Annotated in this window: 249 protein-coding genes, 3 tRNA genes, 2 other RNA genes, 1 pseudogene and 1 other annotated feature (2 of these 256 running past the window's edge); of the genes and pseudogenes, 143 read left to right on the top strand and 112 right to left on the bottom strand. The window is 64.7% G+C overall.

Features of this window, described 5'->3' with window-relative positions:
* Positions 1 to 1,136, top strand: the 3' portion of a protein-coding gene (locus SH584_RS10410; protein ID WP_324806907.1) for a protein-disulfide reductase DsbD family protein. It extends 853 nt beyond the left edge of the window; 1,136 of the gene's 1,989 nt are visible here — the last part of the coding sequence; the start codon falls outside the window, past its left edge; its stop codon occupies positions 1,134 to 1,136.
* On the opposite strand, the gene SH584_RS10415 is transcribed toward SH584_RS10410, so the two are convergent.
* On the bottom strand, positions 1,108 to 2,754 hold the full coding sequence (locus SH584_RS10415) for an amidohydrolase (protein ID WP_324806909.1): 1,647 nt from the start codon (positions 2,752 to 2,754) through the stop codon (positions 1,108 to 1,110). The two genes, SH584_RS10410 and SH584_RS10415, sit on opposite strands and share 29 nt — an antisense overlap.
* Before the next feature lie 55 nt (positions 2,755 to 2,809).
* On the opposite strand from SH584_RS10415, the gene SH584_RS10420 reads away from it, so the two are divergent.
* Together SH584_RS10420 and SH584_RS10425 are read left to right on the top strand one after the other, a co-directional pair.
* Positions 2,810 to 4,027 (top strand): threonine ammonia-lyase, encoded by a 1,218-nt coding sequence (locus SH584_RS10420; RefSeq protein WP_324806911.1) that lies wholly within the window; start codon positions 2,810 to 2,812, stop codon positions 4,025 to 4,027.
* Between the two features lie 125 nt (positions 4,028 to 4,152).
* Positions 4,153 to 4,959 (top strand): arginyltransferase, encoded by an 807-nt coding sequence (locus SH584_RS10425; RefSeq protein ID WP_324806913.1) that lies wholly within the window; start codon positions 4,153 to 4,155, stop codon positions 4,957 to 4,959.
* Here the strand turns inward: SH584_RS10425 and SH584_RS10430 are convergent, their stop codons facing one another.
* Positions 4,960 to 5,280, bottom strand: a complete 321-nt coding sequence (locus SH584_RS10430) for a reverse transcriptase-like protein (protein WP_324806914.1) — start codon at positions 5,278 to 5,280, stop codon at positions 4,960 to 4,962.
* Positions 5,281 to 5,401: 121 nt separating this feature from the next.
* Positions 5,402 to 6,112 carry a response regulator transcription factor CtrA gene (gene ctrA / locus SH584_RS10435; RefSeq protein ID WP_322841209.1) on the bottom strand — a complete coding sequence of 237 codons (711 nt, stop codon included), beginning with the start codon at positions 6,110 to 6,112 and terminating at the stop codon, positions 5,402 to 5,404.
* A 194-nt stretch (positions 6,113 to 6,306) separates the two neighbouring features.
* Here ctrA and SH584_RS10440 point away from each other — a divergent pair, with 194 nt between their 5' ends.
* The 3 genes from SH584_RS10440 to SH584_RS10450 are packed head-to-tail and all read left to right on the top strand — an operon-like array spanning position 6,307 to position 7,839.
* The gene (locus SH584_RS10440) at positions 6,307 to 6,978 is read left to right on the top strand and encodes an RluA family pseudouridine synthase (protein ID WP_324806917.1); all 672 of its coding nucleotides are present in this window, start codon (positions 6,307 to 6,309) and stop codon (positions 6,976 to 6,978) included.
* Complete coding sequence (gene arfB, locus SH584_RS10445) at positions 6,959 to 7,360, top strand: alternative ribosome rescue aminoacyl-tRNA hydrolase ArfB (RefSeq protein WP_324806918.1); 402 nt, start codon at positions 6,959 to 6,961, stop codon at positions 7,358 to 7,360. The genes SH584_RS10440 and arfB overlap by 20 nt, the downstream gene beginning before the upstream one ends.
* Positions 7,360 to 7,839 (top strand): GAF domain-containing protein, encoded by a 480-nt coding sequence (locus SH584_RS10450; RefSeq protein WP_324806920.1) that lies wholly within the window; start codon positions 7,360 to 7,362, stop codon positions 7,837 to 7,839. Before arfB ends, SH584_RS10450 begins: the two co-directional genes overlap by 1 nt.
* Here the strand turns inward: SH584_RS10450 and SH584_RS10455 are convergent.
* Positions 7,836 to 8,294 carry a universal stress protein gene (locus SH584_RS10455; RefSeq protein ID WP_322841205.1) on the bottom strand — a complete coding sequence of 153 codons (459 nt, stop codon included), beginning with the start codon at positions 8,292 to 8,294 and terminating at the stop codon, positions 7,836 to 7,838. The two genes, SH584_RS10450 and SH584_RS10455, sit on opposite strands and share 4 nt — an antisense overlap.
* Positions 8,295 to 8,433: 139 nt before the next feature.
* Here SH584_RS10455 and SH584_RS10460 point away from each other — a divergent pair, with 139 nt between their 5' ends.
* The 8 genes from SH584_RS10460 (at position 8,434) to SH584_RS10495 (ending at position 15,908) form a co-directional block, all read left to right on the top strand.
* A complete protein-coding gene (locus SH584_RS10460; protein ID WP_324806923.1) occupies positions 8,434 to 9,741 on the top strand; it encodes a pyruvate dehydrogenase complex dihydrolipoamide acetyltransferase in 1,308 nt (435 codons plus the stop codon).
* 9 nt (positions 9,742 to 9,750) lie between these two features.
* Positions 9,751 to 10,122 carry an acyl-CoA thioesterase gene (locus tag SH584_RS10465; RefSeq protein ID WP_324806925.1) on the top strand — a complete coding sequence of 124 codons (372 nt, stop codon included), beginning with the start codon at positions 9,751 to 9,753 and terminating at the stop codon, positions 10,120 to 10,122.
* Positions 10,119 to 10,919: a hypothetical protein gene (locus SH584_RS10470; protein WP_324806927.1), complete on the top strand. Its 801-nt coding sequence runs from the start codon at positions 10,119 to 10,121 to the stop codon at positions 10,917 to 10,919. The genes SH584_RS10465 and SH584_RS10470 overlap by 4 nt, the downstream gene beginning before the upstream one ends.
* A gap of 86 nt (positions 10,920 to 11,005) precedes the next feature.
* Positions 11,006 to 12,421 (top strand): dihydrolipoyl dehydrogenase, encoded by a 1,416-nt coding sequence (lpdA, locus tag SH584_RS10475; RefSeq protein ID WP_324806929.1) that lies wholly within the window; start codon positions 11,006 to 11,008, stop codon positions 12,419 to 12,421.
* Between the two features lie 50 nt (positions 12,422 to 12,471).
* Positions 12,472 to 13,761 carry a Xaa-Pro dipeptidase gene (locus SH584_RS10480; RefSeq protein WP_324806930.1) on the top strand — a complete coding sequence of 430 codons (1,290 nt, stop codon included), beginning with the start codon at positions 12,472 to 12,474 and terminating at the stop codon, positions 13,759 to 13,761.
* Positions 13,762 to 13,806: 45 nt separating this feature from the next.
* Positions 13,807 to 14,163 carry a DUF3140 domain-containing protein gene (locus tag SH584_RS10485; RefSeq protein WP_324806932.1) on the top strand — a complete coding sequence of 119 codons (357 nt, stop codon included), beginning with the start codon at positions 13,807 to 13,809 and terminating at the stop codon, positions 14,161 to 14,163.
* A 2-nt stretch (positions 14,164 to 14,165) separates the two neighbouring features.
* Entirely contained in the window at positions 14,166 to 14,567 is a 402-nt protein-coding gene (locus SH584_RS10490) for a cupin domain-containing protein (protein WP_324806934.1), read from the top strand.
* Between the two features lie 51 nt (positions 14,568 to 14,618).
* Positions 14,619 to 15,908, top strand: coding sequence for a metal-dependent hydrolase family protein (locus SH584_RS10495; protein WP_324806935.1), 1,290 nt, complete (start codon positions 14,619 to 14,621; stop codon positions 15,906 to 15,908).
* Here SH584_RS10495 and SH584_RS10500 read toward each other — a convergent pair whose 3' ends face one another.
* The gene (locus SH584_RS10500) at positions 15,909 to 17,243 is read right to left on the bottom strand and encodes a dicarboxylate/amino acid:cation symporter (RefSeq protein WP_324806936.1); all 1,335 of its coding nucleotides are present in this window, start codon (positions 17,241 to 17,243) and stop codon (positions 15,909 to 15,911) included.
* Between the two features lie 291 nt (positions 17,244 to 17,534).
* Here SH584_RS10500 and rpsL point away from each other — a divergent pair, with 291 nt between their 5' ends.
* The 28 genes and pseudogenes from rpsL to SH584_RS10640 all read left to right on the top strand — a co-directional run bounded on the left by rpsL (position 17,535) and on the right by SH584_RS10640 (position 34,940).
* Positions 17,535 to 17,906 (top strand): 30S ribosomal protein S12, encoded by a 372-nt coding sequence (gene rpsL, locus SH584_RS10505; protein ID WP_037499777.1) that lies wholly within the window; start codon positions 17,535 to 17,537, stop codon positions 17,904 to 17,906.
* Positions 17,907 to 17,964: 58 nt separating this feature from the next.
* Positions 17,965 to 18,435, top strand: a complete 471-nt coding sequence (gene rpsG / locus SH584_RS10510; RefSeq protein ID WP_322841195.1) for a 30S ribosomal protein S7 — start codon at positions 17,965 to 17,967, stop codon at positions 18,433 to 18,435.
* Positions 18,436 to 18,541: 106 nt separating this feature from the next.
* Positions 18,542 to 20,635 (top strand): elongation factor G, encoded by a 2,094-nt coding sequence (gene fusA, locus SH584_RS10515; RefSeq protein WP_324806938.1) that lies wholly within the window; start codon positions 18,542 to 18,544, stop codon positions 20,633 to 20,635.
* Positions 20,636 to 20,716: 81 nt separating this feature from the next.
* Positions 20,717 to 21,907, top strand: a complete 1,191-nt coding sequence (gene tuf / locus SH584_RS10520) for an elongation factor Tu (protein ID WP_322841193.1) — start codon at positions 20,717 to 20,719, stop codon at positions 21,905 to 21,907.
* Between the two features lie 175 nt (positions 21,908 to 22,082).
* Positions 22,083 to 22,394: a 30S ribosomal protein S10 gene (rpsJ, locus tag SH584_RS10525; RefSeq protein WP_028969184.1), complete on the top strand. Its 312-nt coding sequence runs from the start codon at positions 22,083 to 22,085 to the stop codon at positions 22,392 to 22,394.
* 244 nt (positions 22,395 to 22,638) lie between these two features.
* Positions 22,639 to 23,517: a 50S ribosomal protein L3 gene (rplC, locus tag SH584_RS10530; protein ID WP_322841192.1), complete on the top strand. Its 879-nt coding sequence runs from the start codon at positions 22,639 to 22,641 to the stop codon at positions 23,515 to 23,517.
* A 3-nt stretch (positions 23,518 to 23,520) separates the two neighbouring features.
* Positions 23,521 to 24,153, top strand: coding sequence for a 50S ribosomal protein L4 (gene rplD, locus SH584_RS10535; RefSeq protein WP_322841191.1), 633 nt, complete (start codon positions 23,521 to 23,523; stop codon positions 24,151 to 24,153).
* Positions 24,146 to 24,463 carry a 50S ribosomal protein L23 gene (locus SH584_RS10540; RefSeq protein WP_322841190.1) on the top strand — a complete coding sequence of 106 codons (318 nt, stop codon included), beginning with the start codon at positions 24,146 to 24,148 and terminating at the stop codon, positions 24,461 to 24,463. Before rplD ends, SH584_RS10540 begins: the two co-directional genes overlap by 8 nt.
* Positions 24,464 to 24,469: 6 nt before the next feature.
* Positions 24,470 to 25,303, top strand: coding sequence for a 50S ribosomal protein L2 (gene rplB / locus SH584_RS10545; RefSeq protein WP_322841189.1), 834 nt, complete (start codon positions 24,470 to 24,472; stop codon positions 25,301 to 25,303).
* Positions 25,303 to 25,578: a 30S ribosomal protein S19 gene (rpsS, locus tag SH584_RS10550; protein WP_322841188.1), complete on the top strand. Its 276-nt coding sequence runs from the start codon at positions 25,303 to 25,305 to the stop codon at positions 25,576 to 25,578. Before rplB ends, rpsS begins: the two co-directional genes overlap by 1 nt.
* A complete protein-coding gene (rplV, locus tag SH584_RS10555) occupies positions 25,578 to 25,955 on the top strand; it encodes a 50S ribosomal protein L22 (RefSeq protein ID WP_322841187.1) in 378 nt (125 codons plus the stop codon). Before rpsS ends, rplV begins: the two co-directional genes overlap by 1 nt.
* Positions 25,955 to 26,662: a 30S ribosomal protein S3 gene (gene rpsC / locus SH584_RS10560; RefSeq protein WP_322841186.1), complete on the top strand. Its 708-nt coding sequence runs from the start codon at positions 25,955 to 25,957 to the stop codon at positions 26,660 to 26,662. Before rplV ends, rpsC begins: the two co-directional genes overlap by 1 nt.
* A gap of 12 nt (positions 26,663 to 26,674) precedes the next feature.
* Entirely contained in the window at positions 26,675 to 27,106 is a 432-nt protein-coding gene (gene rplP, locus SH584_RS10565; protein ID WP_322841185.1) for a 50S ribosomal protein L16, read from the top strand.
* On the top strand, positions 27,107 to 27,328 hold the full coding sequence (gene rpmC / locus SH584_RS10570) for a 50S ribosomal protein L29 (RefSeq protein WP_322841184.1): 222 nt from the start codon (positions 27,107 to 27,109) through the stop codon (positions 27,326 to 27,328). It abuts the gene before it with no gap.
* Positions 27,329 to 27,341: 13 nt separating this feature from the next.
* Positions 27,342 to 27,572 (top strand): annotated as a pseudogene (gene rpsQ / locus SH584_RS10575) (30S ribosomal protein S17); the annotation flags it as partial.
* Positions 27,573 to 27,728: 156 nt separating this feature from the next.
* The gene (gene rplN / locus SH584_RS10580; RefSeq protein WP_322841183.1) at positions 27,729 to 28,097 is read left to right on the top strand and encodes a 50S ribosomal protein L14; all 369 of its coding nucleotides are present in this window, start codon (positions 27,729 to 27,731) and stop codon (positions 28,095 to 28,097) included.
* Positions 28,098 to 28,099: 2 nt separating this feature from the next.
* A complete protein-coding gene (gene rplX, locus SH584_RS10585; RefSeq protein WP_322841182.1) occupies positions 28,100 to 28,423 on the top strand; it encodes a 50S ribosomal protein L24 in 324 nt (107 codons plus the stop codon).
* On the top strand, positions 28,416 to 29,009 hold the full coding sequence (gene rplE, locus SH584_RS10590) for a 50S ribosomal protein L5 (protein WP_322841181.1): 594 nt from the start codon (positions 28,416 to 28,418) through the stop codon (positions 29,007 to 29,009). The genes rplX and rplE overlap by 8 nt, the downstream gene beginning before the upstream one ends.
* Before the next feature lie 22 nt (positions 29,010 to 29,031).
* Positions 29,032 to 29,337, top strand: coding sequence for a 30S ribosomal protein S14 (rpsN, locus tag SH584_RS10595; RefSeq protein ID WP_324806949.1), 306 nt, complete (start codon positions 29,032 to 29,034; stop codon positions 29,335 to 29,337).
* 10 nt (positions 29,338 to 29,347) lie between these two features.
* Positions 29,348 to 29,743 carry a 30S ribosomal protein S8 gene (gene rpsH, locus SH584_RS10600; RefSeq protein WP_322841179.1) on the top strand — a complete coding sequence of 132 codons (396 nt, stop codon included), beginning with the start codon at positions 29,348 to 29,350 and terminating at the stop codon, positions 29,741 to 29,743.
* Positions 29,743 to 30,279: a 50S ribosomal protein L6 gene (gene rplF / locus SH584_RS10605; RefSeq protein WP_322841178.1), complete on the top strand. Its 537-nt coding sequence runs from the start codon at positions 29,743 to 29,745 to the stop codon at positions 30,277 to 30,279. The genes rpsH and rplF overlap by 1 nt, the downstream gene beginning before the upstream one ends.
* Before the next feature lie 3 nt (positions 30,280 to 30,282).
* Positions 30,283 to 30,636, top strand: coding sequence for a 50S ribosomal protein L18 (rplR, locus tag SH584_RS10610; RefSeq protein ID WP_322841177.1), 354 nt, complete (start codon positions 30,283 to 30,285; stop codon positions 30,634 to 30,636).
* Positions 30,637 to 31,380: a 30S ribosomal protein S5 gene (rpsE, locus tag SH584_RS10615; RefSeq protein ID WP_322841176.1), complete on the top strand. Its 744-nt coding sequence runs from the start codon at positions 30,637 to 30,639 to the stop codon at positions 31,378 to 31,380. It begins immediately after the preceding gene.
* A 5-nt stretch (positions 31,381 to 31,385) separates the two neighbouring features.
* Entirely contained in the window at positions 31,386 to 31,562 is a 177-nt protein-coding gene (gene rpmD, locus SH584_RS10620; RefSeq protein WP_322841175.1) for a 50S ribosomal protein L30, read from the top strand.
* Between the two features lie 77 nt (positions 31,563 to 31,639).
* Positions 31,640 to 32,194 (top strand): 50S ribosomal protein L15, encoded by a 555-nt coding sequence (gene rplO / locus SH584_RS10625; protein WP_324809558.1) that lies wholly within the window; start codon positions 31,640 to 31,642, stop codon positions 32,192 to 32,194.
* A 108-nt stretch (positions 32,195 to 32,302) separates the two neighbouring features.
* Positions 32,303 to 33,673, top strand: coding sequence for a preprotein translocase subunit SecY (gene secY / locus SH584_RS10630; protein ID WP_322841174.1), 1,371 nt, complete (start codon positions 32,303 to 32,305; stop codon positions 33,671 to 33,673).
* Positions 33,674 to 33,704: 31 nt separating this feature from the next.
* Complete coding sequence (locus SH584_RS10635; RefSeq protein WP_322841173.1) at positions 33,705 to 34,349, top strand: adenylate kinase; 645 nt, start codon at positions 33,705 to 33,707, stop codon at positions 34,347 to 34,349.
* 66 nt (positions 34,350 to 34,415) lie between these two features.
* Positions 34,416 to 34,940, top strand: a complete 525-nt coding sequence (locus SH584_RS10640; RefSeq protein WP_324806954.1) for an SRPBCC domain-containing protein — start codon at positions 34,416 to 34,418, stop codon at positions 34,938 to 34,940.
* Here SH584_RS10640 and SH584_RS10645 read toward each other — a convergent pair.
* Positions 34,937 to 35,428, bottom strand: a complete 492-nt coding sequence (locus SH584_RS10645; protein WP_324806956.1) for a dihydrofolate reductase — start codon at positions 35,426 to 35,428, stop codon at positions 34,937 to 34,939. The genes SH584_RS10640 and SH584_RS10645 overlap by 4 nt on opposite strands.
* 50 nt (positions 35,429 to 35,478) lie before the next feature.
* Here SH584_RS10645 and SH584_RS10650 point away from each other — a divergent pair, with 50 nt between their 5' ends.
* The gene (locus tag SH584_RS10650; protein ID WP_324806957.1) at positions 35,479 to 36,882 is read left to right on the top strand and encodes an FAD-binding oxidoreductase; all 1,404 of its coding nucleotides are present in this window, start codon (positions 35,479 to 35,481) and stop codon (positions 36,880 to 36,882) included.
* Positions 36,883 to 36,889: 7 nt separating this feature from the next.
* Here SH584_RS10650 and SH584_RS10655 read toward each other — a convergent pair whose 3' ends face one another.
* The 4 genes from SH584_RS10655 to SH584_RS10670 are packed head-to-tail and all read right to left on the bottom strand — an operon-like array spanning position 36,890 to position 44,985.
* On the bottom strand, positions 36,890 to 39,178 hold the full coding sequence (locus tag SH584_RS10655; protein WP_324806959.1) for a glycoside hydrolase family 3 N-terminal domain-containing protein: 2,289 nt from the start codon (positions 39,176 to 39,178) through the stop codon (positions 36,890 to 36,892).
* Positions 39,179 to 39,224: 46 nt separating this feature from the next.
* Positions 39,225 to 40,610: an efflux transporter outer membrane subunit gene (locus tag SH584_RS10660; protein WP_324806961.1), complete on the bottom strand. Its 1,386-nt coding sequence runs from the start codon at positions 40,608 to 40,610 to the stop codon at positions 39,225 to 39,227.
* Positions 40,603 to 43,797 carry an efflux RND transporter permease subunit gene (locus SH584_RS10665; protein WP_324806963.1) on the bottom strand — a complete coding sequence of 1,065 codons (3,195 nt, stop codon included), beginning with the start codon at positions 43,795 to 43,797 and terminating at the stop codon, positions 40,603 to 40,605. The genes SH584_RS10660 and SH584_RS10665 overlap by 8 nt, the downstream gene beginning before the upstream one ends.
* A 12-nt stretch (positions 43,798 to 43,809) precedes the next feature.
* The gene (locus tag SH584_RS10670) at positions 43,810 to 44,985 is read right to left on the bottom strand and encodes an efflux RND transporter periplasmic adaptor subunit (RefSeq protein WP_324806965.1); all 1,176 of its coding nucleotides are present in this window, start codon (positions 44,983 to 44,985) and stop codon (positions 43,810 to 43,812) included.
* A gap of 124 nt (positions 44,986 to 45,109) precedes the next feature.
* Between SH584_RS10670 and SH584_RS10675 the strand changes: the two genes are divergently transcribed.
* Entirely contained in the window at positions 45,110 to 45,748 is a 639-nt protein-coding gene (locus tag SH584_RS10675; RefSeq protein WP_324806967.1) for a TetR/AcrR family transcriptional regulator, read from the top strand.
* A gap of 4 nt (positions 45,749 to 45,752) precedes the next feature.
* Here SH584_RS10675 and SH584_RS10680 read toward each other — a convergent pair whose 3' ends face one another.
* From SH584_RS10680 to SH584_RS10705, 6 genes are read right to left on the bottom strand one after another with little or no spacing between them, the layout of a single operon-like run.
* Positions 45,753 to 46,532, bottom strand: coding sequence for a sulfite exporter TauE/SafE family protein (locus tag SH584_RS10680; RefSeq protein ID WP_324806969.1), 780 nt, complete (start codon positions 46,530 to 46,532; stop codon positions 45,753 to 45,755).
* Between the two features lie 25 nt (positions 46,533 to 46,557).
* Entirely contained in the window at positions 46,558 to 46,989 is a 432-nt protein-coding gene (locus SH584_RS10685; RefSeq protein WP_324806970.1) for a protein tyrosine phosphatase family protein, read from the bottom strand.
* 3 nt (positions 46,990 to 46,992) lie between these two features.
* Positions 46,993 to 47,442, bottom strand: a complete 450-nt coding sequence (locus SH584_RS10690; RefSeq protein ID WP_324806972.1) for a YeeE/YedE family protein — start codon at positions 47,440 to 47,442, stop codon at positions 46,993 to 46,995.
* Positions 47,439 to 47,873: a YeeE/YedE family protein gene (locus SH584_RS10695; RefSeq protein ID WP_324806974.1), complete on the bottom strand. Its 435-nt coding sequence runs from the start codon at positions 47,871 to 47,873 to the stop codon at positions 47,439 to 47,441. The genes SH584_RS10690 and SH584_RS10695 overlap by 4 nt, the downstream gene beginning before the upstream one ends.
* On the bottom strand, positions 47,870 to 48,796 hold the full coding sequence (locus SH584_RS10700; RefSeq protein ID WP_324806976.1) for an MBL fold metallo-hydrolase: 927 nt from the start codon (positions 48,794 to 48,796) through the stop codon (positions 47,870 to 47,872). The genes SH584_RS10695 and SH584_RS10700 overlap by 4 nt, the downstream gene beginning before the upstream one ends.
* Positions 48,789 to 49,130, bottom strand: a complete 342-nt coding sequence (locus SH584_RS10705) for an ArsR/SmtB family transcription factor (RefSeq protein WP_324806978.1) — start codon at positions 49,128 to 49,130, stop codon at positions 48,789 to 48,791. Before SH584_RS10705 ends, SH584_RS10700 begins: the two co-directional genes overlap by 8 nt.
* Before the next feature lie 146 nt (positions 49,131 to 49,276).
* On the opposite strand from SH584_RS10705, the gene SH584_RS10710 reads away from it, so the two are divergent.
* The 5 genes from SH584_RS10710 to SH584_RS10730 are packed head-to-tail and all read left to right on the top strand — an operon-like array spanning position 49,277 to position 54,273.
* A complete protein-coding gene (locus tag SH584_RS10710; protein WP_324806980.1) occupies positions 49,277 to 50,218 on the top strand; it encodes a hypothetical protein in 942 nt (313 codons plus the stop codon).
* Positions 50,215 to 51,087, top strand: coding sequence for a HesA/MoeB/ThiF family protein (locus tag SH584_RS10715; RefSeq protein ID WP_324806982.1), 873 nt, complete (start codon positions 50,215 to 50,217; stop codon positions 51,085 to 51,087). The genes SH584_RS10710 and SH584_RS10715 overlap by 4 nt, the downstream gene beginning before the upstream one ends.
* On the top strand, positions 51,084 to 52,205 hold the full coding sequence (locus tag SH584_RS10720) for a hypothetical protein (RefSeq protein WP_324806984.1): 1,122 nt from the start codon (positions 51,084 to 51,086) through the stop codon (positions 52,203 to 52,205). The genes SH584_RS10715 and SH584_RS10720 overlap by 4 nt, the downstream gene beginning before the upstream one ends.
* On the top strand, positions 52,202 to 53,296 hold the full coding sequence (locus SH584_RS10725) for a GNAT family N-acetyltransferase (protein ID WP_324806986.1): 1,095 nt from the start codon (positions 52,202 to 52,204) through the stop codon (positions 53,294 to 53,296). Before SH584_RS10720 ends, SH584_RS10725 begins: the two co-directional genes overlap by 4 nt.
* Complete coding sequence (locus tag SH584_RS10730) at positions 53,293 to 54,273, top strand: nitroreductase family protein (RefSeq protein ID WP_324806988.1); 981 nt, start codon at positions 53,293 to 53,295, stop codon at positions 54,271 to 54,273. Before SH584_RS10725 ends, SH584_RS10730 begins: the two co-directional genes overlap by 4 nt.
* On the opposite strand, the gene SH584_RS10735 is transcribed toward SH584_RS10730, so the two are convergent.
* From SH584_RS10735 to SH584_RS10780, 10 genes are all read right to left on the bottom strand, one after another.
* Entirely contained in the window at positions 54,270 to 55,910 is a 1,641-nt protein-coding gene (locus tag SH584_RS10735; protein WP_324806990.1) for a c-type cytochrome, read from the bottom strand. The two genes, SH584_RS10730 and SH584_RS10735, sit on opposite strands and share 4 nt — an antisense overlap.
* 73 nt (positions 55,911 to 55,983) lie before the next feature.
* A tRNA-Glu gene (locus tag SH584_RS10740) sits at positions 55,984 to 56,058 on the bottom strand.
* A gap of 54 nt (positions 56,059 to 56,112) precedes the next feature.
* The gene (gene wecB / locus SH584_RS10745) at positions 56,113 to 57,246 is read right to left on the bottom strand and encodes a non-hydrolyzing UDP-N-acetylglucosamine 2-epimerase (protein ID WP_324809559.1); all 1,134 of its coding nucleotides are present in this window, start codon (positions 57,244 to 57,246) and stop codon (positions 56,113 to 56,115) included.
* A 73-nt stretch (positions 57,247 to 57,319) separates the two neighbouring features.
* A complete protein-coding gene (locus SH584_RS10750) occupies positions 57,320 to 57,601 on the bottom strand; it encodes an NADH dehydrogenase ubiquinone Fe-S protein 4 (protein WP_324806992.1) in 282 nt (93 codons plus the stop codon).
* 32 nt (positions 57,602 to 57,633) lie between these two features.
* Positions 57,634 to 60,072 (bottom strand): ATP-dependent helicase HrpB, encoded by a 2,439-nt coding sequence (hrpB, locus tag SH584_RS10755; protein WP_324806993.1) that lies wholly within the window; start codon positions 60,070 to 60,072, stop codon positions 57,634 to 57,636.
* A gap of 299 nt (positions 60,073 to 60,371) precedes the next feature.
* Positions 60,372 to 61,031, bottom strand: a complete 660-nt coding sequence (locus SH584_RS10760) for a hypothetical protein (protein WP_324806995.1) — start codon at positions 61,029 to 61,031, stop codon at positions 60,372 to 60,374.
* 81 nt (positions 61,032 to 61,112) lie between these two features.
* A complete protein-coding gene (locus tag SH584_RS10765; RefSeq protein WP_322841149.1) occupies positions 61,113 to 61,547 on the bottom strand; it encodes a DUF411 domain-containing protein in 435 nt (144 codons plus the stop codon).
* Between the two features lie 44 nt (positions 61,548 to 61,591).
* Complete coding sequence (locus SH584_RS10770) at positions 61,592 to 62,605, bottom strand: polyprenyl synthetase family protein (RefSeq protein WP_324806998.1); 1,014 nt, start codon at positions 62,603 to 62,605, stop codon at positions 61,592 to 61,594.
* A gap of 22 nt (positions 62,606 to 62,627) precedes the next feature.
* The gene (locus SH584_RS10775; protein WP_324809560.1) at positions 62,628 to 63,938 is read right to left on the bottom strand and encodes a sensor histidine kinase; all 1,311 of its coding nucleotides are present in this window, start codon (positions 63,936 to 63,938) and stop codon (positions 62,628 to 62,630) included.
* Between the two features lie 98 nt (positions 63,939 to 64,036).
* Entirely contained in the window at positions 64,037 to 64,702 is a 666-nt protein-coding gene (locus SH584_RS10780) for a response regulator transcription factor (RefSeq protein ID WP_322841147.1), read from the bottom strand.
* A 197-nt stretch (positions 64,703 to 64,899) separates the two neighbouring features.
* Here SH584_RS10780 and SH584_RS10785 point away from each other — a divergent pair, with 197 nt between their 5' ends.
* Entirely contained in the window at positions 64,900 to 65,958 is a 1,059-nt protein-coding gene (locus SH584_RS10785; RefSeq protein ID WP_324807000.1) for a hypothetical protein, read from the top strand.
* A gap of 2 nt (positions 65,959 to 65,960) precedes the next feature.
* Here the strand turns inward: SH584_RS10785 and SH584_RS10790 are convergent, their stop codons facing one another.
* Positions 65,961 to 66,311 carry a hypothetical protein gene (locus SH584_RS10790; RefSeq protein WP_324807002.1) on the bottom strand — a complete coding sequence of 117 codons (351 nt, stop codon included), beginning with the start codon at positions 66,309 to 66,311 and terminating at the stop codon, positions 65,961 to 65,963.
* Positions 66,312 to 66,448: 137 nt separating this feature from the next.
* Between SH584_RS10790 and SH584_RS10795 the strand changes: the two genes are divergently transcribed.
* Positions 66,449 to 68,233 (top strand): ABC-F family ATP-binding cassette domain-containing protein, encoded by a 1,785-nt coding sequence (locus tag SH584_RS10795; protein ID WP_324807004.1) that lies wholly within the window; start codon positions 66,449 to 66,451, stop codon positions 68,231 to 68,233.
* On the opposite strand, the gene SH584_RS10800 is transcribed toward SH584_RS10795, so the two are convergent.
* From SH584_RS10800 to SH584_RS10810, 3 genes are read right to left on the bottom strand one after another with little or no spacing between them, the layout of a single operon-like run.
* Positions 68,230 to 69,246 (bottom strand): glycosyltransferase family 4 protein, encoded by a 1,017-nt coding sequence (locus SH584_RS10800; RefSeq protein ID WP_324807006.1) that lies wholly within the window; start codon positions 69,244 to 69,246, stop codon positions 68,230 to 68,232. The two genes, SH584_RS10795 and SH584_RS10800, sit on opposite strands and share 4 nt — an antisense overlap.
* Positions 69,243 to 70,853, bottom strand: coding sequence for an alpha-amylase family glycosyl hydrolase (locus SH584_RS10805; protein WP_324807008.1), 1,611 nt, complete (start codon positions 70,851 to 70,853; stop codon positions 69,243 to 69,245). The genes SH584_RS10800 and SH584_RS10805 overlap by 4 nt, the downstream gene beginning before the upstream one ends.
* A gap of 45 nt (positions 70,854 to 70,898) precedes the next feature.
* Positions 70,899 to 71,324, bottom strand: coding sequence for a hypothetical protein (locus tag SH584_RS10810; RefSeq protein ID WP_324807010.1), 426 nt, complete (start codon positions 71,322 to 71,324; stop codon positions 70,899 to 70,901).
* 191 nt (positions 71,325 to 71,515) lie between these two features.
* Between SH584_RS10810 and SH584_RS10815 the strand changes: the two genes are divergently transcribed.
* The gene (locus SH584_RS10815) at positions 71,516 to 72,304 is read left to right on the top strand and encodes a SapC family protein (RefSeq protein WP_324807012.1); all 789 of its coding nucleotides are present in this window, start codon (positions 71,516 to 71,518) and stop codon (positions 72,302 to 72,304) included.
* A gap of 181 nt (positions 72,305 to 72,485) precedes the next feature.
* Here the strand turns inward: SH584_RS10815 and SH584_RS10820 are convergent, their stop codons facing one another.
* On the bottom strand, positions 72,486 to 73,322 hold the full coding sequence (locus SH584_RS10820; protein ID WP_324807014.1) for an N-formylglutamate amidohydrolase: 837 nt from the start codon (positions 73,320 to 73,322) through the stop codon (positions 72,486 to 72,488).
* Positions 73,323 to 73,425: 103 nt separating this feature from the next.
* On the opposite strand from SH584_RS10820, the gene cpdR reads away from it, so the two are divergent.
* From cpdR to SH584_RS10835, 3 genes are all read left to right on the top strand, one after another.
* Positions 73,426 to 73,803: a cell cycle two-component system response regulator CpdR gene (cpdR, locus tag SH584_RS10825; RefSeq protein WP_322841138.1), complete on the top strand. Its 378-nt coding sequence runs from the start codon at positions 73,426 to 73,428 to the stop codon at positions 73,801 to 73,803.
* A 60-nt stretch (positions 73,804 to 73,863) separates the two neighbouring features.
* Positions 73,864 to 73,938, top strand: a tRNA-Val gene (locus SH584_RS10830).
* 169 nt (positions 73,939 to 74,107) lie between these two features.
* Positions 74,108 to 74,398 carry a hypothetical protein gene (locus SH584_RS10835; protein WP_324807016.1) on the top strand — a complete coding sequence of 97 codons (291 nt, stop codon included), beginning with the start codon at positions 74,108 to 74,110 and terminating at the stop codon, positions 74,396 to 74,398.
* 5 nt (positions 74,399 to 74,403) lie between these two features.
* Here the strand turns inward: SH584_RS10835 and SH584_RS10840 are convergent, their stop codons facing one another.
* The 8 genes from SH584_RS10840 to SH584_RS10875 all read right to left on the bottom strand — a co-directional run bounded on the left by SH584_RS10840 (position 74,404) and on the right by SH584_RS10875 (position 82,507).
* Complete coding sequence (locus SH584_RS10840; protein ID WP_324807018.1) at positions 74,404 to 75,216, bottom strand: class I SAM-dependent methyltransferase; 813 nt, start codon at positions 75,214 to 75,216, stop codon at positions 74,404 to 74,406.
* 74 nt (positions 75,217 to 75,290) lie between these two features.
* Positions 75,291 to 76,793 (bottom strand): TadA family conjugal transfer-associated ATPase, encoded by a 1,503-nt coding sequence (locus SH584_RS10845; RefSeq protein ID WP_322841083.1) that lies wholly within the window; start codon positions 76,791 to 76,793, stop codon positions 75,291 to 75,293.
* Between the two features lie 188 nt (positions 76,794 to 76,981).
* A complete protein-coding gene (locus SH584_RS10850; protein ID WP_324807022.1) occupies positions 76,982 to 77,239 on the bottom strand; it encodes an ATP synthase F1 subunit epsilon in 258 nt (85 codons plus the stop codon).
* A gap of 121 nt (positions 77,240 to 77,360) precedes the next feature.
* A complete protein-coding gene (atpD, locus tag SH584_RS10855; RefSeq protein WP_324807024.1) occupies positions 77,361 to 78,857 on the bottom strand; it encodes a F0F1 ATP synthase subunit beta in 1,497 nt (498 codons plus the stop codon).
* Positions 78,858 to 78,884: 27 nt separating this feature from the next.
* The gene (locus tag SH584_RS10860; protein ID WP_324807026.1) at positions 78,885 to 79,769 is read right to left on the bottom strand and encodes a F0F1 ATP synthase subunit gamma; all 885 of its coding nucleotides are present in this window, start codon (positions 79,767 to 79,769) and stop codon (positions 78,885 to 78,887) included.
* A gap of 19 nt (positions 79,770 to 79,788) precedes the next feature.
* Positions 79,789 to 81,318, bottom strand: a complete 1,530-nt coding sequence (gene atpA, locus SH584_RS10865; protein ID WP_324807028.1) for a F0F1 ATP synthase subunit alpha — start codon at positions 81,316 to 81,318, stop codon at positions 79,789 to 79,791.
* Positions 81,319 to 81,321: 3 nt separating this feature from the next.
* Positions 81,322 to 81,876, bottom strand: a complete 555-nt coding sequence (locus SH584_RS10870) for a F0F1 ATP synthase subunit delta (protein WP_324807030.1) — start codon at positions 81,874 to 81,876, stop codon at positions 81,322 to 81,324.
* A gap of 130 nt (positions 81,877 to 82,006) precedes the next feature.
* Positions 82,007 to 82,507, bottom strand: a complete 501-nt coding sequence (locus SH584_RS10875; RefSeq protein WP_324807032.1) for a GNAT family N-acetyltransferase — start codon at positions 82,505 to 82,507, stop codon at positions 82,007 to 82,009.
* A 14-nt stretch (positions 82,508 to 82,521) separates the two neighbouring features.
* Between SH584_RS10875 and SH584_RS10880 the strand changes: the two genes are divergently transcribed.
* The gene (locus SH584_RS10880) at positions 82,522 to 83,583 is read left to right on the top strand and encodes a bifunctional transcriptional activator/DNA repair enzyme AdaA (RefSeq protein ID WP_324807033.1); all 1,062 of its coding nucleotides are present in this window, start codon (positions 82,522 to 82,524) and stop codon (positions 83,581 to 83,583) included.
* 24 nt (positions 83,584 to 83,607) lie between these two features.
* Complete coding sequence (locus tag SH584_RS10885) at positions 83,608 to 84,837, top strand: sulfotransferase family protein (protein WP_324807034.1); 1,230 nt, start codon at positions 83,608 to 83,610, stop codon at positions 84,835 to 84,837.
* Between the two features lie 33 nt (positions 84,838 to 84,870).
* Here the strand turns inward: SH584_RS10885 and SH584_RS10890 are convergent, their stop codons facing one another.
* The 5 genes from SH584_RS10890 to SH584_RS10910 form a co-directional block, all read right to left on the bottom strand.
* Positions 84,871 to 87,039, bottom strand: a complete 2,169-nt coding sequence (locus SH584_RS10890; protein ID WP_324807036.1) for a primosomal protein N' — start codon at positions 87,037 to 87,039, stop codon at positions 84,871 to 84,873.
* 37 nt (positions 87,040 to 87,076) lie between these two features.
* Positions 87,077 to 87,859, bottom strand: coding sequence for a phosphoribosylaminoimidazolesuccinocarboxamide synthase (purC, locus tag SH584_RS10895; RefSeq protein ID WP_322841073.1), 783 nt, complete (start codon positions 87,857 to 87,859; stop codon positions 87,077 to 87,079).
* 78 nt (positions 87,860 to 87,937) lie between these two features.
* Positions 87,938 to 90,799, bottom strand: coding sequence for a M16 family metallopeptidase (locus SH584_RS10900; protein WP_324807039.1), 2,862 nt, complete (start codon positions 90,797 to 90,799; stop codon positions 87,938 to 87,940).
* A 75-nt stretch (positions 90,800 to 90,874) separates the two neighbouring features.
* Entirely contained in the window at positions 90,875 to 91,633 is a 759-nt protein-coding gene (locus SH584_RS10905) for a LytR/AlgR family response regulator transcription factor (RefSeq protein WP_322841071.1), read from the bottom strand.
* The gene (locus SH584_RS10910; protein WP_322841070.1) at positions 91,626 to 92,843 is read right to left on the bottom strand and encodes a sensor histidine kinase; all 1,218 of its coding nucleotides are present in this window, start codon (positions 92,841 to 92,843) and stop codon (positions 91,626 to 91,628) included. The genes SH584_RS10905 and SH584_RS10910 overlap by 8 nt, the downstream gene beginning before the upstream one ends.
* Before the next feature lie 116 nt (positions 92,844 to 92,959).
* Here SH584_RS10910 and SH584_RS10915 point away from each other — a divergent pair, with 116 nt between their 5' ends.
* Positions 92,960 to 93,217 (top strand): hypothetical protein, encoded by a 258-nt coding sequence (locus SH584_RS10915; protein WP_324807041.1) that lies wholly within the window; start codon positions 92,960 to 92,962, stop codon positions 93,215 to 93,217.
* Positions 93,218 to 93,389: 172 nt separating this feature from the next.
* Positions 93,390 to 93,941, top strand: coding sequence for a hypothetical protein (locus SH584_RS10920; RefSeq protein WP_324807043.1), 552 nt, complete (start codon positions 93,390 to 93,392; stop codon positions 93,939 to 93,941).
* Positions 93,942 to 93,998: 57 nt separating this feature from the next.
* Here SH584_RS10920 and SH584_RS10925 read toward each other — a convergent pair whose 3' ends face one another.
* Complete coding sequence (locus tag SH584_RS10925) at positions 93,999 to 95,387, bottom strand: glutamate ligase domain-containing protein (protein ID WP_324807046.1); 1,389 nt, start codon at positions 95,385 to 95,387, stop codon at positions 93,999 to 94,001.
* Positions 95,388 to 95,437: 50 nt separating this feature from the next.
* Between SH584_RS10925 and SH584_RS10930 the strand changes: the two genes are divergently transcribed.
* Both SH584_RS10930 and SH584_RS10935 read left to right on the top strand, forming a co-directional pair.
* Positions 95,438 to 96,256, top strand: a complete 819-nt coding sequence (locus SH584_RS10930; protein ID WP_324807048.1) for an LD-carboxypeptidase — start codon at positions 95,438 to 95,440, stop codon at positions 96,254 to 96,256.
* Between the two features lie 78 nt (positions 96,257 to 96,334).
* Positions 96,335 to 96,613 (top strand): SWIB/MDM2 domain-containing protein, encoded by a 279-nt coding sequence (locus tag SH584_RS10935; RefSeq protein WP_322841065.1) that lies wholly within the window; start codon positions 96,335 to 96,337, stop codon positions 96,611 to 96,613.
* Positions 96,614 to 96,701: 88 nt separating this feature from the next.
* On the opposite strand, the gene SH584_RS10940 is transcribed toward SH584_RS10935, so the two are convergent.
* From SH584_RS10940 to SH584_RS10950, 3 genes are all read right to left on the bottom strand, one after another.
* Positions 96,702 to 97,451: an extensin-like domain-containing protein gene (locus tag SH584_RS10940; RefSeq protein ID WP_416385132.1), complete on the bottom strand. Its 750-nt coding sequence runs from the start codon at positions 97,449 to 97,451 to the stop codon at positions 96,702 to 96,704.
* Entirely contained in the window at positions 97,444 to 98,190 is a 747-nt protein-coding gene (locus tag SH584_RS10945; protein ID WP_324807050.1) for an NUDIX hydrolase, read from the bottom strand. The genes SH584_RS10940 and SH584_RS10945 overlap by 8 nt, the downstream gene beginning before the upstream one ends.
* A gap of 98 nt (positions 98,191 to 98,288) precedes the next feature.
* Positions 98,289 to 98,573 carry a hypothetical protein gene (locus SH584_RS10950; RefSeq protein WP_324807051.1) on the bottom strand — a complete coding sequence of 95 codons (285 nt, stop codon included), beginning with the start codon at positions 98,571 to 98,573 and terminating at the stop codon, positions 98,289 to 98,291.
* 107 nt (positions 98,574 to 98,680) lie between these two features.
* Here SH584_RS10950 and ssrA (SH584_RS10955) point away from each other — a divergent pair.
* Positions 98,681 to 99,043: a transfer-messenger RNA gene (gene ssrA / locus SH584_RS10955) on the top strand.
* A 71-nt stretch (positions 99,044 to 99,114) separates the two neighbouring features.
* Complete coding sequence (locus SH584_RS12710; RefSeq protein WP_473964672.1) at positions 99,115 to 99,510, top strand: hypothetical protein; 396 nt, start codon at positions 99,115 to 99,117, stop codon at positions 99,508 to 99,510.
* On the opposite strand, the gene priA is transcribed toward SH584_RS12710, so the two are convergent.
* From priA to SH584_RS10980, 5 genes are all read right to left on the bottom strand, one after another.
* Positions 99,464 to 100,900: a replication restart helicase PriA gene (priA, locus tag SH584_RS10960; protein ID WP_473964673.1), complete on the bottom strand. Its 1,437-nt coding sequence runs from the start codon at positions 100,898 to 100,900 to the stop codon at positions 99,464 to 99,466. The two genes, SH584_RS12710 and priA, sit on opposite strands and share 47 nt — an antisense overlap.
* A gap of 37 nt (positions 100,901 to 100,937) precedes the next feature.
* Positions 100,938 to 101,720, bottom strand: a complete 783-nt coding sequence (gene purC / locus SH584_RS10965) for a phosphoribosylaminoimidazolesuccinocarboxamide synthase (RefSeq protein WP_322841073.1) — start codon at positions 101,718 to 101,720, stop codon at positions 100,938 to 100,940.
* Positions 101,721 to 101,798: 78 nt separating this feature from the next.
* Complete coding sequence (locus SH584_RS10970; RefSeq protein ID WP_324807039.1) at positions 101,799 to 104,660, bottom strand: M16 family metallopeptidase; 2,862 nt, start codon at positions 104,658 to 104,660, stop codon at positions 101,799 to 101,801.
* Positions 104,661 to 104,735: 75 nt separating this feature from the next.
* Complete coding sequence (locus tag SH584_RS10975; protein ID WP_322841071.1) at positions 104,736 to 105,494, bottom strand: LytR/AlgR family response regulator transcription factor; 759 nt, start codon at positions 105,492 to 105,494, stop codon at positions 104,736 to 104,738.
* A complete protein-coding gene (locus SH584_RS10980; RefSeq protein WP_322841070.1) occupies positions 105,487 to 106,704 on the bottom strand; it encodes a sensor histidine kinase in 1,218 nt (405 codons plus the stop codon). Before SH584_RS10980 ends, SH584_RS10975 begins: the two co-directional genes overlap by 8 nt.
* Positions 106,705 to 106,820: 116 nt before the next feature.
* On the opposite strand from SH584_RS10980, the gene SH584_RS10985 reads away from it, so the two are divergent.
* Both SH584_RS10985 and SH584_RS10990 read left to right on the top strand, forming a co-directional pair.
* On the top strand, positions 106,821 to 107,078 hold the full coding sequence (locus SH584_RS10985; RefSeq protein WP_324807041.1) for a hypothetical protein: 258 nt from the start codon (positions 106,821 to 106,823) through the stop codon (positions 107,076 to 107,078).
* 172 nt (positions 107,079 to 107,250) lie between these two features.
* Positions 107,251 to 107,802, top strand: coding sequence for a hypothetical protein (locus SH584_RS10990; RefSeq protein WP_324807043.1), 552 nt, complete (start codon positions 107,251 to 107,253; stop codon positions 107,800 to 107,802).
* A 57-nt stretch (positions 107,803 to 107,859) separates the two neighbouring features.
* On the opposite strand, the gene SH584_RS10995 is transcribed toward SH584_RS10990, so the two are convergent.
* Complete coding sequence (locus tag SH584_RS10995; RefSeq protein WP_324807046.1) at positions 107,860 to 109,248, bottom strand: glutamate ligase domain-containing protein; 1,389 nt, start codon at positions 109,246 to 109,248, stop codon at positions 107,860 to 107,862.
* A 50-nt stretch (positions 109,249 to 109,298) separates the two neighbouring features.
* Here SH584_RS10995 and SH584_RS11000 point away from each other — a divergent pair, with 50 nt between their 5' ends.
* Positions 109,299 to 110,117: an LD-carboxypeptidase gene (locus SH584_RS11000; protein WP_324807048.1), complete on the top strand. Its 819-nt coding sequence runs from the start codon at positions 109,299 to 109,301 to the stop codon at positions 110,115 to 110,117.
* Positions 110,118 to 110,195: 78 nt separating this feature from the next.
* On the top strand, positions 110,196 to 110,474 hold the full coding sequence (locus SH584_RS11005) for an SWIB/MDM2 domain-containing protein (RefSeq protein ID WP_322841065.1): 279 nt from the start codon (positions 110,196 to 110,198) through the stop codon (positions 110,472 to 110,474).
* A gap of 88 nt (positions 110,475 to 110,562) precedes the next feature.
* On the opposite strand, the gene SH584_RS11010 is transcribed toward SH584_RS11005, so the two are convergent.
* The 3 genes from SH584_RS11010 to SH584_RS11020 form a co-directional block, all read right to left on the bottom strand.
* Complete coding sequence (locus SH584_RS11010; protein ID WP_416385132.1) at positions 110,563 to 111,312, bottom strand: extensin-like domain-containing protein; 750 nt, start codon at positions 111,310 to 111,312, stop codon at positions 110,563 to 110,565.
* Entirely contained in the window at positions 111,305 to 112,051 is a 747-nt protein-coding gene (locus SH584_RS11015; RefSeq protein ID WP_324807050.1) for an NUDIX hydrolase, read from the bottom strand. Before SH584_RS11015 ends, SH584_RS11010 begins: the two co-directional genes overlap by 8 nt.
* A gap of 98 nt (positions 112,052 to 112,149) precedes the next feature.
* A complete protein-coding gene (locus SH584_RS11020; protein ID WP_324807051.1) occupies positions 112,150 to 112,434 on the bottom strand; it encodes a hypothetical protein in 285 nt (94 codons plus the stop codon).
* Positions 112,435 to 112,541: 107 nt separating this feature from the next.
* Here SH584_RS11020 and ssrA (SH584_RS11025) point away from each other — a divergent pair.
* Positions 112,542 to 112,900: a transfer-messenger RNA gene (gene ssrA, locus SH584_RS11025) on the top strand.
* Positions 112,901 to 112,997: 97 nt separating this feature from the next.
* Here the strand turns inward: ssrA (SH584_RS11025) and mscL are convergent.
* Positions 112,998 to 113,423, bottom strand: a complete 426-nt coding sequence (gene mscL, locus SH584_RS11030; protein WP_324807053.1) for a large conductance mechanosensitive channel protein MscL — start codon at positions 113,421 to 113,423, stop codon at positions 112,998 to 113,000.
* A 122-nt stretch (positions 113,424 to 113,545) separates the two neighbouring features.
* On the opposite strand from mscL, the gene SH584_RS11035 reads away from it, so the two are divergent.
* Genes SH584_RS11035 through SH584_RS11050 form a run of 4 tightly spaced genes read left to right on the top strand, consistent with a single transcriptional unit; the run spans position 113,546 to position 116,157 of the window.
* Positions 113,546 to 114,145 (top strand): LemA family protein, encoded by a 600-nt coding sequence (locus SH584_RS11035; RefSeq protein WP_322841061.1) that lies wholly within the window; start codon positions 113,546 to 113,548, stop codon positions 114,143 to 114,145.
* A 1-nt stretch (position 114,146) separates the two neighbouring features.
* Positions 114,147 to 114,971, top strand: a complete 825-nt coding sequence (locus tag SH584_RS11040; protein ID WP_324807056.1) for a TPM domain-containing protein — start codon at positions 114,147 to 114,149, stop codon at positions 114,969 to 114,971.
* Positions 114,971 to 115,648, top strand: a complete 678-nt coding sequence (locus SH584_RS11045) for a TPM domain-containing protein (RefSeq protein WP_324807058.1) — start codon at positions 114,971 to 114,973, stop codon at positions 115,646 to 115,648. The genes SH584_RS11040 and SH584_RS11045 overlap by 1 nt, the downstream gene beginning before the upstream one ends.
* Positions 115,645 to 116,157 (top strand): NUDIX hydrolase, encoded by a 513-nt coding sequence (locus SH584_RS11050; protein ID WP_324807060.1) that lies wholly within the window; start codon positions 115,645 to 115,647, stop codon positions 116,155 to 116,157. Before SH584_RS11045 ends, SH584_RS11050 begins: the two co-directional genes overlap by 4 nt.
* Here the strand turns inward: SH584_RS11050 and SH584_RS11055 are convergent, their stop codons facing one another.
* Positions 116,158 to 117,228, bottom strand: a complete 1,071-nt coding sequence (locus tag SH584_RS11055; protein WP_324807062.1) for a phosphotransferase family protein — start codon at positions 117,226 to 117,228, stop codon at positions 116,158 to 116,160. It abuts the gene before it with no gap.
* Between the two features lie 70 nt (positions 117,229 to 117,298).
* On the opposite strand from SH584_RS11055, the gene SH584_RS11060 reads away from it, so the two are divergent.
* From SH584_RS11060 to SH584_RS11070, 3 genes are all read left to right on the top strand, one after another.
* On the top strand, positions 117,299 to 118,147 hold the full coding sequence (locus tag SH584_RS11060) for a metallophosphoesterase family protein (protein WP_324807064.1): 849 nt from the start codon (positions 117,299 to 117,301) through the stop codon (positions 118,145 to 118,147).
* A 40-nt stretch (positions 118,148 to 118,187) separates the two neighbouring features.
* The gene (gene nadC, locus SH584_RS11065; protein WP_324807066.1) at positions 118,188 to 119,033 is read left to right on the top strand and encodes a carboxylating nicotinate-nucleotide diphosphorylase; all 846 of its coding nucleotides are present in this window, start codon (positions 118,188 to 118,190) and stop codon (positions 119,031 to 119,033) included.
* Between the two features lie 137 nt (positions 119,034 to 119,170).
* Positions 119,171 to 119,398 (top strand): YgaP family membrane protein, encoded by a 228-nt coding sequence (locus SH584_RS11070; RefSeq protein WP_324807068.1) that lies wholly within the window; start codon positions 119,171 to 119,173, stop codon positions 119,396 to 119,398.
* A 67-nt stretch (positions 119,399 to 119,465) separates the two neighbouring features.
* Here the strand turns inward: SH584_RS11070 and pnp are convergent, their stop codons facing one another.
* The 3 genes from pnp to truB form a co-directional block, all read right to left on the bottom strand.
* Positions 119,466 to 121,832 carry a polyribonucleotide nucleotidyltransferase gene (gene pnp / locus SH584_RS11075; RefSeq protein WP_324807069.1) on the bottom strand — a complete coding sequence of 789 codons (2,367 nt, stop codon included), beginning with the start codon at positions 121,830 to 121,832 and terminating at the stop codon, positions 119,466 to 119,468.
* A 189-nt stretch (positions 121,833 to 122,021) separates the two neighbouring features.
* Positions 122,022 to 122,291 carry a 30S ribosomal protein S15 gene (gene rpsO / locus SH584_RS11080; RefSeq protein ID WP_322841052.1) on the bottom strand — a complete coding sequence of 90 codons (270 nt, stop codon included), beginning with the start codon at positions 122,289 to 122,291 and terminating at the stop codon, positions 122,022 to 122,024.
* Positions 122,292 to 122,309: 18 nt separating this feature from the next.
* Positions 122,310 to 123,200: a tRNA pseudouridine(55) synthase TruB gene (gene truB / locus SH584_RS11085; protein ID WP_324807073.1), complete on the bottom strand. Its 891-nt coding sequence runs from the start codon at positions 123,198 to 123,200 to the stop codon at positions 122,310 to 122,312.
* 106 nt (positions 123,201 to 123,306) lie between these two features.
* Between truB and SH584_RS11090 the strand changes: the two genes are divergently transcribed.
* Positions 123,307 to 124,266, top strand: a complete 960-nt coding sequence (locus SH584_RS11090; protein WP_324807075.1) for a hypothetical protein — start codon at positions 123,307 to 123,309, stop codon at positions 124,264 to 124,266.
* A gap of 3 nt (positions 124,267 to 124,269) precedes the next feature.
* Here SH584_RS11090 and SH584_RS11095 read toward each other — a convergent pair whose 3' ends face one another.
* The 10 genes from SH584_RS11095 to SH584_RS11140 form a co-directional block, all read right to left on the bottom strand.
* The gene (locus SH584_RS11095; protein ID WP_324807077.1) at positions 124,270 to 124,890 is read right to left on the bottom strand and encodes a thymidine kinase; all 621 of its coding nucleotides are present in this window, start codon (positions 124,888 to 124,890) and stop codon (positions 124,270 to 124,272) included.
* A 5-nt stretch (positions 124,891 to 124,895) separates the two neighbouring features.
* Complete coding sequence (locus SH584_RS11100) at positions 124,896 to 125,303, bottom strand: hypothetical protein (RefSeq protein WP_324807079.1); 408 nt, start codon at positions 125,301 to 125,303, stop codon at positions 124,896 to 124,898.
* A gap of 28 nt (positions 125,304 to 125,331) precedes the next feature.
* Positions 125,332 to 125,865: a GNAT family N-acetyltransferase gene (locus SH584_RS11105; RefSeq protein WP_324807081.1), complete on the bottom strand. Its 534-nt coding sequence runs from the start codon at positions 125,863 to 125,865 to the stop codon at positions 125,332 to 125,334.
* Entirely contained in the window at positions 125,862 to 126,254 is a 393-nt protein-coding gene (gene rbfA / locus SH584_RS11110; RefSeq protein ID WP_322841046.1) for a 30S ribosome-binding factor RbfA, read from the bottom strand. Before rbfA ends, SH584_RS11105 begins: the two co-directional genes overlap by 4 nt.
* Before the next feature lie 15 nt (positions 126,255 to 126,269).
* Positions 126,270 to 128,789, bottom strand: coding sequence for a translation initiation factor IF-2 (infB, locus tag SH584_RS11115; protein WP_324807084.1), 2,520 nt, complete (start codon positions 128,787 to 128,789; stop codon positions 126,270 to 126,272).
* Positions 128,786 to 129,505 carry a DUF448 domain-containing protein gene (locus SH584_RS11120; protein WP_324807088.1) on the bottom strand — a complete coding sequence of 240 codons (720 nt, stop codon included), beginning with the start codon at positions 129,503 to 129,505 and terminating at the stop codon, positions 128,786 to 128,788. The genes infB and SH584_RS11120 overlap by 4 nt, the downstream gene beginning before the upstream one ends.
* A complete protein-coding gene (gene nusA, locus SH584_RS11125; protein ID WP_324807090.1) occupies positions 129,492 to 131,123 on the bottom strand; it encodes a transcription termination factor NusA in 1,632 nt (543 codons plus the stop codon). The genes SH584_RS11120 and nusA overlap by 14 nt, the downstream gene beginning before the upstream one ends.
* Before the next feature lies 1 nt (position 131,124).
* A complete protein-coding gene (rimP, locus tag SH584_RS11130; RefSeq protein WP_322841042.1) occupies positions 131,125 to 131,664 on the bottom strand; it encodes a ribosome maturation protein RimP in 540 nt (179 codons plus the stop codon).
* 121 nt (positions 131,665 to 131,785) lie between these two features.
* Entirely contained in the window at positions 131,786 to 132,286 is a 501-nt protein-coding gene (locus SH584_RS11135) for an isoprenylcysteine carboxyl methyltransferase family protein (RefSeq protein ID WP_324807092.1), read from the bottom strand.
* The gene (locus tag SH584_RS11140) at positions 132,283 to 133,326 is read right to left on the bottom strand and encodes a type III polyketide synthase (protein ID WP_324807093.1); all 1,044 of its coding nucleotides are present in this window, start codon (positions 133,324 to 133,326) and stop codon (positions 132,283 to 132,285) included. The genes SH584_RS11135 and SH584_RS11140 overlap by 4 nt, the downstream gene beginning before the upstream one ends.
* Here SH584_RS11140 and SH584_RS11145 point away from each other — a divergent pair.
* Positions 133,320 to 134,549: a PQQ-dependent sugar dehydrogenase gene (locus SH584_RS11145; protein ID WP_324807095.1), complete on the top strand. Its 1,230-nt coding sequence runs from the start codon at positions 133,320 to 133,322 to the stop codon at positions 134,547 to 134,549. The two genes, SH584_RS11140 and SH584_RS11145, sit on opposite strands and share 7 nt — an antisense overlap.
* Here the strand turns inward: SH584_RS11145 and trmB are convergent.
* From trmB to SH584_RS11165, 4 genes are all read right to left on the bottom strand, one after another.
* Positions 134,546 to 135,244 carry a tRNA (guanine(46)-N(7))-methyltransferase TrmB gene (gene trmB / locus SH584_RS11150; RefSeq protein WP_324807097.1) on the bottom strand — a complete coding sequence of 233 codons (699 nt, stop codon included), beginning with the start codon at positions 135,242 to 135,244 and terminating at the stop codon, positions 134,546 to 134,548. The genes SH584_RS11145 and trmB overlap by 4 nt on opposite strands.
* A gap of 42 nt (positions 135,245 to 135,286) precedes the next feature.
* Positions 135,287 to 136,357: a hypothetical protein gene (locus SH584_RS11155; protein ID WP_324807099.1), complete on the bottom strand. Its 1,071-nt coding sequence runs from the start codon at positions 136,355 to 136,357 to the stop codon at positions 135,287 to 135,289.
* A gap of 178 nt (positions 136,358 to 136,535) precedes the next feature.
* The gene (clpA, locus tag SH584_RS11160) at positions 136,536 to 138,854 is read right to left on the bottom strand and encodes an ATP-dependent Clp protease ATP-binding subunit ClpA (protein ID WP_324807101.1); all 2,319 of its coding nucleotides are present in this window, start codon (positions 138,852 to 138,854) and stop codon (positions 136,536 to 136,538) included.
* Positions 138,855 to 138,973: 119 nt separating this feature from the next.
* Positions 138,974 to 139,171 carry a DUF1192 domain-containing protein gene (locus SH584_RS11165; RefSeq protein WP_324807103.1) on the bottom strand — a complete coding sequence of 66 codons (198 nt, stop codon included), beginning with the start codon at positions 139,169 to 139,171 and terminating at the stop codon, positions 138,974 to 138,976.
* Positions 139,172 to 139,246: 75 nt separating this feature from the next.
* Here SH584_RS11165 and SH584_RS11170 point away from each other — a divergent pair, with 75 nt between their 5' ends.
* From SH584_RS11170 to queA, 7 genes are all read left to right on the top strand, one after another.
* Entirely contained in the window at positions 139,247 to 140,251 is a 1,005-nt protein-coding gene (locus SH584_RS11170) for an NAD(P)H-quinone oxidoreductase (protein ID WP_324807105.1), read from the top strand.
* A 113-nt stretch (positions 140,252 to 140,364) separates the two neighbouring features.
* A complete protein-coding gene (locus tag SH584_RS11175; RefSeq protein WP_322841034.1) occupies positions 140,365 to 141,057 on the top strand; it encodes a DUF1013 domain-containing protein in 693 nt (230 codons plus the stop codon).
* Positions 141,058 to 141,089: 32 nt separating this feature from the next.
* Positions 141,090 to 141,332 carry an exodeoxyribonuclease VII small subunit gene (locus SH584_RS11180; RefSeq protein ID WP_322841033.1) on the top strand — a complete coding sequence of 81 codons (243 nt, stop codon included), beginning with the start codon at positions 141,090 to 141,092 and terminating at the stop codon, positions 141,330 to 141,332.
* A complete protein-coding gene (locus SH584_RS11185; RefSeq protein ID WP_322841032.1) occupies positions 141,322 to 142,233 on the top strand; it encodes a polyprenyl synthetase family protein in 912 nt (303 codons plus the stop codon). Before SH584_RS11180 ends, SH584_RS11185 begins: the two co-directional genes overlap by 11 nt.
* A complete protein-coding gene (gene coaD / locus SH584_RS11190) occupies positions 142,233 to 142,736 on the top strand; it encodes a pantetheine-phosphate adenylyltransferase (protein WP_324807109.1) in 504 nt (167 codons plus the stop codon). The genes SH584_RS11185 and coaD overlap by 1 nt, the downstream gene beginning before the upstream one ends.
* 55 nt (positions 142,737 to 142,791) lie before the next feature.
* The gene (locus tag SH584_RS11195) at positions 142,792 to 143,505 is read left to right on the top strand and encodes a peptidylprolyl isomerase (protein ID WP_324807111.1); all 714 of its coding nucleotides are present in this window, start codon (positions 142,792 to 142,794) and stop codon (positions 143,503 to 143,505) included.
* The gene (gene queA, locus SH584_RS11200; protein WP_324807113.1) at positions 143,505 to 144,530 is read left to right on the top strand and encodes a tRNA preQ1(34) S-adenosylmethionine ribosyltransferase-isomerase QueA; all 1,026 of its coding nucleotides are present in this window, start codon (positions 143,505 to 143,507) and stop codon (positions 144,528 to 144,530) included. The genes SH584_RS11195 and queA overlap by 1 nt, the downstream gene beginning before the upstream one ends.
* Here queA and SH584_RS11205 read toward each other — a convergent pair.
* On the bottom strand, positions 144,522 to 145,511 hold the full coding sequence (locus tag SH584_RS11205; protein WP_324807115.1) for a sulfotransferase family protein: 990 nt from the start codon (positions 145,509 to 145,511) through the stop codon (positions 144,522 to 144,524). The two genes, queA and SH584_RS11205, sit on opposite strands and share 9 nt — an antisense overlap.
* 45 nt (positions 145,512 to 145,556) lie before the next feature.
* Positions 145,557 to 146,309, bottom strand: a complete 753-nt coding sequence (locus tag SH584_RS11210; RefSeq protein ID WP_324807117.1) for a TSUP family transporter — start codon at positions 146,307 to 146,309, stop codon at positions 145,557 to 145,559.
* Positions 146,310 to 146,357: 48 nt separating this feature from the next.
* On the opposite strand from SH584_RS11210, the gene tgt reads away from it, so the two are divergent.
* On the top strand, positions 146,358 to 147,488 hold the full coding sequence (gene tgt, locus SH584_RS11215) for a tRNA guanosine(34) transglycosylase Tgt (RefSeq protein WP_324807119.1): 1,131 nt from the start codon (positions 146,358 to 146,360) through the stop codon (positions 147,486 to 147,488).
* On the opposite strand, the gene SH584_RS11220 is transcribed toward tgt, so the two are convergent.
* The 4 genes from SH584_RS11220 to prsK all read right to left on the bottom strand — a co-directional run bounded on the left by SH584_RS11220 (position 147,485) and on the right by prsK (position 154,395).
* The gene (locus SH584_RS11220; RefSeq protein WP_324807122.1) at positions 147,485 to 148,879 is read right to left on the bottom strand and encodes a DEAD/DEAH box helicase; all 1,395 of its coding nucleotides are present in this window, start codon (positions 148,877 to 148,879) and stop codon (positions 147,485 to 147,487) included. The genes tgt and SH584_RS11220 overlap by 4 nt on opposite strands.
* A gap of 97 nt (positions 148,880 to 148,976) precedes the next feature.
* On the bottom strand, positions 148,977 to 150,842 hold the full coding sequence (locus SH584_RS11225) for a DUF885 domain-containing protein (protein WP_324807123.1): 1,866 nt from the start codon (positions 150,840 to 150,842) through the stop codon (positions 148,977 to 148,979).
* A 77-nt stretch (positions 150,843 to 150,919) separates the two neighbouring features.
* Positions 150,920 to 152,302, bottom strand: coding sequence for a PEP-CTERM-box response regulator transcription factor (gene prsR / locus SH584_RS11230; RefSeq protein WP_324807125.1), 1,383 nt, complete (start codon positions 152,300 to 152,302; stop codon positions 150,920 to 150,922).
* Positions 152,299 to 154,395 carry an XrtA/PEP-CTERM system histidine kinase PrsK gene (gene prsK / locus SH584_RS11235; RefSeq protein WP_324807127.1) on the bottom strand — a complete coding sequence of 699 codons (2,097 nt, stop codon included), beginning with the start codon at positions 154,393 to 154,395 and terminating at the stop codon, positions 152,299 to 152,301. Before prsK ends, prsR begins: the two co-directional genes overlap by 4 nt.
* A 97-nt stretch (positions 154,396 to 154,492) precedes the next feature.
* Here prsK and SH584_RS11240 point away from each other — a divergent pair, with 97 nt between their 5' ends.
* Positions 154,493 to 155,545, top strand: a complete 1,053-nt coding sequence (locus SH584_RS11240; RefSeq protein WP_324807128.1) for a mannose-1-phosphate guanylyltransferase — start codon at positions 154,493 to 154,495, stop codon at positions 155,543 to 155,545.
* Complete coding sequence (locus SH584_RS11245; protein WP_324807130.1) at positions 155,542 to 156,474, top strand: aldo/keto reductase; 933 nt, start codon at positions 155,542 to 155,544, stop codon at positions 156,472 to 156,474. The genes SH584_RS11240 and SH584_RS11245 overlap by 4 nt, the downstream gene beginning before the upstream one ends.
* Here the strand turns inward: SH584_RS11245 and SH584_RS11250 are convergent, their stop codons facing one another.
* The 5 genes from SH584_RS11250 to SH584_RS11270 are packed head-to-tail and all read right to left on the bottom strand — an operon-like array spanning position 156,475 to position 160,723.
* The gene (locus SH584_RS11250; RefSeq protein WP_324807132.1) at positions 156,475 to 156,744 is read right to left on the bottom strand and encodes a hypothetical protein; all 270 of its coding nucleotides are present in this window, start codon (positions 156,742 to 156,744) and stop codon (positions 156,475 to 156,477) included. It abuts the gene before it with no gap.
* Between the two features lie 14 nt (positions 156,745 to 156,758).
* Positions 156,759 to 158,075, bottom strand: a complete 1,317-nt coding sequence (locus SH584_RS11255) for an amidohydrolase (RefSeq protein WP_324807134.1) — start codon at positions 158,073 to 158,075, stop codon at positions 156,759 to 156,761.
* Between the two features lie 18 nt (positions 158,076 to 158,093).
* A complete protein-coding gene (locus tag SH584_RS11260; RefSeq protein WP_324807136.1) occupies positions 158,094 to 158,714 on the bottom strand; it encodes a DUF4893 domain-containing protein in 621 nt (206 codons plus the stop codon).
* A gap of 40 nt (positions 158,715 to 158,754) precedes the next feature.
* The gene (locus tag SH584_RS11265) at positions 158,755 to 159,540 is read right to left on the bottom strand and encodes a 3-hydroxybutyrate dehydrogenase (RefSeq protein ID WP_324807138.1); all 786 of its coding nucleotides are present in this window, start codon (positions 159,538 to 159,540) and stop codon (positions 158,755 to 158,757) included.
* 4 nt (positions 159,541 to 159,544) lie between these two features.
* A complete protein-coding gene (locus SH584_RS11270) occupies positions 159,545 to 160,723 on the bottom strand; it encodes a patatin-like phospholipase family protein (protein WP_324807140.1) in 1,179 nt (392 codons plus the stop codon).
* Positions 160,724 to 160,818: 95 nt separating this feature from the next.
* On the opposite strand from SH584_RS11270, the gene ypfJ reads away from it, so the two are divergent.
* Complete coding sequence (gene ypfJ, locus SH584_RS11275) at positions 160,819 to 161,676, top strand: KPN_02809 family neutral zinc metallopeptidase (RefSeq protein ID WP_324807142.1); 858 nt, start codon at positions 160,819 to 160,821, stop codon at positions 161,674 to 161,676.
* A 35-nt stretch (positions 161,677 to 161,711) separates the two neighbouring features.
* Here ypfJ and SH584_RS11280 read toward each other — a convergent pair whose 3' ends face one another.
* Complete coding sequence (locus SH584_RS11280) at positions 161,712 to 162,701, bottom strand: NADP-dependent oxidoreductase (RefSeq protein ID WP_324807144.1); 990 nt, start codon at positions 162,699 to 162,701, stop codon at positions 161,712 to 161,714.
* Positions 162,702 to 162,836: 135 nt separating this feature from the next.
* Positions 162,837 to 163,772, bottom strand: a complete 936-nt coding sequence (locus SH584_RS11285) for a DUF2171 domain-containing protein (protein WP_324807146.1) — start codon at positions 163,770 to 163,772, stop codon at positions 162,837 to 162,839.
* A gap of 196 nt (positions 163,773 to 163,968) precedes the next feature.
* Between SH584_RS11285 and SH584_RS11290 the strand changes: the two genes are divergently transcribed.
* Positions 163,969 to 164,044: transfer RNA gene (locus SH584_RS11290), tRNA-Ala, on the top strand.
* A 29-nt stretch (positions 164,045 to 164,073) separates the two neighbouring features.
* Here the strand turns inward: SH584_RS11290 and SH584_RS11295 are convergent.
* The 13 genes from SH584_RS11295 to SH584_RS11350 form a co-directional block, all read right to left on the bottom strand.
* The gene (locus tag SH584_RS11295) at positions 164,074 to 165,291 is read right to left on the bottom strand and encodes a hypothetical protein (protein ID WP_324807148.1); all 1,218 of its coding nucleotides are present in this window, start codon (positions 165,289 to 165,291) and stop codon (positions 164,074 to 164,076) included.
* A 157-nt stretch (positions 165,292 to 165,448) separates the two neighbouring features.
* Positions 165,449 to 165,676 (bottom strand): Lar family restriction alleviation protein, encoded by a 228-nt coding sequence (locus SH584_RS12700; RefSeq protein ID WP_416385133.1) that lies wholly within the window; start codon positions 165,674 to 165,676, stop codon positions 165,449 to 165,451.
* A gap of 517 nt (positions 165,677 to 166,193) precedes the next feature.
* A complete protein-coding gene (locus tag SH584_RS11300) occupies positions 166,194 to 166,589 on the bottom strand; it encodes a hypothetical protein (RefSeq protein WP_324807150.1) in 396 nt (131 codons plus the stop codon).
* Entirely contained in the window at positions 166,586 to 167,044 is a 459-nt protein-coding gene (locus SH584_RS11305) for a hypothetical protein (protein ID WP_324807152.1), read from the bottom strand. The genes SH584_RS11300 and SH584_RS11305 overlap by 4 nt, the downstream gene beginning before the upstream one ends.
* Positions 167,041 to 167,436, bottom strand: a complete 396-nt coding sequence (locus tag SH584_RS11310; protein WP_473964675.1) for a DUF968 domain-containing protein — start codon at positions 167,434 to 167,436, stop codon at positions 167,041 to 167,043. The genes SH584_RS11305 and SH584_RS11310 overlap by 4 nt, the downstream gene beginning before the upstream one ends.
* 208 nt (positions 167,437 to 167,644) lie before the next feature.
* Complete coding sequence (locus tag SH584_RS11315; protein WP_324807156.1) at positions 167,645 to 168,586, bottom strand: hypothetical protein; 942 nt, start codon at positions 168,584 to 168,586, stop codon at positions 167,645 to 167,647.
* Complete coding sequence (locus SH584_RS11320) at positions 168,583 to 168,756, bottom strand: hypothetical protein (RefSeq protein ID WP_324807157.1); 174 nt, start codon at positions 168,754 to 168,756, stop codon at positions 168,583 to 168,585. The genes SH584_RS11315 and SH584_RS11320 overlap by 4 nt, the downstream gene beginning before the upstream one ends.
* A complete protein-coding gene (locus SH584_RS11325) occupies positions 168,753 to 169,163 on the bottom strand; it encodes a hypothetical protein (RefSeq protein WP_324807158.1) in 411 nt (136 codons plus the stop codon). Before SH584_RS11325 ends, SH584_RS11320 begins: the two co-directional genes overlap by 4 nt.
* On the bottom strand, positions 169,160 to 169,573 hold the full coding sequence (locus tag SH584_RS11330; protein ID WP_324807159.1) for a hypothetical protein: 414 nt from the start codon (positions 169,571 to 169,573) through the stop codon (positions 169,160 to 169,162). Before SH584_RS11330 ends, SH584_RS11325 begins: the two co-directional genes overlap by 4 nt.
* Positions 169,574 to 169,694: 121 nt before the next feature.
* Complete coding sequence (locus tag SH584_RS11335) at positions 169,695 to 169,898, bottom strand: hypothetical protein (RefSeq protein ID WP_324807161.1); 204 nt, start codon at positions 169,896 to 169,898, stop codon at positions 169,695 to 169,697.
* A gap of 187 nt (positions 169,899 to 170,085) precedes the next feature.
* Positions 170,086 to 170,346 carry a hypothetical protein gene (locus SH584_RS11340; protein ID WP_324807163.1) on the bottom strand — a complete coding sequence of 87 codons (261 nt, stop codon included), beginning with the start codon at positions 170,344 to 170,346 and terminating at the stop codon, positions 170,086 to 170,088.
* Complete coding sequence (locus SH584_RS11345) at positions 170,343 to 170,492, bottom strand: hypothetical protein (RefSeq protein WP_324807165.1); 150 nt, start codon at positions 170,490 to 170,492, stop codon at positions 170,343 to 170,345. Before SH584_RS11345 ends, SH584_RS11340 begins: the two co-directional genes overlap by 4 nt.
* A gap of 86 nt (positions 170,493 to 170,578) precedes the next feature.
* The gene (locus tag SH584_RS11350; protein WP_324807167.1) at positions 170,579 to 171,139 is read right to left on the bottom strand and encodes a LexA family protein; all 561 of its coding nucleotides are present in this window, start codon (positions 171,137 to 171,139) and stop codon (positions 170,579 to 170,581) included.
* A 93-nt stretch (positions 171,140 to 171,232) separates the two neighbouring features.
* On the opposite strand from SH584_RS11350, the gene SH584_RS11355 reads away from it, so the two are divergent.
* The 35 genes from SH584_RS11355 (at position 171,233) to SH584_RS11525 (ending at position 194,554) form a co-directional block, all read left to right on the top strand.
* Positions 171,233 to 171,463, top strand: coding sequence for a hypothetical protein (locus SH584_RS11355; protein WP_324807168.1), 231 nt, complete (start codon positions 171,233 to 171,235; stop codon positions 171,461 to 171,463).
* Positions 171,460 to 171,636, top strand: coding sequence for a hypothetical protein (locus SH584_RS11360; protein WP_324807169.1), 177 nt, complete (start codon positions 171,460 to 171,462; stop codon positions 171,634 to 171,636). Before SH584_RS11355 ends, SH584_RS11360 begins: the two co-directional genes overlap by 4 nt.
* On the top strand, positions 171,633 to 172,079 hold the full coding sequence (locus SH584_RS11365; RefSeq protein WP_324807171.1) for a hypothetical protein: 447 nt from the start codon (positions 171,633 to 171,635) through the stop codon (positions 172,077 to 172,079). Before SH584_RS11360 ends, SH584_RS11365 begins: the two co-directional genes overlap by 4 nt.
* Positions 172,076 to 172,249 (top strand): hypothetical protein, encoded by a 174-nt coding sequence (locus tag SH584_RS11370; protein WP_324807173.1) that lies wholly within the window; start codon positions 172,076 to 172,078, stop codon positions 172,247 to 172,249. The genes SH584_RS11365 and SH584_RS11370 overlap by 4 nt, the downstream gene beginning before the upstream one ends.
* Complete coding sequence (locus SH584_RS11375) at positions 172,250 to 172,399, top strand: hypothetical protein (protein WP_324807175.1); 150 nt, start codon at positions 172,250 to 172,252, stop codon at positions 172,397 to 172,399.
* The gene (locus SH584_RS11380) at positions 172,396 to 172,731 is read left to right on the top strand and encodes a hypothetical protein (protein ID WP_324807177.1); all 336 of its coding nucleotides are present in this window, start codon (positions 172,396 to 172,398) and stop codon (positions 172,729 to 172,731) included. The genes SH584_RS11375 and SH584_RS11380 overlap by 4 nt, the downstream gene beginning before the upstream one ends.
* The gene (locus SH584_RS11385) at positions 172,728 to 172,880 is read left to right on the top strand and encodes a hypothetical protein (RefSeq protein ID WP_324807179.1); all 153 of its coding nucleotides are present in this window, start codon (positions 172,728 to 172,730) and stop codon (positions 172,878 to 172,880) included. Before SH584_RS11380 ends, SH584_RS11385 begins: the two co-directional genes overlap by 4 nt.
* Positions 172,877 to 173,239 carry a hypothetical protein gene (locus SH584_RS11390; protein ID WP_324807181.1) on the top strand — a complete coding sequence of 121 codons (363 nt, stop codon included), beginning with the start codon at positions 172,877 to 172,879 and terminating at the stop codon, positions 173,237 to 173,239. The genes SH584_RS11385 and SH584_RS11390 overlap by 4 nt, the downstream gene beginning before the upstream one ends.
* A complete protein-coding gene (locus SH584_RS11395; protein WP_324807183.1) occupies positions 173,239 to 173,421 on the top strand; it encodes a hypothetical protein in 183 nt (60 codons plus the stop codon). The genes SH584_RS11390 and SH584_RS11395 overlap by 1 nt, the downstream gene beginning before the upstream one ends.
* A gap of 17 nt (positions 173,422 to 173,438) precedes the next feature.
* Positions 173,439 to 174,068 (top strand): YdaU family protein, encoded by a 630-nt coding sequence (locus SH584_RS11400; RefSeq protein ID WP_324807185.1) that lies wholly within the window; start codon positions 173,439 to 173,441, stop codon positions 174,066 to 174,068.
* A 249-nt stretch (positions 174,069 to 174,317) separates the two neighbouring features.
* Complete coding sequence (locus tag SH584_RS11405; protein WP_324807187.1) at positions 174,318 to 175,712, top strand: bifunctional DNA primase/helicase; 1,395 nt, start codon at positions 174,318 to 174,320, stop codon at positions 175,710 to 175,712.
* A complete protein-coding gene (locus SH584_RS11410) occupies positions 175,705 to 176,241 on the top strand; it encodes a hypothetical protein (protein WP_324807189.1) in 537 nt (178 codons plus the stop codon). Before SH584_RS11405 ends, SH584_RS11410 begins: the two co-directional genes overlap by 8 nt.
* A complete protein-coding gene (locus SH584_RS11415; protein ID WP_324807191.1) occupies positions 176,238 to 176,870 on the top strand; it encodes a DNA-methyltransferase in 633 nt (210 codons plus the stop codon). The genes SH584_RS11410 and SH584_RS11415 overlap by 4 nt, the downstream gene beginning before the upstream one ends.
* Before the next feature lie 360 nt (positions 176,871 to 177,230).
* Positions 177,231 to 177,419 (top strand): hypothetical protein, encoded by a 189-nt coding sequence (locus SH584_RS11420; RefSeq protein WP_324807193.1) that lies wholly within the window; start codon positions 177,231 to 177,233, stop codon positions 177,417 to 177,419.
* Positions 177,412 to 177,573 (top strand): hypothetical protein, encoded by a 162-nt coding sequence (locus SH584_RS11425; protein WP_324807195.1) that lies wholly within the window; start codon positions 177,412 to 177,414, stop codon positions 177,571 to 177,573. Before SH584_RS11420 ends, SH584_RS11425 begins: the two co-directional genes overlap by 8 nt.
* 37 nt (positions 177,574 to 177,610) lie before the next feature.
* Positions 177,611 to 177,907, top strand: a complete 297-nt coding sequence (locus SH584_RS11430) for a hypothetical protein (protein WP_324807197.1) — start codon at positions 177,611 to 177,613, stop codon at positions 177,905 to 177,907.
* Entirely contained in the window at positions 177,904 to 179,205 is a 1,302-nt protein-coding gene (locus tag SH584_RS11435; protein WP_324807199.1) for a PBSX family phage terminase large subunit, read from the top strand. Before SH584_RS11430 ends, SH584_RS11435 begins: the two co-directional genes overlap by 4 nt.
* Before the next feature lie 14 nt (positions 179,206 to 179,219).
* The gene (locus SH584_RS11440; protein WP_324807201.1) at positions 179,220 to 179,717 is read left to right on the top strand and encodes a hypothetical protein; all 498 of its coding nucleotides are present in this window, start codon (positions 179,220 to 179,222) and stop codon (positions 179,715 to 179,717) included.
* Between the two features lie 52 nt (positions 179,718 to 179,769).
* A complete protein-coding gene (locus SH584_RS11445; RefSeq protein WP_324807203.1) occupies positions 179,770 to 180,027 on the top strand; it encodes a hypothetical protein in 258 nt (85 codons plus the stop codon).
* On the top strand, positions 180,028 to 181,905 hold the full coding sequence (locus SH584_RS11450) for a portal protein (RefSeq protein WP_324807205.1): 1,878 nt from the start codon (positions 180,028 to 180,030) through the stop codon (positions 181,903 to 181,905).
* A complete protein-coding gene (locus tag SH584_RS11455) occupies positions 181,902 to 183,236 on the top strand; it encodes a hypothetical protein (RefSeq protein WP_324807207.1) in 1,335 nt (444 codons plus the stop codon). The genes SH584_RS11450 and SH584_RS11455 overlap by 4 nt, the downstream gene beginning before the upstream one ends.
* 9 nt (positions 183,237 to 183,245) lie before the next feature.
* Positions 183,246 to 183,485: a hypothetical protein gene (locus tag SH584_RS11460; RefSeq protein WP_324807209.1), complete on the top strand. Its 240-nt coding sequence runs from the start codon at positions 183,246 to 183,248 to the stop codon at positions 183,483 to 183,485.
* Between the two features lie 39 nt (positions 183,486 to 183,524).
* The gene (locus SH584_RS11465; protein ID WP_324807210.1) at positions 183,525 to 184,556 is read left to right on the top strand and encodes a hypothetical protein; all 1,032 of its coding nucleotides are present in this window, start codon (positions 183,525 to 183,527) and stop codon (positions 184,554 to 184,556) included.
* A gap of 5 nt (positions 184,557 to 184,561) precedes the next feature.
* Positions 184,562 to 185,518, top strand: a complete 957-nt coding sequence (locus SH584_RS11470; RefSeq protein ID WP_324807212.1) for an SU10 major capsid protein — start codon at positions 184,562 to 184,564, stop codon at positions 185,516 to 185,518.
* A 125-nt stretch (positions 185,519 to 185,643) separates the two neighbouring features.
* Positions 185,644 to 186,282 carry a hypothetical protein gene (locus SH584_RS11475; RefSeq protein WP_324807215.1) on the top strand — a complete coding sequence of 213 codons (639 nt, stop codon included), beginning with the start codon at positions 185,644 to 185,646 and terminating at the stop codon, positions 186,280 to 186,282.
* A 613-nt stretch (positions 186,283 to 186,895) separates the two neighbouring features.
* On the top strand, positions 186,896 to 187,189 hold the full coding sequence (locus tag SH584_RS11480; protein ID WP_324807217.1) for a hypothetical protein: 294 nt from the start codon (positions 186,896 to 186,898) through the stop codon (positions 187,187 to 187,189).
* Positions 187,186 to 187,530, top strand: coding sequence for a hypothetical protein (locus SH584_RS11485; RefSeq protein WP_324807219.1), 345 nt, complete (start codon positions 187,186 to 187,188; stop codon positions 187,528 to 187,530). Before SH584_RS11480 ends, SH584_RS11485 begins: the two co-directional genes overlap by 4 nt.
* Complete coding sequence (locus SH584_RS11490) at positions 187,527 to 188,120, top strand: phage adaptor protein (protein ID WP_324807220.1); 594 nt, start codon at positions 187,527 to 187,529, stop codon at positions 188,118 to 188,120. Before SH584_RS11485 ends, SH584_RS11490 begins: the two co-directional genes overlap by 4 nt.
* Entirely contained in the window at positions 188,117 to 189,541 is a 1,425-nt protein-coding gene (locus SH584_RS11495) for a hypothetical protein (RefSeq protein ID WP_324807222.1), read from the top strand. The genes SH584_RS11490 and SH584_RS11495 overlap by 4 nt, the downstream gene beginning before the upstream one ends.
* Entirely contained in the window at positions 189,538 to 190,011 is a 474-nt protein-coding gene (locus SH584_RS11500) for a hypothetical protein (protein ID WP_324807224.1), read from the top strand. Before SH584_RS11495 ends, SH584_RS11500 begins: the two co-directional genes overlap by 4 nt.
* Positions 190,008 to 190,382, top strand: coding sequence for a hypothetical protein (locus SH584_RS11505; protein WP_324807226.1), 375 nt, complete (start codon positions 190,008 to 190,010; stop codon positions 190,380 to 190,382). The genes SH584_RS11500 and SH584_RS11505 overlap by 4 nt, the downstream gene beginning before the upstream one ends.
* Positions 190,382 to 191,212: a tail fiber domain-containing protein gene (locus SH584_RS11510; RefSeq protein WP_324807228.1), complete on the top strand. Its 831-nt coding sequence runs from the start codon at positions 190,382 to 190,384 to the stop codon at positions 191,210 to 191,212. The genes SH584_RS11505 and SH584_RS11510 overlap by 1 nt, the downstream gene beginning before the upstream one ends.
* Entirely contained in the window at positions 191,212 to 191,766 is a 555-nt protein-coding gene (locus SH584_RS11515; protein ID WP_324807229.1) for a hypothetical protein, read from the top strand. Before SH584_RS11510 ends, SH584_RS11515 begins: the two co-directional genes overlap by 1 nt.
* Before the next feature lie 97 nt (positions 191,767 to 191,863).
* A complete protein-coding gene (locus SH584_RS11520) occupies positions 191,864 to 192,028 on the top strand; it encodes a hypothetical protein (protein WP_416385134.1) in 165 nt (54 codons plus the stop codon).
* Positions 192,029 to 194,554 (top strand): hypothetical protein, encoded by a 2,526-nt coding sequence (locus tag SH584_RS11525; protein ID WP_324807231.1) that lies wholly within the window; start codon positions 192,029 to 192,031, stop codon positions 194,552 to 194,554.
* On the opposite strand, the gene SH584_RS11530 is transcribed toward SH584_RS11525, so the two are convergent.
* Together SH584_RS11530 and SH584_RS11535 are read right to left on the bottom strand one after the other, a co-directional pair.
* Entirely contained in the window at positions 194,523 to 194,759 is a 237-nt protein-coding gene (locus SH584_RS11530) for a hypothetical protein (protein ID WP_324807234.1), read from the bottom strand. The genes SH584_RS11525 and SH584_RS11530 overlap by 32 nt on opposite strands.
* Before the next feature lie 48 nt (positions 194,760 to 194,807).
* Positions 194,808 to 195,428 carry a hypothetical protein gene (locus tag SH584_RS11535; RefSeq protein ID WP_324807236.1) on the bottom strand — a complete coding sequence of 207 codons (621 nt, stop codon included), beginning with the start codon at positions 195,426 to 195,428 and terminating at the stop codon, positions 194,808 to 194,810.
* Between the two features lie 264 nt (positions 195,429 to 195,692).
* Here SH584_RS11535 and SH584_RS11540 point away from each other — a divergent pair, with 264 nt between their 5' ends.
* The 8 genes from SH584_RS11540 to SH584_RS11575 all read left to right on the top strand — a co-directional run bounded on the left by SH584_RS11540 (position 195,693) and on the right by SH584_RS11575 (position 199,238).
* Complete coding sequence (locus tag SH584_RS11540) at positions 195,693 to 196,577, top strand: sialate O-acetylesterase (protein WP_324807238.1); 885 nt, start codon at positions 195,693 to 195,695, stop codon at positions 196,575 to 196,577.
* 255 nt (positions 196,578 to 196,832) lie between these two features.
* Entirely contained in the window at positions 196,833 to 197,120 is a 288-nt protein-coding gene (locus SH584_RS11545) for a hypothetical protein (RefSeq protein WP_324807240.1), read from the top strand.
* The gene (locus tag SH584_RS11550) at positions 197,117 to 197,548 is read left to right on the top strand and encodes a hypothetical protein (RefSeq protein WP_324807242.1); all 432 of its coding nucleotides are present in this window, start codon (positions 197,117 to 197,119) and stop codon (positions 197,546 to 197,548) included. The genes SH584_RS11545 and SH584_RS11550 overlap by 4 nt, the downstream gene beginning before the upstream one ends.
* The gene (locus SH584_RS11555) at positions 197,545 to 197,865 is read left to right on the top strand and encodes a hypothetical protein (protein WP_324807244.1); all 321 of its coding nucleotides are present in this window, start codon (positions 197,545 to 197,547) and stop codon (positions 197,863 to 197,865) included. Before SH584_RS11550 ends, SH584_RS11555 begins: the two co-directional genes overlap by 4 nt.
* A gap of 65 nt (positions 197,866 to 197,930) precedes the next feature.
* Positions 197,931 to 198,425, top strand: a complete 495-nt coding sequence (locus SH584_RS11560) for a lysozyme (protein ID WP_324807246.1) — start codon at positions 197,931 to 197,933, stop codon at positions 198,423 to 198,425.
* Positions 198,425 to 198,559 carry a hypothetical protein gene (locus SH584_RS11565; protein WP_324807248.1) on the top strand — a complete coding sequence of 45 codons (135 nt, stop codon included), beginning with the start codon at positions 198,425 to 198,427 and terminating at the stop codon, positions 198,557 to 198,559. The genes SH584_RS11560 and SH584_RS11565 overlap by 1 nt, the downstream gene beginning before the upstream one ends.
* The gene (locus SH584_RS11570) at positions 198,556 to 198,933 is read left to right on the top strand and encodes a hypothetical protein (protein WP_324807250.1); all 378 of its coding nucleotides are present in this window, start codon (positions 198,556 to 198,558) and stop codon (positions 198,931 to 198,933) included. Before SH584_RS11565 ends, SH584_RS11570 begins: the two co-directional genes overlap by 4 nt.
* Positions 198,933 to 199,238 (top strand): hypothetical protein, encoded by a 306-nt coding sequence (locus SH584_RS11575; RefSeq protein WP_324807252.1) that lies wholly within the window; start codon positions 198,933 to 198,935, stop codon positions 199,236 to 199,238. Before SH584_RS11570 ends, SH584_RS11575 begins: the two co-directional genes overlap by 1 nt.
* A 185-nt stretch (positions 199,239 to 199,423) precedes the next feature.
* Here SH584_RS11575 and SH584_RS11580 read toward each other — a convergent pair whose 3' ends face one another.
* The 3 genes from SH584_RS11580 to SH584_RS11590 all read right to left on the bottom strand — a co-directional run bounded on the left by SH584_RS11580 (position 199,424) and on the right by SH584_RS11590 (position 200,708).
* Positions 199,424 to 199,648, bottom strand: coding sequence for a hypothetical protein (locus tag SH584_RS11580; RefSeq protein ID WP_324807254.1), 225 nt, complete (start codon positions 199,646 to 199,648; stop codon positions 199,424 to 199,426).
* Between the two features lie 37 nt (positions 199,649 to 199,685).
* Positions 199,686 to 200,159, bottom strand: a complete 474-nt coding sequence (locus SH584_RS11585) for a hypothetical protein (RefSeq protein WP_324807256.1) — start codon at positions 200,157 to 200,159, stop codon at positions 199,686 to 199,688.
* 93 nt (positions 200,160 to 200,252) lie between these two features.
* Complete coding sequence (locus SH584_RS11590; protein WP_324807258.1) at positions 200,253 to 200,708, bottom strand: hypothetical protein; 456 nt, start codon at positions 200,706 to 200,708, stop codon at positions 200,253 to 200,255.
* 214 nt (positions 200,709 to 200,922) lie between these two features.
* Positions 200,923 to 200,977: a sequence feature (sul1 is cis-regulatory element that is thought to sense ions involved in sulfur or methionine metabolism; They are found in Alphaproteobacteria), on the top strand.
* Between the two features lie 37 nt (positions 200,978 to 201,014).
* Between SH584_RS11590 and SH584_RS11595 the strand changes: the two genes are divergently transcribed.
* The 4 genes from SH584_RS11595 to SH584_RS11610 all read left to right on the top strand — a co-directional run bounded on the left by SH584_RS11595 (position 201,015) and on the right by SH584_RS11610 (position 205,027).
* Positions 201,015 to 202,499: a SulP family inorganic anion transporter gene (locus tag SH584_RS11595; RefSeq protein ID WP_324807259.1), complete on the top strand. Its 1,485-nt coding sequence runs from the start codon at positions 201,015 to 201,017 to the stop codon at positions 202,497 to 202,499.
* Positions 202,500 to 202,619: 120 nt separating this feature from the next.
* On the top strand, positions 202,620 to 203,021 hold the full coding sequence (locus tag SH584_RS11600; RefSeq protein ID WP_324807261.1) for a glycine zipper 2TM domain-containing protein: 402 nt from the start codon (positions 202,620 to 202,622) through the stop codon (positions 203,019 to 203,021).
* Between the two features lie 120 nt (positions 203,022 to 203,141).
* A complete protein-coding gene (locus SH584_RS11605; RefSeq protein ID WP_324807263.1) occupies positions 203,142 to 204,548 on the top strand; it encodes an NAD(P)H-dependent flavin oxidoreductase in 1,407 nt (468 codons plus the stop codon).
* Complete coding sequence (locus SH584_RS11610) at positions 204,545 to 205,027, top strand: SH3 domain-containing protein (RefSeq protein WP_324807265.1); 483 nt, start codon at positions 204,545 to 204,547, stop codon at positions 205,025 to 205,027. Before SH584_RS11605 ends, SH584_RS11610 begins: the two co-directional genes overlap by 4 nt.
* Positions 205,028 to 205,049: 22 nt before the next feature.
* Here the strand turns inward: SH584_RS11610 and SH584_RS11615 are convergent, their stop codons facing one another.
* Positions 205,050 to 206,234, bottom strand: a complete 1,185-nt coding sequence (locus SH584_RS11615) for a thiolase family protein (protein ID WP_324807267.1) — start codon at positions 206,232 to 206,234, stop codon at positions 205,050 to 205,052.
* Positions 206,235 to 206,344: 110 nt separating this feature from the next.
* On the opposite strand from SH584_RS11615, the gene SH584_RS11620 reads away from it, so the two are divergent.
* Positions 206,345 to 207,502, top strand: coding sequence for an acyl-CoA dehydrogenase family protein (locus tag SH584_RS11620; protein WP_324809564.1), 1,158 nt, complete (start codon positions 206,345 to 206,347; stop codon positions 207,500 to 207,502).
* A 184-nt stretch (positions 207,503 to 207,686) separates the two neighbouring features.
* Positions 207,687 to 208,886 carry a chromate efflux transporter gene (gene chrA, locus SH584_RS11625; protein ID WP_324807269.1) on the top strand — a complete coding sequence of 400 codons (1,200 nt, stop codon included), beginning with the start codon at positions 207,687 to 207,689 and terminating at the stop codon, positions 208,884 to 208,886.
* Positions 208,887 to 209,190: 304 nt separating this feature from the next.
* Here the strand turns inward: chrA and SH584_RS11630 are convergent, their stop codons facing one another.
* The 3 genes from SH584_RS11630 to SH584_RS11640 all read right to left on the bottom strand — a co-directional run bounded on the left by SH584_RS11630 (position 209,191) and on the right by SH584_RS11640 (position 210,390).
* Complete coding sequence (locus SH584_RS11630; RefSeq protein ID WP_324807271.1) at positions 209,191 to 209,469, bottom strand: hypothetical protein; 279 nt, start codon at positions 209,467 to 209,469, stop codon at positions 209,191 to 209,193.
* A gap of 59 nt (positions 209,470 to 209,528) precedes the next feature.
* Positions 209,529 to 209,735, bottom strand: a complete 207-nt coding sequence (locus SH584_RS11635) for a hypothetical protein (RefSeq protein WP_324807273.1) — start codon at positions 209,733 to 209,735, stop codon at positions 209,529 to 209,531.
* Between the two features lie 94 nt (positions 209,736 to 209,829).
* The gene (locus SH584_RS11640) at positions 209,830 to 210,390 is read right to left on the bottom strand and encodes a hypothetical protein (RefSeq protein ID WP_324807276.1); all 561 of its coding nucleotides are present in this window, start codon (positions 210,388 to 210,390) and stop codon (positions 209,830 to 209,832) included.
* 160 nt (positions 210,391 to 210,550) lie between these two features.
* Here SH584_RS11640 and SH584_RS11645 point away from each other — a divergent pair, with 160 nt between their 5' ends.
* Positions 210,551 to 211,420, top strand: a complete 870-nt coding sequence (locus SH584_RS11645) for a c-type cytochrome (RefSeq protein ID WP_324807277.1) — start codon at positions 210,551 to 210,553, stop codon at positions 211,418 to 211,420.
* 139 nt (positions 211,421 to 211,559) lie between these two features.
* Here SH584_RS11645 and SH584_RS11650 read toward each other — a convergent pair whose 3' ends face one another.
* Complete coding sequence (locus tag SH584_RS11650; RefSeq protein ID WP_324807278.1) at positions 211,560 to 213,650, bottom strand: M13 family metallopeptidase; 2,091 nt, start codon at positions 213,648 to 213,650, stop codon at positions 211,560 to 211,562.
* A 113-nt stretch (positions 213,651 to 213,763) separates the two neighbouring features.
* Between SH584_RS11650 and SH584_RS11655 the strand changes: the two genes are divergently transcribed.
* The 4 genes in view from SH584_RS11655 to SH584_RS11670 are tightly spaced (at most 58 nt apart) and all read left to right on the top strand, a layout consistent with a single transcriptional unit that may run on beyond the window.
* Positions 213,764 to 215,365 (top strand): carboxyl transferase domain-containing protein, encoded by a 1,602-nt coding sequence (locus SH584_RS11655; RefSeq protein ID WP_322841003.1) that lies wholly within the window; start codon positions 213,764 to 213,766, stop codon positions 215,363 to 215,365.
* 11 nt (positions 215,366 to 215,376) lie between these two features.
* Entirely contained in the window at positions 215,377 to 216,363 is a 987-nt protein-coding gene (gene bioB / locus SH584_RS11660; RefSeq protein ID WP_322841002.1) for a biotin synthase BioB, read from the top strand.
* A gap of 58 nt (positions 216,364 to 216,421) precedes the next feature.
* Positions 216,422 to 217,024 carry a lysophospholipid acyltransferase family protein gene (locus SH584_RS11665; RefSeq protein WP_322841001.1) on the top strand — a complete coding sequence of 201 codons (603 nt, stop codon included), beginning with the start codon at positions 216,422 to 216,424 and terminating at the stop codon, positions 217,022 to 217,024.
* Positions 217,021 to 218,514, top strand: the 5' portion of a protein-coding gene (locus SH584_RS11670; RefSeq protein WP_324807282.1) for an acetyl/propionyl/methylcrotonyl-CoA carboxylase subunit alpha. The gene runs 399 nt beyond the window's last position; the window shows 1,494 of its 1,893 coding nt (coding positions 1-1,494); its start codon is at positions 217,021 to 217,023; its stop codon lies off the right edge, out of view. The genes SH584_RS11665 and SH584_RS11670 overlap by 4 nt, the downstream gene beginning before the upstream one ends.

A 218,514-nucleotide genomic window follows, 5' to 3' on the forward strand; every position in this document is an offset into this window, starting at 1 on the left:
TCGGGGGCATGCTCCTCAACCTGATGCCGTGTGTTTTCCCGATCCTGGCGCTGAAGGCGCTGCACCTCGCCAAGGCGGGCGGGGACGAACGCGCCTCGCGCCGCGATGCGCTCGGCTATGCGCTCGGCGCGGTGCTCGGCACGGCGGCATTGGGCGTCGCACTGCTTGCGATCCGGGCGGGCGGAAGTTCGGCGGGGTGGGCGTTCCAGCTTCAGGACCCGCGTACCATCGTCCTGCTCCTGCTGCTCGCGACCGCAATTACGCTCAACCTGCTGCGGCTGTTCGAACTGCCAGCGGTGGGGACCGAGGCGCGCCCGACCGGCAGCATTGGCACCGGCGCTTTGGCGGCATTCGTCGCAACGCCGTGCGCGGGGCCGTTCCTTGGTGCGGCACTCGGCACCGCGCTTCTTCTTCCGGCGTGGGGCTCGCTTGCCGTGTTCGCCGCGCTCGGGCTGGGCATCGCGCTCCCTTTCGTTGCGGTCGCCTTCATCCCCGCGCTTCGCCGCCGCTTGCCCAAGCCCGGTCCATGGATGGTTCGACTGCAGCGCTTCCTTGCCATTCCGATGGCTGCGACCGCTGTCGGATGCCTGTGGCTGTTATGGCGACAGGCCGGGACTCAGGGACTGCTGATCGGGCTCGCGGGCGTCGCGATTCTCATCCTGTTGCTGGCACTCGTCGGTCGTCGGCAGCGCGGCGGCAAGACGGCGATGTGGGCACTTCCGGCGGCCGCGCTTGTTGCCGTCGCCGGTGCGGTGGCCGTTCCCGCCGCCGACATGACCACCGCCCGTATCCCCTTGGGCGCGGAGAAGTGGAGCGAAGCCGCGGTCGCTCGGACATTGGCGAGCGGCAAACCCGCCTTCGTCTATTTCACCGCCGACTGGTGCCTCAGCTGCAAGGCGAACGAGGCGGGCGCGATCGAGCGCGAGTCGACGCGTGACGCCTTTCGCGAAGCGGGCGTGAAGGTGCTCGCCGGCGACTGGACCAACGGCGATCCCGCGATCACGCGCTTCCTCGAAACGCGCGGCCGCGCGGGCGTTCCGCTTTACCTTTGGTACGATCCGGGCGCCGAGCCTGAGGAGCTTCCCCAGATCCTGACTCCGGCGATGCTCAGCGAGCGGGCGTCGCGCCGGCGCTAGCCCAGACCTTCTTGCCCCCGACCCACGTTTCAAGGACCTTCGCCGCGGCGACGTTGGTCGGCGCTGCCGTGGTGATGTCGCGGTCGACCAAAATGAAATCGGCGTAGCGACCCGGTTCGAGCGCACCGAACTTGTCCTCGGCAAACCCGGCATAGGCCGCGTCGCGGGTGAAGCCCGACAGCGCTTGCTCGACGCTGACCTTGTCCTGCGGGCGCCATCCGCCGGCGGGCTGACCCGAAGGATCCTGGCGGCTGATCGCTGCGGCGAGGCCGGGGAAGGGGTTGGGGGCTTCGACCGGGAAGTCGGACCCGAACGCCAACCGCGCGCCGGTGCGCGCGATGGTCTGCCACGCGTAAGCGCCGTCCAGGCGCTGCGGCCCCAGCCGTGCTTCGGCCATGGTGCGGTCGCTGGTCTGGTGGGTCGGCTGCATCGACGCGATGATCCCCGACTTGGCAAGCCGCGGCAGGTCCTTCGGATCGAGGACCTGTGCATGCTCGATCCGCCAGCGACGGTCTCCGGTGTAACGGGCGCTCATGCCTTCGAAGGCCGTGATGACCTGCTGATTGGCGGCGTCGCCGATGGCGTGGATCGCAACCTGAAATCCGCCCGCGGCGGCCTTGCCGGCACGATCGCGAAGCTGGGCATCCTGGATGAGGCTAAGCCCGCGCGTATTGGGCATGTCATGGTAGGGCGCCTTCAGCCACGCGCCACGCGAGCCGAGCGCGCCATCGGCGTAGATCTTGATTCCCGCCATCCGCAAATGCCCGTCATGGAGCCAGGCGGTCGGCTTTTTGCCCGCCGCGCTGGCAAGCGCATCGAGATCCGAGGCATAACTCATCACACGCACCTTGAGCGCGCCGCGCTGTCCTGCGCGCTGCATCGTCCGCCAATCGTCGACGGTGGTGCCCATGTCCGCCGCGGCCGTGACTCCGACCGACAGCAGAAGCTCCTGCGCTTTGGCCAGCGCCGCATCGCGGTCGGCAGTGCTCGCGCCAGGAATCTTGCGGTCGACCAAGGCGGTCGCGGCGTCGACGAACAGGCCGTTTTCGATCCTGCCGCCTGATGGTGCCTTGGTCGCGGCAGTAATGCCCGCGGCCTTCAGCGCGGCCGAGTTGCCGACCGAGGCGTGTCCGTCGACTCGCTCCAGCCACACTGGACGATTGTCGACCGCTGCGTCGAGGTCGGCGGCAGTCGGGAAGCGCGCGTCGCTCCACAGTTCCTGGTTCCAGCCGCGCCCGCGGATCCAGCCCTTGCCGGGATTGGCCGCCGCATATTCGCGCAGCCGCTGCTGCAGTTCGGCGATCGACTTGGTCCCCGTCAGATCGAGTTGAAGCGCCGCGGTGCCGAGGCCCATGACGTGGCCGTGCGCGTCAACCAGCCCCGGCAGCAGGGCGCGGTAGCCCGCGTCAATCCGCGTCGTAGCATTCGGCCGCGCCTCGCCTTCGGCCAGCAGGCGCACCACCTTGCCGTCGTCGCCGATCAACAGGCCGGTGAAGCGCTGAAGCTTCCCCGAGGCATCGACTTGAACGCCTTTGGCATTGTCGATCAGCGTGTCGGCGAGTGCCGGCGTTGCGGCGGTGGACAGGAGGGCGGCGAGGGTGAGGGCGGTGCGTTGCATGGCGCAACGACTAACCATTGTTCGAGGGGCAGGGAAGGGCTAGTCCGGCGCCCGCATGACCAACCATCCGACGCTCGACGACATCCGCGCCGCCGCCCGTGCCATCGACGGCGCCGTGATCCGCACCCCCATCCGCCACAGCCGCACCTTGTCCGACATTATGGGCGCAGAGGTCTGGCTGAAGTTCGAGAATCTGCAGTTCACCGCGGCCTATAAGGAACGCGGCGCGCTCAACAAATTGCTGCAACTGACGCCCGAGGAGAGGACGCGCGGCGTGGTCGCAGCCTCCGCCGGCAACCATGCCCAGGCGGTCGCCTATCACGGGCGTCGGCTCGGCATTCCGGTCACCATCGTGATGCCGACCTCGACCCCGACCATCAAGGTGACGCAGACCGAAGGCCATGGCGCCAACGTCGTCCTTCACGGCGAGCGGTTCGACGACGCGCATGCCCATGCGAAGTCGCTCGAGGAGGAACGCGGCCTCGTCTTCGTCCATCCGTTCGACGATGCAGCGGTCATCTCCGGCGCGGGGACGATCGGGATCGAGATTCTCGACGATGTGCCCGACCTCGACATGCTCGTCGTTCCCATCGGCGGGGGCGGCCTGATCAGCGGGATCGCCACCGCGGCCAAGGCGCTCAAGCCGGGCATTGAGGTCGTCGGGGTCGAGGCCGAACTCTATCCGTCGATGAAGAACGTCGTCGAAGGCGGCCATGGCGCGATTGGAGGCGACACGCTGGCCGAAGGGATCGCCGTCAAGGAGCCGGGGCAGCTGACGCGGTCGATCATCGCCAAGCTGGTCGACCGGATCGACCTGGTGCCCGAAAAGGACATCGAGCATGCCGTCGCGCTGCTGGTGGGGATCGAGAAATCGGTGGTTGAGGGCGCGGGAGCGGCGGGTCTCGCGGCGATGTTGGCCAACCCCGATCGCTATAAGGGACGCAAGGTCGCGACGGTGCTGTGCGGCGGCAATATCGATACGCACTTGCTCGCCAACGTGCTGGTGCGTGAGTTGGTTCGCTGCGGCCGCATCGCGCGGCTGCGCATCGCCGCGCAGGATCGCCCCGGCGCACTCGCCGCGATCACCGCCAAGTTCCACGAGTGCGGCGTCAACATCATCGAGACGAACCACCACCGCATTTTCACCCGCCTCCCGGCCAAGGATACGGTGATCGAAGTCGAGTGCGAGGCACGTGATGCCGAGGCGGTCGACCGCCTCGTGGAAGCGCTCGAAAAGGCCGGGTTCGTCGTCGAGCGCGCAGAGCTCGATTAACCGCCCTCCGTCCCTTTCCGGAACAGGCTCATTCATTAACCCTCTTTTCAGGGCACGACCTCTTTTCAACCGCGTTTACCGGTCGCATAAAGACTTTCGTAACCATTGATTGGAGGCCGGCCAGGGTGAGCGCGCCATTTCGCTTCCCGAAATTCTTCGTCACCAACCCGAGCCCGTGCCCGTACCTTCCGGGCAAGGTCGAGCGGAAGGTGTTCACGGAGCTTAACGGTCGCAACGCTGGGGAGTTGAACGAGGCGCTCGGCCGCATCGGCTTCCGCCGTTCGCAATCGGTCGCCTACAGGCCCAGCTGCATCGATTGTTCGGCCTGCGTATCGGTACGGGTCAAGGCCGACGTCTTCACGCCCAATGCCACGCAGCGAAAACTGATCCGTCGTCACGCCGACCTCGAAGTCAGCGCGTGCCGGCCGTGGAGCACCGAGGAGCAGTACGCTCTCCTGCGTAAATATCTCGCCGACCGGCACCCCGGCGGCGGCATGGCAGAAATGGACGAGCATGACTTCGCCGACATGGTCGAGCAGACCCCGGTCCGCACCTATGTCATCGAGTATCGCGAGCCGTCGGTCGACGGGCGCCCGGGCAAGCTCGTCGGCGCCTGCCTCAGCGATCAGCAGGGCGACGGCCTCAGCATGATCTACAGCTTCTACGACGTCGGCGAGGGTGCCCGAAAGGGTCTCGGCACCTTCATCATCCTCGACCACATCATTCGCGCCGCGCGCGCCAGCCTGCCGTTTGTCTACCTTGGCTATTGGGTGCAGGGGTCGGACCGCATGGCGTACAAGGCCACGTTCAAGCCGATGGAACGCCTCGGCCGCGACGGCTGGCGTCCGATGGACGAAGTCGACGCGCCCGATGAGGCCGCCGACCGGCAACTGCCAGCACGAAGCCCGCGCCGGATTCTCGTCGATGCCTGATCAGCGCGGATGCGCGGAGGCGAGGGCGATTCCCGCGAGGTTCTGCGTTCGTTTGACGTGGCGGATTGGGGGCAGGTGGTCCTCGCTTAATGCTTCCAATGCGCCCGCATGACCTTTGCATGATAAGGTCACCGGCGCTCTACCGCCCGCCTGATCGACGACATCAAGGGCGTCGCCAAGCAGAATGATGTCATCGAGACCGAGAAAACGGGCCACGCTGACCCCGTAGAGAAGCGCAAGCCACTCGGCCTCGAGCCGATCGCCGTTCCCCAGTTTGCGCACGACGAAAGCCTCACCGCCGACAACGACCGCAATTTCCATTTCGCCGCCGCGGAAACCTCCGTCGAAATAGACCTTTCGCCGCTTCACCTCGGCCTCGTGCAACGAAAAACGGCGGAGCGATCGCGCGCCCCGCCGTTTGTAATTTTATGCTTCGTCAGGATCAGGCGACCGCCGCCTCGGGCGTCACCACGTCGCCTTCGGCATCGCGCAGCACATAGCCGCGGCCCCAGACGGTTTCGATGTAATTGTCGCCGCCGCACGCCAGGCTCAGCTTCTTGCGCAGCTTGCAGATGAAGACGTCGATGATCTTGAGCTCGGGCTCGTCCATGCCGCCGTAGAGATGGTTGAGGAACATTTCCTTGGTGAGCGTGGTGCCTTTGCGGAGCGAAAGCAGCTCCAGCATCGCATATTCCTTGCCGGTCAGGTGGACGCGGCTGCCGTCGACTTCGACCGTCTTGGCGTCGAGGTTCACGGCGAGCTTGCCGGTGCGGATGACCGACTGGCTGTGGCCCTTCGAGCGGCGGACGATGGCGTGGATGCGCGCAATCAGCTCGTCGCGATGGAATGGCTTGGTCACATAATCGTCGGCGCCAAAGCCGAGCGCGCGGACCTTGCTGTCCATTTCGCCGACACCCGAAAGGATCAGAACCGGCGTCCCGACCTTCGCGGTGCGAAGCTTCTTCAGCACGTCGTAACCATGCATGTCGGGCAGGTTGAGATCGAGCAGGATGATATCGTAATCGTAGAGCTTGCCGAGGTCCAAGCCCTCTTCGCCCAAGTCGGTGGTGTAGACGTTGAACCCTTCGGTCCCAAGCATCAGTTCGATGCTCTTGGCGATCGTCGCCTCGTCTTCGATCAGCAGTACCCGCATTGATTGCACCCCTCGTCAGGCCGCCGATCGGTCGCGTCAGGTAGTTGCGCGTCCTTAACGACGTCTAAGCGTCCATTAACCATGCAAGATGTGACGGCAAAAGGTTAATAGTGCGTAAAGGTCAGTTAAGATCGGGCAATGTTGCTTGTGCGCAACGGTGGACTTGTCGGGTGGTCACGGCCAAAGGAGCCGCCATGCATCTCGAAGACCGCATCATATTCATCGACGGCGACAACATCGTCATCGACAAGCCCGCCGGGCTTCCCGTCGACGCGCCGCGGCTCGGCGGCGATTGCATCGAATTTCGGATTCAGGAACTGATGTTAGGCTTCAAGCGCCCGCCGACGCCGATGCACCGGCTGGACCAAGACACGTCGGGTTGCCTGTTGTTCGCGCGCAACCCGCGCGCCCGCGCCGAAAGCCAGGCTGCGTTCGAAAGCGGCGCGGTGGAAAAATACTACCTTGCGGTCCTCGGCGCCGAGATCGAGGGCGACGAAGGCACGATCGACCTGCCACTGGCCAAGACGAGCAGCGCGGAAGCCGGCTGGCGGATGATCGGCGATCCCGACGGCAAGCTGGGCGGCAAGTCCGCCAAGACCCGCTGGCGAAAGTTGGGCGTGCGCGACGGCAAGACGATGGTCGAGTTTCGCCCGCTGACCGGCCGCACGCACCAGATCCGCGCGCATGCCCGCGAAGGCCTAGGCGTCGGCATCGTCGGTGACCGTGTCTACGGCTATCCGGGCGGCGAGATGCTGCTTCACGCGTCGCGGCTGGTCGTTCCGCGCGGTGCCAAGCCGACGATCGACGTGACCGCGCCGCTGCCCGACCGCTTCGGGGAATGGACCGATGCCGCGCGAGATTCCTGAGGATGCGCTGAGCGAAAAATTCCTCGCCGCGACCGGGCCGGGCGGTCAGAATGTCAACAAGGTCGCGACCGCCTGTCAGCTTCGCTGCAACGTCTTTCGCCTTGGCCTCAGCCCCGACGTCTATGCGCGGCTGAAGGTCATCGCGGGAAGCAAGATGACCAGCGGCGGCGAATTGCTGATCACCGCGCGCCGCTATCGAACGCAGGAGGCCAATCGCGAAGATGCCCGCGCCCGGCTGGCGGCGATAATCGAGGATGCCCATATCGTGCAGGCGAAGCGCCGCCCGACGCGGCCGAGCCGCTCGGCGAAGGCCAAGCGCGTCGATGAAAAAAAGGGTCGCAGCGAAATCAAGCGCGGCCGCGGGAAAGTGAGCCTGGACTGATGTACGACTTCAAGATTGCCGCCGCGGACAAACCGTCGCTCTATGCCGAGCTCGCCGCCGCGCTCGAGAGCCTGGTCGCGGGGGAACCCGACGGTATCGCCAACATGGCCAATGCCTCGGCGCTGATTGCCGAAAGCCTTCCCGACCTCAACTGGTCGGGCTTTTATCGCAACGTCGACGGTGAACTGGTGCTTGGGCCTTTCCAGGGGCGCGCAGCGTGCATCCGCATTCCGTTCGGCAAGGGCGTGTGCGGCGCGGCGGCGGCGAGCCTGGAAGCGCAGCGCGTCGTGGATGTCCACGCCTTCCCCGGCCACATTGCCTGCGATGCTGCCAGCCGCAGTGAGCTGGTCGTGCCGATCGTTCGCGATGGAGAACTGCTGGCGGTTCTCGACCTCGACAGCCCGACGCCCGCTCGGTTCGATGCCGAGGATGAGGCGGGCTGCGTCCGGCTCGCCGCGATCATGGCGACCGCGATCTAGCTCAGATTTTCAAGCTGCTCGTCGGTCAGTCCGCCGGGGATGATCATCAGCGGGCAGGGCAGCTTGCCCGCATCGGTGCCGGTGAAATCGGCGACGATCGGCCCAGGGCTTCCCGAGGGCGCAGCACCAAGCACCAGCGCCGCGACATCGTCGCGCGTGCCGACATAGGCGCGCACGACGGTCACGGGGTCGCCCTGCTTGACGACAATCTCCGGCTTCAGGCCCGCCGCGTCCATGATCTCGCCGACCGAAGCGGCCACGCTGGCCTCGATGCGAAGGCGCTGTTCTTCCTCGATCGCGGCCTGCACGCCGCCCCATTGAACGAAGTCCTGCGGTTTGACGACCGCGAGCACCTCGACCGAGCCTTGAGTCTTGGCGGCGCGGCGCGCGGCGAAGCGCAAGGCGACGCGGGCCTCCGCGCTGTCGTCGATCACCACCAGATAGGTGCGTGCCATCTTCGTTACCCCCTGCGGATGAACGCTGCGTCAATCGGGCGATGCTGGCAAGCAAGGCAAGCTAATTTGGTCCGACCCTTGACCCCGCCCGCCGCTTTGGCGTTTGTGCCGCGACGAGTCCGAACCGAAAAGAGCACCCATGCCGATCGAACTGAAAATGCCCGCTTTGTCGCCGACCATGGAGGAAGGCACCCTTGCCAAATGGCTGGTCAAGGAGGGCGACGCCGTCTCCTCGGGCGATATCCTAGCAGAAATCGAGACCGACAAGGCGACGATGGAGTTCGAAGCGGTCGACGAAGGCACGATCTCGAAAATCCTGGTCGCCGAAGGCAGCGACGGGGTGAAGGTCGGGACCCCGATCGCCATTCTGTCGGCGGAAGGCGAGAGCGCCGACGCCGCGCCGGCACCCGTCGCCAAGCAGGAAGAGTCGGCGCCCAAGGCCGAAGCGCCCGCGCCCGCTCCGCCGGCGAAGGGTGGCGGTGAAACGCCCGCCGCCCCGGCAGCCGCTGCGGCCGCGACGCCTGCCCCGGCGAAGCAGTCGGGCGATCGGATCAAGGCCTCGCCGCTCGCGCGCCGTCTTGCCGAGGCACAGGGAATCGACCTTGCCGGCATCACCGGCACTGGACCTGGCGGCCGTATCGTTCGTGCCGATCTTGGCGAAGGCGCAGGCGGCACGGCTGCGGCGCCGCGCGCTTCCGAACCGACTCTGGTGGCATCGTCTGCCCCGGCCGCTCCGGCGAAGCCGTTCGAAACCGACATCCCGCATGAAGCGGTCAAGCTCAGCAACATGCGCAAGACGATCGCGCGCCGCCTGACCGAATCGAAGCAGCAGGTCCCGCACATCTATCTAACCGTCGACATCCAGCTCGACGCGCTGCTCAAGCTTCGCGTCGAGCTTAACGCGGGCCTGAAGGCGCGCGGGGTCAAGCTGTCGGTCAACGACATGCTGATCAAGGCGCTTGCTCTCAGCCTGATCGAAGTGCCCGAATGCAACGTCAGCTTCGCGGGCGACACACTGATCAAGTACAGCCGCGCCGACATTTCGGTTGCGGTCAGCATCGAGGGCGGGCTGATCACCCCGATCGTCGCCAACGCCGATGCCAAGGCGATCAGCGCGATCAGCAAGGAAATGACTGACCTCGCGGGCCGCGCGAAGGAGGGTAAGCTGCAGCCCGAGGAATATCAGGGTGGCACTGCAAGCCTGTCCAACATGGGCATGTTCGGGATCAAGCAGTTCGAAGCCGTCATCAACCCGCCGCAAGGCATGATCATGGCGATCGGCGCGGGCGAGAAGCGTCCCTACGTCATCGACGACAGCTTGCAGATCGCAACCATCATGAGTGCTACCGGCAGCTTCGACCACCGCGCCATCGACGGCGCCGACGGGGCCAAGCTGATGAAGGCGTTCAAGGCGCTGGTGGAGAACCCGCTCGGGCTGGTGGCGTAACTCGCCAGAATGCGTGACCGCATTCCACTCATCCGCATCACGGCCATGCCGTCCGACACCAACCCTTATGGCGGGGTGTTCGGGGGGTGGTTGATGAGCCAGATGGGGCTTGCCGCCGGAAGCCTCGCGTCGCGTACCGCCAATGGCAAGTGCGTCGTCGTTGCCGCGACCGATCTTTGCTTCCCCGGCGCACCGAGCGTGGGGGATGAAATTAGCGTTTACGCCGAAATCGAAAAGCAGGGCCGCACCTCGCTGACCATCCGCGCCGAGGTCGAGGGCCGCGAGCGGGACGGCGAGCGCACCTTTGCGGTCGCCAGCGGCACCTTCACCTTCGTCGCGCTGGGCGCCGACGACAAGCCGCGGCCGGTCGCCGCCGGATGAATGAGGCGCTGCGCGACGCAGGCGTGAGCGGACAGATTGTCGTTACGGCCTATCTCGCGCTGATCGCGGCTGGGTTGGTCCTCGCCGTGGGCTCGACGCTGATCGGCCGGATCGTCGGCAAGAAGACGCGCATTCCTGACCCGTTCGAAGCGCTCATCGGGATCGGGGTTGTCATCGGCATTCCCGGCGCGTTCGCGGCGGCAGCGGCGTTGTTCGTCACGCCACTACTGCTCGCCATGCCGCTTCCGCTCGCGGGCTGGCTGCTGATCGCCGCCTTTTCGCTCTTTGGTTTCTGGGGATCGGAAAGCAGCGGGGGCGAGATGGGCGGCTGCACGAAGATGATCGGGATTAGCCTTTCCGCGTATGGACTATTATGGGCCGGCACCGCGATCCTGCTTGCCCACCCGCAGGCCGGCGATTTCGGGACCTTCCTTCGACCCATCCTCATCGCCGCCCCGCTTGGAATCTTCCTCGGCAAACAAAGCCGCGGCAAGAAGGCAAAGCAGACGATCGGCTTCACGCTCCTGTTCGCCCTGCTCATTGCCGTCGCCTTCCTGCCGGTCGAGGACGGCTTTGCGGCCAACCTGCTTCCGACCAGCGACTGGCTGCGCTTCCCAATCGCGGGCGCGGTCGCGTTCGGTATCTGGCCGATCGTCACGATTCCGCTTGCCCGGCTCCTCGGCAAGCGCCTTGTTAAGTGGAAGGAGCGGTGGCGAACGAGTCTCGCCCTCGGTCTGGTGGGCGCGGCGTTTGGGTTGGCCTGGGCGGGGCTTCGTGCCTTATTCGCGTACCTTTAAGTGCGATCGCGGCTTCCCGATCCCCTTGTGACCTGTCGCCGGCGCAGCTAGTCGCAGTTGACCGTCAATCGCTGGGATCATCTGCCGTGGCCACTTCCTACGACCTCATCGTCCTTGGCTCGGGACCCGGCGGTTACGTCGCTGCGATCCGCGCCAGCCAGCTTGGCCTGAAGACCGCGATCGTCGAGCGCGCCGAACTGGGCGGCATCTGCCTCAACTGGGGCTGCATTCCGACCAAGGCGCTGCTGCGATCGGCCGAGGTGTTCCACCAGATGCAGAATGCCAAAGCCTACGGACTTGCCGCCAGCGGCGTATCGGCGGACCTCGCCGCGGTGGTGGCGCGCAGCCGCGGGGTGGCGAAGCAGCTCAACCAGGGCGTCACGCACCTGATGAAGAAGAACAAGATCACGGTGCATGCGGGCATCGGCGTGCTGACCGCACCGGGCAAGCTGACCGTGACCGGCGGCGACGGGAAGAAAGAGGACCTTAGCGCCAAGCACATCATCGTCGCCACCGGGGCACGGGCGCGCGACCTGCCGTTCGCCAAGGCCGACGGCGAACGCATCTGGACCTATCGCCACGCGATGACGCCGAAGGAAATGCCGACCGACCTGCTGGTGATCGGGTCGGGGGCGATCGGGATCGAGTTCGCGTCCTTCTACAACGACATGGGCGCCAAGGTGACCGTGGTCGAGATGCTCGACCGCATCGTGCCGGTCGAGGACGAGGAAATCAGCGCCGCCCTCGAAAAGTCGCTGACGAAGCAAGGCATGACGATCCTCACCGGCGCTGGTGTCGAGGCGATCAAGGCCGACGCCAAGGGCATCGCCGCGACGATCAAGACCAAGGACGGCAAGAGCGGCGAGCAGCGCTTCAGCCATGTCATCGTCGCGGTGGGCATTGTGCCGAACACCGAGAATATCGGGCTTGAGAAGCTCGGCGTGACGATGGCTCGCGGCTTCATCCAGATCGACGACATGTGCCGCACCAACGTGCCGGGCATCTCCGCGATTGGCGACGTCGCGCCGGGTCCGTGGCTGGCGCACAAGGCAAGCCATGAGGGCATCATCGCGGTCGAGGCAATCGCGCAGGCACTTGGCAACAGGGACGTGCACCCGCACGCGATGGACAAGCGCAACATCCCCGGCTGCACCTACTGCCATCCGCAGATCGCCAGCGTCGGCCTGACCGAAGCGAAGGCCAAGGAAGCGGGCTATACCGTCAAGGTCGGCAAGTTCCCGGCGATCGGCAACGGCAAGGCGATCGCGCTGGGGGAGGTCGAGGGCTTCGTGAAGACCGTGTTCGACGCGAAAACCGGCGAACTGCTCGGCGCGCACATGATCGGCGCCGAAGTGACCGAACTGATCCAGGGCTATACGATCGGCAAGACAGCCGAGCTGGTCGAGAGCGATTTCGCCAACACCGTCTTCGCTCATCCGACGTTGAGCGAAATGATGCATGAGAGCGTCCTCGCCGCCGAAGGGCGCGTGATCCACATATAGACGGGCAGGCGGATGGCGTTACGGTGATTTCCAAACAAGGGGGAATCACCATGCGCCAATTGCTCGCCGTCGCCGCCTCGCTGATCGCGCTCGCTGCACCGGCGTCCGCCGAACGGTCGGTGGTCACCGCCGATCGCTATCTCGACGTCTTGACCGGCCGCTATGTCGAGCATCCCGCGATTTTCATCGGCGACGACGGGCGCATCACATCGATCGCCGACGCGCGCACGGTTCGATGGGGCGCCGACGTCCGGCATATCAATATGGCTGGGCGGACTCTGGTGCCCGGATTGATCGACATGCACGTCCACCTCGACGGCCCAGCCGACATCGGTGGCTATCGCGGTCTCGAGTTCACCGACAGCTTCTGGCAGGCGACTGCGGTCGGTAACGCGCGCGCCATGCTCGACGCGGGCTTCACGACCGTCCGCAACGTCGGCGCGGGCAATCGCAACGACATCGGGCTGAAGCAGGCGATCGAAAATGGCTATGCGGTCGGGCCTCGGATTGTGCCAGCGGGTCACTCGCTCGGCGCGACCGGCGGCCATTGCGACAGCACCTTTCTGCCGCCCAGCCTGGAAAAGCCCGAAAAGGAAGAAGGCGTCGCCGACGGGGTCGAGGAATTCCGCTATCAGGTTCGCCGCCAGCGCAAGTTCGGCGCCGAAGTGATTAAGGTTTGCGCGACGGGCGGCGTCTTCTCCCGCAATACCGAGCCGGGCCAGCAGCAAATGACTGAGGCCGAGCTTCGTGCGGTCGCCGACGAGGCGCATCAGTGGGGGCTTCGCGTCGCCGCGCACGCGCATGGCGCCGACGGGATCAAGGCAGCGATCCGCGGCGGCATCGACACGATCGAGCATGCCAGCCTGGTCGATGCTGAAGGCATTCGCCTCGCCGCCGCGCGAACGCGTCCGGTGTGGTTTTCGATGGATATCTACAACACCGAATATACGCAGTCGGAGGGCAAGAAGAACGGCGTGATGGAGGACAACCTCCGCAAGGATCGGGAGATCGCGCAGATCCAGCGCGACAATTTCCGCACCGCGCATCGCGCCGGGGTTCGAATGGTGTTCGGGTCGGATGCCGGGGTCATGCCGCATGGCCAAGTCGGTCGCCAGTTCGCGACGATGGTCAATTACGGGATGAAGCCTGTAGAGGCGATCCAGGCGGCGACCCGCAACGCCGCGCAAGCGTTGGGCCGCGAGCGCGATGTCGGAGCGATCGCGGTCGGGCGCTATGGCGACATGGTCGCGGTCGCGGGCGATCCGCTGCAGGACGTGCGGCTCCTCGAGGCGCCCACCGCCGTGGTGAAGGGTGGCCGCCTGATCGAACGCGCGCGCTGAACCTCAGGCCGTTTCGCGCATTCTTCCGCAAAATGGAGATCCGCGATGGCTGAAACGACGAGCGACGAGAAGGCGGACATTCGCAAGGACTTTGCCGAGGCGGTGAACATCGGCCCGGCCGAGCTGGAAAAATGGCTCGACAGCGACGACAGCAAGTCGGTCGGCTGGAAGGGCGAGGACGGCGACGGCGGCGGCGAAAGCGTCGGTCATGCCAGCGGCCGGCACATCCTCCGGATTAAGGCCAAAAAGGTCGCGGACCTGACCGCGGACGACTATACCCACATGAAGAAGGTGGTCGGTTATGTTCACCGCCACTTGAAGCAGCGTCCCGCCCACCCCGAGGACTCGCGCTGGCGCTACAGCCTGATGAATTGGGGCCACGATCCGATGAAGAAGGACTGACCATGCGCGGCTACCACGACAATATCGAGCGGCAGACCTTGGACAACGGCGACTTCCGCTGCGTGCTCTACACCGGCAAGCATCTGCAACTGGTGCTGATGACGCTGCAGCCGGGCGACGAGATCGGTGCCGAAACCCACGACGGGATCGACCAGTTCTTCCGCTTCGAGGAAGGCGAGGGGACGGTCGACCTGGGTGACGAGCAGGTCGCCGTCGGAGACGGCAGCGCCGTCGTCGTTCCTTCGGGAGTCAGGCATAATGTCCGCAACACCGGCGACGTGCCGCTCAAGCTCTATTCGATCTACGCACCGCCCGAACATCTCGACGGCGTCGTCCAATCGACTAAGGCGGAGGCCGATGCGCGCCATGCCGACGAGGAATGGGACGGCAAGACCACCGACTAGTTGCGTCGGCGGCGGCTCGCTCTAAGCTCCCCTCGAAACGGGGGAGCGAACATGGGCATTTCGATCAAGCGCTGGATGGCGGCGGCTGCGTGGATAGCGGCCGGTCCGGCTTTGGCGGCACCGACCTACATTCATGCCGACCGCGTGATTGCTGTTCCCGGCCAACCGGTGCGCGGTGCATCGACGATCATCGTCGATGCCGGTCGGATCGTGTCGATCCAGAACGGGCATCTCGCGCCGCCGTCGGGCGCCACGGCGATCGACCTTCGCGGCAAGACCGTGCTGCCCGGACTGATCGACAGCCATGTTCATCTGAGCTCCGATCGCGGCGGGGAAGCAGGGCTACTGTCCTTCGTCCGCGAAGAGCCGCAGATGAATGCGCTCGAGGCGCAGATGAACGGAATGAAGACGCTCCGCGCGGGCTTCACGACCGTTCGCAACCTGGGTGACGAGGGCGCGACGCTCGCCTTGCGCGAAGCGATCAAGCGCGGGTGGGTGCAGGGGCCGCGGATCGTCGACGCCGCGAGCAGCATTTCAACCACGGGCGGTCATATGGACGGGCGAGGAGGGCTTAACGACGACCTCGTCGCCCATCTCCCCAGCCCGGAGAATCTTTGCGACGGTGCCGACGATTGCCGCAAGGTCGTCCGCCGGCAGATCGACCGCGGCGCCGACGTGATCAAGTTCGCGACTACCGGCGGAGTGAACAGCGGGACCGGCCTTGCCACGCGAATGAACGAGGCGGAGGCAAAGGCGCTGGTCGAGACCGCGCACGCCTATGGCCGCAAGGTCGCGGTCCACGCCCACGGCGCCGACGGTATCAAGCTCGCGCTCCGTGCCGGGGCCGATTCGATCGAGCATGGGACCGTGATGGACGACGAAATCGTCCGGACGATGAAGCGGCAGGGCACTTACTATGTTCCGACGCTGTCGACCGTGAACGGCTATCTGGAGCGGCTGGCGGCCGATCCCAATGCTTACGCGCCGGACGTGAAAGCGCAGATCGACTGGCGGATCGGGATCACCGGCCAGTCGCTGGCAAAGGCGGTGCCGGCCGGCGTCAGGATCGCTTTCGGGACCGACGCCGGAGTCAGCAAGCATGGCCGCAACGCCGACGAGTTCGAACTACTGGTGAAATACGGCATGACGCCAGTGGAGGCGATCAAGGCGGCGACGGTCAATGCCGCCGACCTGCTCGGCCTGTCGCGCGAAGTGGGAACGATTGAGCCCGGCAAGAGCGCCGACCTCATCGCGGTGACCGGCGATCCGATGACCGACGTCAAGATCCTGAAAAAGGTCGATTTCGTGATGGCGCGTGGCAAGGTCGTCGCGCTCGACTGATCAGGGATCGACTTCGCCCGGCGGAAGGTCGGTGACCGGTGGCAGCTTGCCGGCGAGTGCGGCGTTGAACTGGTCGCGATCAAGGCGGCCCTCCCACCAGCTGACGACGACCGTTGCGACGGCGTTGCCGATGAAGTTGGTGAGGCTCCGGCATTCGCTCATGAAGCGATCCACGCCTAGGATCAGCGCCATGCCCGCGACCGGAACGCTGGGCACGATCGAGAGTGTCGCGGCCAAGGTAATGAAGCCCGCGCCGGTGACCCCGGCGGCACCCTTCGACGAGAGCATGGCGACGCCAAGCAGCAGCGCCTGCTCGCCCAAACTCAATTCGATCCCGGTTGCCTGCGCGATGAACAGGGCCGCGAGCGTCATATAGATGTTGGTGCCGTCGAGGTTGAAGCTGTAGCCGGTCGGGACGACGAGGCCGACGATCGACTTGGGGCAGCCTGCGCGCTCTAGCTTTTCGATCAGGCTGGGGAGGGCGCTTTCGCTCGACGAGGTGCCGAGGACCAGCAGCAGCTCGGCCTTGAGATAGGCGATGAGCTTAAAGATCGAGAAGCCCGCGATGCGCGCGACGAGGCCGAGGACGACCAGCACGAACAGCAAGGACGTGATGTAAAATGTCGCGACCAATGCGGCGAGGTTGCCAAGCGTTTCGATGCCGTAGGCGCCGATGGTGAAGGCCATCGCGCCGAACGCACCGACCGGCGCCGCGCGCATGACGATCGAGACGACCTTGAACACGGCGATCGCGGCGTCGTCGAGGAAGCCGAGCAGCCGCTCGCCGCGCTCCCCGATGAGCGCGAGCCCAGTGCCGAAAAGGATGGCGACGAACAGGGTCTGGAGGATGTTGCCCGCGGCCAGGCCCGAGAGAAAGCTGTCGGGAATGATGCCCAGCAGGAAGCCGGTCAGCGTCGAATCGTGCGCCTTGGCGGCATAATCGGCGACCTTGGTGCCATCGAGGGTGGCGGGATCGATGTTGAGGCCCGCGCCGGGCTGGATGAGATTGCCGACGAAGAGGCCGACGATCAGCGCCAGCGTCGAGAAGAACAGGAAGTAAGCGAACGCCTTCAGCGCGACCCGTCCGACCGCGGCAAGGTCGCGCATCCCGGCGATGCCGGTGACGATGGTCAGGAAGATGACTGGCGCGATGATCATCTTGACCAGCTTGATGAAGCCGTCGCCGAGTGGCTTCATCGCCTCCCCGGTCTGCGGCGCGAAATGGCCGAGCAGGACCCCGGCGACGATCGCCAAAAGAACCTGAACGTAAAGCTGGCGATACCAGGCAATTCGGGCGGCGGGGGCCTCGCTGGCCTTGGCGGTGGACGGCAACATCGGTCGATGATTGGGCGTTTCGGCCAGTGCGCGTAAACCCCGATTCGATGCTGCGGCGCAGCATCGCCACCGTTGACGAGGCGGGTGAGAATGCGTAATGGCCCGCTCGTCCGCAGGGCTTTCCGCGATTCTTCGCGCAAGACCACGGGCAAGAGCTGAACATTGCTCCACGACGCGAAGGCCGGTGACCGCAAGGCTCGCCGCACTTCGCGCATTCGTTCTTTTCGGGCGAAGTTGCGGGGCAAAAGTAACCGTCGGGGTCTGCCCGGCATTTAAAAAGGTGAAGGCTTCATGCCGACGATCAACCAGCTGATCCGCAAGGGTCGCGACCCGCAGAAGGCCAAGTCCAAGGTCCCTGCGATGGAACAGAACCCCCAGAAGCGCGGCGTTTGCACGCGCGTCTACACGACGACCCCGAAGAAGCCGAACTCGGCTCTGCGCAAGGTGGCCAAGGTTCGCCTGACCAACCAGCGCGAAGTCATCAGCTACATTCCGGGCGAAGGCCACAATCTTCAGGAGCACTCGGTGGTCCTGATCCGCGGCGGTCGTGTGCGCGATCTTCCGGGTGTGCGCTACCACGTACTTCGCGGCGTGCTCGACACGCAGGGCGTGAAGGACCGGAAGCAGTCGCGTTCGAAGTACGGCGCCAAGCGCCCGAAGTAAGGTTGATCGCTGGCCGCGCCGCATTTGCCGGCGTGCCGCTCGCTAAAAGGAATTTGCCATGTCCCGTCGTCGTCGCCCAGAAAAGCGCGTCATTCTTCCCGATCCCAAGTTCGGGGACATCACCCTGTCGAAGTTCATGAATTCGGTCATGCTCGACGGCAAGAAGTCGGTCGCCGAGAGCATCGTCTACGGTGCGCTCGAAACCGTCGAGACCCGCCTGAAGAAGGACCCGCTCGCGGTGTTCCATGAGGCGCTGACCAACATCAAGCCGGGCATCGAAGTCCGCAGCCGCCGCGTCGGCGGTGCGACCTACCAGGTCCCCGTCGAAGTCCGCGACGTCCGCGCCCAGGCGCTGGCGATCCGCTGGCTGATCACCGCAGCGCGCGCCCGGTCGGAAAAGACCATGGCCGGCCGTCTGTCGGGTGAACTGATGGACGCGTCGCAGAATCGCGGCAACGCGGTCAAGAAGCGCGAAGACACGCACCGCATGGCGGAAGCGAACCGCGCCTTCTCGCACTATCGTTGGTAGTCATCCCGTCGGCTGGGGCCGACAGGTGGCGCTGGTAGAAAACGTCACTATATTCAGGGGGATCGGCTTCCGGCCGATCCTCCAACAGACTTAAGGAAGACCAGTCATGGCCCGCAGCCATCCGCTCGAACGCTATCGTAACATCGGCATCATGGCGCACATCGACGCCGGCAAGACGACGACGACCGAGCGTATCCTTTACTACACCGGCAAGTCCTACAAGATCGGCGAAGTGCATGAAGGCACCGCGACGATGGACTGGATGGAGCAGGAGCAGGAGCGCGGGATCACGATCACGTCCGCCGCGACGACGTGCAAATGGCGCGCCGAAGAGGGCAAGGGCGAAGAGCATCTGATCAACATCATCGACACCCCGGGCCACGTCGACTTCACCATCGAAGTCGAGCGTTCGCTGCGCGTGCTCGATGGCGCGGTCGCCTGCTTTGACGGTGTTGCCGGCGTCGAGCCGCAGTCGGAAACCGTGTGGCGCCAGGCCGACAAGTATGGCGTGCCGCGGATGTGCTTCATCAACAAGCTCGACCGCACCGGTGCCAATTTCGAATATTGCGTTCAGTCGATCATCGAACGCCTCGGTGCGAAGCCGGCCGTCCTGTATCTCCCGATCGGCATCGAAGGCGGCTTCAAGGGCCTCGTCGACCTGGTCGAGAACCGCGCGATCATCTGGCTTGAAGAAAGCCTGGGCGCGAAGTTCGAATATCAGGAAATCCCGGACGACCTGAAGGGCGCCGCCGCCAAGGCGCGTATGGACCTCATCGAACTGGTCATCGACCAGGACGACGACGCCATGGAAGCGTATCTGGAAGGCAACGAGCCGGACCGCGACATGCTGAAGAAGCTGATCCGCAAGGGTACGCTGGCGATGGCGTTCGTCCCGGTCGTTTGCGGCTCGGCGTTCAAGAACAAGGGCGTCCAGCCCCTGCTCGACGCGGTCGTCGATTATCTGCCGAGCCCGCTCGACGTCCCTGCCATCAAGGGCATCCTGCCCAATGGCGACGAAGATTCGCGCGCTTCGGACGACGCGGCGCCGTTCTCGGCGCTGGCGTTCAAGATCATGAACGATCCCTTCGTCGGCACGCTGACCTTCGCACGCATCTACTCGGGCAAGCTCGAGACTGCGTCGCAGGTCATGAACAGCGTCAAGGACAAGAAGGAAAAGGTCGGCCGCATGCTTCTGATGCATGCGAACGAGCGCGAGGACATCCAAGTGGCCTACGCGGGCGACATCGTCGCTCTCGCGGGCCTGAAGGATACGACGACTGGCGACACGCTGTGCGCCCCGTCGGCTCCGATCATCCTCGAGCGCATGGAATTCCCGGAGCCCGTCATCGAGCTTTCGGTCGAACCCAAGACCAAGGCCGACCAGGAAAAGATGGGCGTCGCGCTCAATCGTCTTGCTCGCGAAGATCCGTCGTTCCGCGTTTCGTCGGACCATGAATCGGGCCAGACGATCATCAAGGGCATGGGTGAACTTCACCTTGAGATCCTAGTCGATCGCATGAAGCGCGAATTCAAGGTCGAAGCCAATGTAGGTGCGCCGCAGGTCGCCTATCGCGAATATCTCGCGAAGCCGGTCGACCTGACCTACACCCACAAGAAGCAGTCGGGCGGTTCGGGCCAGTTCGCGGAAATCCGCATCACGGTCACTCCGGGCGAGCGCGGTTCGGGCTTCGTCTTCTCCGACGAGGTCAAGGGCGGCAACGTCCCGAAGGAATATATTCCCTCGGTCGAGAAGGGCATGCGCGAAACGGCCCAGACCGGGTCGCTGATCGGCTTCCCGATCATCGATTTCGAGGTCAAGCTGACCGACGGTAAGTACCACGACGTCGACTCGTCGGCGCTGGCATTCGAAATCTGTGCCCGTGGCGCGATGCGCGAAGCGGCTCAGAAGGCCGGCATCAAGCTGCTCGAGCCGATCATGAAGGTCGAAGTCGTCACCCCGGAAGATTATCTGGGCGACGTCATCGGCGACATGAACTCGCGCCGTGGTCAGATCCAGGGTACCGACAGCCGAGGCAATGCCCAGGCGGTCGAGGCCATGGTGCCGCTGGCCAACATGTTCGGCTATGTGAACCAGCTGCGCTCGTTCACCCAGGGCCGTGCACAGTACAGCATGCAGTTCAGCCATTACGACGAAGTGCCGCAGAACGTGGCCGACGAAGTGAAGGCGAAGCTGGCGTAAGCGGAAATTAGTCGCTAAGGGCGCGCTCGCACATCAGGGCGAGCGCCGCCCGGTTACCTTTAAGAGAAGAAGAGGCGTAAAATGGCGAAGGCGAAATTTGAGCGGAACAAGCCGCACTGCAACATCGGCACCATCGGTCACGTCGACCATGGCAAGACGTCGCTGACCGCGGCCATCACCAAGGTCCTGGCGGAAACCGGCGGCGGCGTTGCCGTCGACTTCGCCAACATTGACAAGGCGCCGGAAGAGCGCGAGCGCGGCATCACCATCTCGACGGCGCACGTCGAGTATGAGACCGCCAACCGCCACTACGCGCACGTCGATTGCCCGGGCCACGCCGATTATGTGAAGAACATGATCACCGGCGCGGCGCAGATGGACGGCGCGATCCTGGTGGTTTCGGCCGCTGACGGTCCGATGCCGCAGACCAAGGAGCACATCCTGCTCGCCAAGCAGGTCGGCGTTCCGACAATGGTGGTCTTCCTGAACAAGGTCGACCAGGTCGACGATCCCGAACTGCTCGAGCTGGTCGAGCTCGAAATCCGCGAAGAACTTTCGAAGCGCGATTTCGACGGCGACAACATTCCGATCATCGCCGGTTCGGCGCTGGCAGCCCTGGAAGACTCGAACCGCGAAATCGGTCACGACGCGATCCTGAAGCTGATGGCCGCCGTCGACGAGTGGATCCCGCAGCCGGAGCGTCCGCTGGACAAGCCGTTCCTGATGCCGATCGAGGACGTGTTCTCGATCTCGGGTCGTGGCACGGTCGTCACTGGCCGCGTCGAGACCGGCATCGTCAAGGTTGGTGAAGAAGTCGAAATCGTCGGCATCAAGGACACCAAGAAGACCGTCGTCACCGGCGTCGAAATGTTCCGCAAGCTGCTCGATCAGGGCCAGGCTGGCGACAACATCGGTGCGCTGATCCGTGGCGTCGGCCGTGAAGAAGTCGAGCGTGGTCAGGTCCTGTGCAAGCCGGGTTCGATCAAGCCGCACACCGACTTCACCGCGGAAATCTACGTCCTGTCGAAGGACGAGGGCGGCCGTCACACGCCGTTCTTCGCCAACTACCGTCCGCAGTTCTACTTCCGCACGACCGACGTGACGGGCGAAGTCGTTCTGCCGGAAGGTACGGAGATGGTCATGCCGGGCGACAACGTGTCGCTGGCGGTCAAGCTGATCGCTCCGATCGCGATGGACCAGGGCCTGCGCTTCGCAATTCGCGAAGGTGGCCGTACGGTCGGCGCCGGGGTTGTCGGCGACATCACGAAGTAATATAGGGCGCATCGCCGCGCGATTCTCGGGAACGGGGACGCGCGGCGTGCAACCAAAGTTTCACGGGTAAGGCGGCGTATCGACCTTAGGGTCTTGTCGCGCCGCTGATCCCGTTTTTTGTTGCCCCAACCGCCTCGGCGGTGACGGGTTTGGCTCTTTCGCATCGGTAGTGGACATGGAAACGCAGAATATCCGGATTCGCCTGAAGGCTTTCGACCATCGTGTGCTTGACCAGGCAACCGGGGACATCGCCGACACCGCTCGGCGCACCGGTGCCCTCATTCGCGGACCCATCCCGCTGCCGACGCGCATCGAGAAGTTCACCGTCAACCGTTCGCCGCACGTCGACAAGAAGTCGCGCGAACAGTTCGAGGTCCGCACCTACAAGCGCCTGCTCGACATCGTTCAGCCGACGCCGCAGACGGTCGACGCTTTGATGAAGCTCGATCTCGCTGCAGGGGTGGACGTCGAGATCAAGCTGGCCTAAAGGGCTGGCACCGCGACCAAGATTCGGTCGCCCGATCCTGAATTAAGGGTCGACGCAACGCTCCTCGAAGGGGCGACGCAACGGATCACAGGGATACCGCAGGACGCTTCACAGCATCCTGGACTGCGTCCCCCGCATCCTGCCTCACGGCGGGAATGGCCCAAGCGGGGCGATGCATATTTTAACGGGCCGCACGCCCGCGATCGCTCAGACGCGAACGCGGGCCTCTGTAGGAGCATGGATCATGCGCACTGGCGTGATCGCGAAGAAAATGGGGATGACCCGCCTGTTCCAGGCGGACGGGCGCCACGTGCCTGTCACGGTTCTCCAGCTTGAAGACGTTCAGGTCGTCGGCCGCCGCGAGATGGATCGCGATGGCTACACCGCTGTCGCCCTCGGCGCCGGCAAGGCGAAAGCCAAGAACGTTGCCAAGCCGCAACGCGGAGCCTTCGGCAAGGCCGAAGTCGAACCCAAAGCCAAGGTCGTCGAATTCCGGGTCGCCGAGGATGCACTCCTCGACGTCGGCGCGACCATCACCGCCGACCACTTCGTCGCGGGCCAGCTGGTCGATATCCAGGGCGTGACCCAGGGTAAGGGCTTTGCCGGTGCGATGAAGCGCTGGAATTTCGGTGGTCTGCGCGCAACCCACGGCGTTTCCGTGTCGCACCGTTCGCACGGTTCGACGGGTAACCGCCAGGATCCGGGTCGCGTCTTCAAGAACAAGAAGATGGCCGGCCACATGGGCGCCCGCAACCGCACCCAGCAGAACCTCGAGATCGTCCGTACGGACGCCGCTCGCGGTCTTCTGTTCGTCAAGGGCTCGGTGCCCGGGTCGAAGGGTGGCTGGTTGACGGTCGCCGACGCCATCAAGCTGCCGCGCGACGAGCGCGCTCCTTATCCCGCGGGTCTCCTTGAGAACGCGAAGGAAATCGAGACCGAGACGGCGCCCGCGGGCTTCGTCGAGGAAGCGGCCGTTCACGAAATTCCGGCGCTGCCGGGTGACGACGAAGTCGCGGCGATCGCTGCCGAGCAGGAAGCTGGCGCGGCCGAGGCCGAGACCAATCAAGAGAACTCCGACGCAGCGGGCGACAAGCCGGCCGCCGACGAGAGCAAGGAAGGCTAACCCATGAAGGTCAAGGTTCAGACCCTCAGCGGCGACGCGAAGGCCGGCGACGTCACGCTCGACGATGCCGTGTTCGGCGTCGAGCCGCGTGCCGACATCCTGCACCGCGTCGTGACGTGGCAGCTTTCGAACCGTCGCGGCATGGCCCGCGCGGCTCGCGAGCGGTCGGACGTCGCCCGCACCGGCAAGAAGTTCGGCAAGCAGAAGGGCGGCGGTACGGCTCGTCACGGCGATCGCCGCGCCCCGATCTTCATCGGCGGCGGCAAGGCCCATGGCCCGCGCGCTCGCCTGTTCACGCTCGGCCTCAACAAGAAGGTTCGTGCGCTGGGCTTGAAGATGGCGCTGTCGGCCAAGGCGCAGGGCGGCCAGCTGATCGTTGTCGACAACCTCGACATGGACGGCGACGCCAAGACCAAGGCGCTGGTCGGCAAGATCGGTTCGCTCGGCTTCGGCAAGACCGCACTGGTCATCGACGGCGATGCGCTGAACGTCGGCTTCGCCCAGGCGTCGTCCAACCTGCACGGTATCAACCTGATGCCGGCGATGGGCGCGAACGTCTATGACATCATGCGCCACGAGACGCTGGTCCTGACCCGCGCCGCGGTCGAAAAGCTGGAGGCCCGGTTCAATGGCTAAGAAGCCTGAAACCAAGGCGGTGGACATCCGTCACTACGACGTCGTCCTGGCGCCGCACATCACCGAAAAGTCGACCATGGTGTCGGAATATAATGCGGTGGTATTCAAGGTGGCCGGCACTGCGTCGAAGCCCGAGATCAAGGCGGCGGTCGAGGCGTTGTTCAACGTCACCGTGACCAACGTCAACACGATCGTGACCAAGGGCAAGACCAAGAAGTGGAAGGGCACGCCCTACCGCCGGTCGGACGTCAAGAAAGCGATTGTCACGCTGGCCGCCGGTCAGACGATCGACATCACGAGCGGGATCTAACGAGCCATGGCACTCAAGCAATATAAGCCGACGAGCCCGGCCCGCCGTGGCCTGGTTCTCGTCGACCGGTCGCAGCTTTGGAAGGGCAAGCCCGTCAAGGCGCTGACCGAAGGCAAGACCAAGACCGGTGGCCGCAACAACAAGGGTCATGTGACCTCGCGCGGTATCGGTGGCGGTCACAAGCAGCGCTATCGCATCGTCGATTTCAAGCGTCGCACCTGGGACGTCTCGGCCACGGTCGAGCGGCTCGAGTATGACCCGAACCGTTCGGCGTTCATCGCGCTGGTCACCTATGAGGGTGGCGAGCAGGCCTACATCATCGCGCCGCAGCGTCTGGCCCCTGGTGACAAGATCGTCGCGGGCAAGAAGGTCGACGTGAAGCCGGGCAATGCGATGGAAATCGGCCAGATGCCGGTCGGCACCATCGTCCACAACGTCGAGCTGAAACCCGGCAAGGGCGGCCAGATCGCACGTGCCGCCGGCACCTACGTTCAGGTCGTCGGCCGCGATAAGGGCATGGTGATCGTTCGCCTCAACTCGGGCGAGCAGCGCTACATCCGCTCGGATTGCATGGCGACCGTCGGGGCGGTGTCGAACCCGGACAACGGCAACACGACGCTGGCCAAGGCCGGTCGTACCCGCTGGTTGGGCAAACGCCCGCTGACCCGCGGCGTCGCCAAGAACCCGGTCGACCACCCGCACGGCGGTGGTGAAGGCCGGACCTCGGGCGGCCGTCACCCGGTCACTCCGTGGGGCAAGCCGACCAAGGGTGCGCGCACCCGTCACAACAAGGCGACCGACAAGATGATCATCCGGTCGCGTCACGCGAGGAAGAAATAATGGCTCGCTCCATCTGGAAAGGTCCGTTCGTCGAACTTTCGCTGCTGAAGAAGGCGGAAGCCGCTCAGGAAGCAACGAAGCGCGCGCCGATCAAGACCTGGTCGCGTCGCTCGACGATCCTGCCGCAGTTCGTCGGCCTGACCTTCAACGTCTACAACGGCCGCAAGTTCGTGCCGGTGTCGGTCAACGAAGACATGGTCGGCATGAAGCTTGGTGAGTTTGCGCCCACGCGCTTTTTCCCGGGCCACGCAGCCGACAAGAAGGGCAAGCGCTAATGTCCAAGCAATCCGCTCCCCGCAAGGTTGGCGACAAGGAAGCGCTGGCCGTCGGCACCATGATCCGTGGTTCGGCGCAGAAGCTCAACCTGGTTGCGCAGCTCATCCGCGGTCGCAAGGTCGAGGAAGCGCTCAACATCCTGAAGTTCTCGACCAAGGGCATGGCGCCCGAGGTTGCAAAGGTGCTCGCTTCGGCGGTCGCCAACGCGGAGAACAACCACAACCTCGACGTCGATGCGCTCATCGTCACCGAGGCGTCGGTCGGCAAGTCGATCACGATGAAGCGCTTCGCGACCCGTGCGCGTGGCCGCTCGACGCGGATCGAGAAGCCGTTCAGCCGTCTTCGCGTCGTCGTGTCCGAGCAGGAAGAAGCATAATGGGTAACAAGAGCTCTGCGATCGGCCTGCGCCTGCAGATCAACCGCACCTGGGACAGCCGCTGGTTCGCCGAAGGCCAGGATTATGGCCGTCTGCTGCTCGAGGATCTCAAGATCCGCCAGCACATCTTCAAGATCCTGCCGCAGGCCGCGATCTCGAAGGTGGTGATCGAGCGCCCGGCCAAGCTTGCCCGAATCAGCATCTATGCCGCGCGCCCTGGCGTGATCATCGGCAAGAAGGGTTCGGACATCGAGAAGCTGAAGAAGATTCTCGGCAAGATGACCTCGAGCGAGGTGAGCCTCAACATCGTCGAAATCCGCAAGCCGGAAATCGATGCGCGCCTGGTGGCGCAGGGGATCGCCGACCAGCTGGAGCGCCGTATCGCGTTCCGCCGTGCCATGAAGCGCGCCGTTCAGTCGGCGATGCGTCTGGGCGCCGAGGGCATCCGCATCAACTGCGGCGGTCGTCTCGGCGGCGCGGAAATCGCGCGCTCGGAATGGTATCGCGAAGGTCGCGTTCCGCTGCACACGCTGCGCGGTAACGTCGATTATGCCGAAGCGCAGGCACACACCGCTTACGGTGTTTGCGGCGTCAAGGTGTGGGTCTTCAAGGGCGAGATTCTCGGCCATGACCCGCTCGCTCAGGATCGCCTCATGATGGACGCTCAGACGTCGGGCGTTCGCCCGATGCGCGACGACCGTCGCTAAGGAATTTGTGAAATGCTGCAACCGAAACGCACCAAATTCCGCAAGGCCTTCAAGGGCCGGATCCATGGCAACGCCAAGGGCGGCACCGAACTGAACTTCGGCGCCTTCGGCCTGAAGGCGATGGAGCCGGAGCGGATCACCGCGCGCCAGATCGAAGCGGCTCGCCGCGCGATCACGCGTCACATCCGCCGTCAGGGCCGTTTGTGGATCCGTATTTTCCCGGACGTGCCGGTGTCGTCGAAGCCTGCCGAGGTCCGCATGGGCAAGGGTAAGGGTTCGCCGGAGTTTTGGGTCGCCCGCGTGAAGCCGGGGCGTATCCTGTTCGAGCTGGACGGCGTGCCCGGTCCGCTCGCCAAGGTGGCCTTCGAACGCGCAGCCGAGAAGCTGCCGATCAAGGTCAAGGTCGTCGCCCGCCTGGGCGAAACGATGGTCGTGGAGGACTAAGTGGCGAAGAAGCAGACCGAGAAAAAGGTCGACCTCAAGGTTGCGACCGACGACCAGTTGGCGTCGCAGCTGGGCGATCTGAAGCGTGAGCAGTTCAATCTGCGCTTCCAGGCCGCCACCAATCAGCTGGAAAAGCCGGCCCGGGTTCGCGTGGTGCGCCGCACCATCGCTCGTATCAAGACGCTGCAGACCGCTCGCTCGCGCGACGCGGCCAAGGCGTAAGGAGACTATTGAGATGCCTAAGCGCGTCCTCACCGGCACCGTGGTGTCCGACAAGGGTGACAAGACGGTGGTGGTTCGTGTCGAACGCCGGGTGAAGCACCCGCTGTACGGCAAGATCATCAAGCTGTCGAAGAAGTACCATGCTCACGACGAAGGCAATGCCTACAAGTCGGGCGAGCAGGTGCGCATCGAAGAGTGCGCCCCGGTCTCCAAGCTGAAGACCTGGAACGTGATCGATCGCGTCGGCGCCGCGCCGATGCAGGTCGACGAGATTGCGGACGTCGACGTGTCGAAGCCGGTCAAGGCCGCGCCCGAGGCGACCCCGTCCAAAGCCACCAAGGCAGCCAAGGCGAAAGCCGACGCGGCCGAAGCAACCGACGCATAAGGAAGGACTGACACCATGATTCAGATGCAGTCCAACCTTGAGGTTGCCGACAATTCCGGCGCGAAGCGCGTCCAGTGCATCAAGGTGCTGGGTGGGTCGAAGCGCCGCGTGGCCGGCGTCGGCGACATCATCGTCGTCTCGGTCAAGGAAGCCGCCCCGCGCGGTCGCGTGAAGAAGGGTGACGTCCACCGTGCAGTGATCGTCCGGACCGCCAAGGACATCCGCCGCGCGGATGGCTCGGTGATCCGCTTCGACACCAATGCGGCCGTGCTGGTGAACAAGAACGAAGAGCCGATCGGCACCCGTATCTTCGGGCCGGTGGTTCGTGAATTGCGCGCGAAGAAGCATATGAAGATCATCAGCCTCGCGCCGGAGGTGCTCTAACCATGTCCGCTGCGAAGATCCGCAAGGGTGACACGGTCGTCGTCCTGTCCGGCAAGGACAAGGGCAAGACCGGTGAAGTCACGGCATCGCTCCCCAAGGACGGCAAGGTCGTCGTCAAGGGCGTGAACGTCGCGACTCGTCACAAGAAGCCGACCCAGGAAAACCCCCAGGGTGGCCTGGAGCGTCGCGAAGCGCCGATGCACGTCTCGAAGGTCGCGATTGCCGACCCGAAGGACGGCAAGGCAACGCGCGTTCGGTTCGAGACGTCGAAGGACGGCAAGAAGGTCCGCGTCGCGGCGCGGTCCGGGGAGAAGATCGATGGCTGAAGCCAAGAAGCAGGGTGAGGCTTATCAGCCGCGCCTGCGCAAGGATTACGACGAGCGCATCGCCAAGGCGATGACGGAGAAGTTCGGCTACAAGAACAAGCTGGAAGTTCCGCGTCTCGACAAGATCGTGATCAACATGGGCGTCGGCGAGGCGACCCAGGACAAGAAGAAGGTCGAGCAGGCCGCCGCCGAGATGGAAAAGATTGCTGGCCAGAAGCCGGTGATCACCAAGGCGAAGACCTCAATCGCGCAGTTCAAGCTGCGTGAAGGCATGCCGATCGGCTGCAAGGTGACTCTTCGTCGCGAGCGGATGTACGAGTTTCTCGACCGCCTCGTGACGATCGCCCTGCCGCGCGTCCGGGATTTCCGTGGCCTCAACCCCAAGTCGTTCGACGGCCGTGGCAACTATGCCATGGGTCTCAAGGAGCAGATCGTGTTCCCAGAGATCAACTATGACCAGATCGACAAGGTCCGGGGCATGGACGTCATCATCACCACCACCGCGAAGACGGACGAAGAAGCGCGCGAACTGCTGCGTCTCTTCAACTTCCCGTTCCCCGCGGACGAACAGAAAGAAGCCGCGTAAGCGGCGTTGGAGAACTTAAGTCATGGCGAAACTGAGTTCCGTGAACAAGAACGAGGCGAGGCGTAAGCTCGTCGCGAAGACCGCGGGAAAGCTGGCTAAGCTCAAGGCGAAGGCAAACGACACTTCGGTCGACGAGACCGAGCGTCTGATCGCGCGCCTGAAAATGGCGGAGCTGCCGCGCAACGGCAATCCGACCCGCATCCGCAACCGTTGCGAACTGACCGGTCGGTCGCGCGGCTTTTATCGCAAGTTCCGCCTCTCGCGGATCATGCTTCGGGAAATGGGCAACAAGGGCCTGATTCCCGGTCTCACCAAGTCGAGCTGGTAAGGGTACGCTCATGCCGATGACTGATCCGTTGGGTGATATGCTCACCCGCATCCGCAATGGCCAGCAGGCGCGCAAGGATTCGATCCTGACGCCGGCATCGAAGCTTCGTGCCAATGTGCTCGACGTGCTTCAGCGCGAAGGCTACATCCGCGGTTACTCCGAGGAAGAACTTGCAGGTCACAAGGGCCTGCGGATCGAACTCAAATATTTCGAGGGCCAGCCCGCGATCCAGCATCTGGCTCGCGTGTCGAAGCCCGGTCGCCGCGTCTATTCGGCGTCGAGCGAACTGCCCCGCATCCGCAACGGCCTCGGCATCACGATCGTGTCGACCCCCCGTGGCGTGCTGTCGGACGCAGAAGCGCGCGACCAGAATGTCGGCGGCGAAGTGCTGGCGGAGGTGTTCTAATGAGCCGCATCGGTAAAAAGCCGGTCGCGATGCCTTCGGGCGTTAGCGCCAACGTCGAGGGCCAGACCCTGACGGTGAAGGGGCCCAAGGGCACCCTGTCGATGCCCGTGATGGACGACCTCGTGACCTACACCATCGAGGACGGCCAGATCAGCGTGAAGCCGGTCAACGCCTCGCAGCGCTCGCGCGCCGCCTGGGGGATGCAGCGTACCAACGTGCAGAACCTGGTCACCGGCGTGACCGAGGGCTTCTCGAAGGTTCTCGAGATCAACGGCGTCGGATATCGTGCACAGGCTCAGGGCAAGAACCTGAAGCTTCAGCTCGGCTACAGCCACGACGTCAATGTCGCGGTGCCGGAAGGTCTTGAGGTCAAGACCCCCGACAACACCACCGTCGAGATCAGCGGGATCGACCGCCAGAAGGTCGGACAGCTGGCCGCCGAGATTCGTCGCTGGCGCAAGCCGGAGCCCTACAAGGGCAAGGGCATCAAATATCGCGGCGAGTATATCTTCCGCAAAGAAGGCAAGAAGAAGTAAGCCATGGCGAAACTTTCCATCTTCGACCGCCGCCGTCGCCGCGTCCGTACCGCGCTCAAGGCGCGTGCTTCGGGCAAGCCGCGCCTGTCGGTTCACCGTTCGGGCCGTCACATCTACGCACAGCTCATCGACGATGCAGCGGGCAAGACCATCGCGTCGGCCTCCAGCCTCGACAAGGATCTGCGCAAGGATGGCGGCGCGACCCGCGACTCTGCCGCGACTGTCGGCAAGACGCTGGCCGAGCGTGCCAAAAAGGCGGGTGTCTCCGCGGTCGTGTTCGATCGTGGTGGCTTCCTTTTCCATGGCCGGGTGAAGGCCCTCGCCGATGCCGCTCGCGAAGGCGGACTGGAGTTCTAAATGGCTGACGAGAACCAAACCCCGCAGGCTGACGCCGCGCCCGAAGCCGCTGCTCCTGAAGCAGCAGCCCCCGCAGCAGCGCCCGAGGGCCGTGGACCGCGTGGCGGCCGTGGCCGTGGCGGACCCGGTGGCGGTCGCGACAATCGCGGCGGCGGAAACCGTGGTCGCCGTGACGATCGTCGCGGCGGACGTGGCGGCGACGACGACGGCGAAGAGCTGATCGAGAAGCTGGTGCACATCAATCGCGTGTCGAAGACGGTCAAGGGCGGTAAGCGCTTCGGCTTCGCCGCGCTGGTCGTGGTCGGCGACGGCAAGGGCCGCGCCGGTTTCGGTCACGGCAAGGCGCGCGAAGTGCCGGAAGCCATCTCCAAGGCCACTGCGGCTGCGAAGAAGGCCATGGTTCGCGTTCCCCTTCGCGACGGTCGTACGCTGCACCATGACGGCAACGGTCACTTCGGTGCCGGCAAGGTCACGGTTCGCTCGGCTCCGTCGGGTACCGGCATCATCGCCGGTGGTCCGATGCGCGCCGTGTTCGAAAGCCTTGGTGTCCACGACGTGGTCACCAAGTCGGTCGGCACGTCGAACCCGTACAACATGATCCGTGCGACCTTCGAGGCGCTCAAGGAACAGACCAGCCCGCGCAGTGTCGCGCAGCGTCGTGGCAAGAAGGTCGCCGACCTCCTTGGCCGTGGCGGGCTCGACAAGGCCGAGGCCGAAGCGACCGCCGAAGCGGTCACGGAGTAATCAGCATGGCCACCATCAAGATCACGCAGACCGGTTCGCCGATCCGCCGTCACAAGACCCAGCGCGCGACGCTGGTCGGCCTTGGCCTCAACAAGATGCACCGCACGGTCGAGGTCGAAGCGACCCCGGAAGTGATGGGCCAGGTTCGCAAGGTCGCGCACCTGCTCAAGGTCGAAAACTAAACATCAACCGGATGGCGGTGGGCGTCGTGCCCGCCGCCTCCAGCGCGAAATAAGCGAAAGCGAGTGCACACATGACGATCAAGCTCAACGAACTCCGCGACAATCCCGGCGCCCGCAAGGACCGCGTCCGCGTCGGCCGCGGCATCGGCTCTGGTGTCGGCAAGACTGCCGGCCGTGGTCAGAAGGGGCAGAAGAGCCGCTCGGGCGTCTCGATCAAGGGCTTCGAGGGCGGCCAGATGCCGCTCCACATGCGGATCCCGAAGCGCGGCTTCAACAACATCTTCGCCAAAGATTTCGCCGAAGTGAATCTGGGCGCGATCCAGAAGATGATCGATGCCGGCAAGCTTGAAGGCACGGGCACGCTCGACCATGCCGCGCTGAAGGCCGCTGGCCTGGCACGCGGTGGCAGCGACGGAGTCCGCCTTCTCGCCAAGGGCGAACTGACCAGCAAGGTCAGCTTCAAGGTTTCGGGCGCGTCGAAAGGCGCGATCGAGGCGGTCGAGAAGGCTGGTGGCAAGGTCGAGGTGATGCAGGTCGTCACCGCCGCCGAAAAGGCCGCCGCGAAGAAGGGCAAGGCCCGTCTCGCGCGCATCGCCGCCAAGGACGAAAAGAACGCGGCAAAGAAGGCGTAACGTCGCCTTGTTTCACGCGGGGGGCTTCGCAGCGACGCCTCAGTGACTATATCGGGCGGCGGGGGGCTTCGGGCCTGCCGCCGCCTGACTTTTTTCTAGGGATACTTCATGGCATCCGCAGCCGAACAATTGGCCGCCAACATTTCGCTGGCAAGCTTCACCAAAGCCACCGAGCTCAAGAAGCGCCTGTGGTTTACGCTCGGGGCGTTGATCCTGTTCCGCCTGCTGTCGTTCGTGCCGATTCCCGGTATCGATCCCCGCGCGCTAGCCTCGCTATTCCAGACGCAGCAGGGCGGCGTCCTCGATTTCTTCAACACCTTTTCGGGCGGCAGCCTGGAGCGCATGTCGATCATCGCGCTCGGCGTCATGCCCTACATCACCGCCTCGATCGTCGTTCAGCTGGGCGGCACGCTCTACGAGCCGTGGAAGCAGCTCAAGAAAGAGGGTGAGGTCGGGCGCAAGAAGCTCAACCAGTACACTCGCTACCTGACCGTGCTTCTGACGACGGTGCAGGGCTATTTCATCGCGGCCGGCCTCGAAGGCCTTGCTGCGACCCAAGGCATCTCCGCGGTTGTCGAGCCCGGAACTTTGTTCCGCGTCGCCGCGACCGTCAGCCTCGTCGGCGGTACGATGTTCCTCATGTGGATCGGTGAACAGATCACCAGCCGCGGCATCGGCAACGGCGTCTCGCTGATCATCATGGCGGGCATCGTCGCCACGCTGCCGCAGACGCTGGCCCAGCTGTTCGAAGGCGGTCGTACGGGCACGATGGACCCGCTGCTCGTGTTCGGCATCGTCATCGCCGTCGTCGCGCTCGTCCTGTTCATCTGCTTCATGGAGCGCGCCCAGCGCCGCGTCCTGGTGCAATATCCAAAACGGCAGACCGCGCGCGGCACGATGCAGCAAGAGCGCAGCCACCTTCCGCTCAAGCTGAACACCGCCGGCGTCATCCCGCCGATCTTTGCGTCTTCGCTGCTGCTGATGCCGTTGACGGTGCTGCAGTTCGCGGGCGGCGGTGCGACCGATACCGACAGCGCGTCGAACGACTTCCTGATCACCGTCACCACCTACCTGCAGCACGGCGCCCCGTTGTACCTGCTGCTGTATGCCGCCGGGATCATCTTCTTCTGCTTCTTCTACACCGCGGTGCAGTTCAATTCGGAAGAGACGTCGGAAAACCTGAAGCGCCACGGCGGCTTCATCCCTGGCATCCGCCCGGGCAAGGCGACCGAGAATTATTTCGATTACCTGCTCAATCGGATCACGGTGATCGGCGCCGCCTATCTCGTCACCATCTGCCTCATCCCGGAAATCGCGTTGAGCCAGGCGGGCGTGCCCTTCTACCTTGGCGGGACGAGCTTGCTCATCGTCGTCAACGTGACCATGGATACGGTCAGCCAGATCCAGAGCCATCTGATCGCGCACCAATATGGTGACCTGATCAAGAAGGCGAAGCTCAAGGGCGGACGTCGCCGCTAGTCACCGGCGCGAACAGGGGAGCGTTTCGACCTTGGACATCATTCTTCTCGGACCTCCCGGCGCGGGCAAGGGGACACAGGCGCAGCGCCTGCAGACCAATCGCGGCATGATTCAGCTGTCGACGGGCGACATGCTTCGCGAAGCGGTTGCCAAGGGCACCCCGACCGGGCTGAAAGCCAAGGCCGTGATGGAAGCAGGCGAGCTGGTCAGCGACGCGATCGTGTCAGCGCTGATCGGCGAGCGGCTCGACAGCGCCGAGGGTCATGGCGCGATCTTCGACGGCTTCCCGCGGACGCAGCATCAGGCCGAAGCACTCGAGATCCTGCTCGGCGAACGCCGTCGCAAGCTAGACTATGTGATCGAACTGGTGGTCGACGAAGAGGCTCTCGTAACGCGCATCACCGGTCGCTTCACCTGCGCCAAGTGCGGCGCGCCGTACCACGACCAGTTCCATACCCCGCGCGTCGAAGGCACGTGCGACAATTGCGGGAACCACGAATTCAAGCGCCGGCCCGACGACAATGAGCAGACCGTCCGGACGCGGATGGCCGAGTATCGCGCGAAGACCGCGCCGATCTTGCCATTCTATCGCGACAAGGGGCTCGTCCGTCAGGTCGACGGCATGGCCAGCGTCGAGGCCGTCGCGGCCGCGATCGACGCGATTCTGGATTCCTGACCTCGCATCATTGCGAACGCCGGCGGATCGAGGCACTCTCTCTTCGTTAAGGGGGGAGGATCGACCATGCGCACGCTGTTGATCGCTGCCGGCATGCTGGCGGCCACGCCGGCATCGGCCGAGGTGCTGTCGGCCAGTACCAATGGGTTCGAAATCCGGCACTCGGCCAATCTCGTCATCCCGCAAGCGCGCGCTTACGCCGCGTTCGGACAAATTTCCCAATGGTGGTCGAAAGACCATAGCTATTCGGGCGACGCCTCGCGCCTATCGCTGCAACTGCGCCCCGGCGGCTGCTTCTGCGAAACGCTCGACGGGGGTGGTGGCGTTGAGCATCTGCGCATCGCCTATCTCCAGCCCGGCGAGCGCGTCGTCATGACCGGCAGCCTCGGCCCGCTGCTCTACGAGGGCACCAGCGGCGCGATGGACATTCAGTTCGAAAAGATCGCCGGCGGGACACGGATCGTGATGACTTATCGCGTGGCAGGCTTCGCGCGGGGCAATGCGGCGACGATCGCACCGGCGGTCGATCAGGTCCTGGGGGAGCAGATGAAGCGGCTGCGAATATTCGCCGCCGGATCGGGCCGGCGCTAGGCGCGCACCAAGCTGACCGTGCGCCACGACGGCGTGTCGCCGGTGGCCAGATGATCCTCGCTCGCGACTTCGTGCCAGCGCTCGCTCGATCGTAGGTCGGGCATCGACACGTCGCCTTCGACCGTTTCGAGCACTTCGGTCAACTCGATATGATCGGCGATCGGCTCGAATAGGGCGAAGATCGCTGCGCCGCCGATGACTGAAATCGGCGTGTCTCCGGCAAGCGCGATCGCGCCGTCCACATCGTGCGCCACTTCCACGCCCTCGTGGCTCCAGTCGGCGTCGCGCGTCATTACGATGTGGCGGCGGCCGGGCAGGATGCCGGGCAGGCTGTCGAACGTCTTGCGCCCCATGATCATCGCGCTGCCCATGGTCAGCGCCTTGAACCGCTTGAGGTCGCCGGGGATGTGCCACGGTAGGTCGTTGTCCCGGCCGATGACGCCGTTAATGGCGCGGGCAAGGACGATGGTGATGGGGGGGCGGGTCATGACCCCTCCTACGCTTGCGGGGGCGGCGGCGGCAAGCGTAGGGAAGGGCGATGAACCCGGCCCAGGCAAGTTTAATCGAACAGGCGCGGGCGCGCCTCGGGCAACGGATCGCGATCACCGATGCGGCGGATATCGAACCATGGCTGACCGACTGGCGCGGGCGATGGACGGGCCGGGCGGAGGCAATCCTTCAGCCCGGATCGACCGACGAAGTCGCCGCGCTGGTCGGGATGGCGGGAGAGGCGAACGTCCCGTTCGTTCCGCAGGGTGGCAACACCTCGATGGTGGGGGGCGCCACGCCACCCGAGGATGGATCGGCGCTAATCCTGTCGCTTCGTCGGATGAACCGAATTCGGAGCATCGACCGCTCCGCCATGCGCGCCGTCGCAGAGGCGGGCGTCATCCTGCAGAACTTGCATGGCGCCGCGGCGGGCAAGGGGCTTCGCTTTCCGCTGACGCTCGGGGCGCGGGGCAGTGCGACCGTTGGCGGGCTCGTCTCGACCAACGCCGGCGGAACGCAGGTCCTCCGCTTCGGACCGATGCGCGCGCTGGTCGAGGGGGTCGAGGCGGTCCTTCCCGACGGCACGATCCACGATGGGCTCGGCGGTCTCAAAAAAGACAATCGCGGCCCCAGCATCGACCAACTGCTGATCGGGGCGGAGGGAACGCTGGGCATCGTCACCGCAGCGCGACTTCGCCTGGTCCCGGCGGCAAGCGGTCGGGCGGTTGCTTGGCTTGGGCTTGCGAGCCCCCAGGTAGCGCTCGATGCCCTCCGCGCGCTCGAAGGGCAGAGCGACCGGATCGAGGGATTTGAACTATTACCTGCGGAGTCGCTCGATGCCGCGATCGGGCATTTGCCGGGCGCACGAGCGCCGCTCGACGGCCGGCACAAGTGGCATGTGCTGGTCGAGATGACCGGCGCTGACGCTGCCGAGACCCTTCCGAACTTGCTCGCGCCTTTGATCGACTCTGGCCTTGTCGGCGACGCGACCATCGCTTCGAGCGAGGCGCAGGCCGAGGCTTTCTGGCGCTTGCGGGATGGATTGTCGGAAGCGGAGAAGGCGGCATACGGGCCCGCCACGCAGCACGACATCAGCGTGCCGGTCGAAGCAATGCCGCGCTTCATGACCGACGCCGCCCGCGCGGTCGAACAAGCCTTCCCCGGCACCCGCGCCTCCGGCTTTGGCCACCTTGGCGACGGCAACGTCCATTTTCACGTCCGCGCCGGATCGCGCGCCGACGACGGATGGCTTGGCCGCGAGGGTGGAGCCGTGTCGCGCTTCGTCCACGATCTCGTCGCTGCGGCGGGCGGATCGATCAGCGCGGAGCATGGAATCGGCCAGATGAAGCGCGACGAACTGGCCCGCCTCGACCCTGTCCGTGTCGCCCACATCCGCGCGATCAAGGCCGCGCTCGATCCGCGCGGCCTGATGAACCCCGGCAAGCTGGTCTAGGAAGCGCTCAGGCCGTCAGTTCAAACGAAAAGTGGACACCCTCGGCTTCGGCCGACGGCGCGATCCAGGTTTCGAACGTCCCCGGCTCGATCACCGGCCGATTGTCTTGGCCGATGAAGGAAAGGTCGGACCGGGCTAGGCGAAACGTCACCACTTCCGACGCGCCGGGAGCGAGCGCGATCCGCTTGAACGCCTTCAATTCGCGGACCGGGCGCGTGATGCTGGCGGTGCGGTCGCGAATGTAGAGTTGGACGACTTCTTCGGCCGCGCGCTTGCCGCGATTAGTGACTCGCGCTCGAAAGGTGAGGTCGCCCGCTCCGTTCCAGTTCTTCGCGCCGGTCTCGACCGCCGAATAGGCAATGTCGCCGAAGGTCAGGCCGTGGCCGAACGGATAAAGAGCGGTGTTCGTCATTCCCCGGAAGCGCGCCTTATATTCCTGTAGCGGCCCTGTCGTCGCTGCGGGCCGACCGGTCGGCTTGTGCGCGTAATGGTAGGGCTGCTGGCCCGACGCGCGCGGGAAGCTGACGGGCAGGCGACCCGATGGAGCGTGGTCCCCGAAGAGGATGTCGGCGACGGCCGGCCCGGTTTCCGACCCCAAGAACCAGGTGATCAGGATCGCCGGTGCCGCCGCGACCGCACCATCGAGCGCGAGCGCACGACCGTTCTTGAGGACGACCACCACGGGCTTTCCGACCGCCGCGACTGCCTCGGCGAGCGCTCGCTGCGCATCGGGAAGGCCGATGTCGGTACGCGACTGCGCCTCCCCCGACATATTTTCGCTTTCGCCAAGCGCGAGGATGACGACGTCGGCGTCGCGCGCAGCCGTCACCGCGGCCTCGATCCCGCCAGCGATCGGGGCCTCGACGCCCGACCCTTCGACCACGACGAGCGAAGCGCGATCGCGAAGGGCGGCACGGACGCCGGTCGCCAGATCGACCGCCTGCTTATTGTCGCCATAGACGCACCATGGGCCGTTGAGGTCGTGCTGCCCGGCCGCGAACGGCCCGATCAGCGCGATCCTTGTGCCCGTCTTGGGGAGTGGAAGGAGGGCGCCGTCGTTCTTCAGCATGACGATTGATTTGCGCCCGGCCTCCCGCGCCAACAACAAGCTGCGCGGAGTTCGCGAGCGCGCCTTCTCGCGCTTCTCGTCGATGCGGCGGAAGGGATCGTCGAACAGGCCGAGCATCGCCTTCATTGCCAGCACGCGGCGCACCGATTGGTCCACGCGAGCCATCGGCACATCGCCACTGGCGACGAGGCTTGGCAGATGCTGGCGGTAGAAGCCGCTTTGCATGCTGATGTCGACCCCGGCGAGGAAGGCGAGGCGGGTTGCATCGCGGGCGTCGCGGGCGAAGCCGTGCGCGATCAATTCTTCGTCTCCGGTGTAGTCGGACACGACCAGCCCACTGAACTGCCACTCATCACGAAGGACTTTAGTCATCAGCCACTCGTTCGCCGTGGCGGGGATGCCGCTGATCTCGTTGAATGCGGCCATCGTCGTCAGGGCCCCCGCATCGAACGCGGCCTGAAACGGCGGGAAATAGACTTCGCGAAGAGTGCGTTCGGATACGTCGACCGTGTTGTAGTCGAGCCCGGCTTCGGCCGCGCCATAAGCGGCGAGATGCTTGGCGCAGGCCATCATCGTATCGCGCGATTTCAGCGTCGAGCCCTGGAAGCCGCGCACGCGCGCCGCGGCGAAGAGGTTGGCGAGATGGACGTCCTCGCCCGCCCCCTCGACACCGCGACCCCAGCGCTGGTCGCGCGCAATGTCGACCATCGGCGCGAAGGTCCAGTCGACCCCGGCGCCCGCCGCTTCATATGCGGCGGCTTCGGCGGTTCGACGGGCAAGATCGGGATCGAAGCTGGCGACTTCGGCCAGCGGCACCGGGAAGATGGTGCGGTGACCGTGAATGATATCGGCGGCGAAGATCATTGGAATCTTGAGCCGCGACTCCCGGACGGCGACAGTTTGAAGCAGCTTGTGCGCACGGGCGCCGTTGGCATTGAAGACGCCGGTCAGCAGCCCGCGACGGGCTTCGTCGAGCTGCTGAGGAAAGCTGCTGTTCGACGGCGGGTTGAGCGCCGCCGCGAGCGTACCGCCCCAGGCCGACGCCATCAGCGTCAACTGGCCTGCCTTCTCCTCGATTGTCATCGACGCGATCAGGCGATCGACGAAGGCGGGGACGGCGGCGCGCTCGGCCGCCTGCAGCAGCGCACGGGCCGGGCTCGCTGCCCAAGCCGCGACCGCACCCATGCCCATCAGCGCCGCGCGCCGCGAAAGTTCGGTATCAAGCATTCGGCGCGTCTATCATCGAAGCAGGGGTCGCCGAAACCCTGGTGCGTCAGGTCGCGCCGCCACCCAGCGCGATGTAAAGCGCGACCAGATTGTCCGCCTGCGCGCGCTGCAACTGGATCAATTGTTGCTCGGCTGCGAACAGGTTGCGCTCGGCATCGAGCACTTCGAGATAGGATGCGACGCCCTCCCGATAGCGAAGCCGAGCGATGCGCGCGATCTGGCGAGCCGCGGTCAGTCCGCGCGTGCCGGACGCCACTTGCTCGGCATAATATTGCCGCCCCGCGAGAGCGTCCGAGACTTCGCGGAAGGCCCCTTGCACGGTAACCTCGTAGGTGGCGACGGCGATGTTCTCACGCGCCTGAGCCACCGTCAGGTTGCCGCGATTACGGCCTCCGTCAAAAATCGGCAGGCTGATCGACGGCCCGAAGCTCCACGTTAGGCCATCGCTTCCGAAGAGTGAGCCGAGCGCGGTCGAGGCGAAACCGGCAGCGCCCGTGAGCGAGATCGACGGGAAGAAGGCGGCACGGGCCGCGCCAATGTTGGCGCGCGCGGCGCGAAGCCGCTCTTCGGCGGCGAGGACATCGGGCCTCGCGACGAGCAGGTCCGATGGCAGGCCAGCGGCAAGCGCGGGGACCGCCGCCTGCTGGGCGAGCGTGAGCGGTTGGGGAAGCGGGGCCGCGACGGGTCCGCCAACCAGCAGCGCGATAAAATTGTCGCCTTGCGCCTTGGCGAGGCGAAGGCCCGATGCCTCGGTCTCCGCCTGCGTCAGCAGCGATTCCGCCTGGCGATAGTCGAGCGCAGACGTCACCCCCGCATCCAGGCGTCGCTTGCCGATCCGTACTGCTTCGCGACGGCTGCGCACGGTCGCGTCGGCCAGTGCGATCCGCTCGTCGGCCTCGCGCGACGCGAAATAGGCACTGGCAACGTCACGGACGAGCGACAAACGGAAGGCGCGCTGCGCCTGAATCGTCGCGAGGTATTCGCCGCGTGCCGCCTCCGACAGATTGCGGACCCGACCCCAGAAATCGAGTTCGAAACCCGACACCGCGACCCCGACCGAATAGCGGTTAGTGGTCTCCGGCCCGGTCAGGCCCGGTGCGCGCGAGCGAGTGACGTCGCCACTGGCGCCGACCGTCGGTAGCCGCTCGGCATTCTGGATGCGGTACTGGCCGCGCGCCTCCTCGATCCGGGCGACCGAGACGGCAAGATCGCGATTCCGGACCAGTGCTTGCGCGACGAGCGCCTCGAGCCTCGGATCGACGAGGAACTGTGACAGGCGAACGTCGGTCGCGCGCTGTCCCGGCTGCTTGTCGCCGGGGAATGCGGCCGGATAGTCGCTCGCGGTCGGCAGCGCCGGACGCACGTGCGGCGGTGCGAAGTTGGCGCATCCGGCGAGCAGGCTCGCGGCGCCGAGGATGGCCAGCTTACGCAACGCTCTGCGCTCCATCGGTCGGGCTGGACGGGGGCACGTCATGCATATGCGCCTTTTCATGCGGGGACGGCGGGCGGCGCTTGGTCAGCCAGCGACGCACCGCGAAGTAGAACAATGGAATGAAGAAGATGCCGAGGAAGGTCGCCGACAGCATCCCGCCCATCACGCCGGTGCCGACCGCTCGACGTCCGGCCGCGCCGGCGCCGCTGGCAATGACCAACGGGATCATCGCCGACAGGAACGCCAGGCTGGTCATGATGATTGGGCGAAGCCGCAGCTTCACCGCCGCCATTACTGCGTCGAAGGTCGATTTGCCCTCGGCCTCCTGCTCGATCGCGAACTCGACGATCAGGATGGCGTTCTTGGCCGACAGGCCGATGATCGTGATCAGGCCGACATTGAAATAGATGTCGGCGTTATACCCGCGCAGCATCGACAGCAGCACTGCGCCAAGCATCCCGATCGGCACCACCAGCAACACCGCGACCGGCACCGCCCAGCTTTCGTAAAGCGCCGCGAGCAACAGGAAGACGACGACCAGCGACAGGCCGAGCAGTAGCCCGATCTGACCCGCAGATTGCTGCTCCTCATAACTGATGCCGGTCCATTCGAACGCGAACCCGGCGGGAAGCTGGCTTGCCAGTTTCTCCATCTCTGCCATCGCCTCGCCGGTCGAAATTCCCGGTGCGGGTTCGCCCGAAATCGTCATGGCGGGATAGCCGTTGTAGCGCTGTAATTGCGGCGGCGCGGCGCTCCATTCGACGCTGGCGAAGGAACCGAACGGCACCATCTCGTTGGTTGCGCTGCGCACCTTCAGGTCGAGGATGTCCTGCGGCGTCATGCGATGCGCGGCGTCGGCCAGCATCAGCACGCGCAGCACGCGGCCTTCACGCGAGAAGTCGTTAACGTAGGCGCTGCCGAAGTTGATCGCGAGCGTCGCGTTGACGTCGGCGATCGACAGGCCGAGCGCGCGCGCCTTGATGCGGTCGATATCGACCTTCAGCTGCGGGGCGTCCTCCTGCTCCTCGGGGCGGACACCGACCAGCAGCGGGTTCTGCGATGCGCCGCCGAGAAGCTGGTTGCGCGCGGCCAGCAGGGCCGGATAGCCGTTGCTTCCCCGGTCCTGCAGCTTGAAGGTGAAGCCGCTCGCGGTGCCCAATTCCTGGATCGCAGGCGGGCTCAGCGAGAAGACGAACGCTTCCTTGATCCCGCCGAACACGCCCATCGCCTTGCCGGCCAGCGTATCGGCACGATTTTCCAGGCCCTGACGCTCTTCCCATGGCTTGAGCGGAATGAACGAGATGGCGTTATTCTGGCCCTGGCCGAAGAAGCTGAAACCGCGGACCAGCACGACGTTGGCGGTCTGCTCCTGCTTCATGAAGTAATCGACGACCTGATCGGCGGCCGCGCCGGTGCGCTGCGTGGTGGCGCCGGGCGGGGCCTGAATGACGGTGATGAGGTAGCCCTGATCCTCCTGCGGAAGGAAGGACCCCGGAAGGCGCGCGAACAGGACGAAGGTCAGGCCGACCAATAGGGCGAACACGCCGAGCCAACGCAGCGGCACGGACAGGATCTTGACCACCGACCCTTCGTAGCGGCTCGTCACCCGCGCGAACCAGCCGTTGAACCCGGCGAAGAAGCGATCGACGCGCTGGCCGATCGCGCCGCTGCGATGGGTGTCGTCGTGCGGCTTCAGGAACGACGCGCACAGCGCCGGGGTCAGCGTCAGCGCCAGCAGCGCCGAGAAGGCGATGGAGATGGCGAGCGTTAGCGCGAACTGGCGGTAGATGCCGCCGGTCGTGCCCGGAAAGAATGACATCGGCACGAACACCGCGATCATCACCAGCGTGATGCCGATGATCGGCGAGGTGATCTGACTCATCGCCTTCACCGTCGCCTCGTAGGGCGGCAGCTTTTCGTCGCGCATGATGCGCTCGACATTCTCGATCACGACGATCGCGTCGTCGACGAGGATGCCGATCGCCAGAACCATGCCGAACAGCGTCAGCACGTTGATCGAGAACCCCGCGAGCCACAGGCCGAGGCAGGCACCGGCGAGCGCGATCGGAACGACGATCGAGGGGATCAGCGTCGCACGCCAGTTCTGCAAAAACAGGAACATGACGATGAACACCAGCACCATCGCCTCGACCAGCGTGACGATGACTTCCTCGACCGAAATCTCGACGAACGGAGTGGTGTCGTAGGGGATCGACCAGGCGACGTCCTGCGGGAAGGTCGTCGACAATTCGGTCATGCGCGCCTTGACGCCCTCGGCGGTCGCCAGCGCGTTCGCGCCGGGGGTCAGCTGGATCGCCATGCCCGCCATCGGCTTGCCGTTGAGTTCGGACGAGAAGAGATAGCTTTCCGCGCCAAGCTCAACGCGCGCGACGTCGCCCAGCGTCACCGCCGACCCGTCGGGGTTGGCGCGCAGGATGATCGCGCGAAACTGCTCCGGCGTGGTGAAGCGGCCTTGGGTGGTGATGATCGCGTTGAGCTCGGTCCCGCCCGACAGCGGCTGGTCGCCAAGCTGTCCGCCTGCGGTCTGGCTATTCTGCTCCTGCACCGCGCCGAGCACTTCGGCGGGCGACATCGCGAAGCTCGCCAGCTTGTCGGGGTCGAGCCAGATGCGCATCGCGTAACTGGGCGAGAAGGACTGAACGTTGCCCACGCCCTCGACGCGGCGAAGCTCGTCGACCACCTTGGTGTTGGCGAAGTTGCCGATCTCGAGCGACTGCATCTGGCCGCTCTTCGAGGTCAGCGCGACGATCATCAGGAAGCCGGCGTTGGCCTCGTTGACCTGCACGCCTTGGCGCCTGACCTCCTCGGGAAGTCGTTGCTCGACGCGGCGAAGCCGGTTCTGAACGTCCATCTGCGCGCGGTCGATGTCGGTACCCGCGGCAAAGGTCAGGTTGATCGACGCAGTGCCGTTCGACTGGCTGTTCGACGACATGTAGAGGAAGCCCTCGATGCCGTTGAGCTCCTGCTCGATGACCTGCGTGACATTCTGCTCAAGCGTGCTGGCGTCGGCGCCGGGATAGGTGACGTTGATCGTCAGCGACGGCGGCGCCACCGACGGATATTGCTCGATCGGAAGGCCGCGAAGCGCGATCACGCCCGCGATCAGGATTCCGAGCGCAATGACCCACGCGAAGACGGGCCGGTCGATGAAGAAGCGAGGGGTCATGGGCTCGTCCGATCAGGCGGCGGGGCGGGTAGCGGGACGAGCCGCAGAGGCGGGAACGCCCGCCGGCCTCGGCTTGGCGATCGTCACCGGCTGACCCGGCATCGCCTTCTGCTGGCCGTTGACGATCACGCGGTCGCCGACCTTCAGGCCTTCGAGGATCGCCCAACGGTCGCCCTGCATTTCGCCAAGCTTCACCTTGCGCACTTCGACGAGGTTCTTGGCGCCGACGACCATGACGGTCGCGCCGTCGGACGTCAGCTTCACCGCGCGCTGCGGGATGGCGATGCCGTTGGGGCGGGTGCCGGCGAGGATACGTGCACGAACGAACTGGCCCGGCAGGAGCAGACGGCCCGGATTGACAAATTCGGCGCGAAGCGCGGCGGTGCCGGTGGCTTCGTCGATCGCTAGGTCCAGGAAATCGATCTGACCGCTGAACGGATAGATGCTGCCGTCTTCGAGCACGAGGCGAACCGGTACGCGATTTAGCGAGGGCAGGTTGAGCGCACCCGACGCGATCGACTGGCGGAGCGCGAGCAGGTCCGAAGAGCTTTGCGAGAAATTGATGTAGACCCGGTCGATCTGCTCGATGGTGGTGAGCAGGGTGCCCTGCGCGGCGCTGGCGAGCGCGCCTTCGGTCACCTGCGCCCGGCCGACGCGGCCCGAGATGGGAGCCGTCACGGTCGAATATCCCAGCATCAGGCGCGCGGAATCGACTTGGGCGCGGGCATTGGCGACATCCGCCTGCGCGGTCCGCTGGCTGGCGATCGCGGCGTCATATTCCTGCCGGCTAATCGCCTGCTCGCCGACCAGGCCGCTGTAGCGGCGGACGACCTGTCCGGCATTGGCGGCCGACGCCTGAGCCCGCGACAATTGCGCGCTGGCGGCATTGGCGTTGGCGCGCATCTGGCGCGGATCGATCTGGAACAAGGCGCGGCCCGCGCCGACATCGGTGCCTTCTTCATACAGGCGACGCTGGATGATCCCGTCCACGCGCGCACGGACTTCAGCAGTTCGGAACGCCTGCACGCGGCCCGGCAATTCGACGACGTTCGAAATGGGCTCTGCCCCGACGGTGATCGTCGTCACTTCGGGCGGCGGCGGGGCGGGGGGCGCCTCTTGTCCGCACGAAGCAAGCAGCAATGCGGCGGCGACTGCCACGGCCGAACCGTGCAATTTCAGAAAGCGCATGTATATCCCTGTCGAAGTGATGTCCGCCCAGCCCCGGGTCGGTATCGTGTCGCGTAACAATGGACTGCAAGTGTAATGTAAGGTACATTACAGTCAACACTTGTTTCCTTGGAGAGGGAATTTGATGATTAATGAGGAGGTTAGCCGCGGCAAGGCTGCGTGCGCGACCCCCGATCGCCGTCTGGAACGGCGACGCGCGATGATCGAGGCGGCCGAGTCGCTGTTCCTGGAACAGGGCTATGACACCACCAGCCTCGCCGCGATCGTGAAGCGATCCGGGGGATCGCTGGCGACCTTGTACGAACTGTTCGGCAACAAGCAGGGATTGCTTCGCGCGATCATCGAGCTTCGCGACGAGCAGGATCGCTGCCCCGGCTATGGCGAAGACTGCGCGACGAAAAAGCCGAGCGAATTGCTTCGCGGCTATGCGCATCGTCTCTACGCGCATGTCACCAGCAAGCGCGCGATTGCGCTGAAGCGGATCGTCATCACCGAAGCGCTCCGCGACCCCGACTTCGCGCGGACGCTGTACGAGGACATTCACCTTCCGTCGGTGCGCGAACTCGCTGACATCCTCCGTGCCCTCGACGAACAGGGTAAGGCGAACATCGACGATCCGATGGCCGCCGCCGGCTTATTCTTCGCGATCGTCATGTCCGACGCCCAGATGCGGGCGCTCGTGGAAGGGGACGATGGACTGCTCGATCCCGCCGCGCTCGACTGGCGGCTGAAACCGTTCCTGTCCTACTTCGAAATCGACTGACCGATCAGAAGATGGCGCGGCCGCTCTGCCATAACATGTAGGCGGCGACTGCGAAGATCAGCGTGGCGAAGATCGTCCCAAGGTGACCCGATCCCGATAGCCGCTTCGCCGCGCGCGTACCGGCGAGGCTGCCGAGGAGACCCCCGACGATGAAGACGCCCGCGAGGACCCAGTCGACCAGGCCCGAGAAGGCGTAATTGGCCGCGGTCGTGAGGCCAAAAGCGGTCACGGCGACCAAGCTCGTCCCGACCGCGTTGATCATCGGCATCCCGGTCGAAGCGATCAGGCCCGGCACGATCAGGAAGCCGCCGCCGATCCCGAAGAAACCGGAAAATCCCCCCGTGCCCAGGCCATAGCCAAGCACCTTCGGCGCATTTTGCCGGTCGCATTCCGCGCCCTCGTCACCCACCGCCTTGCGACGGCGCAGCATCAGGATGCCGACGACGATCATCACGATCGCGAACAAAGACAGCAGTCGTTGTCCGTCGAACGCCTTGCCGGCGGTTGAGCCCAAGAAGGCCCCGGCCACGCCGGCCGCGGCGTAGGTCAGGCCGCAGCGCCACTTCACCGTCCCGTGCTTGGCGTGATTGACCAGACCCATCGCTGCATTCGCCGCGACCGCAAGTGCGCTCGTGCCGATCGCCACGTGCGGGTTCGACACGCCGACCAGATACACCATCAACGGCACGGCCAGGATCGATCCGCCGCCGCCCACCAAGCCGAGCGTAAAGCCGACCAGCACCCCCGAGAAAGCGCCGAGCGGCAGGTGGAGTGTGTCGATCATGGGAGCCTTCCTGTAGGATGCGGGATCAGGAAATCTGGTCGGATGGCAGCGAAAGGCGCGCGCGGAACGGCTCGAGGTCGTACCCTTCCTTGGCGGCGATCTCGATGCGTTCGTCGACGGTCAGGCTCGCCTGGTTGGCGAGCGCCCACAGCAAGGCCGATCGTGTCCCAGTGCGGCAGAAGGCAGCAATCGGCCATGGCAGGCGGTCAAGTGCCTTGCTGAACGCCGTGACGTCGCCATCGGTGATCGCACCGGCCACCACCGGAATGTGCACGGCCTCCATGCCGCGCGCGGTGGCCGCGGCCTTGATTGCGTTCCACTCGGGCTGGTCTTCAGTCTCGCCTTCGGGTCGATTGCTGATGATCGAGCGATAGCCGCGATCGGCGAGTTCCGCGATGTCCGCCACTTCGGGCTGGGGCAGGACGCTGACGTTGGGGGTAAGAATGGCAATTTTCATTGGTCAGGCTCCTTGAAGCTTTGGCCGATCCGAAGCGGATGGCAGGAAATTGTACAGCGCCATTCCCGCGAGCATGGCGGCGAGAAACGGAAGGACGGCGAGCGGCGACAGCGCGAGCGAGGCGACGGCGGGTCCAGGGCAAAGCCCGGCAATCCCCCAGCCGATGCCGAACAGCGCCGACCCGGCGATCAGTCGGCCATCGACATCGCGGCGATCGGGGAGCGAGAACTTCTCGCCGAACAATGGGCGTTTCATGCGCGGCTGAATCCGCCAGGCGATCGCCATGACGATCACCGCGCCGCCCATGACGAACGCCAGCGTCGGATCCCATTGCCCGAAGACATCGAGGAATCCGCGGACTCGCGCCGGATCGGTCATCCCCGATAGGGTCAGACCGGCGCCGAAAAGCCCGCCCGGGATGACGGGCGGCACGAGCGTGCGGGCGAGGCTCATGACAGCGCTCCCATGACGGCGACCGTCGCGATGCCGGCGGCAATGAAGGTGGCGGTGGCGAGCATCGAGCGCTGCGACAGTCGGCTGACGCCGCACACGCCGTGACCGCTTGTACAGCCGCTTCCCATCCGCGTCCCGAAGCCGACGAGCAGGCCAGGGATGACCAGCACTGGCCAAGGCGCAAACTCGGAAGGAGCGAGCCCCAGCGCCAGCGAAACGATGAATGCGCCGAGTGGCAGACCGGCAAGGAAGCCCCAAGCGCTGGACATCGACATATCGCCGTGACTGATCCGGGTCGCGCGGGCAGCGATGCCCGACACACCCGCGATGCGGCCAGCGCCCAGCAACATCATCGCGGCGGCAAGGCCGATCATGATCCCGCCGACAAGGCCGTGAAGTGGCTGGGCGTCGGGAAAGGCTGCCCAGGTCATAGCTTGTTCACCGGCAATTTGAGGTAGCTTGCGCCGTCGTCTTCGGGCTCGGGCAGGCGCCCGCCGCGCATGTTCACCTGCAAGGACGGAAGAATGAGCTTGGGCATCGCCAGCGTCGCGTCGCGCTGTGTGCGCATCGCCACGAAGTCATCCTCACTGACGCCTTGATGGATGTGAACGTTTGCGGTTCGCTCGGCGAGCATGGTGGTTTCCCACACAAAGTCGTCGCGGTTGGGCGCCTTGTAATCGTGGCACAGAAAGACGCGCGTCTCGTCGGGAAGCTGCATCAGGCGGCGTACCGAGCGATACAATTGGCGCGCATCGCCACCGGGGAAGTCGGCGCGAGCCGATCCGTAATCCGGCATGAACATGGTGTCGCCCGTGAAGAGCGCATCCCCGACGACATAGGCCATGTCGGCCGGTGTATGGCCGGGCACGTGAAGCGCGATCAGCGGGACGTCGCCGATCATCAACACGTCGCCGTCGTCAAGCAACCGATCGAACTGCGATCCGTCGCGCGCGAATTCGGTGCCTTCGTTGAAGATCTTGCCGAAGACGCCTTGGACCGTGACGATCTCCCGCCCGATCGCGAGCTTTCCGCCCAGCTTTTCCTGCAAATAAGGCGCGGCGGACAAATGATCCGCATGGGCGTGAGTCTCGAGGATCCACTCGACCGACAAGCCTTCGCTCTCGACGTAGGCGATGATCGCATGGGCGGAATCGAAGCTGGTACGCCCCGACGCCTGGTCGAAGTTCCACACGCTGTCGATGATCGCGGCTTGCTTTGTCGCCGGGTCGCTGACGACGTAGCTAACGGTGAAAGTCGGCTCGTCGAAGAAGGCCTTGACCAACGGACCGCGCGCCTCGCCCGCAACGACTGCCTGGACCTGTTCGATGGCGCGTTGGAGGGACGGGTCAGTCATGCTTTTCTCCATTCGATTCATCCACGCCTAGCGCGGGGCAATAGAGGTCGTGGAGCGTGCCAAGCAGGGTCAGCACCTTGTCGTCGGCGACGCGGTAGAAGACCGTCTGCGCTTCCTTGCGCGTGGCGACGAGACCCTCGGCGCGGAGCTTTGCGAGATGCTGCGACAAGGCGGACTGGCTCAGCCCGATCCGCTCGACTAGCTCGCCCACAGACATCTCGCCCGCCTCGCTCAAATAGCAAAGGATGAGCAAACGTCCCTCGTGCGCGATCGACTTGAGCACCGACACCGCGACGGCCGCCTGACCGGCGAAGCGAGAAAGATCATCCTGCATCCGACTCTCCAAAAGAGAATACTAAATTAGAAAGTTCTAACTCAATGTCAAGGATGCCCATCGCGAGATGGAGCACAGCTGGTGGCGGACCATTGATTAACCCCGATGCCGTATTAGACATGTCGCGGTGACGCGGAGGGGGTTGCGTGTTCGACAAGTTGCAATTGCTTCGCCGCGGCCGGATGCGATTCCGGTTCGAGCCCAGCGCCGAACATCGCGTCGAGATCTTCGAGCGACCAGCGGACGAGCTTTCGTCCCCCGACTTGGCAAAGCTGATTGAATCCTGCCGCGCCGTGGCCCGCTCCTGCCTGGGTGGACGCGATCTCCACTACGGCCTGTTTGACGAGGGCGGCGACGCCCTCCGTGGGAGTGTCATCACGCTCGTGACGCGCGTCGCCGACAACAAGCCGGTGGCGTTCAATGCGATGCCGATTCTAGAGGTCCGGGAGGGCGGACAAGACCGGCAACTGGTTCACCTTGGCCTGGTCATGGTCGATCCCCAAGAACGGAGCGGCGGCCTGTCGTGGATCCTCTATGGCTTGACCTGCTTCGCCATGTTCGTCCGCGGCCGCATGCGACCGCTTTGGGTCAGCAGCGTCACGCAGGTTCCGGCGGTGGTCGGAATGGTCGCCGATACCTTCAGCAACGTTTTCCCCGGGCAGGAAGGCACTGGGCAAAGCTTCGCTCACCGTCACTTCGCGCATCAGATCATGCAGTCGCACCGCGATGCATTCGGCGTCGGCCCGGACGCCGGGTTTGTGCTCGAGCGGCAGGTCATCACCGATGCGTACACTGGCGGTTCCGACAATCTGAAGAAGAGCTTCGCCGTCGCCGCAAAGCACCGGGACGATTCCTACAATGACTTTTGCCAACGCGAGCTGGATTACGAGCGCGGCGACGACGTGCTGCAGATCGGGGTGATCGACCTTGCCGCGGGGCAGCGCTTTCTAATGCGCAGCGTGCCGAGGCACGCGCTTCCGCGGTTGCTGGTTCGCGCGGCGGTCCTGCTGACCGCGGCGATCGTTTCCCCCTTGCTGCAATGGCTCGATCCCTCGACCCCCCTCGACCGCCTGAGGCCTGCCCGATGACCATGTTCGACTATGCCGAGATGACCACCCGAAACCGCGGCTTCGTCACGCCCGAGGAGCAGCAACGCCTGCGCGAGGCTTGCGTTTTCGTCCCCGGGGTCGGCGGCATGGGCGGCGCCGCGGTGATGGCGCTTCTCCGCGCGGGCGTGGGCAAATTGATCATTGCCGACATCGACACGTTCGAAACGTCGAACCTCAATCGTCAGCTGTTCAGCTACGCCGAGACGATCGGTCGCCCCAAGGCCGAAGCAGTCCGCGATCTTGCCCTGACGATCAATCCGACGCTGGAAGTCGAAGTGCTCGGCGGCGAGTGGGTGGAAGAGCTCGACCGTATTCTCCCGGCTTCGTCGGTCGCGATCAACGGCACCGATGACGCGGCTGCTGGAGCGCAGCTTTATCGGAAAGCGCGGACACATCGGCGCATTCTGATCGATGCCTACGCCGCGCCGTTGCCGTCGGTCACTGTCGTGCGCCCCGACGATCCGCGCATCGAAGAGCGCTTGTCCTATCCGACGATCGGGGTCGACTGGACGTCGATCGACCGCGACATGGCGACCGAATGCCTGATGCGCGAAATCGAATATGTGCTGACCCATTCGTCGAGCCACAAATATGTCGACCTCGATGTGGCGGCGGAGGTCGCGCAGGGAAAGAGGTCGCGCTTCTCCTTTTCAACCATGGTGACCGAGGCTGGCACGATGATGGCGGAGGAGGCGATCCGCGTGATCCTTGATCGTCCGGGAGGAACGGACAATCGCGGCTATTTCTTCAATCCGCACGCGGTCCGCGTCGAGCGCCCGTTGCCCGCGCCGATCGCCTTCTTCAAACGCGCGATCGTCCGCCGCTTTATGAAGAAACTGATGGGATGACGACCGCGGTCGCGCTCAACCTGGTGGCGCTCGTTGCGATGCTCGTCGCGCGGTCGGGGGTGGCCGTGTCAGATCGACATTCCGCGGTGAGCGATCACCTTCGTGCTCTATATGGCGCGACAGCGGCGCTGATGGCATTTCGTCTTCTGGCAACGGCGGTCCCCGCGACTGCTCCGCTGGTCATGGTCGTTGCCGCGTGGCTCCCCTTTCTGCTGCTTCGCCTGGTCGAGGAAATGGTCCGGCGGCATGCACCGCGGTCGTTGAAATTGCTCGTGCTTGTTGGTGCCATCGCGTTCAGCGTGCTTGCGCTGACGCTTGGCCTTGTCTGGGGTGGCCTCGCCATCGGGCTGCTTGCCGCCTTTCACCTGCTTAGCGTGTTCGGTGCCATCGTCTTGCTCCTCAGGGACGATGCCAGGATTTCGCTTGGCGAGCGGCGGGCCGCGATCCTCCTAGCCGTCGCCCTCGGATCGGCGATCCTGCTTGCGACGACCGATTTCCAGCGGTTGTTTCCCGATCTCGAGGTGCGGGGCGGGCCGTTTGCGGTCCTTCTTCTCTTGCTCGCCACGTCACGCCTCGCGACCGGTAGGGGAAGCGTTGGGTACCTCATGTTCGACTGCCTCGTCACCTTGCTTGCCGGAAGCTTGGTTTATGGGCTGGCGGTATCGCAAGGTTGGCCTGGGGCGCTGTCGATCGCGGCAGTGACCACCGCGCTGACCGCGCTGGCGATCGCGATCGAGCGTTTCGTCGGCCTTCGCGCTCAGGAGAATAATTTGCTCGGCGCATTGGCCCGGGCCGACCGGGGCCGCAGCGACCTTCTTGCAGCGCATCCCCTGCTTCAACAAGGCCGGATCGTCCCTGAGTCAGACTTCGCCGATTATCCGGAGGTCGAGCGCAGATTGTTTGAGGGGCAAGAACTGATCAGCTTCGACGCGGCGGACCGCGAAGGCAGCGACGGCGCCGCCATGCGCGATCTTCTCCATCGCCACGCCGCGACGCACATGATCCGACTGTCGCCTAACCCGCTGACTTTTCTGGCGATCTCCGCCGACGGCTTCGCCCAGGACAGCCTCGACGACGATCTTGTCATTGCGGCACGACTGATCGAGGCAGCGACATGACGGTGACGTTGACCGAGGGAGACCGCGACGCCTTCTTTGAAACGCCGTTCGAGGCTTACGGTCCAGACGTGGGCTATGTTTCGCCGCTGAAAAGCGACGTGATGCGGATGCTCGACCCGGCGAAGAACCCGCTGTGGACCGCCGGCAATCCGTTCCGCTTCTGGGTTGCGCGTCGTGACGGGCGCCTGGTCGGTCGGATCATCGCCCACCGCCATGGCGCATCGAACGAGCGCCACGGTTGGACGCGGATGCAATTCGGTTTTTTCGATTGCGCCAACGACCCAGAGGCAGCCACGGCGCTGCTCGGCGCCGCGGAAGAATTCGCGCGCGAAGACGGGCAGAATGAACTCGTCGGCAATTTCAATCTGACCGCCATGCAGCAAGGCGGCGTGATGACCGGAGGGTTCGGCCCCGGCGCCTACACCGACATGGTGGTCGGTCCGCGCCATCTTCCCGACCTGCTCGAAGCCAACGGCTTCACGCGCTTTTTCCCAATGCGGACGTTTGAGATCGACCTTGCGTCGGCCAACCTCCCCGATCAGGCGCCGACGCAGGCGGACGGCTATGCCTTCGCCCCGATCGAGAAGAGCAATTTCCCGCAGCGCATGGAAGAATCGCGCGCGGTGCTGAACGACGGGTTCGCAGAAAACCCGATGTTCGTCCCGCTGACCGAGGCGGAATTCACGTTCCAGGCGGGCGAGATGATGTCGATCCTCGACCCGCGCCTGTCGTCGGTCCTGCTACACGACGGTCGGCCGGTCGGGACGATCATCTGCATTCCCGACCTCAACGGATTTCTTGCCGCCACCCGTTCGAGGATCGGACTCCTGACGCCGTTCCACTACCTTCGATATCGGCTAAATCGGCGACGGGCGGTTATCATCTTCTATTCGGTGGTAGGCGAACACCAAGGCCGCGGATTGATGGGAGCGATGCTGGCGCGGACCGTCGGCGCGCTTCGATCGGCGGGCTATCGAACGCTTGGCGTGACATGGATCGCGGATAGCAACGCCGCCAGTCTGCGGCAGGTCGAAAAGCTCGGCGGTCGACCGCTGCATCACCTCCACCTTTACCGGAAGGATGTGCGTTGACCGACCCAGCGCTGCTTCGCCGTCTCGTCGGCGCGACGGTCCACGCGCCGAGCGTCCACAACGTCCAGCCCGCACGCTGGCGGATCGAACAGGACTCGGTTCTTTTGTTCGAGGATCGTTCGCGGCGGTTGAGGGTTGGCGACCCTCGCGGCAACGACGCGGCAATCAGCCTTGGTGCGTCGGCGGAAGCCTTCATCCTCGCCGCCAGCGCGGACGGTCGCGCTGTAGCGGTCGAACGGCACGACTTGCCGCCGCCACGAGATGTTCTGGAACCCGTTGCGCGCCTTCGGCTGTCCGGGAAGCGCGAGCCCGATCCGCTTGCCGCCTTCCTCTCGACGCGCGAGTCGTGGCGCGGTGATTTCCAGCCGCCGACGCGTGAGGACCGTTCATCCGTCCAGCGCCTTGCCGCCGACGACGTGACGATCATCGTCGATCCCTCCACGCTAAAGCGGATCGGAAAGCAATTCGATCGGGCAAGCTACGGCTATCTTCGCCACCGCGATTACCGCGCCGAGTTTCGCGGGTGGATGCGCCTGTCCAGAAGCCATCCCCGGTGGTCGACCGATGGTCTGAATGCCGAGGCGATGTCCCTGTCGCCAGTCGAGGCATTCGCCGCCAGTCAGGTGCTTGGATGGCTGTTTCCAATCCTCGATCGTATCGGCCTTGCCCCAGCTCTGGTGTCCGAGGGCAAAAAGGTCGCAGGGGCCGCAGGCGTCCTGCTTTTTCACCGTCCTGTTCACGAGGACCCGTTCGACAGCGGGCGCCGCTTCCTTCGCCTGTGGCTGGAAATCGAAAAGATCGGGATGGGCGCCGCGGTATTGGCGGCGCTGGCCGACAATCGCTCGGTCGCCGCCGACCTCGCCAGCAGCCATTCGTTTCCGAAAGACTACCGGCTCGTGTCGGCGTTCCGGGTCGGCAGGCGCGTCGGCAAATCCTATCCGCGTGCCCGCATGCCGGTCGACGATTTGCTCGTTTAAAGCCGCTTCAGAAATTCAATCAGCGCGCGCCGCTGGTCAGGGGTTAGATTTTCGCCGTAGCGGTGGCCGCTATTGGCACGGCCCGCCTTGCGCGTGTCGTACCAGACCGGTGCTGACGTGGGCCGGCTTGCCGCAGGGTATCGCCCATCTGCCGCTAACCGGATGCCGCCGCTTTCGAAATCGAGGGAATGGCCTCCGACCATGAACCGCTGCGGGCGTCGCTCCGGGTCGAGCAGGGCCGCCAGCGTCGGCACCGATCCATTGTGTAGATAAGGCGCGGTGCTCCACACGCCCGCTAGCGGCGGCGCGGCATATCCGCGGCCCGTTCGAACGCTGATCAGGTCGCGGTAGGACGATGCGCGTACGGCCTTCGCGAGCGGTTCGTCGAACAGCCTTGCCCGAAGCGGATCGGTCCCGACATCGCCGATCCAGTTGGGAAAGGCCGCCAGGACCGGACGCCCGCCGCGCTCGCGATACGAACCATGGCACGACGCACATTGGCGTTCGTAGAGCCCTGAACCCCGTTCAGCCGCGGGGCGGTCGCTCGTCCCGGGAAACGGCTGCAGGCGAAGGTCTTTCAGCCAAGTGAAAATCGCCTCGCTTTCGTCCAGGGCGCCGATTGCTTTTTCAGGGCGCACGCCCATGCTCGGCACGGTGAAAAAGGTCGTGATCGCCGCCAGTTCGCGCAGGTGGGCAGGATCGATCTGTGGCGCCACGGTCGGCCCCGACCGCGCATCCGGTGGCGCGTATGCTCCATCGGCAAGGAAGGAGGTGCGCCATACCCGATCGGCAAGGCCGGGAATCGACACGGCGCCATCATCCTGCGGTCCGCCCCCCGCCAGTGGGGTACCGAGCCGAGCTTTCAGCGCCGCCACGCCATTGGTCAGCCCGGGCGAGCCGTTGGGAAACGGCATGGGCCGATTTTGGTGGGCCAGCGCCGACATTCGCCGCTGGACCAGCGGAAAGACCGGCCATCGCAGGGTGAGACGCTCGCGCTGCCCCATGTCCGGGAAAAGGGTGCCGGCCGCGGCTAGGAGATCGTCGCGACGATGACGGCGAAGGGCGATGAAGATCGCTTGCGTGTATGCCTCCAGATCAAGACCGCTGTTTGGTGCACCGAGTACCGCGACGTCCGGTCGCGGACGGCCGCTGGCATCGTAGGCCATGCCGGCATGGCAGGCGGCGCAGCCGATATTTGCGACCTCGACGCTGCTGCCGCCCAGCGGGGCGAGCATGCCGTGGGTCATGCCCAGCGGAAATGCCGACGGTGGCACCGAAACGCCCGGCGGCAGGTTGGCGATGGCACTGGGAAAGAGAAAGCCGAAGCGGGTCAGGACTCGTCGAAGCGTGGCCTGGTCGATCGCCGATGTCGGATCGCGGCGGCGTTCGTCGAGAACCAGCGCGGCTGCCGCCAGTTTCCACGGGATCGCCGAGCTTTCGAGCGCTTCGGTCGAGATCCCGCCGAACCCCGAACCAATGAATGCCGCCGCGCCCTTGGCCTGCGCGGGAGCGCCGGAAGCAAGTGCAGGTTGTGCGGCAGACGGCGCCTCTGGCCGCGCGGTGAGCCACGACAGGAACGCCAACCCTGCGATGACGAGTGCAAGGGCACCAACGACCCGCCAGCGATGCTTGATCATGTCGCCACGGTGCGGGAAGGCCGGACAATCGGCAACTGCAAAGCGCGATGGAGAAAGCGCGGCAATGCTGAAGTGGTGACCCCTACGGGAATCGAACCCGTGTTTTCGCCGTGAGAGGGCGACGTCCTAACCGCTAGACGAAGGGGCCGCGGCGCATGGCGCTGAGCGGCGACCCTATGCGGCGACGGCGACCGCTAGTCAATCAGGCCCGGCGCGTTACCGCGCTCGACAGGCCATCGACCTCTTTCAGAAAATCCATGCAGATCGTCGCGATGCGAGGTCCGCTGCGGCCGTCGCCAAAGGGGAGTGACGGCGTGGCCATGGCAGCGAGCGCGGCGCGGTCGGAGCGGAGTCGCGACACTTCGGCGACGATGCGGTCGCGGTCGGTCCCGACCAGCAGGCTCGATCCCGCGGCAATCCCCTCGGGTCGCTCGGTGCGGCCGCGCATGACGAGCAGCGGGATGCCGAGCGCGGGCGCTTCTTCCTGCATGCCGCCGGAATCGGAGAGGATCAGGTCGGCGTCGAGCATCGCGCGGATCATCGCGGGATGCGACAAAGGTGCGACGAGTCGGATCGAGGTCTTGTCGCCCAGCAGGCGCCACATCGCCTCGGTAACCGCGGGATTGGGATGAAGCAGCAGGTCGACGGTGACGCCCATGTCGGCAATCTCGCGAAGGGCTGACGCGATCTGCGCCAATCCCTCGCCCCACGATTCGCGGCGGTGGCAGGTCGCCAGCAAGCGGAAGCCGCGGCGGGGGATCCAGTTTCGACGGCGTGCGACCGGCAGGATCCCCGTAATCGCTGCGAGCGAATCGATGCCGCTGTTGCCGGTGACGAAGATGGCACCGTCGACTTGCTCTTCTGTAAGGTTGCGGGCGTTGTCGTCGGTCGGCGCGAAGAGGAGGTCGGAGAGGCGGTCGATCGCGACGCGGTTACCTTCCTCGGGCCACGGCTGGTGAAAGTCGAAGCTACGCAAGCCCGCCTCGACATGGCCGAGCGGGATTCGCTCGGCATGCGCCGCCTGTGCGCCGCCGAGCGCGCTCGACGTGTCGCCCTGAACCAGGACAAGATCGGGCGGATCGAGCCGCAGCACTCGCCGAAGCGCGGAGCGGACCAGTTCGGCGTGGAGCATCGGGTCGGTCTGGCCCGGGCAGGAGAGGGGCAAGGCGTCAAAGTCCTGCAGCCCGTGCTGGTTCAGTTCCAGTCCCGGATGCTGGCCGGTGATGTAGAGGCGCGGCCATTCGCCCATCCCGGCAAGCGCATGCGCGACCGGGGCGAGCTTGATGGCTTCAGGACGTGTTCCGACGACAAGCGCGATACGTGACTGGCGCAGTATTCCCCCTCATTCGGCGTCGGGAGAGTGCCTTAGCGTCACTATGGTGGCAAGTCGGTCTGTTACCGACTGACCTTTAACGGAAATTATCCGCGTAGGCCTGTAGCTTCAGCGCCACAGGCGGCGCGGGGACGAGGTGGATCTCAAGTCCCTTGCGCTTCGCATAGGCGATCGCCTCATCTTTCGTCGGGAAGGTCAGCTTTACCTGCGTGTTGGTGTCGCCCGATCCGGCCCAGCCGGTCAGCGGGTCGGGACGCAGCGCCACGGTGCGCTCATATTCGAGCGTCCACAGGCCGGTCTTGGCCTTCCCCGACTGGGTAGTCTTGCGCTGTTCTTCGGTGATGCGGGCGATGGGCATGAGCATGCGATTGGCCGAAGCGGACGGGCGAATCAAGAGCCTGCTCGTTTAGTGCGGAGCGTCGGCGGCGCGGCGGCAGGGTCGTCGGGCCAAGGGTGGCGCGGATAGCGGCCACGCATTTCCTTCGCGACCTCGCGCCAACTGCCGGCCCAGAAGGCGGGCAGGTCGCGCGTCGTCTGGATCGGGCGGTGCGCGGGGCTGGTGATCGCGATCGTCAACGGGACGCGGCCGTCGGCGACCGCCGGATGCCTGGCGAGACCGAACAGCGCCTGCGCGCGGACTTCGACGGTCGGGCCTCCAGCTGCCTGATAGTCGATCGGGTGGCTCGATCCGGCGGGCGAGGCGAAGTGGCTCGGCGCAAGGCGGTCGATGGTGCGTGCCGCCTGATAGCCGAGCAGTCCGTCGAGCGCCCCGCGCAGCGCGGAAGGGCCCATCGCGTCGAGCCGGCGCTGACCGGCAAGGAGCGGCGCAAGCCACTCGTCGAGAGATGCGAGTAATGCGTCATCGTCGAGCGACGGGATCGACGGATCGTCCGTCGCCGCGAATGCGGCCCGGGCTCGCAGGGCGATGGAGGCGTCACCCCAATCGAGCAGCGACAGGCCATGACGGCGAACCGCGTCGAGCAGGCCTGCTTCCACCGTCGCCGCGTCGGGCTTCGGATCGGGCGCGGCGGACAGGCGCACCGCGCCGAGCCTGCGCCCCTTGCGCGCGGTCATGGTCGCGGTGGCGGGGTCGAAGCGGACTTCGCTCCATGGTTCGATGCGATCCCCGAACAGCGTTTCGATGTCGGCAAGGTCGATCGCGGCGGCGGAAAGGATGCGCGCGCCCGAGGCCGCGCCCGCGACCTCGCCGACCGCGAGCCATTCGCTCCGGGCGAGCGGCGAGGTGGGATCGAGCCGGAAGCCGCGACCGCCGACCGACTGCCAATGTTCGCCCGTCGAATCGCGGCGTCGCGACAGGCGGTCAGGGAAGGCGAGCGCGAGCGCGCCGGCGAGGTCCTGCCGGTCGGACGAGCCGGTGCGCGCCCAACGGTCGGCCATGCCCCGCGCAGCCTCGGCGCGGGGGCCGCGCTCATTCTTCCAGCGGCGGAGGCGAATTTCGAGATCAGGGTCGTTGCCGCCGAGCCCTCGCTCGGTCAGCAACGCAGCAACCTCTGCCGCGGAACGCGCGAAGCCACGCGCGCCCGCTTCGATCATCATGTGGGCGAGGCGTGGCTCCAGCGGCCAGCCGGCAATGGCGCGGCCGTGGTCGGTCAGCCGACCGTCGGCGTCGAGCGCGCCGATGCGCGTCAGCCGGTCGCGGGCCTCGGCAAGCGCGGGGGCGGGCGGCGGGTCGAGGAAGGGAAGGCGCGTCGGGTCGGCCTCTCCCCAGGTGAGGCAGGTCAGCAAAAGGCTCGACAGGTCGGCCTCGAGGATTTCGGGCGGGTCGTGCGCAGGGAGCGCGGCGGTGGCGGCTTCCTCCCACAAGCGGACGGCGACGCCCGGACCCTGCCGCGCGGCGCGACCCGCGCGCTGGGTCGCGGCGGCGCGGCTGGCGCGTTCGGTGACGAGGCGGGTCAGCCCGGCACCGCGATCGTAGCGCGGACGGCGCGCAAGCCCGCTGTCGACGACGATGCGGACGTCGTCGAGCGTCAGGCTGGTTTCGGCGATGGCGGAGGCGAGGACCAGCTTGCGCGTTCCGGGCGCGGGCGGGGCGAGCGCTGCGCGCTGCGCGGCCGGATCGACCTGCCCATGCAGGCGGTGAAGCACGACGCCGGGGGGCAGGGCGCCAAGTGCGTCGGCGGTGCGCTCGATCTCCGCGACACCGGGCAGAAAGGCGAGCAGCGAGCCTTCATATGCCCCAATAGCGCGGCGGATCGCGGCGGCCATTTGCGGTTCGATGCGCTGGCCCGCGTCGCGGCCCTCGTGGACCAGGGTCAGCGGGAAGCTCTTGCCCTCGCTCTCAATGCTCGGCGGATTACCGAGCAGGCGAGCGAACCGTGCTCCGTCGAGTGTCGCCGACATGGCGAGGATCCGAAGGTCGGGGCGGAGCGCCGACGCGGCGTCGAGGGTGAGCGCGAGCGCGAGATCGCTGTCGAGACTGCGTTCGTGAACTTCGTCGAACAGCACCGCGGAGACGCCGCCGAGCTCGGGATCGGCCTGCAATCGGGCGAGGAAGACGCCGTGGGTCATCGCCACTAGGCGGGTGGCCCTGCCGACCTTGCTGTCGAGGCGCGTGGCATAGCCGATCGTCTCGCCCGCGCGCTGCCCAAGCTCGCGCGCCATATATTCGGCGGCGGCGCGCGCGGCGAGACGGCGGGGAACGAGGAGTAAGACCTGGCCGCTGCACCATGGCTGATCGAGCAGCGCGCGCCCGACCCGCGTCGTCTTGCCCGCGCCCGGCGGCGCCATCAGCAAGGCCCGAGGCCCGTCGCGAAGCGCGTCGAGCAGGTCGGGCAGAACCGACTCGATCGGGAGGATGGACGTCGTCATTCGGCGCGGAAGTTGGCGCTACGTCGGCGTGAAACTCGTCCCTTCACAGGTTTTGCGGATCGGCATCGAAAACAAATGGCGCGCGGGTGCCGGAACTGCATTCAATGCCTCTGGCAGATTAGACGAAAGTAGGACAGCCCGAACGTTTGCTAACCGTGGAAAGCGGACGTTTGCGGCACGGACCTGAGTGACCGCTTTTCTGACTGAAAGCACTGGGTCCGCCTTTGAGATTGAGAAAGCGGAAGCAGACGTTCGCTGCGGCCCAACTTACACCAAAGGGGCCAGCAAATGTCCGAACTTCACTGCGGACTATCATTGTTTCTATGGCGCCTCGCGTCTCGTATTGCGGTCCGGCCCCGAAGTCGAAGTCGATCTCGTTCGGTCACTGCCCATTTGACTGCGGCCGTTGCAAGACTGAGTGGAAGCGAGATGCCCACTAAGATGGCTGCCACCCATTGGCCGACTGTGCTAGGCGGCCAGGATAATCCTGCGGAGGGGCCGATTCCTGCCATAATCGGGATCAGCACGATGGTGGCGACAAGACCGATGATGATCCGCGGCCAAGTCGTCCGTTCGACTAGCATGATGAAAGCGCCAGTCCGGCCAAGACGCTCACCTACTTGCTTGCGGTTGCTCCAACCCTGGGTCGGCATGTTCCACGCCCACCGCAAAGCGGCAGCATAAAGAAGGCCGAACGACGCCAGTGAGGCGACAAGCAAAACGACTTTCCCGAACGCGCCTGGAATGATGAGGTTGATTGCGGCCCCGCCCAAGACGAAGGTAGCCAATGCGGCACGCTTTGTATTCCGGGTCGTGCGGACAAAGCGATCGATTGCGCGCTGACGCTCGGAGTCCGAAACTTCCACTGGCACGCCACGCCGGCGATGCCGGTAAACAAGCATTCCCTCCTCCCACCTGAACTGCGCATCATAAAGCAGGCGGAGATTTTCGTCGGTCATATCTGCTGGTTAGCCGTCGCAAGCAGCCGCGCAAGGACGTCCGCATATGGCGTGTTCGAATCCTTTCAGGACAGGATGCACCTAGTGGCTAGCGAAGACCTTGGTCTTGCCGTCGGTGCCGATCAGCATCGTCTTGTACGGCTCGCGGTGGTCGCCATGCTCCATGCCGGGCGAGCCCATCGGCATGCCAGCGACCGCGATACCGCGCGCCTTGGGCTTTTGCGCAAGGAGGCGCTTGATGTCCGAGGCGGGGACGTGGCCTTCGACGACATAGCCGCCGACCATCGTCGTGTGACAGCTGCGCTGAGCGTCGGGGATGCCGGCCTTCGCCTTGACCGCGGCCATGTCCTGCGTTTCCACCACCTTGGTCGTGAAGCCGTTCTTCTGAACATGCTCGATCCACTTGGCGCAGCAACCACAAGTCGGCGACTTGTACACCGTCATCGTCGCAGCGTGCGCGGCGGAGCCGATGAAAAAGGTGGCGAGGGCGATGGTGTGGAGAAGGGTCTTGCGCATGCGAAAAGTCCTAAACCCGGGAAGATGAACCGCAGTTTAGCGGATCAGTAGGCGCGTGCCACCGCGAATTCGACCGCTTCGACCATTGCCGCCTTGGCCCGGCCAGCGGGGAAGGGGGCGAGCGCGTCGATCGCGCGGCGACCGTAGTGACGCGCGCGCTCCATCGTGTCGTCGAGCGCGCCGGTGTCGCGGATGAGGCGCGTGGCATGGACGAGGTCTTCGTCGGACGAACGGTCGCCCTGCATCGCCGCCTTCCAGAAGGCGCGGTCCTCCTCGCTGCCGCGGGCGTGAGCGAGGATGACCGGGAGGGTGACCTTGCCGTCGCGGAAATCGTCGCCCTGGCCCTTGCCCATCGTCGCGGCGTCGGACGCATAGTCGATCGCGTCGTCGACCAGTTGAAAGGCGACGCCCAAGTTGCGGCCGTAGGAATCGAGCGCTTCCTCGGCATCCTCGCCGGCTTCGGCGACGACCGGGGCGATGCGACAGGCGGCGGCGAACAATGCCGCGGTCTTGGCGTGGATGATCTGGAGATATTGCTCCTCGCTCGTCTCGACCCGGCGCTGCGCGGTCAATTGCTCGACCTCGCCCTCGGCGATCACGGCGGAGGCGTGGCTAAGGATCTTGAGCACCTTGAGGCTGCCGTCCTCGACCATCAGTTCGAACGAGCGGCTGAACAGGAAATCGCCGACGAGGACGCTGGCGGGGTTGCCCCAGATGAGGTTGGCGGTGCGCTTGCCACGGCGCATCTCGCTAAGATCGACGACGTCGTCGTGAAGCAGCGTCGCGGTGTGGATGAACTCGACCGCGGCGGCGAGGCGGTGGTGGCGCGTGCCGGGGTAGTCGAGCAGCGCGGCGCTTGCCAGCGTCAGCATCGGTCGCATCCGCTTGCCACCGCCGGCGATCAAGTGGCCGGCAAGCTCGGGGATCAGCGCGGCCTTCGACTGCATCCGCGTAACGATGACCTGGTTGACCGCGTTCATGTCGGCAGCGGTGAGGGCGATGATCGGGTCGAGCGACGGTGCGCTCTTCTCGCCGAGGTGGTGGACGGTGGCGGTCATGGTGGCGGGGGCCTTAGCGGGCTCAAGCAGCGCGGGGAAGCGAAAGGGTGACGAGCAGGCCGCCGAGGTCTTCGCTTTCGCCTAGCGAAACGCTGCCGCCGTAAATCTCGGCGACGTCGCGGACGATCGCGAGGCCAAGGCCGGTGCCGGGCTTGCCGGTGGTGTCGAGGCGCTTGCCGCGCACGAACAGTTCCTCCCGCTGCGCCTGCGCGATGCCCGCGCCATCGTCCTCGATCAGGATCGAGACCTTGCCGTCCTGCAGCGGCTCGACGGTGACGAACACGCGGCCGCCACCATATTTCGCGGCGTTTTCGACCAGGTTGCCGAGCATTTCGTCGAGGTCCTGCCGTTCGACGCGAACCTGGACGTTGCGGTCGCCGGCAATGTCGATCGTGACCTTTCCGTAGAGCGTCGAGACCGCACGCTCGACCGCTTCGACGCTGGCCCAGACGCGGGTGCGTGCCTGCGCCGAGGCTCGGCGGCCGATGGCGCGGGCGCGGGCGAGGTGGTGGTCGACCTGCCGCCGCATCACCAGCGCTTCGCGGATCACGGTGGAGTCGAGGTCGGGCGCATGCGCGGTGGCGGCGTTGGTGATGACGGTCAGCGGGGTCTTGAGCGCATGGGCGAGATTGCCGGCATGGCGGCGCGCCTCCTCGGCCTGCGCCTCACTGTGGGCGAGCAGGTCGTTAATCTCGTCGACCAGCGGGTTGATCTCCTGCGGGAAGTCGTCGGCGATGCGGGTCTGCGTCCCGCTGCGGATCGCGGCGACTTCGCGCCGGACGCGGCGGAGCGGCCATAGTCCGTAGAAGGCTTGGAGCGCCGCAAGAATCAAGAGGCCGAGGCCGAGCACCGCGAAGCTGCGGGTCAGCGTGGTTCGAAGTTCGAGGATCTGCCCGTCGATGACCTCGCGCGACTGGGCGACCTGGAAGCGCCAGCGCACCTCGGATCCTGGCAGGATCACGTCGCGCTCAAGGATGCGGAGCGGCTCGTCGGGAAATTCGAAGCTGTCGCGCTTGTGGAGGTCGGTGTCTCGGTGCGGCAGATTGGGTTGAAGTTGGCGATCCCACAGCGAGCGCGAAGGAAAGGTCTCCTGCCCCTCGCCGGAAATCTGGAAGTAGGCGCCGGAGTAAGGTTCGAGGAAGCGCTGGTCGGCGAGGGGGCGATTGAAGCGCACGCCGTCGGGCCCGATCTCCGACGCGGCGATCATCGCATTGAGGACATATTCGAGCTGGCTGTCGAAATTGTCGACGATCGAGCGCGTCAGCACGCGGTCGAGCGCGAAGCCGCCGACCAGCAGCAGAAAGCCGATCCAGATCGCGGCGATCCCGATCATGCGCTGCGTCAGCGACCCGCGTCCGCGGCGCCGCTTGGGAGGCTTCACCAGCTCCGTCGACCCGCCGGCCCCGGCGAGGGGGGAGGCGGCGCCGTCGTTCAAGCCGCGCCTTCCTCCAGGCTGTAGCCGAGCCCGCGGATGGTCGTGATGACGTCCGCGCCCAGCTTCTTGCGGATGCGGGTGACAAACACCTCGATCGTGTTCGAATCGCGGTCGAAGTCCTGATCGTAGATGTGCTCGATCAGCTCGGTGCGGCTGACGACCTTGCCCTTGTGATGCATCAGATAGCTCAGCAGCTTATATTCCTGCGCGGTCAGCTTGACCGGCTCGCCGCCCTTCGAGACCTTGCCCGACCGCGTGTCGAGGCGGATGTCGCCCGCGATCAATTCGGACGAGGCATTGCCGGAAGCGCGGCGGATCAGCGCGCGCAGGCGGGCGATCAGTTCCTCGGTCTGGAAGGGCTTCGCCAGATAGTCGTCGGCACCAGCGTCGAGGCCGGCGACCTTGTCGGACCAGCTGTCGCGCGCGGTGAGGACCAGGACGGGCATGCGCTTGCCCTCCTTGCGCCAGCGATCGAGCACGGTGAGACCGTCGACTTCGGGCAGGCCGAGGTCGAGCACGACCGCATCGTAATTTTCGGTCGAGCCGAGATAATGACCGTCCTCGCCGTCGGTCGCGAGGTCGACGGCATAGCCCGCCCCCTCAAGCGTCGAGCGGAGCTGGCGGCCAAGATTGGGTTCGTCCTCGACAATGAGCACGCGCATGTTGGGTCCCCTGAAAAACGATTTCGCTACATGAACACGTTCGAAGCTGAACGGTTGCTTGTCCGCAACGAAGCTGGGGACGGCGGAGGCAAAGTCAATCGCGGCTGCGCCGTTCATTTTCGATTCAGCGACGAACAGCGCTTTTCTGCGCAGCGATGCATCGCAGAAGGCGATCGAGCGCGAGTAGGGGGCGTATAATGTTGACCATGGTGGCGATGATTGCGGTGCTTGCAGGAGCGCCGGCGGCCGACGCGGAATGCGCGGCGATCGCGAAGCAGCTTTCCGCGCCGGCGTGCGAAGTCGTCCCCAACGGCATCGTGCTCGCCCGCGAACCGGCGGAAGCGAAGCGGCTGGCCGCCCTTGCCAGGCAAGGCGAGCGGCGTTTTGCCGCTCACTTCGGGATGGCACCGCCGCGCTACGCGATTGCGCAAGGGTTCGAACGGCCCGCGCTCGATGCGCTGAAGGCGGCGGGTTTTCGGCAGACGCTGCCGTTCCCCACCGCGGAGCAATTCGAGGCCGGGGCGATCGCCTCGGTCACTCGCGCGGCCGAAACGCAGGCGAAAGCCGCGGGATTGGATGCCGCGACGATCGCGTCGGTGACCGCGAGCGCGACCGCGCAGTGGCGCGAAAAGAACAGTGTCGCGGTGCGTCATGCGCGCGAGGCGGGCGCGGTGCCGCACGAGCTTGGCCACCTGTGGCTGATCGAGCAGTATTTCCCGACCACCGCAGGTGACCGACCAAGCCACTATGGCGGCGCGGGCCCCGACTGGCTCGACGAGACCGCCGGAATCCTGATGGAAGACGAGGTGATGGCGAACCAGCGCCGTGCCTCGTTCCGCAAGATCGTCGGCGGCGATGCGGAGGCCAGCGCCTTGCTCGGCGTCACCCGCGACAAGATCCTCGACCTCTCGGGCTTCCTGAAGGCCGACCATCCGATGAAGAGCGTGCAAGAAATCCTGCGCGCGCAGGGGGTTGTTCCAACCGGCGGGGTCAATGTCCTGACCGGCGACGAGGCGCGAGCGGCGTCGCGCGGCGCGATCGTCTTCTACCTGCAGTCGCGGATGTTCGCGGACTATCTGGTCGCCAGGACGAGAAATCCGGCGGTGTTCCAGTCGATCGCGGCGTCGCTGTCGAAGGGGCAAACGATGGACGAGTGGTTGGCGCAGGACGGGCGCCGGATGGGCCTGAAGCCATCCGTGCAGCTGTTGTCGGACGATTTCCGCCAGTGGGCGACAGCCACTCCAGCCGTCGCCTGACCTTATTTGTCGGACTTGCCGATGATGCGACCGGTGGCGGCATCGACGTCGACCCAGATGACGCGACCCTGATCCATGAATTTCAGCCGATAGTTGCGGCCGCGGAATTCGGGACCGAGGTAATCGGCGCCGTTCATGTGCGGCATCACCCGGCGCTCGATCTGCGGAAGCGGCATCGAGCGGCCTTCGCGAGTCGCGCGGAAGGCGCGATCCTGGTCGCGGACGCGCTGGCCCTGCGCCATTTCCGCCGACGCGCCCATCGTGGGCAAGACGAAGGCAGGCGACATGGCGAACGACGGCGAGGCCATCGCGGCAGCGCATAGGGCGATCAGAAGGGTACGCGACTTGGTCATCAATCTCACTTTCGATGCCCGTCCTAAAGCCAATCCATTGAACGACTTATGAATGTGCCGGTCGTCGGCAGTTCAGCATCGCGCGCCGGGGCGGCAAAGGGTGTTCGTGACGCCGATGCTACGCTAGGGCGCGCGCCATGGCACCCCCTATCCTGTCGTTCGAAGATCTGGGCCTCGTTCAAGGCGAAGGCTGGCTGTTTCGCCATCTCGACATCCATGTCGGGCCGCGCGACCGGCTGGCGCTGATCGGACGCAATGGCGCGGGCAAGACGACACTGCTGAAGTGCCTGGCCGGGCGGATCGACACCGACGAGGGGCTTCGCAAGATCGTGCCGGGTACGCGCGTCGTGCTGTTGGAGCAGGACCCGGACATGAGCGCGCATGCGACGCTTGAGGATTGGGTGCTGTCGGGCGAGGGCGCTCCGCAGGCGCACGAGGCGGCGGCGATCGCGGACCAGATCGGGATCGACCTCAGCCGCGACGTCGCGACCGCAAGCGGCGGAGAGCGGCGGCGCGCGGCGATCGCGCGCGCGCTGGCGCAGGATCCCGATGTGTTGCTGCTCGACGAGCCGACCAACCACCTCGACCTTGGCGCGATCGACTGGCTGGAAGACTGGCTGACCCGCTTCAAGGGCGCGTTCATCGCGATCAGCCACGACCGCACCTTCCTGTCGCGGCTGACCAAGAGTTGCCTGTGGCTCGACCGCGGCGGCGTGCGCCGCGCCGAGATCGGCTTCGGCGGCTTCGATGCGTGGACCGAGCGCGTGTATGAAGAAGAAGAGCGCGCGGCCGACAAGCTGGACGCCAAGCTCAAGCTGGAATTGCACTGGCTGCAGCGGGGCGTGACCGCGCGGCGGCGGCGCAACCAGGGTCGCCTCGCCAAGCTGCACGAGATGCGCGCGCAACGGGCATCGATGCTTGGGCCGCCGGGCGCGGCCAAGCTCGGGCTTGCTCGCGACGAGGTTAAGACCAAGACGGTGATCGACGCGGAAGGCGTGGCGAAGAGCTTCGGCGAGCGCCCGATCATCAAGGACTTTTCGCTGCGGATCCAGCGCGGCGACCGGATCGGACTGGTCGGCGCGAACGGCGCGGGCAAGACGACGCTGCTCAAGCTGCTGACCGGCGAACTCAAGCCCGACGCGGGCAAGATCGTTCAGGCGAAGACGCTGTCGGGAATCGTCATCGACCAGCAGCGCAAACTGATGGAGCCGCAACGCAAGGTCCGCGACGTATTGGCCGAAGGCGGCGACTGGATCGACGTCCGGGGCACGAAGAAGCACATCAAGGGCTATCTGAAGGAATATCTGTTCGATCCGTCGCTGACCGAGGCGCCGATCGGGACGCTGTCGGGCGGAGAGCGGTCGCGGTTGCTGCTGGCCCGCGAATTCGCGCGGGCGTCGAACCTGCTTGTGCTCGACGAGCCGACCAACGACCTCGACCTCGAAACGCTCGACCTTCTTCAGGAAGTGATCGCCGACTATGACGGCACGGTGCTGATCGTCAGCCATGATCGCGACTTTCTCGACAAGACGGTGACGGTGACGCTCGGCCTCGACGGGTCGGGCAAGGTCGATATCGTCGCGGGCGGATATGAGGACTGGGTTCGTCAGCGCGGCGAGCGCAGCGCGGCGCGCGAAAAGGCCAAGCCGAAGCGGGTCGAGGAAGCGGCCCGGCCGGCACCGGCGAAGAAGTTGTCGTTCAAGGACCAGCGCGATCTTGACCGCCTGCCGGGCGAAGTCGAGCGGATCGAGGGCGAGATTGCCGCGGCCGAGGCCGCGATCGCCGATCCCGACCTGTTCATGAAGGACAATAAGCGGTTCGCGGCGCTGAGCGCGAAGATCGACCAGCTGCGCGAAGAGCGCGACGCGGCCGAACTGCGCTGGCTGGAAGTCGCCGAAATGGCCGAGCAGCTGGGCCGCTAGGCGCCGACCATCCGCTGGTAAAGGGCGAGATAGTCGTCGGCCATTCGCTCGACGCTGAAGCGCCGCGCAACGGCATCACGGCAGGCTCGACGATCGATTTCGCCCAGGCGATCGATCGCGGCGACAGCTTCGTCGAGCGTGTCGACGAGGAAGCCGGTAACGCCATGCTCGATCAGTTCGGGCATCGATCCGCGATTGTAGGCGATGACCGGGGTGCCGCACGCCATCGCCTCGATCACCGACAGCCCGAAGGGCTCGTCGAAGCCAATCAGGTGGAGGAGGCCGCGCGCTTTCCCGAGGGCGTCGAGGCGTTCCTGCCCGCCGACCACCCCGCGATAGTCGACGCCTTCGCCGTCGACGAACGGCTCGACTTCACGCTGGTGATAGCCTTCGTCCTGCACCAGGCCGTAGAGGATCAGGCATCGGTCTGCGGCCTTGGCGGCGCGGATCGCTTCGCCCGCGCCCTTGTCGGGGTGGATCCGGCCGAAGAAGAGCAGATCGTCGCTGCCGTCGGAATCGAACGGAAAGTCGTCGAGCGGAATGCCGTGGTGGATCGTCGCGGCATAAGTCAGCGATGCCGCGCGGTCGGTATCGCTGATCGAGACATAGGCGACGCGGTCGTCATATTCCTCATAAACCGGGAGAATGCGATCGGAGCCGAAGCCGTGGATGGTAGTGACCATCGGCGTGTCGACAAGCCGAGAAAAGCCAAGCGGCGGGAAATCGGCCTGGTTGTGGATGACGTCGAAGTCGGCCGCGCGCTCGAACGCATGGGCGAAGTGCAACGTCTCCCACACCTTGGCGTCGAGGCCTTCGCCTTCGGAATAGCCATGCGGCGCCTTGCCATCGAGCTTGGCCGCCGTGATCGAGTCGAGCGTCGCGAACAGGGTGACATCGACGCCGCGCTTCACCAATGCCTCGGTCAGCAGGCTGGTGACGAGTTCCCACGGCCCATAGGCGCGCGGCGGGGTGCGCCAGGAAATCGACGAGATCATCGCCACGCGAAGCGTCATTCGGAAGAGGCCATGTCGATGATCATTCCTTCATTGGGGCGCAGGGTGCCGGGCGCTGCATCGGCGCCGAGGGTGGAGAGCAGGACTGTGCCGACGGCATCGAACGACTGCGGCTGCCCGCCGAAGTTGAGCGCGATCCGCAGGTGGCGGTCCGCGTGATGCCTGTCGTAGACCAGCAGGTCGCCCTCGCAATCCACCAGTTGCCAGTCTCCAAGCGATAGTGCGCGATGCGCTCGCCTGAGGGCCAGCAGGTCGTGGTAGAGCCAGAGCATCGACGACTTGTCCGCAGCTTGCGTTTCGACGTTTCGCGTCGACCAGTCGTCGTTGAGCGGGAGCCACGGATCGCCGCTGCTGAACCCTGCATTGGGTTCGTCGCCGCTCCACGGCATCGGCGTCCGCGAGCGGTCGCGACCGAGGCCAAGGCCGGGTTCGCGAAGTTCGCGCGGATCGCGCACCTTATCGGGCGCGATCGTCACTTCGCCAATGCCGAGCTCGTCGCCCTGATAAAGCGTCGGGGTCCCGCGCAACGTCAGCAGCAGCATTGCCGCAACCCGCGCCTGCGGCTCGCCGATCCGCGCCGCGATGCGCGCGGCGTCGTGACTGCCGAACACCCAGTTGGGCCAGCCGCCCCGGGGAAGGGCAGCTTCATAATCGGTAATCAGCCTGCCGACCGTCTCCGCGTCCCACGGATTTTCGATCAGCGCGAAGTTGAACGGAAGGTGGACCTCTGGGGACTGCGGCGTGCCGTACCAGACGCACAGGCGATCGTTGGGAAGGAAGATTTCGCCGACCAGCAACCGATCGCCATACTCGTCGGCAAGGCGGCGCATGTCGGCGGCGATGGCATGGGCTTCGGGCTGGTCGGTCGAGTGGCGCTGAAGCAGCAGGTCGCGCTGGCCCAGCCCCTCGTGCCAGTCGGGGTTGGCCGGATTGTCGGGGAAACCCTCAGCCTTCACGATGTGCCACAGCACGTCGATCCGAAAGCCGTCGACCCCGCGATCGAACCAGAAGCGCATCGCGTCGAACATCGCGTCGCGGACGTCCGGGTTGCGCCAGTTGAGGTCGGGCTGCTCCTCCAAAAAGGCATGAAGATAATATTCGCCCGATCCCTCGTCCCACTCCCACGACGAACCGCCGAAGTCGCTGATCCAATTGTTGGGCGGGCCACCGTCGGCAGCGGGCGGCGCCCAGATGTACCAGTCGCGCTTGGCGCTTTGCTTGGACGACCGGCTCTCGACGAACCAGGGGTGGCGGTCGCTGCTGTGGTTGGGCACGAAATCGAGCAACAGCTTCAGGCCGCGCGCGTGGACCGCTTCCCGAAGCCGATCGAAATCCTCGATCGTCCCGAACATCGGCTCGACACCGACATAATCGGCCACGTCGTAACCAAAGTCGGCCATCGGCGAGGGGAAAATCGGCGACAGCCAAATGGCATCGACGCCTAGCGAAGCGACATGGTCCAGCCGCTGCTCGATCCCCTTCAGATCGCCAATCCCGTCGCCATCGCTGTCCTGAAACGAACGCGGATAGATTTGATAGATGACGCCCGATTCCCACCACGGCCTGTCGGCAGGCAGATCGAGCGGGTCGGGGAGTGGGGCGGGCATGCCTGATCGAACCCCCGCCGAAGCAAGCAAGTTCCGGATCGCCGCCTAGCGCCGGGGCCTGGGGGTCAGCCGGCGAAAGCGATCGATTTCGCACGACGCGCCGACTCGCGATCGAATGACCTCTCGGTCGGCGCAGATGCGGTGGTCTTCGGGCTGAAGGTAAAAGCCGCCGTAAAAGTCGATCGCGGGGCACTCGTCGTCAAGCTCGGCGCGCACCCGGCTGCGGTCGCGAAAGACGAAATCGATCGATGAGGGGCCCGACAGGACCGATCCGGCGAGGCGGTCGATCGCGATGCACTTCGGCCCCTTGTGCTCTTTCCACTCGATCCGGGGGTTTAGCCGCGGCCGGACGGGCACGCGCACGATGATCTCGTCGCGGATGACGATCCGGCGGACCACCTGCGGGTCGGTGGCCTCGATCGACAGGCCGAACAATGCGGGGAACAGCCCCGTCAGGGCGAAAAGGATCATGCAGGTGCAACCATTGCGCGGCCCACTGCTAGCGGCAAGCCTTGAATGGGCGATGAATTGAAGGCGATCGCGAAGGCCCGCAGAAGGCTTGCGCTCCCTAGCGACGCTCTTTAGATGCGGGGCGCTATTTCGTAGGCGCGGTCGGCGGCCCGATCACCTTGCCGCCCCTCATCAACCTGGAGAACCTTCCCATGGCGAGCCAAGCGCCGAGCACCTTGCCCCTGTTGTATAACGACCTGCAGCCGCTCAATCGCAACGTCCATGGGGCGTTCCGGGTGCGTAGCGTCAACGGCATCGAACGCGTGGCGCACACGCATGCCATCCCGATCACGGTCGACGAGTTCGCGCTGGCGCAGCGTCACTACCCGATCGTCTTCTCGGCGGGCGACAATCCGGTTCCTTTGGCGCTGATGGGCCTGCACGAAGGCACCAACACCTTTTTCAAGGCCGATGGCACGCTGGTCGACAACACCGTCTACGTGCCAGCCTATCTGCGCCGCTTCCCGTTCGTGCTCGCGCGCCTGCAGGAAGACAGTGACGAACTGTCGCTGTGCTTCGATCCGACCGCCGATGCGGTGGGCGAATTCGAGGAGGGCGAAGCGCTGTTTAACGGCGACGAGCCGACCGACGCGACCAAGGCGATCCTGCAGTTCTGTGAGCAGTTCGAGCAGGCCGGGCAGCGCACCCAAGCGTTCATGACCGAATTGATGGGCTCCAAGCTGTTGATGGAAGGCGAAGTCGCCATCCAGCCCGAAGGCGTCGAACAGCCCGCCATCTATCGCGGTTTTCAGATGATCGACGAAGAGAAGTTCCGTGAACTTCGCGGCGACGAGCTTCGCAAGCTCAACCAGAACGGCGGCCTTCCGCTGATCATGGCGCACCTCTTCTCGCTGTCGGTGATCCGCGAGATTTTCGCGCGCCAGGTGCAGCAGGGCACCGGTCCGGCCAACATCCCGCAGCGGGCTCCCGCCGAAGCGTGATCTTTATTCGACGAGGCGTTCAGCCTCGTCATTGAAACGGCGCGGCCGATCCCCATCTCGGAGGTCTGCCGCGCCGTTCTTGTCTGTGCCCCCCTTCAGCAAGACTCGGCGTAGCACGCACCGCAAGGTGCGTTCCTCCCTGTACCTTCGGCCATCCCGGCATAACCGGGGTGGCCGTTTTTTATTCGGCGGCCTGCGCGTACGGCATGTCCTGCAAGGCCAGTGACGCATCGGTCGCCACGCGCTCGATCAGCCGCGATACCCGATCGAAACCGGATGAGGGTTGGCGGCCATCGGCCTGCAGGTATAGCGCACGGCTGATTTCCAGCTGGATCGCGTGGATGCTCTCGGCGGGTCGGCCGTGGCGGGCGGCGATTGCTCCGCCAGCGTAGGGGGCGTTGTAGGCGACGCGAAAGCCCAGGTCGCGCGCGGAGAACGCGACTTGGTCGCGCACCCAGCCCGCCGCAGTTGTCCCGTGCCGATCGCCGATGACGACGTCTGCTACGCCGCTCGATGGCGGCATCGAATGACAGTCGAGAAGCAGCGCCGAGCCATGGTCGATGACCAAGCGGTCCAGACCGGCTTCAATCGCCCGGTGGTAAGGGAGATGCACGCCAGCGATCCGCCGCTCGAGTTCCTCCCGATCGATTCGACGACGCCACAGTGCCCCATCGCGGCGCGTGCGGGCGGGGATCAAGCCAATTCCGGCGCGCGCCCGCGCTCCGATCGCTTGCGACCCGATCCCTTCGATCGCGCCAGGGTCGAGTTCCTCTTCGCCGCGATTGCAGTCGATTACCGCACGCGGCACCTGCTGGATCACGGCCCCGAACCCCGCCGCGATCGCGCGCCAGGCGAGCCGATCGACCAGCGGATCCTCAAGCGTCTCGAGCGATCGGCGACCGCGCGCGGCGTTCGCCAGCAGTTTCGCGTCATATTCACGCCCGGCGTGAGGTACCGATAGCAGCACCGGACTACTTCGACGCACGGGATGGAGGAGCGGCGGTGGATAAATTGTCATGGCAAGGTCCGGATCGCTGCCCGTGCCATTCGTGGACGTTGCGGCAAGATCCTCATCCTAAGCGCTGGAAAATATTTACGGTTACGCGCATAGAGTCGACATCATGATCCGAATTCTCCTTGCCGAAGACGATAGCTCGATGCGCGAATATCTCCAGCGCGCGTTGCAGCGCGTCGGATATGAGGTGGAGGCAGTCGGCTGCGGCACCGAGGCCGTGCCGCTGCTCGAAGCCGGCAAGTACGACCTGCTGCTGACCGACATCGTCATGCCGGAAATGGACGGGATCGAGCTCGCCCAGAAGGCCAGTACGATCGATCCCGCGATCCGGGTGATGTTCATCACCGGCTTTGCCGCCGTGGCGCTCCAGGGCGGCCGCGCGGCGCCGGAAGCGAAGCTTCTGTCGAAGCCGTTCCACCTGAAGGACCTCGTCGCCGAGGTCGATCGCCTGTTCCAGACCGAGGACCAGCACGGACGCCTGTAGGCGAAGTGCTTTAAGGCCTTGCGGCCATGCGAAACCCCCCTTAAAGGCCCGCATCAGAGTGGGCGTGTAGCTCAGTGGTAGAGCACTGTGTTGACATCGCAGGGGTCGCAAGTTCAATCCTTGCCACGCCCACCATATTCTCCCTTTCACGCTCCACCGAGATGACCGCATAGTCTCTTGGCGCGTCCGCGGATCTGAGGAACGTCGCCCCTTGCCGTCGGTTGTCCCGCTTGTCTCACCGATGCGGTGCGGCGGGTCAGTGGGGGGCCGGATCTTGAGAAATCTAGTTCTTTGCGTGTCGAGCATGCTGGTGTTGTCGGCCTGCGCGGCGCCTTCCGCGCGCATCTCGACCAGCCTTCAGCGTTACGGCCTGGACGCCGCGCGGGCTGACTGTGTCGGGGGACGATTGCAGGCGGACCTGTCGATCGGGCAGTTGCAGCAGCTTGGCCGCGCCGCCGCTGCCTATCGACAGGGCGATACGAACCCAGCCGCATTGACGACCGGTGACCTCGTGCGCGTCGCCGGCGAGATCGAGGATCCCACCGTCGCGGTCGCCGTCGGAAAGGCTGCGCTGGGCTGCGGAGTGCTTTTCTAAAGCCCTCAGCGCGGCTTGACGAAGCGCAGTGTCATTCGATCGCTTTCGCCGATCGCGGCGTAGCGAGCGCGATCCTTGTCGCCGAGGCGGTAAGTCGGGGGCAGGGTCCACACGCCCTCAGGATGATCGGCGGTATCGCGCGGGTTTGCGTTGAGCTCGGTCGATGCGACGAGGCGGAAGCCGGCGCCTTCGGCAAGGCGGCGCACGGTCGAGGTCTTGACGTATCCGCTCTTCATCTGGCGCGCGTCGTCTGCGGTTTCGGGGAGGCGGTGTTCGACGACGCCGAGCGTGCCGCCGGGCTTCAGCATCGCATACATCTGCTGGAAAGCGGCTTGGTCGAACGGCTCTTTGCCCATCATCCAGTTGTGGACGTTACGGAAGGTCAGCACGACGTCGGCGCTTCCCGGCGTAACCGGTGTCCCGCCGGCGGCGAGGATCGGGAAGTTCGCGGTGCGGACGCCGCCATAGACGGCGGGTTGCGCGGCGATGAGCTTGCGCACGCCGGTCAGGCTGCGGTCGGGCGCCGCTGCAATGTAGGTGCCGCCGCCCTGGGCGAGATAGGGGGCGAGAATTTCGGTGTACCAGCCGCCACCGGGCCAGATCTCGACGACGGTGTCGCTCGGCCGGACGCCGAAGAAGGCCAGCGTTTCGACCGGATGGCGGTAGGCGTCGCGGGCAAGGTTGGCCGGGGTTCGCGTCGGCGCTGCGGCGGCAGCGCGAAGCGACACAAGGTTGTCCGCGCTGGGAGCGGGCGTCGAGGCGCAGGCGGCAAGCGACAGGGTGCAGGCGAGGGCGAGGGAGAAGCGGGTGCGCATCATGGTCCTTCCGAATGGGAGGCCATGAGGATGAACGCGAATGGCGGCGCTAGGCAACCGCCATTCGCATGGCAGTTTTAGAGGCAAGCCTCGAGATACGGCTGGTCGAAGCCATATTGCTTCGCCTTCTCAAGGCTGTAGGGGCGCAGGCCCATCGCGCGATATTCGCCGACGATTTTTCCATCTGCGGTCTCGTCGAGATATTCGAACTTGAACAGTTCCTGCGTGACGATGACTTCGCCTTCCATCCCGATGACCTCGGTAATGTTGGTGGTGCGGCGCGAACCGTCGCGGAGACGCTTCACCTGGACGATGAGATCGACCGAATCCGCGATCTGGCGGCTGATGGCTTCCTTCGGAATCTTGATGTCGCCCATCATGACCATGTTCTCCATACGGGCCAGGCATTCACGCGGGCTGTTGGAGTGGAGCGTAGCCATTGAGCCATCGTGGCCGGTGTTCATCGCCGCCAGGAGATCGAAACACTCTTGGCCACGAATTTCGCCCAGGATGATGCGATCGGGGCGCATACGAAGCGCGTTGATGACGAGGTCGCGAATGGTGATCGCACCCTGGCCTTCAAGGTTCGGCGGGCGCGTTTCGAGCGGGAGCCAGTGCGGCTGCTGCAGGCGAAGTTCGGCCGCGTCCTCAATGGTGATGACGCGTTCGCCCGGGTCGATCATCTTCGACAGGGCGTTGAGCATGGTGGTCTTGCCCGAGCCGGTACCGCCCGAGATGACGATGTTCATCCGGCTGGCGCCAGCGATCTTAAGGCAGGTCGCCATTTTTTCCGACATCGACCCGAAGCCGCGCATCATGTCGAGCGTGATCGGCTTTTCGGAGAATTTACGAATCGAGATGGCGGTGCCGCGAAGCGACAGCGGCGGGATGATGACGTTGACGCGGCTGCCGTCCTGAAGGCGGGCGTCGGCCAGCGGCGTGGTCTGGTCGACGCGGCGGCCGACCTTGTTGACGATGCGTTGCGCGATCTGGAACAGATGCTCTTCGTCGCGGAACTGGATCTGGGCGAGCTGAAGCTTGCCTTTCTTTTCGATGAAGGTCTGGTCGGGGCCGTTGACCATGATGTCGCTGATCGACGGATCGGCGAGCAGTTCCTCGAGCGGTCCGAGGCCGAGCAGTTCGTCGACCAGCACCTTTTCCAGCGCGAACTGCTCGCGGCGGTTGAGCGTGATCTTCAGCTCGGCAAGCACTTCGCCGATGATCGGACGGAATTCCTCGGCCAGTTCGTCCTTGTTGAGCGTGGCCGCGGCTTCCGGGTCGACGCGTTCAAGCAGGCGCGGGAGCACCTGTTCTTTGATCCGGTGGACGGCGGCCTCGAACCCTTCGGTCTTCGACGACGCGGCCTCGCCGCTGCCGTTCTGGCGCGTGTTGAGGCGATCCATCGCACCCGCCGACGAGGCGAACGCGGGGGCGGGCTCATCGCTCGGCGGAAGCGCTTCGGGCTCGACCTCTGGGAATTGATCGCCGCCACTGGCGCCGCCCTTCATCGGACGAGCGACACCGAAGCTGGGCCGCTGCCCAGCGCCGCTCAAGCCATTGCGTTTCCCGAATGCGTTCATGACCAGTGGTCCCCGGTGGTTATGCGGACAATTGGCATGGTGAATAATCGGCAAACTTTTAGAAAAGACTAACTTGGGCACTCAGCGTGGATGAATCGAAAGCGGGCCCGCGATCGCATGAGCGACGGCGGACCGATGGATATGTATCTGATGCCACCGCGCGATCGCGGCGTGGGAGAGCCGAAGGGCTAAGCAGCGCTCTCGGCGAGGATGGTCAGGCCGTTGTCGCCGACCTCGGCGAAACCGCCCGACACGGCGATCGTGTCGAACGATCCGCCGGCGGTCTTGTAGACCTTCAACTCGCCGTCCTTCAGCGTGGTCATGAAGGGCGCGTGCCCGGCCATGACGCCGAAATCGCCTTCGACGCCGGGAACGACCACCATGTGGACGTCGTCCGAACGGACCAGCTTTTCCGGAGTGACGAGTTCGAAGTGAAGGTCGGCCATATTCTAACTCCCCCCTCCCGCGGACGGGAGGGGCAGGGGAAGGGCTTGTTCGTCGATCGACGGGAGCGCGCCCAGACAGGCCCCCGTCGGGCCCCCTCCCGCGAGCGAGAGGGGAAGCCGATTACGCCTCGTTGGCCATCTTTTCGGCCTTGGCGACCGCTTCTTCGATGCCGCCAACCATGTAGAAGGCGCTTTCCGGCAGGTGATCATACTGGCCTTCGACAACCGCCTTGAACGAAGCGACGGTGTCTTCAACCTGGACGAACTTGCCCGGAATGCCGGTGAACACTTCGGCGACGTGGAACGGCTGCGACAGGAAGCGCTGGATCTTGCGAGCGCGGCTCACGACCAGCTTATCTTCTTCCGACAGCTCGTCCATGCCGAGGATCGCGATGATGTCCTGAAGAGACTTGTACTTCTGCAGCGTCTCCTGGACGCGGCGGGCGACGTCGTAATGCTCCTGGCCGACGACCGCGGCGGTGAGCACGCGGCTGACCGAGTCGAGCGGATCGACCGCCGGGTAGATGCCCAGCTCCGAAATCGCGCGGCTCAGCGTCGTGGTGGCGTCCAAGTGGGCGAACGACGCGGCCGGGGCCGGATCGGTGAGATCGTCGGCGGGCACGTAAATCGCCTGCACCGAGGTGATCGAGCCCTTGTTGGTCGAGGTGATGCGCTCCTGAAGCTGGCCCATGTCGGTCGACAGGGTCGGCTGATAGCCCACCGCCGACGGGATACGGCCGAGCAGCGCCGACACTTCCGAGCCCGCCTGCGTGAAGCGGAAAATGTTGTCGACGAAGAACAGGACGTCCTGGCCTTCCTGGTCGCGGAAATATTCCGCCTGCGTCAGGCCTGACAGGGCGACGCGGGCGCGCGCTCCCGGCGGCTCGTTCATCTGGCCGAACACCAGCGCGACCTTCGACCCTTCGGGGGTCGGGTTGCCGTCGGCGTCCTTGGCGATCACGCCCGCGTCGAGGAATTCGTGGTAGAGATCGTTGCCTTCGCGGGTGCGCTCACCGACGCCGGCGAACACCGACACGCCGCCGTGGCCCTTGGCGATATTGTTGATCAGTTCCTGAATGAGCACGGTCTTGCCGACACCGGCGCCGCCGAACAGGCCGATTTTACCGCCCTTGGCGTAGGGCGCGAGGAGATCGATGACCTTAATGCCGGTGACCAGGATCGACGCTTCGGTCGACTGGTCGACGAAGGCCGGGGCCTCGGCGTGGATGTTGGCGGTCATGTCGCTGCCGATGGGGCCACGCTCGTCGATCGGCTCACCGATGACGTTCATGATGCGGCCGAGCGTCTTAGGGCCAACGGGAACGCGAATCTGGCTACCGGTCGCGGTGACGCGCTGGCCGCGGGTCAGGCCCTCGGTCGCATCCATCGCGATGGTGCGGACGATGTTTTCGCCAAGATGCTGGGCGACTTCGAGGACCAGGCGGTTGCCGTTGTTGTCGGTTTCCAGCGCGGCGAGGATCGGCGGAAGCTCGCCCTCGAACGCGACGTCGACGACGGCGCCGATGACCTGCGCGACCGAGCCGACGAGGTTGCCGCTCGTGGTCGGGGTGGTGTCGGCCGTGGTGGCCTTGGGCTTGGCGGGGGCGGCGGTGGCCATGGTCGGTTTCCTCAGCTTGCGTGCGGGTTAGAGCGCTTCGGCGCCCGAAATGATTTCGACGAGTTCGGTGGTGATCGCTGCCTGGCGCTGGCGGTTGTACTTGATCGACAGCTTGTTGATCATGTCGCCGGCGTTCCGCGTGGCATTGTCCATCGCGGTCATCTGGCTGCCGTAGAAGCCGGCGGCATTCTCGAGCAGCGCGCGGTAGATCTGGATCGCGACGTTCTTAGGCAGAAGCTCGGCGAGGATCGCTTCCTCGTCGGGCTCATACTCGATCGCGGCCGAGGCGACGTTGCCCTTGGTCTCGGCAACCTTAGACGGGACGACCGGAATGATCTGGTCGACCTTGGGCTCTTGCACCAGCACCGACTTGAATTCGCTGTACGCGAGGTGCGCGACGTCGAACTGACCGCCGATGAAGCGGTCGCTGATGTCCTTGGCGATCGCCTGCGCGTCGGCGTAGCCTGGCGCCTTCATTCCGCTGGTGTCGTGATCGGCAACGATGCTCTTGGGATAAGAGCGCGCGATCACCGGGCGACCCTTGCGACCGACGATGTAGAACAGGACCTTCTTGCCCTGCGCTTCAAGCTCCTGCGCCTTGCGGCGCGCGGCGCGGACGATGTTGGTATTGAAGGCGCCCGCGAGGCCGCGATCGCCGGTGGCGAGCACGATCAGGTGGGTTTCGTCCTTGCCGGTGCCCGCGATCAGCTTCGGCGACTGCGGACCGACGGTGACCCGGCTGGCCAGCGAGGAGACGACGTCCGACAAACGGGTCGCGTAGGGGCGACCCGCTTCGGCGTTCGACTGCGCGCGACGAAGCTTCGCCGCAGCGACCATCTTCATCGCCTTGGTGATCTTCTGCGTCGACTTCACCGAGCCGATGCGAAGCTTCAGTGCCTTGAGGCTGGCCATCGGGCGCTACCGTTCCTTCTTACGCGAACTGCTTGCCGAAGGCGGTCAGCGCGTCCTTCAGCTTGGCAGCGGTGTCGTCGTCGAGTGCCTTGGTGTCACGGATCGACTTGAGGACGTCGGCGTGATCCGACCGAAGGTAGGACAACATCGCCTGCTCGTAGCGGGTGACGTCCTTGGTCTCGACGGCGTCCACGAAGCCCTGCGTACCGGCGTAGATCGACGCGACCTGCTCTTCGATCGGCATCGGCGCATATTGCGCCTGCTTGAGCAGCTCGGTCAGGCGGGCGCCGCGAGCGAGAAGCTTCTGCGTCGAGGCGTCGAGGTCCGAACCGAACTGCGCGAAGGCAGCCATTTCGCGATACTGCGCCAGCTCCAGCTTGATCGAGCCGGCGACCTTCTTCATCGCCTTGGTCTGCGCAGCGGAGCCGACGCGGCTGACCGACAGGCCGACGTTGATGGCCGGACGGATGCCCTGGTAGAACAGGTCGGTCTCGAGGAAGATCTGGCCGTCGGTGATCGAGATCACGTTGGTCGGAATGTAGGCCGACACGTCGCCTGCCTGCGTCTCGATGATCGGCAGCGCGGTCAGCGAGCCATTGCCATTGTCGTCGTTCATCTTCGCCGCGCGCTCGAGGAGGCGTGAGTGAAGATAGAAGACGTCGCCCGGATAGGCTTCGCGGCCCGGCGGACGGCGCAGCAGCAGCGACATCTGGCGATAGGCGACGGCCTGCTTCGACAGATCGTCATAGACGATGACGGCGTGCATGCCGTTGTCGCGGAAATATTCGCCCATCGCGCAACCGGTGTAGGGCGCGAGAAACTGCAGCGGAGCCGGCTCCGACGCGGTCGCGGCGACGACGATCGAATATTCCATCGCGCCATTTTCTTCGAGCGCGCGGACGATCTGGGCGACGGTCGAGCGCTTCTGCCCGATCGCGACGTAGATGCAGTAGAGCTTCTGGCTCTCGTCATCGCCCGCGTTGGCCGCCTTCTGATTGATGAAGGTGTCGAGCGCGACGGCGGTCTTGCCGGTCTGACGATCGCCGATGATCAGCTCGCGCTGGCCACGGCCGACGGGAACGAGCGCGTCGAGCGCCTTGAGGCCGGTCTGCACCGGTTCGTGCACCGACTTGCGCGGGATGATGCCCGGCGCCTTCACTTCGACGCGGCTGCGCTTCTCGGCGACGATCGGGCCCTTGCCGTCGATCGGGTTGCCGAGCGCGTCGACGACGCGGCCGAGCAGGCCCTTGCCGACGGGAACGTCGACGATGGTGCCGGTACGCTTGGCGGTCGAACCCTCGGTGATGCCGGTGTCCGACCCGAAGATGACGACGCCGACGTTGTCGGCTTCGAGGTTGAGCGCCATGCCCTTCACGCCATTGGCGAATTCGACCATCTCACCGGCCTGGACATTGTCGAGGCCGTGGATGCGGGCGATGCCGTCACCGACCGACAGCACGCTGCCGACTTCGGAAACCTGCGCGTCGGCGTCGAAGTTCGCGATCTGGTCGCGAATGACGCGGGAAATTTCAGCGGCGCGGATATCCATGAATCAGCCTTTCATCGCATGCGCGAGGGTGTTGAGTTTGGTACGGATGGATGCATCGATCATCTGGCTTCCAAGCCGGACGACGATGCCTCCCAAAATGGCGGGATCGACCTTGGCATCGATCGCGACGTCGCGACCGACACGGGCCTTCAGATTGGCCATGAGCTCCGCGATCTGGCGATCGTCGAGCGGGTGGGCCGAGGTGACTTCGGCGGTCGTCTCGCCGCGATGGCCCGAGGCCAGCGTGCGGAAGGCGCGAATCACGTTCTTGAGTTCGCTCAAGCGACCATTGTCGGCCAGCACGCCAAGGAAGTTGGCGGTGACCGGGTCCAGCTGAAGCGACGGAACAAGCGCGCGGACCGCCTTCGAGGCGTCGCCGCGACTGACCAGCGGGCTGGTCGTCAGCGCGCGGAAGTCGGCCGATTCGCGGGTCGCTTCCTCGATCGAATCGAGGCTGCGGGTGACCGCGTCGATCTTCTGCTCGTCACGGGCGAGGCCGAACAGAGCGGTCGCGTAGCGTCCCGCTAAGCTGGCTTGAATGCCGCCGGATGTCTCCACGCGCTGTCAGCTCCAGACAAAGAAATTTGCACCATGCGATTAGCGGGGCACAGCGGAAAACCGCGCGCCCCCATGGGTTGGCGCGCCCCTAGCAAGAGGTACGCAGCGATGCAAGGCGAGTCGTTGGCGCCTAGTCCAGTCGGCGCGTGTAAAAGGTCGTGAAGTCGGTCGGCCGATAATCGGCGAAGGGTCCGCAAACCGCGAACCCGTCCCGCAGGTAGAGCCGGTTGGCCGCGTCGAACAAGGGAGAGTTGCCGGTTTCGAGGCTGAGGCGCGCCATCCCCATCTCCTTCGCGGTGGCGACGAGGTGGGCAAGCATCGCCGAGCCCACGCCGCGGCCCAGGGCATCGGCGGCGGTCCGCATCGACTTGATTTCGCCGTGGCCCGGCTCGATCGACCGAAGCGCGCCGACCCCGAGCAATCGCCGCTCTTCCCGCAGGCTGAAGAAGCGGATCGTGGGCGACCGCAGCGAATCGAGGTCGAGCACGTGGCAGGCGCTGGGCGGCGATCCGCCGCGCATCTCGGTGAAGTGAAGCGCCAGCAGCGCCGCCACGTCGTCGCGGTCCAGTTCGCCTTCGTGAAACGACCAGTTTTGACCGCAAGCCACGGGATGCATGCCCGGTTCGTCCATCCTATACCTGCTCCATGACCAAGCCCGTCGCCCTTGACCCCAACCACTGCTGGACAGCCTTCGAAGCGCGGGACCGCGCTCTCGACGGCCAGTTCGTCGGCGCGGTCCGGACGACCGGCATCTATTGCAAGCCGAGCTGCCCCGCGCGCCACCCCAAACGCGAGCATGTCGAATTTTTCACTGCGCCGGATGAGGCGCGCGCCGCCGGCTATCGCGCCTGTCTCCGCTGCCGGCCCGACGAGGTGGGGAGGGACCGCGAGGCGGTGGCGAGCGCCGTCCGTACGCTCGAGGCGGCCGAGGAAGCGCCGCGCCTCGCCGACCTCGCGGCGAGCGTGGGTTACGCGCCGCATCATTTCCAGCGGCTCTTCACCCGCGACATGGGGGTCTCACCCGCCGCCTACTGGCGAGCGCTCCGGGCCCGCCGGGCGCAACATCATCTTTCGGAGGACAAGCCCGTGACCGACGCGATCTACGATTCCGGATATGCCGCGCCGAGCCGCTTTTACGCCGACGCCAAGGAGCGGCTGGGCATGACTCCGTCCGCGTGGCGGGATGGCGGTCGTGGCGAGACTATACGCTTTGCCACGCTCGACACGCCGCTGGGGCCGATGCTGGTGGCGGCGACGAGGACGGGGATTTGCCGCTTGTCCTTCGAAGAAGACGAGACCGCGCTTCGCCTGCGCTTTCCGAACGCCACGATCGCGCCAGCCGATGCGGAGATGGCCTCGCTGATTTCGGGGGTGCTGACGGCGGTCGAAACGCCATCCGCCATGCCCGACCTGCCGATCGACGTCCGCGGGACGGCGTTCCAGGAAGCGGTATGGCGGGAGCTTCGCAAGATTCCGGTGGGCGAGACTCGAAGTTATGCCGACATCGCCGCCGCGGTCGGACAGCCCGGCGCAGTCCGCGCGGTGGGAACCGCGAACGGCGCCAATCCGGTCGCGATCCTCGTCCCGTGCCATCGGGTAATTCGATCGGACGGTTCGCTCGGCGGTTATGCGGGTGGTCTCGACCGGAAGCGCAAGTTGCTGGCTGGCGAGGGCGTGCGGCTTAACCAGCCAACACTCGACCTCTAGGCCGATCGGCGATAGCGTCGGACAATGAGGGATCGTCCGCAACCTGCCTCGGCCTGGCCGCGCTTTGCCTCGCGCGGACTGGAGCGGATGTGGGGCATTGGCCTGTCCTCACGGCCCGAGATCGATCCCGACGCGATCGTCGCGGCAGCCGTTCGACGCGAGGGACGCGAGCCCACCGAAGGATGCTGGCGCGACCGGTTGTCGATCCTGTGCCGCTCGATCAACGAGGAAGCGGCGCTCAACTCGCTCGGCCGGACGATCGCGTATGCCCAGTTGGTGAAGCTGGTGGCGGCGCGGATTCGCGCCGAGCGCTGGTTTGCACTCAACCCCGAAATCCGAAACCGGCCGCTTGCACCGCCCGTGATCATCGTCGGCCAGATGCGATCGGGGACGACGCGCATCCATCGCCTGCTTGCCTGTGATCCGCACTTCGCAACCAACCGCTTGTTCGAACAGTTCGATCCCGTCCCTTATCCGCAAAAAGTGCTGGGCGTGGATCGGCGGCGTCCAGCCGCTGCAGCGGTAAGCCTGGCGTTTCGCCTGTTCGAACCCGGCCTGTCGGCGATCCATCCCAGCTCCGCTGACGCGGTCGAGGAAGAATTCGGGCTTCATGCCTATTCCTTCTGGGGCCCGATGTTCGAGGGACAGTGGCGCGTCCCGTCCTTCGTCGATCATGTCGAACGGGCCGACCCCGCGCCAATCTATCGCGAGTTTGCCGACCTGCTTCGCCTGACCGGCTGGGCGCGCGGCGACGATCCAACGCGCCCGTGGCTGCTCAAGGCGCCGCAGTTCAGCCAGGAGCTGGGTGCCTTGATCGCGGCTTTCCCTGACGCGCGGATCGTCAACCTGTGCCGCCCGGCCGCTGACGTGGTCGCGTCGGGGGCGAGCCTGATCTGGCATCATGCGCGAGTTCAGTCGGACGCAGTCACCCGTCACGACATCGGCAATGAAGTGCTACGCAAGACCCGCCTTCGCGAAGACCGTCTTTCGGCGGCGCTGAGGACCTGCGACGTGGCGAAGCGTGTCGACCTGCATTTCGACGATGTCTCTCGTGACTGGCGACAGGCGATCCGCTCGATCTATCGGACCTTCAATCGCTCGCTGAGCGCCGACGTCGAGCGGCGAATGGAAGCTTTCGTCGCTCGTTCGACGGAGCATTTGGGGCATCGCTACTCGCTTGAAGACTTTGGTCTCGACCGCGCCTCGATCACCTCGGCCTTCACGCCGCGGCAGGTTTCGCCAGAGCTGACTTGAGCCGCGCCGTTTGATCGCGCGGATTTGTCGAGCCTAGAGGAAGCTGTAGGGGTCGACGTCGACCGCGACGCGGACCTTCGCGCTCCATTCGACGCCGCCGAGCCAGTCGCGGATGACGTCCTGTACGTCGAGCTTGCGGGCGGCGTGGACCAGCAGGCGCTGGCGGTGGCGGCCGCGCAGCATGGCGAGCGGTGCGGGGGCAGGGCCGAACACCGCCATTTGGTCGACCGTCGGGGCGGCGGCGGCGATTCGGCGGGCGACCGCCTCGGATTCCTCGCGGTCCTCGGACGACACGACGATGGCGGCGAGCCGGCCGAAGGGTGGCATGGCGGCATCACGCCGCGCCTCGGTCTCGGCGGCGTAGAAACCGGCGACGTCGCCCGACACCAGCGCCTCGATCACCGGCGCGCCGGGATCGTGAGTCTGGACCAGCACGCGTCCGGGCTTGTCGCCGCGGCCGGCGCGGCCCGCGACCTGCTGAATCTGCTGGAAACTGCGCTCGGCGGCGCGAAGGTCACCGCCTTGAAGGCCGAGGTCAGCATCCACGACGCCCACAAGCGTCAGGTTGGGGAAGTGGTAGCCCTTGGTAATCAATTGGGTGCCGACGACGATGTCGATCTCGCGCGCATCCATCGACCGGACGAACTCCGCGGCACGGGCGGGCGACCAGATCGTGTCCGAGGTGACGATGGCAGTTCGTGCATCTGGGAAGAGAGCCGCCACTTCGTCGGCGATGCGCTCGACGCCGGGCCCACACGCAACCAAGCTATCTTCGTCGCCGCACTCGGGGCACAGCCGCGGCGGGGGCATGACGTGACCGCAATGGTGGCAGGCCAGTCGATGCATCAGCCGATGCTCGACCATCCACGCAGTGCAATTCGGGCATTGGAAGCGGTGGCCGCACGTCCGGCACAGCGTCAGCGGGGCGAAGCCGCGGCGATTGAGGAAGAGCAAGGACTGCTCGCCGGACGCAAGGTTGGCTTCGAGCTCGGCAACGAGGCTCGGCGCCAGCCAACGGCCGCGCGGCGGCGGGTCCTGGGTCAGGTCGATCGCCGCGATGCTGGGCATCGTCGCGCCGGCGTGGCGCTCGCTCAACTGCACTTCGCGGTAACGGCCGATCTCGACCATGTGGCGAGTCTCGATCGCCGGGGTGGCCGAAGCGAGGATGACCGGAATCTGCTCGAAATGCCCGCGCATCACCGCGACGTCGCGGGCGTGATATTGGACGCCTTCCTCCTGCTTGAAGCTAGGCTCGTGCGCCTCGTCGACGACGATCAGGCCAAGGTTCGCGTAGGGCAGGAATAAAGCAGACCGCGCGCCGACCGTCACCCGGGCCTCTCCCGCGGCGATCGATCGCCAAGCGCGCCGTCGTTGCGAGGAGCGAAGGTCTGAATGCCACGCGACCGGCTCGCAGCCGAAGCGTGCAGTGAACCGCGTCAGAAACGGCTCGGTCAGCGCGATTTCTGGTAGCAGGACGAGCATCTGCTTGCCCTGTCGAAGCGCCTCCGCGATCGCCTCGAAATAGACTTCGGTCTTGCCAGATCCGGTGACGCCATCAAGCAGCACCGGGTCGAACCCCTGGCCGATCGCGGCGGTCAGGCTGTCGGCCGCCTCGCGCTGTTCACCACGGAGCGTAGGCGGTGCGAAGTCCGGGTCGGGTTCGGGGAAAGGCGCGTCGCCGTCGACTTCGACCCGTTCGAGCGCGCCGACGTTAACCAGCCCGCGCATCACCGCGTCGCTGACTTCGGCATGTGCGGCCAGTTCGCGGATCGTACCCTGCCGGCCTTCGATCTTCGACAGTGCCTGTTCGCGTTGCGGAGTCAGCCGCGCGGGCACGTCACCCGTCAGCCGATATTCGGTCATCGTCCGTGGACCGGCCAGCGCGGACGAGGACGGCAACACCATCCTCAGCACGCTTGCCAGCGGGGAGAGATAATAGTCGGCGGTCCACTCGGCGAGGCGGCGGAGCGGGGCGGCGATGGGCGGGACATCGACCAGACCGGCGAGCGGCCTCAACCGATTGTCGCCCACTTCTTCGGTCGGAAGCCGATCGGCATCCCACGCGACCCCGATCAGCTGGCGCGGGCCGAGCGGGGCCACGACGACGCTGCCCGGCACGACCTCCAGCCCGTCGGGGACGCGATAGTCGAGCGGTCCGAGCGCGGCGTTGAGGGTCACGACTCTGGTGCGGGGAAGCGGCATCGCCCTCAGCCCTCCCTGCAACAGGGAGGGGCGCCCATCACTTGCCGCGTTTCTTGCGGTGCGAGTCCAGGTCGAGGACGGCGTTTTCTTCGCCCTCTTCAGGGAGGAGGCCGAGCCGACGGGCGACTTCCTGATAAGCTTCGGCTTCGCCGCCGAGACTTTGACGGAAGCGATCCTTGTCGAGCTTCTCGTTGGTCTTCATGTCCCACAGACGGCAGCCGTCGGGAGAGATTTCGTCGGCAAGGATCACGCGCGCGAAATCGCCGTCCCAGACCCGGCCGAATTCCAGCTTGAAGTCGATCAGGCGGATGCCGATCCCGGCGAACATCCCGCACATGAAGTCGTTCACGCGGATCGCCATGTCGGCGATGTCGTTCATCTCGTCCTGATTGGCCCAGCCGAAGCAGGCGATATGCTCGTCCGCGATCAGCGGATCGCCAAGCGCATCGTCCTTGTAATAATATTCGATGATCGTGCGCGGAAGCTGGGTGCCTTCCTCGATCCCCAGGCGCTTCGACAGCGAACCCGCGGCGACGTTGCGGATGACGACCTCGATCGGGATGATCTCGACCTGGCGGATCAGCTGCTCGCGCATGTTGACCCGGCGGATGAAATGGGTCGGCACCCCGATCGTCGCGAGCGACGTAAAGATGTGCTCCGAGATCCGGTTGTTGAGCACGCCCTTGCCGTTGATCGTGCCGCGCTTCTGCGCGTTGAAGGCGGTCGCGTCGTCCTTGAAATACTGGATGAGCGTACCGGGCTCGGGACCCTCATAGAGGATCTTAGCCTTGCCTTCGTAGATCTGGCGGCGTCGAGCCATGCTGAGGGGAACTCCGGCTGAAATCGAAAGAGGGGCGGCTATAGGCGAGCCGCCCCCCATCCGCAATTCACGCCGCCGCTATCGCGCCGCGGTAGTGATCAGCCCTGCATTGGGGGTCCGCACGCTGACGACCCGCACCCGGCGAAGCGTTTCGGGAAGGAGATATTGCTTCGCCAGCCGCTGCAGCTCGGCCGGTGTCATCGCGGCGTAAATCGCCTCCTGCTGTCGGACGCGTTCCAGCCGGGCGGCGCGGCCCTGCGCGCGGGCGGCTACGCCCAGCCACCAGCCATTTTCGCGGCGGCTGCGGGCAAGCGATTCGAGGATCGGGGCGCGGACGCGATTGAACAGATCCTGGTCGATCGGCTTGTCGCGCAGCGATTGGGTCGCGGCATCGAACGCGGCCTCGACCTCGTCGATCTTGTCAGGCGCAACGACGGTGCTGGCCGACAACGTGCCGAAATCGTCGTAGACGTCGGACATCGTCGATCCGACGCTAACGCCGTAGCTGGCGCCCAATTGTTCACGGATCGATTCGGTCAGCATCAGGTCGAGCGCCTGAGCGAGCATTCCCATCCCGATTTCCTTGCGGAAGTCGTCGTCGTCGTCGGTCGGCCAGAAAGCAGCGACAAGCGCCTGATCGGCCGGGCCGGAGTGAGTGAGGCGGATCGGCGAGCGATCGGCACGGAGCGTCACCTTGCGCGGATCCACAATCGCGCCATCGTCGCGACGCTTCGGCAGCGCGCCGAAACTGGCGGCGACGGCGGCGATCGCGGCGTCCTCATCCATGTCGCCGACGATCCCGATTTCGATCGGCGCATCGGCCAGCAACGGCGTCATCGCCGCACGCGCCTCGGCGAAATTGCGCTGCAGCAGCGCCTGGGCGGGCGGCGCGCCGAAACGATAATCGTTGTTGAGCAGGATGACGGGAACGCGCGTCGCGAACACCGACATCGGCTGGCTGTCGAACTGCTTATCGATCACGGGCACGATGTTCGACCAGCGCTGCGCCGCCTCGGGGCGATAGCCGGGATCGGTGAGATAGGCCGCGCTGACCTTCATCTGGAGCGCGAGGTCGGCGGGCGTGGTCGCGCCGCCGGAAGAAAAGGCATCGGGCCCGACCGAGCTTCCGGCCGAGTAGACGCGGCCGGCCAGCGCTTCCTTGATATCCTCGAACGACTGGCGGCCGGTCCCGGCCATGGTCGACAGCGACGACAACATGATGTTGAGCCCGGGCTTGTCCTGCGGAAGCGCCGCCTGACCTCCGGCCATCCTGACCGAGAAACGTACCCGCCCGGCTTCGAAATCGGTTTTCTTGATGTTGAGCCGCACGTTGTTGGCAAAGCGGACGGTGCGGATGCCGAGGTCGGCGATGCGCGTATCGCTGACGACCTTGCCGGGTTGGCCAAAGTCCTCATAGGCGAAGGCCTGATCGGCGGCGGCCGCGACGGCGGCGGGGAGAGGACGCATCTGCGCCTCGGCCCACGCCATCCCGATCGCGGCGGGGGTCACCGGCAATTTCTCGCTGACGTGGATCAGCGGCGCGCTTCCCTTCCACTTCTCGCGGAAGGCCGCATTGACGGCGTCGAGCGTGATCGTCGGCTGAATTTCTTTGAAAAAGGCCAAGCGCCAGGCAGGATTGGTCAGCACCGCGCGGTCGTCGCTGGCCTCGGCGATGGTGGCGGCGAGCGTGGCATTGCTGCGCGTGCCGGCCTGTTCGGCGGTCGTCCGGAAACCGGTCTCCATGCGCGCCAGTTCGCGCTTCAGTTCGGCAGCGGTGAAGCCATTGGCGAGCGCGGAGCGCAATTCCCTCTCTGCGGCGGCAAGTGCATCCGCCCACGCGCCGTCCTTCGCGCTCACCGTCAGGCTTTCGCTGAAGGCGAGGTCGCGAAATCCTCCCGATCCGGCCGAAGCACCGATCAGCGGCGAATCCTCGCGGTTGACGAGCCGCGTGAGCCGTCGCGAGAGGATGGCGGTGCCAAGGCTGTCGAGGAGGCTGTCGCGCCGTTCAGCCCGGGTGTCGATCGGTTCTTCGTAAGGCCGCAGCACCGTGACGCTCACGGCCGTGGCGACATTGGTATTGCGGAAGGTGTCGACCGCGGTCGGACGCGCGAAGTCGATCTTGCCGACGGCGGGTTTGGCGCCCGCAGGACCGACGCCGCGCCAGTCGGCGAACTTCGCCTTGATCTTGGCCTCGATCGCTTGCGGGTCGATGTCGCCGACCACCACCAGGGTCGCATTTTCGGGGCGATAATAGCGACGATAGAGCGCGCGCATCGTTTCCGCGCTGGCGGTCTGCAGCACTTGCGGCGTACCGATCGGCAGGCGCCGCGCGTGCAGCGCCTGCGGCATGGTGAAGCCGAGTTGGTCGATCAGTTGTCGAAGCTGAAACCCTTCGCGGCTGCGCCGTTCGCCGAGAATCACGCCCCGTTCGCGATCGACCGCGGCAGGATCGAACTTCACCTCGCTGGCGACCTCGCGCATCAGGAAAAGGGCGTTGTCTACCCGCGCCTGGTCGGCGACCGGAAGCTCGAGCATGTAACTGGTTGAATCGAACCCCGTCAGCGCGTTCGTGTCGGGGCCGAAGCGCAGGCCCTGCCGTTCGAGAATGCGCACCATCTCGCCCTCGGCGACATTGGTGGTGCCATTGAAGGCCATATGCTCGATGAAGTGGGCCAGCCCGCGCTCATTCTCCGCCTCGGCAAGCGAGCCAGCACCGATACGCAGGCGCACCGACGCCGCGCCCTTGGGCGTGCCGTTGCGCATGATCGCATATTTCATCCCGTTAGGAAGGTTGCCGAGGCGGATCGCGGGATCGGCGGGCACGTCGGTGGCCGGCACCCCCCAGCCGTTGGCCGAAACCGAAGGGGTCTGCGCGATCGCCGACAGCGAGAGAGGGAGCAGCGCGGCCAGGATGACCGATCGACCGAACAAATGTCTCAACGCGATTCTCTCCGCCCCCGGATTGATGATGCGAAGCTTAAGCGCCTGATTTAAAAGAACAAGCGTGAGGAAGTCTTATCGTCCGGCAATCGTCCGCACCTGATCGGCGTAGAGCCGGCCGACCGGCTGTTCGCTGCCGTCGGCAAGCCGCGCGATCCAGCGACCCGAGGCATTCCGGCTGAAGCCGGCGATGAAGTCGCGGCGAACGATCGCCGACCGGTGCAGGCGCACGAACCGTTCGGGATCGAGGCCTTCCTCCAGCGCGGTCATCGAATGATGGATCAGCCAGCTGCGATTGCCGACGTGCAGGCGCATATAATCGCGCTCCGCACTCACCCGGTCGATGTCGCGCGTGGCGATTCGGACCAGGCCGGTCAGGTCCGATGCCCAGAATTCCTCGAGATAGGGAGACGACGGCGTGGCGGGCTCGTCCGGCGTGCCCTCGGCGTCGCGGGTCGCGATGTAATCGACGGCTCGCTCGATCGCGCGTGACAGCCGTTCGGTGTCGACCGGCTTCATCAGATAGTCGATCGCGGCCACGTCGAAGGCCGCGACCGCGAACTGGTCGAACGCCGTCACGAACACGACCGCCGGCGAAACCGGCTGTCGCGACAGCGCGCGAGCGACTTCGATCCCGTCCAGTCCCGGCATGGCGATGTCGAGCAGGACGAGATCGGGCGCTAGCGCCTCGGCCATCCGGACGGCGCTTTCGCCGTCATGCGCAGTGCCGACGAGGTGGATCGAGTCGATCCGTGCCAGCATCATCTGCAATCGCTCGGCGGCGAGTGGCTCGTCGTCGGCGATCAGGACCTTCAAGGCGCGCTGCTCAGTCATCGTCCTCCACGGGAATTGCGATCGAGACATTATAGCCGCCGTCGATCGGACCGAAGCGACAATCGGCCTTCGCGCCATAATGCGCGGTCAATCGCTGGCAAACGTTGGCAAGGCCAAGGCCGGTTCCCTGGTGCGGGGCATTGCCGACGGCGCGGCTGCGGCCCTGTCCGTCGGCGACCTGGTTGGCGATGTCGAGCTGCATCCGACCATCGTCGAGCCGGTGCGCCGTGATGGTCAATTCGACCCGCGCCGTCGTGACCGACACGCCGTACTTGATCGCGTTTTCGATGATCGGCTGGAGGATCAGCGCCGGCACCCGCGCTTCGGCCAAGTCGGCGGGGATGTCGATCGTCACGTGAAGGCGATCCGGAAAACGCACTTTCTCGATATCGAGATACAGTTTCTGCAGCCGGATTTCCTCGGCCAAGCTGACGTCGGCAGACGGGTCGATCGACAGGCTGGTGCGGAAAAAGGTCGATAGAGCCATCAGCATGTTTTCGGCGCGATCCGACCGGCCCGACATGACCAGCGACGACAGGCTGTTGAGCGTGTTGAACAGGAAGTGCGGATTGACCTGATAGCGCAGCGCCCTGACCTGCGCCGCGTGGGCGGCGGTCTCGGCGGCGGCAAGGCGCGTCTCTGCAATGCGGGTGCGGCGCTGTTCGGTCATGGCGATGAAGAAGGCGCACCACGCCGCGAACATAAAATACCAGGTGACCGTGCCGTCGGCGATCAGGCGCGGAAGCTTGCTCGCGATGATTTCTTCCATCGGCGGCAGGTTGACCTCAAGCTCGTTGCCGTCCTGCCGGACGATGCGGACGTTATTGCCTCGCTGGACGATCGCCACGCCTTCCTGCGTCGTGATGCGGGAGGAGGGGCCCATCGGATCGGACACGGTCGCAAGCTTCAGGCTGAGCACCGACATGATCAGCGCCGCCGGAAGCGACGCGATCGCGGCAACGATCGCCATTCGCCGGACGGTGCCTTCGCGGGCGAGTAATCGCAGCCCGATGTAGATGGCAAAGGTCAGCAACAGGCCGACCCCGGCGTTGAGAAAGCGGAACGCGATTGCGGAAGCAGCCTCCGGCCCCATCAACCCGCGCAACAGGACGGTGACGAGATAAAAGGCCCAAAAGCCGATGATCGATTGCGTTGCGAGCCGCCAGTCGGCGAAGCGACCGTGCGGCGAAAATGCGGAAAGGGCAGCCATGTCCGTCCTTCCTATGCCTTGTGCGGTCCCCTATTCAATCGCCCAACCGCCCGTTGGCAGAGCGCAGCCCGCCGCCGGTCGAAGCGCGGTGCAGGAACGGGCGTCGTTGACGCTCGTTGACCGAACACAAGGAGCGGAAGACCAACATGACCAGCAATGACAATGACCAATCGGCGCGCGAGCCGACCCTTTCGGGCGCGCCGAACCGCGAACTCGAACTCAAGGTGAAGAAGGAACCGCGCAACGACGATGCGAAGGCCGATCTCGGTAGCGATGAATCGATGGACGCGTCCGACCCCAGCTCGGCGACGCAGCCAAGCACCAAGAGGCCTGTGCCGTCTTCGGGCTTTCCCGAGGATAAGTCGAAGGCGTAATAACAGCGTGCCTCAAACATCACACGCACCGGCAGAAGTCGGTTCGGTGACATTTTAACATTGCGACGATCCCACCCCTCTGATTCAATCTGAATGGGGGGTGGGATTTTGGTTAAGCGTTTCGCAACCACGCTGGCCGCATGATCCACCCAAGGCAAAAGGAGTTGGGTGGATGACGACCAGGACGAGTCAACCCGCGAGTGGCGCGTTGTTGATCACCGAGATAAAGGAATTCGCAGCGTTCCCGAAGGCGACGCAGCGCTACATCCGCCGGTCGCTCGACGTCGCCTATGGCCGCTCCAGTCCCGTCGACACCTGGGCCCGAGACGAGATCGAAGCCGCTTCGATCAATGCGCAGGCACGCTTCTACAAGCAGATCGAGCACCTTCGCCTGCAGATCCCCGACGACAGCGGCCTCGACATGATCGAACCGTTCCTGGGGATGCTGGTGACGCTGTCGGCCTATGACCTGGGGCAGGATCGCCTACTCAACTTCGCGGCGTATCGCTTCCTGTACGAGCGACTGCTTGGCGCGGGCGTGCGGCCGTGGCTGCCCGCGGCTTTCTGCGCGGCCGCGTCGCTTCCGCACCTCCACCCCGACCGTCGCCGCGTGCTGCTTCAGTCGATCAGCGAAAGCGCCGCGACCGCGCCCGGCTGGTCGACCCGCGAGCCGGTGTTCTGGCCCGAATGGGTGGAAAAGGTCGATCAGGCCGCCGCCGCCTAATCGGGCAGCTTCACCGACGGAAAATGGCGGGTGAGCTCTGCAATGCTTGCCCGTGCACTATGCACCCAGACGCGCGACGATCTCCGCGGCGAATTCGCTGAGGGTGTCGTCGCGCGCGCCAAGGATCGCGATCGTGTCGCCTTCTGCCGCTTCACGAACGAGTTTGTCTCCGATGGCGGCGCGTTCGGCGATGTGAATGGCGTTGCCGCCGGCATCGCTGATAGCGCTGGCGAGCCATTCCGATCCTTTCGACCGGTCGACCGTTCCGCCCTGATAGACGGGATCACTGAGGTAGAGCCGGTCGTCGGCGCGAAGACCCTTGGCAAAGGTGGCGGCAAGGTCGTCGCCCATCTTGGCGATGGGACCGTATCCGTGCGGCTGGAAAATCACCAGCAGGCGGCCGGGACGATGGGTCAGGGTGGCAAGCGTCGCGGCGATCTTGTCGGGATTGTGCGCGAAATCGTCGATCACCGTCACGCCGCGTGCGACGCCGACCGTCTCCAGCCGCCGCTTGAGGCCTGCAAAGCCGGTTAGGGCCGCTGCTGCATCGGCCACCGGAACGTCTAGCGCCACGACGGCGGCGAGCGCCGCCAACGCATTCTGCGCATTGTGGCGCCCCGGGAGCGAGAGGCTGACCTCTGTGCTGTCGCCGCTAGTCTGGACGCTAAAGGTCAGGCCGTCGGCGGACAGCGACAGGTTGCGGCCGCTGACCGCGGCGCCGGGACTATCGAAGCCGAAACCGACCCGCCGATCCGCCGGCACCGCTTCGGCCAGCGCGCGGCTTTCGGGATCGTCGAGATTAACAACGGCTTTGTCGGCCGCCTCGAGAAAACCGGCGAACAACCCGCGTAACTCATCCATCGTCTTGTGATCGAGGCTGATGTTGCCCAGCACCGCAACGGTCGGTCGATAGAGCGCGATCGAACCGTCGCTTTCGTCGACCTCGCTGACGAACAGCCCCGGATCGCCGACCAGCGCCGATGCGAAGGGCGCGTCGTCGGTCACGAAATTCTTCATCACGGCGCCGTTCATCACGGTCGGGCGGCGACCGAGCTCGTGAAGGATGAAGCCGATCATCCCGGTCACAGTCGACTTGCCGCTGGTCCCGCCGATGGCGACGCTAACCTGTGCGTCGTTCAGCAGTCGCGCCAGCAATTGCGGGCGGGTGACATGCTCCAGACCGAGTTCGCGCGCTCTGACCACGTCGGGGATCGAGGATTCGACCGCCGCGGAGGTAACCAGCGTATCGCCCGTAACCAGGCCCGACCCGTCCTGCGGATACAGCGAGACCCCGAGCGAGCGGAGATAGTCGAATTTCGCGCCCAGGCGGCCGGCGTCGAGCGAGCGGTCCGATCCTGCGACATCGGAACCCTGTGCGCGCTGGATGGCGGCGAGGGGCAGCATTCCGCTGCCGCCGACGCCGCAGAAATAATATCGATTGGTCATTGTCTCGCAGCCCTATTCGGCGCCCGCGCCATGTGCAATTGCTGCATGCGATGAAGATCGCCGTCGTCGCGCCCAGTTGCCCGCTCAGCCCGATCGCCGCCGAGCGCGTGGCCGCCATCCTCGCCGAGCGCGGCGGGGCAGCCCTAATGGTCCATCCTCAATGTTTCTTCTCCGACGGACACTTCGCCGGAAGCGATGCCGCGCGGTTGGCGGCACTGCGCGAGGTGATGGCCGACGAGACGGTGGACGCGGTCTGGTTTGCGCGCGGAGGCTATGGATCGAACCGGATTGCCGAGGCGGCGATGGCCGACCTGCCACCGGCGGCGCGGTCCAAGACGTATTTGGGCTTTTCGGACGGGGGCTTCCTGCTTGCCGCCTTCGACCGCGCTGGCCTGCAGGTCGCGCATGGGCCGATGGTGCAGGACGTGCTCCGGGACGGCGGAGCGGACGCGGTTCGCCGTGCGCTCGATTGGCTGATCGATCGCGACCCGGCATCGCTTGAGGGCGGACTTTCACCGACGCGGCGCTCGATGGCGTTTAACCTGACCGTCCTGTCGAGCCTGCTGGGCACACCGCTCGAACCGGACTTCACCGGTGCCGAGCTGCTGATCGAGGATGTCGCCGAGCATGAGTATCGGATCGACCGGATGATGTTCCACGTCACCAGCAGCGCGGCGGTCGCGCGATGCGCCGGCATCCGGCTGGGGCGCATCACCGAAGTGCCGGACAACGACCCGGTCTTCGGCAAGGACGCCGAAGCGATCGTTCGCGAGTGGTGCGGACGCAGCGGAATTGCCTATCTGGGGCCGGCCGATATCGGTCACGACGCGGCGAACAAGGTCGTCCCGTTCCGCCCTGCGCTCGACTGAGCGGGCCTCTTGCGTCGCCCCTCTTGCAAGGGGGTGCCGTTTGCGCTCTACCACTCTGCAGAACAACAGGAGGGCCTCATGGCAAAAGCAGCATCAAGCGGTACCGGTCGTAAAGCAGGTGGCGGTCTCGCCCGCCCGGTGACCCCGTCGCCCGAACTCGCAGCGGTGGTCGGATCGGACCCCTTGCCGCGCAGCGAAGTGGTGTCGAAGGTTTGGGATCACATCCGCAAGAATAACCTCCAGAATCCGCAGAATAAGCGGGAAATTCTGGCCGACGACAAACTGAAGAAAGTCTTCGGCGTCGACAAGTGCACGATGTTCGAAATGAACAAGCACCTGTCGAAGCACCTCAGCTAAGACAGCTTCTTCCGCTCATCGGCGGGAAACGAAAAACGGGGTCTGCGGCCAAGTCGCAGGCCCTTTTTTCATGCCCGAGTGATTCGTTTCAGCGGCAGCCGCGCCAACCGGTCGCGCCGCGAGATGCCTGATCGAAGTGAAGATGGTCGGCATGCGCCGCATTATAATCGGGCGACAGGACGGTGGAGAACAGGTCGCAGGCGCCATCGCGAACGTCGCGAAGAAAGGCTTTTTCGTCCACCTTGCCGTTCCAGTTGCCGAGAAGGGTGATGCGGCGGCCGTCGGCCAGGCGGAAAGCGACGATGTCGACCGCATCGGCGGTGGCATGCTCGCTGAACGGGCCGTCGCTGCGCCCGTAGAGACGCCGGCAACTGTAGCTTCCCGCATGGTCGATGCGCGTGACGCGGCTGTCGAAATGGCGACGCGCGGCGAGCTGGACCACATCGTGTTCCCAGATCGCCAGTGCCGCCGCGACCGGGCAGGCGGTGACCAGTCCATCGGGCCGGAAATCGATCGACCGGTCGGTTTCGGGCGTCAGGCGCACGCCGTCGTCGTAACCGCACTGGCCGCCTTCGGCCGACCGGGGCGGGGCGGCGACCTCCGCGAAGCCGGCAGCGTCCAGTAGGGCTTTGCACGCCGGACCGTCGTCGGTGAGCGCGGCGAGCTTGCGACCGGTAAAGGGCCCCACCGGATCGTCGAGGCTTAGCGGCGTCCAGGGGAAGCGTTCGGGCTCTTCGACCACCACCCGCTGATATTCGCGCCACCCGAGGAAGAGTGCGCCCACCAACAGGAGGATCGTCAGCCAGCATCCGATCCGGGCGCTGCGGGGTTTAGGCACGAAAGGCGGTCGTGAGCGGTTCGAACAAGATCGGATAGCCGCGATCGCCGGGAATGCGGACGTGAGGCACGCCGTCGATGTCCTCGACCCACGGGATGATTGTATCGAGCGAGTGATCCTTCGCATCTTCGATCGCGGCGGTCAGCAGGCGATGCCGCGCCAGCCGTTCCAGGTTACGTTTGGTCGGGAAGATCGCGTGGGCGTCGCCGCGCTCGATCCGCTTCAGAATGTCTTCTGGCGATGCCCACTCGGCGGCGACGCACTCGCCGGGTTGTGGCGTGGTCGGCCAATCGCCCTTAGGCGAGGGCGCCAGATAGAAGATCGTGTCGAACTTCCGTGGCTGCTTGAATGCCGGCATCCATCGCGCGAACGGCACGAGCAGGTCGAGGTCGAGGCGCAGCCCCATCGTCGCGATCGCGTCGGCGAAGTCGTCGCCGGCGAGTAGTCGCCGCTGAAGTTCGGGACCGGCCTCGGGAGCGGCGTCCGCAGCGACCAACACCGCGCTCTCCTCGACCGTTTCGCGAATCGCGGTGATCTTGGCCGCCTCATCGGGCGAGCCCAGTTCCGCAGCGAATCGACGGTCGGCGTTATCCACCCGGCCGCCGGGAAAAACGGTCGCGCCAGCCGCGAAAGCCATGCGCGACGACCGCTCCACTACGAGAATTCGCGGATCGGCGAAAGTGGGAGTGGGGTCGCGCCAGACGATCAGGGTGGCGGCGGGAATGGCGTCGTCGTGCATGAAGCCTGCTGTAGAAGCTGTTCGATCCAAAGAAAAAGGGCCGGCAGCCCGAAGGCGCCGGCCCTTCCTTTTCCACCCCCCGGAAGGGATGGTATGGCTTACATCGCGTTGACGTCGGCCGGGGTCGTCGCGGACGCGTTCACGTCTGCGTCGTCGATGGCGTCGGCCTTGCGGTCGCCTTCGGCTTCAAGAGCGTCAGCCTGGTTCTCGAGGGCAGCGGCTTCACCAGTGTTGGCGGTGTTGTCGGCCATCATTTCGAGGTTGTCGGCGGCGGCTTCATAGTTGTCCTCGACGTTGTCGGCGAGGGTGTCGTCGCCCTTACCGCCACAAGCGGCCAGAGCGAGAGCGGAAGCGCCAACCAGCGCGAACGAAAGCTTCTTCATTGGAAAAATCCCCTTTTAATCGTGTGGTGGCGCAGCGCCGTCCTCACATGAGCGGTTCAAACGCAACCACATCCGTAACGGTTCCCCGGAAGCGTCGCTTTTGTCAATCGCTTGTCTCGCGGAGCAGAGGAGCCTATCTTGGCCATGCCGGGCAACCGGCTACGTCGGTAGATGATTGGGTGGAATAGGCATTTCGGACCCGGGGGGCAGTACCCCGGCGCCTCCACCACCAGCGGATCATGCGAATTTTTCAATTCGGGTTGGCTGCTGATGGGGGCGAAATAGGATCGACGAGTGCAATAAAGTCCCAGTTGCCGATCGGTATGAGACCACCGCGACGGCTCATTCACACAAGTGCCAACGATAACGAGGCTCTTGCGATTGCCGCGTAACCCAATGCCTCACGGTATAGGTTACTAACGATGGCGGCGAGCCGGCCGAAGGGTGGCATGGCGGCATCACGCCGCGCCTCGGTCTCGGCGGCGTAGAAACCGGCGACGTCGCCCGACACCAGCGCCTCGATCACCGGCGCGCCGGGATCGTGAGTCTGGACCAGCACGCGTCCGGGCTTGTCGCCGCGGCCGGCGCGGCCCGCGACCTGCTGAATCTGCTGGAAACTGCGCTCGGCGGCGCGAAGGTCACCGCCTTGAAGGCCGAGGTCAGCATCCACGACGCCCACAAGCGTCAGGTTGGGGAAGTGGTAGCCCTTGGTAATCAATTGGGTGCCGACGACGATGTCGATCTCGCGCGCATCCATCGACCGGACGAACTCCGCGGCACGGGCGGGCGACCAGATCGTGTCCGAGGTGACGATGGCAGTTCGTGCATCTGGGAAGAGAGCCGCCACTTCGTCGGCGATGCGCTCGACGCCGGGCCCACACGCAACCAAGCTATCTTCGTCGCCGCACTCGGGGCACAGCCGCGGCGGGGGGCATGACGTGACCGCAATGGTGGCAGGCCAGTCGATGCATCAGCCGATGCTCGACCATCCACGCAGTGCAATTCGGGCATTGGAAGCGGTGGCCGCACGTCCGGCACAGCGTCAGCGGGGCGAAGCCGCGGCGATTGAGGAAGAGCAAGGACTGCTCGCCGGACGCAAGGTTGGCTTCGAGCTCGGCAACGAGGCTCGGCGCCAGCCAACGGCCGCGCGGCGGCGGGTCCTGGGTCAGGTCGATCGCCGCGATGCTGGGCATCGTCGCGCCGGCGTGGCGCTCGCTCAACTGCACTTCGCGGTAACGGCCGATCTCGACCATGTGGCGAGTCTCGATCGCCGGGGTGGCCGAAGCGAGGATGACCGGAATCTGCTCGAAATGCCCGCGCATCACCGCGACGTCGCGGGCGTGATATTGGACGCCTTCCTCCTGCTTGAAGCTAGGCTCGTGCGCCTCGTCGACGACGATCAGGCCAAGGTTCGCGTAGGGCAGGAATAAAGCAGACCGCGCGCCGACCGTCACCCGGGCCTCTCCCGCGGCGATCGATCGCCAAGCGCGCCGTCGTTGCGAGGAGCGAAGGTCTGAATGCCACGCGACCGGCTCGCAGCCGAAGCGTGCAGTGAACCGCGTCAGAAACGGCTCGGTCAGCGCGATTTCTGGTAGCAGGACGAGCATCTGCTTGCCCTGTCGAAGCGCCTCCGCGATCGCCTCGAAATAGACTTCGGTCTTGCCAGATCCGGTGACGCCATCAAGCAGCACCGGGTCGAACCCCTGGCCGATCGCGGCGGTCAGGCTGTCGGCCGCCTCGCGCTGTTCACCACGGAGCGTAGGCGGTGCGAAGTCCGGGTCGGGTTCGGGGAAAGGCGCGTCGCCGTCGACTTCGACCCGTTCGAGCGCGCCGACGTTAACCAGCCCGCGCATCACCGCGTCGCTGACTTCGGCATGTGCGGCCAGTTCGCGGATCGTACCCTGCCGGCCTTCGATCTTCGACAGTGCCTGTTCGCGTTGCGGAGTCAGCCGCGCGGGCACGTCACCCGTCAGCCGATATTCGGTCATCGTCCGTGGACCGGCCAGCGCGGACGAGGACGGCAACACCATCCTCAGCACGCTTGCCAGCGGGGAGAGATAATAGTCGGCGGTCCACTCGGCGAGGCGGCGGAGCGGGGCGGCGATGGGCGGGACATCGACCAGACCGGCGAGCGGCCTCAACCGATTGTCGCCCACTTCTTCGGTCGGAAGCCGATCGGCATCCCACGCGACCCCGATCAGCTGGCGCGGGCCGAGCGGGGCCACGACGACGCTGCCCGGCACGACCTCCAGCCCGTCGGGGACGCGATAGTCGAGCGGTCCGAGCGCGGCGTTGAGGGTCACGACTCTGGTGCGGGGAAGCGGCATCGCCCTCAGCCCTCCCTGCAACAGGGAGGGGCGCCCATCACTTGCCGCGTTTCTTGCGGTGCGAGTCCAGGTCGAGGACGGCGTTTTCTTCGCCCTCTTCAGGGAGGAGGCCGAGCCGACGGGCGACTTCCTGATAAGCTTCGGCTTCGCCGCCGAGACTTTGACGGAAGCGATCCTTGTCGAGCTTCTCGTTGGTCTTCATGTCCCACAGACGGCAGCCGTCGGGAGAGATTTCGTCGGCAAGGATCACGCGCGCGAAATCGCCGTCCCAGACCCGGCCGAATTCCAGCTTGAAGTCGATCAGGCGGATGCCGATCCCGGCGAACATCCCGCACATGAAGTCGTTCACGCGGATCGCCATGTCGGCGATGTCGTTCATCTCGTCCTGATTGGCCCAGCCGAAGCAGGCGATATGCTCGTCCGCGATCAGCGGATCGCCAAGCGCATCGTCCTTGTAATAATATTCGATGATCGTGCGCGGAAGCTGGGTGCCTTCCTCGATCCCCAGGCGCTTCGACAGCGAACCCGCGGCGACGTTGCGGATGACGACCTCGATCGGGATGATCTCGACCTGGCGGATCAGCTGCTCGCGCATGTTGACCCGGCGGATGAAATGGGTCGGCACCCCGATCGTCGCGAGCGACGTAAAGATGTGCTCCGAGATCCGGTTGTTGAGCACGCCCTTGCCGTTGATCGTGCCGCGCTTCTGCGCGTTGAAGGCGGTCGCGTCGTCCTTGAAATACTGGATGAGCGTACCGGGCTCGGGACCCTCATAGAGGATCTTAGCCTTGCCTTCGTAGATCTGGCGGCGTCGAGCCATGCTGAGGGGAACTCCGGCTGAAATCGAAAGAGGGGCGGCTATAGGCGAGCCGCCCCCCATCCGCAATTCACGCCGCCGCTATCGCGCCGCGGTAGTGATCAGCCCTGCATTGGGGGTCCGCACGCTGACGACCCGCACCCGGCGAAGCGTTTCGGGAAGGAGATATTGCTTCGCCAGCCGCTGCAGCTCGGCCGGTGTCATCGCGGCGTAAATCGCCTCCTGCTGTCGGACGCGTTCCAGCCGGGCGGCGCGGCCCTGCGCGCGGGCGGCTACGCCCAGCCACCAGCCATTTTCGCGGCGGCTGCGGGCAAGCGATTCGAGGATCGGGGCGCGGACGCGATTGAACAGATCCTGGTCGATCGGCTTGTCGCGCAGCGATTGGGTCGCGGCATCGAACGCGGCCTCGACCTCGTCGATCTTGTCAGGCGCAACGACGGTGCTGGCCGACAACGTGCCGAAATCGTCGTAGACGTCGGACATCGTCGATCCGACGCTAACGCCGTAGCTGGCGCCCAATTGTTCACGGATCGATTCGGTCAGCATCAGGTCGAGCGCCTGAGCGAGCATTCCCATCCCGATTTCCTTGCGGAAGTCGTCGTCGTCGTCGGTCGGCCAGAAAGCAGCGACAAGCGCCTGATCGGCCGGGCCGGAGTGAGTGAGGCGGATCGGCGAGCGATCGGCACGGAGCGTCACCTTGCGCGGATCCACAATCGCGCCATCGTCGCGACGCTTCGGCAGCGCGCCGAAACTGGCGGCGACGGCGGCGATCGCGGCGTCCTCATCCATGTCGCCGACGATCCCGATTTCGATCGGCGCATCGGCCAGCAACGGCGTCATCGCCGCACGCGCCTCGGCGAAATTGCGCTGCAGCAGCGCCTGGGCGGGCGGCGCGCCGAAACGATAATCGTTGTTGAGCAGGATGACGGGAACGCGCGTCGCGAACACCGACATCGGCTGGCTGTCGAACTGCTTATCGATCACGGGCACGATGTTCGACCAGCGCTGCGCCGCCTCGGGGCGATAGCCGGGATCGGTGAGATAGGCCGCGCTGACCTTCATCTGGAGCGCGAGGTCGGCGGGCGTGGTCGCGCCGCCGGAAGAAAAGGCATCGGGCCCGACCGAGCTTCCGGCCGAGTAGACGCGGCCGGCCAGCGCTTCCTTGATATCCTCGAACGACTGGCGGCCGGTCCCGGCCATGGTCGACAGCGACGACAACATGATGTTGAGCCCGGGCTTGTCCTGCGGAAGCGCCGCCTGACCTCCGGCCATCCTGACCGAGAAACGTACCCGCCCGGCTTCGAAATCGGTTTTCTTGATGTTGAGCCGCACGTTGTTGGCAAAGCGGACGGTGCGGATGCCGAGGTCGGCGATGCGCGTATCGCTGACGACCTTGCCGGGTTGGCCAAAGTCCTCATAGGCGAAGGCCTGATCGGCGGCGGCCGCGACGGCGGCGGGGAGAGGACGCATCTGCGCCTCGGCCCACGCCATCCCGATCGCGGCGGGGGTCACCGGCAATTTCTCGCTGACGTGGATCAGCGGCGCGCTTCCCTTCCACTTCTCGCGGAAGGCCGCATTGACGGCGTCGAGCGTGATCGTCGGCTGAATTTCTTTGAAAAAGGCCAAGCGCCAGGCAGGATTGGTCAGCACCGCGCGGTCGTCGCTGGCCTCGGCGATGGTGGCGGCGAGCGTGGCATTGCTGCGCGTGCCGGCCTGTTCGGCGGTCGTCCGGAAACCGGTCTCCATGCGCGCCAGTTCGCGCTTCAGTTCGGCAGCGGTGAAGCCATTGGCGAGCGCGGAGCGCAATTCCCTCTCTGCGGCGGCAAGTGCATCCGCCCACGCGCCGTCCTTCGCGCTCACCGTCAGGCTTTCGCTGAAGGCGAGGTCGCGAAATCCTCCCGATCCGGCCGAAGCACCGATCAGCGGCGAATCCTCGCGGTTGACGAGCCGCGTGAGCCGTCGCGAGAGGATGGCGGTGCCAAGGCTGTCGAGGAGGCTGTCGCGCCGTTCAGCCCGGGTGTCGATCGGTTCTTCGTAAGGCCGCAGCACCGTGACGCTCACGGCCGTGGCGACATTGGTATTGCGGAAGGTGTCGACCGCGGTCGGACGCGCGAAGTCGATCTTGCCGACGGCGGGTTTGGCGCCCGCAGGACCGACGCCGCGCCAGTCGGCGAACTTCGCCTTGATCTTGGCCTCGATCGCTTGCGGGTCGATGTCGCCGACCACCACCAGGGTCGCATTTTCGGGGCGATAATAGCGACGATAGAGCGCGCGCATCGTTTCCGCGCTGGCGGTCTGCAGCACTTGCGGCGTACCGATCGGCAGGCGCCGCGCGTGCAGCGCCTGCGGCATGGTGAAGCCGAGTTGGTCGATCAGTTGTCGAAGCTGAAACCCTTCGCGGCTGCGCCGTTCGCCGAGAATCACGCCCCGTTCGCGATCGACCGCGGCAGGATCGAACTTCACCTCGCTGGCGACCTCGCGCATCAGGAAAAGGGCGTTGTCTACCCGCGCCTGGTCGGCGACCGGAAGCTCGAGCATGTAACTGGTTGAATCGAACCCCGTCAGCGCGTTCGTGTCGGGGCCGAAGCGCAGGCCCTGCCGTTCGAGAATGCGCACCATCTCGCCCTCGGCGACATTGGTGGTGCCATTGAAGGCCATATGCTCGATGAAGTGGGCCAGCCCGCGCTCATTCTCCGCCTCGGCAAGCGAGCCAGCACCGATACGCAGGCGCACCGACGCCGCGCCCTTGGGCGTGCCGTTGCGCATGATCGCATATTTCATCCCGTTAGGAAGGTTGCCGAGGCGGATCGCGGGATCGGCGGGCACGTCGGTGGCCGGCACCCCCCAGCCGTTGGCCGAAACCGAAGGGGTCTGCGCGATCGCCGACAGCGAGAGAGGGAGCAGCGCGGCCAGGATGACCGATCGACCGAACAAATGTCTCAACGCGATTCTCTCCGCCCCCGGATTGATGATGCGAAGCTTAAGCGCCTGATTTAAAAGAACAAGCGTGAGGAAGTCTTATCGTCCGGCAATCGTCCGCACCTGATCGGCGTAGAGCCGGCCGACCGGCTGTTCGCTGCCGTCGGCAAGCCGCGCGATCCAGCGACCCGAGGCATTCCGGCTGAAGCCGGCGATGAAGTCGCGGCGAACGATCGCCGACCGGTGCAGGCGCACGAACCGTTCGGGATCGAGGCCTTCCTCCAGCGCGGTCATCGAATGATGGATCAGCCAGCTGCGATTGCCGACGTGCAGGCGCATATAATCGCGCTCCGCACTCACCCGGTCGATGTCGCGCGTGGCGATTCGGACCAGGCCGGTCAGGTCCGATGCCCAGAATTCCTCGAGATAGGGAGACGACGGCGTGGCGGGCTCGTCCGGCGTGCCCTCGGCGTCGCGGGTCGCGATGTAATCGACGGCTCGCTCGATCGCGCGTGACAGCCGTTCGGTGTCGACCGGCTTCATCAGATAGTCGATCGCGGCCACGTCGAAGGCCGCGACCGCGAACTGGTCGAACGCCGTCACGAACACGACCGCCGGCGAAACCGGCTGTCGCGACAGCGCGCGAGCGACTTCGATCCCGTCCAGTCCCGGCATGGCGATGTCGAGCAGGACGAGATCGGGCGCTAGCGCCTCGGCCATCCGGACGGCGCTTTCGCCGTCATGCGCAGTGCCGACGAGGTGGATCGAGTCGATCCGTGCCAGCATCATCTGCAATCGCTCGGCGGCGAGTGGCTCGTCGTCGGCGATCAGGACCTTCAAGGCGCGCTGCTCAGTCATCGTCCTCCACGGGAATTGCGATCGAGACATTATAGCCGCCGTCGATCGGACCGAAGCGACAATCGGCCTTCGCGCCATAATGCGCGGTCAATCGCTGGCAAACGTTGGCAAGGCCAAGGCCGGTTCCCTGGTGCGGGGCATTGCCGACGGCGCGGCTGCGGCCCTGTCCGTCGGCGACCTGGTTGGCGATGTCGAGCTGCATCCGACCATCGTCGAGCCGGTGCGCCGTGATGGTCAATTCGACCCGCGCCGTCGTGACCGACACGCCGTACTTGATCGCGTTTTCGATGATCGGCTGGAGGATCAGCGCCGGCACCCGCGCTTCGGCCAAGTCGGCGGGGATGTCGATCGTCACGTGAAGGCGATCCGGAAAACGCACTTTCTCGATATCGAGATACAGTTTCTGCAGCCGGATTTCCTCGGCCAAGCTGACGTCGGCAGACGGGTCGATCGACAGGCTGGTGCGGAAAAAGGTCGATAGAGCCATCAGCATGTTTTCGGCGCGATCCGACCGGCCCGACATGACCAGCGACGACAGGCTGTTGAGCGTGTTGAACAGGAAGTGCGGATTGACCTGATAGCGCAGCGCCCTGACCTGCGCCGCGTGGGCGGCGGTCTCGGCGGCGGCAAGGCGCGTCTCTGCAATGCGGGTGCGGCGCTGTTCGGTCATGGCGATGAAGAAGGCGCACCACGCCGCGAACATAAAATACCAGGTGACCGTGCCGTCGGCGATCAGGCGCGGAAGCTTGCTCGCGATGATTTCTTCCATCGGCGGCAGGTTGACCTCAAGCTCGTTGCCGTCCTGCCGGACGATGCGGACGTTATTGCCTCGCTGGACGATCGCCACGCCTTCCTGCGTCGTGATGCGGGAGGAGGGGCCCATCGGATCGGACACGGTCGCAAGCTTCAGGCTGAGCACCGACATGATCAGCGCCGCCGGAAGCGACGCGATCGCGGCAACGATCGCCATTCGCCGGACGGTGCCTTCGCGGGCGAGTAATCGCAGCCCGATGTAGATGGCAAAGGTCAGCAACAGGCCGACCCCGGCGTTGAGAAAGCGGAACGCGATTGCGGAAGCAGCCTCCGGCCCCATCAACCCGCGCAACAGGACGGTGACGAGATAAAAGGCCCAAAAGCCGATGATCGATTGCGTTGCGAGCCGCCAGTCGGCGAAGCGACCGTGCGGCGAAAATGCGGAAAGGGCAGCCATGTCCGTCCTTCCTATGCCTTGTGCGGTCCCCTATTCAATCGCCCAACCGCCCGTTGGCAGAGCGCAGCCCGCCGCCGGTCGAAGCGCGGTGCAGGAACGGGCGTCGTTGACGCTCGTTGACCGAACACAAGGAGCGGAAGACCAACATGACCAGCAATGACAATGACCAATCGGCGCGCGAGCCGACCCTTTCGGGCGCGCCGAACCGCGAACTCGAACTCAAGGTGAAGAAGGAACCGCGCAACGACGATGCGAAGGCCGATCTCGGTAGCGATGAATCGATGGACGCGTCCGACCCCAGCTCGGCGACGCAGCCAAGCACCAAGAGGCCTGTGCCGTCTTCGGGCTTTCCCGAGGATAAGTCGAAGGCGTAATAACAGCGTGCCTCAAACATCACACGCACCGGCAGAAGTCGGTTCGGTGACATTTTAACATTGCGACGATCCCACCCCTCTGATTCAATCTGAATGGGGGGTGGGATTTTGGTTAAGCGTTTCGCAACCACGCTGGCCGCATGATCCACCCAAGGCAAAAGGAGTTGGGTGGATGACGACCAGGACGAGTCAACCCGCGAGTGGCGCGTTGTTGATCACCGAGATAAAGGAATTCGCAGCGTTCCCGAAGGCGACGCAGCGCTACATCCGCCGGTCGCTCGACGTCGCCTATGGCCGCTCCAGTCCCGTCGACACCTGGGCCCGAGACGAGATCGAAGCCGCTTCGATCAATGCGCAGGCACGCTTCTACAAGCAGATCGAGCACCTTCGCCTGCAGATCCCCGACGACAGCGGCCTCGACATGATCGAACCGTTCCTGGGGATGCTGGTGACGCTGTCGGCCTATGACCTGGGGCAGGATCGCCTACTCAACTTCGCGGCGTATCGCTTCCTGTACGAGCGACTGCTTGGCGCGGGCGTGCGGCCGTGGCTGCCCGCGGCTTTCTGCGCGGCCGCGTCGCTTCCGCACCTCCACCCCGACCGTCGCCGCGTGCTGCTTCAGTCGATCAGCGAAAGCGCCGCGACCGCGCCCGGCTGGTCGACCCGCGAGCCGGTGTTCTGGCCCGAATGGGTGGAAAAGGTCGATCAGGCCGCCGCCGCCTAATCGGGCAGCTTCACCGACGGAAAATGGCGGGTGAGCTCTGCAATGCTTGCCCGTGCACTATGCACCCAGACGCGCGACGATCTCCGCGGCGAATTCGCTGAGGGTGTCGTCGCGCGCGCCAAGGATCGCGATCGTGTCGCCTTCTGCCGCTTCACGAACGAGTTTGTCTCCGATGGCGGCGCGTTCGGCGATGTGAATGGCGTTGCCGCCGGCATCGCTGATAGCGCTGGCGAGCCATTCCGATCCTTTCGACCGGTCGACCGTTCCGCCCTGATAGACGGGATCACTGAGGTAGAGCCGGTCGTCGGCGCGAAGACCCTTGGCAAAGGTGGCGGCAAGGTCGTCGCCCATCTTGGCGATGGGACCGTATCCGTGCGGCTGGAAAATCACCAGCAGGCGGCCGGGACGATGGGTCAGGGTGGCAAGCGTCGCGGCGATCTTGTCGGGATTGTGCGCGAAATCGTCGATCACCGTCACGCCGCGTGCGACGCCGACCGTCTCCAGCCGCCGCTTGAGGCCTGCAAAGCCGGTTAGGGCCGCTGCTGCATCGGCCACCGGAACGTCTAGCGCCACGACGGCGGCGAGCGCCGCCAACGCATTCTGCGCATTGTGGCGCCCCGGGAGCGAGAGGCTGACCTCTGTGCTGTCGCCGCTAGTCTGGACGCTAAAGGTCAGGCCGTCGGCGGACAGCGACAGGTTGCGGCCGCTGACCGCGGCGCCGGGACTATCGAAGCCGAAACCGACCCGCCGATCCGCCGGCACCGCTTCGGCCAGCGCGCGGCTTTCGGGATCGTCGAGATTAACAACGGCTTTGTCGGCCGCCTCGAGAAAACCGGCGAACAACCCGCGTAACTCATCCATCGTCTTGTGATCGAGGCTGATGTTGCCCAGCACCGCAACGGTCGGTCGATAGAGCGCGATCGAACCGTCGCTTTCGTCGACCTCGCTGACGAACAGCCCCGGATCGCCGACCAGCGCCGATGCGAAGGGCGCGTCGTCGGTCACGAAATTCTTCATCACGGCGCCGTTCATCACGGTCGGGCGGCGACCGAGCTCGTGAAGGATGAAGCCGATCATCCCGGTCACAGTCGACTTGCCGCTGGTCCCGCCGATGGCGACGCTAACCTGTGCGTCGTTCAGCAGTCGCGCCAGCAATTGCGGGCGGGTGACATGCTCCAGACCGAGTTCGCGCGCTCTGACCACGTCGGGGATCGAGGATTCGACCGCCGCGGAGGTAACCAGCGTATCGCCCGTAACCAGGCCCGACCCGTCCTGCGGATACAGCGAGACCCCGAGCGAGCGGAGATAGTCGAATTTCGCGCCCAGGCGGCCGGCGTCGAGCGAGCGGTCCGATCCTGCGACATCGGAACCCTGTGCGCGCTGGATGGCGGCGAGGGGCAGCATTCCGCTGCCGCCGACGCCGCAGAAATAATATCGATTGGTCATTGTCTCGCAGCCCTATTCGGCGCCCGCGCCATGTGCAATTGCTGCATGCGATGAAGATCGCCGTCGTCGCGCCCAGTTGCCCGCTCAGCCCGATCGCCGCCGAGCGCGTGGCCGCCATCCTCGCCGAGCGCGGCGGGGCAGCCCTAATGGTCCATCCTCAATGTTTCTTCTCCGACGGACACTTCGCCGGAAGCGATGCCGCGCGGTTGGCGGCACTGCGCGAGGTGATGGCCGACGAGACGGTGGACGCGGTCTGGTTTGCGCGCGGAGGCTATGGATCGAACCGGATTGCCGAGGCGGCGATGGCCGACCTGCCACCGGCGGCGCGGTCCAAGACGTATTTGGGCTTTTCGGACGGGGGCTTCCTGCTTGCCGCCTTCGACCGCGCTGGCCTGCAGGTCGCGCATGGGCCGATGGTGCAGGACGTGCTCCGGGACGGCGGAGCGGACGCGGTTCGCCGTGCGCTCGATTGGCTGATCGATCGCGACCCGGCATCGCTTGAGGGCGGACTTTCACCGACGCGGCGCTCGATGGCGTTTAACCTGACCGTCCTGTCGAGCCTGCTGGGCACACCGCTCGAACCGGACTTCACCGGTGCCGAGCTGCTGATCGAGGATGTCGCCGAGCATGAGTATCGGATCGACCGGATGATGTTCCACGTCACCAGCAGCGCGGCGGTCGCGCGATGCGCCGGCATCCGGCTGGGGCGCATCACCGAAGTGCCGGACAACGACCCGGTCTTCGGCAAGGACGCCGAAGCGATCGTTCGCGAGTGGTGCGGACGCAGCGGAATTGCCTATCTGGGGCCGGCCGATATCGGTCACGACGCGGCGAACAAGGTCGTCCCGTTCCGCCCTGCGCTCGACTGAGCGGGCCTCTTGCGTCGCCCCTCTTGCAAGGGGGTGCCGTTTGCGCTCTACCACTCTGCAGAACAACAGGAGGGCCTCATGGCAAAAGCAGCATCAAGCGGTACCGGTCGTAAAGCAGGTGGCGGTCTCGCCCGCCCGGTGACCCCGTCGCCCGAACTCGCAGCGGTGGTCGGATCGGACCCCTTGCCGCGCAGCGAAGTGGTGTCGAAGGTTTGGGATCACATCCGCAAGAATAACCTCCAGAATCCGCAGAATAAGCGGGAAATTCTGGCCGACGACAAACTGAAGAAAGTCTTCGGCGTCGACAAGTGCACGATGTTCGAAATGAACAAGCACCTGTCGAAGCACCTCAGCTAAGACAGCTTCTTCCGCTCATCGGCGGGAAACGAAAAACGGGGTCTGCGGCCAAGTCGCAGGCCCTTTTTTCATGCCCGAGTGATTCGTTTCAGCGGCAGCCGCGCCAACCGGTCGCGCCGCGAGATGCCTGATCGAAGTGAAGATGGTCGGCATGCGCCGCATTATAATCGGGCGACAGGACGGTGGAGAACAGGTCGCAGGCGCCATCGCGAACGTCGCGAAGAAAGGCTTTTTCGTCCACCTTGCCGTTCCAGTTGCCGAGAAGGGTGATGCGGCGGCCGTCGGCCAGGCGGAAAGCGACGATGTCGACCGCATCGGCGGTGGCATGCTCGCTGAACGGGCCGTCGCTGCGCCCGTAGAGACGCCGGCAACTGTAGCTTCCCGCATGGTCGATGCGCGTGACGCGGCTGTCGAAATGGCGACGCGCGGCGAGCTGGACCACATCGTGTTCCCAGATCGCCAGTGCCGCCGCGACCGGGCAGGCGGTGACCAGTCCATCGGGCCGGAAATCGATCGACCGGTCGGTTTCGGGCGTCAGGCGCACGCCGTCGTCGTAACCGCACTGGCCGCCTTCGGCCGACCGGGGCGGGGCGGCGACCTCCGCGAAGCCGGCAGCGTCCAGTAGGGCTTTGCACGCCGGACCGTCGTCGGTGAGCGCGGCGAGCTTGCGACCGGTAAAGGGCCCCACCGGATCGTCGAGGCTTAGCGGCGTCCAGGGGAAGCGTTCGGGCTCTTCGACCACCACCCGCTGATATTCGCGCCACCCGAGGAAGAGTGCGCCCACCAACAGGAGGATCGTCAGCCAGCATCCGATCCGGGCGCTGCGGGGTTTAGGCACGAAAGGCGGTCGTGAGCGGTTCGAACAAGATCGGATAGCCGCGATCGCCGGGAATGCGGACGTGAGGCACGCCGTCGATGTCCTCGACCCACGGGATGATTGTATCGAGCGAGTGATCCTTCGCATCTTCGATCGCGGCGGTCAGCAGGCGATGCCGCGCCAGCCGTTCCAGGTTACGTTTGGTCGGGAAGATCGCGTGGGCGTCGCCGCGCTCGATCCGCTTCAGAATGTCTTCTGGCGATGCCCACTCGGCGGCGACGCACTCGCCGGGTTGTGGCGTGGTCGGCCAATCGCCCTTAGGCGAGGGCGCCAGATAGAAGATCGTGTCGAACTTCCGTGGCTGCTTGAATGCCGGCATCCATCGCGCGAACGGCACGAGCAGGTCGAGGTCGAGGCGCAGCCCCATCGTCGCGATCGCGTCGGCGAAGTCGTCGCCGGCGAGTAGTCGCCGCTGAAGTTCGGGACCGGCCTCGGGAGCGGCGTCCGCAGCGACCAACACCGCGCTCTCCTCGACCGTTTCGCGAATCGCGGTGATCTTGGCCGCCTCATCGGGCGAGCCCAGTTCCGCAGCGAATCGACGGTCGGCGTTATCCACCCGGCCGCCGGGAAAAACGGTCGCGCCAGCCGCGAAAGCCATGCGCGACGACCGCTCCACTACGAGAATTCGCGGATCGGCGAAAGTGGGAGTGGGGTCGCGCCAGACGATCAGGGTGGCGGCGGGAATGGCGTCGTCGTGCATGAAGCCTGCTGTAGAAGCTGTTCGATCCAAAGAAAAAGGGCCGGCAGCCCGAAGGCGCCGGCCCTTCCTTTTCCACCCCCCGGAAGGGATGGTATGGCTTACATCGCGTTGACGTCGGCCGGGGTCGTCGCGGACGCGTTCACGTCTGCGTCGTCGATGGCGTCGGCCTTGCGGTCGCCTTCGGCTTCAAGAGCGTCAGCCTGGTTCTCGAGGGCAGCGGCTTCACCAGTGTTGGCGGTGTTGTCGGCCATCATTTCGAGGTTGTCGGCGGCGGCTTCATAGTTGTCCTCGACGTTGTCGGCGAGGGTGTCGTCGCCCTTACCGCCACAAGCGGCCAGAGCGAGAGCGGAAGCGCCAACCAGCGCGAACGAAAGCTTCTTCATTGGAAAAATCCCCTTTTAATCGTGTGGTGGCGCAGCGCCGTCCTCACATGAGCGGTTCAAACGCAACCACATCCGTAACGGTTCCCCGGAAGCGTCGCTTTTGTCAATCGCTTGTCTCGCGGAGCAGAGGAGCCTATCTTGGCCATGCCGGGCAACCGGCTACGTCGGTAGATGATTGGGTGGAATAGGCATTTCGGACCCGGGGGGCAGTACCCCGGCGCCTCCACCACCAGCGGATCATGCGAATTTTTCAATTCGGGTTGGCTGCTGATGGGGGCGAAATAGGATCGACGAGTGCAATAAAGTCCCAGTTGCCGATCGGTATGAGACCACCGCGACGGCTCATTCACACAAGTGCCAACGATAACGAGGCTCTTGCGATTGCCGCGTAACCCAATGCCTCACGGTATAGGTTACTAGGACAAAAGCGCGGTCGGACCCCACCGGGCAACAGAAGGGGAATCCAGCGGCCTCCAGGGGAGCCGGGCAACAGAATCCCCTGGACTATTTCCGTCATCGCCGACGCCTGATTGCCAGCGCACGTCCACGACGTTCGCGGTGGTTTACGGGCGTTTGCGTAGCTCGTCGCGGATTTCGCTAAGCAATTCGACCTCGGTCGGACCGGCGGGCGCTTGGTCGGGACGGCGAATCAGGCGGTTGGCGTAGCGGACGATCAGGAAGATGATGAACGCCAGGATCAGGAAGTTGATCACAACGGTCACGAACTGCCCCCAGCCGAGGACCGCGACGCCCGCCGCCTTCAGCGCGGCATAGCTGGTCGGATCGCCCTGAAAGGTTTCGGGGATCGGGCCGAGCACGGTGAAGTAATTGGCGAAATCGAGCCCGCCGAAGATCGCGCCGACAACCGGCATGATGACGTCGTCTGTCAGGCTGGCAGTAATGGTGGCGAAGGCCGCGCCGATGATGACGGCGACGGCGAGGTCGAGGACGTTGCCCCGGGCAATGAAGGCCTTGAATTCGGTCAGCATCGCGTTGCTCCCTGTTCCAGTGGCGAAGGAATCCAATCTATCGCATCGGCAGGTGATTGAAAGACGTAACACACTCCCCTAGATTCACTGCCTTGCATATGGGCTTTTAGGGGGCCGCACCGATGACTGCATTCTCTCGTACCGCTTTGATCGCACCGATTGCCGCGCTTAGCCTTGCCGGCTGCGGCCTCAATTCGGTTCCGACCGCCGAGGAAAACGTCAACGCCAAGTGGGCCGACGTTCAGAGCGAATATCAGCGCCGTTCCGATCTCATCCCGAACCTCGTCGAGACCGTTCGCGGTTATGCCAAGCAAGAAGCCAGCGTGCTCCAGCAGGTCACCGAGGCGCGTGCGAGCGCAGGCCGGGTGACGCTGAGCGCCGAGGACCTCGACGATCCCGCCAAGGTGCGCGCCTTCAACGAGGCGCAGAATCGCCTGACGCAGGCGATCATCCCGCTTCAGCGGCTGCAGGAAGCCTATCCCGACCTGAAGTCGAACCAGAACTTCCTGACGCTGCAGAGCCAGATCGAGGGCACCGAGAATTCGATCCTGGTGTCCCGCCGCGATTATAACGAGGCGGTGCAGGCCTATAACACCCGCATCCGGACCTTCCCCGACGCGATCGGCGCGAAGATCTTCTACGGCGCCAAGCCCAAGGTCCCGTTCGAAGCCGCTGCGGGCGCCCAGGAAGCGCCCAAGGTCGATTTCGACACGACGGGCTAAGATGGTCCGTTTCCTTGCCGGCGTGTGGCTGGCGGTGCTCCTTGTCGCCGCCCCCGCTGCCGCGCAGACCTTTCCGAAGCTGACCGGGCGGGTCGTCGACCAGGCCGGGCTGTTACAGCCTGCGCAGGTCGTCGACCTGACCAGCAAGTCGGAGGCCCTGGAGGCGGCGACGGGACGGCAGTTCGTGGTCGCGACCGTCCGCAGCCTCGAAGGGCGGACGATTGAGGACTATGGTTATCGGCTGGGCCGGGCGTGGGGCATCGGCGACGCCCAGGAGGATGACGGCGTAATCCTTCTGGTCGCGCCGAACGAGAAAAAGGTTCGGATCGAGACCGGATATGGTGCGCGCGTCTTCCTGACCGATGCGGTGTCGAGCGTGATCATCCGCGAGGCGATCCTTCCACGCTTCAAGGAAGGCGACATGCCCGGCGGGATTACTGCCGGTGCAGACCGGATCATCGAAACGATGCAGCTGCCCGCGGCCGAAGCGGCCAAGCGCGCGCAGGATATCGGCGCGGCCGAGGCGCGCCGGTCGGACCGCGGGGTCAATCCGATCCCGGTCATGGCCATCGTCATCATCTTCTTCGTCATCCTGACCAGCATCGCTCGCGGCGTTCGTGGCGGTCGCAAATATCGCAAGCGCGGAGGCTTCGATTCCGGCGACGCGGCGGTAATCCTGTGGGGCCTCGACGCCATTTCGCGTGGGTCGCGTGGCGGCGGCTGGGGCGGTGGTGGCTTCGGTGGCGGCGGCGGCTTTGGCGGCGGCGGCGGTTTTTCGGGCGGCGGCGGCGGCTTCGGCGGCGGCGGCGCTTCGGGGGGGTGGTGATGGACGTGATCCGGCTGAGCGCCGACGACCATGCCCGCGTCAGCACGGCGATCGCGGCGGCGGAAGCGAAGAGCGATGGCGAGATCGTCGCGATCGCGACCGACCTGTCGGACAGCTATCATGACGTCGGGCTTCACTGGGCGGTGTTGGCGCTGTTCGTGTCGCTTGGCATCTTCGCCGCGATGCCCGGTTGGCTGGAGGGCGCGCGCGACCTGATCAGTGGTTGGGCGGGCGAGCCTGCCTTGCGCGACCTGCTGACCCTGCAGCTGTTCGTGGCGCTGCTGGTGTTCCTGCTTGTGCTGTACGCATGCAAATGGATGCCGCTTCGGCTGGCGCTGACTCCTGCCTCGACCAAGCTGCGCCGCGTACGCCGCCGGGCGATCATGCTGTTCAGGACGGGCGCGGAAAAGCGGACGATCGGCCGCACCGGCATCCTCATTTATCTGTCGACGGCGGAGCATCGCGCCGAGATCGTGGCCGACGAGGCCATTACCTCGGTGACCAATGCCGACACGTGGGGCGAGGCGATGGCGGCGCTGCTTGCCGAGGTGAAGCAGGGGCGGCCCGCGGACGGAATCGTCGCGGCGATCGGCTTGATCGGCGAGGTGCTTGCCCAGCATTTCCCCAAGACCGCCGGGGACAGCAACGAAATCCCAGACAAGCTGATCGAATTGTGACTGCCGAATCGATGTGGCTCGGCCGCTACGTCGAGGTGGTGCGCGAGGGTCGGTGGGAATATGTCCGCCGCGTCGGTGGGGTCGGCGCGGTCGTGATCCTGGCGGAGCATGAGGGCCAGGTCGTGCTGATCGAGCAGTATCGGGTGCCGCTCGGCCAGCGCTGCATCGAGCTTCCCGCCGGGCTGGTCGGCGACGAGGACCCCGACGCGGGCGTCGACGATACTGCGATCAAGGAATTGGAAGAGGAGACCGGCTTCACCGCCGAGCGAATCGAGCGGGTCGGCTTCTTCCATTCGTCGCCGGGCATGGTGTCGGAAGGCTTCACGCTGGTTCGCGCCAGCGGGCTTCGGCGCATCGGCGAGGGGGGCGGGACCGAAGTCGAGGAGATCGTCGTCCACCTCGTGCCGCGCGCGGATATTCCTGCCTTCCTCGACTCCAAGCGCGGCGAAGGCTGCGCGGTCGACGTGAAACTGCTGTTGTTGCTGGGGCCGTCGGTCCTGACCGACTGATCAGTCGAGTTTGGCGGTTCGCGTCTGCGCCAGCGCGAGCTCGGCCAACGGCTCCAGTTTCTCGACCATTGCGGCTGCATGGGCCGAGGAGGCGTTTCCGCGAACGACTCGTCCCTTGATGCCGTGCAGGATCGCGGCGAGGCGGAACATGACGAACACCGCGAGATAATCGACGTCGGGCAGTCGCTCGCGGCCGGTGCGGCGGCAGTAAGCGGCGATATAGTCGGCCTCGCTCGGGATACCGAGCGGCTCCAGGTCGATACCCGCGAGCCCCGCGAAGATCGACGAGGGCATGCGGTACATCATCAAATGATAGACGAAGTCGGCCACCGGATCGCCGAGCGTCGACAATTCCCAGTCGAGCACCGCGACGACGACCGGGGCGGCGGGATCGAAGATCATGTTGTCGCAGCGAAAGTCGCCATGCACGACACGCGAGTCGCCCCGGTCGGGCGGGGCATGCGTGCCGAGCCAGTCGACCAGCGCGTCCATCTGGGGCAGGCGGCCCGCGTCGGTGTCCGCCAGGTACTGCTTCGACCAGCGCGCGACCTGTCGCTCGACGAAGCCCGCAGGACGTCCATAATCGCCGAGGCCGATCGCGGCGGGATCGAAGGAGTGAAGCTGGGCGATGGTGGCGTTCATCGCGTCGAAGTGCGCGGCGCGTGTCGCCGGATCGAGGCCGGGGAAATGCGCCTCCCACACGATCCGTCCCTCGACCATGTCCATCACGAAGAAGGGCGTGCCGATGACGCCTTCGTCCTCGCAAAGGCCATGGACGTGCGGCACCGCGAAGCCCTTCGCGCCCAGGGCGCTCATGACCCGCGCCTCGCGGTCGACGGCGTGGGCGCCGGGCAAAAGCTTGCCGGGCGGCTTGCGGCGAAGGACGTAGGACTTGGCCGGAGTGTCGAGGCGATAAGTCGGGTTGGACTGTCCGCCCTTGAACTGGCTGACACTCAGCGGGCCGGCGAAGCCGTCGACGTGATCTCTCATCCAGCGACCGAGCGCGTCGACGTCGAAGCGAAGCCGCTCGCTGACGTCGCGTGTGCCGCTGTTCGCTTCGGTCCTGTCCATGACAAAAGCCTAGACGCGCTTTCGCGCCGCGCAAGGTGAACGATGACGATGGTTCGGCGTTAATCCGCGCATGGCCAAGATCGTTCACCTTTCCGACGTCCATTTCGGTGCCCATGACGACCGCCTTGTCGAGGCGGTCGAGCAGCGCATCGACGACACCAAGCCCGACCTCGTCGTCGTCAGCGGCGACTTCACGCAGCGCGCGCGCAAGGAACAGTTCGAACTGGCCTGCGACTTTTTGGGCCGACTGAGAGGCGCGGGGCATGAAGTGCTCGCGGTCCCCGGCAATCACGACATTCCGCTCTACGATGTCCTGCGGCGATTCCTGTCGCCACTGACTCGGTACAAGCGCTTCATCGACGAGACGTTGTGTCCGTTTCACGAGCTACCCGATGCAGCGGTGCTCGGCATCAACACTGCCCGGTCGCTGACCATCAAGGACGGGCGGATCAACGACGAGCAGGTGTCGATGATCGAGCAGACCTTCCAGCGCGTGCCGGAAGAGACGACCCGGATCCTGGTGACCCACCACCCGCTGTTCGCGCTGCCCGTCGGCGATGGCCCGGAGCTGGGGAAGGCGATTGGCCGGCAGAAGCTGGCGCTCGGCGTCGTGGCAAGCGCAGGCGTAGACCTGCTGCTGGCCGGGCATAATCACCGCGCTTCGTCGCATCATGCGACCGACCTCGTCACCGGCGCGGGATCGGCGCTGGTCATCCAGGCGGGGACCGCAACCTCGACGCGGCTGCGCGACGAAGAGCAGAGCTTCAACATCATTGAGACCGGCCTAGGAACGGCCAAGCTGAAGGTGCAGGCGTGGGACGGGACGGGTTTCGCCAGCCGCGATGCGACCCGGTTCGTCCGGCGCGGAGAGCATTGGGAAACCGAGCAAGGCGAAGAACTGACCGAAGCCGCGACCTGACCGCTTGCAGCGTACGGCACGCTGCGCCAGAGCAGGGGGCATGCAGCTTCCTCAATTCGATCTCGCCGATTTCGTCGACCGCGTCCTTGCCGAGGATTTGGGATCCGGCGGGGACGTGACGTCACGCGCGACCATCGACTCGTCGGCGCGATTCACGGCCGAGATGAATTGCCGCGAACCGATCGTGGTCGCGGGCATCGACATCGCCGCGGCCTTCTTCCGCGCGCTCGATCGCGAGGTGCGGATTGAAAAGCTCGTGAACGACGGGAACGCGGTTCCCGCCGGGACGGTGCTGATGCGCCTGGACGGCAACGCGCGTGCAATGCTTGGGGCCGAGCGAAGCGCGCTTAACACACTCCAGCATCTGTCAGGGATCGCGACGCTCACCCGTCGCTATGTCGACACCATCGCCGGCACCGGCGCCACTTTGCTCGACACGCGAAAGACCATCCCGGGCCTGCGCCTGCTCGGCAAATATGCGGCGCGAATGGGCGGGGCGGACAATCACCGGATGCGGATGGATGACGGCCTGTTGATCAAGGACAACCATGTCGGCGTCGCGGGCGGAGTCATCGAAGCGGTCCGCGCCGCCAAGGCGTTCGACAGCGGCCTCCAACTCCAGGTCGAAGTGGACCGGCTGGATCAGATCGAGCCGGCGATCGAAGCGGGTGCGGAGCGATTGCTGCTCGACAACATGATGCCCGACATGCTGCGCGAAGCGGTGGCGATCGTTGGCGGACGTGTGCCTCTAGAAGCCTCGGGCGGGGTCAATCTCGACACGATTCGCGCCATCGCCGAAACCGGCGTCGACTTCATCTCGGTCGGTCGGATCACCCAGTCGGCGCCCGCGGTCGACATCGGCCTCGACTTCACGCTCCAAAGCTGAGGCCCCAAGTGGAAATCGGGCCCACTTTCCTGTAGGGTCCACGTTGGCCCGACGGGTCACTTCCCGTGCCCCGACGCGCCCATGCCGGCGCCCGACGCTTCCGCCGTGTGCCGGCCGCAAGCGAGGGGAGTGTGATGATGGTCAACAACATGGGTCCTGCCGACCGAGTCGTACGCGGCATCGCAGCGGTGATCCTGGCGTTGCTGGTATGGGCGCAGCCGATCGAAGGCTGGTTCGGCTGGCTGCTGATTGCGATCGCCGTCTACCTGCTGGCAACGGCAGTGCTGGGGAGTTGCCTGATCTATCGAGCGATCGACATCGACAGTCACGTCCACGGCGAAAAAGACGAGCGGCTGTCGCTGTAGAAATGAAAAAGGCCCGGCATCGCTGCCAGGCCTTTTCCTTTCGTCGATCTGACGTGGGTCGGATCGCTTAGTCGTCGTCGCGCTTCAGGAACGCGGGGGCGAACTCGGGCGCAGGGCCGTTGTCGCTGTCCTCACGTTCGCGGCGCGGACCGCGATCGCCGCGGCCTTCACCGCGCGGACCACGGTCGCCGCCGTCACGGCGCGGACCACGGTCGCGATCGCCACCACGACCACCGCCGCCATCGCGGCGCGGGCCACGATCGCCACGGGGACCGCGGTCGCCACGGTCGCCGCCTTCACGCGGTTCGCGTGCGGGGCGGGTGTCTTCCAGCTCGGCGCCGGTTTCCTGATCGACGAGACGCATCGACAGGCGAACCTTGCCGCGCTGGTCGACCTCGAGCAGCTTGACCTTGACCTCCTGGCCTTCGGACAGGACGTCGCGAACGTTCTCGACGCGGTCGTTACGGATTTCCGAAACGTGCACCAGGCCATCCTTGCCAGGCATGAAGGTCACGAACGCGCCGAAATCGACGATGTTGGCGACCTTGCCGGTGTAGATGGTGCCGGGCTCCGGCTCGGCCACGATGCCGTGAATCCACTGGCGAGCGGCTTCGATCTGCGAGACGTCGCTCGACGAGATCTTGATCACGCCTTCGTCGTCGATGTCGACCTTGGCGCCGGTCGTCGCAACGATTTCGCGAATGACCTTGCCGCCCGTTCCGATGATTTCGCGGATCTTGTCCTTGGGCACCGACATGGTCTCGATGCGCGGCGCGTGGGCCGACATCTCTTCGCGGGTGTGGTCGAGCGCCTTCGCCATTTCGCCCAGGATGTGCGCGCGGCCTTCCTTCGCCTGGCCCAGAGCAACCTTCATCACTTCCTCGGTGATGCCGGCGACCTTGATGTCCATCTGCAGGCTGGTGATGCCTTCCGACGTACCGGCAACCTTGAAGTCCATGTCGCCAAGGTGATCTTCGTCACCAAGGATGTCGCTGAGAACCGCGAAATCCTTGCCTTCGAGGATCAGGCCCATGGCGATGCCCGCGACCGGACGCTTGAGCGGAACGCCGGCGTCCATCATCGACAGCGAGCCGCCGCAGACGGTGGCCATCGACGAGGAGCCATTGCTCTCGGTGATGTCGCTGAGAACGCGGATCGTGTACGGGAATTCTTCTGGCGACGGGAGCATCGGGTGCAGCGCGCGCCATGCGAGCTTGCCGTGGCCCGTGTCGCGACGCGACGGGGCGCCGAAGCGACCGACTTCACCGACCGAGTAGGGCGGGAAGTTGTAGTGCACCATGAAGCGCGAGTAGCTCAGGCCTTCGAGGCCGTCGATCATCTGCTCGGCGTCCTTTGTGCCCAGCGTGGTGCTGCAGATCGCCTGCGTTTCGCCGCGGGTGAACAGTGCCGAACCGTGGGTGCGCGGCAGGAAGCCGACCATCGCCTCGATCGGACGAACGGTCTTGGTGTCGCGGCCGTCGATGCGGCGGCCGTCCTTGAGGATCGCACCGCGAACGACGTCGGCCTCAAGCTTCTTCACCAGCTTCAGCGTGCCGAGGTATGCGGCCGGATCCGACGTTTCGAGATCGGCGAACGCTTCGCGGGCCTTTTCGCGCGCCGCGTTGATCGCGGTCTGACGAGCTTGCTTGTTGGTCAGCTTGTAGGCGGCCTCGAGATCGGCGCCGATGACGCCCTTGAGCTTCGCCTTGGTCTCGGCCTTGTCGTCGAGCAGGTCGAGATCCCACGGATCCTTCGCGGCCTTTTCGGCGAGCTGGATGATGCCTTCGCAAACCTTTTTCGAGGCGGCGTGCGCGAACATCACCGCGCCGAGCATAACGTCTTCCGAAAGCTCCTTGGCTTCGGATTCGACCATCATCACCGCGTTGGGCGTTCCGGCGACGACGAGGTCGAGTTCGCCCTCGGCAACCTGCGAATTGGTCGGGTTGAGGATATATTCGCCGTCGATGTAGCCGACGCGCGCGGCGCCGATCGGGCCCATGAAGGGAACGCCGCTGATCGTCAGCGCGGCCGACGCGGCGCACATGGCGACGATGTCGGGCTCATTCTCTCCGTCGTACGACAGGACCTGCGCGATCACGAGGACTTCGTTGTAGAAGCCTTCCGGGAACAGCGGGCGGATCGGGCGATCGATCAGGCGGCTGGTCAGCGTTTCCTTTTCGGTCGCGCCACGCTCACGCTTGAAGAAGCCGCCCGGGATACGACCGGCGGCGGAGAATTTTTCCTGGTAATGGACGGTCAGCGGGAAGAAGTCCTGACCCGGCTTGACGCTCTTCGCGGCGGTGACGGCGCACAGCACGACGGTTTCGCCAAGGGTCGCCAACACGGCGCCGTCGGCCTGGCGGGCAACTCGGCCCGTTTCGAGCTTGAGGGTCTTGCCGCCAAGATCGATTTCCACGGTTTTGATATCGAACATAGTTTTTCCTTCGCTCGGCCGCCGGATGCGGGCGAGTTCATCATCCCCACCCACGAAGAATTCGTGGGATCCCGGGGTTGCGGGCGATCCGGCCCGCGGCGGGTCGAGGCGCTGCGGCCTCTGATGAACGCCCCACCGAATTGCGGGGCGCCCGATAGGACAAGGGCGCCTCTAGGGCGCCCTTGGTTGTTACTTGCGGAGGCCGAGCTTGGCGATCAGGTCGCTGTAGCGTTGGGCATCCTTGCGCTTGAGGTAATCGAGCAGGCTGCGGCGCTTGTTGACCAGCATCAGCAGGCCGCGGCGCGAGTGATTGTCCTTCGCGTGCGTCTTGAAGTGCTCTGTCAGCGTTACGATGCGGCTGGTGAGGATGGCCACCTGGACTTCGGGCGAACCGGTGTCGCCGTCGTTCTGGGCGTGTTCCTTGATCAGTTCCTGCTTCTTCTCAGCGGTAATCGACATCGTCAAACTCCTTGAAATCTATAGGTTGAACCCGCGAACGACCTTGCAGCCGTCGTCAGAAACCTCGACCAGCGCGACCGGCGTTTCGCCGTCTTTCGCAAGATGAGGTCCCTTGCCGGGGATCCCGAACAGCACCTGCCCCTGTCGGAGCAGACGGGCCTGTTCGGGGGTGACGGGGAGGGCCGGGATGTCGTCCAGCCCCGCGTCGAGCGGGAGAACCGTCCTCGTCAGTGCGCGCGCCTTAGCGGCTTCGTCCAGAAAGTCCAGCGATATTGCCTTTTCGAGGCCGAACGGACCCGCCCGCGTTCGTCGAAGCATGGTGACGTGCCCGGCCGTACCAAGCGCCAGCGCAATGTCCCGAGCAAGGCTGCGGATGTAGGTGCCTTTGGACACCGTGGCCGAGAGGGTGACGGCATCGGGCATCGGGCTGCCGTCGACGACCCTGAGGTCGAGAATGGTGACCGAGCGGGTCGCCAGTTCCACATCGGCACCCTCGCGTGCAAGGTCGTAGGCGCGGCGGCCATCGATCTTCAACGCGGAGTAGGCGGGCGGCACTTGCTCGATCGGCCCGGTGAAGCGCGCAAGGACCGCCTCGAGATCGCTCAGCGTCGGCCGGTGGTCGCTGCTGGCGATGACGTCGCCCTCAAGGTCGAGCGTGTCGGTCTGCGTCCCGAAGTGGACGGTGAAATCGTAGGCCTTGGTCGCGTCGAGCATCCGGCCGGCGAGCTTGGTCGCTTCTCCGAGCGCGATCGGGAGCACGCCCGTCGCGAGCGGGTCGAGCGTTCCCCCATGGCCGACCTTGACCTTGGGCTCGCCCGCGGTGCGCAAGGCGCGCTTGACCGCAGACACCGCCTGCGTCGAACCCAGCCCAAGCGGCTTGTCGAGAATGATCCAGCCATGAAGCGCCATGGGGCGCCCGATAGACAACCCCTCTGGCTTTGACCATAAGCCGAGCCGACGTGACCCGACCATCGAGCGCCCTTCCGCCGCCGCATCAGGCCCCTGCGAAGCGCGCATGATCGGCCGGGAACGCTTCAAGCGGCTGGCGTTGCGCGAATATGCGCCGCTCGCATTGACAGTCGCCTTGTGGGCGACCGTCGTGCTTATTCTTGGACACGCCGACGCCGCCCGCCTGTTGGCCGCGTCGGTGATGATCCGGGCGATCCAATTTCTGACCCGAGTATCGACCACACCATCGCTGCGCGCACGGGCAGGGGCGGCAAAGCCGATCCGTCAGCAGGCGAAGAAGCTTGCGCGGCTGGCGCAGGGCGGCTGCCTGTTATTGGCGCTCGGGCTCGTCGGGGGGCTGTTCAAACTCCTGCAGGCCCTCGACCAGGACCAGATTGCGACATTCCTACTGCTCATCGCGGTTGGGATGCCGTCGCGGGTGATCCGCTTCAGCGACGTGAAGTCGGACTCGCCGTACTATCGACTGGCGTTGGCCGGCGGCGGGCTCGCTTTGGCGTTGCTGGCGTGGGCCGCGGGCTGGCATGCGGTCGGGATAGGGCTGGCGTTCGGAATCAGGGAGTGGATCGCGTTGGCCGTGATCCGCTTCTGGCCGAAGACGAAGCGGCTTCCCGCCAGCCCGCGCGAAACACCGCTCGACTGGCCGGAACTGGCGAGATCGTCGATCATCAGCGGGCGCAAGCTCATCACCTACCGATTGTCGAAGATCGCGTTGACCGTCTTCGGCCCGATCGGCAACTTTGCCGCGCGGACCGGCCGGGGGATGGGCTGGCACGCGCGGATCGAGCCTTACCTTCCGCATCGCCTCTCGGGCTTCATCGCCATGTCGCTAGCGACGGCGACGGGGGCCTTTCTGCTTGCGCTCAAAAGTGGAGAGCCGGCTGCGATGATCGTGGCGGCGGGGCTGCTTCAGCTTGCAGGATCCTCGGCGAACATCGCGCTGCTGTGGCGCTACCTTCCCGACCGCGCCGACCCCGGGCTCCTGCTCGAGGATGAGGACGACGAGTAAGCGTCAGGCAGGGCGCGGGATATCCAATGCCAGCTGCCGCGCTTCGCCTTCCTTCAAACGATCGAAGAAGTGGCGCCGGCAAAGCGCGATGTAGCGATCGTTGCCGCCGATCTCGGTCTGCGCCCCCGCGGCGACGGCGTGGCCTTCGGCATCGACGCGCAGGTTCATGGTCGCCTTGCGACCGCACTCGCACACCGCCTTCAGCTCGATCAGCGCGTCGGCCAAGGCCAGCAGCGCGGCCGAGCCGGGGAAAAGGCTTGCCTGAAAGTCGGTCCGCAGCCCGTAGCAGAGCACGGGAATCTTCAACTCGTCGGCGATGCGGCAGAGTTGGAGCACGTGATCGCGGGTCAGGAATTGCGCCTCGTCGACGAGGATGCAGTCGAGCTTTCGCCGGAGCAGTTCGGCCACGATCGCATCGAACAGATTGACGCTGTCGTCATAGGTGTGGGCCGGAGCGGAGAGCGCGATCCGCGACCCGATGGTGCCGATCCCCGCACGATCGTCGTGCGCTGCGGTCCACAGCATCGTCTCCATGCCGCGCTCGCGATAATTATAGTCGGCCTGCAGCAGCGTGGTCGATTTGCCCGCATTCATCGCGGCGTAATAGAAATAGAGCTTGGCCATGGGCGTTACGGGCAGCTTCCATTGGCGTGGGCGGGTTTGAAGTCGGAGACCCGAATGGCGTCGGCGGCTTCCCGCCAATGTTCGAACGCGGGGCGGCCGTTGGGTGGAAGCGTGCACGAACGCTTGGCGACCAACGCACTGCCCCTGATCAATTCGGTGCGATAGGTGTAGCTGACGGGCAGGTTGCCGCTTACCGACATCGACGTCCCCAGTAGCGATCGAATTGAAATTCGAATATCGCCTTTTCGAGGCGCCGTGTCGGCGGCAACCTTGCGTGCCTGGTTAGGCTGCCCGCTCCTCAACACGAAAATCCATGTCTCACCGGTCCGAATGGTCAGGCCCGGCGCTCCGGCAAGTACAGGCGACGCCATAAATAGCGCGGGCAGGGCAAAGAACATCATCGGGGCGGTCATCGTCGCAAAGGCTAGCGAAGGCTTCTCGTTAGCGCCACTCGTCTCTCAGGATGGAGAACAGAACCGTGTCGCGGACGTGCCCCGTCCAGGTGATGCGGTCGGCGCGGAGAACGCCCTCGCGCGTGGCGCCGAGCTTGGCCATCGCTGCCTGGCTTCGGGCGTTACGGGCATCGACCCGGAATTCGACCCGGCGGATGCCGCAGTCGAAGGCTTGGGCCAGCATCATGTTCTTTACCCGACGATTGAGGCCGGTGCCGCGTAGCGGGGGGCGATAGTAGGTGCCGCCAATCTCAACCACTTGCCGGGCCTCGTCGAAGCCGAGGAAGCTCGACATGCCCGCGAGCGCGTCACCGTCGTAGAGCACGAAGGTCCGGTTGCGGGGATTGCCGACGTAGGAATCGATGCTGCCATCGAAGCCGTCGGGACCGAAGTCGTTCGCGTAGATCGACCAGATGTCGCGGTCCTCGGCGCAGGCCGCCTTGAGGTCCGCTCGATAACCTTCCGTCCACGGCTCGGCGCGGCAACCGTCCCCGGTCATCGGCCTGCCGAGAAGCTCGATCATTCCTTGTCGATGTCCTGTGCGACATGATCGCTGCGGAGCAGGCGATCGATGTGGCTTCCCTCGTCGAAGCTTTCGTCGGCGAGGAACTTCAGCTTGGCGGCATATTTGGTCTGCACCCGCGTCGCCACCTCGCGCTGAAGGAAGGCGGTGTTGGTGCGAAGCGCCTTGAGCACTTGCTCCTCATCCTGCCCCAACAGCGGCTTTACGAACACCGTGGCGTGACGAAGGTCTGGCGACATCCGCACTTCGGTGACGCTGACCATGTGCGAGGAAAGTGTGTCGTCGTGAACGTCACCGCGCGCCAGGACGTCGCTCAGCACGTGCCGCACCTGTTCGCCCACGCGAAGCAGGCGAACCGAGCGACCTTCCGTGGTCTCGACTTTGCGCATTCCTCGCGTCCCGACTTACAGCGTGCGAGCGCGTTCTTCGACTTCGAAGACCTCGAGGTTGTCGCCTGCCTTGATGTCGTTGGTGTCGGCCAGCAAGACGCCGCACTCCAGACCCGCGATGACCTGCGCCACGTCGTCCTTGAAACGACGGAGCGACGAGATGGTCGTCTTGCTGACGATGACGTCGGCGCGAGTAAGACGAGCATGCAGCCCCTTGCGGATGACGCCTTCGAGGACGAGCAGACCCGCCGCCTTGTCGCGCTTGCCCGCCGGGAACACTTCGCGGACTTCGGCGCGGCCGACGACCGTTTCGATGATCTCTGGCCCAAGTTCGCCCGCCATCGCTTCCTTCACCCAGTCGGTGAGGTGGTAGATGACGTCATAGTAGCGAAGCTCGACCTTGGTGCGGTTGACCGCCTCGCGCGCCTTGGCGTTCGGGCGGACGTTGAAACCGATGATCGGCGCCCCGGTCGCCGCCGCAAGGGTGACATCGCTTTCGGTGATCGCGCCGACGCCTGACTGCAGCACGCGGACCTTGATCTCGTCGGTGGAGATACGATTGACGGCGTTGATGATCGCCTCGGTCGAACCCTGAACGTCGGCACGGATGACGAGCGGGAATTCAATCACCTTCGACGACTTGTCGGCGAACATGTTCTCTAGGCTGATCGGGGCGGAGGTCGTCCGCTTACGATCGAGCAGGCCTTGGCGATACGCCGCGACTTCGCGGGCGCGCGCTTCATTCTCGACGACTGTCAGCGGATCGCCCGCCGAGGGAACCGACGACAGGCCGAGCACTTCGACCGGGAACGACGGGCCGGCTTCCTTGACCTGCTTGCCGTTGCTGTCGGTGAGCGCGCGGACCTTGCCTGCGGTTGCACCGGCGACGAACACGTCACCGACCTTGAGCGTGCCGCGCTGCACCAGCACGGTGGCAAGCGGGCCGCGGCCCTTGTCGAGCTTCGCCTCGACCACGGTCGCTTCGGCGGCGCGATCAGGGTTGGCTTTCAGTTCGAGCAGTTCGGCCTGGAGATGGATCGCCTCGAGCAGCTTGTCGAGGTTGGTCTTCTTGAGCGCCGACACTTCGACGTCCTGGACGTCGCCGCCCATGTCCTCGACCACGATCTCGTGCTGCAGCAGTTCCTCGCGGACCTTCTGCGGCTTGGCCTCATGCTTGTCGATCTTGTTGATCGCCACGATCATCGGCACGCCGGCCGCCTTCGTGTGTTTGATCGCCTCGATCGTCTGGGGACGCAGGCCGTCGTCCGCCGCCACCACGAGGATCACGATGTCGGTGACGTTGGCGCCGCGCTGACGCATTTCGGTAAAGGCTTCGTGACCCGGCGTGTCGAGGAAGGTGACCTTCGACTTGTCGGGCAGCGCGACCTGATAGGCGCCGATATGCTGCGTGATGCCGCCGGCCTCGCCCGACTGGACGTTGGCGCCGCGGATCGCGTCGAGCAGCGAGGTCTTGCCGTGATCGACATGGCCCATGATCGTGACGACCGGCGGACGCGTCTGCAGCGTGTCGTCGGCATCGACGTCGGCGGCAGTGTCGATGTCGACATCGCTTTCGCTGACGCGCTTGATGTTATGACCAAACTCGGTGACCAGCAGTTCGGCGGTGTCCTGATCGATGGTCTGGGTCAGCGTGACCGCCATGCCCATCTTGAACAGCGACTTGACCAAGTCGGCGCCACGCTCGGCCATGCGGTTGGCGAGATCCTGGACCGTAATGGCTTCAGGAACAACGACGTCTCGGACCTGCTTGGCCGAGGGACCCGCCGACTGGTGGGCACGCTTTTCCTTTTCGCGCGCGCGGCGAAGCGCGGCGAGGCTGCGGGTGCGATTATCGTCTTCGCCCGAAAGGGCGCGCGTGACGGTTAGGCGGCCCGATGGGCGGCGGTCATCGCGGCCACGGCCCGGGCGGGCAGGTTCGGGACGCTTCGGCGCTGGCGTCGAGGCGGGACGCGTGAAACGACGATCGTCGCCGGCGCTCTCGGTCGCGGCCGGCACGGGGGCCGCAGCTTCTTCAGCAGCCGCGCGCTCGGCAGCGACGGCTTCCTCGGCGGCGCGCTTCTGCGCTTCTTCCTCGGCCTTGCGATTGTCCTCCGCACGGCGCTTCTCGTCCTCGGTCTGGGCGACCTTGGCGCGATCCTCGCGGCGGCGAGCCTCTTCCAGGCTCTGCATACGTGCTTCTTCGGCCTCGCGCAGCAGTCGGGCCTGCATTTCCTTGCGCGCAGTGATGTCGTCGACCGGGCGACGCGTCGGCGCGGGCGCAGGCTTCGGCGCAGGGGCCGCAGGCTTGGGCGCGGGTGTCGGGGCCGGAGCGGGCGCGGCCGCTTCGACGGGCTCGGCGGCGGGCGCAGGCGCTTCGCCCGGCTTGCCGAGGATACGGCGCTTCTTGACCTCGACCACGACGGTGTTCGAGCGGCCATGGCTGAAGCTCTGCTTCACCTTGCCGGTCTCGACCGTGCGCTTCAGGCCCAGCGGAGGCCGGGTGCCAAGCTTGGGCTTGTCGGTCTGGTCGGTCATGCGTTTCCTTCGTCTTCAAGTTCGTCGGCCGACACCTGACCGGCAGCAGTCGCGCCGCCGTCTAGCCCAGTGTCGGGATCAATAAAAGCTTGCCACCGGTCGATGGCAGTCGCGACCCGCCTGGCGGCGGCCGCATCGGTCAGGGCGACATGTACCACATTTTCGCGTCCAAGCGCCATCGACAAGATGGTGCGCCCTTCGGGAAAAACCAACCCCGCGGCCGGACCACCGCCGACGCGCCAAGCCTGGTCAAGCGCGCGATTGCCGTCCGCGCCAGCGTCGGCAGCGTGGATGAGCAGGTGCACCTTACCCTGCCGGGCGGCCTGCTCGATCTTCTCGGCGCCGGTCAACAGAGTGCCCGAACGCGCTTCGAGGCCGAGCCGGTCGAGCGCCTGCGCCTTCAGCGCTGCCTCGACGCGCTCGCCGAGGTCGGCCGGAATGTCGAGCTCGCCGGTCTTAAACGCGCGAGAGAGGGCGCCTTTAAGCTTGCCCTTCGCGAGCGCGGTTTCAAGCGCGGGACGAGCGACTCCGATCCAGGCGCCGCGGCCACCCGCGCGGGCGCGAACGTCGGGCGCGACTTGGCCGCCGGGGCCAAGCGCCAGACGGATCAGCTCTTCCTTCGGGCGACAAGCGCGAGTGAGGATGCAGGTCCGCTCGGGACCCGTTCCTTCCTCCGTCTCGCTTGATGGAGTGGTTAGGAGATCATTGCTTTTCATCCGCGGGCGCGACCTCCCCGGATGTATCGGCATCATCTTCGAACCAGTGCGCGCGCGCGGCCATGATGATCTCATTGCCCTGGTCTTCGCTCAGGCCATATTCCGCCAGAACGCCGCCCTTGTCCTCGGACGTCCGCGACGGCGCATTTTCGGCGCGGCGACGCGGCTCCTGGCGCTTCTTCTGCACCAGTTCGTCGGTGGCGAGGTCGGCCAGATCGTCGAGCGTCTTGATGCCCGCTTTGCCGAGCGTGACGAGCATCGATTCGGTCATGTGCGGCAGTTCGGCGAGGGCATCGTCGACGCCTAGGCCGCGACGCTCTTCGCGAAGCGCGGTGTCGCGACGCTCGAGCGCTTCGCTGGCGCGGCTCTGAAGCTCGCCCGCGATCTCGTCGTCGAGGCCCTCGATCGAAGCGATTTCGTCGAGTTCGACGTAGGCCACTTCCTCAAGGCTGGTGAAGCCTTCGGCGACCAGGAGCTGGGCAAGCGTTTCGTCGACGTCGAGGTCACCCTGGAACAACGACGAGCGCTCGACGAACTCGCGCTGGCGCTTCTCGGACGCGTCGGCTTCGGTCAGGATGTCGATCTGGCTGGCGGTCAACTGGCTGGCGAGGCGAACGTTCTGGCCGCGGCGACCGATGGCGAGCGACAGCTGGTCATCGGGAACGACGACTTCGATGCGGCTCTCTTCCTCGTCGATGACGACGCGGCTGACGGTCGCGGGCTGAAGCGCGTTGACGACGAAGGTCGCGGTATCCTCGCTCCACGGAATGATGTCGATCTTTTCGCCCTGCAGTTCCTGCACGACGGCCTGGACACGGCTGCCCTTCATGCCGACGCAGGCGCCGACCGGGTCGATCGAGCTGTCGTAGCTGATGACGCCGATCTTAGCGCGCGAACCCGGGTCGCGGGCGGCGGCCTTGATCTCGATGATGCCGTCGTAGATTTCGGGCACTTCCTGCGCGAACAGCTTCTTCATGAAGTCGGGGTGGGCGCGCGACAGGAAGATCTGCGGACCGCGCGCTTCGCGGCGGACCGACATGATCAGGCTGCGGATGCGGTCGCCGACGCGGACCATTTCGCGCGGGATCTGCTGGTCGCGTCGGATGACGCCCTCGGCGCGGCCCAAGTCGACGACGACGTGGCCGAATTCGACGCGCTTGACGACGCCGGTGATCACTTCGCCGACGCGATCCTTGAATTCTTCATGCTGGCGCTCGCGCTCGGCGTCGCGGACCTTCTGGAAGATGACTTGCTTGGCGGCCTGCGCCGCGATGCGGCCGAATTCTATCGGGGGAAGCGGGTCGACGATGAAGTCGCCGATCGCGGCATCGCTCTTGAGCTTCTGCGCGCCCTTCAGGTCGACCTGCTTGAAATAGTCTTCGACCTCTTCGACCACTTCGACGACGCGCCACAGGCGAAGGTCGCCGGTGGTGGGATCAAGCTTGGCGCGGATGTCGTTCTCGGCACCGTAGCGCGAGCGGGCGGCGCGCTGGATCGCATCTTCCATCGCCTCGATCACGATGCCGCGGTCGATCAGCTTCTCCTTGGCGACCGCATCGGCGATCGCGAGCAGTTCGGCCTTGTTGGCGGAGGCGGTTGCAGGAGCGGCAGTGGCCATCTTAGTCTTCCTCTGTCTCGAATTCGTCGGCACCGGCGGAACTGAGCGGTGCAGTGGCGTGAATGAGCTTGTCGGTCAGCAGCAGCTTCGCCGACGCGATGTTGGCGAAGTCGGCCAGCCGCTCGCCCTTGGGCGTGGTGACACGGACGGTGTCGCCGTCGATGCCCTCGATGATGCCCGAAATCTGCTTCGACCCGTCGACCGGATCGACGAACTTGATGCGCGCTTCGTGGCCCGTCCAGTCGGCATAGTCGCTGCGGCGGGTGAGCGGGCGGTCAATCCCCGGCGACGACACTTCAAGGCGATACCCGCCTTCGATCGGGTCGCGGCCGGCGGCTTCCTCGGCGTCGAGGATTTCGGAAATCGCGCGCGACAGGTCGGCGCAATCGTCAATCGTTAGCTGCCGGGTCTCGCGGCGCTCGGCCATCACCTGAAGCGTCGGATCCGACGTCCCGCCGATCATCGCCACGCGCACGAGGTCGAAGCCCAATGCCTTGACGGCAGGCTCGATCAGCGGGGTGATGGTGGCAGTATCGGTCAAACTGGCTCCAGTTCATGCAGGTCTTCTCGCTGCCGGACCGATCCCGGCCCGGCCCCAACGTCTGACGATGTCGAGGAGAAGTGAGGGCGATATAGGCGTCTCCCAAGAGAGTCGCAAGGATTCAAATCGCTCGCCCCAGTGCGGCATTCTCCGCCCTGATCCGCACCCACAGGATGGCCCCGTTGAGCAGGGAGAATATCAACGCGACTTGCCACAGTCCGAAGACGAGCGGGAGGAGCGCGATTTCCGAGACGACCACCGCATAGTTGGGATGATTGACGAGGCGATAGGGACCGCGCCGCACCAGCGTCTCGCCGGGGACGACGATGATCCGCGTAGTCCAGCGCGGGCCAAGGGTGCGCAGGACCCAAATCCGGGCGATTTCGACCAACACGAACAAGGTGAGCAGGACGAGTGAGATCGGCCGCCCCGGCGCCCACCACCACAAGGCGGCGAGCCATGCCGCATGGAGCAGCACGATCAGCGGATAATGGCCGGGCGCGACCTCCCGCCCGCCGGCCGTGAGCAGTCGGGCGGTATTCGCCCGCGCGATCGGCAGTTCGACGGCGCGCTGCAGCGTCACGAAGCCGAGGATCGCGAAGTGGGGCCAAAGCTCGGTCACCGCTCGAGCACCAGGCCGGCGCAGGTAAAGCCTGGACCGAAAGCGGTCATCATGGTCCGCTCGGGCAAGCCACGCGACAGTAATTCGTCGAGAACGAACAGCACCGTTGGCGCGCTCATGTTGCCGAAGCGGCGAAGCACGTCGCGCTCGATATCCAACGCGCCGTCGCCAAGGCCCAGCGATCGTTCGATCGCCTCGACGACCTTGGCGCCGCCGGGGTGGCAGCAAAAACGATCGAGGTCGCTCCGTTCGAGGTCGAGCCCGGCAAGGATTTCGTCGACGGCCGGAGCAAGCTCGGCTTCGATGAAGGGCGGAATGGCGCGGTCGAAGATGACGGCGAGCCCCGGATCCTCGACCCGCCACCCCATGATGCCAAGCGTGTCGGGCCAAAGCTTTTCACCCGCGCCCCGAACCGACGCGAGCGCCGCGCCGTCCGAAGACAAGACTGCGGCCGCGGCCCCGTCGCCGAACAGCGCAGTGGCGACAATTGCCGCCGGATCGTCGCTGTCGAGCCGGATCGAGATCGAGCAGGTCTCGACGCACACGAACAACCAGCGCGATCCCGGGTCAGCCGCCGCGAGTCGCGCCGTCGTCGCAAGGCCGGTGACGCCGCCCGCGCAGCCTAGTCCGAAGACGGGAACGCGGCGCACGTCCGGGCGAAAGCCGAGCCGGGGGGCGAGCCGCGCATCTATGCTTGGCGTCGAAATGCCCGTTGTCGAGACGAAGACGATGCCGTCGATGTCGGCCGGGGTCAGCCCCGCCTTCGCGATCGCGCCGAGCGCCGCTTGTTCGAACAATGACTCGGTGGCCGCGACGTACAAATCCGTCCGCGCGGACCAGCCATGCTCCTCATGATACCATTCGATCGGTGCCACGGTGTGCCGCGTGTCGATCAGCGCATTATCGAATACGCCCGACAGGCGATCGAACAGGGCGATCCGGCCACGGAACATTGCGCGTGCTGCGTCTTTTGCTTCGGACTGGCGTACCGTAAACGGCGGGACCGCCGTGGCGATCGACAGGAGATGAACCGATGACAAGCGAGACCTTCCGAATGGAGCGCGACCATATTGCGGACCAAACGCCGCTGCGCGGAGTTCGGGCGCGTCGCCAGATTTGGCAAGGTGCGCTGCTGCTGTGCGCCGCCGCTTGTGGTGGGCCGGGGGGCGCGAGCTCGCAGCAGGGATCGGCGCCGGCGACTGCGGCAGGAACTCCCTTCCAGACCACGCAGGTCGCGCAGTTCACGACGCCATGGGCCATCGCCTTCCTCCCCGGTCGCGGCAATTCCGCACTGGTGACGGAAAAGGAGGGCAAGCTGTGGCTGGTCGACGCCGCGAACGGGCGCAAGACCGCGGTCGCTGGCGTTCCCATGGTTAAGGCCGACGGGCAAGGCGGTCTGGGCGACGTCGTCCCCCATCCCGATTTCGCCCGCAATGGCCGGGTTTATCTGACCTGGGTCGAAGGCGGCGCGAACGGCACCAGCGGGGCCGTGCTCGGCTACGCGCAGCTTGCCATGGCGGGCGGAAAGCCGACGCTGCAGGGATTGAAGACGATTTGGCGACAGTCGCCGAAGGTTGAGGGCAACGGCCACTTCTCCCACCGGATCGCCTTCGGACCCGACGGCCTGCTCTATCTATCGTCGGGCGATCGGCAGAAATTCGATCCCGCGCAGGATCTCGGCGGCAATCTTGGCAAGGTGCTTCGCCTGACCGCGGAAGGAACGCCCGCGCCGGGCAATCCCTGGGCATCGCGCGGCGGAGTCGCGGCCGAGTTCTGGTCGATCGGTCACCGCAACATCCTCGGCCTGTCGTTCGCGCCCGACGGAAGGCTGTGGGAAAGCGAGATGGGACCCAAGGGCGGCGACGAGGTCAATCTGGTCCAGCCGGGCAAGAATTACGGTTGGCCCAAGGCTTCCGACGGAAGTCATTACGACGGCCGCGACATTCCCGATCACCGCGCGGGCGACGGGTTCGAGCCGCCGAAGGTCAATTGGACTCCGTCAATTTCTCCGGGCGGCCTGATGATCTATTCGGGCGACCGCTTTGCCGCTTGGAAGGGCGACGCACTGGTCCCCGCACTGTCGGGCAAGTCGCTGATCCGCGTGGACATCAACGGCGATCAAGCCGCGAAGGCTGATCAGTGGGAAATGGAGGGCCGTATCCGCGCGGTCGCGCAGGGTCCAGACGGAGCCGTCTATCTGCTCGAGGATGGCGGGCGTGGGTCGCAGGGTCGAATGCTACGGCTGGATCCGCCCAAGCCTTAACGGCGGCGGTATCGAAACTGGTGGGGGACGCGGCCTTCGCGCCGCGCCTTCGCGGCATATCGCGTTTCCGGCCAGCCGCCGGGATAGTCCATCCAGTCGGCGGGCCGTTCGCCGAGCCACTCGAAAGCCTCGTCGTGGCGCTGCATGACCATCAGCATCCAGTCTAGATAGACCGGATGGTCGGTCGCGATGCGCAGTTCCCCTCCGGGTTTCACCTTGGCTGCGAGCAGTTCGATCGGGCCGTCGTTGACCATCCGCCGCTTGGCATGACGCACCTTCGGCCAGGGATCGGGGTGAAGCAAGTAGGCCATCGTCAGCGAACCGTCGGGAAGGCGGCGGAGCACGTCGAGCGCGTCGCCCATCCACAGCCGTACGTTCGCCAGATGCTGGTCGCGGATGTGGCCCAGCGCAGTAGCGACGCCGTTGAGAAATGGCTCGCAGCCGATGAAGCCGTGGTCAGGCAACAGGTCCGCGCGATGCGCAAGGTGCTCACCCGCGCCAAAGCCGATCTCGAGATGGAGCGGACGGTGGTCGCCGAACAATCGCTCGGCGGTGATCTCCCCCTCCGCCGGAACCGAGATGGCGGGGAGCAGATTCTCGACGAGGTCGGCCTGCCCCTTGCGAAGCTTGTGTCCGCTCGACCGTCCGTAAAGGCGGTTGATGGTCGTAGGATCATGGGGTGCGGGCGCTGACATGGCTGGCGCGCCTAGCCAGCACCCCCATCCTTCGCAAGCCCGTTACTTGATCGAACCGGCATCGATCGAAATTCTACTACCCTTGCCCCACGTCGTTGAGGAGAAGACGATTTTGCCGCTCTCCACGAGCTGCATGGCCTGCGTGGCAGGCGGCAGCGATGCAAAGGCTCCAAGGCCTTCATTGCGATCCATCATCATCATCTGCACCGAATAGCGTGGCGTCTTTGCCGTAGACATCAGCGACGCCAATTCGTCGCGCCCGACGACGGCTCCAATGCCGGCATCGTTGATGGCCAGAAGGTAGCGATCGGTCGCGCCGTCCGGCCGGTACACGGTCGCATTGGGCGATCCGCCCGGTTCGCGACACCAGATGGCCGGCGCCGCTGGCGCGACTTGTGCTTTGGATTTGGCCTCCATTGAAACAGCGCCGCCCAAGGCGGACATCAGCAGCGCGGAACTATCGGGCGGGGCAGGCTTCGCCGGACCCGAGGGTGCCAACGGTGTCTGGCAATCAGCAACTTCTGTCACCGGCTGAAGCTGCGCCTGCCGTGGCCACGACACCGCGCCGAACGCCGCATCGACGATCTGCGAAAGTTGCTCGGGAGTACGCGTCGTAGAAGATGCGCGGACTTTGACGTACCATTCGGGTGTGCCGGTTAGCGCGATTGACGTGCTGCGGAATTGTGAATTTGTCAGTGCGTAGTTCGCCTTCAGGGCCCCGGCTACACGCTGGCCATATGGCGCGAATGCCGCGACTGGACCAGCAAGGCTCGCCCTCCCAACTCGAGGGTTCGCTTCCAGCGAACGCCGGGCGCGATCAAACCATGGGCCAATTCCGCCGGTCACGTTGCGAAAGATGTAAAGTGTCACGAAATCGCCGCCGTCGGCAGAGCGATAATCGATCGCGACATTCAGCTCGTTCGCGTCGAACGACGTGACTTTCACTCGGAAGAAGCCGGCCGCGTTCGCGGCGAGGGTGATTCCGCTCGGCTTGTGCCGGTAGGGGCTGTCGCCTCTGACTGGGATCGGTCCGGGCGCCACTGCCGCGAAAGCCCAGCCAGGTGCCAGTGCTGAAAGGATCAGTGCCGAGCCGATCAAGGCCGCTTGCTTCATCACGCAACTCTCCCGCCGTAAACCGAGCGGATCAAGTCTCGCACCGGGCAGGAGCCGACGCAAGTCGTGCAACGCGACCAAATCGCCGGTCCGTCAACCCAACGGTGCATTCCCTTATGGCCGCCGCGATGGAGATCGAACGCGATCCGATCTCCTTCGCGGCAGGGATAGTCAGGTCCTAGCTGTCGACCGACTTGCGGGCCTTGCCCTTGGTCGGCTTTGCTTTGGTCGCCTTTGGCGGAGCGGGCGTGATCTCGAACACCGGCTGATTGTCCTTGATCCGCACCTTGACCTCGCCGCCGTCGACCAGCTTGCCGAACAGCAGTTCCTCGGCCAGCGGCTGCTTGATCTTTTCCTGCACCAGGCGACCCATCGGGCGGGCGCCGTTGAGCTTGTCATAGCCCTTCGTCGTCAGCCAGGCGCGCGCCTCGTCGTCGAGGTCGATGTGCACGTTGCGATCGGCAAGCTGCATCTCCAGCTGGAGAATGAACTTGTCGACGACCCGCGCGACCACCGCCGGCGGCAAATAGCCGAACGGAACCACCGCATCGAGGCGGTTGCGGAACTCCGGCGTGAACATCTTCTTGATCGCGTCTTCCTGGACATCCTCGCGGCTCAACGCCCCGAAGCCGATCCCTTCGCGCGCCATGTCGGCGGCGCCAGCATTGGTCGTCATGATCAGGATGGTGTTGCGGAAGTCGACGGTCTTGCCGTGGTGATCGGTCAGTTTTCCGTTGTCCATCACCTGCAGCAAGATGTTGAACAGGTCGGGGTGCGCTTTCTCGATTTCGTCGAGCAACAGGACCGAGTGCGGCTGCTGGTCGACCGCATCGGTCAGCAGGCCACCCTGGTCGTAGCCGACATAGCCCGGCGGCGCGCCGATCAGTCGGCTGACCGAATGGCGTTCCATATATTCGGACATGTCGAACCGCTGAAGCGGAATGCCGAGCACCGAGGCAAGCTGGCGCGCGACTTCGGTCTTGCCGACGCCGGTAGGGCCAGAGAACAAGTAATTGCCGATCGGCTTGTCCGGATCGCGCAGCCCCGCACGGCTCAGCTTGATCGCGCTGGCCAGCTTTTCGATCGCAATGTCCTGACCGAACACGACGCGCTTCAGGTCGGCCTCGAGCGTTTCGAGCACGCGCTTGTCGTCGGTCGACACCGACTTCGGCGGGATGCGCGCCATCGTCGCCACCACCGCTTCGATCTCGCGGGTGGTGATGGTTTTCTTGCGGCGTGACGGCGGCACCAGCATCTGCATCGCGCCGACCTCGTCGATCACGTCGATCGCCTTGTCGGGCAGCTTGCGGTCGTGGATGTAGCGCGCGCTCAATTCCACTGCTGATTTGATCGCATCGGGGGTGTAGCGGACCCCGTGATGCTGCTCGAACGACGAGCGGAGTCCGGCGATGATCTTGATCGTGTCTTCGACCGTCGGCTCATTGACGTCGATCTTCTGAAACCGGCGAAGGAGCGCGCGGTCCTTTTCGAAGTGGTTGCGGAACTCCTTGTAGGTCGTCGAGCCGATGCAGCGGATCGCACCCGATGACAGCGCAGGCTTCAGCAGGTTCGACGCGTCCATCGCCCCGCCGCTGGTCGCGCCGGCGCCGATGACGGTGTGGATTTCGTCGATGAACAACACCGCGTGGGGCAGCTTCTCAAGCTCGGTCACGACCGACTTCAACCGCTCCTCAAAGTCGCCGCGATAGCGGGTGCCGGCGAGCAACGCGCCCATGTCGAGCGAGTAGATCACCGCTTCCTTGAGCACGTCGGGAACGTCACCCTCGACGATCTTGCGCGCCAGGCCTTCCGCGATCGCGGTTTTGCCGACGCCGGGATCGCCGACGTAAAGCGGATTGTTCTTCGAGCGGCGGCACAGGATCTGGACGGTGCGATCGACCTCGGACATGCGCCCGATCAGCGGATCGACCTTGCCGGCCTTCGCCTTCTCGTTGAGGTCGACGGTGAACTGCTGAAGCGCGCTTTCCTTTTTGTCGCCGCTCTTGGCCTCGGTCTTTTCCTCGGTGCCCTGAGGCGCCTGGATTTCGGTCGAGGGCTCGCCCTTGCCGACGCCATGGCTGATGAAGGTGACCGCATCGAGCCGGCTCATGTCCTGCTGCTGCAGGAAATAGACGGCGTAGCTCTCGCGTTCGGAGAAGAGCGCGACGAGCACGTTGGCGCCGGTCACTTCGTCGCGGCCCGACGATTGGACGTGCAGGATCGCGCGCTGGACGACGCGCTGGAAGCCGCTGGTCGGGGTCGGATCGGTCGCGCCATCGGACACGAGCGCGCCAAGCTCGTTGTCGAGATATTTGCGCACCTCTGCCTTCAGATCGTCGCGGTTCACGCCGCAGCTGGTCATCACTTGGCTGGCGTACGCGTCGTCGATCAGCGCGATCAGAAGATGTTCGAGGGTGGCATATTCGTGGCGACGCTTCGACGCTTCGCCGAGCGCATTGTGCAGGGTCGTTTCGAGGTCACGCGCAAAACTAGGCATGGGGGGAGGTCTCCTTGACCCTCAATGTCGGAAGGAAGCACCGCGCGATCAAGGGCGCGGCGCGAAGCGACCAGGCATCGCCGTGCTCACCTGTCCCCCGGACAGGCTGCGCGCGGCGCTTATCGCTTGAACAGCTCATCGGCGGCGGAACGATGTTGCTGGACGCGAGCGATATGGGCATCGACCCGGGCGATCTCGCCCTTCAACGCCTCGATCCGCAGCTGCAATTCCCCTATGGAAAGCGGATCCAGATCTTCGCGCACCAACAGGGTTAGCGGGTCGTCGGGTCGAGACGGAAAAAGCTCGTCGAGGTCCATGGGCAGCAGCGTTGACCCGCACGCCCCCCAAGTCAATAAGCTTGCCGCCAGGACGGGGCAGGGCAGGGGCGAGTGATGAGCGTGGACATTCCGGCGACGATGCGTGCGGTCGAGATTTCATCGCCGGGTGGTCCTGAGGTCTTAAGCCTTGCCGAACGGCCGACGCCGCAGCCGGGACCGGGCGAAGTGCTGGTCCGCGTCGCCGCGGCGGGGGTCAACCGGCCCGACGTCTTGCAGCGCAAGGGCGCCTATCCGCCGCCGCCGGGCGCGAGCGACATCCCCGGGCTTGAGATTGCCGGCACGGTCGTTGCGGCGGGCGCGGGCGCGACTCATTTGATCGGTACCCGGGTTTGCGCACTGGTCGCGGGCGGTGGCTATGCCGACTATTGCCTCGCGCCGGCGGGAACATGCCTGCCAGTCCCCGAAGTGCTGCGGATGAGCGAAGCGGCGGCAATTCCCGAAACCCTGTTCACCGTCTGGACCAACCTGTTTGAGCGCGGCTTCGCGGTCGAAGGCGATGCAGTGCTCGTCCACGGCGGGACGAGCGGGATCGGGACGATGGCGATCAAGCTGGGCACCCTGTTCGGCCTCGACGTGATCGTCACTTGCGGCAGCGACGAGAAATGCGCCGCCGCCGAAGAACTTGGGGCGGCCCGCGCGATCAACTACAACACCGCCGATTTCGTCGAAGAAGTGAAGAACCTAACCGAAGGGCGCGGCGTCGCCGTCGTGCTCGACATGGTCGGGGGCGACTATCTGCCGCGCAACCTGCAGTGCCTTGCCGATGAAGGCCGCCACGTGTCGATCGCGACCCAGCGCGGCGCGAAGACCGAAATTTCGATCATCGACGTGATGCGGCGGCGTCTGACCTTGACCGGATCGACGCTCCGGCCGCGGTCGGTCGAATTCAAGACGATGGTCGCCGACGAGCTCGCCCGCACCGTCTGGCCGTTCGTCGAGGCCAATCGGCTGAAGCCCGCGATCGATCGCTGCTTCCCGCTCGATCAGGCGGCCGCGGCGCATGCGCGGATGGAGGCCGGCGACCACGTCGGCAAGATCGTGCTGGAAACGGGGAATTAGGGGAGCGAGCCCTTCGCCAGACTCTGCTTGCCCTTCGACCCGCCCAAGACTAAATCATCGGGAACAGCGGCCGCTCCGGGAAGGGGCGGCCCTTCTTGTTTCTGGAGACGATGATGGTTCAGCCCCTGATGCCCCACGCGACCGCCGCCTGGCTGGTCGACAACACCGGGCTCACCTTCGAGCAGATCGCGGCCTTTTGTGGGCTCCACATCCTCGAAGTGCAGGCGATCGCCGACGATACTGCCGCGACCAAGCTGACCGGCCGCGACCCGATCCGCTCGGGCGAGCTTTCGCATGAAGAAATCGAAAAGGGCCAGGCGGACCCCGAATATGCGCTGAAGATGCAGAAGGCGCCCGATCCCGTCACCCGCACCAAGGGCCCGCGCTACACTCCGGTGAGCAAGCGCCAGGACAAGCCCGATGGTATCGCGTGGATCATCCGCAACCACCCCGAAGTGTCCGACGGCCAGATTTCCAAGCTAATCGGCACGACGCGCACGACCATCGCCGCGATCCGCGACCGCACCCACTGGAACATGGCGAACATCAACCCGAAGGATCCGGTGACGCTGGGCCTGACGACCCAGCGTGAGCTCGATGCCGCGGTGGCCAAGGCCCACAAGGCGGCCGGTACCGAAGTCGCCGGCGACACGCGCCTGGACAGCGATCGCGATGCCCTGATCGAGGAACTGCGGGCGCAGCGCCTTCAGCACGCGCGCGACGCCGAGGCGGCGCTGGCGGCCGAAGCCGGCATCGACACGTCGGACGAGATCGTCCCCGGCATCAAGGACCCGTTCAAGCATTGATCTGATCGCGCCGAGCGGCCAAGGATCACGCCATGGATGAGCCCGACATCGACACGCTTAGCTTCGAGGACGCGTTGCGCGAACTCGAAACGATCGTCCGCACGCTGGAGCAGGGGCAGGCGCCGCTCGACGAGTCGATTGGGCTCTACCAGCGCGGCGACCGGCTGAAGCGACACTGCGAGGCGCGGCTGAAAGCGGCGCAGGCGCGGATCGAGAAAATTGCGATCGGGCCCGACGGACGGCCGGCAGGGACCAGCGCGTTCGATGCCGGTTGAGGCGCAGGTGAAGGCGCCCGACCTTGCCGCAGAGGCGCGGCGCATCGCGCAAGGCGTCGACCGGGTCTTCTCCGACTATCTGTCGAGCCAGGGCGATGGGCGCGACCAATTGTTCGCGGCAATGCGCCATGCCGGCATTGGCGGTGGTAAGCGGTTGCGGCCGCTCCTCACCGTTGCCGCATCGCGCTTGTTCGGCATCGATGAGGACCGCGCGATCCGTGCCGGAAGCGCGATCGAGGCGATCCACGTCTATTCGCTGATCCACGACGATTTGCCGTGCATGGACGACGACGACCTTCGGCGCGGCAAGCCGACCGTCCACAAGGCGTTTGACGAAGCGACCGCGGTGCTCGCGGGCGACTGCTTCCACGACCTCGCCTTTGAGATCCTTGCCGACGAGGACACGCATGAGGACCCGTTCGTTCGGTCCGAGCTGGTGCTGGAACTTGCGCGCGCGTCGGGTCCTAATGGCATGGCCGGGGGGCAGATGCTCGACCTCGCCGCCGAAGGGCAGACGCTCGACATGGGGCAGGTGACACGCCTCCAGCAGCTGAAGACCGGCGCGCTGATCGAATATTCGGTCGAAGCCGCCTGCATCATGGGTCGGCTCGATCCCCACGCCCGCACGCCCTATCGCGGCTACGCGCGCGACATCGGGCTCGCTTTCCAGATTGCCGACGACCTGCTCGATCATTCGGGCGACGAGGCAGCGGCGGGCAAGCGGCTGCACAAGGACGAAGAGGCGGGCAAGGCGACCTTCGTTTCCTTGCTGGGCGAAGAACGTGCTCGCCAGCAATGTTCGATGCTTGTCGAGCAAGGCATTGCGCACTTGCAAGGTCATGGCGAAGAAGCCGACCTGCTTCGCGCAATTGCTCGCTACGTCGAGGAACGGGACCGCTGATGCCCGACCCGCGCAACCGCATCGGCGTCTACCCGGGCACGTTCGACCCGCTGACGCTCGGCCATCTCGACATCATCCGACGCGGGACGCACCTCGTCGACCAGCTCGTGATCGGGGTGACGACGAACCCGTCCAAGTCGCCGATGTTCACCGTCGCGGAGCGCATTGCGATGGTCGAGCGCGAGACTGCCGACATCGCCGGTGTCAGCGTGGTCGAATTCGACTCGTTGCTGATGGATTTTGCCGAGCGCGAGGGCGCGTCGCTGATCCTGCGTGGTCTGCGCGCGGTCGCCGACTTTGAATACGAATATCAGATGGCTGGCATGAACCAGCAGCTCAACGACCGGATCGAAACCGTTTTCCTGATGGCCGACGTGTCGTTGCAGCCGATCGCGTCAAGGCTGGTGAAAGAAATCGCCTGCTACGGCGGTAAGATCGAAAAGTTCGTACCGCCCGGAGTGGCCGCCGACGTGGCGGCGCGTCTGGCGGAGAAAAAGCGGTAGCGCGCGCAAAGACGCTGCGATAATCGGGCGGCCAGTCGAGGGCCGGGGAGAGACCATGTTCAAACGTTTGATTGCCTTGCCTTTTGTCGGCCTGGCCCTGATCGCGGCAGCCAAGCCGGCGCCGGCCCCGGTTACGCCGCCGCCGTCGCTGATCGCCCCTGCGACCATCGCCGCCGACCCCGCCAACCGCTGGACGCTCGAACTGTCGAACGGAGGCCGCGTGGTGATTCAGTTGCGCCCCGACCTGGCGCCGCAGCATGTGTATCGTATTCAGCAACTGACCTCGCAGGGCTTCTACAACGGCCTCCCGTTTCACCGTGTCATTCCCGGCTTCATGGCTCAGGGCGGCGATCCCTTGGGAACCGGCGAAGGCGGATCGAAGCTGCCCGACCTTCCCGCCGAATTCACGACCATCCCGCACGTTCGCGGCGTCGCGTCGATGGCGCGGGCCGAGGACAAGAACAGTGCAAACAGCCAGTTCTTCATCATGCTGGCGCCGCGCTTCAGCCTCGACCGCAAATACACTGCGTTCGGCCGGGTGATCGAGGGCATGGCCGGCGTCGATGGCATCGCGGTCGGCGAGCCGCCCGAGCAGCCGACGCGGATCGTCAAGGCGTCGATTGGCGGACCTCTGCCGGCGCCGCCTGCTGTCGCCCCTGCCGCTGCTTCTGCCCCGGCTGCTCCCGCTGTGGCGACTCCAGAGCCCGCGCCTGCTCCTGCTGCAACGGCAGCTCCGGCGACGGCTGCGGAGGCACCCGCGCCTCAATAATGCGCGTCGACCTGTTTGATTTCGAGCTTCCGGCGGAGCGGATTGCGCTTCGACCGGCAAGCCCGCGCGATTCGGCGCGGATGCTGGTCGTCGAGGGCGGGAAACTGACCGACGGTCATGTGCTCGACCTGCCCGATCTCCTCAATCCCGACGACCTGCTCGTCTTCAACGACACCCGCGTCATTCCCGCGCAACTCGAAGGCCGGCGCGGCGACGCGAAGGTCGGCGTAACCCTCCACAAGCGCGCGGGGCCGCGTCGCTGGTGGGCATTCGTGCGCAACGCGAAGCGGGTGCGGATCGGCGATGTCGTCGAATTCGGCGAAGGCGTGTCGGCTTCGGCCGTCGAGCGCGATGAGGCGGGCGCCCTGCTGTTCGAGTTCGCCGGTGACGAGCCGGTCGAGTTGTTGCTCGAGCGAGCGGGAAAGATGCCGCTTCCCCCCTACATCGCCGCCCGGCGCGGGACCGATGAGGCCGATGCAAGCGACTATCAGACGATGTTCGCTGCAGAGGCGGGCGCGGTCGCGGCGCCGACGGCCGCGCTGCACTTTACCGATCGCCTCGTCGCGGCGCTTGATGCCAAGGCGATCAAGCGCGAAACGCTCACGCTGCACGTCGGCGCGGGGACGTTTCTTCCGGTGAAGGTCGATGATACGGCCGACCATCGGATGCATGCCGAATGGGGCCGGATCGACCAGGCGACGGCGGACCGGATCAACGCCGCGCGCGCGGCCGGCGGGCGGATCATCGCCGTTGGCACCACCTCGCTCCGGTTGCTGGAAAGCGCGACGGGAGAAGACGGCATCGTTCGCCCCTTCGAAGGCGACACCGCGATCTTCATCACGCCCGGTTATCGCTTCAAGGCGGTCGATGGGTTGATGACCAACTTCCACCTCCCGCGCTCGACGCTGTTCATGCTGGTGTCGGCACTGATGGGACGCGAGACGATGCAGGCGGCCTACGCTTACGCCATCGATCGGGATTATCGCTTTTACAGCTACGGCGACGCGTCGCTGCTGCTACCCTAGGCGCCCTTCGCGCACTTCCAGCCAGTGCGACAGGTCGCGGCCAAGCAGGCGACCGAGGTGCGCGATTTCGTCCGAGAGGCGATCGCGGATGTCCTGTTGGATTTCGACGGGGATCGGTTGCTTCACCAGCGGCACTCGATTCCAGCGGAGCAGCCGCTTGCGGATCGAAAAGATTTTCTCGGTGACCTTTGAATCATCGTCGTCGAGCGACCGCTCGCGCTGAGCGAAATGCTTGCCGGCCAGGTAATTGCGCGCCGCAGCGGGCGGGCGCTTGAGCAGGCGCTGAAGCCAGCCGTAGCGGAAGCCCTTGCTCTCACGCCGCGACTTCATCTTGGTGCCCGCTACCGGCTCCAACCCGACGAAGTCACACATCGCCCGATATTGGCCTTCGGGATCGGCGACCAGATCGTCAAACAACGAGACGAAGCAGCGCTCGCGACCAATGACATTGAAGAAGCGCTCGACATAGGTGCCGAAACGTCCCGCCTCGTCATAGCGAAGCCAGCGCGGCTCGAGGCAACTACGCGGGATCCGACGGCCCGCCACGCGATCGGGGATCGCCGCCCATGCCTTGTCGAACCGCTCGATGGTCTCGTCGCCGGTATATTTCAGGCGCTGGTGAAGCGACGGAAGCATCGTCATCGGATCGCGAAGCGCGATGACGAACTTCGCGTCGGGCCACAGCGACAGCGCCGGCAACAATTCGTCGGGCGCGTAAAGGTAGCTGACCGAACCGTCGACGCCCGTGTCGCGCGAGGAATCACATTGGGCGTAGAAGCGGTCGAGATATTCGCGCTCGACCAGCCTGCGAAGCGCCTCCGCGTCAAGCCCGCGCGTATCGTGCTGTAGGAAGAAGTGCGGCTCCTTCACCAGAGGGAAGCAGACGCGTGGATGGCCCTTCAGGAAACCGGCGAGCGTCGTCGTTCCGCAGCGCGGCGCGCCGACTATGAAGACGAAGCGGGGGAGGTCGTCGATGGTCACGCCCCGCGCCTTAGGGCAGTCGGTGCCGGCGCGCAAAGTCGGCCCTCACGCGAAGTAGCCCCACAGCAAGCGCGCCGTGAGCCCAAGCGATAGCGTGATGAGCAGCGGCCGGATCAGGCGGGCGCCAAAGCGCATTGCCGTGTGGCTGCCGATCCATCCGCCGATCATCGCGCCTGCCGCCATGCACAGGCCGAGCAGCCACCACATCTTTCCGCCGAGCGCAAAGAACAGGACCGCGGCGACGTTGCTGGTCAAGTTGAACGCTTTCGTCAGCGCGGTCGCGCGGGTCAGTCCGAGACCGCGTAGACCCACCAAGGTCGCGGTGAAAAAGCTCCCGGTGCCCGGTCCGAAGAAGCCGTCATAGGCACCGATGGCCGCGCCCACCGGCGCGTAGCCGCGCATCGACAGCCGCTCGTGCGCATCCTCGTCCCCCATGCGCGGGCTGAACAGCACATAGGCCGCCACGCCGAGCAGGAGCAGCGGAATGAGGAGGGAAAGCAGCGACGTGTCGATGCTCTGGACGACGACCACGCCAATGCTCGACCCAATGAACACCAGCGCGATCGTCAGGCGATTGGCGCGCCAGTCGATCAGCCCTTTGCGGGCATAGGCGAATGCCGCCATCGCTGTGCCGAACATCGATTGCAGCTTGTTGGTCGCGAGCGCATTCACTGGCGGCACGCCCGCGAACAGCAGCGCGGGCATCATGATCAGTCCGCCGCCCCCGGCAATCGCGTCGATGAAGCCGGTCAGCACCGCCACCGCGGTCAGGACGGCGTAGAGCCAGGGTTCGATCATCGCGCACCCTGTAGCGGCGCTCCTTGCGACCCGCTAGGGAGCGCGGCGATGACCAGATTTTCCTTTTCGATCGCGGCGACCGAAGGCGCCGCGCGCACCGGCGCGATCACGATGCAGCGCGGAACGATCCGCACACCGGCCTTCATGCCGGTCGGGACCGCCGCCACCGTCAAGGCGATGCGCCCCGGCGAAGTGCGCGCCTCGGGCGCGGACATCCTGCTCGGCAACACCTATCACTTGATGCTCCGCCCGGGTGCGGAGCGCGTGGCGCGTCTCGGCGGGCTTCACCGTTTCATGGGATGGGAGCGGCCGATCCTGACCGATAGCGGCGGGTATCAGGTGATGAGCCTGAGTGACCTGACCAAGGTCACCGAAGAAGGCGTGGCGTTCAAGAGCCATCTCGACGGGTCGCGGCACATGTTGAGCCCGGAGCGATCGATCGAGGTCCAGCGTCTGCTGGGGTCGGACATCGTCATGCAGTTCGACCAGTTGGTGCCGACGATCTCGACGCCAAAGGATCAGGTCGAGGCGATGGACCGGTCGATCCGCTGGGGACGCCGAAGCCGCGAGGAGTTCGATCGCGGCGGTGAGCATGCGACCCGCGCCGCGCTGTTCGGGATTCAGCAGGGTGCGCTCGACGAAGGGTTGCGCCAGCGTTCCGCGGAAGGGCTGCTCGAAATCGGCTTCGATGGCTACGCGGTCGGCGGGCTTGCGGTCGGCGAGGGGCAGGAGGCGATGCTTGCCTGCCTCGACTTCGCGCCGGGGCAACTGCCGGCCCACAAGCCGCGCTACCTGATGGGGGTCGGCAAACCCGACGACATCGTCGAGGCGGTCCGGCGCGGGATCGACATGTTCGATTGCGTGCTGCCGACGCGGTCGGGCCGCAACGGGCAGGCGTTCACGCGCGATGGGCCGATCAACCTGCGTAACGCCAAGTTCGCCGAGGATCAGGAGCCGATCGACGCCGAATGCAGTTGCCCGGCCTGCACGACCTTCAGCCGCGCCTACGTCCATCACCTCGTGCGGTCAGGCGAAATACTGGGCGCGATGCTGATGACCGAGCATAACCTGTGGTTCTACCAGCAGCTGATGCAGGGGCTTCGCGACGCGATCGCGGAAAGCCGCTTCGCGAGCCACGCGGCCAGCTTCCTCAATCGCTATCGGCGGGCTGCCGCCTAGAGCGCGCTGAACGCCAGGAAGCTCGGCACCGGGCCATTCCAGTCGGCGTTGGCGTCGTCCACCGGACGGGGCGCGACGTGGACGGGCTCGGCGACCGGGGCAGGCTTAGGCGGAAGCGGCGCTTCGACCGGCTCACGCTCGTCGCGGGCGACTTCGGCCTTCGATTCAGGCTTGGCCTTGCCGCGACCACGCGACCGCGCCGGCTTTTTCGGCGCTTCGTCCACGGGGGCCTCGACGGCGTCCGCGGCTTCGGCAACCGGCGCGGGCTGCGCATCCTGTACGGCGCCGACGCGAGCCAGCTTCATGCCCGTCAGCTTTTCGATCGCGGCGATCGCTTCGCCATCGGCCGAAGTGCCGAGCGTATAGGCGATGCCTTTCATCCCCGCGCGACCGGTACGACCGATGCGGTGGATGTAATCGTCCGGTTGCCACGGAACGTCGAAATTGACGACGTGGGTAACGCCCTTCACGTCGAGGCCGCGCGCGGCGACGTCGGATGCGACCAGCACGGTGATCTCGTCGTTCTTGAAGCGGTCGAACTCGGCGATGCGATCCTTCTGCTCCATGTCGCCCTGGATCTGGCCGACCGCGAAGCCCGAGCGCTTGAGGCTGGTGTAAAGTTCGCGAACCGTCACCTTCTTGTTGCAGAAGATGATCGCGTTCTTGAACCCGTCCTCGCGCAGGATCGAACGGAGCGCGTCGCGCTTCTTGGGCCCCGGACAGATGATCAGGCGCTGGTCGATGTTGACGTTGGCCGTTGCCGGACGCGCCACCTCGACCACCTTGGGATCGGTCAGGAACTTGTCCGCCAGCTTCTTGATCGGCGGCGGCATGGTCGCGGAGAACAGCAGGGTCTGGCGGCTCTTCGGCAGCTTCGAACAAATATCTTCGATGTCGGGGATGAAGCCCATGTCGAGCATGCGGTCGGCTTCGTCGATGACCAGCAGCTTGCAGTCGTTCAGCATGATCTTGCCGCGCGAGAACAGGTCCATCAGCCGGCCCGGCGTAGCGATGAGGACGTCGACGCCCTTTTCGAGCGCCTTGACCTGGTCGCCCATCTGAACGCCGCCGATGAGCAGCGCCATCGAAAGCTTGTGGTACTTGCCGTACTTCTCGAAATTCTCGGCGACCTGCGCAGCGAGTTCGCGCGTCGGTTCGAGGATCAGCGAGCGCGGCATGCGCGCACGGCTGCGACCCTCGGACAGGATGTCGATCATCGGCAGGACGAAGCTGGCGGTCTTGCCCGTTCCGGTCTGGGCAATGCCGATCATGTCGCGTCCCATCAGGACGGGCGGGATCGCACCTTTTTGAATGGGAGTCGGTTCGTCGTAGCCGCTATCGGTGATAGCGCGCAGCAATTGGTCGGATAGGCCGAGGTCGGCAAAAGGCATGAATGTTCCGGAAAAAAAGGCAAGCGGGTTCAACCCATGAACGCGCCGCTTGGTCCGCTACAGGCAAAACCCTTAAAATGTCAAGGAAACCGACCGATTAGCCGGCGACCTTGGCCTGCGCGATCCGCTCGTCGATCCGCCGATCGAGGATCGTCAGCGGCATCGACCCATCCTTGAGCACCTCGTGGAACTGGCGGATGTCGAAGCGCGGACCCAGGGCCGCCTCCGCCCGCTTGCGCGCGCGTTCCCAGGCGATGTGACCGACCTTGTAGCTGCAGGCCTGCCCGATGGACGCGCAATAGCGTTCGACTTCGCGCTGAACGCGGGTGCGCGGAAAGCCGGTGGTCGCGGTCATGTAATCAACCGCCCGCTCGCGGCTCCAGCCCTTCGAGTTGAGGCCGGTGTCGACCACCAGGCGCGCGGCGCGGAACAGGAAGGACTGCAGATATCCGGCGCGTTCGATGCCGTCATAGCCACCCAGTTCGTCAGCGAGTGCTTCGGAATAGAGCGCCCATCCTTCGCTGTAGGACGAATAGAAGCTGATCTTGCGCAGCATCGGAATGTCCTTCGATTCCTGCGACAGGCTGAGCTGGAGGTGATGGCCCGGAACGCCCTCGTGATAGGTCAGCGAAGGCAGCGAATATTTGGGCCAGTCGCGCACCGACTTCAGGTTGATGAAATAGATCGCCGGCCGCGACCCGTCGAGCGAGGCGAGGTTGTAATAGCCGTTCGAGGCGCCGTCCTGGATCTCGGGCGGCACGCGGCGAATGTCGAGTGGCAGCGTGGGCAGGGTGGCGAAGGCGCGCGACATCTTCGCGTTCATCGCCTGGTAGCTGGTGTTGAGGTCGGCGATCAGTTGCGCCCGTCCGGCGTCGGTCTCTGGATAGAGCTGAGCCGGGGAGGCGTTGAGGGCCGCGAGCCGTTCGCCGACCGAGCCGCGCGTGTAGCCTGCCTGCTTCAACAAAGTGTCGAGTTGCCCGCTGATATCGGCAACCTGCTGCAGCCCAAGCTGGTGCACTTCGTCGGGCGTCATGTTGGTCGTGGTCGCGGCGGCAAGCGCCGCGGCATAGATGGCATCGCCATCGGGAAGACGCTGCGCGCCGTCGCCCGGCGCGGTCGTCGGCCGAAGCGCCTTGATCGCCGCCACCTGACGGTCGAGTGCGGGATAGACACCGCCTTCGACGATGCGCGTCGCACGCGCCGCCCAGTTTCCGGCGATACCCTTCTTCGCAGTGCGCTCGACGATCGAGCGGACCATGCCGTTGGTCGCCGCCGGCTGGTTGCGAAGCTTTCCGATCTGGCCGAGCGCGAGATCCAGCGACCATCCGGGCGCCAGGAACCCTCGTGCCGCCATCGCGCGCTGATCGGCGGTCTGATTGTCGAGAATCGTCGGGAATTCGGCCAGACGCGACAGATAGGCCTCGGCATCGGCGGCGGTTTCGATCGGGTGAGAACTGTCGAGGAAGTCGGGGATCTGGAAATAGGCCCCGTCCTGCTGGGTGATCAGATAGGGGTTCTGCACCCCATCGAGGCCGAAGCGCTCCAAGGGCAGGATTGACGTTTCGAGATCGTAGATGACGATGTCGCGGTTGAGGTTCGCGGCGGGCGACAGGGTAGCAGGGTCGACGCCCTTGACCGCCGCCAATGCCGCCTTGTCGCGCGCCAATTGTTCGGCGCGGGCCTGCGGGGCAGGCTTGGGATCGAAGGTCGAGCGCAACGCCGCGTTCGCGCCCGTGTCGATGCCGAGGACCGTTGCGAAAGCGGGCTGCGCCTTCATCTTCTCTTCGAAAATGCGGGTGAAGATCGCATTCAACGCTTCGTCGCTGCGACCGGCCAGCGGCGGGGGCGGGGGCACCGTCGGCGGCACCATCGGAGCGGTCGTGGTCGCCGGCGCGCAGCCGCCGAGGAGGGCGAGACCGATGGCGGTCATGCCGCCGTTCACCAAGAATTCGCGCCGTTCCATGTGAGACTCCCCCGAATGATGTCGGGGCGGAGACTAGAGCGGGGGCGCGATGCCGCAACCCCCGCTGGTCGAAACGATCAGCCCGCCTGCAGCTGATATTGCTTCATCAGGTCGTACAGCGTCGGGCGGCTGATCCCGAGCAGCTTGGCGGCGCCGGAGATGTTGTGGTCGGTCCGGGTCAGCGCCTGATGGATCACCCGGCGGTCGATCGCCTCGCGGGCGGCGCGAAGGTTGATTGGAGCGATGTCGCCGTCGCCCTCGCGCGCGCCGGGAAGGTCGAGGTCGTCCGCCGCCACCAGCTTGCCGTCGGCCATGATGACCGCGCGCTTCAACCGGTTTTCCAGTTCGCGGACGTTGCCCGGCCAGGGATAAGCATCGATCGCGTCGATCGCGTCGGGCGCCAGGCCCGCCACCTTCGGGTTCATCTCGCGCGCAAAGCGATTGACGAAATGCCGGGCGAGCAGGACCGCGTCGCCCGAACGCTCGGCCAGCGTCGGAATGGCGATGACGATTTCCGCGAGCCGATAGTAGAGGTCTTCGCGGAAACGACCGTCGGCGGTCATCGCGTCGAGGTTCTGGTGGGTCGCGCAGACGATGCGCGTGTCGACCGAGATGGTCGACCGCCCGCCGATCCGCTCGATCACCCGTTCCTGCAGGAACCGCAGCAGCTTAACCTGGAGAGGTAAAGGGATGTCGCCGACCTCGTCGAGGAACAGCGTTCCGCCCTGCGCCTGTTCGATCTTGCCGGGCGTCGTCTTGACCGCGCCGGTGAATGCGCCGCGTTCATAGCCGAACAGCTCGGCTTCGAGCAGATTCTCGGGGATCGCGGCGCAATTGATCGCGACGAATTCGCCTTTCGATCGCGGCGATTTCTCGTGCACCGCGCGGGCCAGCAGTTCCTTGCCGGTGCCGCTCGCACCCAGCAGCATCACCGAGACATCGGCATTGGCGACCCGCTCGATCGTGCGGGCGACCTTGAGCATCTCGGGACTGGCGCTGATCATGGAGCCGAGGACGGTCGCGCCGCCGGCGCCGAGCGCCTCGAGGCGGCGATTCTCCCGCTCCAGCCCGTGGACGTGGAACGCGCGGCTGACGATCAGGCCGAGGTCGTCGATGTCGACCGGCTTGCGATAAAAATCATAGGCGCCGAGCGCGATCGCCCGAAGCGCGCTTTCGCGGGCGCCATGGCCCGACGCGACGATGACCTTCGTGTCGTGCTTGATCGCCAGGATCTCGGTGAGGGTCGCGAAGCCTTCGGTCGTGCCGTCGGGGTCGGGCGGGAGGCCAAGGTCGAGCGTGACCACGGCGGGCTCGTGCAGGCGGACGAGATCGATCGCTTGCGCCCGGTCGGTCGCGCTGACGACGCGATAGCCCTCGTAAGCCCACTTCAACTGACGCTGCAGACCCTCGTCATCCTCGACGATGAGCAGGACGGGGAGGTCGGACGGGGAGTCGGTCATGCGATTTTCCGTTGCGGTTCGGCTGCGGCCGTGGAGGAAGCGAGGGGAAGAGCGATGGTGAACTGGCTGCCCGCGCCGGGGCGGCTCTCGACCGTAAGGCGGCCGCCCATGGCGGCGACCAGGCTCTTGGCCTCGAAGGCGCCGACACCGAAGCCGCCCGACTTGGTCGACATGAAGGGCTGGAACAGGCGGCTGCGGACGAAGTCGGCGTCCATCCCGCAGCCCTGGTCAATGATCGCGATCGTCGCGTGCCCGGAGACACCGCCCATTCGGACGGTCACCGGTTGGCGGTCGGGGCTGGCGTCGATCGCATTCTGAAGCAGGTGCCCGATCGCCTGCTCGAGCAGCAGCGGGTCGGCCATCGCCCAATCGTCGGTATGACCCAGCAATCGCACGTCGTGATCGAGGCGCCTGGCTGCGATCGTCGCCGCAACGATCGGCCGGAGCGCGACCGGCTCGGTCTTCGCGGGGCGGTGGTCCGGCGACGGCGCGAGGCGGGCGAGCAGGTCGTTCATCTTGCCAACCGAACTTTTGAGGGTCGCGATCATGTCGACCCTGAATTCCTTGTTCTCGGCATGACGCTCGGCGTTGCGCGACAGCAGCGACAATTGGCTGACCAGATTCTTCACGTCGTGCAGGATGAAGGCGAAGCGGCGGTTGAAATCTTCGAAGCGCTGCGCGTTCATCAGCGCTTCCTGCCCATGCGCTTCGGCGAGGCTCGACGCGGCCTGACGCCCCGCGGTGCGGAGCAGATCGAAGTCTTCCCAGTCGAGTGGGCGGCGATAGTCGGGCGCTGCCAGGAGGACGAGGCCGACCAACCGGTACTCGTGGATCAGCGGCACGCCGGTCCACGCCTGTTCCTCCGATCGCAGCGCGTCGGGAATCACGTCGGTCGGCGCGCTCCAGCCCGTGGCCGCGCTATCGAAGTCGATGATCCGTCCCTCCGCACCGACCGACATCCAGAATGCGATCGCCTGCGCGCTCGGAATGGCCGCCCCCGGGTTGGCGCTTCCCGACCAGTTCCAGCTGGCGGCGGGCTCGATCGACCCATTTTCGTCGGCGATGAGGAGAAGGCCACCGGGGGCGTCGAGGATATCGGCGAAGGCCTTGATCACGCGCTGGCCGAGCGGCGGAGCCTCGGGCCCGCTTGCCCCGAGCGTTTCGGTGAAGCGCAGCCATTCGACGCGGTAGTCGTACCGATGCTCGAACAGATGCTTGGCAATCTTGACCTTGGCCCACGCCCGCGCACGCGAGGAGGGGAGCAGGATCATCGCCGCGACCGTCATCGCCGCCAGCAAGGCGACCAGCAGCGCGCGCGTCCAATCGATGCCCGATCCCCGCAGCGCCGTGACCAGAACGGCCATGACCGCGAAATATCCGCAGATCGCCAGCAGGGAGAGGCTTTGGAAGGTCGCAGCGCGCGACAGGCGGATCCGCCAGCCGTCGCTCCGGGTTCCGCCGATTGCAAACAGCGGCGCGGTCAGCGACACGAGCATGCCCCGCCAATCGAACAGCCCCTGCGCCGCGCGAGGATCGAAGTAGGCGACGGTGTAGAGGTTGAGATCGTACGCCCACAGCATCGCCAGCGCGAGCATCGCAAGGCGGATCGAGCCCCGGCTGGCAGGCGCCGCCTGACCGTAGAGGTTGTGGACCAGCACGAGCGCACCGGCGGCGGCGGTAAGGCGCAGGATGATCGCGGTCAGGACGAGCGCATGGTCGCCGCTGATGTCCGACGTGTCGATCACCAGCGGAAGCGCGTCGACGACGAGCTGGAGTCCCAGCACGCCCGCGACCGCACCGTAGACGAGACGGACGGCGCGCTGCCCCCCGTGCTCGCGATCTCCTTCGGACAGGCGGTAAAGAACACCGATCCAGACGAGGTTGCGCGCGGTCTCGGAATAAGCGGCGAGCATTGTCGTCGGCGCCATCGCCGTCAGCCACGCCCAGCATCCGGTCAACGCGAACGCCGCGAGCAGCATTCGCTGGCTGCTCTCGGTCAGCCCGCGCCGCAATTCCCACAGCGTCAGGCCCGCGAACAGCAGCGCCGCAAGAGCGTGGCTCCAGAAAGCGATCAGCGCGTCCACGGCGTCCACTTTGTCAAAATATCCGACACGCGACGGGTGTCGCTAAATTTTACAAAGAATTGGTGAACGAGCGTGCGATGACCGCGTTAGACGACTTGGAGGACTCATGGACATTTCGAAGACGTCGCGGCCGATCCGCCCGATCATCCTTGCGGGCGGAGCAGGGACCCGGCTGTGGCCCCTGTCGACCGCGGCGCGGCCCAAGCATCTGTTGCCGCTGCTCAGCGACGAAAGCCTGTTCGAGGAAACGCTGCGTCGATTCGGATCGGACGTCTTCAGCGCGCCGTTGGTGGTCGCCAACCATGCGCAGGAGGACGAGCTGAGATCGCTCGTACCGGACGACGCCCGCTTGTTTCTCGAACCGATGAAGCGTGACAGCGCGGCGGCGATCGCGCTTGCCGCCGTCGCGGCGGACGGTGACGAGTTGCTGCTGGTCTGCCCCAGCGACCATCATATCGCCGACGTGGCCGCCTTCCATCGCGCGATCGAACTTGCCCGGCCGGTGGCGGAGCGCGGGCGGATCATCACCTTCGGGATCGAACCCGACCATCCAGCGACGGGCTTCGGCTACATCGCCGCGGGCGAAGGGGAGGGCGTTCGCACGGTCGCCCGTTTCGTCGAGAAGCCTCCGCTGGAGCGCGCGCAGGCGATGCTCGACGAGGGCGGCCATTACTGGAATGCCGGAATTTTCCTTGCCCGCGCGGACACGTGGATCGAGGAGATGGAACGGTTTGTGCCGGCGATCCTCGCCGCGGCAAGGGATGCCGTAGGTCTGGCGATCGTCGACGGTCCGATCACGAGGATCGACGCCGACGCTTTCGCGCGCGCGCCTGCCCAGTCGATTGACTATGCGGTGATGGAGCATAGCGATCGCGTCTCGGTCGTGCCCGTGGCGATGGGCTGGTCTGACATTGGCAGCTGGCAGGCACTAGTCGACGCGTCGGTGACCGACGACGACGACAATGCGCTGGTCGGCGGAGTCCTGGCGCTCGACAGCCGCGGCAACCTCGTCCGGTCGAACGGTCCGCGTGTCGCGCTGATCGGCGTGGAGGGTCTTGTTATCGTCGCCACCGGCGACGCGGTTCTCGTCATGCGCCCCGAACAGGCGCAGCGCGTTCGCGAAGCGGCCGATTGGTACGAGAAGGAGATGGAAGCATGAAGCGGCCGGTCGGAACGAGCGCCCTGCAAGTCGCCCCCATCGCCCTCGGCGGGAACGTCTTCGGCTGGACCGCCGACGAGGCCGCGAGCTTCGCGGTGCTCGATGCGTTCGTCGACGCCGGCGGCACCATGATCGATACGGCCGACGTCTATTCGGCGTGGGTGCCGGGCCATTCGGGTGGCGAGAGCGAAACGGTGATCGGCAAGTGGCTCGCGCGCGATCCGGGCAAGCGCGACAAGGTCGTGATCGCGACCAAGGTCGGCTTCATGGCGGGCCTCGCGCCGGAAACGATCGCGCCTGCCTGCGACGCCTCGCTGCAGCGGATGGGGATCGACACGATCGACCTTTATTATCAGCACAAGGACGATGAGGCGGTGCCGCTGGCCGACAGCCTCGGTGCGTTCGACGCGTTGCGCCAGTCGGGCAAGATCCGCGCCATCGGGCTGAGCAATTTCACCGGTGCGCGGGTCGAGGAAGCGCTTGCGGTAAGCATCGAACAGGGCTTCGACCTGCCCGCTGCGCTCCAGAATTGGTACAATCTGATCGATCGCGACAAGTTCGAGGACGAATTGCGCGACGTCGCGCTAGCGCGCGGCCTGTCGGTCTTCCCCTATTACAGCCTCGCCAACGGCTTCCTGACGGGCAAGTACCGGTCGAAGGACGATCTTGGCAAAAGCACGCGCGGGCTCCGCACGATTGAGTATCTTGAGGGGCGAGGACCCAAGGTGCTCTCGGCACTCGACGACGTCGCCGCCGAGACCGACGCCGCGCTCGCCACGGTCGCCTTGGCATGGCTGAAGGTTCAGCCGGGCGTGACCGCCCCGATCGCCAGCGCGACGAGCCTCGAACAGGCGAAGGACCTGGTCGCGGTGCTGACGCTCGAACTCACGCCGGGCCAGTTAGAGCAACTGACCGCGGCGAGCGACTAATCAATCGGTATCCGATCCTCGCGAGCGCAACGGTCGGATGAGCCAAAGATAAAGGGCGAATAGCGCCATTACCGCGCCACCTGCGGTCGCCAGCGGTATGAGTGCAGCCGATGCCGGGCCCGACCATTGGAAACGTCCTAATGCGAAGCCAATCGCGATGCAGAACGCGGCAATTCGCGACGGCCAGGATGCCGCAAAAGCGTCGAGCAGAAATCTGGAGGCGACGCCGACGACGATCGTTCCTGCGAACGCCATCAGCAACGCGCTCAAGATCGACATTCCGGTTAGCTCTTCTTCAGCACGTCGAGCGAGGCCAGCGTCATCGCCTCGGTCGCGGTCGAGATGACCGCTTCGGCGTCGGGCGCCCAGAAAGGACTGTGAAGCGACGGAAGCTTCGCGGCGTCACCCTTGGCCGCATCCCACACCGACTTGGGCGTTCCGCCGACCCAGAAAATCAGGCTCTCGATCGATTTGTCGGCGAGCCAGAAGCGGCTGAAATCCTCGCCGCCCATCACCGCAGGCGTTTTCATCACCCGGGCCGCGCCGAAGTTGCTGCCGAACAGCTCCAGCATCCGCGCCGAAAGCTTTTCGGTGTTGAAGGTCGAGGGCGTGTACATTTCCTCGCGCACCGTCACGACCGGCATCCGGTCGTCGGGCATTCCCGCGGCAATCGCCTCGCCGCGTGCGATCCGGCGGATGCCGTCGAGGAGCAACTTGCGCACCTCAGGCGTGTAGCTTCGCACCGTCAGCTGCAGTCGTGCTTCGTCGGAAATGATGTTGTGCTTGGCGCCGGCCTGAAAGCTTCCGACCGTGACCACTGCCGGGCTGGCCGGGTCATTCTCGCGGCTGACCAGCGTCTGCAGGGTGGTGACGATCCGGCTGGCCAGGACAATCGGGTCCTTGGTCGTCTGCGGATAGGCGCCATGGCCACCGACGCCCTTCACGCTGATGTCCACGCTGTCGACGTTGGCGAGTGCATAGCCCGGCGTAACCCCGATCATGCCGGCGGGAAGCGCGGCGGCGTCGTGGAAGCCGATCACCGTCGCGGGCTTCGGGAAGCGCGAATAGAGCCCGTCGTCGAGCATCGCCTTGGCGCCTTCGCCGGTCTCCTCGCCCGGTTGCAGGATCATCACGAGTGTGCCTGCCCACTGGCCCTTCATCGCCGCGAGCCGCCGCGCGGTGCCGATGAAGGCGGTCATGTGCGTATCGTGGCCGCAGGCATGCATCACGCCGGTCTCCACACCCGACCGCGCGGTCGCGCGAACCTTCGACGCGAAGGCCAGGTTGGTCTGCTCAACCACCGGCAGTCCGTCCATGTCGGCGCGAAGCATCAGCACCGGGCCCGGCCCATTTTCCATCACCGCGACGACGCCGGTCTTGCCGACCTTTTCGGTGACCTTGAAGCCGAGCTTGCGCATCTCCGCCGCGAGCTTCGCAGGGGTGCGCACCTCCTGCATCGAAAGCTCAGGGTTGGCGTGCAGGTCGCGATACAACGTCATCAACTGCGGCATGTCCGCCTGCACGGCCTCTCTCAGCGTCGCGGCGCCGACCGGACTGGCGAGGATCGATGCGGCGAGCAGGGCGGCGAGAGTGCGGGTCATGGGCATATGCTCCTGGGGTCAGCGGGCGGGCACGAGTTCAACCACGTCGATAAGCGATTCATAGCGCGGATAGGGCAGGATCAGGCGCCAGCGATCGGACCCGACGCGCTCGACCCAGCCTGCCAGGTCTCGGTCGGGATCGCCGCCATATTGCATCGCGCGCGCCTCATCGCCGAGCACCAGGCTGCCGAGGAACACCTGGCGGAGCGCGCCGTCAGGATAGATTAGTCCGACCTGCCGCTGCGACCCGGTCAGCTTGGTGAACGATTGAAGCCGGCCCGCCTGTCCGATCACGCAATCGAAGGCCGGATAGCTGACGTAATCGAGGAGCGGCGCGCCTTGTGAGCCGACCTTGATGACCCGGCACTTGTAGCGGCCGCTGGGAATCGGCGCGGGGCCAAGCGCCGCATCGGGAACGAGCAGCGCGCCTTCGCGTGCGATCTCCGCCGCGTGCCCGGCCGCCCGTGCCTGGGCCAGGGCACGATTGAATGCCGTCCGCCAATCGCGAAGGCGGGTCCGGTCGCTCGAAGTCGCCACCTGCCGCCAGCTGGTCGACGGCGATTGCGGCATTGAATGCTCGCGCGGGATCGCCGCGCAGGCGGAAAGGGCGAGGCAGGCGAGGAGAGCGACAGACTTCATTCGCCCTGTTTGTCATCGCCTTGCCAAAGGCGCAATCCGGTCAGGCCGCGGTCCAGCCGCCGTCCATGCTGAGGTTGGCGCCGGTCATCGACTTGGCATCGTCGCCGCACAGGAAGATGACGAGCGCTGCGACCTGTTCGGGCGTGACGAATTCCTTGGTCGGCTGCGCCGCCAGGAGGACGTCGTTGATGACCTGCTCGCGCGTCAGGCCACGGGTCTTCATCGTGTCCGGAATCTGGTTCTCGACGAGCGGCGTCCAGACGTAGCCGGGGGAAATGCAATTGACCGTGACGCCGTGAGTCGCAAGTTCCAGCGCGAGCGTCTTGGTCATCCCCGCGACGCCATGCTTGGCCATGACATAGGCCGACTTGTTGGGCGAGGCGATCAGGCTGTGCGCCGACGCGGTCGAGATGATCCGGCCCCACTTGGCCGCCTTCATCGCCGGCACCGCGGCGCGGGCAAGCAGCCATGGCGCTGCCATGTTGATCGCGACGATCGCGTCGAACTTCTCGACCGGAAAATCCTCGATCGGCGAGACGTGCTGGATGCCGGCATTGTTGACGATGATGTCCGGTCCGCCAAGCTCCGCCTGGCACCGCTCGACCATCGCCGCGATCTCCTCGGGCTTCGACATGTCGGCGGGATCGTAAAGCGCCTTGGCGCCGCTCGTCTCCGCCAGTGCTTTCCGCTCGGCCTCGATCGCGGCGTCGTCGCCGAACCCGTTGATCATCACCGACGCACCCTGCGCCGCAAGCGCCTTGGCGATGGCAAGACCGATGCCCGAGGTCGAGCCGGTGACGATCGCCGTTTTGCCGGTGAGGAACATGAGATTACTCCTTGGTGCGTGTCTGGATGGGGTCGGCGCGCCGTTCCAGGTCGAACGCGGCCGACCGGCCGGTGCCGATCGTTTCGGCGATCACCTGGGCATTGGCAAGCGCATGGTCGATCGCTTCGCGTCCCGACCGCCAATGGTCCTCCATCGTCCGGCGGCTGAACTCGAAGTCGCGGCTGCCACCCTCCCATGCGTTGGCGCGATAGATGAGGTGGACGAGGTTTACCGGCGCGTCGCGGGTCAGAGCGGCCAGCCGCTTGGCATCGCGATCGTCGGCAAGCTCTGGCGGGAGCTTGGCGAGCAGGCGGCGGATCGTTTCATGTTCCTTGCGCTGCTTGATCATCTGCGCCGAGATCTGCCGCGTCCGGCTCGAATATCGGATCTCTTTCTCACGGGCCATCACGTCCATGATCGTCTTGGGCCGATCGGCGGTCGCGCTGAACAGGTCAAGCTGGAACACCAGCATCTCGTCGTCCTGATGATCGAGCAGGTGCGACAGCGGCGTATTGCTGACCAAGCCCCCGTCCCACCACCAGCAGCCGTCGATCTCGACCGGCGGAAGACCGGGCGGGAGCGCGCCCGACGCCATTACGTGACGGGCATCGATCCGCTCGTTCTTCGTGTCGAAGTAATGGAAGTTGCCGCTCTCGACGTTGGTCGCGCCGACCGAAAGGCGGACCGGGCCGTCGTTGACCAGGTCCCAGTCGACGACATCGTCGAGCGTCTTTCGAAGCGGCGCGCTATCGTAGAAGCTCGTCGCCTCGACGCTGCCGGGGATGGCAAATCCCGGTGAAATCGGTCGCGGGGTGAAAAACCCCGGCACCCCAGTCAGCGCGACATAGGATGCCGACCATTCGTGCAGCGCCTCGCGTATCCGGTCGTTGGGCGTGAAGGGAAAGCTCGGCAGCGCGCTGGTGGTGCATTCCCAAAAGGCACGCAGCCGCTCGACCCGGCGCTCGGGCGGGTTGCCGGCGATGATCGCGCCGTTGATCGCACCGATCGAGATACCGGCGATCCAGTCGATCTCGATATCGTGATCGGCCATTCGTTCGACAACGCCGGCCTGATAGCTGCCAAGCGCGCCGCCACCCTGCAGCACGAGTGCCACCGTCTCTGGGAGCGCCATCGCGCCGCCCCGGCGTGCCGAAGCTTTCTTGGGGTGGGCGATGTTCGTCATTGCAGTGCAGCAATCGTCGGCGGGAGGGGAGGTTCCGTTGCAACCGTACCGGGTGCGAAGCATTAGTGCATCGAACACAGGGAAGGATTTGGTCGATGCGGTTAGGGGATGCACCCGAAAGCGGGAATTTCGAGGATCGGACCGGCCAGAGCGGCGGCGGTGGCCTTGGCGGAATCGGTGGCGGATTGATCGGCGCATTTCTGCCGATGATCCTGTCGAAATTCGGAATCGTCGGCGTGCTGGTGCTGGCGCTCGGCTATTGCGCGCTATCGTCGCTTGGCGGCGGTGGCGGCATTCTTGGTGGAGGCGGCGGTGCGACCAAGGCCGGCGAATCCAAGCTGACCAAGGAACAGCGCGACGTTCTCGTCGGCGTACTGGAATCGACCGATCAGGTGTGGACGCGCCTGTTCGCGGCATCGGGCGCCAAATATGTCGAGCCCCAGCTGGTGGCCTACAGCAATCAGAACCAGTCGGGATGCGGCGCGGCGCAGGCGGCGATGGGGCCGTTCTATTGCCCGACCGACCAGAGCATCTACATCGACCCCGACTTCTTCAACGAATTGTCGCGGCGCTTCCAGGCCCCCGGCGATTTTGCACAAGGTTATGTGATCGCGCACGAAGTCGGCCACCATGTCCAGAAGCTCGAAGGCACGCTCGACCGCGCGTCGACGGCACAATCGCAAAGCTCGAAGGCGGCCGGCAATGCGGTCCAGGTCGGCGTCGAGCTTCAGGCCGATTGCTACGCCGGCGTCTGGGCCAAGCAGTCGGGCGTCCTCGAAGCCGGCGACATCGAGGAAGGCATGCGCGCCGCCGAGGCGATCGGCGACGATATGCTGACGCAAGGTCGCGTGTCTCCCGACAACTTCACCCACGGCACGTCGGCGCAGCGCATGGAAGCGCTCCGCCGCGGGCTGCAGTCGGGTGATCCGGCGCAGTGCAACTACGCGCGGTAACGAGAAGCCCCCTCCCGTTCGCGGGAGGGGATCTCTTACAGCTTGACGAGCATCTTGCCGGTGTTGGCGCCGGTGAAGAGGCCGCGGAACGCCTCGACCGTGCGGTCCAGCCCTTCGACCACGGTGTCGCGCGACTTGACCTGACCCGCCGCGATCATGCCGCCCATGTCGCGGTGGAAGTCGCCGAGCTTGGCGAGATAGTCGGTGTAGATAAAGCCCTGCAGGCGAATGCGCATCGCGATGATCCGCATGATGTAGCGAAGCTGGGTCGGCTCTCCGCCGTTATACCCTTCGATCATTCCGCAAATGGCGAAGCGCGCATTCTGGCGCGCCAATGCCAGCGCCGCATCGAGATGGTCGCCGCCGACATTGTCGAAGTAGACGTCGATGCCCTTGGGCGCGGCGGCGGCGAGCTGCTTGAGGAGCGGCCCGGCCTTATAATCGACCACGGCGTCGGCGCCGAGCGATCGGACGAATTCGCACTTGTCGGCGCCTCCGGCCGATCCGATTACGGTCATGCCCTTGGCCTTGGCGATCTGCACGACTGCCGACCCGACCGCGCCGGCTGCCGCCGACACGAACACGATGTCGCCTGGCTTGGCCGACGCGGCTTCGAGCAGCCCGAAATAAGCGGTGCCGCCGGTCAGACCCATGTTGCCAAGGAATGCCTGCGGCTCGATGCCGGTTATGGGGGGCAGCTTGTTTAGGGCGGCCGAGGGAAGCACGGCCTCGTCGCGCCATCCCGCCATGTGAAGCACCATGTCGCCCGGCGCGAAGCCCGGATCGCGGCTCTCGACCACTTCACCGACCGCACCGCCATCCATCGGCGCATCGATCGCGAACGGCGGGACATAGCTTTTCACGTCGTTCATCCGCCCGCGCATGTACGGATCGACCGACAGCCAGCGATTGCGAACGCGCACCATTCCTTCGTCGAGCGAGAGAAGAGCGTAATCCTTTAACGCGAAATCCTGATCGACGGGCGCTCCGTCGGGGCGGCGCATGAGGTGCCAGGCCTGGGCCATCGTCTGTCTCCATGAAAAGCGGGCGTTGGGTTTGTCCTAGGCGTGCGCCGCGCACAAAAAAAGGCCCGGTCGCAGGGGTGGGCGACCGGGCCTTTGGGCGGTAGACGACTGTTCTAGCCGTCAGGCCGAACCGGCTTAGTAGGTGCCGGAGAAGCTGCGGTTGAGCATGTGCGCACCCGTCTCCCGATTGTCGTCACGCTCGAACAGCGCGCGATCGCGATCCTCATTGGTCCAGTGGCGCTTGGCTTCCTCGGCGCTCTTTTCGAGGAACACGCGGTCACCTTCGACCCGGTCGATCATCGCGCAATTGATGCTGTGATGCATGTTGTCGTCGCTGTCGCTCTTGGTCAGGATGACGCGATCGCCACGGACCTTGTCGACCTTGCCGACGGGTTGTTCGTCCGAACCGACGACTTCCATGTGCTCGCGAATGTTGCCGAGCAGTTGGCGCTTTGTCTGACGCAGGTTGCGCCAGTTCGAGAATTCGCTTTCGAAGCGGCTTTGGTTTTCGCGGCGATAGTCGTCATAGTCGCGGTCGAGCGCGTCGATCTGGCGGCTGCGCCACTCGCTGTAATGCGGATCGTGCGCACCACCGGTCGCGCTCGACGAGCCGTAGTTGCTCGATTCCGATTGGCTCGACCCGCGATCGAAGCGGTTCTGTCCCGACGAGAAGTTGTCGCCATATTCCGCCGAACGACCATAGTCTCCGGTCATTGGGCGATAGCTGCTCGACGACGAACCAGCGCGCAGTTCCTGGCTGCCCTGGCGGCCGGTGTAGGGGCGGCGATAGCCTTCGTCGCGATAGCGCGCGCTGCGGTCGCCCTGGCGATCGTCGTCATAGCTGTTGCGCGGCCGGGGATACTGGTCGTCCTGCGATCCGAAACGATTGTCGTAACGGCGGCGGCGTTCGGCTTCCTCGTCACCAAACCAACTGGCGATCTCGTCGCCGGCGCGTTCGAAGAAACCGCGATCTTCGCGGTCGAAGCGGTCGTCGCGAAAGCGGTTTGACTGCTCGTCGCTGCCGAAGCGGCTTCGCGACGGGCGGCGTCCCTCGTAGCGGTCATAGCTCATGAAAAATCCTCCTTTTGGTCACTCGCCCATCCGCTCCAAAAGCCCGACTTCAAAACGAACCGGGCGGGGCCGCGTTCCGGCCCAAGCGGTTGCGACAGGCCAAATCGAAGGCCTTGAACGGCAGGGCGAAAAAGGGGGTTGCTAGGACGTTGCAAGCCGCGTTCGGCGCCGCTATTGGGTCGCTCGTCCAAGGTGTGGGGCTGTAGCTCAGATGGGAGAGCGCTGCAATCGCACTGCAGAGGTCAGGAGTTCGATCCTCCTCAGCTCCACCATTCCTTGACCGCAGATTTCCGCCAAAACCTTATCCCTTCGCCGAGTCGGTTGCAACAACTGTCTCCGGTGCAAGTCCGGTGAAAGCGTTTGGAACAAACTCCTCAATCTCGTCGATGATGGCTTCAATTTCGGCCTTCGCGCGGCGCAGATAGTCGGGACGCAGCGGCGCATAGAGCCCGCTGGTTTCCTCGAATTTGTCGTGCCCCATAAAGATCTCGATCTCGCCCCACGCTTCCTGCGGGAGGCGGCGACGCAGCAAGTCTGCCATCGAACGCCGCACCAGCTTCATGCCGCCTTCGCCCGCCGTGGGGAGGCCGATGAAGTCTGACATGGCTTCCCACGCGCGCCGCACGGACTTCACCCCCACAAACCACCCCGACGCCTCATTGAGGGCGGGGATGATCTGGCGAACCGTGGGAACGGTCGCGCGGTACTTCTTCGTCTGTCGGCGGTCGCGGGGGTTGAGTTCGATCGCTCGGCCCTTCCACTGCCGCTCGATGTGGAAGTCATGCACTGCGTCCGGACGGCCTAGCGTGGCCACTGAGAGCGTCAGGAAGCGGCGAAGGGCCGGATAGCCCATCGCATAGCAGAACATGGCTGCTAGCTCTTCCACGTCGCTCCGGTGTTGCGGCGTCCGATTGACCTCCTTGAACGGGACGGTCTTGAAGTCGGAGCCGGAAAGGATCTGCTTGCTCTTGTGAGCATGATTGATCGCCGCCGAAAGCTGGGCAACGCTCGTCTCTACCGTCGAAAGGGAGCGCGGGCGCTTGTGGCCTTTGGGGCTGACGATCGGCTGCTTGATCGCCCACTTGCGGAATCGCCCGATCCACTGCTCATTGACCGCGGTGGCTTGAACGCCAGGGTCGGGCAGGGTGGCGATGTAATCCAGCACATGATTAAGGCGCGACCTGATGGCGCCCGCAGAAGCCCTCTCATCGCCCACGTCGGACAGATAGGCTTCGATCGCTTCGGTCACGAGGTAGCTTGTCGAGGCATTGCGGGCTTGGCCACAGGTCGGGCAGATGACTTGCCCGGTTTCGTTCTTGAGATAGAACGCGTCGAGCCACTTGCGGCCGGCTTCGCCATCCGTCGTGCCCGTTGAAGTGCTTCTAACGCGTCGTGTGGCTGGATCGTAATGGAAGACGGCAAGGAATGGGGAGCGGAGGGTTCCGTCCCGCTTCTGGTCCCAGTCGAGCCAGTATTTTCCGCGCCGATAGAGCGACGTGTCTCGTTTCGCTTTTGGCATTCGATCCTCTGATGCTCGGCTGCTGCGGACTGTAGCACGTCGTTCGCGCCGATCTCGACAAGCAGGTCTAGTTCGTTGGCTCCTATGCGGATGCCACGGCCCCCGGCGATGGCCATGCTGATCTTACGCGCCAGGACGGGGAGGGCTCTGTCGGCGGTCATACCCTACTCTCCTTAGTAAGGGGGCGGGTGTTCCAAGTGCCGATAGCGATGGATCTGTCGTAGTTCATCGAGACCGCTTCCACGGTGCACTGGTTGTTTTCACAGCCGACCCCGTAAAGAGGTTTAGCGTCTCGCCTCATGCTTGTGTTGTAATCGTCGATACCTGCTTCACCCCCGCAGAACGGACAAGGAAGCAGTTCATCATCTGTTGGGTTATTAGTCATGGGATGGTCCTGACTTATCAACGGGTTGGGCGATGCTTTCAGCCCGCGCTTGGCAGTCCTTAGGGACCGGAGCCGGACAAGCCGTCTCCGCGCTATCGCGTGCCATCGCTATCGCGTGGCGAACTTCGTGATAGGCTGCGAACACCATCATTAGCGGCCAAAAGGCGACGAATATGGCGAAGGCGATTCCGCTGCCCGCGTCCTTCGGTCGATTGATTGACCACAGATAAAGCGCCGTCCCCAGCGCGCCACCAAGGTAGAGGCCAATCAAAACCCGCCCCCTTCTTCCCACTTGCGCTCGTTATCGAGCAAGGTGAGAACTTCGGTGGCGATCTGCCAGTGCAGATTATAAGCCCTGTCCGCCGCGCTCAGGTGCTGACCTATAGTGTTGGCAACAGCTTCAAAGCGCCGCGCTGCGTTAGGGATAGTCGCGGTATCGCCAAGACCCAGAGGGGCTTGGTCCGAAGGACGACTAGCCCGACCCGAAGGGGAACGCCCTAAATCAGTAGCCATCCTACTACTCCTTATCCGACACATTACGGGTGAGGGCTGGGTCGATCTTGATTTGCACGTAGAGTCCTGCGGGCTTCGCCAATTCGAGCATTCGCGTTGCAAGTCTGCCAACATCTTGCGCTGCAGATCTAGAGTCCGGTTCCTCAACCTGTTCGGAGTGGGGCATGGATGCGATGGCCTCGATTGCTGCGCGATGATCCTCAAGGGCATGGCCGAAAACTTGGTCGCGTTCATCGCGGCTGTTGGCATCGTCGTTAGTCTCGCGCGTCGGTTGCGGAGTAATGTCGCGCCTTTGGGCGTCGATCATGTCGAGCAGGTGCTTTCCCGTTCGCGCCACCCGTTCCACCAGTATCTCTTTATCTGTCATGGGGTTCTCCGTCCCAAGGTTGGGGGCGTTCATGCTGCCGACCTTTCGCCAAAGCGCACTTCGCCTTCCGCGCGCAGTTCGGTTACGTCGCAGCCGATCCACTCGGACAGCTTGGCGAGCGCCTGGTCGATGTATTCGGCCCGCTCCGTCTCGCTCATCTTCTCAAACGCGATGCTCTCGTCGTCCCACTCGACAATCTCGCCAGTCTTCTTGCTGACAATCGGAGTGGAGAGGCCGCAGCGGCGCTTCAGAAAGCGATGGAGGATGCGCGGGGTCATGATCCCATCGACGGCATCGGAAAGCTGCTCACAGCCCACCTTGAGGCAGACGAAGTAGAACGCGAGGCGCTTGGTGTTGCCTTTGACGTTCTTGATCTCGACGCGCACCGCCTTGTCGGGCAGGGCGCGAAGCAGTTGCTCGGCTGCCGGCGTAACGGGGCGCAGCGAGCCAAAGGCTTTTCGAAACAGGATGGGTTCGTTGTCAGTCATGACCCTTGGCCGGGGCGGTTGTTAGCCAACCCCGGCCCCCTGGTGGAACGGATGGTTTCAATCTCGCGGCGCTTGGGCGATGCCTTGATAAGCTCGGCGATTAGCTGCTCGACGCCTTGGCCGTGGTTCTTGTGGTATTCCTTCCAGAACACCGGCTCCCCGACAGTGTGCTGGGTGCTGTGACATCCGCCGCCGCCACACAGCGGAACTGTGCGCCAATCGTCGGGCTTCTGGCCCATGCCAGCGCCGCTCCCCATGCGAACGTGAGCCGCCTCGATGTTCGTAGTCGAGCCACACATGGCGCAGGCGAACCCTCGCACGAAAGTCGTGTGGGCAGGACTGCGCCACCGGCTTTCACGCTTGGGTTCTTTGGGAATGCGGCGCGGCAGCATCAGATCCACCGCCCCTTTGCATCGCGCTGGCGACTCCGCGCCCATGCAGGACGAACCTCGCCAACGGGTGGCAGACTATCCACGGTCGGGCGTCCGGCCGCGCGACGGCGCTCGTTTATCCGCGCTAGTCGAAATTCGGGATCGTTGCGGTAGCGCTCGTGGAAGCGCTTAGAGGCGCTCAGGCGCCTTCTCAGAGGCGTCTTGAACATCAGCCCGCTCCCAGCGGCGCAACGGCGGCAATCGCCACCTCGCGACCATTGTAGGCTTCATCCCACTTGCGGGACTCTTCGCCGTCCAGTTCCTCAATCACGTTGCCATGCTGATCGACTAGCGAGGCTAGATCGTCGCGGGTGGCGCATTCGGACAAGACGCTCATGAGCATCTGAAAGCCGACGCTTTCCTCGACCGGCGTGAGGGCGGCGTATCGACTATCCAACCACTTGCCGAAGCCCTCCCAGTCGTCGCCATCGCCGGTCCACCATTGGTGGTTCGCGTCGCGGATAGTTTTGATGTCGTCTCGGTTCGCCTTCACAAGCGCCTTAAAGTCGGCAAGGTCGGTCATCGCATTGCCAGCGGTCATCATCTTGCCGAGACGGTCTTTGATTTTGGTGATGCCTGGCACCTTCTCGCGCTCGATCACTTCGCCAGTCTGCGGATTGTGCTGGACGTCATCGAAGCCCGATGTTGGCACTTCTTCTGCGGGCGTCGTCTGAAGCCCTGCATTCATCATTACGACGACATGTGCGAAGGCGGAACGGCAGGCGCGGCTGATGGCGCGGGTCTGCGCCATTGCGCGGATTGCATAGTCAGCGCGCTTTGGAAGTGTCTTGCCGCGCGACTGCCCGCCGAACCACGTCGGCTCATCCTCGCCAACGAAGCCTTCTGCCGTGGCGATAAGCTGCCCGTCACTCATGCGGCGCACTTCGCCGACAGCGCGGACCCCTCCATCGACGCGCTCAACATGACCGGAGCCAGCAGCGCAGCCGTGAGCGATTGCGATGGCCTGCCAGCCTTCCACAGACACATACTTGCGCCCTTGGATATTGCTCGACGTGGCGACCACGATCTCTTTGCAGACGCTCGCTGCGTCCGTGGACATGCGGTAATTATCAACAGGGGCGGCTTCGCGGATTGCGACGAGTTCGTTCACTTCGCACCTCCTTTAAACAAGCGGGTGAAGAGGTTGGGACGGGTTGGTTTATCCATGGGGAGGAGTGGCCCGTTGACGGCGCGGCTGTGTTCCTTCTGCGGCAAGTTGCCGTGAGAAATGTTGAGCTTGCGCCAGTCGTTCTGGCGATGCGTGTATCGAAGGGCGGTCATGCATTGCTCTCCCTACATTGGGTTGTGTCGTTGAGACTGAGGTCGGCGTTCGCGTGAATGTCCGACACGAGGCTGCAAGCCAGATCGGATACACCGACGGTCGCTAGCTCTCGGTCGAGCATCTCGGTTTGCGATGCGATCCACCGCAGAGCCGCTTCCAGCTCATCCACCTTCTTGGTGAGGGCGATATGTTCGGCGGCTAGGTGGGGTGCGGAGGCTGCAAGGCGAGCGTTGGCGCAAGCTTCGCCCCACTTGTGAACATGCCGGGGGTTGCAGGCAGCGATGTGACGGGGCTGGCAAGCGTGTCCAGAGAACACGTTGTCGTCGTCTGCCCGCCACGGTCCCGGCGTCGTGCCTTCCAGCAGCGCAGCCACGTCCAGCTTCTTCTCACTTATGGGATGGGTCATGGTGCTATTCCTTGGGCGATGCCCTTCGGGCCGCTCTGGCTGCCTTCGGCCTGAGCCTGCGCTTCGCTTGTCTCATCCGTGCCGGAGCCTGCCGCTATCGCGGGAAGAATGCGGCGAACGTCGGCGCGGGTGACGCTGACATCTGGACGACAAAGCATTCCCTCAGGACAAAAGCGGGAGGCGTCGCGAGCAGCTTGGCTGCACTCGTCTATCGCCTCGTCCCAGTCGTTGTACCGAGTAGCTGCCGGACCTGTCGTGGAACGAAGGCATTGGTCGAGGACGTAGGCATAGACCTGCGGCTCTTTCGGCACCTCCGTCCAGTTGAGTGGATCTGGCTTTCCGTCACAGCCGGCCAACGCGATAGCGATACCCACCGCAAGGCCGAGACGGCGCAGCACGGCTCGGTTCATGGGTAGCGCGGGCCGGAACGGCATCGCCCTGCTCACGACACCACCCAAAGACAAAAACCATTCGTAACCAACCCAGCCCCAACACAGGCAATAAGGATGGCTAAGGCTTGAAGACGGTTGCTCATGACGACACCCGCCCGACGCGAATGGTTTCGATGCTGACGACGCAGCGCATGGCTACGCGCCAGTATTCGACCACTCCGCCCTGAGGCGGCTTGTGATAAAAGATAAGCCAGTCATCTTGAGTGCCCATCACATCGGCATCGATGACGCGAATGGGCTGGCCCTCGGTCAACTCGACACGGAACTGCCGCTCTCTGCCCATCATGATTTCCCTTCATCCGAGGGCATCAGACGAGTAGCGACGTAATCACGCGCCATGTCTGCCCAGGTTTGGTAAAGTGCGGGGAACTGGCCAGCGTCTTCCGCTAGCTCACGCCAGAACTGTGCGAGTTCGTGTCGTCCCGCTGTCTCGGCAATATCAGCCGATGCGATAAGGCTGTGGACGGCGCTCATGCCGCATCTCGCTTAGCAAGAGCCGACACTTCGGCGCGCTCCCAACCAGTAGGCGCAAACACAGCCGCAATCTTGTCCTGAGCAGCCTTCAGCGCAGCCTCACGCTCATCAGGCGTCATCGCTAGGTATTCAGGCGAATAATCGATCTGATACTCGCACTCATGACCGTGATAGTCACAGCCGCAGTCGCAGGACGGGCCGCTGAACCAGTCGCCATCATAGCGCTCGCCAGTGGTGCGGATGAAGCGGGCGGTCATGCCGACACCGTGAGGAGCCAGTCACGCGAACCATCGGCGCGCATCGCATTGCGGACGCTGTAGGAAAATCCGTGGCGGCGATTGAGGCGTTGTCCTGCCCGCTCTGCGGAAGCCTGGCTCCAAAAGAACTCGGTGTGGATTGCCATCGTATCTCTCCAGCGGCTCGATTGCCGTTGGACAGACAGTGCGATTATCGCAACTCTATGTCAAGCGCCTTTTTGCGATTATCGCATTAAAGGTCAGAAACTCTCTTCTTGGCGCGACCGATCACGGTGAACTCGTCCACGCCGAGCATGATGTCTTTGTGGGCTTCGTTGTCCGAGCAGGGCGCCAGGCGAGCTGGGTTTTCCCGATACTGTTTGAAGGTCGTCTCGCCGTCGCCATTCCGAACGACATAGTATCTACCGTTGATAAGCTCGCGATCGCGCGGGTCTATGACGATGCCTTCGCCCTCTTTGGCGACGAGGTTCATGCTGTCACCTTCAACGATGACTACGAAGGCTTGCCGACTAAGCGCTCGATCGGGACTCGGCATATATCCCATAATGTTTTCAAACCCCTCACGCCATGTACCCGCCGAAACCAAACCCACGACAGGCAACATGAAAGGGGAGTCTTCCGGCGCGTTAAGCTTAAAATATGCGCGCAGGATATTAGCCTCGGTTAGTTTTAAATTGCGTTTACCGGCGAGCGTCTTGGATAACTTGTCGGGAGTTATGTCCAGAAGTCGCGCCAGCCCCGCCTGTGTTTCACCACGCTCATTTATTAAGCGTTTAAGGGTCTCGATATCCATACTGGCATGAACGCGACTCGGTTGAATATCGCAATTGTCGATTTCGCAACATAACGCTTGACGCCATGTTGCGATTATCGCACTATCGCGGCCATGTTCAGGCTCAGCGACAAGATCATCGACGACTTTGGCGGAACGACCGAACTGGGGAAGCTCGTCAAAGCGCCAGCTTCCACGGTTCATAGCTGGCGCAACCGCATCACAGATAGCCGCTTGGATCACTTGAAGCTGGCGGCAGCGGCGGCGGGCAAGCGAGTCCGTTGGGAAACGCTGGAGCCAGTCAACTCCAATGACAACGCCATCCAACCGGACACCGCGGCATGATCGTCGTCGTCCTCGCGCTCGCTCTGGGCTGCCTTGTCAGCACCTTCTTCGCTGTCGGCGCCTTCATGCTTTCCGCCCGCGCGGATGACACCGCGGAGCAGATCGCTCGCCAACTCGCCGATGGCGAGAACCCGTTTTTCTCTTCCTTCCATAACAAGGACATTGGTCGATGAGCGTCCCCACAATCCACGGCAAACGCATCGCCGTCACCGCTTCGAACGTCCTTAACGCCATCGGCAACGACCTCTTGCAGATCAAGATGCAGGACGGCCTTCGCTGGGCCGACATTGGCGAAATCCTCGGCAAGAGCGAAGATCAGGCTGCCAAGTATGCAGACGGCTCCGCTTCGATGGACGTGGTGGCTTATGCCAAGGGACGCACCGCCTGGAATGGCCGCTTCACTGGCTCGCTCGATCGCCTGATTGAACAGGCCAAGCCGGAAGCCAACGCCCACAACGCTCAGTCTTGCATCCTGAAGGCCGCTCTCGCGCTGTCCGTTGCGCTTGAGGACGGCGACCTCACTGTCGATGAAATCCGAAAGAACCGCGCCACGCTCGAAATGGCTCGCGGTGCGATCGACGACCAGCTTGCCCGTCTGACGGTGAGGGCTGCATGAAGCTGTTCGACCGCCTTTTCCGTCGCGCCGAATTAAACCAAGCAGCATCCCTGCTCGGCAAGCGCGGCAACGCCATCAAGCGTGAACGCAACCGCGCCCGTGTCTGCGCCAAGGCCCGCCAGCTTCGCCAAGAGTGCGGACTGCCGGACGATCCTAGGCTTGCGGCGTGAGTGGGCGCGACTTCGTTCTGGACGGGTCTCATTTCGACGCCCGACGCCAAGCTGGTGAAGGCCGACTTGGCGAAGCTCGCTGCACGTCACGAGATTCCAGTCGAATGGGCCGCCTTCTACCTCAAGACTTGGCTGGAGCGCTCTAAATGATCGAGCTTCCTTTCCCGCCCGCCACTCTGTCGGGACACAACACCGGCCATTGGCGCGCCAAGTCGCCGATCGTCGCCAAGCATCGTGAGTGGGCAAGGAACGCCACGCTTGCTGCTGGCATCGTCGCGCCGGCAGTCGGAGACATTCGCGTCGGCGTCACCTTCTACCCGCCCAACCGGCGCGGAGATCGCGTGAACTTCGCCAACCGCATGAAGCCGTACTTCGACGGCGTGGCAGACGCGCTGAAGGTCAACGATAGCCGCTTTCTGCCGAGCTACCATTTCGCCGAGCCAGTGAAGGATGCCCGCGTCGTCATCACGGTGGCGGCATGAGTTTCGGGAATCTCAGCAAGGCCGTCGAGGCCGCAATCAACCACGGCAACACCCTCGCGGACATTCGCCCCGAATGGTGGGCGCGCACCTACCATTGCACCGCGCATGACGTGGAAGCCGAGTTCAAGCGCCAGGAGGCAAGCAAGTGACCTTCCAGACCACCAACGAAGAGATCCAGCAGCTTTGCTCGTACATCACCAGCGACGTGTCGATCGCCCAATACTTCGGCATCAGTGCGGCGCGGGTTGCGAAGGCTCGCTCCGAGATTCCGGCCAGCAAGGGCTTCGACCGCATGAAGCTGCGCGCCGACGCTGAGCCTGCGAACGATCGCCGCACCGACAACATGGCGAAGTCTGACGCCTACTATGGCAGCCAAGCGCTAGAGAGCGCCATCAGGGGCCTTGCAGAGCGAGAAGCGCTGCGGTTGCGCCTCAACGACGCCGAACACGCCCTGTGGCTGCTTCAGGACCGTCCCAGCATCGCCGACATTCAGGCCCGCGCCGCGTAATGGGCCAGGTTATTCCCATCGTGAACGAGGCGGCGCTCAACAGCGCATGGGACGAGCATCGCCTGCTTCAATGCGATGTGATGGATAACCCCGTCCTGTTGCTCGATCGTCAGCATACCGAACGCCGCATCCGCGCATGGCGCCGCTTTGAGCGCCTCATCCATTTGCAGGACCGAGTATAATGGCCGCTCTCCCCTACATGCGGCTTTATCCCGCGGACTACCTTGCCGACACGGCGCACCTTAGCGCCATGCAGCACGGCATCTATTTCCTGCTCATCCTGAACTACTGGCAGAGGGGTGGCCCGCTGCCGAATGACGACGCCCGACTGGCTAAGATCGCCCGCGTTTCGATGCGCGACTGGATGCGTAACCGGGACGAGATTCTCGACTTTTTTACACTAGTGGATAACCACTGGTGTCACGGCAGAATCTCCGCAGAGCTTTCCCATGTAACGTCTAAGTCGTTGAAATCTAAGGAGGCGGCTAAAGCGTCCGTTCAACGTCGGTTCGGCGAACGCTCAACGGGCGTTGAACCAACAGATACAGAAGCAGATACAGAAGTAACGTTAGCTAAAGCTAACGGCGCAAAGGGCGCCGATTCCGATAAAGAATTTTGGGACACGGCGAAGTCCTATCTGGCTGACGAAGCCAAGGCTCCAGGTGGTCTCATCGGCAAGTGGGCGGGTCAGTACGGCAAGCAAGCCGTGGCGCAGGCGATCACGAGGGCGCAGCTTGAGCGCCCCGTCCAAAAGATCCCCTTCATCACCGGCACCCTCAAGACGTTTGGGCGAGCCTCGGATGAGCCGAGATTGGGGTCGCTATGCTGACCGCTGGCGAAATCCTTTCCGCCGTGGGCATCCAGCTTCGGAGCCTTCGCCAAGGTGACCACAAGACGACTTGCCCGCGCTGCTCAGACACGCGCCGCAACAAGCGGGATCAATGCCTCTCGGTCACGATCGGTGACGAGGGAGTGCTTTTCAAATGCCACAACGATTGCGGCTATCAGGGAGGGGTTTTTTATGATTCACGACCAGCACACGGCATGGTTGGATCAACGCGGTCTAAACCCCGAATTGATGGCAAAGCTGGGTTTCGAGACGGTCAGGGATGGCGCGGGACAGTGGCTGCAAGTCCCCTTCATCGAGGCCGGCAAGGCGATCAATCACAAGCGTCGGCTAACGAGCCGCAAAGACTTCCGCATGGACGACGGAGCGCCGCTGACCTTGTGGAACCACGACTGCATGCTCGATCCCCGCGTCCAGAGTGGCGAGCAAGCCGTGATTGTGACCGAGGGGGAGATGGACGCAGCGGCGGTTATCCAATCCGGCTTTCCGTTCGTGGTTTCCGTTCCGAACGGCGCCCCGGCTAACGCGACCGACGATCCGCTCGATGCCAAGCGCTACGCCTACCTCGAACGCCTCAAGCCGCTGTGGAAGAACGTCGGCAAGTTCATCCTTTGCGGCGATGGGGACGGTCCAGGCCAAGCGCTCAACCACGACCTCGCCCGCATCTTCGGCCCGTGGCGCTGCAAGTTCGTTCGCTACGGCACCGACGCCAAGGATCTTGGGGATATGCTCCGCCTCTACGGCGAAAGTTCGGTGGTCGAGACGATCAACGCCGCGCTCGATTGGCCGGTCAGCGGTCTCTACCGCGTCAGCGAGATCCCCTCGCGCCCAACGCCGGAAGGGATGCCCTGCGGCATCGACGGCATCGACGACATGTTCCGGCTAGTCCCCGGCACCTTCACCGTCGTCAGTGGCTTTGCCGGCAACGGTAAGACGAGCCTGCTGCTGACCATGCTGGCGAACCTGATGCAGCGCGGCGTCACGATGGCAGTCGCCAGTTTCGAGACTTTGCCCCGCCCGATCCTTGAGCGCCGCCTAAAGTCGGCAATCATGGGCGTCCCAGAGTTCCACCCTGAAGCGATCGGCCCGTCCGATGCCGACGACATCCTTGAGGATAAGCTGCGGGTTATCTGCCAGCTTCCGCAAGACGAGGACGAGGAAATGGACCTCACGAAGCTGCTGGACCTCGCCGCAACCGCGGTGGTTCGGGATGGCGTGAAGCTGCTGGTCATCGACCCTTGGAACGAGATCGAACACAAGCGCGGCAAGGACGAGAGCGAGACCGACTACACGGGCCGCGCCATCCGCGAGATCAAGCGCTTCGCCCGCAACACCGATTGCGCCGTGTGGCTGGTAGCGCACCCGGCCAAACCCGACCCGACGCGCGCGGCCAAGATGCCAGGTCTCTACCACATCAGCGGCTCGGCCAACTGGGCGAACAAGGCTGACTACGGCTTCATCGTCCATCGCGAAAACAAGGAGACAAACCTTGTGCAGGTCGCGGTGACGAAGGTTCGCATGGGCCTTCCCGGCAAGGAGGGGATCGTCACCCTCGCGCTCGACTACCGCAACATGAGCTACACGCGCCCAGCGCGCCAATTCGAGGGAGTGGCGGCAAATGGCTAAGCGCAAGACCAATCGCATCCGGGTCTCATCGGCAGCGCAGGTCGCGCGCAAGATCGGCCTGCCCGAAGCGCAGATCGCCAACGACGACTTCGTGCTGGCTGACGTGTCGAACCACAGCGACGCCGAACAGCGCCACATGGTTCGATCGGGCGAGAAGAAGACCGTCCGCAAGAAGACCAAGCTGGAGAAGCTCTATGACGCCGGCCTGCTTACCCTCGAAGGCTATCGCGCCTGTCGCTGGTATCAGGACAGCTACAGCCTCGGATACGACACCATTGGCGTCGTGGCGCAGTATGAGAACACGGGCGGCGTATCGAGCGGCCAGCGCACCTTCTCGCATTCGGGAACGCTAGAGCAGGTCCAGGCACGGCTTGATTATGCATTCGCCCGCGAAGGCTTGGACAGCATGGCGCTCTCCCTGCTCGACAAGGTGGTGCTGCATGGTCGGCCCATTGGGCGGCTGTCGATCACGTTCCGGCTCGCGGTGGCGAAGCTGGTTGTTCAAGCTGACAAGCGGGGTGTGATGTGAGCCGGGTCGAGCATATCGGTCGGGCGACGCTTTATCTCGGCGATTGTCGCGACATCCTGCCGACGCTTCCTAAGGTTGATGCCGTGGTGACTGACCCGCCTTATGGGTTGGGCGATAGAATGCAGGGCGGAAAATGGGGGATTAAACGCGCCCTCGACATGAAAATCTGGGACGCAGAAACCCCGACTGAAACGGTGCTGGGGCTTCTCGACTTGGGGCCGTGTATAATCTGGGGCGGGAACTACTACCCGCTTCCGCCCTCACGCGGTTGGCTTGCTTGGGTGAAGCCCGATGCTCCGCCCACTTTAGGTCAATTCGAATTAGCGTGGATGAGCATCGATCACCGGGCTAAGCTTCTATCCCACAGCATCAATCAGAATAGTCGGGAAGTTAACGGGCATCCGACCGAAAAGCCTTTACGGCTAATGAAGTGGTGCCTCGGATTCCTGCCCACCGCCGAAAAGGTTCTAGACCCGTTCATGGGTTCAGGAACGACGGGCGTCGCAGCCGTCCAAATGGGCCGTGACTTCATCGGCATCGAGCGCGAGCCGAAGTATTTCGAGATCGCCTGCAAGCGGATCGAAGACGCCCAACGCCAAGGCGATATGTTCATCGAAGAAGCCGCTTGACGATTCCGCTTGACTTTTGGGCAAAGAAATGCGTTAATTACCACACTGGGACTTCGCGTCCCGACCTCCTCACAGTTTCGGCCAAGTCTCAGCGGGTTCTCCCTTCCTCGCTGGTGCAAGGCCGCGTCCTGCGCCGAACATCCGACGCGATCTTAAAAAGCTATGCTGTCGATGCGGTCCGGCACTGCTCGCGCGCAGGACAAATATCCAGGAGTCGGACCATGTTCGCTCTGAAACTCACCGCCAAGCTGGCTGTCACCTTAGCCGCGGCGGTTCTTGTCTATGAGGCTGGCCTAATCGCATGGGCCAAGTGGGGATGACTCGCGGAGGGTGCATGATGCGCGAACAAGCGTTCTTCGGATGACCAACCGCGCCAAGCACGAAGCGATGTTCGATGCCATGCGTATCGAAGCGCTGAATGCTCCGGCTCAGTTGTCCGAACAGATCATCGACATCCTCAACAGCTACCACCTGTTTCCCGGCGATCGCCTGGTACTCACCGACGCAGCCGAGATGCTTGCTGACATTGGCGAGGGATATGATGGCTAGGCCAAGCGGGCCTTACGCCATTGCTGCCAGCCTAACCCATCGCGAGAAGCCTGAAGACATCCGCGAGCAGTTCGCGCGCTGGCTCAAGTCCGCCGACAAGAAGCCCGCACCGCTGAAGCATCCCATCAAAGAGAAGATCCCGTCCGACCGATAGCGGCGACCCGCGCAAGCGGACCTGCGAGGAGTGACCTATGGCTGACGACACTAAAATAGTGGCGAATAGGAAACCGCCTAACGCGGGCAAGGGACGGCCCAAGGGTGCGGTCAACAAGACCACCAAGGCAGCCAAGGAAGCGATCGCAGAGGCCTTTGAGAAGATGGGCGGCATCAACGCGCTCGTCTCTTGGGCTTCGACCTCGGACGATAACCGAAAGGTGTTCTACTCGCAGATTTGGCCGAAGATCGTTCCTCTCCAGGTTGCTGGCGATGCGGACAATCCCTTCAAGGTCGTGACTGTGGTTGAGTTGGTAGCACCGGAAGCGAAGTGAAGGCGCAGATCGAGCTTCCTCCGAAGCTCATTCCACTGTTTGCCAAACCGGCAGACTATCGAGTTTCATGGGGCGGACGCGGATCGGGCAAGACCCGGACCTTCGCCAAAATGACCGCGGTTCGCGCCTACCAATGGGCGATGAAGGGCGACGAAGGCACGATCGTCTGCGGTCGTGAGTTCATGAACAGCCTAGCTGAAAGCTCGTTCGCCGAGGTTGAGGCTGCTATCAAGTCCGAGCCGTGGCTGTTGGATCACTTCGACCTTGGCGAGACCTACATCCGCACCAAGGATCACTTGCCGGGGCGTATCGACTATTCCTTCATCGGCCTTCGCCGCAATCTCGACAGCGTTAAGTCGAAGGCGAAGATCAAGCTGCTGTGGGTAGATGAGGCAGATCCGGTAACGGACACGGCATGGGAAAAGGTTATCCCATCGGTCCGCGAAGAAGATTCAGAGATTTGGGTTACGTGGAACCCGGAGCGGAAGAACAGCGCCACGCACAAGCGGTTCAGGCTGGACCCTCCCGATCGTTGCCTCGGCGTAGAGATGAACTGGCGGGACAATCCGTGGTTTCCCGCGATCCTTCAGCGCAAGCGCCTAGCCGACCAAGAGAAGCGGCCCGACAGTTACGACCATGTATGGGAAGGCGACTTCGTTGGGCTGGTTGAGGGTGCCTACTTCGTCAAGCAACTGATCGCCGCTCGCGCCAAGGGGCAGATCGGCGAAGTCCACGCTGACCCGTTGATGCGGATCAGAGCCTACTGGGACATTGGCGGAACCGGCAACAACGCCGACGCCGTTTCCATCTGGATCACGCAGAGCATCGGTCCGCGCGTCTTGGTGCTGAACTATTACGAGGCGGTCGGGCAAGACCTGGCAACGCACGTCAACTGGCTGCGGGACAACGGCTACGGCAAAGCGGTCTGCATCCTGCCTCATGATGGCAAGACGCACGATAAGGTCTTTCCGGTCACTTACGAGAGTGAACTGAAGAAGGCGGGCTTCGACGTTGAGGTGGTGCCCAACATGGGGCGCGGTGCCGCTCTGAAACGCATCGAAGCGGTTCGCCGGCTCTTCCCGAATATCTGGTTCAACGAGGCAACGACGCAAGGCGGCTTGGAAGCGCTGGGCGCGTACCACGAAAAGCAGGACGAGGTTCGAGGAATCGGCCTTGGTCCCAATCATAACTGGGCGTCCCACGGCGCTGACAGCTTCGGGCTGATGGCCGTGCATCAAGAGACGCCACAAGAGACCGGGTGGGGAACCCTAACGAGGCAGCGCACCCGCGTTGTATAACCAGGAGACGACTTATGGTTACGAAGGCAACGGCGGGTTCGACCGCCGCGGACAAGGCTGCCGACAAGGCGGCAAAGGCAGCAGCGGCTCCGGTTTCGGCCGACCGTCGCACTGCATCGGGCGGCAAGGGCGCTGGCCCTGCATCGTCGCTCAAGACCAAGGAACCGACGATCAGCGGTGCAGCTGGTCCGGCCACGAAGAAGCTGGCCTACTCGGTCCAGATCCACACCGACGAGAAGGGCCTCGAAGTGTTCGAGCCTATCTCGGCTGACAGCGGTGACGAAGCCGCCAAGATCGCGCTGGAGAAGAAGAACTTCCGCGGCGCGTCGGTTCGTGGCGTGACCCCGTACAGCGACCCCGATGCGAACAGCCTCGGCGGCGAGCGTGAAGCGGGCATCATGTACGCCAACGCTGAGAACCAGGGCGCGATCATCAACACGCTTGGCACCGAAGCCAACCGTGAAGCGACCGAGAAGCTCGGCAAGGCCGACGTCACCGAACTCGGCGAATAACCTTATCGGGAGCGGGTTCCGGCTCGCTCCCACCTCTTTTTAGGAGCCTCACATGGCTGCCAAGCAAGACGAAACGCCGAACGCGACGTTCTTCCACCGCGAAGAGAGTCCGACGGCTGCATCCTCGCACAAGCGCCTTTATCGCGCATCGGGCGTCATCTCGTATGACGTGACGGTCGCCAGCGGCATGGGCTTGAGCGTTGTTCCGATCGAAGCCGCGACGGGTGACGAAGCTGCCGAACTGGCGCTTGCCAAGTTCCCCGGTGGCAAGGTTGCTCGCGTCGAGCCGACCCCGCAGGCCGCTGCGTAAATGGCTTCCCCGGCCAAAGACTTCCGCGATTTGGTGGTCAAGCGCCGGGATAGTTGCGTCAGTTACAAAGACGACAAGCCTAGCCGGGACCGTCGTGAAGCCCTGCGCTTCTACCGCGGTGATAATCTGGCGGATTATGGCGACAGCGGCGACGGTCTGAGCACCGTCGTAAGTCGCGACGTGATGGAAGCGGTGGAGAGTGTCATGCCTCCGCTGGTCCGTCCGTTCGTGGCGGGGGAGGAGGTGGTCTCGTTCGAACCGATTGAGAAGGCCGATCTACCGAGCACTGAGCAGGCTAATACCTACATCAACCATGTCTTCCGCCGTCACAACAACGTGCTGGACGTTGCTCAGACCTCACTCAAGGACGGCCTTCTCTTCCGGGAAGGTGTTGCCAAGACCGTCATGGAAGAGTGCGAGGAGGGCGGCGAGGAATACGACAACCTCGACCAGACCGACCTCATGGCGCTGCTTGAAGAGAACCCCGATATTGTCGGCCCGATCACCCTCGACGAAGAGACCGGCCTTCATTCGGTTCGCTTGGCGCCTCGCAAGGTCAAGAAGTACCACGTCCACATCATCGCGCCGGAAGAGTTTCTTCGCGAAGAGCGGCTAGTGTCGCTCAAGAACGCGACTTTCCTCGGCCACAGCAAGCAGATGACGCTTGAGGACGTGATCGGGCTTGGCATCGACGTTGAGACCGCCAAGGGGCTTAATTCGGGCCGTCCCACCTCGGAAGAGACCGACGATCGCTTCGAGGAAGAGGATGAACAGGAGTGGGATAGCGACGATCTGGCGCGTCCTGTTTGGGTTGATGAGTGCTATATCAAGTGCGACCCCGACAACACGGGCGCGCTGGAATGGCGCAAGGTGCTGTTGGGTGGATCGCAGAGCAAGATCCTCAGCAACGAGAAGACGGACGGGCATCCCTACTCGCACTGGACGCCGATCCCCATTCCGCACAAGCTGACGGGCCTTTCCTACTTCGATCTGACTAAAGACATTCAGATGAACAAGACTGCCGTTCAGCGGGAGTCGAACAACGCGCTGTATCTGGCGAACCGTCCGATGCGCGCGGTCCTGGATGGCGCGGTCAACCTTGATGATTTGCTGAATCCCTCGGTCGGCGGCGTGGTTCGCGTGAAGGACATGGGCGCGATCCAGGCTTTGCCGAGCGGTGGCGACATTGCGTTCGGTGCCGCAGCGCAGATGATCGAATATTGGGACAGCGTTCGCGAGGCTCGCACGGGCGTCACCCGCTACAATCAGGGCATGGACAGCAACTCGCTGAACAAGACCGCTACGGGCATGAATATCATCGCCAGCGCGTCCCAGCAGCGGCAGGAGCTTGTTGCACGGCAGTTCGGCGAGTTTCTGCGGGATATTTTCGAACGCTTGCTGAAGCTGGTCGCTCAACACGCCGACAAGGCCGATGTCGAGCGCGTGACCGGCAAGCCGTTCGTGCCGTGGCCTACCTCGTATGACACGAACGTCAGCGTTGGCTTGGGAACGAACAACAAGGACCAGGTGGTCGGGCATCTGATGGCCCTGACCCAGATGTATGAGCGCATCATCACGCTTCAGCAGGGCGTCGAAGGCCCGCTGGTCACGACGACGAACCTTTACGAGGTGCTGAAGCGCCTTCCTGAAGCGATGGGGCTTAAAGGCGACTTTTTCACCGATCCTTCGCAGGAAGAGCAAGCGCCGGCCGAGCCTGAAGGGCCTCCGGTCGATCCAGAAGCCGAGACCGAGATCGCCAAGGCGCAGATCAAGGCCGAGAGCGCCGCGAAGGTGGCGACCATCCGTGGTCAGTTCGACCTCGCCAAACAGGCAGCGAATAACGGGTTTATTGACCCGAACATGGGAGCGGCGCTGTGAGGCTGGGGCTGGGCATCCGGCTTGGGCCGATTGGCGGCTTTGCCATGCCTTCGGGCTTGTCGTGGGACTCAAGCTATCCGGTTACTGTGCAGAGGTCTGGCACTGGTTACACCGTCGTCGAGCAGCCACGCAGTTACATTCCGCCTGAAGTGTTCTCAGGGACAACTTTCTACGTCGATATTGCCACGGGCAGCGATGCGGATTCGGGATTGACCGAGGCGCTGGCAAAGAAGTGCATATATCTCGCCATCGCGGCGGGCAACGCGACGGGTGCGCCATTTCAGGTTATGGTCAAGGGCGGCAGTTACAACCGCGACTTCAACTTCAATGCCAGCGGCGGCGGCACCGTACCGACGCAGCATTGTGCGGTGATCGGATATGGTGGTCGGGTTATTACGGGGTCGTATTCGGAAACGCACACTTGGGCTGCTGACGCGACCTTCACCAACACTTATTCTGCAACCCGCTCCGCTTGCACCCGCCTGTTTGACCGCCTCAACCTCGATGCTTTCGGGAATTATGCCGAGCTTACGCAGGTAGCCGACGCTGCGACCTGCAACACTACGCCGGGGTCTTGGGCGCAGGTTGGATCAATCGTCTATGCCCGTCGTCTCGACGGCGCACCCGTCACCCATGCCAACACCCGGACGCTCTTGACGGGTGAGGCGTGTCTGCTGGGTACTAAGACAATCTATCTTGAGGGCATCGACTTTGAAGGCGGCAACATCGTCGGCTGCATGAACGCCACGCAAACCGCGACGCGCAATATCGTCGCCGTGGGGTGCACGTTCAAATATGCTGGATCGGCGACCACTCCAAGCAATGACGGCGTGGCGGTCAACAACATGACGGGCCTCGCCGCGTTCTTCAACTGTGAGGCTGACGCTAACTCCAAGGACGGCTTCAACAGCCACGCCAACACTGGCACTCACAACTTCCTGACCGTCAATTGCCGGGGCGAGGACAATGGGCGCTATGCGTCCACGTCCTGCAATGGCTTCACGGTCCATGAGGCTACCAGCGCGATTGATGTTGGCGGATATTACGGCGGGAATCGCAACGGTTCTGACTTTCACAACATCAATACCAGCAAGTGCTGGGCAATCGGCACGGAGGTTGTCCAAAGCGCGGCGGGCTACGCGAGCAATCTTGCGAACGCCTGCTTCACGGTCGGCGACACGGCGATCATCTGGGCCGAGAATACGCGCGCCACGGCCCAGAGCGGTGCGCGAGCTCTTCAGGCGGTGAACGGCACCATTCGCAAGCGCAATCATACGACTGTCGCGGGGGCCGAGGTGGCTACCGGCACCGGCGCCATCGACAGCTTCTAGGATTTTCGCATGTCCGATCGCATCTCCCGCGCCCAGCGGCTCATCGACGACCCTCTATTGAAGGAGGCGTTCGAGAACGTCCGCGCCAGCGCAATTGCTGTGTGGCAGCAGACCAAGGCCGATGACGTGAAGGGCCGCGAGATGGCGTGGCTCACGGTCAAGGTGGTCAATCGTGTCGAGGGCGAGCTTCAGTCGATCATCGACGGTGGGAAGATCGCCGCGAGCCGGGTGCAAGCCCCGCTTCGCTAAGTTTCCGCGCCAAGGCGCACAACCCAAGGAAAAATCACCATGGAAGATACGGCGACCCCGGAAACGGGACCCGTTGACGCGCCCGCGTCGATTGAAAGCGTAACTGCCGAGATCATGGCGGGTGGTGACGAAGGCCCTGCTGACAACCTGAAGGAAGTCACGCAGGAACTGGTCAATGAGGCCGAAGGACACGGCGACTCCGTTACGGAACCCGAAACCGAGGAAGATGCGACCGATCCCGCTGAGGAAGCGGCCGACGAGACCGAGGAAAGCCCCCTTGAGGAAGCCATCGACGAGCAGCTAGTCACCGTCAAGGTGAATGGCGAGGAACGCCAAGTTCCGCTTGCCGAGGCGATCGCAGGCTACAGCCGGACCGAGGACTACAAGGCCAAGACCGCGGCGGTTGCGGAAGAACGGCGACAGCTTGAGGCCGAAAGGCAGCGAGTTGAGACCGAAGTGTCCGCAAAGTTTGCGAACCAACTAGAAGAAGCAACCAATCTCTTCGCCCAGTACGACCCTGTGCTTGCAGAAGCGCAGCGGATCGATTGGGCTGCCCTCAAGGCACAAGACCCGGCTGCATTTCTCGCTGCCCAGGATGCGGTGCAAGACCGCCTCTCTGCCATCCAGCGCATGAACCAGCAGGTCGCCGAGACAAGGGCGCAACATCAGCAGGCCCAGCAAGCTCAGATCGAGCAGGAGCGCGCACAGCGTTTCGACCAAGCCGCTGATGAGATCGTCAAGCAGCGTCCAGAATTAGCCGACGAGGCGAAGTTCAAGGCGTTTGCCGGCGAGACCGTGGAGTTCCTGAAAGGGGTAGGCTTCACCGGAGAAGAGATTGTCGATGCGCTGGACCATCGTGTCCTGACATTGGCCGACAAGGCGCGGCAGTGGGATGCTCACGTAGCAGCTCGCCAGTCGCTCCCCGAAAAGCGGGTTGTTCCAAAGTCGGCGGTTAAGCCGCTGACCTCTGACGGCACGGGTTCGCAGACCTCGAAACCCCGGTTTCCCAGCAACGCCACGCGCGAAGCCAAGGGCGACTGGATCGCACGTCAAATCCTAAATTCGGAGTAATCCCAATGGCTGTTCCTACGAACACCCTGCTGACCTTTTCGATGGTCGGCAACAAAGAGTCGGTCCTCGACAAGATCACCAATATCTCGCCGACCGACACGCCGTTCACCACCATGGCCGGCACCGCCACGGCAAACGCCGTGTTCGACGAATGGCAGACTGACGCTCTCGCGGCGGCTGCCCAGAACGCCCAGCTTGAAGGCGATGACGTTACCTTCGCTGCTGCTGCCCCGACTGCCCGCGTGGGCAACCGGACGCAGATCAGCCGCAAGGAAATGATCATCTCCGGCACTCAGGAAGCGGTCGATTCCTACGGTCGCAACAGCGAAATGGTCTATCAGACCAGCAAGCGTCGGGACGAGATCAAGCGCGACCGCGAGTTCGTGCTGTGCTCGAACCAGGCGCCTGTCACCGGCAACTCGGCAACGGCGCGTCAGCTTCGTCCGCTGTGTGGCTGGATCACGACCAACGTCGATCGTGGTGCTGGCGGTGCGAACGGCACCAGCTCGGCGGCTGCTACTGACGGCACCCAGCGCGCTCTCACGCTCGCCATGGTGACGACTGCCCAGCAGAACGCATGGACGCAGGGCGGCAAGCCCACGTTCCTGATGGCTGGTCCGAAGCAGCGCAGCGTCCTCACGACTGTCATGGGCGGTGCGGCGACCAAGTTCTACGCGGTCGAAGACAAGACCATGACGGCGACGATCCAGGCATTCGAAGGCGACTTCGGCATGGTCAAGATCGTCACCAACCGCTTCGTTCGCGGTGGTCAGACCGGCGCCGATCGGGAGATCTTCCTGCTCGACCCGTCGCTGTGGGAAGTTGCCTACCTTAAGGGCCGCAAGCTCTTGACCAAGGATCTTCCTTCGGCCGGCGATAACGAGAAGGGCATGATTTTGTCAGAATACACCCTGAGGTCGCTTCAGGAAGCAGGAAATGCTATTGTCGCAGACCTTAGCTGATTGCTTTTGTAACTTGACTTAATCCGACTGGTCCGCATGATGGTTTCCTCAAAAGGGGAATTGTCATGCGGACTTGTTCGATCGAGGGATGTGAGCGGAAGCACTTGTGCAAGGGCTACTGCGGTATGCACTACCAGCGCATGGTGGCGCACGGTTCAGCCACGGCGCCCGTTCAATATCGTGAGGCTGGGCGCGGATGTTCGATTGAGGGCTGTGACGGTCCGCATTCGGCCAAGGGTTATTGTCAGACGCATTATTCGCGGCTCCGTGACCACGGATCACCGCTTGCCGAAGTGCAGTTTCGCGGTCCCGATGAAGTCCGTTTCTGGGCAAAGGTCGAGAAGGCTGGCCCCGACGACTGCTGGCATTGGAAAATCAAGAAGGGCCTCAACCAATATGGTCAGTTTCGTTCATCCGAACTGAAGCGGCCAATCGGTGCTCACGCCTTTTCGTTCTACCTAGCAAATCATTACGTTCCGCCAGAGGTCATGCACAAATGCGATGTGCGGTCCTGCGTTAATCCGCGGCACCTTCAGGCCGGAACCCGCAAGCTCAATATGGCCGATATGAAGGCCAAGGGACGCGCTCCCATCATCGAGCGCAAAAAGGGTGAGGCACACCACGCTGCCAAGCTCACGGAAGCAGACGTTCGCGCCATTCGCGTCAGCACGGAAACCCACGCATCGCTCGCTCGCAAGTACGGCGTGACGGTTCAGGTGCTTCGCGCGGCGCGCATGGGAAAGACTTGGAAGCATATCGAATGAGGCAGGTGCCTCCTGTCTGCGTATATTCTGACAGGAGGGACTTATGGTTTGGAGGATCATCCCTCGGCCAGGTCGCACCATCCCCATCGGATCGGATGCGCCAGCTTATTACATTCCGGCAAGCAAGTTAGGCGCTCCGCAAGGCGTTGCGACGCTTGATGCCGACAAGAAGATTCCGCTCGACCAACTCCCCTCCGGCGTTGGCGGGCAAAGCGGTGAAGCGGGAACAGTCGGACCCAAGGGCGATACCGGCCCCGCAGGCCCACAAGGTCCGAAAGGGGACACTGGCTTACAAGGACCGAAAGGCGATGCAGGCCCCACGGGTCCACAAGGGCCTATCGGTGCATCTTCGACCGTTGCTGGCCCTCAAGGTCCGCAGGGTCCGATCGGTCCCACTGGCGCAGCCTCTACGGTTGCTGGTCCGCAAGGGCCTAAAGGAGACACGGGCAATACTGGACCGCAAGGACCGGCAGGACCAACCGGACCCGCTTCGACGGTCGCAGGACCGCAGGGCGTCAAGGGCGACACGGGACTGACGGGACCGCAAGGCCCCGCAGGAGCGCTTCGCAGCGCCTCGGCGGCTATCGGATACGAGACGGGCGCTGGTGGCTCTGTGACGCAGCCTACGAGCCGTGTGACGGGTGTTACGGTCAACAAGGCGTCTGGCGCGATCACGCTGTTCAACAAGACGACGACGGCCAACCTGATCGAGAGCTTCACCGTCACCAATTCGCTGGTCGAGATCGGGGACACGATCAATCTCTCGGTGCGGGCGACGGCCAACTTCTTCGCGTTCGTCACCAACGTGACGGCGGGTTCTTTCAGGGTTTCGATCTTCACGCCGGTTGCGACGACCATCCAGGCGCCAATCCTGAACTTCACGATTATCAAGGGAGTTTCCGCATGATCCGAAAGATCGGACAGCATTGGGAAGGCGACGTTCGCGTCACCTGGTATGGCGATGACGTTACCAAGGAAGTGACTGTCGAGCGCTGGCAGGACCCGCAGCGGGCCGTTGATATGGTCGCCGCGGTCAATGCCGAGGGCGGTGGCAAGACCATCGACGGGCTTGGCAAGCCGGTGGTCGAGGTCCCGATTGTCGCTGCCATGGACTTTGCGGCTCGTCGCGGCATCCCGTGGGAGAAGCTGCTTTACTCGAACGACTATGACGAAGAGTTCAAGCGCTTCGCCGCCGAGCATTCCAAGCTGACCTATCAGAACGCCAAGAGCGTTCACACCGTCCAATGATTACGACCTACGACGAACTCGTGTCGGCGGTCGGCGATTGGCTCGACCGTGACGACCTCGCGACCCGCGCATCGACCTTCGTGCAGTTTGCCGAGGCTCGTATGAACCGGCTGCTCGAAGATCCAGAGATGGAGGTCGTCTCGACGGTCATTGCGGACGGCGATTACACCGCGCTCCCGGCAGACTTCGGCTCGATGGTCAGCATTTCGACGGGCGACGGGCCTTTGTCGGCGGTTGGTGCGGTCGAATATGCGGGCCTTAACGAGATCAGCGGCGTTCCGCGGCACTACGTCATCGTTGATGGCTCGATCGGCTTTGCGCCTCGCAATGGGACCGCGACCATTCGCATGGTCTATCGCCGCCGCATCCCGGCGCTGTCGGACAGCAATCAGACCAACTGGCTGCTGAGCCTTGCGCCAGACGCCTACCTCTACGGCGCGCTGGTGCAGGCTGAGGGCTTCCTGTCTGAGGATGACCGCATTTCGGGCTGGAAGGACATGTTCGACGAGGCTCTGTCTGAGCTTCGCGTCGATGCCAACAAGCGCAAGTGGGGTTCCGGCCCGATTGCACCGCGGATCAAGCGTCAATGAAGCTGGCTTGGGGCGACTTCCTTCCCGATCTGCCTAATCACGGCACACCGGGCGTGGCGGAAGCCGTCAACCTGTACCCTTCGTCGGGGGGCTATCGCCCCGTCGGGCAGTGGGTTGCCCACACCGAGGCGCTTCCGAGCTTGTGCAAGGGCTCAGCGGCCTTCGTGGCGCCTTCAGGCCGTGTGTCGATCATCGCAGGGACCGCGACCAACATCTACCGTCAGAACGGCCTAGCGTGGGACGACATCGGCGGCGGGTTTAGCCTAGCCGAGGAAGATCGGTGGCGGTTCGTGCAGTTCGGCAAGTACGCCCTCGCAACCAACTCGGTCGATGCCATCTACAAGGTCGATCTCGAATTGGACGAGGTCACGCTGTTGTCGCTGACCGCGCCGATCTTCGAAGCCTTGGCGGTGGTGAATAATTTTGTCGTCGGGACCAAGATGGACGGCGTGGTCAACCAGCTTGCCTGGTCGGGTGAGAACAACGCCGAATGGTGGACCTTCGCTCAACGCAAGTCGGACTTTCAGGAGTTCGCGGACGGCGGCGAGATCACCGGGATCATCGGCGGCGAGATCGGGCTTATCCTGCAGCGCAGCGCGGTTCGCCGCATGGCCTATGTCGGGGGCAACGTCCTGTTCCGCTTCGACAAGATCAGTGCGAACGTCGGCTGCGCCTCGATCCACTCGGTCGCTCAGCACGGCGATCTGGCGTTCTGGCACTCGGATAGCGGGTTCCAAATGTGGGACGGCGCTCAGATCCGCCCGATTGGCTTCGAGAAGGTCGATAGCGCGTTCGCCAGCCTCTATGGTCAGATCAACTATGCCGAGATGTCCACGGCGACCGACGGCCAGCGCAACACGGTCTGTTGGTCCACCGGGAACAAGATGTGGATCTATAACTGGGTCCTCGACAAGTGGAGCATCATCGACTTCCCGGCTTCGATCGTCACCTCGCGCATCACCCGCGCGCCGGGACTGGAAGAGCAAGACCCCGCAATCGGTGTAGAAGACGACAACGTGGACGCGCCTGACCTCGACAGCTTCGATAGCGGGCGGTTCGTAGGCGGCGATCCGCTGTTCTACGTTTTCCAAGAGGGAACGATCGGCACTTTCAGCGGCGACAACATGGCGGCAAAGATCGTCGGTCGGTCAGTTGAGATGATCGAAGGCCGCGACGCAAGGATTCGCAGGGTTCGCCCGATGACCGACGCAACGGACGGGATCACGGTTCGCCTTGATACTCGCCAGCGTCTTGGCGACATGGGAACGCGCCGCGACTTCACGACGCTACAGGCGAGCGGAGAGATGCCAGTTCGGGCTCGTGGGCGATTTGTTGAGCCGCGGCTGATGATCGCTGCCGGCGAGCCATGGACTTACTTGCAGGGCATTGATGCAACGCTGGCGGTCGGTGGTCGCCGATGAGCGAAGTTTTCACGTATATCTGTACCAAGAGCACGGTCGATCCGTTCCTCCCGCCGCGGACGGCAAGTGTTGAATCCTTGTCGCGCGACGTGTCGGATGCCTTCTTCGCCTTGCAGGGTGGGCGCTTTGAAGTCGGCAAACTGGCTCAGTTTCCGCTTCAGCGTTCGGTTGCCAATCACCTGCTCTGCGATGGGCGGGAAGTCTCGAAGGTCTCGTTTCCTGAGTTGTACGACTACCTGTCCGACAGCCAGGGTGCCGCGACCGACCCAGACTATTTCGTTCTGCCGAACTACCTCGGCACAATCACCCCGGCTGCTACGGCTGAGACTGAAACCGTGGTGGAAGGCACCGTCACAAGCCCGCCGCCCGTCCCGCCTGTTCCCGGCGATCCAACTCCGGTTGCGCCGCTCTATGGCGACGTGGACAGCGGTGGCCGGTTCCGCCGCCAAGTCGATACGGTCATCCCGTGAGAATTTTGCCGGACTGGGCTGGCTACTGCCAGTTCCGCAGCGCCTTCGCCGACGTGATGGACGAGCGCTACCACAGCCTCGATTGGCTCGATCAGCAGGTTCTCTCCGGCGAATTTAAATTCTTCAGGACCGAAGATGCGGCAATCGTGGTCGAGCTTCGCGATTATCCGACCGGGGCGCGCGACGTGCATGGCCTCATCGCAGCCGGAAACCTTGCCGATATTGTCGAGCGATTGATCCCCGCCGCCGAGGCGTGGGGCAAGGAACAAGGCTGCATCGGCGCCATCATCGAGTCTAGGCCGGGGTGGGCCAAGGCACTCTCACAATACGGCTACGAGCCGCATCAACTAGCCGTGCGAAAGGAACTCTGATGGGTCTCTCAAAGTCGAAGAGCAAAACCACCAACGACCCGTGGAAGCCAGCTCAGCCGTTCATAATCAAGAACCTGCAGGACCAGAGCGCCGTCTTCAATTCTACGCAACCGCAGCTTGAAGGCTTTGCCGCTCAGCAGCGCGACACTTACGGGCGCATCGCTCCCGGTGCCGAGCAGGGCATCATGGGCGCTCAGAGCCTCGTCAATCGCAACCTGTCGGGCGCGAACCTGCAGGGCAATCCGTATCTCGACGCCATTCTCGGCCAGACCCGCGATAATGTCATGGCGCGCGTGGGTGACGAGTTCGGAAGCGCCGGACGGTTCGGTGGGGGAATGCACCAGGCGATCGCCGCTCGTGAAGCGCTGAACGCCGAAAACGCCATGCGCTATCAGGACTATGGGCAGGAGCGCGCCTATCAGCAGGACGCGATCGGACAGGCCGGCCAGATGATGCAGGGCTCGCAGTCGATCCTCAACAATGCAGCGGAGCTTCCGTGGCTGGGTATCCAGGCTTCGAACGGCGCGGTTCGGCAGGCCTCGAACGGCTACGGCACCAGCTCGACGACCTCAAAGCAGGCGCTTGGCCCAATGCTGCTCAATGCGGCGGCTAGTGCGGCCCAGTCGGCGGCAATGGCGTCGGATCGTCGCCTCAAGCGCAAGATCAAGCTGCTCAGCCGCGCCAAGGATGGTCTCGGCTTCTACTCGTGGACCTACCTCAACGGGAAGAAGGCGGTCGGCGTCATGGCCGATGAAGTCGCCAAGCTTCGCCCGTGGGCGCTTGGTCCGAAGATCGAAGGCTTCGCAACCGTCAACATGGGAGCGCTCTAATGCGTGAACTCGGCATGGCCCTAGCGCAGATGCTCGGTCAGACCGGGCAAGCCGCGCCGCAAGCACCCGCGCCGGGTCCGAAAGGGCCTAGCAAAGGCGCGATGATCCTCGGCATCCTCGGTGACGCTCTGGCCGGCGCTGCGGGTCGCGGACCTACGTTTGGCCCGATGATCGCCAGGCAGCGTCAGGAAGAGCAGGACGCGATGAAGGCGGAAGCCAACTGGGGCCGTCGCCTCACTCAGTACGAGCAGCAGAAACAGATCGACCAGCGGTATTCCATGCCAGACGTGTCGCCGATTGAGCGCGACCTTGCGGTATGGGAACGCCTCTCGCCTGAGCAACGCACTGCCTATCAGTCGATGAAAGCAATGGGCGCCCCCGATCCCGATGTTGCTGTGACGCTTCCTGATGGCCGCTTCTACGCTGGGCCGCGTTCCGGTCTTGCTGCAGCCCTTCAAGGTGGCGGCGCGGCTCCTGCACCTCAAGCGCCGGTCGGCAAGCTTCGCCCGATGAACGGAGGTCCGGCGTCGCAAGCGCCGGGCGGCTTTCGCTAGTTTCCCAGACCCGTTCAAGGCTCCTGGTAAAGTTACCAGCGGTCGTCGGACGGTCGAAGGCAATCGGCTCGTCGGTGGCAAGCCAAACAGCCACCACTTGACCGGCGATGCAGTCGATTATGTCGGCACGAACGTCGATCAGCTTCGCAAGTATTTCGGGCCGACGGCGCGCTTCCTCGACGAAGGCGACCACATTCACACGACCCTGCCCGGATACGGCAAGGTCCCTTATTTCGGCCGTCGCGGCACGAAAGGACGATAGATGCAGCAGCAGATGGTCGATGAAGCGGGCAACATTTGGGAAGTCGATGCCGCTGGCAATCCGATCCGCATGGTTCAAGGCGCGCAGGCTCCGGCTGCCGGTCGCGTGTTCAACCTCGGCATGTCGCCGAAAGAGGCGCGCCAAGAAGCTCGTCTCGAGGAAACCGACGCTCGCGCCGATCGCCGCGAAAGCCGCGCAATCAGCACTGAGGAACGAAAGGCCGATAACGACGCGCTTTCGAACGAGTTGAAGCGTCTTGAGCTTCGCTTGAAAGAGCAGGAGCTGAGTAAAGGCGAAAGCGGAGGCCGCACGACTGCCCTTAAGTCGCTCGTCAATCAGATCAACCGCGTCCAGACGCTCTTCAACACTGGTCCCGGCACGACCAGCGGCCTCGGCGCGGTGCAGGACTATCTGCCGACCGGCCCGAACAAGGCGTTTGACGCTGCGGGTGCGAGCTTGTCGGCTCAGGGGCTCGCGGCATTCCGCGTTCCCGGCACCGGCACCGTTTCCGATCGCGATGCGATCATGTTCGACCGCGCCAATCTCCCGCAGGCGTCCAACTTCGACGATGCCACGCTAGAGCAGCTTCGTGGCCTCCGCACTCGCGTCGAAGGCGAGTATGAGGCGATGGGCCTCGGCAAGCCCGCTTGGGACGGCATCGGACAGAAGGCCGACAACGAGGTCCCCGATCCTTCGACGGGCGCTGACCTCAAGCCGCCCGCAGACATGCGCGACCCCGCCAACTATCAAGCGCGGACCTCGGCAGCGTCGGGCGACCGCCGCGTCACCTATGATGCGCGCATGTCGTCGCAGATCGACAGCCTCATCAACGCGGGCGCCAGCAAAGCTACGATCGACGCTATCCTGAAGCGCCAGAACTTCCCGGTTGTGTCGCCGCAGGAGTGGACCGCCATTCAGGGCTGGAAGTCGAAGAACCCCGGCAAGAAGTATTTCGGCGCCAACATCAGCCGCACCGACGACCTCTCCATCGGTCAGCAGATCGCAGGCTCGGCTCCGGGGGCATTCCTCGCCCAGATGGCGAACAGCGCCACGGCGGGCATCCCTGCGGCTCTCGCTGGCGATCAGGGCAAGGGTGCGCTCGATGCGATGGCAGCAGCCAATCCCAACGCCTCGATGGCAGGTCAGCTAACGGGCGCGGTGACGGGTGCCATGGGCGCTGAAGCTGCGATTGCGGCCCGCGCTCCAGCAGCGATTGCCGCTTATGCCCCGCGCATCGCTGACGGCCTGTTCGGTGCCGCTACGGGCTTCAACCAAGCGCAAGAGGGCGAAGGTCTAGCGGATGCGGGCAAGGGTGCCGTCGCTGGCGTTCTAGGCGGCTTCGTCGGCGAGCGGGTCTTGCGCGGCATCGGTGCCGCTACGCGCGGAGTCCAGAATCCTTACGTTCGCACCCTTCGCGATCAGGGCGTCCCGCTTACCGTGGGACAAACTGTTGGCGATAGTGGCAACATCGGCTCAACGATCAAGAACATCGAGGATGCGCTGACCAGCATTCCCGGCGTTTCGAGCGTCATCAATGCTCGTCGCACGGAAGGGCTAGAAGGCTTTGACCGTGCCGCATTCCAAGCAGCCGGCGCTCCCGCTGGCATCAACGTCGATGCTATTGGTGCACAAGGAATGGAGCAGCTCCGTAACGGGATCGGTCCAGCCTACGATAATGCTCTGGGTGGCGCGCAAATCAACGCCAATGACCCTGGCTTTCTGCAGGCTGTAGAGGAGTTAGTGCAGGCGTCTAACCGCATCCCTCCTGTCGGCGGTGCTCGTGAAGCAGCAGCAGCGGCCATCGAGAATCGCATAGGTGGTGCTGTCGATCCCACGACCGGCGCGATGACCGGACGCGGCTTCCAAGAGGCTTATCGCGGCTTGGGCCGAACCGCTCGTGAGCGAGCCAATGGCGACTACGGGCATGAGGTCGGGCAAGTCATGCGCCAAGGCCAGAACGTCCTTGCGGATGCGCTTGATGAGCAGAACCCCGGCGCACTTGAGGCATTCCGCAATGCGAACGCGGTCAATCGCAACGCCAACGTCCTTGCTCAAGCACTGAACAGCGCCAAGAATCAGGGCGACGAGGTATTCACTCCCGCTCAACTGAACACCGCCGATGCAAGCTCGGCTCGGCGTTTGGAAGGCCCGATGGCGAGTGCTGCGGGCGACCGTCCGTTCTTCGATCTTGCGCGAGCCGGCCAGCAAATTCTGCCCTCGAAGCTACCGGACAGCGGCACGGCCACGCGCGGGATTGTCGGCGCCACGCTAGTCGGCGGACTGGGCGGGGCTGGCGTCGGCTCCGCATTCGGTGACCCCGGCAGCGGCGCTCAACTGGGCCTAGGCGCCACGCTCCTGCTCGCTGCTGGCGGGTCGCGTCCGGCTCAGCGGGCAATGGTCAATATCCTGGCAGAGCGTCCCGATGTCGCTCAGCAGTTAGGCCAGCGGATCATGCAGGGTTCGCGCTTTGGCGGCGCGTTCGGCGCTGGCGCTGCTACGCCACTCGCTGTTGGCTACGGACAGTGAATTTGAGCCGTTCGGGAATCTTCGGATCTTCGAACGGCCGCTTACCGGTTTTCTCGCACCACTCTTCGTAGGCTTTGAAAACGCGCTGGGCTTCTTCCCGCTTGTAAGCGCGCTCTTCCCAGTCGGGCCACCAGCCCTTCTTCGCTAGAAACACGACAAGCGCGCCTTTGATGGCGACCGCTAGACCAATCTCAAGAGCTGTCATCGGACGCCGACCATAGGCGAATCCGGCCCTATTCGCAACGGAGCATAATCAATGGCTTTTCGTGACTATTCGACTGATCCCGCTGCGAACACGACCATCGGCGATGATGTGTTCATTGGCCCCAATATGCTTCGCAATAAGGTGCGACCTGCGCTGCAGCAGTTGGCCGCGGATGGGAAGGAATTGGCCGATCAATTCGCTGCTCGCGCTCTCTTGGAAAAAGGCGACACGGGCGATACCGGCGCGCAGGGACTTCCCGGCCAAGCAGCGTTCAATACCCCGTCGCAAAGCTACGTCGGCTATGCAGCAACTCTCGCTGAATGGATGGCCGCAGCGGGCAAAGTCGGCGCCATCTATAACCCGTCCGACCTCTCGACCGTCTGGCAGGACGCTGGCGGCACGGTTGCGGGCGTAGTCGGTCAGCCCGTTCTTCGCCTTGATGACCTGTCGGGCAACGGCAACCACCTCAACACCAAAATCGGCGCTGGAACAATCACTCTCCAGATTGACGCGAGCGGCCGACACTATCTCGCCTTTCCGTCGAACGCCGGACTCAACCAGCCTTACTCGGCGGTCCGCACGTTCTCGACGAGCGCTTATCTCGCAGCGGCTTTCGCGAAGCCAACCGAAGCAGGTTTCGCGGCCTTCGGTTTTGTCGGTGGCCCGCACCTATTCTATATTCAAAACCAAATTAGCAATCATCGGGCTAGTGTCCTTGTTGCAGTGGGAGGGTCGGCGGCACTAAGCGCACCCTCTGGTTCGTTTGCGCCGAATGTTCCGGCCGTTCTCGATGCTCAACTTTCCCCAACCTCACTAAGTTCTTGGCAGCACGGGTCGGGCCATTCGCGGCCGGAAACGTGGGCGCAGTTCGACGGCGGCAAGCGAGTTGTCACAGCAGCGCTTACCGGCAGCGCCAGCGGGCCAGAGGCGGCGTTGGGCATCAGCCCGCAGACCCTCACGCCTCAGAGCTTCTACGGCGGCGTGTGGGTCGATGGCCCTATTCCTCTGACCACGCGCAACGAGATCAATCAGTGGCTCCGCTTCCTCTGCGGCGAAAGCGACCTCGACAGCCTGACCTATGACGTATTCATCGTGGCAGGTCAGTCGAACGCTCAAGGAGCGGCAGCAGGCTTCGGCACTACGCCGGCACTCGGACGCGGCGCCTATTGGAGCCCTTGGTATACGGTCAATCGCATGGCGGATCCCGTGCGTATGCTGGAAGACGACGTGTCGCTGACCGGTTCGGCTTGGCCCGCGTTTGCAGAGGCTTGGTATGTCCGCACGGGCAATCCTGTCCTCATCATCGGCGCGGCAGTCAGCGGGTGCGGTCTCGTGACAGCGGGACCGGACGGCTTGTGGGGATCGTCGGGCAACCTGACGACCCGCGCTGCCAACCAGGCGCTTGAGGCGCTCACCTATCTCGGCGCCCAAGCCAATCTGAGGGGCGTCATTTGGGCGGGTGGCGAGCAGGACGCGGAGGCTTTGGCAACGGGAACGCCGAGCCAAGCAACCTACGCAGCGGCCCTTGTGGACCTTCGCGACCGCTTCCGTACCGCGCTCGACAAGCCGACGCTGCCCATGTTCATGATCTCGGCCGATCGCCGCACCGACGGCACCTACGACGCGGGCTACGTCACGCTCCGCGCGGCTCAAGTGGCAGCCGGAACGGCGGACAGCGGGATCAAGCTAGTCGTGCCGTATCAGAACTTCGTCGGTGCTGGGCTGATGAGCGATGTCGTGCATTGGAACCAGACGGCGCAGAACACGGTGGGGACGACTGCGGCGGGCGCTATCGCGACGCATTTCGGTTACGCCTGATCTACTTGATCGCACACCACCATTCGCAATCTTCCGGCTGCACACATTCACCGTCATTGCAGATGCGGCAGTAAACTGGCGGCTTCTTCAGCCAAGCGATGAAGCGTCGGAGCATTCCCGAACAATAACACAAACTGGCGACCCGAACAGCCCTCGTGAAGCTGTCCGGGTCTGACCTTCCTCGATCCTTAGGAGACCGAAGATGGCTGGGCAGCGCCCTACGCACACTTTGCGTGATTCGGAAAGGGCGGCGGTATGCTGATGGAACTCCGCGTCCTTAACGTCGCGATCTGGCTCGCGGTCTTCATCTACATGATCCCCGGCGCCTGGGCTGCATCCTTTGGCCGGAAGCACACCCGCTACGGCGATCCCATGCGGCTTGCTGTGCAGGGCGTGGCCTTCGTCATGGTCGGCTTCAACCTCCGCTGGCTATTTGCCCCTAACGATCAAGCCACTTGGGCCGGTCTCTACATCATGAGCGCCGCGCTGGGCATCTACATCGCCTACCTCGCCCGCGTATATGGTCGAGGAAAGAAGCTGTGAGCGTCCCTGTGACAGTGGCCGGCTTTACCTGGACCTCCGCCCTTGTCGGCCTCCTGAACGTGATGGTCGGGGGTGCCATCGTCGCCTTCTTCCGCAGCCGCGCTCCAGTTCGAAAGGTCGCCGCCGATCGCGAGGCCAACCTACTAGCAGAGCGGGCCAAGGAAATGGCGGGTATGCGTGAACAAATTGAGGAGCTTCGCATGAAGCTCGACCTCGCCAGCGAGGAAATCCGCGTGGTCCGTCATGACCTCGCCAATGCCAACCACAGCTTAGACCTCTTCATCGCCTTGATCGAGGCGAACCCCGAACGCGCCGCGGAACACGCCAAGCGCGTGAAGGAGCATCGCGAAGAGGCTCGTCGCCAGATCGGCGAAGAGAAGGCCGCTCTGACCAAGGTGCGCGTTTCGAAAATCGGAGGAAACTCATGAACCAGTGGAACGAGCCGCGTTTCCTAATCACCGTCCTCCTGATCGGGTTGTTCGGATACGCCTACATCATCGATCCCAGCGACGAAGCCATGAAGGGTGCGCTGATCGGCGCTTTCTCTGCGGCCTATGGCTTTTGGATCGGCAGCAAGCAGAACGATAAGGCGACCGAGAATACCGGCAAAGCCTTTGACGCCATCCAGGCTGCCGCTGCCATGCCTTCCACGACTGAGCCGCAACAGGTCGAAGTCGTCAACTCGCCTAGCCACCCCGTCCCGACCACCGCCAGCGATGAAGAATTGCCGGAGTATGCGCGATGAATCGCCGCCCAATATTCGATGCCGTGCGACAGCTACGTGGGGGCCAAGCCTTCACCCTTGCGGATGTGAAGCTGCTCGACGCGGCGATTGACGCCTCAGTCGCTTTCCCTGTCGCTCAGCCCGCTCAGCGGCGCATCAGCGACAAAGGGCTAGCACTGGTCAAGGTGTCGGAAGGTCTGCGCCTCGGCGCCTACCGCTGCCCCGCTGACGTCCCGACGATCGGCTACGGCTCGACCGGCGCCCATGTGAAAATGGGAATGACCATCACCGAGGCTGAAGCGGAGAAGCTGCTGCTCGAGGATCTGTCGCGCTTCGAAAAGGGCGTGGCCGAAATGGGCGGCAAGATGACGCAGGGCGAGTTCGATGCGCTGGTCAGCTTCGCGTTCAACCTTGGCCTTGGCGCGCTGAGCAATTCCACGCTGCTGAAGAAGCACAAGGCCGGCGACCGCAAGGGTGCCGCGCTAGAGTTCAAGCGCTGGGTGAACGCGGGCGGGCGCAAGCTGCCGGGTTTAGTGAAGCGCCGGGAAGCCGAACGCAAACTCTACACGGGAGAGGCCTAATGCTCGCTAAGCTGATCGAACGCGTCCGCAAGGGGCCGCGTTATCGCTACCGGGACGCTGAGACCGGGCGATATGTCTCGCGGCTCTACGCGCTGCTTCACAAGGCGACCACCGTTCGGGAGACCGTCCGATGATCCCGTATCGCCCAAGCCCGCGCACAATTGCGCTCATCGTCGGCCTGATCGCGCTTGTCCTGGCTGCCGCCATCATCCCCGGCTGTGTCCGTGATTGGCGCTCACAGCGCGCTCAGAGCCGTGTGGACAACGCTCAGGCCAGTGCAGCACAAACGAGCGCTGCCGAGGCAGTCAACACTGTGGCGGCGTCTGGCGAGGCCGAGGCGGCATCCGAAGACCTATCGCGGACCAATGAGCGGGACATTCGCGCCGCCGATGGTGCTGACGAGCGTGTGAAGCCGTCGGTCGATTACGCCGGTCGCGCTGCGCTTTGCCGCCGCGCCGCCTATGCGACTGACCCGCGCTGCGCCATCTTTCGAGGAGAGGCGAAGTGATGAAGAGCGTTCTCTTGCTTGCGGTTCTGCTGACCGGCTGCGCTGTCCCGACCGTTATCTCGACGCCGAATAGCTGCTCGACCTTGATCCCGCAGACGTGGCGCGAAGGTGTGGCGGGCGCTGAACTGCCAGCAGATGACAGTATCGGCTCGTGGATCGTGTTCGGCGATTCCCAGACGGGCAAGTTGGATCAGGCGAATGGCCGGACGCGGGACACTATCGAGATCGTGAGCGCTTGTGAGAAGCGGGATTCCGAGGCGGTGCGCCGCTCGACCAAGGGCTTCTTCGGTCGGCTATTTAGCTGACGGAAACTCCCCGCTAGCCGCCTCTCTCGCCTGAAACCCTATCCCGTAATACTCTATCTCGGATTCAGCGAATGTCTCTCCAGACATTGCTCTACGCAAGATGTAGAAGATCTGTTGCCAGTTCTCTTCTCTGCGGGTGACTGAGGTATCTACCGATAGGGTGATAGAGGCGTGACGGGGGAGCTTCATGCGGCTTTCGCCTTCTCTTGCCAGCTATGCATCGCTTCGATTGCCACACGGCTAAGCAACGCCATGTCGCGCAGCTTCTCAAGCGGGTCACGGTCATCGGTCCACAGGCCGCGTTCCCGCAATGCCGCAGCCAATTCGCCACCGACCCAATGAGAGCAGGACATCGGACCACCTTCGGTCCAGATCATGTCGTTTGCGTTCGGAAGGATACCGTCTTCCATTACTCTCTCCTTTTGGGGGTGTCTGGCGATAGACATCCTAGATCATGGGCGATGCCTGACGGCCCGCGCTGTCATCCTTCGGACCATGCCCTTCGGTCATGGCGCTTTGCGTCTCCATCGCTATCGCGGCTCGTGCGCGCAAAGCCGCTGCGCAAAAAGCGAGGGCGGGAGTTGCTGCAAAAGCCCGCTCAGCGCCCTCAACCCAAGCACTGGGTTTGTTGCTGGTGTAGATACCTCTCGGGCGGCCCCAAATCTCCAACGCCCAGTCGCACCCTTCCGGTACCAGCATCATCGCCGCATCGATCGAAGCACTGTAATTGAGGGGGATGGCGCGCTGCGCAGGACCGAGCGCAGCGTGTATGTCACGTTCGAGTGCGTATTCCGGCCCCGCCGCTTCCTCGCATCGCCGCGCAAGGGATAGAAGCCCGTCAGGGTCGAGACGCGAAGCAGGCTCGATCGCTTGCGACGATAGCCCGTTCGGCTTGCCGATGCGTCCAGAATCAGTATCCATAACCACCCTCCCTATACTAGAACAGATAGGCAACATACTCATGCTGCCGTCAACATCGACCCAGCCCATCGGGGCGCGATTGCTGCCAGTCGTTCATGCTGCGAGACTGGTGGTGACGACGCGGCCAGGCGCATGATGAGCCAGCACTTGCCGATAGCACTTGAGCATACAAAGCTCTGTCATCGCGCCGTAGCGGTCCACCACGTACAGCCGCGGCATCCACTTGGTCATCTCGCAGTCCATGTAGAACCAAAACATGCCGAGCGACTGAATCTTGAAATTACTGAGGGCGTTTGTGACCTCGACCTCATAGATCCGGATTTCCTTCGCCTCCTCGTCGAGTAGATAGGCGTCGGGAATGAACTCACCGAGCGGCACATTCTCCGGATAGATGCCCTCCCGCTCGAACAAGGGCTTCATCGATCGGGCAAAGCCATTGCGGCACATGCGCGGATCGCTATCGATAAGCTCCCGGATTAACTCCTCGTGGCGGGTGACCTTCCCGTCGGAGCGGACGCAAGGCTTGCGGAGGTCGCGGTTGCGAGGCATCAGGCCGCCTCTCTCGCTGAAGGGTCCGGAGCAAGTCCGGTGCAAGTGCTTGAAGTTCGCGCCATGTTCCACTCCCGTTCCGCGCCATGTGCAGACAAAACTATGGGAAATCCGCCAATCATGTAGCGATCCACTTCAATCGCACTGCAGAGGTCAGGAGTTCGATCCTCCTCAGCTCCACCAGCCTCGGACCCGCGGATATATCCGCACCTTCGACGGACCTGCGCTAACGCAGGTGGCTCAGCCCGGCGCCTATCCCCGGGATAATCGGCATCGATGCTGCCGCTGACCGTTTCTGGAACTCTCATGACAAATCTTGCCACGCTCAAGCGCGACTGGCTTTCGAATCCGCGGGCGGACATCCTTGCCGGGATCGTCGTCGCGCTCGCCCTCATCCCCGAGGCGATCGGCTTTTCGATCATCGCCGGCGTCGATCCCCGCGTCGGCCTTTATGCCTCGGTCGCGATTGCGATCGTTGTCTCCTTTACCGGCGGGCGGCCCGGCATGATCTCTGCGGCGACGGCGGCGGTGGCCGTCCTCGTCGTGCCGCTGGTGCGGGATCATGGCGTCGAATATCTGTTCGCCGCCACCATTCTGATGGGATTGCTGCAAATCGTCGCCGGCCTCGCTCGGCTCGACCTGCTGATGCAATTCGTCTCGCGGTCGGTCATCACCGGCTTCGTCAATTCGCTGGCGATCCTGATCTTCATCGCGCAGCTGCCGCAACTCATCAACGTGACCTGGCAAGCCTATGCGATGATCGCGGCCGGGCTGGCGATCATCTACCTGCTGCCGCGCCTGACGAAGGCGGTGCCGTCGCCTCTGGTCGCCATCGTCCTACTCTCGGCGATCTCGATCTGGACCGGAGCGCCGGTCAACAGTGTCGGCGACATGGGGTCGTTGCCGGAAGGGCTGCCCTCGTTCGTACTGCCCGACGTGCCGCTCACGATCGAAACGCTTCGGATCATTCTGCCTTATTCGCTGGCGATGGCCGCGGTGGGCCTGCTTGAATCGCTGCTCACCGCGCAGATCGTCGACGACATGACGCACACCGACAGCGACAAGAAGCGCGAGTGCGCGGGGCAGGGCGGGGCCAACATCGCGGCCGCGCTGGTCGGCGGGATGGGCGGCTGCGCCATGATCGGCCAGTCGGTGATCAACGTCACGTCCGGCGGCAGGGGGCGGCTGTCGACCTTTACCGCCGGCGCCTTCCTACTGTTCCTGCTCGCCGTGCTCGGACCGCTCGTCGGCCAGATCCCGATGCCCGCGCTGGTCGCGGTGATGCTGATGGTGTCGATCGGCACCTTCAGCTGGAACTCGATCCCCAACCTGCGCCGCCATCCTTGGCCCTCGTCGGTGGTGATGGTGACTACGGTCGTCGTCGTGGTCGCGACGCACGACCTGTCGATGGGCGTTCTGGCCGGCGTGCTGCTGTCGGGAATCTTCTTTGCGGGCAAGGTGCAGCGGATGTTCGCTGTCGAGCGAAGCGTATCAGCCGACGGCGAGCTCGCCACCTATCGCGTGTCGGGACAGATCTTCTTCGCGTCAGTCGAGCGCTTCACCCGCGCTTTCCAAGCGGAAGAAAGCGCGGCGAAGGTGCTGATCGACATGACCGGCGCGCATTTCTGGGACATCTCGGCAGTCGGCGCGCTCGACAAGATCGTCGCGAAGCTGCGACGTGAAGGCCGCGACGTCGAAATGATCGGATATAATCGGGCAAGCGCCGACCTCGTCGACCGCTACGCCCTTCACGACAAGACAGGCGTCGAAAGCGGCGTCGTGCCCCACTGACGGCGCCCGAACCTTAAGCTCAGCGAAACGGCGCATTCAGTCCGTCGTCAGCGCGGCGGGTCCAGACCGTCCCTCGACATCCGGCGCTTTCCGGCCGGACCCATGTTCGAGGAGACAGACATGTTCACCAAGGCTCTTCTGGCCGCCGCCGCGGCAACCACCGCCGTCGTCGCGCTGCCCAGCGCCGCCAGTGCGCAAAGCTATTACGGTTACGGCACGCCCTATTATGGTGGCGGCTACAACCAGGCTTACGGCCAGCGCTACTACGGTCAGCGTTACGCCAATAACTACGACAACCGCTATTATGGCCGCACCTATCGCGGCTACCGCGGCCAGCGCTGCGGCAATGGCACGACCGGCGCGATCATCGGCGGCGTCGCCGGTGCCCTGCTCGGTCGCGAAGTGACCCGCGGTCGCAGCAGCTATGGCTATCGCCGTGGCAACAGCGGAACGACCGGTGCGATCATCGGCGGTGCCGTCGGCGCGTTGGCGGGTCGCGAAATCGCCAAGGGCCGCTGCTAACCGCTGGCAGCCGCATTGGCCAAGTGGTCGGGCCGGGAGGCTTCCTCCCGGCCCGAAACTTTTTGCAGCCATTTGGCGAGGGCCGGATTATAGACCGGTCGATTCAATCGGGAGAGACAGGTGTTCAAAGGGCTGAAGCCCATCCTTTACGGCGGCCGCGAAGTGTGGCCGCTGGTCGAGGGTGGCAAGGGGGTTTCCGCGACCAACCACATGAGCTCGGGTGCATGGGCTGCCGCTGGCGGCATCGGCACCGTCAGCGCGGTCAACGCCGACAGCTATGATCCCGAAGGCCGCATTATCCCGCAGGTCTACAAGGCGCTGACCCGCCGCGAGCGGCACGAGGAACTGGTGCAATACGCCATCGACGGTGCGGTCGCGCAGGTGGAAAAGGCGCATGCGCTTGCCAATGGCAACGGTGCGATCAACATCAACGTCCTGTGGGAAATGGGCGGCGCCCAGCGCGTGCTCGAAGGAACGCTCGCGCGCACCAAGGGAATGGTCACCGGCGTCACCTGCGGCGCGGGCATGCCCTACAAGCTGAGCGAAATCGCGGCGCACCACGAAGTCTATTACCTGCCGATCATCTCGTCGGGCCGTGCCTTCCGCGCGCTGTGGAAGCGCGCCTATGCCAAGGTGCCGCAGTGGCTCGGCGCGGTGGTCTACGAAGATCCCTGGCTCGCCGGCGGCCATAATGGCCTCAGCAACGCCGAGGATCCGCGCAAGCCGCAGGATCCCTACCCCCGCGTCGCCGAACTTCGCGCCGTGATGCGCGAAGGCGGGATCAGCGACGACGTGCCGATCGTCATGGCGGGCGGCGTATGGCGCCTCGACGAATGGGATAACTGGATCGATAATCCCGAACTGGGCGCGATCATGTTCCAGTTCGGCACCAGGCCGTTGCTGACGCAGGAAAGCCCGATTCCGGCCGACTGGAAGGCGCGACTGATGACGCTGGAGGAAGGCGACATCCTCCTACACAAATTCTCGCCGACCGGCTTCTATTCGTCGGCGGTGCGCAACCCGTTTCTGCGCAGTCTCGAGGCGCGCAGCGAACGCCAGATCGCCTACACGAAGGAAGTGGTCGGCGATCATGCCTTCCAGCTCGACGTCGGCGTCGGCACGCGCAAGAATTACTGGGTGACCAAGGGCGACCTCAACCACGCCCGCGAATGGTATGGCCAGGGCTTTACCGAAGCGATGAAGACCCCCGACGATACGTTGATTTTCGTCACGCCGGAAGAGCAGCAGATGATCCGCAAGGATCAGGCCGACTGCATGGGCTGCCTGTCACAGTGCAGCTTCTCGAGCTGGGCGGACAATGAGAAGAATTCGACCGGTCGCCTCGCCGATGCGCGCAGCTTCTGTATCCAGAAGACGCTGCAGGACATCGCCCATGGCGGCCCCGTCGACGAAAACTTGATGTTCGCTGGACACGCCGCGTTCCGCTTCAAGACCGACCCCTTCTATTCGAACGGGTTCGTGCCGACGACCAAGCAATTGGTCGATCGAATCCTGACGGGCGCATGATGCTGGCACGGGGGCTCGGCGTCGCGACATTGCTGTCGATCGCGGCGACCGCGTCGGCGCAGGATCGCCAGCCGCCGTACTGGGCGTCGATCGCCAGCGGCGAGGCGATGATGCGGTCGGGGCCGGGGCGCAATTTCCCCGGCCTGTGGCTCTACAAGCGCCGCGACCTGCCGATCCGCGTGATCAAGACATATCCCAACTGGCGCATGATCGAAGACCCCGACGGCGCGCGGGGCTGGATGCTGGTGACCCTGCTCAGCGATCGCCGTACCGCGATCGTGAAGCCCGGCGAACCGCGCGACATCCGCACCAAGCCCGGCGCGGGTTCCCCCGTCCGCTACCGCGCCGAAGCCGGCGTGGTCGGTCGCCTGAACAAGTGCGACGGCAGCTGGTGCGGGATCGAGATCGGCAACCGCAAGGGCTTTATCGCCCAGTCCGACATCTGGGGCGTGGCCGAAGGCGAGACGGTCGAGGACTGACCTCGACCGTCGCTTGCGTGAATTAGACTAGTTCGACCGCGATCGCGGTGGCTTCGCCGCCGCCGATGCACAGGCTCGCGACGCCCTTCTTCAGGCCCTTGGTCTTGAGCGCGTTGACCAGCGTCACGAGGATGCGGGTGCCGCTGGCGCCGATCGGGTGGCCGAGCGCGGTGGCGCCGCCGTGGACGTTGATCTTGGCGTGGTCGATGCCGAGGTCCTTCATCGCGAACATCGCGACGCAGGCGAATGCCTCGTTCACTTCCCACAGGTCGACGTCGCCGACCTGCCAGCCCGCCTTCTTCAACAGCTTCTCAATCGCGCCGACGGGGGCGATGGTGAACTCGGCCGGCTCGCGCGCATGCGCGGCGGTCGCAACGATGCGGGCGACCGGTGACAGGCCCTGCTCGCCCGCAGTCGATTCACGCATGAGTACGACCGCTGCGGCGCCGTCCGAAATCGACGAGCTGGTCGCGGCGGTGATGGTGCCTTCTTTGGCGAAGGCGGGCTTCAGCTGCGGGATCTTGTCAGGGCGACCGCGGCCGGGGGCTTCGTCAGTGTCGACGATCGTGTCGCCGCCGCGGCCCTTGATCGTGACCGGCACGATCTCATCCTTGAAGCCGCCGCTGTCGATTGCCGACTTGGCGCGGTTCAGGCTTTCGATCGCATAGGCGTCCATGTCCTGGCGCGTCAGCTGATATTCGTCGGCGGTGCACTGGGCGAAGCTGCCCATCGCGCGTCCGGCCTCGTAGGCGTCTTCCAGTCCGTCGAGGAACATGTGGTCATAGGCAGTGTCATGGCCGATGCGCGCGCCCGAGCGATGCTTCTTGAGAAGGTACGGTGCGTTGGTCATCGATTCCATGCCGCCCGCAACGATCAGGTCGGCGTTGCCGCTGGCGAGCGCTTCGGCGCCCATGATGACGGTCTGCATTCCCGAACCGCACACCTTGTTGACGGTGGTTGCCTGGACCGACTTGGGCAGGCCGGCCTTGATCGCCGCCTGGCGCGCCGGCGCCTGGCCGAGCCCGGCGGGGAGGACGCAGCCCATGTAGATCCGGTCGATGTCCTCGCCCTTCACGCCCGCGCGCTCGACCGCGGCGCGGACGGCGGCGGCGCCAAGGTCGGTCGCGGATGCATCGGCAAGGCTGCCCTGCATCGCGCCCATCGGGGTGCGGGCGGTCGAAAGGATGACGACGGGATCGGTGGCCACGGGCTGCTCTCCAAGATGTTTTCGCAACTGCACATAAGGCCGCCGCGCGCCTTGTTCAAACGCTTCCGCCTCTGCTAGCGCCACGGCAACAGGAGAGAAGAATGACCGACATGCCCGGCCTCGATTTCGACCTTGGCGAAATGGCCGACACCATCCGCGACATCACCCGCCGCTTTGCCGAGGATCGGATCCAGCCGATCGCGGCGGAGATCGACTTGGCCGACCGCTTCCCGATCGAGCTGTGGCCGCAGATGGGCGAGCTTGGGCTGCATGGCATCACGGTCGAGGAAGAGTGGGGCGGGCTTGGTCTCGGCTACCTCGAGCATGTCGTGGCGCAGGAAGAAGTCGCGCGGGCATCGGCGTCGGTCGGCCTTAGCTACGGCGCGCATTCCAACCTATGCGTCAACCAGATCCGCCGCTGGGCGAACGAGGAGCAGAAGGCGAAATATCTGCCGAAGCTGATCAGCGGCGAGCATGTCGGCGCGCTGGCGATGAGCGAGGCGGGAGCAGGCAGCGACGTCATGTCGATGAAGCTGACCGCGAAAAAGGTCGACGGCGGCTATGTCCTCAACGGCACCAAATTCTGGATTACCAACGCAGCCTATGCCGACACGCTGGTGGTCTATGCCAAGACCGGCGGCGCCGACGACAAGCCGAGCAAGGCCTTCACCACCTTCCTGATCGAAAAGGGAATGAGCGGTTTCTCGATCGGGCAGAAGATCGACAAGGTCGGCATGCGCGGAAGCCCGACGTCGGAGCTGGTGTTCAACGACTGCTTCGTGGCCGACAGCCAAGTGATGGGCCCAGTCGGCGGCGGTGCCGGGGTGTTGATGAGCGGGCTCGATTACGAGCGCACGGTGCTTGCCGGGATCCAGCTCGGCATCATGCAGGCCTGTCTCGACGTCGTCATTCCCTACGTCCGCGAGCGCAAGCAGTTCGGCAAGCCGATCGGCGCATTTCAGCTGATGCAGGCGAAGATCGCGGACATGTATGTCGCGCTCAATTCGGCGCGCGCCTATGTCTATGCGGTGGCGAAGAATTGCGACGCCGGCCGCACCACGCGGTTCGACGCGGCGGGGGCGATCCTGCTGGCGAGCGAGAGCGCGTTCGAGGTGGCGGGCGAAGCGGTGCAGGCGCTGGGCGGCGCGGGCTATACCCGCGACTGGCCGGTCGAGCGTTTCATGCGCGACGCCAAGCTGCTCGACATCGGCGCGGGCACCAACGAGATCCGCCGGATGCTGATTGGCCGCGAGCTTATCGGCGGCTAGGCATGCGCGCTTAGGTTCACAAAGTTCGTGGAGTGAGGCGCATTTTCAGGCTCTTTTTGCGAACTTAAGGAATTTGCTCGCGGCGGCGCTCCGTGGTCCGTTAGCAACGGGCGGGCGGCAGTATGGCGCGACGTCAGGACTGTAGGACAGCGAAAAGGGAAACCGTCCTATCGCCAACACGACCGTGAACGACGATGCCAATGCGGAGCCACGCCCGCCCGAAATTGGCTATCTGGCCCTCTTCCTTCGCTTTCTTCGTTTCGGCTTGCTGGCGTTCGGAGGCCCGGTCGCGCAGATCGCGATGATCCGCCGCGAACTCGTGGACGAGGAACGATGGATCGGTAGCGGAGGGTTCAACCGGCTGCTGGCGGTCATGCAGGCATTGCCAGGACCCGAAGCCCATGAGCTGTGCGTCCATTTGGGGATTCGCGCCAAGGGACGTCTCGGCGGGCTGCTCGCGGGGCTAGGCTTCATGCTGCCCGGCTTCGTCCTGATGATGGCGCTGGCGTGGGGCTATTCGCGACTACGCATCGAAGGCACGGTGTTGGGCGCGATGTTCCTGGGCGTGCAGGCGGCGGTGCTCGCGGTCATTGCCCGTGCGATCCACCGCATCGGAGAACACATCCTTCTCGACCGCTGGCTGTGGGCGGCGATGCTCGGCGCGGCAGGCGCGTCCTTGCTCGGCGCCAGCTTCTGGATCGTGCTTCCGGCGGCGGGGGCGGCTTATGCCATGGCGTCAACCAAGCGCTTCATCCCGGCTGTTGCGGTCCTGGCCGTTGCGGGGGCCGTCAGCGTCGCGGTCGCAGGCTGGCGGTTCGAGCCTTTGGTAGTCTCGGCGGATGCATCGGCGGCGACGACGCTCGCGCTGTTCTTCGCGGGATTGAAGGGGGGCCTGTTGACCTTTGGCGGGGCTTACACCGCCATTCCTTTCGTCCGCGACGACAGCGTGGGGCGGGGATGGATGACCGACGCTCAATTCCTCGACGGGGTGGCGCTCGCGGGCGTGCTGCCTGCGCCACTGGTCATCTTCTCGACGTTCGTGGGCTGGGTGTGCGGCGGGCCGGCGGGGGCGGTGGCGATCACCGCGGGCATGTTCCTGCCGGCCTTCGCTTTGTCGATGATCTTCTACGAGCGACTGGAAGCGCTGGCCGAGCATCGGCGACTGCAGAAATTCCTGTCGGGCGTCGCCGCCGCGGTGGTGGGCCTGATCGTGGTGACCCTGATCGAACTGGGCGTGGCGGCGGTCGATCGAAGCCCAAACCTGGTCGCGAGCGCGGTCATCTTCTCGGTCGCGCTCGCCATCACGACAGGCTGGAGCCATCGGCTGAGCACGTTCGTGGTGTTGGCGCTGGGCGCGCTGGCGGGAGCCGTCGCTCTTGGGTAGACGCCGCCGCCGCTAACGATTGCAACGGCTTGAAAGTGGACGTGATCAACCCGGTCAGGAACGTGTCGTCGAAGTAACGCGAAAGTCTTTGAATGTGTAGCTCAGACTAGCTGCAAGTGCCTCCCTCGTGACATGGACGACATCGCTACCGGAATGAGAAACCGGAATGCTGACGGTCACGCTCGACCGGCCGTCTCGCAACACGACGATCTCTGATGCGGCCGCCTGAGCCGTCGAGCGCCTGAACCTCCGTGTGGTCCGGCAAAATGTTCGCAATGGGTGGAAAGCGGAAGCCGGGGGTAGCTCAGTTTTCCACCCGCCAGCGATCATCCTTCGAGACGCGGCAAGCGGTGGTTTCGGGCGGCAACGCTGGGAATGCTTCAAGCGCTCCCAACCTGCTTGCCAGATGGCTAAGGCCGACCACCTGCCAATCATCGACCGAGTGCCCGTCGCTGCCGCAACTAAAATGCAAGTCACCGTCCTCGTCATGAAACACGCTGAGGATGCTTTCTCCGCTCAGAACGTGCCGACAGACGAGAGATGCTTTGTGTTCGTCGTTGGAATAGCCGCCAAAGGTAATCATCAGTCGATCTTACCGGTCGGCTGAACGTCGGCAATGGGTGGGAAGCAGCCAATCTGCGATTAGCGTTTCTCGCCACCGCCAAACAGGCCAGGCTCTATGGCGACGCCAATCCAGTAAGAAAATGCGACAGCGAAGGCGAGAATGAGGTAGTCTGGTTCCAATACGCCGAAGGCATCGGCTACCAAGACGACCGTTCCAATCCATCCGAGCGCAGCGAACATAGTTGCGTGATGTGGGCCATAAAGTGCATCTACAAATCGCTTCATTTGGCGAGGTGTAATGCCATTGGCCGTGTCTGCAATGGGTCGAAAGCAGACCGTCTGCTGTGGGGGGAAGCGGACATTGCTAGTCCCGGGCCGCTCAGAAAATCAGGACGAGGTAACGGAGTGTGAGGATCATTAGCAAAGCGATGTTCAGACCTCGGCCACTTACGAAAGCCGCGGCAGCCAGGATCAGCCCGAATAGTGAGACAGAGAGGACCGCTTGCCAACTGCTGATGAGCGTGGCCAGTTCAGGCACCATCAGGAAGTAGCTGACTTGGATAGCGAACAAGGCGAACAAGATACTGAGTACCCAGCGCTTTACGCGGAAGTAGTGTGCGTCGAGATCGGGTGCGTTTACGTCCCTCGGGGGAAAGACAAGGTGCGCTGCAAGGTAGTAACTTCCTGCGAACGCTAGCCCAGCGGTCAAAGTAGCAAGTGAAACGGTCAGCCCCTCCCGAAGGCGCCAGGCAGCCAGCCAGAAGGTCATGAGATCAAGCATCACGAACAGGGCGAGAAGTGGGGTCAACCAACCCACTTTATAGCTTTGCCCTAAACGCAGCCGTGCTTCCAAGGTCCGGGCAAGTCCCCCGAGCACCTCGACCAGGCTGAAGCCGAGCAGAAGACCAAAAAGCGAAAAGACGAATTCAAATGCGCTCACGACGCCCCCCATTGCAGGCTGTCTTTCCCATCTGCGGCCAATGTCTGCAATGGGTCGAAACCGACGTCCAGCAAATACGCTGGGTTCCTCCACGTACGTCACAGTCATCGCTTTTTCATTAAATCCGCGTTATCAACTCGTCGAGCAGGGGAGAGACGCGATGCGGATTTCGGTGGTCCTGCTGGCGATGGCCAGCCTGTTGGCGTGCAGTCCTGAACAATCCGGTGTGGCGAAGGCGGAGGCGGCCGAGGGGGCCGTCGTGCCCGCCGCGCTGACCTTCGAGGGAGCGGCGGCGCCGGGGCGGGCGGCGATGCTCGCGCACGGGGAGCGCCTGTCGCACATCGTCGGGTGCACCGGCTGTCACACCGCGACGCTCGAGGGCAAGCTGTTCAACGAGGACGCGCCCGAGCTTGGCAAGCTCTACGCGTCCAACCTGACCCGTGTGATGCCGACGATGAGCGACGCGCAGCTGGAAGCGCTGCTGCGCACCGGCAAGCATCCGACGCGCGGCGACATGTGGATCATGCCATCGGAAATTTTCCAGCGGTTGAGCGATGCCGACATGAAGGCGCTGATCGCGCACCTTCGCACGGTCAAGCCGAGCGGCGAGGCGACCCCGCCGCCGGCGTTGAGCGAACTGGCCCAGAAGCTGGTCGCCGACGGGAAGCTGAAACCGACGAGCGGGTACATCGCCGAATATCGCGACAAGCTGCCCCCCGACCTGGGCGCGGACCATGCGTTCGGGCGCTACCTTGCCGGGGCGACCTGCGCCGAATGTCATGGCGCGGACCTGACCGGCAATCCCGAGTTCGGGCCGGGGATCGTGGTGCCCGACCTCGACATCGTCGGGACGTATTCGGACGCGGAGATGACGACGCTGCTGACCAAGGGCGTCGGCAAGACGCGCAAGGATCTGGGCCTGATGACGATCGTCGGCGAGAAGCATTTTGCGTATCTGACGCCGCGCGAGCGGAGTGCGCTGATCGCGTATTTGCGGGCGCGGGCGGAGCGGAAGGTGGCGGCGAGGTAGATGTGGGGCGGGTAGCGTCACGGGAGTTATTCCCGTGACGTCAGACCTGTCCGCTTCGCGGCAGGCTGGCCGACCCGCGCCGACTCTCGCCTAGCGACGCTCGCTTCGCTCCGCTTTCGCTACGCTCGGCGGCTTGGGCTTACCAAATCTTCACTCGGTCTTCGGGCTTGAGGTAGAGCTTGTCGCCGGGCTGGACGTTGAACGCCTTGTACCAGGCGTCGAGGTTGCGGACGGTGAGCGCGCGGTACTGGCCCGGCGCGTGGCCGTCGGTGGCGATGCGGGCCTTCAGCGCTTCGTCGCGCATCTTGGTGGCCCATGCCTGCGCATTAGCGATGAAGAAACGCTGGTCGCCGGTCAGGCCGTCGAGGACGGGCAATTCCTTGCCGCCGAGCGACGCGCGATAGGCCTCGTAGGCGGCGGTCAGTCCGGCGACGTCGGCGATGTTTTCGCCCAGCGTCAGCTTGCCGTTGACGTTGACCCCGGGGAAAGGGGAGTAGGCGTCATATTGCCGCGCGAGCGCTTCGCCCGACTTGGTGAAGCGGGCGAAGTCGGTCGGGGTCCACCAGTTGCGCATGCGGCCGGTGGAATCGAACAGCGCGCCGTTGTTGTCGAAGCTGTGGCTGATCTCATGCCCGATCACGCCGCCGATCGCGCCATAATTGTAGGCGGGATCGGCGCTGGGGTCGAAGAAGGGGCGGACGAGGATCGCGGCGGGGAAGTTGAGCGCGTTCTGCACCGGCAGGTTGACCGCGTTGACCAGCTGCGGCGGCATCCACCATTCGGCGCGGTCCATCGGCTTGCCGATCTTGGCAATCTGCTGGCGGTAGTGGGCGAGTTCGGCCGCCTTGGCGTTGGCGTAGGCGTCGGTCGGGCTGATCGTGACCGACGAATAATCGGGCCAGGTGTCGGGATAGCCGACGCCGACGACGATCGTTTCGACCTTCTTGACCGCTTCCTGCTTGGTCGTCGGGGCCATCCAGTCGAGCCCGCGCACGCGCGCAGCGAAGGCGTTCTTGATGTTGTCGACCATGCCCTGAATTTCGGCCTTCGACGCGGCCGGGAAGTGTTTTTCGACATAGGCTTTGCCAAAGGCGCCTTCGAGCGCGGCCGATGCGGCGTTGAGAGCCTGCTTGTCGCGCGGACGCTGCTGCGGCGTGCCGTTGAGCGCGGTGCCGTTGAAGGCGAAGCTGGCGTCGCGGAAGGTGGCGGGAAGGACGTTGGCGCGCTGGTTGAGCGTGTGGAACGCCATCCAGTCCTTCCACGCGTCGAGCGGTTCGGAGCCGACGAGCGCGGCGAGGCGCGGAATGGCGGTGGCGTGATAGGCCTGGAACTTGGGCGCGTTGCCAAGCTGTGCCGCGCCGAGCAGCGCGGGCCAGTCGATGCCGGGGGCGGCCGCCTCCAGCTCAGCGCGAGTCCAGACGGTCGAGCCCTTGGCGAAATCCTCGCTCTCCGCGCGGTTGGCATGGGCGCGGGCGATCTTGGTTTCCAGATCGACGACGCGCTGCGCGGCGGCGGCGGCGTTGGGATTGCCCGCGGCGGCGAGGACCTTGGCGACGTAATCCTTATACTGGGTGCGAAGCGCGGCCTTGTCGGCGGCGGCGTCGAGATAATATTCGCGCTCGGGCAGGCCGAGCCCGCCCTGCATCAGGTAGGGCAGCGTTTCGCCCGGGGTGGTCAGGCCCTGCGTGACGAAGATCCCGAACAAATTTTCGGTCTGGTAATTGGTGGCGTTGAGCGGGTCGGTGTCGGCGCGCAGGCTCGACCCGATCGCCGCCGAGAGCGCGCGCTTGTCGGCGATGCGGGCGATGGCGTCGAGGTCGGCCTTGGCCGGCGCGATCCCGGCGCGGTCGATCGCGGCGGTGTCGAGATAGGCCTTGTAATAATTGGCGATGCGGCCCGCGTCGGTGTCCGCCGCGGCGTTGGACTTGAGCAGCCCGTCCATCAATTCGATGCTGTTCTTCTCGCGCTGCTGGTCGGCGATGAAGAAGCCGCCGACCGAGCTTCGATCGGCGGGGATCTGTGCGCTGCGCATCCAGCCGCCGTTGGCATAGGCATAGAAATCGTCGCCGGGCTTCACCGACTTGTCCATCGCGGCGAGGTCGATCCCGGCCTTGTCGCCGGGGGCCGCCTGCTCGGTCGCTTCGTTGCCGGCGGTGCTGGTGTTGCAGGCAGCGGTGGCAAGCGCGAGGGCGGCGCTGCCCAGCAGCGTGGCGATCATCTTGGTGCGCATCTTACTCTCCTTGGTCGCGGCGAGCCTTGTCCCGGTCCACCGCTTTGCAAGACGCATCGGGGACGCTAGGCGCTGAATGCACGTCAGTTTCGACGAACGGGGATGGAAACCGGATGAGCGCAGCGCGCATCGACAGCAAGATCGACCTTTCGAGCGACGAATCGAAGGCGCGTGCGGCGCATAATCGCGCGTTGGCGAAGCAGCTTCGCGCCGACGTCGCCAAGGCGGCGCTGGGCGGAAACGAGAAGAGCCGCGACCGGCACGTGTCGCGCGGCAAGCTGCTTCCCCGTGACCGCGTCGAGCGGCTGCTCGATCCGGGCTCGCCATTCCTGGAGATCGGGCAATTGGCGGCGGGCGACCTGTACGACGGCGAAGTGCCGGGCGCGGGGATGATCGCGGGCATCGGGCGCGTGTCGGGGCGGCAGGCGATGATCGTCGCCAACGACGCCACGGTGAAGGGCGGCACCTACTATCCGATGACGGTGAAGAAGCATCTTCGCGCGCAGGAAATCGCGGAGGCAAACCGCCTGCCGTGTATCTACCTGGTCGACAGCGGCGGGGCCAATCTGCCGCACCAGGCGGAGGTCTTTCCCGACCGCGACCACTTCGGGCGAATCTTCTTTAACCAGGCGCAGATGTCGTCGAAGGGCATTGCCCAGATCGCGTGCGTGATGGGCAGCTGCACCGCGGGTGGGGCCTATGTCCCCGCGATGAGCGACGAGAGCGTGATCGTGCGCGAGCAGGGAACGATCTTCCTGGCCGGACCGCCGCTGGTGAAGGCCGCGACGGGCGAGGAAATCAGCGCCGAGGATCTGGGCGGCGGCGACCTTCATGCGCGGCGCAGCGGCGTGGTCGATCACCTGGCCGAAAATGACGAACATGCGCTGACGATCGTGCGCGACATCGTGTCGCATCTGGGCGGCGAAGCGGGCGCGGGAATCGAGCTGCGCGAGCCGCGGCCGCCCGCGTATGACGCGGAAGATCTCTACTCGATCATTCCCGAGGACGTGCGCGCGCCGTACGACGTGCACGAGATTATCGCGCGCCTGGTCGACAGCAGCGAGTTCCATGAGTTCAAAGCGCTGTACGGGACGAGCCTGGTGTGCGGCTTTGCGCATATCTGGGGGATGCCGGTCGCGATCCTGGCGAACAATGGCGTGCTGTTCAGCGAGAGCGCGGTCAAGGGCGCGCACTTCATCGAGCTGGCGTGCCAGCGGCGGATCCCGTTGCTGTTCCTGCAGAACATCTCGGGCTTCATGGTCGGCGGAAAGTATGAGGCCGAGGGCATCGCCAAACATGGCGCCAAGCTGGTCACCGCGGTCGCGACCGCGAGCGTGCCCAAGGTGACGGTGCTGATCGGCGGGAGCTTCGGCGCGGGCAATTACGGCATGTGCGGGCGCGCCTATAGTCCGCGCTTCCTGTTCACCTGGCCGAACAGCCGCATCAGCGTGATGGGCGGCGAGCAGGCGGCGTCGGTGCTGGCGACGGTGCACCGCGACGCCGACGGCTGGACGCCCCAGCAGGCGGAGGCGTTCAAGCAACCGATCCGCGACGATTATGAAGCGCAGGGCAATCCGTGGCACGCGACTGCGCGGCTGTGGGACGACGGCATCATCGATCCCGCGCAGACGCGCGACGTGCTGGGGCTGGCGTTCGCGGCGTGCCTCAACGCCCCGATCCCCGAACGGCCGTCGTTCGGCATTTTCAGGATGTAGTTGAACATAAAATGATCCGTACCGATTGGACTCGCGACGAGATCGCGGCGCTCTTCGACCTGCCGTTTCCCGAGCTCGTGTTTCGGGCCGCCGAAGCGCACCGCGCGCACCATGCCGCCGGAGAGGTGCAGCTTTGCACCTTGCTGTCGATCAAGACCGGCGGTTGCCCTGAAGACTGCGGCTATTGTTCGCAATCGGTGCATGCCGACAGCGGGTTGAAGGCCGAGAAATTGATGGATGTCGACGCGGTGCTCGCCGCGGCGGCGGAGGCCAAGGCGGCGGGGTCGCAGCGCTTCTGCATGGGGGCGGCGTGGCGTGAGCCGAAGGACCGCGACATGGACAAGGTCTGCGCGATGGTTGCTGGCGTCAAGGCGATGGGGCTGGAAACCTGTATGACGCTGGGCATGCTGACGCCGTCGCAGGCCGCTTCGCTGAAGGATGCCGGCCTCGATTACTACAATCACAACATCGATACCTCGCCCGAACATTATGGCGACATCATCACCACGCGCACCTTTTCCGAACGGCTCGATACGCTTGAGGAAGTGCGGTGCGCGGGGATCAGCGTGTGCTGCGGCGGGATCGTCGGGATGGGCGAGACTCGCAGCGATCGCGTCGGGTTCATCCATGCGCTGGCCACGCTTCCGCGCCACCCCGAAAGCGTGCCGGTCAATGCGCTGGTTCCGGTCAAGGGGACGGTGCTTGGCGACATGTTCGCGGGCGAGCGACTGATCGACGACATCGAGTTCGTGCGCACCGTCGCGGTCGCGCGAATCACGATGCCGCGAAGCATGGTCCGATTGTCGGCGGGGCGCGAAAGCATGAGCGAGGCGACGCAGGCGTTGTGCTTCATGGCGGGCGCCAATTCGATCTTTACCGGCGACAAGCTGCTGACCACCGCCAATGCCGGGGACAGCAAGGACGCGGCCCTGTTTGCGAAGCTGGGCCTGGTGCCGATGAGCGCCGAGGAACCGATGCGCAGCGCGGTCGCGGCGTGATGCGCGAGACCCCGGGCGGCTTCCTCTGGTGAGAACGCCGTCGCTCGTTTCCCGATTGGTGCGGTGGGTCCTCGTCGGCCTGTTCAAGCGGCGCGGGTGGCGAGTGAGCGGCCCCAAGCCGACCGCGCCGAAGTTCGTCTTCGTCGGGGCACCGCATACGTCGAACTGGGACTTTGCCATCTTCCTCGGCGTGACCGACGCGCTTGGCGTCCGTCCCAGTTTCACCGGCAAGCGGAGCCTGTTCCGCTGGCCGATGCGGCGCTTCATGTTGGACATGGGCGGCATTCCCGTCGACCGGTCCAAGCGCGCGAAGTTCGTCGAGCATGTCGTCGCCGAATTCGATCGCCGCGATGAGCTTGCACTAGTCATCGCACCCGAGGGGACGCGCACGTCGGACGGGCAGTGGCGATCGGGTTTCTACCATATCGCGATGGGGGCGGGGGTGCCGATCGTGCCGGCCTGGGTCAATCGCGCGCGGCGGCGCGGGATGATCGGCCCGGCGATCATGCCGACGGGCGACTATCGCGCCGACCTTGCGAAGCTGGCGGCTTTCTATCGGTCGATGGAGCCCGACAATCCGCGCTTCAAGAGGATCGAGGACGGCATTGCCGCCGCCGATCTTTCCAAGGCGGCCCCCGACACGCTAGGCGGTCAGCCATGATCACTTCCCTGCTTATCGCCAACCGCGGCGAGATCGCCTGCCGCATCATTCGCACCGCGCGTGACATGGGGATCCGCACCGTCGCGGTCTATTCGGACGCGGACGCGAACGCGCTGCATGTCCGCATGGCCGACGAGGCGGTCCACATCGGCCCGTCGCCGGCGCGCGAATCCTATCTGGTCGGCGACAAGATCATTGCCGCGGCCAAATCGTCCGGGGCCGAGGCGATCCACCCGGGATATGGCTTCCTCAGCGAAAATGCCGAGTTCGCGCAGGCCGTGATCGACGCCGGACTGGTGTGGGTCGGGCCGAAGCCCGCGAGCATCACCGCGATGGGGCTGAAGGACGCCGCCAAGACGCTGATGGCGGCGGCGGGCGTGCCGGTGACGCCGGGCTACATGGGCGAAGACCAGACGCCCGAGCGGCTGCAGCGCGAGGCCGATGGGATTGGTTATCCAGTGCTGATCAAGGCGGTCGCGGGCGGCGGCGGCAAGGGCATGCGCAAGGTCGATGCCGCGGCCGATTTCCTAGACGCGCTGGAAAGCTGTCAGCGCGAGGCGGCGAGCAGCTTCGGCAACGACGTCGTGCTGATCGAAAAATGGATCGAGAGCCCGCGCCATATCGAGGTCCAGGTGTTCGGCGATGCCCATGGCAATGTCGTCCACCTGTTCGAACGCGATTGCTCGCTGCAGCGGCGCCACCAGAAGGTGATCGAGGAAGCGCCCGCGCCGGGCATGGACGAAGCGACGCGCGCGGCGGTGTGCGGGGCCGCGGTCAAGGCGGCGCAGGCAGTCGACTACGAGGGCGCGGGGACGATCGAATTCATCGCCGACGCGAGCGACGGGCTTCGCGCCGACCGCATCTGGTTCATGGAGATGAACACCCGGCTTCAGGTCGAGCATCCGGTGACCGAGGAAATCACCGGGGTCGACTTGGTCGAGTGGCAATTGCGCGTGGCGAGCGGCGAGCCGCTGCCGAAGAGGCAGGACGAGCTGACCATCGACGGCTGGGCGATCGAGGCGCGGCTGTATGCGGAGGATCCGGCGAAGGGCTTCCTTCCGAGCGTCGGCACGCTCGAGCATTTCGACCTTGGCGACGAGGGCGACGACTTCTGGGGCCGGGTCGAAACCGGGGTCGAGGAAGGCGATGAGGTTTCGCCGTTCTACGATCCGATGATCGCCAAGCTGATCGCGCACGGCGACGACCGCGACGAGGCGATCGCGGGCCTGGTCGACATTCTCGACGAGATCGAAGTGTGGCCGGTGCGGACCAACGCGGGCTTCCTGTTCAACGCCTTGCTGCATCCCGATTTCCAGGATGCGACGATCGACACCGGCTTCATCGCGCGCGAAAGCGACTCGCTGGTGCCCGATGCCGAGCCTGATGACGCCGTCTGGCGCGGGGCGGCCGCGGTGGCGCTTGCCGAGGATGAGGACGAGCCCGGCTTTGGCGAGTTGGCGGGCTTCCGCCTCAACGGTGCGCGCAACGCG

The organism is Sphingomonas sp. LY29, assembly GCF_035593985.1.
Taxonomy (GTDB): domain Bacteria; phylum Pseudomonadota; class Alphaproteobacteria; order Sphingomonadales; family Sphingomonadaceae; genus Sphingomicrobium.

Bases quoted from the DNA above. Each gene is read 5' to 3' on its own strand.
- SH584_RS10415 (WP_324806909.1), bottom strand. From the start codon at position 2,754: ATGCAACGCACCGCCCTCACCCTCGCCGCCCTCCTGTCCACCGCCGCA.
- SH584_RS10420 (WP_324806911.1), top strand. From the start codon at position 2,810: ATGACCAACCATCCGACGCTCGACGACATCCGCGCCGCCGCCCGTGCC.
- SH584_RS10430 (WP_324806914.1), bottom strand. From the start codon at position 5,280: ATGGAAATTGCGGTCGTTGTCGGCGGTGAGGCTTTCGTCGTGCGCAAA.
- ctrA (WP_322841209.1), bottom strand. From the start codon at position 6,112: ATGCGGGTACTGCTGATCGAAGACGAGGCGACGATCGCCAAGAGCATC.
- SH584_RS10440 (WP_324806917.1), top strand. From the start codon at position 6,307: ATGCATCTCGAAGACCGCATCATATTCATCGACGGCGACAACATCGTC.
- arfB (WP_324806918.1), top strand. From the start codon at position 6,959: ATGCCGCGCGAGATTCCTGAGGATGCGCTGAGCGAAAAATTCCTCGCC.
- SH584_RS10450 (WP_324806920.1), top strand. From the start codon at position 7,360: ATGTACGACTTCAAGATTGCCGCCGCGGACAAACCGTCGCTCTATGCC.
- SH584_RS10455 (WP_322841205.1), bottom strand. From the start codon at position 8,294: ATGGCACGCACCTATCTGGTGGTGATCGACGACAGCGCGGAGGCCCGC.
- SH584_RS10460 (WP_324806923.1), top strand. From the start codon at position 8,434: ATGCCGATCGAACTGAAAATGCCCGCTTTGTCGCCGACCATGGAGGAA.
- SH584_RS10465 (WP_324806925.1), top strand. From the start codon at position 9,751: ATGCGTGACCGCATTCCACTCATCCGCATCACGGCCATGCCGTCCGAC.
- SH584_RS10470 (WP_324806927.1), top strand. From the start codon at position 10,119: ATGAATGAGGCGCTGCGCGACGCAGGCGTGAGCGGACAGATTGTCGTT.
- SH584_RS10480 (WP_324806930.1), top strand. From the start codon at position 12,472: ATGCGCCAATTGCTCGCCGTCGCCGCCTCGCTGATCGCGCTCGCTGCA.
- SH584_RS10485 (WP_324806932.1), top strand. From the start codon at position 13,807: ATGGCTGAAACGACGAGCGACGAGAAGGCGGACATTCGCAAGGACTTT.
- SH584_RS10490 (WP_324806934.1), top strand. From the start codon at position 14,166: ATGCGCGGCTACCACGACAATATCGAGCGGCAGACCTTGGACAACGGC.
- SH584_RS10495 (WP_324806935.1), top strand. From the start codon at position 14,619: ATGGGCATTTCGATCAAGCGCTGGATGGCGGCGGCTGCGTGGATAGCG.
- SH584_RS10500 (WP_324806936.1), bottom strand. From the start codon at position 17,243: ATGTTGCCGTCCACCGCCAAGGCCAGCGAGGCCCCCGCCGCCCGAATT.
- rpsL (WP_037499777.1), top strand. From the start codon at position 17,535: ATGCCGACGATCAACCAGCTGATCCGCAAGGGTCGCGACCCGCAGAAG.
- rpsG (WP_322841195.1), top strand. From the start codon at position 17,965: ATGTCCCGTCGTCGTCGCCCAGAAAAGCGCGTCATTCTTCCCGATCCC.
- fusA (WP_324806938.1), top strand. From the start codon at position 18,542: ATGGCCCGCAGCCATCCGCTCGAACGCTATCGTAACATCGGCATCATG.
- tuf (WP_322841193.1), top strand. From the start codon at position 20,717: ATGGCGAAGGCGAAATTTGAGCGGAACAAGCCGCACTGCAACATCGGC.
- rpsJ (WP_028969184.1), top strand. From the start codon at position 22,083: ATGGAAACGCAGAATATCCGGATTCGCCTGAAGGCTTTCGACCATCGT.
- rplC (WP_322841192.1), top strand. From the start codon at position 22,639: ATGCGCACTGGCGTGATCGCGAAGAAAATGGGGATGACCCGCCTGTTC.
- rplD (WP_322841191.1), top strand. From the start codon at position 23,521: ATGAAGGTCAAGGTTCAGACCCTCAGCGGCGACGCGAAGGCCGGCGAC.
- SH584_RS10540 (WP_322841190.1), top strand. From the start codon at position 24,146: ATGGCTAAGAAGCCTGAAACCAAGGCGGTGGACATCCGTCACTACGAC.
- rplB (WP_322841189.1), top strand. From the start codon at position 24,470: ATGGCACTCAAGCAATATAAGCCGACGAGCCCGGCCCGCCGTGGCCTG.
- rpsS (WP_322841188.1), top strand. From the start codon at position 25,303: ATGGCTCGCTCCATCTGGAAAGGTCCGTTCGTCGAACTTTCGCTGCTG.
- rplV (WP_322841187.1), top strand. From the start codon at position 25,578: ATGTCCAAGCAATCCGCTCCCCGCAAGGTTGGCGACAAGGAAGCGCTG.
- rpsC (WP_322841186.1), top strand. From the start codon at position 25,955: ATGGGTAACAAGAGCTCTGCGATCGGCCTGCGCCTGCAGATCAACCGC.
- rplP (WP_322841185.1), top strand. From the start codon at position 26,675: ATGCTGCAACCGAAACGCACCAAATTCCGCAAGGCCTTCAAGGGCCGG.
- rplN (WP_322841183.1), top strand. From the start codon at position 27,729: ATGATTCAGATGCAGTCCAACCTTGAGGTTGCCGACAATTCCGGCGCG.
- rplX (WP_322841182.1), top strand. From the start codon at position 28,100: ATGTCCGCTGCGAAGATCCGCAAGGGTGACACGGTCGTCGTCCTGTCC.
- rplE (WP_322841181.1), top strand. From the start codon at position 28,416: ATGGCTGAAGCCAAGAAGCAGGGTGAGGCTTATCAGCCGCGCCTGCGC.
- rpsN (WP_324806949.1), top strand. From the start codon at position 29,032: ATGGCGAAACTGAGTTCCGTGAACAAGAACGAGGCGAGGCGTAAGCTC.
- rpsH (WP_322841179.1), top strand. From the start codon at position 29,348: ATGCCGATGACTGATCCGTTGGGTGATATGCTCACCCGCATCCGCAAT.
- rplF (WP_322841178.1), top strand. From the start codon at position 29,743: ATGAGCCGCATCGGTAAAAAGCCGGTCGCGATGCCTTCGGGCGTTAGC.
- rplR (WP_322841177.1), top strand. From the start codon at position 30,283: ATGGCGAAACTTTCCATCTTCGACCGCCGCCGTCGCCGCGTCCGTACC.
- rpsE (WP_322841176.1), top strand. From the start codon at position 30,637: ATGGCTGACGAGAACCAAACCCCGCAGGCTGACGCCGCGCCCGAAGCC.
- rpmD (WP_322841175.1), top strand. From the start codon at position 31,386: ATGGCCACCATCAAGATCACGCAGACCGGTTCGCCGATCCGCCGTCAC.
- secY (WP_322841174.1), top strand. From the start codon at position 32,303: ATGGCATCCGCAGCCGAACAATTGGCCGCCAACATTTCGCTGGCAAGC.
- SH584_RS10640 (WP_324806954.1), top strand. From the start codon at position 34,416: ATGCGCACGCTGTTGATCGCTGCCGGCATGCTGGCGGCCACGCCGGCA.
- SH584_RS10645 (WP_324806956.1), bottom strand. From the start codon at position 35,428: ATGACCCGCCCCCCCATCACCATCGTCCTTGCCCGCGCCATTAACGGC.
- SH584_RS10650 (WP_324806957.1), top strand. From the start codon at position 35,479: ATGAACCCGGCCCAGGCAAGTTTAATCGAACAGGCGCGGGCGCGCCTC.
- SH584_RS10655 (WP_324806959.1), bottom strand. From the start codon at position 39,178: ATGCTTGATACCGAACTTTCGCGGCGCGCGGCGCTGATGGGCATGGGT.
- SH584_RS10665 (WP_324806963.1), bottom strand. From the start codon at position 43,797: ATGACCCCTCGCTTCTTCATCGACCGGCCCGTCTTCGCGTGGGTCATT.
- SH584_RS10670 (WP_324806965.1), bottom strand. From the start codon at position 44,985: ATGCGCTTTCTGAAATTGCACGGTTCGGCCGTGGCAGTCGCCGCCGCA.
- SH584_RS10675 (WP_324806967.1), top strand. From the start codon at position 45,110: ATGATTAATGAGGAGGTTAGCCGCGGCAAGGCTGCGTGCGCGACCCCC.
- SH584_RS10680 (WP_324806969.1), bottom strand. From the start codon at position 46,532: ATGATCGACACACTCCACCTGCCGCTCGGCGCTTTCTCGGGGGTGCTG.
- SH584_RS10685 (WP_324806970.1), bottom strand. From the start codon at position 46,989: ATGAAAATTGCCATTCTTACCCCCAACGTCAGCGTCCTGCCCCAGCCC.
- SH584_RS10690 (WP_324806972.1), bottom strand. From the start codon at position 47,442: ATGAGCCTCGCCCGCACGCTCGTGCCGCCCGTCATCCCGGGCGGGCTT.
- SH584_RS10695 (WP_324806974.1), bottom strand. From the start codon at position 47,873: ATGACCTGGGCAGCCTTTCCCGACGCCCAGCCACTTCACGGCCTTGTC.
- SH584_RS10700 (WP_324806976.1), bottom strand. From the start codon at position 48,796: ATGACTGACCCGTCCCTCCAACGCGCCATCGAACAGGTCCAGGCAGTC.
- SH584_RS10705 (WP_324806978.1), bottom strand. From the start codon at position 49,130: ATGCAGGATGATCTTTCTCGCTTCGCCGGTCAGGCGGCCGTCGCGGTG.
- SH584_RS10715 (WP_324806982.1), top strand. From the start codon at position 50,215: ATGACCATGTTCGACTATGCCGAGATGACCACCCGAAACCGCGGCTTC.
- SH584_RS10720 (WP_324806984.1), top strand. From the start codon at position 51,084: ATGACGACCGCGGTCGCGCTCAACCTGGTGGCGCTCGTTGCGATGCTC.
- SH584_RS10725 (WP_324806986.1), top strand. From the start codon at position 52,202: ATGACGGTGACGTTGACCGAGGGAGACCGCGACGCCTTCTTTGAAACG.
- SH584_RS10735 (WP_324806990.1), bottom strand. From the start codon at position 55,910: ATGATCAAGCATCGCTGGCGGGTCGTTGGTGCCCTTGCACTCGTCATC.
- SH584_RS10750 (WP_324806992.1), bottom strand. From the start codon at position 57,601: ATGCCCATCGCCCGCATCACCGAAGAACAGCGCAAGACTACCCAGTCG.
- hrpB (WP_324806993.1), bottom strand. From the start codon at position 60,072: ATGACGACGTCCATCCTCCCGATCGAGTCGGTTCTGCCCGACCTGCTC.
- SH584_RS10760 (WP_324806995.1), bottom strand. From the start codon at position 61,031: ATGACCGACGAAAATCTCCGCCTGCTTTATGATGCGCAGTTCAGGTGG.
- SH584_RS10765 (WP_322841149.1), bottom strand. From the start codon at position 61,547: ATGCGCAAGACCCTTCTCCACACCATCGCCCTCGCCACCTTTTTCATC.
- SH584_RS10770 (WP_324806998.1), bottom strand. From the start codon at position 62,605: ATGACCGCCACCGTCCACCACCTCGGCGAGAAGAGCGCACCGTCGCTC.
- SH584_RS10775 (WP_324809560.1), bottom strand. From the start codon at position 63,938: ATGATCGGGATCGCCGCGATCTGGATCGGCTTTCTGCTGCTGGTCGGC.
- SH584_RS10780 (WP_322841147.1), bottom strand. From the start codon at position 64,702: ATGCGCGTGCTCATTGTCGAGGACGAACCCAATCTTGGCCGCCAGCTC.
- SH584_RS10785 (WP_324807000.1), top strand. From the start codon at position 64,900: ATGTTGACCATGGTGGCGATGATTGCGGTGCTTGCAGGAGCGCCGGCG.
- SH584_RS10790 (WP_324807002.1), bottom strand. From the start codon at position 66,311: ATGACCAAGTCGCGTACCCTTCTGATCGCCCTATGCGCTGCCGCGATG.
- SH584_RS10795 (WP_324807004.1), top strand. From the start codon at position 66,449: ATGGCACCCCCTATCCTGTCGTTCGAAGATCTGGGCCTCGTTCAAGGC.
- SH584_RS10800 (WP_324807006.1), bottom strand. From the start codon at position 69,246: ATGACGCTTCGCGTGGCGATGATCTCGTCGATTTCCTGGCGCACCCCG.
- SH584_RS10805 (WP_324807008.1), bottom strand. From the start codon at position 70,853: ATGCCCGCCCCACTCCCCGACCCGCTCGATCTGCCTGCCGACAGGCCG.
- SH584_RS10810 (WP_324807010.1), bottom strand. From the start codon at position 71,324: ATGATCCTTTTCGCCCTGACGGGGCTGTTCCCCGCATTGTTCGGCCTG.
- SH584_RS10815 (WP_324807012.1), top strand. From the start codon at position 71,516: ATGGCGAGCCAAGCGCCGAGCACCTTGCCCCTGTTGTATAACGACCTG.
- SH584_RS10820 (WP_324807014.1), bottom strand. From the start codon at position 73,322: ATGACAATTTATCCACCGCCGCTCCTCCATCCCGTGCGTCGAAGTAGT.
- cpdR (WP_322841138.1), top strand. From the start codon at position 73,426: ATGATCCGAATTCTCCTTGCCGAAGACGATAGCTCGATGCGCGAATAT.
- SH584_RS10835 (WP_324807016.1), top strand. From the start codon at position 74,108: ATGCTGGTGTTGTCGGCCTGCGCGGCGCCTTCCGCGCGCATCTCGACC.
- SH584_RS10840 (WP_324807018.1), bottom strand. From the start codon at position 75,216: ATGATGCGCACCCGCTTCTCCCTCGCCCTCGCCTGCACCCTGTCGCTT.
- SH584_RS10845 (WP_322841083.1), bottom strand. From the start codon at position 76,793: ATGAACGCATTCGGGAAACGCAATGGCTTGAGCGGCGCTGGGCAGCGG.
- SH584_RS10850 (WP_324807022.1), bottom strand. From the start codon at position 77,239: ATGGCCGACCTTCACTTCGAACTCGTCACTCCGGAAAAGCTGGTCCGT.
- atpD (WP_324807024.1), bottom strand. From the start codon at position 78,857: ATGGCCACCGCCGCCCCCGCCAAGCCCAAGGCCACCACGGCCGACACC.
- SH584_RS10860 (WP_324807026.1), bottom strand. From the start codon at position 79,769: ATGGCCAGCCTCAAGGCACTGAAGCTTCGCATCGGCTCGGTGAAGTCG.
- atpA (WP_324807028.1), bottom strand. From the start codon at position 81,318: ATGGATATCCGCGCCGCTGAAATTTCCCGCGTCATTCGCGACCAGATC.
- SH584_RS10875 (WP_324807032.1), bottom strand. From the start codon at position 82,507: ATGGACGAACCGGGCATGCATCCCGTGGCTTGCGGTCAAAACTGGTCG.
- SH584_RS10880 (WP_324807033.1), top strand. From the start codon at position 82,522: ATGACCAAGCCCGTCGCCCTTGACCCCAACCACTGCTGGACAGCCTTC.
- SH584_RS10885 (WP_324807034.1), top strand. From the start codon at position 83,608: ATGAGGGATCGTCCGCAACCTGCCTCGGCCTGGCCGCGCTTTGCCTCG.
- SH584_RS10890 (WP_324807036.1), bottom strand. From the start codon at position 87,039: ATGCCGCTTCCCCGCACCAGAGTCGTGACCCTCAACGCCGCGCTCGGA.
- purC (WP_322841073.1), bottom strand. From the start codon at position 87,859: ATGGCTCGACGCCGCCAGATCTACGAAGGCAAGGCTAAGATCCTCTAT.
- SH584_RS10905 (WP_322841071.1), bottom strand. From the start codon at position 91,633: ATGACTGAGCAGCGCGCCTTGAAGGTCCTGATCGCCGACGACGAGCCA.
- SH584_RS10910 (WP_322841070.1), bottom strand. From the start codon at position 92,843: ATGGCTGCCCTTTCCGCATTTTCGCCGCACGGTCGCTTCGCCGACTGG.
- SH584_RS10920 (WP_324807043.1), top strand. From the start codon at position 93,390: ATGACGACCAGGACGAGTCAACCCGCGAGTGGCGCGTTGTTGATCACC.
- SH584_RS10925 (WP_324807046.1), bottom strand. From the start codon at position 95,387: ATGACCAATCGATATTATTTCTGCGGCGTCGGCGGCAGCGGAATGCTG.
- SH584_RS10930 (WP_324807048.1), top strand. From the start codon at position 95,438: ATGAAGATCGCCGTCGTCGCGCCCAGTTGCCCGCTCAGCCCGATCGCC.
- SH584_RS10935 (WP_322841065.1), top strand. From the start codon at position 96,335: ATGGCAAAAGCAGCATCAAGCGGTACCGGTCGTAAAGCAGGTGGCGGT.
- SH584_RS10945 (WP_324807050.1), bottom strand. From the start codon at position 98,190: ATGCACGACGACGCCATTCCCGCCGCCACCCTGATCGTCTGGCGCGAC.
- SH584_RS10950 (WP_324807051.1), bottom strand. From the start codon at position 98,573: ATGAAGAAGCTTTCGTTCGCGCTGGTTGGCGCTTCCGCTCTCGCTCTG.
- priA (WP_473964673.1), bottom strand. From the start codon at position 100,900: ATGCCGCTTCCCCGCACCAGAGTCGTGACCCTCAACGCCGCGCTCGGA.
- purC (WP_322841073.1), bottom strand. From the start codon at position 101,720: ATGGCTCGACGCCGCCAGATCTACGAAGGCAAGGCTAAGATCCTCTAT.
- SH584_RS10975 (WP_322841071.1), bottom strand. From the start codon at position 105,494: ATGACTGAGCAGCGCGCCTTGAAGGTCCTGATCGCCGACGACGAGCCA.
- SH584_RS10980 (WP_322841070.1), bottom strand. From the start codon at position 106,704: ATGGCTGCCCTTTCCGCATTTTCGCCGCACGGTCGCTTCGCCGACTGG.
- SH584_RS10990 (WP_324807043.1), top strand. From the start codon at position 107,251: ATGACGACCAGGACGAGTCAACCCGCGAGTGGCGCGTTGTTGATCACC.
- SH584_RS10995 (WP_324807046.1), bottom strand. From the start codon at position 109,248: ATGACCAATCGATATTATTTCTGCGGCGTCGGCGGCAGCGGAATGCTG.
- SH584_RS11000 (WP_324807048.1), top strand. From the start codon at position 109,299: ATGAAGATCGCCGTCGTCGCGCCCAGTTGCCCGCTCAGCCCGATCGCC.
- SH584_RS11005 (WP_322841065.1), top strand. From the start codon at position 110,196: ATGGCAAAAGCAGCATCAAGCGGTACCGGTCGTAAAGCAGGTGGCGGT.
- SH584_RS11015 (WP_324807050.1), bottom strand. From the start codon at position 112,051: ATGCACGACGACGCCATTCCCGCCGCCACCCTGATCGTCTGGCGCGAC.
- SH584_RS11020 (WP_324807051.1), bottom strand. From the start codon at position 112,434: ATGAAGAAGCTTTCGTTCGCGCTGGTTGGCGCTTCCGCTCTCGCTCTG.
- mscL (WP_324807053.1), bottom strand. From the start codon at position 113,423: ATGCTGACCGAATTCAAGGCCTTCATTGCCCGGGGCAACGTCCTCGAC.
- SH584_RS11035 (WP_322841061.1), top strand. From the start codon at position 113,546: ATGACTGCATTCTCTCGTACCGCTTTGATCGCACCGATTGCCGCGCTT.
- SH584_RS11040 (WP_324807056.1), top strand. From the start codon at position 114,147: ATGGTCCGTTTCCTTGCCGGCGTGTGGCTGGCGGTGCTCCTTGTCGCC.
- SH584_RS11045 (WP_324807058.1), top strand. From the start codon at position 114,971: ATGGACGTGATCCGGCTGAGCGCCGACGACCATGCCCGCGTCAGCACG.
- SH584_RS11055 (WP_324807062.1), bottom strand. From the start codon at position 117,228: ATGGACAGGACCGAAGCGAACAGCGGCACACGCGACGTCAGCGAGCGG.
- SH584_RS11060 (WP_324807064.1), top strand. From the start codon at position 117,299: ATGGCCAAGATCGTTCACCTTTCCGACGTCCATTTCGGTGCCCATGAC.
- nadC (WP_324807066.1), top strand. From the start codon at position 118,188: ATGCAGCTTCCTCAATTCGATCTCGCCGATTTCGTCGACCGCGTCCTT.
- SH584_RS11070 (WP_324807068.1), top strand. From the start codon at position 119,171: ATGGTCAACAACATGGGTCCTGCCGACCGAGTCGTACGCGGCATCGCA.
- pnp (WP_324807069.1), bottom strand. From the start codon at position 121,832: ATGTTCGATATCAAAACCGTGGAAATCGATCTTGGCGGCAAGACCCTC.
- rpsO (WP_322841052.1), bottom strand. From the start codon at position 122,291: ATGTCGATTACCGCTGAGAAGAAGCAGGAACTGATCAAGGAACACGCC.
- truB (WP_324807073.1), bottom strand. From the start codon at position 123,200: ATGGCGCTTCATGGCTGGATCATTCTCGACAAGCCGCTTGGGCTGGGT.
- SH584_RS11090 (WP_324807075.1), top strand. From the start codon at position 123,307: ATGATCGGCCGGGAACGCTTCAAGCGGCTGGCGTTGCGCGAATATGCG.
- SH584_RS11095 (WP_324807077.1), bottom strand. From the start codon at position 124,890: ATGGCCAAGCTCTATTTCTATTACGCCGCGATGAATGCGGGCAAATCG.
- SH584_RS11100 (WP_324807079.1), bottom strand. From the start codon at position 125,303: ATGACCGCCCCGATGATGTTCTTTGCCCTGCCCGCGCTATTTATGGCG.
- SH584_RS11105 (WP_324807081.1), bottom strand. From the start codon at position 125,865: ATGATCGAGCTTCTCGGCAGGCCGATGACCGGGGACGGTTGCCGCGCC.
- rbfA (WP_322841046.1), bottom strand. From the start codon at position 126,254: ATGCGCAAAGTCGAGACCACGGAAGGTCGCTCGGTTCGCCTGCTTCGC.
- infB (WP_324807084.1), bottom strand. From the start codon at position 128,789: ATGACCGACCAGACCGACAAGCCCAAGCTTGGCACCCGGCCTCCGCTG.
- SH584_RS11120 (WP_324807088.1), bottom strand. From the start codon at position 129,505: ATGAAAAGCAATGATCTCCTAACCACTCCATCAAGCGAGACGGAGGAA.
- nusA (WP_324807090.1), bottom strand. From the start codon at position 131,123: ATGGCCACTGCCGCTCCTGCAACCGCCTCCGCCAACAAGGCCGAACTG.
- SH584_RS11145 (WP_324807095.1), top strand. From the start codon at position 133,320: ATGACAAGCGAGACCTTCCGAATGGAGCGCGACCATATTGCGGACCAA.
- trmB (WP_324807097.1), bottom strand. From the start codon at position 135,244: ATGTCAGCGCCCGCACCCCATGATCCTACGACCATCAACCGCCTTTAC.
- SH584_RS11155 (WP_324807099.1), bottom strand. From the start codon at position 136,357: ATGAAGCAAGCGGCCTTGATCGGCTCGGCACTGATCCTTTCAGCACTG.
- clpA (WP_324807101.1), bottom strand. From the start codon at position 138,854: ATGCCTAGTTTTGCGCGTGACCTCGAAACGACCCTGCACAATGCGCTC.
- SH584_RS11165 (WP_324807103.1), bottom strand. From the start codon at position 139,171: ATGGACCTCGACGAGCTTTTTCCGTCTCGACCCGACGACCCGCTAACC.
- SH584_RS11170 (WP_324807105.1), top strand. From the start codon at position 139,247: ATGAGCGTGGACATTCCGGCGACGATGCGTGCGGTCGAGATTTCATCG.
- SH584_RS11175 (WP_322841034.1), top strand. From the start codon at position 140,365: ATGGTTCAGCCCCTGATGCCCCACGCGACCGCCGCCTGGCTGGTCGAC.
- SH584_RS11180 (WP_322841033.1), top strand. From the start codon at position 141,090: ATGGATGAGCCCGACATCGACACGCTTAGCTTCGAGGACGCGTTGCGC.
- SH584_RS11185 (WP_322841032.1), top strand. From the start codon at position 141,322: ATGCCGGTTGAGGCGCAGGTGAAGGCGCCCGACCTTGCCGCAGAGGCG.
- coaD (WP_324807109.1), top strand. From the start codon at position 142,233: ATGCCCGACCCGCGCAACCGCATCGGCGTCTACCCGGGCACGTTCGAC.
- SH584_RS11195 (WP_324807111.1), top strand. From the start codon at position 142,792: ATGTTCAAACGTTTGATTGCCTTGCCTTTTGTCGGCCTGGCCCTGATC.
- queA (WP_324807113.1), top strand. From the start codon at position 143,505: ATGCGCGTCGACCTGTTTGATTTCGAGCTTCCGGCGGAGCGGATTGCG.
- SH584_RS11210 (WP_324807117.1), bottom strand. From the start codon at position 146,309: ATGATCGAACCCTGGCTCTACGCCGTCCTGACCGCGGTGGCGGTGCTG.
- tgt (WP_324807119.1), top strand. From the start codon at position 146,358: ATGACCAGATTTTCCTTTTCGATCGCGGCGACCGAAGGCGCCGCGCGC.
- SH584_RS11220 (WP_324807122.1), bottom strand. From the start codon at position 148,879: ATGCCTTTTGCCGACCTCGGCCTATCCGACCAATTGCTGCGCGCTATC.
- SH584_RS11225 (WP_324807123.1), bottom strand. From the start codon at position 150,842: ATGGAACGGCGCGAATTCTTGGTGAACGGCGGCATGACCGCCATCGGT.
- prsR (WP_324807125.1), bottom strand. From the start codon at position 152,302: ATGACCGACTCCCCGTCCGACCTCCCCGTCCTGCTCATCGTCGAGGAT.
- SH584_RS11240 (WP_324807128.1), top strand. From the start codon at position 154,493: ATGGACATTTCGAAGACGTCGCGGCCGATCCGCCCGATCATCCTTGCG.
- SH584_RS11245 (WP_324807130.1), top strand. From the start codon at position 155,542: ATGAAGCGGCCGGTCGGAACGAGCGCCCTGCAAGTCGCCCCCATCGCC.
- SH584_RS11255 (WP_324807134.1), bottom strand. From the start codon at position 158,075: ATGACCCGCACTCTCGCCGCCCTGCTCGCCGCATCGATCCTCGCCAGT.
- SH584_RS11260 (WP_324807136.1), bottom strand. From the start codon at position 158,714: ATGAAGTCTGTCGCTCTCCTCGCCTGCCTCGCCCTTTCCGCCTGCGCG.
- SH584_RS11265 (WP_324807138.1), bottom strand. From the start codon at position 159,540: ATGTTCCTCACCGGCAAAACGGCGATCGTCACCGGCTCGACCTCGGGC.
- SH584_RS11270 (WP_324807140.1), bottom strand. From the start codon at position 160,723: ATGACGAACATCGCCCACCCCAAGAAAGCTTCGGCACGCCGGGGCGGC.
- ypfJ (WP_324807142.1), top strand. From the start codon at position 160,819: ATGCGGTTAGGGGATGCACCCGAAAGCGGGAATTTCGAGGATCGGACC.
- SH584_RS11280 (WP_324807144.1), bottom strand. From the start codon at position 162,701: ATGGCCCAGGCCTGGCACCTCATGCGCCGCCCCGACGGAGCGCCCGTC.
- SH584_RS11285 (WP_324807146.1), bottom strand. From the start codon at position 163,772: ATGAGCTATGACCGCTACGAGGGACGCCGCCCGTCGCGAAGCCGCTTC.
- SH584_RS11295 (WP_324807148.1), bottom strand. From the start codon at position 165,291: ATGCCAAAAGCGAAACGAGACACGTCGCTCTATCGGCGCGGAAAATAC.
- SH584_RS12700 (WP_416385133.1), bottom strand. From the start codon at position 165,676: ATGACTAATAACCCAACAGATGATGAACTGCTTCCTTGTCCGTTCTGC.
- SH584_RS11300 (WP_324807150.1), bottom strand. From the start codon at position 166,589: ATGAACGCCCCCAACCTTGGGACGGAGAACCCCATGACAGATAAAGAG.
- SH584_RS11305 (WP_324807152.1), bottom strand. From the start codon at position 167,044: ATGACTGACAACGAACCCATCCTGTTTCGAAAAGCCTTTGGCTCGCTG.
- SH584_RS11310 (WP_473964675.1), bottom strand. From the start codon at position 167,436: ATGCTGCCGCGCCGCATTCCCAAAGAACCCAAGCGTGAAAGCCGGTGG.
- SH584_RS11320 (WP_324807157.1), bottom strand. From the start codon at position 168,756: ATGACCGCCCTTCGATACACGCATCGCCAGAACGACTGGCGCAAGCTC.
- SH584_RS11325 (WP_324807158.1), bottom strand. From the start codon at position 169,163: ATGACCCATCCCATAAGTGAGAAGAAGCTGGACGTGGCTGCGCTGCTG.
- SH584_RS11330 (WP_324807159.1), bottom strand. From the start codon at position 169,573: ATGAACCGAGCCGTGCTGCGCCGTCTCGGCCTTGCGGTGGGTATCGCT.
- SH584_RS11335 (WP_324807161.1), bottom strand. From the start codon at position 169,898: ATGGGCAGAGAGCGGCAGTTCCGTGTCGAGTTGACCGAGGGCCAGCCC.
- SH584_RS11340 (WP_324807163.1), bottom strand. From the start codon at position 170,346: ATGACCGCCCGCTTCATCCGCACCACTGGCGAGCGCTATGATGGCGAC.
- SH584_RS11345 (WP_324807165.1), bottom strand. From the start codon at position 170,492: ATGGCAATCCACACCGAGTTCTTTTGGAGCCAGGCTTCCGCAGAGCGG.
- SH584_RS11350 (WP_324807167.1), bottom strand. From the start codon at position 171,139: ATGGATATCGAGACCCTTAAACGCTTAATAAATGAGCGTGGTGAAACA.
- SH584_RS11355 (WP_324807168.1), top strand. From the start codon at position 171,233: ATGTTCAGGCTCAGCGACAAGATCATCGACGACTTTGGCGGAACGACC.
- SH584_RS11360 (WP_324807169.1), top strand. From the start codon at position 171,460: ATGATCGTCGTCGTCCTCGCGCTCGCTCTGGGCTGCCTTGTCAGCACC.
- SH584_RS11365 (WP_324807171.1), top strand. From the start codon at position 171,633: ATGAGCGTCCCCACAATCCACGGCAAACGCATCGCCGTCACCGCTTCG.
- SH584_RS11370 (WP_324807173.1), top strand. From the start codon at position 172,076: ATGAAGCTGTTCGACCGCCTTTTCCGTCGCGCCGAATTAAACCAAGCA.
- SH584_RS11380 (WP_324807177.1), top strand. From the start codon at position 172,396: ATGATCGAGCTTCCTTTCCCGCCCGCCACTCTGTCGGGACACAACACC.
- SH584_RS11385 (WP_324807179.1), top strand. From the start codon at position 172,728: ATGAGTTTCGGGAATCTCAGCAAGGCCGTCGAGGCCGCAATCAACCAC.
- SH584_RS11395 (WP_324807183.1), top strand. From the start codon at position 173,239: ATGGGCCAGGTTATTCCCATCGTGAACGAGGCGGCGCTCAACAGCGCA.
- SH584_RS11400 (WP_324807185.1), top strand. From the start codon at position 173,439: ATGCGGCTTTATCCCGCGGACTACCTTGCCGACACGGCGCACCTTAGC.
- SH584_RS11405 (WP_324807187.1), top strand. From the start codon at position 174,318: ATGGCAAAGCTGGGTTTCGAGACGGTCAGGGATGGCGCGGGACAGTGG.
- SH584_RS11410 (WP_324807189.1), top strand. From the start codon at position 175,705: ATGGCTAAGCGCAAGACCAATCGCATCCGGGTCTCATCGGCAGCGCAG.
- SH584_RS11420 (WP_324807193.1), top strand. From the start codon at position 177,231: ATGACCAACCGCGCCAAGCACGAAGCGATGTTCGATGCCATGCGTATC.
- SH584_RS11425 (WP_324807195.1), top strand. From the start codon at position 177,412: ATGGCTAGGCCAAGCGGGCCTTACGCCATTGCTGCCAGCCTAACCCAT.
- SH584_RS11430 (WP_324807197.1), top strand. From the start codon at position 177,611: ATGGCTGACGACACTAAAATAGTGGCGAATAGGAAACCGCCTAACGCG.
- SH584_RS11440 (WP_324807201.1), top strand. From the start codon at position 179,220: ATGGTTACGAAGGCAACGGCGGGTTCGACCGCCGCGGACAAGGCTGCC.
- SH584_RS11445 (WP_324807203.1), top strand. From the start codon at position 179,770: ATGGCTGCCAAGCAAGACGAAACGCCGAACGCGACGTTCTTCCACCGC.
- SH584_RS11450 (WP_324807205.1), top strand. From the start codon at position 180,028: ATGGCTTCCCCGGCCAAAGACTTCCGCGATTTGGTGGTCAAGCGCCGG.
- SH584_RS11460 (WP_324807209.1), top strand. From the start codon at position 183,246: ATGTCCGATCGCATCTCCCGCGCCCAGCGGCTCATCGACGACCCTCTA.
- SH584_RS11465 (WP_324807210.1), top strand. From the start codon at position 183,525: ATGGAAGATACGGCGACCCCGGAAACGGGACCCGTTGACGCGCCCGCG.
- SH584_RS11470 (WP_324807212.1), top strand. From the start codon at position 184,562: ATGGCTGTTCCTACGAACACCCTGCTGACCTTTTCGATGGTCGGCAAC.
- SH584_RS11475 (WP_324807215.1), top strand. From the start codon at position 185,644: ATGCACTACCAGCGCATGGTGGCGCACGGTTCAGCCACGGCGCCCGTT.
- SH584_RS11485 (WP_324807219.1), top strand. From the start codon at position 187,186: ATGATCCGAAAGATCGGACAGCATTGGGAAGGCGACGTTCGCGTCACC.
- SH584_RS11490 (WP_324807220.1), top strand. From the start codon at position 187,527: ATGATTACGACCTACGACGAACTCGTGTCGGCGGTCGGCGATTGGCTC.
- SH584_RS11495 (WP_324807222.1), top strand. From the start codon at position 188,117: ATGAAGCTGGCTTGGGGCGACTTCCTTCCCGATCTGCCTAATCACGGC.
- SH584_RS11500 (WP_324807224.1), top strand. From the start codon at position 189,538: ATGAGCGAAGTTTTCACGTATATCTGTACCAAGAGCACGGTCGATCCG.
- SH584_RS11510 (WP_324807228.1), top strand. From the start codon at position 190,382: ATGGGTCTCTCAAAGTCGAAGAGCAAAACCACCAACGACCCGTGGAAG.
- SH584_RS11515 (WP_324807229.1), top strand. From the start codon at position 191,212: ATGCGTGAACTCGGCATGGCCCTAGCGCAGATGCTCGGTCAGACCGGG.
- SH584_RS11525 (WP_324807231.1), top strand. From the start codon at position 192,029: ATGCAGCAGCAGATGGTCGATGAAGCGGGCAACATTTGGGAAGTCGAT.
- SH584_RS11530 (WP_324807234.1), bottom strand. From the start codon at position 194,759: ATGACAGCTCTTGAGATTGGTCTAGCGGTCGCCATCAAAGGCGCGCTT.
- SH584_RS11545 (WP_324807240.1), top strand. From the start codon at position 196,833: ATGCTGATGGAACTCCGCGTCCTTAACGTCGCGATCTGGCTCGCGGTC.
- SH584_RS11555 (WP_324807244.1), top strand. From the start codon at position 197,545: ATGAACCAGTGGAACGAGCCGCGTTTCCTAATCACCGTCCTCCTGATC.
- SH584_RS11565 (WP_324807248.1), top strand. From the start codon at position 198,425: ATGCTCGCTAAGCTGATCGAACGCGTCCGCAAGGGGCCGCGTTATCGC.
- SH584_RS11570 (WP_324807250.1), top strand. From the start codon at position 198,556: ATGATCCCGTATCGCCCAAGCCCGCGCACAATTGCGCTCATCGTCGGC.
- SH584_RS11575 (WP_324807252.1), top strand. From the start codon at position 198,933: ATGAAGAGCGTTCTCTTGCTTGCGGTTCTGCTGACCGGCTGCGCTGTC.
- SH584_RS11580 (WP_324807254.1), bottom strand. From the start codon at position 199,648: ATGGAAGACGGTATCCTTCCGAACGCAAACGACATGATCTGGACCGAA.
- SH584_RS11585 (WP_324807256.1), bottom strand. From the start codon at position 200,159: ATGGATACTGATTCTGGACGCATCGGCAAGCCGAACGGGCTATCGTCG.
- SH584_RS11590 (WP_324807258.1), bottom strand. From the start codon at position 200,708: ATGCCTCGCAACCGCGACCTCCGCAAGCCTTGCGTCCGCTCCGACGGG.
- SH584_RS11595 (WP_324807259.1), top strand. From the start codon at position 201,015: ATGACAAATCTTGCCACGCTCAAGCGCGACTGGCTTTCGAATCCGCGG.
- SH584_RS11600 (WP_324807261.1), top strand. From the start codon at position 202,620: ATGTTCACCAAGGCTCTTCTGGCCGCCGCCGCGGCAACCACCGCCGTC.
- SH584_RS11610 (WP_324807265.1), top strand. From the start codon at position 204,545: ATGATGCTGGCACGGGGGCTCGGCGTCGCGACATTGCTGTCGATCGCG.
- SH584_RS11620 (WP_324809564.1), top strand. From the start codon at position 206,345: ATGCCCGGCCTCGATTTCGACCTTGGCGAAATGGCCGACACCATCCGC.
- SH584_RS11630 (WP_324807271.1), bottom strand. From the start codon at position 209,469: ATGATTACCTTTGGCGGCTATTCCAACGACGAACACAAAGCATCTCTC.
- SH584_RS11635 (WP_324807273.1), bottom strand. From the start codon at position 209,735: ATGAAGCGATTTGTAGATGCACTTTATGGCCCACATCACGCAACTATG.
- SH584_RS11645 (WP_324807277.1), top strand. From the start codon at position 210,551: ATGCGGATTTCGGTGGTCCTGCTGGCGATGGCCAGCCTGTTGGCGTGC.
- SH584_RS11650 (WP_324807278.1), bottom strand. From the start codon at position 213,650: ATGCGCACCAAGATGATCGCCACGCTGCTGGGCAGCGCCGCCCTCGCG.
- SH584_RS11655 (WP_322841003.1), top strand. From the start codon at position 213,764: ATGAGCGCAGCGCGCATCGACAGCAAGATCGACCTTTCGAGCGACGAA.
- bioB (WP_322841002.1), top strand. From the start codon at position 215,377: ATGATCCGTACCGATTGGACTCGCGACGAGATCGCGGCGCTCTTCGAC.